The 230063-nt window shown below is 54.4% G+C and carries 211 protein-coding genes, 1 tRNA gene, 1 other RNA gene and 2 pseudogenes (1 of these 215 running past the window's edge); 92 read left to right on the top strand and 123 right to left on the bottom strand.

Annotated elements, in window-relative coordinates:
* The 9 genes from fdnG to B9Y90_RS04945 form a co-directional block, all read left to right on the top strand.
* On the top strand, positions 1–3032 hold the 3' portion of the coding sequence (gene fdnG / locus B9Y90_RS04985; protein ID WP_139827344.1) for a formate dehydrogenase-N subunit alpha. Its footprint begins 16 nt before the window's first position; only the last 3032 of its 3048 coding nucleotides appear in the window; its start codon lies off the left edge, out of view; it ends in the stop codon at positions 3030–3032.
* Positions 3033–3043: 11 nt separating this feature from the next.
* Positions 3044–3928: a formate dehydrogenase subunit beta gene (gene fdxH / locus B9Y90_RS04980; RefSeq protein WP_039290877.1), complete on the top strand. Its 885-nt coding sequence runs from the start codon at positions 3044–3046 to the stop codon at positions 3926–3928.
* Complete coding sequence (gene fdnI / locus B9Y90_RS04975; RefSeq protein WP_039290875.1) at positions 3906–4571, top strand: formate dehydrogenase-N subunit gamma; 666 nt, start codon at positions 3906–3908, stop codon at positions 4569–4571. Before fdxH ends, fdnI begins: the two co-directional genes overlap by 23 nt.
* 208 nt (positions 4572–4779) lie before the next feature.
* Entirely contained in the window at positions 4780–5043 is a 264-nt protein-coding gene (locus B9Y90_RS04970; protein ID WP_311887703.1) for a YdgH/BhsA/McbA family protein, read from the top strand.
* 32 nt (positions 5044–5075) lie between these two features.
* A complete protein-coding gene (locus B9Y90_RS04965) occupies positions 5076–5843 on the top strand; it encodes an alpha/beta fold hydrolase (RefSeq protein WP_085540413.1) in 768 nt (255 codons plus the stop codon).
* Positions 5844–5935: 92 nt separating this feature from the next.
* Positions 5936–6202, top strand: a complete 267-nt coding sequence (locus B9Y90_RS04960; RefSeq protein ID WP_008460533.1) for a BufA1 family periplasmic bufferin-type metallophore — start codon at positions 5936–5938, stop codon at positions 6200–6202.
* A gap of 16 nt (positions 6203–6218) precedes the next feature.
* Entirely contained in the window at positions 6219–7055 is an 837-nt protein-coding gene (gene bufB, locus B9Y90_RS04955; RefSeq protein WP_176227843.1) for an MNIO family bufferin maturase, read from the top strand.
* Positions 7052–7798 (top strand): HvfC/BufC N-terminal domain-containing protein, encoded by a 747-nt coding sequence (locus tag B9Y90_RS04950; protein ID WP_085540412.1) that lies wholly within the window; start codon positions 7052–7054, stop codon positions 7796–7798. Before bufB ends, B9Y90_RS04950 begins: the two co-directional genes overlap by 4 nt.
* Positions 7799–7817: 19 nt before the next feature.
* On the top strand, positions 7818–8288 hold the full coding sequence (locus B9Y90_RS04945) for a DoxX family protein (protein WP_085540411.1): 471 nt from the start codon (positions 7818–7820) through the stop codon (positions 8286–8288).
* A gap of 289 nt (positions 8289–8577) precedes the next feature.
* Here B9Y90_RS04945 and B9Y90_RS04940 read toward each other — a convergent pair whose 3' ends face one another.
* The 3 genes from B9Y90_RS04940 to B9Y90_RS04930 form a co-directional block, all read right to left on the bottom strand.
* A complete protein-coding gene (locus B9Y90_RS04940; protein WP_139827342.1) occupies positions 8578–8829 on the bottom strand; it encodes a hypothetical protein in 252 nt (83 codons plus the stop codon).
* A 120-nt stretch (positions 8830–8949) separates the two neighbouring features.
* Positions 8950–9444 (bottom strand): OmpA family protein, encoded by a 495-nt coding sequence (locus B9Y90_RS04935; protein WP_085540410.1) that lies wholly within the window; start codon positions 9442–9444, stop codon positions 8950–8952.
* A 28-nt stretch (positions 9445–9472) separates the two neighbouring features.
* The gene (locus tag B9Y90_RS04930; protein ID WP_085540409.1) at positions 9473–10480 is read right to left on the bottom strand and encodes a D-cysteine desulfhydrase family protein; all 1008 of its coding nucleotides are present in this window, start codon (positions 10478–10480) and stop codon (positions 9473–9475) included.
* 200 nt (positions 10481–10680) lie between these two features.
* Between B9Y90_RS04930 and B9Y90_RS04925 the strand changes: the two genes are divergently transcribed.
* Complete coding sequence (locus B9Y90_RS04925; RefSeq protein WP_085540408.1) at positions 10681–11565, top strand: LysR substrate-binding domain-containing protein; 885 nt, start codon at positions 10681–10683, stop codon at positions 11563–11565.
* 234 nt (positions 11566–11799) lie between these two features.
* Here B9Y90_RS04925 and B9Y90_RS04920 read toward each other — a convergent pair whose 3' ends face one another.
* Entirely contained in the window at positions 11800–12693 is an 894-nt protein-coding gene (locus tag B9Y90_RS04920) for a LysR family transcriptional regulator (RefSeq protein WP_085540407.1), read from the bottom strand.
* 157 nt (positions 12694–12850) lie between these two features.
* On the opposite strand from B9Y90_RS04920, the gene B9Y90_RS04915 reads away from it, so the two are divergent.
* The 5 genes from B9Y90_RS04915 (at position 12851) to lldD (ending at position 17796) form a co-directional block, all read left to right on the top strand.
* Complete coding sequence (locus B9Y90_RS04915) at positions 12851–13246, top strand: (R)-mandelonitrile lyase (RefSeq protein WP_085540406.1); 396 nt, start codon at positions 12851–12853, stop codon at positions 13244–13246.
* 13 nt (positions 13247–13259) lie between these two features.
* On the top strand, positions 13260–14000 hold the full coding sequence (locus tag B9Y90_RS04910) for an SDR family oxidoreductase (RefSeq protein ID WP_085540405.1): 741 nt from the start codon (positions 13260–13262) through the stop codon (positions 13998–14000).
* A 216-nt stretch (positions 14001–14216) separates the two neighbouring features.
* A complete protein-coding gene (gene lldP, locus B9Y90_RS04905) occupies positions 14217–15872 on the top strand; it encodes an L-lactate permease (protein ID WP_085540404.1) in 1656 nt (551 codons plus the stop codon).
* A complete protein-coding gene (gene lldR, locus B9Y90_RS04900; RefSeq protein ID WP_085540403.1) occupies positions 15869–16657 on the top strand; it encodes a transcriptional regulator LldR in 789 nt (262 codons plus the stop codon). Before lldP ends, lldR begins: the two co-directional genes overlap by 4 nt.
* Entirely contained in the window at positions 16654–17796 is a 1143-nt protein-coding gene (gene lldD, locus B9Y90_RS04895) for an FMN-dependent L-lactate dehydrogenase LldD (RefSeq protein ID WP_085540402.1), read from the top strand. Before lldR ends, lldD begins: the two co-directional genes overlap by 4 nt.
* A 7-nt stretch (positions 17797–17803) precedes the next feature.
* On the opposite strand, the gene B9Y90_RS04890 is transcribed toward lldD, so the two are convergent.
* The 7 genes from B9Y90_RS04890 to cstA all read right to left on the bottom strand — a co-directional run bounded on the left by B9Y90_RS04890 (position 17804) and on the right by cstA (position 23411).
* Positions 17804–18106: an addiction module antidote protein gene (locus B9Y90_RS04890; RefSeq protein WP_085540401.1), complete on the bottom strand. Its 303-nt coding sequence runs from the start codon at positions 18104–18106 to the stop codon at positions 17804–17806.
* The gene (locus B9Y90_RS04885; RefSeq protein WP_085540400.1) at positions 18096–18458 is read right to left on the bottom strand and encodes a type II toxin-antitoxin system RelE/ParE family toxin; all 363 of its coding nucleotides are present in this window, start codon (positions 18456–18458) and stop codon (positions 18096–18098) included. The genes B9Y90_RS04890 and B9Y90_RS04885 overlap by 11 nt, the downstream gene beginning before the upstream one ends.
* Positions 18459–18666: 208 nt before the next feature.
* Positions 18667–18963: an acetolactate synthase small subunit gene (gene ilvN / locus B9Y90_RS04880; protein ID WP_008454697.1), complete on the bottom strand. Its 297-nt coding sequence runs from the start codon at positions 18961–18963 to the stop codon at positions 18667–18669.
* A 3-nt stretch (positions 18964–18966) separates the two neighbouring features.
* On the bottom strand, positions 18967–20655 hold the full coding sequence (ilvB, locus tag B9Y90_RS04875; RefSeq protein WP_085540399.1) for an acetolactate synthase large subunit: 1689 nt from the start codon (positions 20653–20655) through the stop codon (positions 18967–18969).
* Between the two features lie 108 nt (positions 20656–20763).
* A complete protein-coding gene (gene ivbL, locus B9Y90_RS26345) occupies positions 20764–20862 on the bottom strand; it encodes an ilvB operon leader peptide IvbL (RefSeq protein WP_071842708.1) in 99 nt (32 codons plus the stop codon).
* Between the two features lie 125 nt (positions 20863–20987).
* Positions 20988–21185, bottom strand: coding sequence for a YbdD/YjiX family protein (locus B9Y90_RS04870; protein WP_085540398.1), 198 nt, complete (start codon positions 21183–21185; stop codon positions 20988–20990).
* 120 nt (positions 21186–21305) lie between these two features.
* A complete protein-coding gene (gene cstA, locus B9Y90_RS04865; RefSeq protein WP_085540397.1) occupies positions 21306–23411 on the bottom strand; it encodes a pyruvate/proton symporter CstA in 2106 nt (701 codons plus the stop codon).
* Positions 23412–23801: 390 nt separating this feature from the next.
* Between cstA and B9Y90_RS04860 the strand changes: the two genes are divergently transcribed.
* Entirely contained in the window at positions 23802–26030 is a 2229-nt protein-coding gene (locus tag B9Y90_RS04860; protein ID WP_085540396.1) for a TonB-dependent siderophore receptor, read from the top strand.
* Between the two features lie 252 nt (positions 26031–26282).
* Positions 26283–27626 carry an NADP-specific glutamate dehydrogenase gene (gdhA, locus tag B9Y90_RS04855; RefSeq protein ID WP_085540395.1) on the top strand — a complete coding sequence of 448 codons (1344 nt, stop codon included), beginning with the start codon at positions 26283–26285 and terminating at the stop codon, positions 27624–27626.
* Positions 27627–27663: 37 nt separating this feature from the next.
* Here gdhA and B9Y90_RS04850 read toward each other — a convergent pair whose 3' ends face one another.
* Complete coding sequence (locus tag B9Y90_RS04850; protein ID WP_085540394.1) at positions 27664–28482, bottom strand: GNAT family N-acetyltransferase; 819 nt, start codon at positions 28480–28482, stop codon at positions 27664–27666.
* Positions 28483–28544: 62 nt separating this feature from the next.
* Complete coding sequence (yczE, locus tag B9Y90_RS04845) at positions 28545–29159, bottom strand: membrane protein YczE (protein WP_039296519.1); 615 nt, start codon at positions 29157–29159, stop codon at positions 28545–28547.
* A gap of 91 nt (positions 29160–29250) precedes the next feature.
* Here yczE and yczR point away from each other — a divergent pair, with 91 nt between their 5' ends.
* Positions 29251–30678 (top strand): MocR-like transcription factor YczR, encoded by a 1428-nt coding sequence (gene yczR / locus B9Y90_RS04840; RefSeq protein ID WP_085540393.1) that lies wholly within the window; start codon positions 29251–29253, stop codon positions 30676–30678.
* Between the two features lie 76 nt (positions 30679–30754).
* Here yczR and B9Y90_RS04835 read toward each other — a convergent pair whose 3' ends face one another.
* The 3 genes and pseudogenes from B9Y90_RS04835 to B9Y90_RS04825 all read right to left on the bottom strand — a co-directional run.
* Positions 30755–30979, bottom strand: a complete 225-nt coding sequence (locus B9Y90_RS04835; RefSeq protein WP_039290821.1) for a hypothetical protein — start codon at positions 30977–30979, stop codon at positions 30755–30757.
* Positions 30976–31230 carry a hypothetical protein gene (locus B9Y90_RS04830; RefSeq protein ID WP_085540392.1) on the bottom strand — a complete coding sequence of 85 codons (255 nt, stop codon included), beginning with the start codon at positions 31228–31230 and terminating at the stop codon, positions 30976–30978. Before B9Y90_RS04830 ends, B9Y90_RS04835 begins: the two co-directional genes overlap by 4 nt.
* A 131-nt stretch (positions 31231–31361) precedes the next feature.
* A pseudogene (locus B9Y90_RS04825) lies at positions 31362–31592 on the bottom strand (Lrp/AsnC ligand binding domain-containing protein); the annotation flags it as partial.
* Between the two features lie 80 nt (positions 31593–31672).
* Here B9Y90_RS04825 and B9Y90_RS26835 point away from each other — a divergent pair.
* A complete protein-coding gene (locus B9Y90_RS26835; protein ID WP_176227842.1) occupies positions 31673–31810 on the top strand; it encodes a hypothetical protein in 138 nt (45 codons plus the stop codon).
* A gap of 18 nt (positions 31811–31828) precedes the next feature.
* Here B9Y90_RS26835 and ffs read toward each other — a convergent pair.
* Positions 31829–31925, bottom strand: an RNA gene (gene ffs / locus B9Y90_RS04820) — signal recognition particle sRNA small type.
* Positions 31926–32096: 171 nt separating this feature from the next.
* Between ffs and B9Y90_RS04815 the strand changes: the two genes are divergently transcribed.
* Positions 32097–32408, top strand: a complete 312-nt coding sequence (locus B9Y90_RS04815) for an MGMT family protein (protein WP_008454656.1) — start codon at positions 32097–32099, stop codon at positions 32406–32408.
* A gap of 27 nt (positions 32409–32435) precedes the next feature.
* Here the strand turns inward: B9Y90_RS04815 and B9Y90_RS04810 are convergent, their stop codons facing one another.
* The gene (locus B9Y90_RS04810) at positions 32436–33008 is read right to left on the bottom strand and encodes a YbaY family lipoprotein (RefSeq protein ID WP_039290810.1); all 573 of its coding nucleotides are present in this window, start codon (positions 33006–33008) and stop codon (positions 32436–32438) included.
* A gap of 200 nt (positions 33009–33208) precedes the next feature.
* On the opposite strand from B9Y90_RS04810, the gene tesB reads away from it, so the two are divergent.
* Positions 33209–34069 carry an acyl-CoA thioesterase II gene (gene tesB / locus B9Y90_RS04805; protein ID WP_085540390.1) on the top strand — a complete coding sequence of 287 codons (861 nt, stop codon included), beginning with the start codon at positions 33209–33211 and terminating at the stop codon, positions 34067–34069.
* A gap of 91 nt (positions 34070–34160) precedes the next feature.
* On the opposite strand, the gene amtB is transcribed toward tesB, so the two are convergent.
* From amtB to B9Y90_RS04780, 5 genes are all read right to left on the bottom strand, one after another.
* On the bottom strand, positions 34161–35453 hold the full coding sequence (gene amtB, locus B9Y90_RS04800; protein ID WP_008454653.1) for an ammonium transporter AmtB: 1293 nt from the start codon (positions 35451–35453) through the stop codon (positions 34161–34163).
* 31 nt (positions 35454–35484) lie between these two features.
* Entirely contained in the window at positions 35485–35823 is a 339-nt protein-coding gene (gene glnK / locus B9Y90_RS04795; RefSeq protein ID WP_002891893.1) for a P-II family nitrogen regulator, read from the bottom strand.
* A 260-nt stretch (positions 35824–36083) separates the two neighbouring features.
* Positions 36084–37859, bottom strand: coding sequence for a SmdB family multidrug efflux ABC transporter permease/ATP-binding protein (locus tag B9Y90_RS04790; RefSeq protein WP_085540389.1), 1776 nt, complete (start codon positions 37857–37859; stop codon positions 36084–36086).
* On the bottom strand, positions 37849–39630 hold the full coding sequence (locus B9Y90_RS04785; RefSeq protein WP_085540388.1) for a SmdA family multidrug ABC transporter permease/ATP-binding protein: 1782 nt from the start codon (positions 39628–39630) through the stop codon (positions 37849–37851). Before B9Y90_RS04785 ends, B9Y90_RS04790 begins: the two co-directional genes overlap by 11 nt.
* 74 nt (positions 39631–39704) lie before the next feature.
* Positions 39705–40166 (bottom strand): Lrp/AsnC family transcriptional regulator, encoded by a 462-nt coding sequence (locus B9Y90_RS04780; protein ID WP_039290800.1) that lies wholly within the window; start codon positions 40164–40166, stop codon positions 39705–39707.
* 115 nt (positions 40167–40281) lie between these two features.
* On the opposite strand from B9Y90_RS04780, the gene B9Y90_RS04775 reads away from it, so the two are divergent.
* Positions 40282–41334: a PLP-dependent cysteine synthase family protein gene (locus B9Y90_RS04775; RefSeq protein WP_085540387.1), complete on the top strand. Its 1053-nt coding sequence runs from the start codon at positions 40282–40284 to the stop codon at positions 41332–41334.
* 86 nt (positions 41335–41420) lie between these two features.
* Here B9Y90_RS04775 and cof read toward each other — a convergent pair whose 3' ends face one another.
* Positions 41421–42245 (bottom strand): HMP-PP phosphatase, encoded by an 825-nt coding sequence (gene cof / locus B9Y90_RS04770; RefSeq protein WP_039290795.1) that lies wholly within the window; start codon positions 42243–42245, stop codon positions 41421–41423.
* A 94-nt stretch (positions 42246–42339) separates the two neighbouring features.
* Here cof and B9Y90_RS04765 point away from each other — a divergent pair, with 94 nt between their 5' ends.
* Positions 42340–44043 carry an SgrR family transcriptional regulator gene (locus B9Y90_RS04765; RefSeq protein ID WP_085540386.1) on the top strand — a complete coding sequence of 568 codons (1704 nt, stop codon included), beginning with the start codon at positions 42340–42342 and terminating at the stop codon, positions 44041–44043.
* Positions 44044–44117: 74 nt separating this feature from the next.
* On the top strand, positions 44118–44813 hold the full coding sequence (queC, locus tag B9Y90_RS04760) for a 7-cyano-7-deazaguanine synthase QueC (RefSeq protein WP_039290790.1): 696 nt from the start codon (positions 44118–44120) through the stop codon (positions 44811–44813).
* Between the two features lie 144 nt (positions 44814–44957).
* Here queC and B9Y90_RS04755 read toward each other — a convergent pair whose 3' ends face one another.
* The 9 genes from B9Y90_RS04755 to bolA form a co-directional block, all read right to left on the bottom strand.
* Positions 44958–45359, bottom strand: a complete 402-nt coding sequence (locus tag B9Y90_RS04755) for a YbgC/FadM family acyl-CoA thioesterase (RefSeq protein ID WP_085540385.1) — start codon at positions 45357–45359, stop codon at positions 44958–44960.
* 131 nt (positions 45360–45490) lie between these two features.
* On the bottom strand, positions 45491–45847 hold the full coding sequence (locus tag B9Y90_RS04750; protein ID WP_085540384.1) for a ComEA family DNA-binding protein: 357 nt from the start codon (positions 45845–45847) through the stop codon (positions 45491–45493).
* A gap of 139 nt (positions 45848–45986) precedes the next feature.
* Positions 45987–47861 (bottom strand): peptidylprolyl isomerase, encoded by a 1875-nt coding sequence (gene ppiD / locus B9Y90_RS04745; protein WP_085540383.1) that lies wholly within the window; start codon positions 47859–47861, stop codon positions 45987–45989.
* 236 nt (positions 47862–48097) lie between these two features.
* Positions 48098–48370, bottom strand: coding sequence for a nucleoid-associated protein HU-beta (gene hupB, locus B9Y90_RS04740; RefSeq protein WP_008454620.1), 273 nt, complete (start codon positions 48368–48370; stop codon positions 48098–48100).
* A gap of 209 nt (positions 48371–48579) precedes the next feature.
* On the bottom strand, positions 48580–50934 hold the full coding sequence (lon, locus tag B9Y90_RS04735) for an endopeptidase La (protein WP_085540382.1): 2355 nt from the start codon (positions 50932–50934) through the stop codon (positions 48580–48582).
* A 177-nt stretch (positions 50935–51111) separates the two neighbouring features.
* Positions 51112–52386 (bottom strand): ATP-dependent protease ATP-binding subunit ClpX, encoded by a 1275-nt coding sequence (gene clpX, locus B9Y90_RS04730; RefSeq protein ID WP_008454617.1) that lies wholly within the window; start codon positions 52384–52386, stop codon positions 51112–51114.
* A gap of 131 nt (positions 52387–52517) precedes the next feature.
* Positions 52518–53141: an ATP-dependent Clp endopeptidase proteolytic subunit ClpP gene (gene clpP / locus B9Y90_RS04725; protein ID WP_008454616.1), complete on the bottom strand. Its 624-nt coding sequence runs from the start codon at positions 53139–53141 to the stop codon at positions 52518–52520.
* Between the two features lie 295 nt (positions 53142–53436).
* The gene (tig, locus tag B9Y90_RS04720) at positions 53437–54735 is read right to left on the bottom strand and encodes a trigger factor (RefSeq protein ID WP_085540381.1); all 1299 of its coding nucleotides are present in this window, start codon (positions 54733–54735) and stop codon (positions 53437–53439) included.
* Between the two features lie 348 nt (positions 54736–55083).
* Positions 55084–55401, bottom strand: coding sequence for a transcriptional regulator BolA (bolA, locus tag B9Y90_RS04715; RefSeq protein ID WP_008454607.1), 318 nt, complete (start codon positions 55399–55401; stop codon positions 55084–55086).
* Positions 55402–55706: 305 nt separating this feature from the next.
* Here bolA and B9Y90_RS04710 point away from each other — a divergent pair, with 305 nt between their 5' ends.
* Together B9Y90_RS04710 and ampG are read left to right on the top strand one after the other, a co-directional pair.
* Positions 55707–56285 (top strand): lipoprotein, encoded by a 579-nt coding sequence (locus B9Y90_RS04710; protein WP_039290781.1) that lies wholly within the window; start codon positions 55707–55709, stop codon positions 56283–56285.
* Between the two features lie 57 nt (positions 56286–56342).
* Positions 56343–57818, top strand: a complete 1476-nt coding sequence (gene ampG, locus B9Y90_RS04705; protein WP_085540380.1) for a muropeptide MFS transporter AmpG — start codon at positions 56343–56345, stop codon at positions 57816–57818.
* 78 nt (positions 57819–57896) lie between these two features.
* On the opposite strand, the gene B9Y90_RS04700 is transcribed toward ampG, so the two are convergent.
* The gene (locus B9Y90_RS04700; protein WP_085540379.1) at positions 57897–60674 is read right to left on the bottom strand and encodes a flavocytochrome c; all 2778 of its coding nucleotides are present in this window, start codon (positions 60672–60674) and stop codon (positions 57897–57899) included.
* A gap of 644 nt (positions 60675–61318) precedes the next feature.
* Between B9Y90_RS04700 and B9Y90_RS04690 the strand changes: the two genes are divergently transcribed.
* Positions 61319–62830, top strand: a complete 1512-nt coding sequence (locus B9Y90_RS04690; RefSeq protein ID WP_085540377.1) for an anion permease — start codon at positions 61319–61321, stop codon at positions 62828–62830.
* A gap of 47 nt (positions 62831–62877) precedes the next feature.
* On the opposite strand, the gene B9Y90_RS04685 is transcribed toward B9Y90_RS04690, so the two are convergent.
* Together B9Y90_RS04685 and B9Y90_RS04680 are read right to left on the bottom strand one after the other, a co-directional pair.
* Complete coding sequence (locus B9Y90_RS04685) at positions 62878–64197, bottom strand: J domain-containing protein (protein WP_085540376.1); 1320 nt, start codon at positions 64195–64197, stop codon at positions 62878–62880.
* A gap of 2 nt (positions 64198–64199) precedes the next feature.
* Complete coding sequence (locus B9Y90_RS04680; RefSeq protein ID WP_085540375.1) at positions 64200–65900, bottom strand: molecular chaperone HscC; 1701 nt, start codon at positions 65898–65900, stop codon at positions 64200–64202.
* Positions 65901–66441: 541 nt separating this feature from the next.
* On the opposite strand from B9Y90_RS04680, the gene cyoA reads away from it, so the two are divergent.
* The 6 genes from cyoA to B9Y90_RS04650 all read left to right on the top strand — a co-directional run bounded on the left by cyoA (position 66442) and on the right by B9Y90_RS04650 (position 72750).
* A complete protein-coding gene (gene cyoA, locus B9Y90_RS04675) occupies positions 66442–67404 on the top strand; it encodes a cytochrome o ubiquinol oxidase subunit II (protein ID WP_039290768.1) in 963 nt (320 codons plus the stop codon).
* 19 nt (positions 67405–67423) lie between these two features.
* Positions 67424–69415: a cytochrome o ubiquinol oxidase subunit I gene (gene cyoB / locus B9Y90_RS04670; protein ID WP_039290766.1), complete on the top strand. Its 1992-nt coding sequence runs from the start codon at positions 67424–67426 to the stop codon at positions 69413–69415.
* Complete coding sequence (locus B9Y90_RS04665; protein WP_008454595.1) at positions 69405–70013, top strand: cytochrome o ubiquinol oxidase subunit III; 609 nt, start codon at positions 69405–69407, stop codon at positions 70011–70013. The genes cyoB and B9Y90_RS04665 overlap by 11 nt, the downstream gene beginning before the upstream one ends.
* On the top strand, positions 70013–70342 hold the full coding sequence (locus tag B9Y90_RS04660) for a cytochrome o ubiquinol oxidase subunit IV (protein WP_008454594.1): 330 nt from the start codon (positions 70013–70015) through the stop codon (positions 70340–70342). Before B9Y90_RS04665 ends, B9Y90_RS04660 begins: the two co-directional genes overlap by 1 nt.
* A gap of 11 nt (positions 70343–70353) precedes the next feature.
* Positions 70354–71241, top strand: a complete 888-nt coding sequence (gene cyoE, locus B9Y90_RS04655; protein WP_008454592.1) for a heme o synthase — start codon at positions 70354–70356, stop codon at positions 71239–71241.
* Between the two features lie 147 nt (positions 71242–71388).
* Positions 71389–72750, top strand: a complete 1362-nt coding sequence (locus B9Y90_RS04650) for an MFS transporter (RefSeq protein WP_085540374.1) — start codon at positions 71389–71391, stop codon at positions 72748–72750.
* A gap of 68 nt (positions 72751–72818) precedes the next feature.
* Here the strand turns inward: B9Y90_RS04650 and B9Y90_RS04645 are convergent, their stop codons facing one another.
* The gene (locus tag B9Y90_RS04645) at positions 72819–73310 is read right to left on the bottom strand and encodes a YajQ family cyclic di-GMP-binding protein (protein ID WP_008454581.1); all 492 of its coding nucleotides are present in this window, start codon (positions 73308–73310) and stop codon (positions 72819–72821) included.
* Between the two features lie 140 nt (positions 73311–73450).
* Here B9Y90_RS04645 and panE point away from each other — a divergent pair, with 140 nt between their 5' ends.
* Positions 73451–74368, top strand: a complete 918-nt coding sequence (panE, locus tag B9Y90_RS04640) for a 2-dehydropantoate 2-reductase (protein WP_085540373.1) — start codon at positions 73451–73453, stop codon at positions 74366–74368.
* Positions 74328–74924: a protein deglycase YajL gene (gene yajL, locus B9Y90_RS04635; RefSeq protein WP_085540372.1), complete on the top strand. Its 597-nt coding sequence runs from the start codon at positions 74328–74330 to the stop codon at positions 74922–74924. Before panE ends, yajL begins: the two co-directional genes overlap by 41 nt.
* 172 nt (positions 74925–75096) lie before the next feature.
* On the opposite strand, the gene thiI is transcribed toward yajL, so the two are convergent.
* Positions 75097–76545 carry a tRNA uracil 4-sulfurtransferase ThiI gene (gene thiI / locus B9Y90_RS04630; protein ID WP_008454575.1) on the bottom strand — a complete coding sequence of 483 codons (1449 nt, stop codon included), beginning with the start codon at positions 76543–76545 and terminating at the stop codon, positions 75097–75099.
* Positions 76546–76766: 221 nt separating this feature from the next.
* On the opposite strand from thiI, the gene xseB reads away from it, so the two are divergent.
* The 4 genes from xseB to B9Y90_RS04610 are packed head-to-tail and all read left to right on the top strand — an operon-like array spanning position 76767 to position 80836.
* Entirely contained in the window at positions 76767–77009 is a 243-nt protein-coding gene (gene xseB, locus B9Y90_RS04625) for an exodeoxyribonuclease VII small subunit (protein ID WP_039290760.1), read from the top strand.
* A gap of 1 nt (position 77010) precedes the next feature.
* Positions 77011–77910 (top strand): (2E,6E)-farnesyl diphosphate synthase, encoded by a 900-nt coding sequence (gene ispA, locus B9Y90_RS04620; protein ID WP_039290758.1) that lies wholly within the window; start codon positions 77011–77013, stop codon positions 77908–77910.
* Between the two features lie 29 nt (positions 77911–77939).
* The gene (gene dxs, locus B9Y90_RS04615; RefSeq protein WP_085540371.1) at positions 77940–79802 is read left to right on the top strand and encodes a 1-deoxy-D-xylulose-5-phosphate synthase; all 1863 of its coding nucleotides are present in this window, start codon (positions 77940–77942) and stop codon (positions 79800–79802) included.
* A gap of 59 nt (positions 79803–79861) precedes the next feature.
* Positions 79862–80836 (top strand): aldo/keto reductase, encoded by a 975-nt coding sequence (locus B9Y90_RS04610; RefSeq protein WP_085540370.1) that lies wholly within the window; start codon positions 79862–79864, stop codon positions 80834–80836.
* A 329-nt stretch (positions 80837–81165) separates the two neighbouring features.
* Here B9Y90_RS04610 and thiL read toward each other — a convergent pair whose 3' ends face one another.
* From thiL to nrdR, 5 genes are all read right to left on the bottom strand, one after another.
* Positions 81166–82137 carry a thiamine-phosphate kinase gene (gene thiL, locus B9Y90_RS04605; protein ID WP_085540369.1) on the bottom strand — a complete coding sequence of 324 codons (972 nt, stop codon included), beginning with the start codon at positions 82135–82137 and terminating at the stop codon, positions 81166–81168.
* A 63-nt stretch (positions 82138–82200) separates the two neighbouring features.
* Positions 82201–82620, bottom strand: a complete 420-nt coding sequence (gene nusB / locus B9Y90_RS04600) for a transcription antitermination factor NusB (protein WP_039290751.1) — start codon at positions 82618–82620, stop codon at positions 82201–82203.
* A gap of 19 nt (positions 82621–82639) precedes the next feature.
* On the bottom strand, positions 82640–83110 hold the full coding sequence (ribH, locus tag B9Y90_RS04595) for a 6,7-dimethyl-8-ribityllumazine synthase (RefSeq protein ID WP_008454557.1): 471 nt from the start codon (positions 83108–83110) through the stop codon (positions 82640–82642).
* Positions 83111–83186: 76 nt separating this feature from the next.
* Positions 83187–84305, bottom strand: coding sequence for a bifunctional diaminohydroxyphosphoribosylaminopyrimidine deaminase/5-amino-6-(5-phosphoribosylamino)uracil reductase RibD (ribD, locus tag B9Y90_RS04590; protein WP_085540436.1), 1119 nt, complete (start codon positions 84303–84305; stop codon positions 83187–83189).
* 5 nt (positions 84306–84310) lie between these two features.
* On the bottom strand, positions 84311–84760 hold the full coding sequence (gene nrdR / locus B9Y90_RS04585) for a transcriptional regulator NrdR (RefSeq protein ID WP_008454553.1): 450 nt from the start codon (positions 84758–84760) through the stop codon (positions 84311–84313).
* Between the two features lie 153 nt (positions 84761–84913).
* Between nrdR and B9Y90_RS04580 the strand changes: the two genes are divergently transcribed.
* Both B9Y90_RS04580 and B9Y90_RS04575 read left to right on the top strand, forming a co-directional pair.
* On the top strand, positions 84914–85474 hold the full coding sequence (locus tag B9Y90_RS04580; RefSeq protein WP_039290749.1) for a SadB/YajI family lipoprotein: 561 nt from the start codon (positions 84914–84916) through the stop codon (positions 85472–85474).
* Between the two features lie 681 nt (positions 85475–86155).
* The gene (locus B9Y90_RS04575) at positions 86156–87010 is read left to right on the top strand and encodes a nucleoside-specific channel-forming protein Tsx (RefSeq protein ID WP_085540368.1); all 855 of its coding nucleotides are present in this window, start codon (positions 86156–86158) and stop codon (positions 87008–87010) included.
* 42 nt (positions 87011–87052) lie between these two features.
* Here the strand turns inward: B9Y90_RS04575 and B9Y90_RS04570 are convergent, their stop codons facing one another.
* The 7 genes from B9Y90_RS04570 to queA all read right to left on the bottom strand — a co-directional run bounded on the left by B9Y90_RS04570 (position 87053) and on the right by queA (position 93873).
* Positions 87053–87754 carry a helix-turn-helix transcriptional regulator gene (locus B9Y90_RS04570; protein ID WP_085540367.1) on the bottom strand — a complete coding sequence of 234 codons (702 nt, stop codon included), beginning with the start codon at positions 87752–87754 and terminating at the stop codon, positions 87053–87055.
* Between the two features lie 59 nt (positions 87755–87813).
* The gene (locus B9Y90_RS04565; RefSeq protein WP_085540366.1) at positions 87814–88179 is read right to left on the bottom strand and encodes a VOC family protein; all 366 of its coding nucleotides are present in this window, start codon (positions 88177–88179) and stop codon (positions 87814–87816) included.
* 132 nt (positions 88180–88311) lie between these two features.
* A complete protein-coding gene (secF, locus tag B9Y90_RS04560) occupies positions 88312–89283 on the bottom strand; it encodes a protein translocase subunit SecF (protein WP_085540365.1) in 972 nt (323 codons plus the stop codon).
* A 10-nt stretch (positions 89284–89293) separates the two neighbouring features.
* Positions 89294–91141 carry a protein translocase subunit SecD gene (secD, locus tag B9Y90_RS04555; protein ID WP_085540364.1) on the bottom strand — a complete coding sequence of 616 codons (1848 nt, stop codon included), beginning with the start codon at positions 91139–91141 and terminating at the stop codon, positions 89294–89296.
* Positions 91142–91168: 27 nt separating this feature from the next.
* Complete coding sequence (gene yajC, locus B9Y90_RS04550) at positions 91169–91501, bottom strand: preprotein translocase subunit YajC (RefSeq protein WP_039290737.1); 333 nt, start codon at positions 91499–91501, stop codon at positions 91169–91171.
* A 21-nt stretch (positions 91502–91522) separates the two neighbouring features.
* On the bottom strand, positions 91523–92650 hold the full coding sequence (gene tgt / locus B9Y90_RS04545) for a tRNA guanosine(34) transglycosylase Tgt (protein ID WP_039290735.1): 1128 nt from the start codon (positions 92648–92650) through the stop codon (positions 91523–91525).
* 152 nt (positions 92651–92802) lie between these two features.
* Positions 92803–93873: a tRNA preQ1(34) S-adenosylmethionine ribosyltransferase-isomerase QueA gene (gene queA / locus B9Y90_RS04540; protein WP_085540363.1), complete on the bottom strand. Its 1071-nt coding sequence runs from the start codon at positions 93871–93873 to the stop codon at positions 92803–92805.
* Between the two features lie 114 nt (positions 93874–93987).
* On the opposite strand from queA, the gene acpH reads away from it, so the two are divergent.
* Both acpH and B9Y90_RS04530 read left to right on the top strand, forming a co-directional pair.
* Positions 93988–94569: an ACP phosphodiesterase gene (gene acpH / locus B9Y90_RS04535; RefSeq protein ID WP_039290730.1), complete on the top strand. Its 582-nt coding sequence runs from the start codon at positions 93988–93990 to the stop codon at positions 94567–94569.
* Positions 94570–94768: 199 nt separating this feature from the next.
* A complete protein-coding gene (locus B9Y90_RS04530) occupies positions 94769–95371 on the top strand; it encodes a peroxiredoxin C (RefSeq protein ID WP_008454530.1) in 603 nt (200 codons plus the stop codon).
* 52 nt (positions 95372–95423) lie between these two features.
* Here the strand turns inward: B9Y90_RS04530 and B9Y90_RS04525 are convergent, their stop codons facing one another.
* From B9Y90_RS04525 to B9Y90_RS04515, 3 genes are all read right to left on the bottom strand, one after another.
* Positions 95424–97292 carry an amidohydrolase gene (locus B9Y90_RS04525; protein WP_085540435.1) on the bottom strand — a complete coding sequence of 623 codons (1869 nt, stop codon included), beginning with the start codon at positions 97290–97292 and terminating at the stop codon, positions 95424–95426.
* A 20-nt stretch (positions 97293–97312) separates the two neighbouring features.
* A complete protein-coding gene (locus B9Y90_RS04520) occupies positions 97313–97858 on the bottom strand; it encodes an antibiotic biosynthesis monooxygenase (RefSeq protein WP_085540362.1) in 546 nt (181 codons plus the stop codon).
* 65 nt (positions 97859–97923) lie between these two features.
* Positions 97924–98565, bottom strand: a complete 642-nt coding sequence (locus B9Y90_RS04515; RefSeq protein ID WP_085540361.1) for a hydrolase — start codon at positions 98563–98565, stop codon at positions 97924–97926.
* Between the two features lie 164 nt (positions 98566–98729).
* On the opposite strand from B9Y90_RS04515, the gene B9Y90_RS04510 reads away from it, so the two are divergent.
* A complete protein-coding gene (locus B9Y90_RS04510) occupies positions 98730–99647 on the top strand; it encodes a LysR family transcriptional regulator (protein ID WP_085540360.1) in 918 nt (305 codons plus the stop codon).
* A 24-nt stretch (positions 99648–99671) separates the two neighbouring features.
* On the opposite strand, the gene malZ is transcribed toward B9Y90_RS04510, so the two are convergent.
* From malZ to phoB, 5 genes are all read right to left on the bottom strand, one after another.
* Positions 99672–101489: a maltodextrin glucosidase gene (gene malZ, locus B9Y90_RS04505; protein ID WP_085540434.1), complete on the bottom strand. Its 1818-nt coding sequence runs from the start codon at positions 101487–101489 to the stop codon at positions 99672–99674.
* Positions 101490–101797: 308 nt separating this feature from the next.
* Entirely contained in the window at positions 101798–103168 is a 1371-nt protein-coding gene (gene proY / locus B9Y90_RS04500; RefSeq protein WP_085540359.1) for a proline-specific permease ProY, read from the bottom strand.
* Between the two features lie 72 nt (positions 103169–103240).
* Positions 103241–104560 (bottom strand): branched-chain amino acid transporter carrier protein BrnQ, encoded by a 1320-nt coding sequence (gene brnQ / locus B9Y90_RS04495; protein ID WP_039290720.1) that lies wholly within the window; start codon positions 104558–104560, stop codon positions 103241–103243.
* A gap of 425 nt (positions 104561–104985) precedes the next feature.
* Positions 104986–106293 (bottom strand): phosphate regulon sensor histidine kinase PhoR, encoded by a 1308-nt coding sequence (phoR, locus tag B9Y90_RS04490; protein ID WP_085540358.1) that lies wholly within the window; start codon positions 106291–106293, stop codon positions 104986–104988.
* A gap of 22 nt (positions 106294–106315) precedes the next feature.
* Positions 106316–107005 carry a phosphate response regulator transcription factor PhoB gene (phoB, locus tag B9Y90_RS04485; RefSeq protein WP_008454506.1) on the bottom strand — a complete coding sequence of 230 codons (690 nt, stop codon included), beginning with the start codon at positions 107003–107005 and terminating at the stop codon, positions 106316–106318.
* A 199-nt stretch (positions 107006–107204) separates the two neighbouring features.
* On the opposite strand from phoB, the gene sbcD reads away from it, so the two are divergent.
* Together sbcD and sbcC are read left to right on the top strand one after the other, a co-directional pair.
* A complete protein-coding gene (gene sbcD, locus B9Y90_RS04480; RefSeq protein ID WP_085540357.1) occupies positions 107205–108422 on the top strand; it encodes an exonuclease subunit SbcD in 1218 nt (405 codons plus the stop codon).
* Complete coding sequence (gene sbcC, locus B9Y90_RS04475) at positions 108419–111574, top strand: exonuclease subunit SbcC (protein ID WP_085540356.1); 3156 nt, start codon at positions 108419–108421, stop codon at positions 111572–111574. Before sbcD ends, sbcC begins: the two co-directional genes overlap by 4 nt.
* Before the next feature lie 110 nt (positions 111575–111684).
* On the opposite strand, the gene mak is transcribed toward sbcC, so the two are convergent.
* A complete protein-coding gene (gene mak, locus B9Y90_RS04470; RefSeq protein WP_085540355.1) occupies positions 111685–112596 on the bottom strand; it encodes a fructokinase in 912 nt (303 codons plus the stop codon).
* A gap of 125 nt (positions 112597–112721) precedes the next feature.
* Between mak and rdgC the strand changes: the two genes are divergently transcribed.
* On the top strand, positions 112722–113633 hold the full coding sequence (rdgC, locus tag B9Y90_RS04465; RefSeq protein ID WP_008454497.1) for a recombination-associated protein RdgC: 912 nt from the start codon (positions 112722–112724) through the stop codon (positions 113631–113633).
* A gap of 59 nt (positions 113634–113692) precedes the next feature.
* Here rdgC and ppnP read toward each other — a convergent pair whose 3' ends face one another.
* From ppnP to aroL, 3 genes are all read right to left on the bottom strand, one after another.
* The gene (ppnP, locus tag B9Y90_RS04460; RefSeq protein ID WP_085540433.1) at positions 113693–113986 is read right to left on the bottom strand and encodes a pyrimidine/purine nucleoside phosphorylase; all 294 of its coding nucleotides are present in this window, start codon (positions 113984–113986) and stop codon (positions 113693–113695) included.
* A gap of 82 nt (positions 113987–114068) precedes the next feature.
* Entirely contained in the window at positions 114069–114746 is a 678-nt protein-coding gene (locus tag B9Y90_RS04455) for an AroM family protein (RefSeq protein ID WP_085540354.1), read from the bottom strand.
* 330 nt (positions 114747–115076) lie between these two features.
* A complete protein-coding gene (gene aroL, locus B9Y90_RS04450) occupies positions 115077–115601 on the bottom strand; it encodes a shikimate kinase AroL (RefSeq protein ID WP_039290701.1) in 525 nt (174 codons plus the stop codon).
* Between the two features lie 350 nt (positions 115602–115951).
* Here aroL and B9Y90_RS04445 point away from each other — a divergent pair, with 350 nt between their 5' ends.
* Positions 115952–116713 (top strand): DUF2076 domain-containing protein, encoded by a 762-nt coding sequence (locus tag B9Y90_RS04445; RefSeq protein WP_085540353.1) that lies wholly within the window; start codon positions 115952–115954, stop codon positions 116711–116713.
* Here the strand turns inward: B9Y90_RS04445 and B9Y90_RS04440 are convergent.
* A complete protein-coding gene (locus tag B9Y90_RS04440) occupies positions 116710–117171 on the bottom strand; it encodes a YaiI/YqxD family protein (protein WP_008454481.1) in 462 nt (153 codons plus the stop codon). The genes B9Y90_RS04445 and B9Y90_RS04440 overlap by 4 nt on opposite strands.
* A 179-nt stretch (positions 117172–117350) precedes the next feature.
* Between B9Y90_RS04440 and proC the strand changes: the two genes are divergently transcribed.
* Positions 117351–118160: a pyrroline-5-carboxylate reductase gene (proC, locus tag B9Y90_RS04435; protein WP_008454480.1), complete on the top strand. Its 810-nt coding sequence runs from the start codon at positions 117351–117353 to the stop codon at positions 118158–118160.
* A 192-nt stretch (positions 118161–118352) separates the two neighbouring features.
* On the opposite strand, the gene B9Y90_RS04430 is transcribed toward proC, so the two are convergent.
* The 4 genes from B9Y90_RS04430 to B9Y90_RS04415 all read right to left on the bottom strand — a co-directional run bounded on the left by B9Y90_RS04430 (position 118353) and on the right by B9Y90_RS04415 (position 122031).
* Positions 118353–118664: a PsiF family protein gene (locus B9Y90_RS04430; protein WP_039290695.1), complete on the bottom strand. Its 312-nt coding sequence runs from the start codon at positions 118662–118664 to the stop codon at positions 118353–118355.
* Positions 118665–118766: 102 nt separating this feature from the next.
* Entirely contained in the window at positions 118767–120185 is a 1419-nt protein-coding gene (gene phoA / locus B9Y90_RS04425; RefSeq protein ID WP_039290692.1) for an alkaline phosphatase, read from the bottom strand.
* Positions 120186–120278: 93 nt separating this feature from the next.
* Positions 120279–120539 (bottom strand): anti-adapter protein IraP, encoded by a 261-nt coding sequence (gene iraP / locus B9Y90_RS04420; RefSeq protein ID WP_038475168.1) that lies wholly within the window; start codon positions 120537–120539, stop codon positions 120279–120281.
* 274 nt (positions 120540–120813) lie between these two features.
* Positions 120814–122031, bottom strand: a complete 1218-nt coding sequence (locus B9Y90_RS04415) for a multidrug efflux MFS transporter (RefSeq protein WP_039290689.1) — start codon at positions 122029–122031, stop codon at positions 120814–120816.
* A 232-nt stretch (positions 122032–122263) separates the two neighbouring features.
* Here B9Y90_RS04415 and ddlA point away from each other — a divergent pair, with 232 nt between their 5' ends.
* Entirely contained in the window at positions 122264–123364 is a 1101-nt protein-coding gene (gene ddlA / locus B9Y90_RS04410; protein WP_039290686.1) for a D-alanine--D-alanine ligase, read from the top strand.
* Between the two features lie 3 nt (positions 123365–123367).
* Here ddlA and B9Y90_RS04405 read toward each other — a convergent pair whose 3' ends face one another.
* Positions 123368–123580, bottom strand: a complete 213-nt coding sequence (locus B9Y90_RS04405; protein WP_039290684.1) for a DUF2754 family protein — start codon at positions 123578–123580, stop codon at positions 123368–123370.
* A 272-nt stretch (positions 123581–123852) separates the two neighbouring features.
* Between B9Y90_RS04405 and B9Y90_RS04400 the strand changes: the two genes are divergently transcribed.
* A complete protein-coding gene (locus B9Y90_RS04400) occupies positions 123853–124191 on the top strand; it encodes a DUF2755 family protein (RefSeq protein WP_039296508.1) in 339 nt (112 codons plus the stop codon).
* Positions 124192–124230: 39 nt separating this feature from the next.
* Here B9Y90_RS04400 and B9Y90_RS04395 read toward each other — a convergent pair whose 3' ends face one another.
* Positions 124231–125343 (bottom strand): DUF1615 domain-containing protein, encoded by a 1113-nt coding sequence (locus tag B9Y90_RS04395; protein WP_085540352.1) that lies wholly within the window; start codon positions 125341–125343, stop codon positions 124231–124233.
* A 136-nt stretch (positions 125344–125479) separates the two neighbouring features.
* Between B9Y90_RS04395 and B9Y90_RS04390 the strand changes: the two genes are divergently transcribed.
* Genes B9Y90_RS04390 through B9Y90_RS04380 form a run of 3 tightly spaced genes read left to right on the top strand, consistent with a single transcriptional unit; the run spans position 125480 to position 128685 of the window.
* Entirely contained in the window at positions 125480–125935 is a 456-nt protein-coding gene (locus B9Y90_RS04390; protein ID WP_008454465.1) for a transcriptional regulator, SarA/Rot family, read from the top strand.
* Positions 125936–125960: 25 nt separating this feature from the next.
* Positions 125961–127139, top strand: a complete 1179-nt coding sequence (locus B9Y90_RS04385) for an HlyD/EmrA/EmrK family protein (RefSeq protein WP_085540351.1) — start codon at positions 125961–125963, stop codon at positions 127137–127139.
* A 10-nt stretch (positions 127140–127149) separates the two neighbouring features.
* Positions 127150–128685: a DHA2 family efflux MFS transporter permease subunit gene (locus tag B9Y90_RS04380; RefSeq protein ID WP_039290675.1), complete on the top strand. Its 1536-nt coding sequence runs from the start codon at positions 127150–127152 to the stop codon at positions 128683–128685.
* 42 nt (positions 128686–128727) lie between these two features.
* On the opposite strand, the gene sbmA is transcribed toward B9Y90_RS04380, so the two are convergent.
* The 3 genes from sbmA to lpxP all read right to left on the bottom strand — a co-directional run bounded on the left by sbmA (position 128728) and on the right by lpxP (position 131559).
* Complete coding sequence (gene sbmA / locus B9Y90_RS04375; protein WP_039290671.1) at positions 128728–129945, bottom strand: peptide antibiotic transporter SbmA; 1218 nt, start codon at positions 129943–129945, stop codon at positions 128728–128730.
* A 110-nt stretch (positions 129946–130055) separates the two neighbouring features.
* Positions 130056–130580, bottom strand: coding sequence for an isochorismatase family protein (locus B9Y90_RS04370; RefSeq protein WP_085540350.1), 525 nt, complete (start codon positions 130578–130580; stop codon positions 130056–130058).
* A 52-nt stretch (positions 130581–130632) separates the two neighbouring features.
* The gene (gene lpxP, locus B9Y90_RS04365) at positions 130633–131559 is read right to left on the bottom strand and encodes a kdo(2)-lipid IV(A) palmitoleoyltransferase (protein ID WP_085540349.1); all 927 of its coding nucleotides are present in this window, start codon (positions 131557–131559) and stop codon (positions 130633–130635) included.
* 411 nt (positions 131560–131970) lie between these two features.
* Here lpxP and ampH point away from each other — a divergent pair, with 411 nt between their 5' ends.
* Entirely contained in the window at positions 131971–133128 is a 1158-nt protein-coding gene (gene ampH, locus B9Y90_RS04360; protein ID WP_085540348.1) for a D-alanyl-D-alanine-carboxypeptidase/endopeptidase AmpH, read from the top strand.
* 16 nt (positions 133129–133144) lie between these two features.
* On the opposite strand, the gene B9Y90_RS04355 is transcribed toward ampH, so the two are convergent.
* The 3 genes from B9Y90_RS04355 to pheP form a co-directional block, all read right to left on the bottom strand.
* Positions 133145–134167 carry a sensor domain-containing diguanylate cyclase gene (locus B9Y90_RS04355; RefSeq protein WP_085540347.1) on the bottom strand — a complete coding sequence of 341 codons (1023 nt, stop codon included), beginning with the start codon at positions 134165–134167 and terminating at the stop codon, positions 133145–133147.
* Between the two features lie 133 nt (positions 134168–134300).
* Entirely contained in the window at positions 134301–135203 is a 903-nt protein-coding gene (locus B9Y90_RS04350; protein ID WP_085540346.1) for an EamA family transporter, read from the bottom strand.
* Positions 135204–135337: 134 nt separating this feature from the next.
* Entirely contained in the window at positions 135338–136729 is a 1392-nt protein-coding gene (gene pheP / locus B9Y90_RS04345; protein ID WP_085540345.1) for a phenylalanine transporter, read from the bottom strand.
* 141 nt (positions 136730–136870) lie between these two features.
* On the opposite strand from pheP, the gene B9Y90_RS04340 reads away from it, so the two are divergent.
* From B9Y90_RS04340 to B9Y90_RS04315, 6 genes are all read left to right on the top strand, one after another.
* A complete protein-coding gene (locus B9Y90_RS04340) occupies positions 136871–137266 on the top strand; it encodes a VOC family protein (RefSeq protein ID WP_085540344.1) in 396 nt (131 codons plus the stop codon).
* 125 nt (positions 137267–137391) lie between these two features.
* The gene (locus tag B9Y90_RS04335; RefSeq protein WP_441302646.1) at positions 137392–139101 is read left to right on the top strand and encodes an ABC transporter substrate-binding protein; all 1710 of its coding nucleotides are present in this window, start codon (positions 137392–137394) and stop codon (positions 139099–139101) included.
* Between the two features lie 52 nt (positions 139102–139153).
* Positions 139154–140113 carry an ABC transporter permease gene (locus B9Y90_RS04330; RefSeq protein WP_085540342.1) on the top strand — a complete coding sequence of 320 codons (960 nt, stop codon included), beginning with the start codon at positions 139154–139156 and terminating at the stop codon, positions 140111–140113.
* Positions 140113–141060 (top strand): oligopeptide ABC transporter permease, encoded by a 948-nt coding sequence (gene opp4C, locus B9Y90_RS04325; protein WP_085540341.1) that lies wholly within the window; start codon positions 140113–140115, stop codon positions 141058–141060. The genes B9Y90_RS04330 and opp4C overlap by 1 nt, the downstream gene beginning before the upstream one ends.
* Complete coding sequence (locus tag B9Y90_RS04320; protein WP_085540340.1) at positions 141057–142037, top strand: ABC transporter ATP-binding protein; 981 nt, start codon at positions 141057–141059, stop codon at positions 142035–142037. Before opp4C ends, B9Y90_RS04320 begins: the two co-directional genes overlap by 4 nt.
* A complete protein-coding gene (locus B9Y90_RS04315; protein ID WP_085540339.1) occupies positions 142034–143005 on the top strand; it encodes an ABC transporter ATP-binding protein in 972 nt (323 codons plus the stop codon). Before B9Y90_RS04320 ends, B9Y90_RS04315 begins: the two co-directional genes overlap by 4 nt.
* Before the next feature lie 3 nt (positions 143006–143008).
* Here B9Y90_RS04315 and B9Y90_RS04310 read toward each other — a convergent pair whose 3' ends face one another.
* The 4 genes from B9Y90_RS04310 to B9Y90_RS04295 are packed head-to-tail and all read right to left on the bottom strand — an operon-like array spanning position 143009 to position 149643.
* Entirely contained in the window at positions 143009–144628 is a 1620-nt protein-coding gene (locus B9Y90_RS04310) for a cyclic peptide export ABC transporter (RefSeq protein ID WP_085540338.1), read from the bottom strand.
* 33 nt (positions 144629–144661) lie between these two features.
* Positions 144662–146653 carry a Fe(3+)-hydroxamate ABC transporter permease FhuB gene (gene fhuB / locus B9Y90_RS04305; RefSeq protein ID WP_085540337.1) on the bottom strand — a complete coding sequence of 664 codons (1992 nt, stop codon included), beginning with the start codon at positions 146651–146653 and terminating at the stop codon, positions 144662–144664.
* Positions 146646–147506, bottom strand: a complete 861-nt coding sequence (locus B9Y90_RS04300) for an ABC transporter substrate-binding protein (RefSeq protein WP_085540336.1) — start codon at positions 147504–147506, stop codon at positions 146646–146648. The genes fhuB and B9Y90_RS04300 overlap by 8 nt, the downstream gene beginning before the upstream one ends.
* Before the next feature lie 4 nt (positions 147507–147510).
* Positions 147511–149643, bottom strand: coding sequence for a TonB-dependent siderophore receptor (locus B9Y90_RS04295; protein WP_085540335.1), 2133 nt, complete (start codon positions 149641–149643; stop codon positions 147511–147513).
* A gap of 180 nt (positions 149644–149823) precedes the next feature.
* On the opposite strand from B9Y90_RS04295, the gene B9Y90_RS04290 reads away from it, so the two are divergent.
* From B9Y90_RS04290 to dcuR, 3 genes are all read left to right on the top strand, one after another.
* Entirely contained in the window at positions 149824–150588 is a 765-nt protein-coding gene (locus tag B9Y90_RS04290; protein ID WP_085540334.1) for an AraC family transcriptional regulator, read from the top strand.
* A 64-nt stretch (positions 150589–150652) separates the two neighbouring features.
* Positions 150653–152275: a sensor histidine kinase gene (locus B9Y90_RS04285; protein ID WP_085540333.1), complete on the top strand. Its 1623-nt coding sequence runs from the start codon at positions 150653–150655 to the stop codon at positions 152273–152275.
* A complete protein-coding gene (gene dcuR / locus B9Y90_RS04280) occupies positions 152272–152991 on the top strand; it encodes a two-component system response regulator DcuR (RefSeq protein WP_008454417.1) in 720 nt (239 codons plus the stop codon). Before B9Y90_RS04285 ends, dcuR begins: the two co-directional genes overlap by 4 nt.
* On the opposite strand, the gene B9Y90_RS04275 is transcribed toward dcuR, so the two are convergent.
* The gene (locus B9Y90_RS04275) at positions 152972–153940 is read right to left on the bottom strand and encodes an FAD:protein FMN transferase (protein WP_085540332.1); all 969 of its coding nucleotides are present in this window, start codon (positions 153938–153940) and stop codon (positions 152972–152974) included. The two genes, dcuR and B9Y90_RS04275, sit on opposite strands and share 20 nt — an antisense overlap.
* Before the next feature lie 58 nt (positions 153941–153998).
* The gene (locus B9Y90_RS04270; RefSeq protein ID WP_085540331.1) at positions 153999–156779 is read right to left on the bottom strand and encodes a flavocytochrome c; all 2781 of its coding nucleotides are present in this window, start codon (positions 156777–156779) and stop codon (positions 153999–154001) included.
* A gap of 619 nt (positions 156780–157398) precedes the next feature.
* Between B9Y90_RS04270 and B9Y90_RS04265 the strand changes: the two genes are divergently transcribed.
* From B9Y90_RS04265 to B9Y90_RS04240, 6 genes are all read left to right on the top strand, one after another.
* Complete coding sequence (locus B9Y90_RS04265; protein WP_085540330.1) at positions 157399–158910, top strand: DASS family sodium-coupled anion symporter; 1512 nt, start codon at positions 157399–157401, stop codon at positions 158908–158910.
* 55 nt (positions 158911–158965) lie between these two features.
* The gene (fumA, locus tag B9Y90_RS04260) at positions 158966–160615 is read left to right on the top strand and encodes a class I fumarate hydratase FumA (protein WP_085540329.1); all 1650 of its coding nucleotides are present in this window, start codon (positions 158966–158968) and stop codon (positions 160613–160615) included.
* A 111-nt stretch (positions 160616–160726) separates the two neighbouring features.
* Positions 160727–162034: a sensor histidine kinase gene (locus B9Y90_RS04255; RefSeq protein ID WP_085540328.1), complete on the top strand. Its 1308-nt coding sequence runs from the start codon at positions 160727–160729 to the stop codon at positions 162032–162034.
* A complete protein-coding gene (locus tag B9Y90_RS04250) occupies positions 162034–162651 on the top strand; it encodes a response regulator transcription factor (RefSeq protein ID WP_085540327.1) in 618 nt (205 codons plus the stop codon). Before B9Y90_RS04255 ends, B9Y90_RS04250 begins: the two co-directional genes overlap by 1 nt.
* 92 nt (positions 162652–162743) lie before the next feature.
* Positions 162744–163241, top strand: a complete 498-nt coding sequence (locus B9Y90_RS04245; RefSeq protein ID WP_085540326.1) for a GlcG/HbpS family heme-binding protein — start codon at positions 162744–162746, stop codon at positions 163239–163241.
* An 18-nt stretch (positions 163242–163259) separates the two neighbouring features.
* Complete coding sequence (locus B9Y90_RS04240; protein WP_085540325.1) at positions 163260–163943, top strand: outer membrane protein; 684 nt, start codon at positions 163260–163262, stop codon at positions 163941–163943.
* A gap of 36 nt (positions 163944–163979) precedes the next feature.
* On the opposite strand, the gene zinT is transcribed toward B9Y90_RS04240, so the two are convergent.
* The 3 genes from zinT to B9Y90_RS04225 form a co-directional block, all read right to left on the bottom strand.
* Complete coding sequence (gene zinT / locus B9Y90_RS04235; protein ID WP_085540324.1) at positions 163980–164624, bottom strand: metal-binding protein ZinT; 645 nt, start codon at positions 164622–164624, stop codon at positions 163980–163982.
* 119 nt (positions 164625–164743) lie between these two features.
* Positions 164744–165274, bottom strand: a complete 531-nt coding sequence (locus B9Y90_RS04230) for a phospholipase D family nuclease (protein WP_085540323.1) — start codon at positions 165272–165274, stop codon at positions 164744–164746.
* Positions 165275–165279: 5 nt separating this feature from the next.
* Positions 165280–165792 carry a GNAT family N-acetyltransferase gene (locus B9Y90_RS04225; protein ID WP_085540432.1) on the bottom strand — a complete coding sequence of 171 codons (513 nt, stop codon included), beginning with the start codon at positions 165790–165792 and terminating at the stop codon, positions 165280–165282.
* Between the two features lie 600 nt (positions 165793–166392).
* On the opposite strand from B9Y90_RS04225, the gene B9Y90_RS04220 reads away from it, so the two are divergent.
* The 4 genes from B9Y90_RS04220 (at position 166393) to B9Y90_RS04205 (ending at position 170443) form a co-directional block, all read left to right on the top strand.
* Positions 166393–167532 carry a D-alanyl-lipoteichoic acid biosynthesis protein DltD gene (locus tag B9Y90_RS04220; protein WP_085540322.1) on the top strand — a complete coding sequence of 380 codons (1140 nt, stop codon included), beginning with the start codon at positions 166393–166395 and terminating at the stop codon, positions 167530–167532.
* 126 nt (positions 167533–167658) lie between these two features.
* Positions 167659–168777, top strand: coding sequence for a membrane-bound O-acyltransferase family protein (locus B9Y90_RS04215; RefSeq protein ID WP_085540321.1), 1119 nt, complete (start codon positions 167659–167661; stop codon positions 168775–168777).
* Positions 168774–170207, top strand: coding sequence for an AMP-binding protein (locus B9Y90_RS04210; protein WP_085540320.1), 1434 nt, complete (start codon positions 168774–168776; stop codon positions 170205–170207). The genes B9Y90_RS04215 and B9Y90_RS04210 overlap by 4 nt, the downstream gene beginning before the upstream one ends.
* Before the next feature lie 17 nt (positions 170208–170224).
* On the top strand, positions 170225–170443 hold the full coding sequence (locus tag B9Y90_RS04205; RefSeq protein ID WP_008454337.1) for an acyl carrier protein: 219 nt from the start codon (positions 170225–170227) through the stop codon (positions 170441–170443).
* 126 nt (positions 170444–170569) lie between these two features.
* On the opposite strand, the gene B9Y90_RS04200 is transcribed toward B9Y90_RS04205, so the two are convergent.
* The 8 genes from B9Y90_RS04200 to fimA form a co-directional block, all read right to left on the bottom strand.
* A complete protein-coding gene (locus B9Y90_RS04200; RefSeq protein ID WP_254902629.1) occupies positions 170570–172003 on the bottom strand; it encodes an EAL domain-containing protein in 1434 nt (477 codons plus the stop codon).
* Positions 172004–172031: 28 nt separating this feature from the next.
* Entirely contained in the window at positions 172032–172937 is a 906-nt protein-coding gene (locus B9Y90_RS04195) for a fimbrial protein (RefSeq protein WP_085540319.1), read from the bottom strand.
* A 16-nt stretch (positions 172938–172953) separates the two neighbouring features.
* Positions 172954–173457, bottom strand: coding sequence for a type 1 fimbrial minor subunit FimG (locus tag B9Y90_RS04190; RefSeq protein ID WP_039290588.1), 504 nt, complete (start codon positions 173455–173457; stop codon positions 172954–172956).
* A gap of 12 nt (positions 173458–173469) precedes the next feature.
* Entirely contained in the window at positions 173470–173997 is a 528-nt protein-coding gene (locus tag B9Y90_RS04185; RefSeq protein WP_085540318.1) for a type 1 fimbrial adaptor subunit FimF, read from the bottom strand.
* Between the two features lie 9 nt (positions 173998–174006).
* Positions 174007–176640, bottom strand: a complete 2634-nt coding sequence (locus B9Y90_RS04180; protein WP_085540317.1) for a fimbrial biogenesis usher protein — start codon at positions 176638–176640, stop codon at positions 174007–174009.
* 72 nt (positions 176641–176712) lie between these two features.
* Positions 176713–177417 (bottom strand): fimbria/pilus periplasmic chaperone, encoded by a 705-nt coding sequence (locus tag B9Y90_RS04175; RefSeq protein WP_409335181.1) that lies wholly within the window; start codon positions 177415–177417, stop codon positions 176713–176715.
* Positions 177418–177472: 55 nt separating this feature from the next.
* On the bottom strand, positions 177473–178012 hold the full coding sequence (locus tag B9Y90_RS04170; protein ID WP_039290575.1) for a type 1 fimbrial minor subunit FimI: 540 nt from the start codon (positions 178010–178012) through the stop codon (positions 177473–177475).
* 75 nt (positions 178013–178087) lie between these two features.
* A complete protein-coding gene (gene fimA / locus B9Y90_RS04165; protein ID WP_039290571.1) occupies positions 178088–178627 on the bottom strand; it encodes a type 1 fimbrial major subunit FimA in 540 nt (179 codons plus the stop codon).
* Positions 178628–179324: 697 nt separating this feature from the next.
* On the opposite strand from fimA, the gene B9Y90_RS04160 reads away from it, so the two are divergent.
* Positions 179325–180818 carry an EAL domain-containing protein gene (locus tag B9Y90_RS04160; protein WP_085540316.1) on the top strand — a complete coding sequence of 498 codons (1494 nt, stop codon included), beginning with the start codon at positions 179325–179327 and terminating at the stop codon, positions 180816–180818.
* Between the two features lie 556 nt (positions 180819–181374).
* Here B9Y90_RS04160 and B9Y90_RS04155 read toward each other — a convergent pair.
* The gene (locus B9Y90_RS04155; RefSeq protein WP_085540315.1) at positions 181375–182160 is read right to left on the bottom strand and encodes a hypothetical protein; all 786 of its coding nucleotides are present in this window, start codon (positions 182158–182160) and stop codon (positions 181375–181377) included.
* A gap of 684 nt (positions 182161–182844) precedes the next feature.
* Positions 182845–183372 (bottom strand): hypothetical protein, encoded by a 528-nt coding sequence (locus B9Y90_RS04150; RefSeq protein WP_085540314.1) that lies wholly within the window; start codon positions 183370–183372, stop codon positions 182845–182847.
* Positions 183373–183528: 156 nt separating this feature from the next.
* Here B9Y90_RS04150 and B9Y90_RS04145 point away from each other — a divergent pair, with 156 nt between their 5' ends.
* A complete protein-coding gene (locus B9Y90_RS04145; protein WP_085540313.1) occupies positions 183529–183993 on the top strand; it encodes a hypothetical protein in 465 nt (154 codons plus the stop codon).
* Between the two features lie 21 nt (positions 183994–184014).
* Here B9Y90_RS04145 and B9Y90_RS04140 read toward each other — a convergent pair whose 3' ends face one another.
* Together B9Y90_RS04140 and B9Y90_RS04135 are read right to left on the bottom strand one after the other, a co-directional pair.
* The gene (locus tag B9Y90_RS04140) at positions 184015–184491 is read right to left on the bottom strand and encodes a WbuC family cupin fold metalloprotein (protein ID WP_085540312.1); all 477 of its coding nucleotides are present in this window, start codon (positions 184489–184491) and stop codon (positions 184015–184017) included.
* Between the two features lie 1004 nt (positions 184492–185495).
* A complete protein-coding gene (locus tag B9Y90_RS04135) occupies positions 185496–185786 on the bottom strand; it encodes a helix-turn-helix domain-containing protein (protein ID WP_085540311.1) in 291 nt (96 codons plus the stop codon).
* 192 nt (positions 185787–185978) lie between these two features.
* Between B9Y90_RS04135 and B9Y90_RS04130 the strand changes: the two are divergent.
* A pseudogene (locus B9Y90_RS04130) lies at positions 185979–186137 on the top strand (helix-turn-helix domain-containing protein); the annotation flags it as partial.
* A gap of 328 nt (positions 186138–186465) precedes the next feature.
* Here B9Y90_RS04130 and B9Y90_RS04120 read toward each other — a convergent pair.
* A complete protein-coding gene (locus tag B9Y90_RS04120; RefSeq protein WP_085540430.1) occupies positions 186466–186927 on the bottom strand; it encodes a helix-turn-helix domain-containing protein in 462 nt (153 codons plus the stop codon).
* 280 nt (positions 186928–187207) lie between these two features.
* Between B9Y90_RS04120 and B9Y90_RS04115 the strand changes: the two genes are divergently transcribed.
* Together B9Y90_RS04115 and B9Y90_RS04110 are read left to right on the top strand one after the other, a co-directional pair.
* Positions 187208–187507 (top strand): helix-turn-helix domain-containing protein, encoded by a 300-nt coding sequence (locus tag B9Y90_RS04115; protein WP_085540309.1) that lies wholly within the window; start codon positions 187208–187210, stop codon positions 187505–187507.
* A complete protein-coding gene (locus B9Y90_RS04110; RefSeq protein WP_085540308.1) occupies positions 187507–188244 on the top strand; it encodes an SDR family oxidoreductase in 738 nt (245 codons plus the stop codon). Before B9Y90_RS04115 ends, B9Y90_RS04110 begins: the two co-directional genes overlap by 1 nt.
* A gap of 823 nt (positions 188245–189067) precedes the next feature.
* Here B9Y90_RS04110 and B9Y90_RS04100 read toward each other — a convergent pair.
* The 6 genes from B9Y90_RS04100 to B9Y90_RS26825 all read right to left on the bottom strand — a co-directional run bounded on the left by B9Y90_RS04100 (position 189068) and on the right by B9Y90_RS26825 (position 194618).
* Positions 189068–191401, bottom strand: coding sequence for a YecA family protein (locus tag B9Y90_RS04100; protein ID WP_176227840.1), 2334 nt, complete (start codon positions 191399–191401; stop codon positions 189068–189070).
* Positions 191402–191571: 170 nt separating this feature from the next.
* Positions 191572–192600 (bottom strand): DUF5677 domain-containing protein, encoded by a 1029-nt coding sequence (locus tag B9Y90_RS04095; RefSeq protein ID WP_085540305.1) that lies wholly within the window; start codon positions 192598–192600, stop codon positions 191572–191574.
* Positions 192601–193088: 488 nt separating this feature from the next.
* Positions 193089–193415, bottom strand: a complete 327-nt coding sequence (locus B9Y90_RS27200; RefSeq protein ID WP_139827340.1) for a hypothetical protein — start codon at positions 193413–193415, stop codon at positions 193089–193091.
* A complete protein-coding gene (locus B9Y90_RS27195) occupies positions 193412–193552 on the bottom strand; it encodes a hypothetical protein (protein WP_254902628.1) in 141 nt (46 codons plus the stop codon). Before B9Y90_RS27195 ends, B9Y90_RS27200 begins: the two co-directional genes overlap by 4 nt.
* 110 nt (positions 193553–193662) lie before the next feature.
* The gene (locus B9Y90_RS04085; protein ID WP_085540303.1) at positions 193663–194448 is read right to left on the bottom strand and encodes a hypothetical protein; all 786 of its coding nucleotides are present in this window, start codon (positions 194446–194448) and stop codon (positions 193663–193665) included.
* Positions 194445–194618, bottom strand: a complete 174-nt coding sequence (locus B9Y90_RS26825) for a hypothetical protein (protein WP_014830800.1) — start codon at positions 194616–194618, stop codon at positions 194445–194447. Before B9Y90_RS26825 ends, B9Y90_RS04085 begins: the two co-directional genes overlap by 4 nt.
* 519 nt (positions 194619–195137) lie before the next feature.
* Between B9Y90_RS26825 and B9Y90_RS04075 the strand changes: the two genes are divergently transcribed.
* Positions 195138–196301 carry a tyrosine-type recombinase/integrase gene (locus B9Y90_RS04075; RefSeq protein ID WP_085540302.1) on the top strand — a complete coding sequence of 388 codons (1164 nt, stop codon included), beginning with the start codon at positions 195138–195140 and terminating at the stop codon, positions 196299–196301.
* A 494-nt stretch (positions 196302–196795) separates the two neighbouring features.
* On the opposite strand, the gene B9Y90_RS04070 is transcribed toward B9Y90_RS04075, so the two are convergent.
* Genes B9Y90_RS04070 through B9Y90_RS04050 form a run of 5 tightly spaced genes read right to left on the bottom strand, consistent with a single transcriptional unit; the run spans position 196796 to position 200499 of the window.
* Positions 196796–199129, bottom strand: coding sequence for a primase-helicase zinc-binding domain-containing protein (locus tag B9Y90_RS04070; protein ID WP_085540301.1), 2334 nt, complete (start codon positions 199127–199129; stop codon positions 196796–196798).
* A 14-nt stretch (positions 199130–199143) separates the two neighbouring features.
* Positions 199144–199464 (bottom strand): DUF5375 domain-containing protein, encoded by a 321-nt coding sequence (locus B9Y90_RS04065; RefSeq protein ID WP_085540300.1) that lies wholly within the window; start codon positions 199462–199464, stop codon positions 199144–199146.
* Complete coding sequence (locus B9Y90_RS04060) at positions 199461–199688, bottom strand: hypothetical protein (protein ID WP_085540299.1); 228 nt, start codon at positions 199686–199688, stop codon at positions 199461–199463. Before B9Y90_RS04060 ends, B9Y90_RS04065 begins: the two co-directional genes overlap by 4 nt.
* Positions 199685–200236, bottom strand: coding sequence for a host cell division inhibitor Icd-like protein (locus B9Y90_RS04055; protein ID WP_085540298.1), 552 nt, complete (start codon positions 200234–200236; stop codon positions 199685–199687). The genes B9Y90_RS04060 and B9Y90_RS04055 overlap by 4 nt, the downstream gene beginning before the upstream one ends.
* On the bottom strand, positions 200233–200499 hold the full coding sequence (locus B9Y90_RS04050) for a helix-turn-helix transcriptional regulator (protein ID WP_085540297.1): 267 nt from the start codon (positions 200497–200499) through the stop codon (positions 200233–200235). The genes B9Y90_RS04055 and B9Y90_RS04050 overlap by 4 nt, the downstream gene beginning before the upstream one ends.
* A 563-nt stretch (positions 200500–201062) precedes the next feature.
* On the opposite strand from B9Y90_RS04050, the gene B9Y90_RS04045 reads away from it, so the two are divergent.
* From B9Y90_RS04045 to B9Y90_RS04035, 3 genes are read left to right on the top strand one after another with little or no spacing between them, the layout of a single operon-like run.
* Positions 201063–201866: a capsid protein gene (locus tag B9Y90_RS04045; RefSeq protein ID WP_085540296.1), complete on the top strand. Its 804-nt coding sequence runs from the start codon at positions 201063–201065 to the stop codon at positions 201864–201866.
* The gene (locus B9Y90_RS04040; RefSeq protein ID WP_085540295.1) at positions 201863–202108 is read left to right on the top strand and encodes an ogr/Delta-like zinc finger family protein; all 246 of its coding nucleotides are present in this window, start codon (positions 201863–201865) and stop codon (positions 202106–202108) included. The genes B9Y90_RS04045 and B9Y90_RS04040 overlap by 4 nt, the downstream gene beginning before the upstream one ends.
* Positions 202109–202123: 15 nt before the next feature.
* Positions 202124–202636 carry a phage polarity suppression protein gene (locus tag B9Y90_RS04035; protein WP_085540294.1) on the top strand — a complete coding sequence of 171 codons (513 nt, stop codon included), beginning with the start codon at positions 202124–202126 and terminating at the stop codon, positions 202634–202636.
* A gap of 223 nt (positions 202637–202859) precedes the next feature.
* Here B9Y90_RS04035 and B9Y90_RS04025 read toward each other — a convergent pair whose 3' ends face one another.
* The 6 genes from B9Y90_RS04025 to proB form a co-directional block, all read right to left on the bottom strand.
* Entirely contained in the window at positions 202860–204482 is a 1623-nt protein-coding gene (locus B9Y90_RS04025) for a UvrD-helicase domain-containing protein (RefSeq protein ID WP_085540292.1), read from the bottom strand.
* Complete coding sequence (locus B9Y90_RS04020) at positions 204482–206182, bottom strand: ATP-dependent nuclease (protein ID WP_085540291.1); 1701 nt, start codon at positions 206180–206182, stop codon at positions 204482–204484. The genes B9Y90_RS04025 and B9Y90_RS04020 overlap by 1 nt, the downstream gene beginning before the upstream one ends.
* Positions 206172–207353 carry a tyrosine-type recombinase/integrase gene (locus B9Y90_RS04015; protein WP_085540290.1) on the bottom strand — a complete coding sequence of 394 codons (1182 nt, stop codon included), beginning with the start codon at positions 207351–207353 and terminating at the stop codon, positions 206172–206174. The genes B9Y90_RS04020 and B9Y90_RS04015 overlap by 11 nt, the downstream gene beginning before the upstream one ends.
* A gap of 162 nt (positions 207354–207515) precedes the next feature.
* Positions 207516–207591 (bottom strand) — tRNA-Thr (locus B9Y90_RS04010).
* Between the two features lie 111 nt (positions 207592–207702).
* Positions 207703–208956 (bottom strand): glutamate-5-semialdehyde dehydrogenase, encoded by a 1254-nt coding sequence (gene proA, locus B9Y90_RS04005; RefSeq protein WP_085540289.1) that lies wholly within the window; start codon positions 208954–208956, stop codon positions 207703–207705.
* A gap of 11 nt (positions 208957–208967) precedes the next feature.
* A complete protein-coding gene (gene proB / locus B9Y90_RS04000) occupies positions 208968–210071 on the bottom strand; it encodes a glutamate 5-kinase (protein WP_085540288.1) in 1104 nt (367 codons plus the stop codon).
* A gap of 298 nt (positions 210072–210369) precedes the next feature.
* On the opposite strand from proB, the gene ompC reads away from it, so the two are divergent.
* On the top strand, positions 210370–211467 hold the full coding sequence (gene ompC, locus B9Y90_RS03995; RefSeq protein ID WP_085540287.1) for a porin OmpC: 1098 nt from the start codon (positions 210370–210372) through the stop codon (positions 211465–211467).
* Between the two features lie 55 nt (positions 211468–211522).
* On the opposite strand, the gene crl is transcribed toward ompC, so the two are convergent.
* From crl to gpt, 3 genes are all read right to left on the bottom strand, one after another.
* Positions 211523–211924, bottom strand: a complete 402-nt coding sequence (gene crl, locus B9Y90_RS03990) for a sigma factor-binding protein Crl (protein WP_039290542.1) — start codon at positions 211922–211924, stop codon at positions 211523–211525.
* Between the two features lie 57 nt (positions 211925–211981).
* Entirely contained in the window at positions 211982–213229 is a 1248-nt protein-coding gene (gene frsA / locus B9Y90_RS03985) for an esterase FrsA (protein WP_085540286.1), read from the bottom strand.
* Between the two features lie 119 nt (positions 213230–213348).
* Positions 213349–213807 carry a xanthine phosphoribosyltransferase gene (gpt, locus tag B9Y90_RS03980; RefSeq protein ID WP_008457349.1) on the bottom strand — a complete coding sequence of 153 codons (459 nt, stop codon included), beginning with the start codon at positions 213805–213807 and terminating at the stop codon, positions 213349–213351.
* Between the two features lie 255 nt (positions 213808–214062).
* On the opposite strand from gpt, the gene pepD reads away from it, so the two are divergent.
* Positions 214063–215520: a beta-Ala-His dipeptidase gene (gene pepD, locus B9Y90_RS03975; protein ID WP_085540285.1), complete on the top strand. Its 1458-nt coding sequence runs from the start codon at positions 214063–214065 to the stop codon at positions 215518–215520.
* A 188-nt stretch (positions 215521–215708) separates the two neighbouring features.
* Here pepD and dinB read toward each other — a convergent pair whose 3' ends face one another.
* A complete protein-coding gene (dinB, locus tag B9Y90_RS03970) occupies positions 215709–216764 on the bottom strand; it encodes a DNA polymerase IV (protein ID WP_085540284.1) in 1056 nt (351 codons plus the stop codon).
* A gap of 293 nt (positions 216765–217057) precedes the next feature.
* Here dinB and dpaA point away from each other — a divergent pair, with 293 nt between their 5' ends.
* Entirely contained in the window at positions 217058–217798 is a 741-nt protein-coding gene (dpaA, locus tag B9Y90_RS03965; protein ID WP_039290525.1) for a peptidoglycan meso-diaminopimelic acid protein amidase, read from the top strand.
* Here the strand turns inward: dpaA and B9Y90_RS03960 are convergent.
* Both B9Y90_RS03960 and lpcA read right to left on the bottom strand, forming a co-directional pair.
* Positions 217769–218536 carry a class II glutamine amidotransferase gene (locus B9Y90_RS03960; RefSeq protein WP_039290522.1) on the bottom strand — a complete coding sequence of 256 codons (768 nt, stop codon included), beginning with the start codon at positions 218534–218536 and terminating at the stop codon, positions 217769–217771. The two genes, dpaA and B9Y90_RS03960, sit on opposite strands and share 30 nt — an antisense overlap.
* Positions 218537–218591: 55 nt before the next feature.
* Positions 218592–219173 carry a D-sedoheptulose 7-phosphate isomerase gene (gene lpcA, locus B9Y90_RS03955; RefSeq protein WP_061278478.1) on the bottom strand — a complete coding sequence of 194 codons (582 nt, stop codon included), beginning with the start codon at positions 219171–219173 and terminating at the stop codon, positions 218592–218594.
* A gap of 229 nt (positions 219174–219402) precedes the next feature.
* Here lpcA and fadE point away from each other — a divergent pair, with 229 nt between their 5' ends.
* The gene (fadE, locus tag B9Y90_RS03950) at positions 219403–221847 is read left to right on the top strand and encodes an acyl-CoA dehydrogenase FadE (RefSeq protein WP_085540283.1); all 2445 of its coding nucleotides are present in this window, start codon (positions 219403–219405) and stop codon (positions 221845–221847) included.
* A gap of 95 nt (positions 221848–221942) precedes the next feature.
* Positions 221943–222710, top strand: a complete 768-nt coding sequence (locus B9Y90_RS03945; protein WP_008457303.1) for an amidohydrolase — start codon at positions 221943–221945, stop codon at positions 222708–222710.
* Positions 222711–222753: 43 nt separating this feature from the next.
* Here the strand turns inward: B9Y90_RS03945 and hpxK are convergent, their stop codons facing one another.
* From hpxK to B9Y90_RS03930, 3 genes are all read right to left on the bottom strand, one after another.
* Entirely contained in the window at positions 222754–224010 is a 1257-nt protein-coding gene (gene hpxK / locus B9Y90_RS03940; protein WP_085540282.1) for an allantoate amidohydrolase, read from the bottom strand.
* Positions 224010–225251 carry a pyridoxal-phosphate-dependent aminotransferase family protein gene (locus B9Y90_RS03935; RefSeq protein WP_085540281.1) on the bottom strand — a complete coding sequence of 414 codons (1242 nt, stop codon included), beginning with the start codon at positions 225249–225251 and terminating at the stop codon, positions 224010–224012. Before B9Y90_RS03935 ends, hpxK begins: the two co-directional genes overlap by 1 nt.
* 186 nt (positions 225252–225437) lie before the next feature.
* Positions 225438–226277 carry a MurR/RpiR family transcriptional regulator gene (locus B9Y90_RS03930; protein WP_085540429.1) on the bottom strand — a complete coding sequence of 280 codons (840 nt, stop codon included), beginning with the start codon at positions 226275–226277 and terminating at the stop codon, positions 225438–225440.
* A gap of 122 nt (positions 226278–226399) precedes the next feature.
* On the opposite strand from B9Y90_RS03930, the gene B9Y90_RS03925 reads away from it, so the two are divergent.
* Genes B9Y90_RS03925 through hpxZ form a run of 4 tightly spaced genes read left to right on the top strand, consistent with a single transcriptional unit; the run spans position 226400 to position 229940 of the window.
* Positions 226400–227983: a gamma-glutamyltransferase family protein gene (locus tag B9Y90_RS03925; protein WP_085540280.1), complete on the top strand. Its 1584-nt coding sequence runs from the start codon at positions 226400–226402 to the stop codon at positions 227981–227983.
* An 11-nt stretch (positions 227984–227994) separates the two neighbouring features.
* Complete coding sequence (gene hpxX, locus B9Y90_RS03920) at positions 227995–228183, top strand: oxalurate catabolism protein HpxX (RefSeq protein ID WP_085540279.1); 189 nt, start codon at positions 227995–227997, stop codon at positions 228181–228183.
* The gene (locus B9Y90_RS03915; RefSeq protein WP_085540278.1) at positions 228180–229556 is read left to right on the top strand and encodes an AtzE family amidohydrolase; all 1377 of its coding nucleotides are present in this window, start codon (positions 228180–228182) and stop codon (positions 229554–229556) included. The genes hpxX and B9Y90_RS03915 overlap by 4 nt, the downstream gene beginning before the upstream one ends.
* On the top strand, positions 229557–229940 hold the full coding sequence (hpxZ, locus tag B9Y90_RS03910; RefSeq protein WP_085540277.1) for an oxalurate catabolism protein HpxZ: 384 nt from the start codon (positions 229557–229559) through the stop codon (positions 229938–229940).
* The last annotated feature ends 123 nt before the right edge of the window (positions 229941–230063 follow it).

The raw sequence follows: 230063 nt of genomic DNA, 5'->3' as shown, positions 1-230063 counted from the left end.
GGAAGTTTTTCAAAATCTGCGCCGGCGGAATGGCAGGTACAACGGCGGCGGTGCTGGGCTTTGTCCCAAAAGCCGCGCTGGCGGAAACGCGCAACTACAAGCTGCTGCGTGCAAAAGAGACGCGCAATAGCTGTACTTACTGTTCTGTTGGCTGTGGTTTATTGATGTATAGCCTCGGAGATGGCTCGAAAAACGCCAAATCCAGCATTTTTCATATCGAAGGCGACCCGGATCATCCGGTCAACCGCGGCGCGCTGTGCCCAAAAGGCGCGGGGCTGCTCGACTACATTCACAGCGATAATCGCCTGCGCTACCCGGAATACCGCGCGCCTGGGTCAGACAAATGGCAGCGCATCAGCTGGGACGAGGCGTTCTCCCGCATTGCCCGCCTGATGAAAGACGATCGCGACGCCAACTTCATTGAGAAAAATGAACAAGACGTGACGGTTAACCGCTGGCTTTCCACCGGGATGCTGTGCGCCTCGGCGGCCAGCAACGAAACCGGCATGTTAACCCAGAAGTTTGCCCGCTCGCTGGGCATGCTGGCGGTAGATAACCAGGCGCGCGTCTGACACGGACCAACGGTAGCAAGTCTTGCTCCAACATTTGGTCGCGGTGCGATGACCAACCACTGGGTTGATATCAAAAACGCCAACGTGGTGATGGTGATGGGCGGCAACGCCGCTGAAGCCCACCCGGTTGGTTTCCGCTGGGCGATGGAAGCCAAAAACAACAACGACGCCACGCTGATTGTGGTCGATCCGCGCTTCACCCGTACGGCATCGGTAGCAGATATCTATGCACCTATCCGCTCCGGCACCGACATTACCTTCCTGTCGGGCGTGATTCTGTACCTGATTTCCAACAACAAAATCAACGCTGAGTACGTCAAACACTACACCAACGCGGCCCTGCTGGTGCGCGAGGACTTTGGCTTCGAAGACGGCCTGTTCAGCGGCTACGACGAAGAAAAGCGCCAGTACGATAAAACCACCTGGAACTATCAGTTCGACGAAAATGGCTTTGCGAAGCGAGATGACACGCTAACCGACCCGCGCTGCGTCTGGAACCTGCTCAAAGAGCACGTTGCCCGCTACACGCCGGACGTGGTCGAGCATATCTGCGGCACGCCGCAGGCCGATTTCCTCAAAGTCTGCGAAGTGCTGGCCTCGACCAGCGCGGTCGATCGCACCACCACATTCCTGTACGCACTGGGCTGGACTCAGCACACCGTGGGCGCGCAGAACATCCGCACCATGGCGATGATCCAACTGCTGTTGGGCAACATGGGGATGGCGGGCGGCGGCGTCAATGCGCTGCGTGGCCACTCCAACATTCAGGGCCTGACCGACCTCGGCCTGTTGTCCACCAGCCTGCCGGGCTATCTCTCTTTACCGTCCGACAAGCAAACCTCGGTCGATGGCTATCTCGCCGCCAACACGCCAAAAGCGACGCTGCCGGGCCAGGTGAACTATTGGGGGAATTATCCGAAGTTCTTCGTCAGCCTGATGAAAACTTTCTACGGCGACGACGCGCAGAAAGAGAACGGCTGGGGCTTTGACTGGCTGCCGAAGTGGGATCAGGCCTACGATGTGCTGAAGTACTTCGACATGATGGATCGCAACCTCGTCACCGGCTATCTGTGTCAGGGCTTTAACCCCGTTGCCTCATTCCCGGATAAAAACAAGGTTGTCGCCAGCCTGAGCAAGCTGAAGTACATGGTGGTTATCGACCCGCTGGTGACGGAAACCTCCAACTTCTGGCAAAACCACGGCGAGATGAACGACGTTGACCCGGCGAAAATCCAGACCGAAGTGTTCCGCCTGCCGTCCACCTGCTTCGCGGAAGAAGACGGCTCGATTGCCAACTCAGGCCGCTGGCTGCAGTGGCACTGGAAAGGCGCGGATGCGCCGGGTGAAGCACTGAATGATGGGGAGATCCTGGCCGGGCTTTACCACCGGCTGCGCCAAATGTACCAGGCCGAAGGCGGCAAAGGCATTGAGCCGCTGCTGAAAATGCGCTGGCACTACGAGCAGCCCGATCATCCTGAGTCCGAAGAGGTCGCCAAAGAGAGCAACGGCTACGCGCTGGAAGATCTGTTTGACGCCAACGGCAACCTGCTGGTGAAGAAGGGCCAGTTGCTGGACTCCTTCGCACTGCTGCGGGATGACGGCTCCACCGCCTCCGGCTGCTGGATTTACGCCGGGAGCTGGACCAGCAAAGGCAACCAGATGGCAAACCGCGACAACGCCGACCCGTCAGGCCTGGGCAACACGCTGGGTTGGGCGTGGGCGTGGCCGATGAACCGTCGCGTGCTGTACAACCGCGCTTCGGCGGATCTGCAGGGCAAACCGTGGGATGCCAAACGTATGCTGATTGAGTGGAACGGCACGAAATGGGTCGGGAACGATATTCCGGACTTCAGCACCGCCGCCCCTGACAGCGGCGTCGGACCATTTATCATGCAGCAGGAAGGTTTGGGCCGTCTGTTCGCCCTCGACAAACTTGCCGAAGGGCCGTTCCCGGAGCACTACGAGCCGTTTGAAACGCCGCTGGGCACCAACCCGCTGCACCCGAACGTGGTCTCCAACCCGGCGGCGCGCCTGTACGAAGCGGACGCTAAACGCATGGGTAACAGGCAGCAGTTCCCTTATGTCGGCACCACTTATCGCCTGACTGAGCACTTCCACACCTGGACCAAGCACGCGCGGTTGAACGCCATCGTGCAGCCGGAACAGTTCGTTGAAATAAGCGAAGGGCTGGCGAAAGCGAAAGGCATTGCGCACGGCGACCGGGTGAAAGTCAGCAGCAAACGCGGCTTTATTAAAGCCGTGGCCGTGGTGACGCCGCGCCTGCAAACCCTGCGGGCGGGCGGCCAGGAAATCGAAACCATCGGCATTCCGCTGCACTGGGGCTTTGAAGGGGTGGCACGCAAGGGCTATCTTGCCAACACCCTGACGCCGTCGATAGCCGACGCCAACTCGCAAACGCCGGAGTACAAGGCGTTTCTGGTCAACATTGAGAAGGCGTAAGGGAGGAAACAATGTCCATGCAATCTCAGGATATTATCAAACGCTCGGCGACCAACAGCTTCACCCCGCCGCCGCGGGCGCGTGACTTCAAGGAAGAAGTCACCAAGCTCATCGATGTCACAAGCTGTATCGGCTGCAAGGCCTGCCAGGTAGCCTGCTCGGAGTGGAACGACATCCGCGACGAAGTTGGCCACTGCGTGGGGGTATACGACAACCCCGCCGACCTGAGCGCCAAGTCCTGGACGCTAATGCGTTTTTCAGAAACCCGTGAAAACGGCAAGCTGGAATGGCTGATCCGCAAAGACGGCTGTATGCACTGCGAAGACCCGGGCTGCCTCAAAGCCTGCCCGTCCGCCGGGGCAATTATTCAGTACGCCAACGGTATCGTGGACTTCCAGTCTGAGCACTGCATCGGCTGCGGTTACTGCATCGCGGGCTGCCCGTTCAACATCCCTCGCCTGAACAAAGACGATAACCGCGTGTATAAATGCACCCTGTGCGTTGACCGCGTCAGCGTCGGCCAGGAGCCTGCCTGCGTGAAAACCTGCCCGACAGGCGCGATTCGCTTTGGTATTCGCAAAGAGATGCTGGACATGGCAGAGCAGCGCGTTGAAAAACTGAAAAAACGCGGCTTTGAACATGCGGGCGTTTACAACCCGCAGGGCGTGGGCGGCACGCACGTCGTTTACGTGCTGCACCACGCGGACCAGCCGGAGCTGTACCACAACCTGCCTAAAGAGCCGAAGATTGATACTCCAATCAACCTGTGGAAAGGCATTCTGAAGCCGCTCTCGGCTGCCGGGTTTGTTGCCACTTTCGCGGCCCTGATTTTCCACTATGTCGGGATCGGGCCGAACGAAGAGGTGGATGAAGATGAGGAGGACAAGCATGAGTAAGATGATCGTCAGAACCAAATTCATCGACCGTGCCTGCCACTGGACGGTGGTGATTTGCTTCTTCCTCGTGTCGCTGTCCGGCATCGCCCTGTTCTTCCCGACGCTGCAATGGCTGACGGAAACCTTCGGTACGCCGCAGATGGGGCGCATTCTGCACCCGTTCTTTGGCGTGGCTATCTTTGTGGCGCTGATGTTTATGTTCGTGCGCTTCGTGCATCACAACATTCCCGACAAGCAGGATCTCCCCTGGCTGAAGGGCATTGTTGAGGTGCTGAAAGGCAACGAGCATAAAGTCGCGGACGTGGGCAAGTACAACGCCGGGCAGAAGATGATGTTCTGGAGCATTATGAGCATGATCTTCGTGCTGCTGGTAACCGGGATTATTATCTGGCGGCCCTGGTTTGCGCACTACTTCCCAATGTGGATGATTCGCTACAGCCTGCTGATCCACGCGGCTTCAGCCATTATTTTGATCCACGCCATCCTGATCCATATGTACATGGCGTTTTGGGTGAAAGGGTCAATTAAGGGCATGATCGTCGGCAAGGTCAGCCGCCGCTGGGCGAAGAAGCACCACCCGCGCTGGTATCGCGCCATCGAGGCCGAAGAAGCCAAAACAGAGAATCGAGAAGGTCTGAAATAACAGCCCGTTCCCCTCTTCCCGCTCGGGGAGAGGGGTTATCCCGCCGAAGCGCAAAAGAATTGTGTTGTTTTGTATCCACACCGCCCACGGCTAAACAACAAAACAAATCCCCTTCCCCCTGACACAGCCCACATACAAACCAGGCGTTAAATAAGCGCATCCGCCACCTACTGGCGGCAACGTGTTCAACGACTGATATGTGAGGCTTATGATGAAACTTTTCCGCAACGTTATTCTCCCGCTCGTCCTGGCCGCTGCTGTAGCGCCTGCCTTTGCTGCCAAAGAAGTCCACAGCGCTCAGGGTCTGGTCAAAATTGGCACCGTCACTGAAAGCGAGAGCACCACGCTGTCCCTTGACCAGCTCAATGAAAAACTGGCTGCAAAAGCTGAAAAAGCCGGGGCCAGCGCCTGGCGAGTGGTCTCCGCGGGCGGCAACAACACTTACTTCGGCAGCGCTGATATTTACCGCTGATTTATTCCCTCCCCCTAAAACAGGAACATGAAATGAAATCCACGCGTAAAACGCTGCTGGCTCTGGCCGCGGCTGGCCTGATGACCGGGTTTGCCGCCCAGGCGGAAACTCAGCACACCATCGTATTAGTGCACGGTGCCTTCGCCGACGCCACCGGCAGTTGGGAGCAGGTGATCCCCGTGCTGCAAACGCGGCACTACGAAATCATCACCGCGCAGATCCCATTAACTTCACTGGCAGACGACGTGGCGGCGACTAAACGCGCCATCGCCCGAGCTAAAGGCGACGTTATTCTGGTCGGCCATTCGTGGGGCGGGACGGTGATTACCGAGGCGGGTAACGATCCGAAAGTGAAAGGTCTGGTGTATATCAACGCCTTTGCGCCATCGCCGGGCCAGTCAACGGCAGATCTGGCTAACAGTTTCCCTGCTCCGCCCGGCAGCGCAAAAATCATCAAGGGCGCGGACGGCTTCCTGAGCCTCGACCCGAAGGCCGTCGCCACCGATTTTGCCCAGGATGCGACGCCTGAAGCGCAGAACATTATTGGCATCACCCAGATGCCAATCTCCGCCGCAAGCTTCACCGAGAAAGTGACCACCGCCGCCTGGCAGCAAAAACCAAGCTGGTTCCTGGTCGGCAGCAACGACCGGATGATCAACCCGGACCTGGAGCGAGCGATGGCGAAGAAAATTCACGCCCACGTCACCGAACTACCGGTCAGCCATGTGCCGATGCTGTACGACCCGAAAAATGTCGCCCGCACGATATTTAAAGCCGTGAACATTACGTCGGGAAATTAACGCTGCTCATTCAATAAGGAGGAAATAACGCTCTCAATAAATAGCCGATTATTTACCGATCCTAAATTCATTTTAATTATCTGGAGAACACGATGAACCGTATTGCTATGTCCGCGATTGCCCTGTCTTTGGTTTCTTTCAGCGCGGCTTCTTTTGCCGCTGAATTAACCGGGCCAAACCTTGAGCGCTGTTTTGGCATTGCCAAAGCCGCAGATAACGACTGTAAGGCCGGGGCCGGCACCACCTGCGCAGGCACATCCAAAGTCGATTATCAGAAAAACGCCTACAAAATGGTGCCGGCGGGTACCTGCACAGCGATCCAAACGCCGAATGGCCACGGCTCGCTGACCGAAGGTTAATCAAAGGGCCACTCCCATGACTATGACACACTCTTTAGGTGCCGGATTAAGCCTTAAGCCCGAGCATTACGCCGACGCCTGGGCCAGTCCATCTACCCTCTGGTTCGAGGTTCACAGTGAAAATTATCTCATGGCGGGTGGCCCGCGCAGAGAGTGGCTGGCGGCCATCCGCCAGCAGCACCCAATCTCACTGCATGGCGTTTCGCTTTCACTGGCCGGTGACGAGCCGCCGGACGCCCAACTGCTCGCGCAGCTAAAAGCGCTAGTGGCTGACATTAAACCGGCGCTGGTTTCCGAGCACCTCGCATGGTCGCGGTGGAACGGGATTTATTACCCCGATCTGCTGCCGGTACCGAGGACAACACGATTGATGCACCGGGTTATCGACAACATTAACCGCACGCAGGACGCGCTGGGCTGCCAGCTTTCACTGGAAAATCCCACGCACTATTTGCAGATGCCGGAGCATGAGTGGGACGAAATCGAATTTCTCGACGAAGTCAGTCGCCGAAGCGGGTGCGGCCTGCTGCTGGATCTGAACAACGTCTGGCTCAGTGCCCACAACCTCGGCTTTGAGGCCGCAGCCTGGCTGAGCCGTTTCCCGGTCGAACACGTCACGGAGATCCACCTGGCGGGCTTTAGCGCCGACGAAGGGGGCAGTGATTTGCTGATCGACAGCCACGACCAGTCGATATCTGAGGATGTCTGGCGGTTGTATACGCAATTTATTCAACAGGCGGGAGCAAAACCCACGCTTATCGAAAGGGATGACAGTCTGCCGCCCTTCGGGGAGTTGCTGGCTGAACAACAGCGTGCGCAGCGCATCCTCGACGCAATGGGAGCCGCCGTATGAGCACTTACTTAAGCCGCTATCATGAGGCATTTATTGGCCTGTTATACGGTGAGGCGAGATCCGAACTAAGCCATCTTCAGCATCAGCCTGGCCTTGCCGTTTACCGCAACAGCGTGATCAAAGCCTGCGTTGATGCCCTGGAGGCTAATTTCCCCAGCGTTTCCAGGCTTACCGGCAGCGACTTTTTCCGTGAAATGGCGCGTGGCTATGCGCTTGAATGCCCCCCGAACGAAGGTGAACTGGTTCGCTATGGCGACGCCTTCCCCGCCTTCATTAGCGCTTATCCTCCGGCCAGAGAACTGACCTATTTAAGCGCCGTGGCCGAGCTGGACAAGCTGTGGCTGGAGGTGTTTTGCGCCCCTGCCTCGGCTCCGCTGGATGTGCATGCGCTGGCAAACATCACGGCGGACAAGTTGGGCAGCACATCATTGCGGCTGCGGGACAGCGTTCGCTGGTACTGGCACCCCACGCTGCCGGTGTTCACGCTCTGGGAGTTCAACCGCGAACAAACCGCCGCGCCGGAGATGATTCACTGGCAGGGCGAAGGCGCTTTGCTGGTTCGCCGCCAGCAGCGCATTTTTGCCGCCCCCTTAAGCCAGGGCGGATCGGTCTTCCTGACCGCCTGCCTTTTGGGGGCAACCCTCGATCAGGCTAGCGAACAGGCCCTGGCTGCCGAGCCAACCCTCGCCCTGGGTCCTTTTTTCAGCAACCTGCTTAGCAGCGGCGTGTTCGCCACATCTTAATCACACTTTTTGAGGCTAAATGATGAAAGTATCTGAACAAAAAATGACGGAACAAGGCGTGAGATCGCTGTGGAATAGACTTTGGAATCGCATAGAGAGAAACGTTAGCGACAACGTGCTGTTGCTGATAGCCCGCGTGGGCATTGCCGCCGTGTTCTTCCTTTCCGGCCGTACAAAAGTGACGGGATTTATGACGTTAAAACCGTCCACCTACGAACTGTTTCGCACCGAATACGCGCTGCCGCTTATCCCCTATGATATCGCCGCGCACCTGGCCACGCTCGCCGAACATACCTTCCCTGTTCTGCTGGTGCTGGGATTGTTTTCACGCTTTGCCGCAACGGGATTGCTGTTTATGACCCTGGTGATTGAAATTTTTGTCTACCCGGACGCATGGCCCACGCACCTGATCTGGGGCGGGTTATTGATACTAATTATCGCCCGTGGTGCAGGCCGCTGGTCGCTGGACAGGGTTCTGAGGCTGGCGTGAGAAAAGAGAGGCGAGGCACTTAAACCATAGCGCCTCGCCTGCTGCCTGTACGGCAGTGGACAAGAGCTTTTCACAGCTAACGCCTTGTTGTAAAAGATAAAGCTGTCTCTTTTACCTTTTATACCCTTTTTGGGGACGCGACTCTGCTGAACCTATAAATCAATGAGTTACGAAGAAGGCTGAAAAAAGGGTCTGCAAACATTCAGCCCAGGAACGGGTAGAACATTGACCTGAAAAAGTAAAAAAAAGCCGGGCATAACGGGGGGCCCGGCAAAACAACATCAACAACCTATTTCTGGTTCCAGACACGGACAGAAATATCTCTGACCTTATGGCAGGTCACTACTCGCTGGCTATGGTATGCAAAACGGTACAAATTCTGGCTACGATTAATGGTCAGCACGTCCTGATTCACAAATAAATACACCGACAACGCTTCATGATTTTTATCAACGGTATTGATCGCTCGGGGAGCGACGATAAATTCATTGTCCCAGTGTAGCGTCGTAATCACATAATCCGTCACCGTTACCGTCATCAAGTTTCGGCCGGGACAATCAAGCACATATTGCTGCATTGCCACCGCGGGAGAACAATAAGCCAGCCACAGAAAATAAAAAGTGCGTAATACGGTAACCCGATACAAAAGAGACAAACCTTGTTACTCAGGAAGTTCCTGGAAATCTAATACCGCGCGCCGGTTCATGCTCCAGGACGTTTCATTGTGGCCTAATACAGCCGGGCGTGATTTGCCAAACGAAACAATATCCAGCTGTTCTGCACGAACGCCATAGCTTATCAGAACGCTTTCGACCGTCCTTGCTCTTTTTTCGCCCAGCACGATATTATATTCAGGGGTGCCGCGCTCATCCGCATGCCCTTCAATAACAACACCTACCGTTGGATTATTCGCCAGAAACGTTCCTGTAGCTTTTAAATACCCGGTATATTCATCAGCTATCACGCTGCTATCCAGTGGAAAATAAATAATGTTATTTTTAGACAGCGATAATAGTTGATGGCTAAAGCTTGCGCTGCTGTCAAGTTCAGCGGCATAATCCGTTGCTGCCTTGTTACTTTCAGTATGTGAGCCCTGGCAGGCAGAAAGAGAAAGCGCCAACAATAAAATGGAGAACAGACGAGTCATTACACTCATTTTTTATTCCTGATAATTTAACAATGAATTAATTTTGCAGATAGCGAGAATAGGCGAATAAGCCAGGAGTGCCACCCGTCATAACGAAAAGAACATTTGCCCCTCGGGCAATTTTTTTGGCCTTGAGATCGTGCATCAACCCGGCAAAGGCCTTACCCGAATAGACCGGATCTAACAACAGCCCTTCCGTTCTGGCTAAACATTCCAATGCATCACGCATGTCTTTGGTGATCAAGCCATAACCCTTTCCTAGCTGTGAATCATCAATATTTACGCTAAATACGCTTGACGCCGATGCCTGTAAGGCAAGCGTTTCTGTCACCAATCGCTTCGTATTTTGTTGGGTCACAACTTTATCAAACAATACAGAGTACCCTTTGATATAAACAAGGTGAGATAAAAGCGTAAAACCCGCGATAAGCCCTGCCTGCGTCCCGGAACTGCCATTCGCCACATAAATATGTGTGAATGTCGTGTCCATCTCGCGCTCTTGCTCAGCAATTTCAATCGCAGCATCAACATATCCCATACAGCCTACCGCTGTAGATCCACCTAACGGAATAAAATAAACCTTCTCCCCGGCCTGTTCATATTGAGAAATAACTGATTCAGTTAACTCCCCGAAATTATCACCCGGTAAAGCCTTGATGATTTCAGCACCAAATAATGAATCAAGCAGAAGATTACCATTCGACTGGTACTCATCATCCTGAATGGCGACGTTGTTCGAAAGAATCAATGTACAAGGAATGTTTTGGTGAGCACAGCACGCCGCGGTTAAACGCGCGTGGTTTGACTGCAATCCGCCGGTGGTGACGATTTTTGTCGCTCCTGTTAATGCAGCCTGATGCAAATGGTATTCAAGCTTCCTTGTTTTATTCCCGCCGCCGCCTAAGGCTGTCAAATCATCTCGTTTGACGTATATTTTTATTTCATCATGAACAAGGTCAAGAGAACGCTCAAAATTATTCAGTCTGATAATCGGTGTTACGCTATCAATTAATTTTTTCTTTCCAGGAAAAGTGAATTTAGACATAATCAGTAAACACCTCAGCAGATATGCTTGACAAATCACAGGGCAAATACATAACCTTAATAAAAAGCATGTTACTCACTCTGGATTCATAAGAACGCACTTTTCTTTACCGCGCTTAAAAACTCGCCGAGAAAAATAACCAAAAACGAAGAAAAAATAAATCCACACAAAGTTTATACTGATTTAACCAGAGGTTAAAAATGAACAAATTTAGGGCGATGGAGATTTTTACCTGTGTCGTTGAAGAGAAAACGTTTACTGCTGCAGCAAAGAAATTAGAAATTTCGGTTGTCATGGTAACGAAATATATTCATGCGCTTGAAAAAGAACTAAAAACTGAACTATTACAGCGCACAACCCGCACCATGACGGTGACGCACCCCGGCCAAATATTCTATGAATATGCCTTGTCCATCATCGCCAAAGTGAATGAAAGCTACGAGGTAATAGAAGGTTTGCAGGCCGAGCCTCAGGGGCTGCTTCGCGTCAGCGCCCCGATGACGCTGGGGAAAGAGATAGTCGCCCCGATTGTGGCTGAATTTATGAGCCTGTATCCGAAGATTCAGGTTGAGCTGATCCTGAATAACCACCCTGTCGACCTGATTTCTGAGGGGTACGACTGCGCATTTCGTATTGGCTATTTACGCGATTACGCCCTGGTTGCTAAATCACTGCTTAATTATTCTATGTCGATTTGTGCCACGCCTGCGTATCTGGAAGAGTATGGCGTGCCGCAGACACCTGATGATTTGCACCACCACCGCCTGCTTTCACACTCGACGTGGAACAATAATTTCACCTGGCGCTTGCGACATGATGGCCAGGAAATTCCGTGGCCTGATAGCTGGGTCATGCGCAGCAACGATGGCTATGCCTTGCGGGAGGCGGCGCTAAAAAATAACGGCGTTCTGATGCAGCCACGATTTTTAATTGAGGCAGATATTAAAGCAGGCAGGCTGGTTGCACTGCTGGAGGACTACCTTCCCTCACCGCGCCCCGTACATTTACTCTACCCAATGAAGAAAAACGTTGTGCCGAAACTGGATCGTTTTATCCAGTTTACGCTTGAGAAATGTTCTGCGTAGGGGCGATTTCCGCGGCATAAGGCTGCCTGTACGGCAGTGAACAAGAGCTTTTCACAGCTAACGCTTTGCTGCAACAGATAAAGCTGTCTCTTTTACCCTTGATACCCTTTTTTTGGGCATGACGCCGATGAATTGATAAATCAATAAGTTACGAAGATGGCTAAAAAAAGTGGCTGCGCATTTTCAGGCTTTGGTATCGCTGAACCAGAATAAAATCCGCTTATCACCAACTGCTCAGGAAGAGTATCTCAACGCATCCACCAGCAGGGAGAAGGCGGTTGTGTGCTGCTTGCGGCTGGGGTAGTAAAGGTAATAACCGGGGAAAGGTTTGCACCAGGCCTCCAGAACCCGGATCAGCCGCGCTTCGGCAAGTTCATCGCAAACCGTGTCGCTCGGCACAAATGCCAGGCCGAGGCCTTGCAGGGCAGCATCAATGCGCTGACGCAGGCTGTTGAACGTTAACTGCCCGTCCACGCGAATTTTTAGCTCACGCCCGTCTTTTTCGAATTCCCACGCATACAGTCCCCCCCGTGTCGGCAGCCGCATATTGATGCAATTATGTTGCTGGAGATCCTGCGGCGTTGCCGGGTAGCCATGCTTCGCAAAATAGGCCGGGGAACCAATGACCGACATAGTGAGTTCCGGGCCAACGCGCACGGCAACCATATCCTTTGCCACCTGCTCACCGAGACGAATCCCGGCATCGAACTGCCCGCTAACAATATCGGTCAGGGCGTTATCCACGCTGATTTCCACGTTGATATCCGGGTAGTCGACCACGAAAGTTTTCAACACCGGCCATAAAACCGACTGCATGCTGTGTTCCGCCGCGTTCAGCCGAATATTCCCGGCCGGCCGCTCGCGCATTTCGCTCAACGCAACCAGCTCGTTCTCAAGATCTGCAAATCGAGGCGACAAGCTGGCAAGCAGCTTTTCACCCGCTTCAGTTGGCGCGACGCTGCGCGTGGTGCGTGTAAGTAAACGCAGCTGAAGACGCTCCTCAAGGCCACGGATCGCGTGGCTAAGCGCAGACTGGGACACACCCAGTTTTGCCGCTGCTCGGGTAAAACTGCGCTCACGAGCCACTTCAATAAATGACATTAGATCGTTGAAATTTTCTTTCAGCATGGCCGAAACAAGCCTCACTAAGGAACGGAATATCCCCAGTATAGCGAGATTCATGAACTGGATTCATAAGCTCTTGTACTTTTCCCCGGCTAGTCCTCTACAGCGTTCGGGCCTACCTTATGACAACGAGCGATGACCTTATCGACTGGAGCATTTAATGAAAATTATCCGCAGCGGTTCACAACCTTCACAGCAGGGCCCGGAAAGTTATTTCACCGGCACAGTACGCATTGATTCGCCTTTCAGCGGTACAGAAAACGCCCGCGTTGGCGGGGCCATTGTCACCTTTGAGCCTGCCGCACGGACGGCCTGGCATACGCATCCGCTTGGCCAAACGTTGATCGTGACGCAGGGGCGTGGGCGGCTACAGGAATGGGGCCAGGAAATTCAGGAACTGAATCAGGGCGATATCGCCTGGATCCCCGAAGGGGTCAAACACTGGCACGGCGCGTCACCCGACACTGCGATGACGCATATTGCCATTGCCGAGTCCTTAAACGGCAGCCCCGTGGAGTGGCTGGAAAAAGTCAGCGATGAACAGTACAGAAAATAGCGACGGAGGAAACATGGCTCAGGGCATTGAAAACAAAGTGGTTATTATCACCGGTGCCAGCAGCGGGCTGGGTGAAGCTCTGGTGCGTCGTCTGGTAAAAGACGGGGCTAAGCTGGTGCTGGGCGCTCGTCGTCTGGAGCGGTTAAAAAAGCTGGCGCAGGATCTTAACCTGCCCCCTGAGGCCGCAGTGCAGACCGATGTGACTCAGCCTGAGCAGGTGCAGGCGCTGGTCGATAAAGCCGTGGCGCTGTATGGACGGATCGATGTGATGGTCAACAATGCGGGCCTGATGCCGCATTCACTGCTGGAACGCAAAAAGTTTGATGACTGGAACGCGATGATCGACGTCAACCTTAAGGGCGTGTTGTACGGCATTGCCGCCGCTCTGCCTTATATGCAGCAGCAAAAAAGCGGCCACATAATCAATACCTCTTCCGTCGCGGGCCATAAGGTTCGCCCGGGCAGCGCAGTTTACGCGGCCACCAAAACGGCGGTTCGGGTGATATCTGAAGGGCTGCGTCAGGAGGTAAAACCTTACAACATCCGCACGACAATCATCTCGCCTGGGGCGGTTGAAAGTGAGTTGGTCGCCAGCATTACCGAAGCGGACGTGGCGGCAAATATTCAACAATTCTATGACGAGGTCGCGATCTCAGCCGAATCGTTTGCGAGCGTGGTCGCCTTCGCCATCAGCCAACCTGAGGATGTCGATATCAACGAAATTCTGTTCCGCCCTACCCGCCAGGAGCTTTAACATTTCAGCCTCTCTTCCGCCCGGAGGAGAGGTTTTTGGTCCTACCAATCTAACTAAAAACGTGCCCTTTTCTACAAAACGCCGATAAACACTCACCAGGCCGTTGCCATCCGTTAACACAAGATTAACCATTAGCCATCATTTGCTCTACAAAGCAAAATTGGTCCTACCAATCTAATAAAAAACGATAAACGCCTCACCCTGGAGAACACCTGCATGCAAGTCTGGCCCCAACTCTACGACCCGCTCGGGAATATCTGGCTGTCGAGCCTGATTGCCGCGCTCCCAATTCTGTTTTTCTTCTTCGCGCTGATTAAGCTACGGATGAAGGGCTACAAAGCGGCAACGCTCACAGTATTTATCGCCCTGCTGGTTGCCCTGTTTTTATACCGCATGCCGGTGGATCGCGCGATTGCCTCGGTGGTGTACGGGTTCTTCTACGGCCTGTGGCCCATCGCCTGGATTATTGTTGCTGCGGTGTTTGTCTACAAAATTTCGGTCAAAACCGGGCAGTTCGACATTATTCGCTCTTCCATTCTGTCGATTACCCCGGACCAGCGCCTGCAAATGCTGATCGTCGGTTTCTCGTTTGGCGCGTTTCTGGAAGGGGCGGCCGGGTTTGGTGCGCCGGTTGCCATTACCGCAGCCCTGCTGGTCGGCCTCGGGTTTAAGCCGCTGTACGCTGCGGGTTTGTGTCTGATCGTCAACACCGCGCCGGTGGCCTTCGGCGCGATGGGGATCCCAATTATTGTTGCCGGGCAGGTTACCGGCCTAGACAGCTTCGAAATCGGCCAGATGGTAGGCCGTCAGCTGCCGTTCCTGACGATCATTGTGCTGTTCTGGATCATGGCGATTATGGACGGCTGGCGCGGAATCAAAGAGACCTGGCCTGCGGTGATCGTGGCTGGCGGCTCGTTTGCTATCGCCCAGTATCTCAGCTCTAACTTTATCGGCCCCGAGCTGCCGGACATCATCTCTTCGCTGGTGTCGCTGGTGTGCCTGACGGCTTTCCTGCGGGTCTGGAAGCCGGTGCGCATTTTCCGCTTTGATAGCGAGGACGCGGCTGCAACCGTACAGGAGCAGTCTTCGCAGAAATACACGACCGGGCAGATTGTCAAAGCCTGGATGCCGTTCCTGTTTTTAACGGCCACGGTTACGCTGTGGAGCATTCCGCCGTTTAAAGCGCTGTTCGCCAAAGGCGGCGCGATGGCGGACTGGGTCTATAATTTCCCGGTGCCGTTCCTGGATAACCTGGTCGCCAAAATGCCGCCGGTCGTTGCCGCCAGTGTGCCTTACGCCGCAGTGTTTAAGTTCGACTGGCTGTCAGCCACTGGTACGGCAATTCTTGTCGCGGCGCTGATCTCCATTGTTTACCTGCGCATGAAGCCGAAAGCGGCGCTGGCGACCTTTGGGGAAACGCTCAAGGAGCTGGCGCTACCGATTTACTCCATTGGTATGGTGCTGGCGTTTGCTTTCATCTCCAACTATTCCGGGCTGTCGGCGACTCTAGCCCTGGCGCTGGCGCATACCGGCCACGCCTTTACTTTCTTTTCGCCGTTCCTTGGTTGGCTGGGCGTGTTTCTCACCGGATCGGACACCTCGTCTAACGCGCTGTTTGCCGCGCTGCAGGCCACGACCGCGCAGCAGATTGGCGTGTCGGACCTGCTGTTAGTGGCGGCCAATACCACCGGCGGCGTAACCGGGAAGATGATTTCGCCGCAGTCGATAGCCATTGCCTGTGCGGCGGTGGGACTGGTCGGAAAAGAGTCAGACCTGTTCCGCTTCACCGTGAAGCACAGCCTGATTTTCACCTGCATGGTGGGGGTAATTACCACGCTGCAGGCCTATGTTTTAACCTGGATGATCCCATGACCCAAGCTGTGCCGCGCCTTGCCGACCAGATGGTTGAGCGTGTTAAGGCGCTGATTGAAGAACGTAACCTGGAGGCGGGCATGCGGTTGCCTGCCGAACGCCAGCTGGCCGCCGAACTGGGCTGTTCACGCTCGATTTTACGCGAGGCGATTCAAAAGCTGATTGGCGAAGGCGTGCTGGCCAGCAGACGCGGCGGCGGCACCTATCTGCGCTACCAGACCGAACAATGGTCGGAACAGCGCATCGTGCAGCCGCTGAAAACGCTGGTCGAGGGCGACCCTAATTATCAGTTGGATATCCTCGAAGCGAGACACTCCATTGAAGGCAGCACGGCCTGGTATGCCGCCATGCGGGCAACTCAGGCCGACAAAGAAAAGCTGATTACCTGCTTCGATGCCACGCTCAAATTTAAAGAGAGCGATGATCCTGATTTAGCCGCCCAGGCCGACGTCAGGTTTCACCTGGCGATTGCCGAAGCCTCCCACAATATCGTGCTGCTGCAGACCATGCGCGGGTTCTTCGACCTGCTGCAATCTTCGGTGCTGCATAGCCGCCAACGCATGTACACCGTCCCGGCCATTTTTGCCGGGCTGACCGAGCAGCACGACGAATTATTGCAGGCGATTCTGGCCGGAGACGCCGAGCGCGCAAGGCGAGCCGCCCAGTCGCATCTCGGCTACGTCCACGCCACCATCAAAACTCTGCAGGAAGACGAAGCCCGTCAGGCACGTATTACCCGCCTCCCGGACGAAGCAAGTGATGAAATAAGGGAAAAGAAACGATGATTATTTCCGCAGCAACCGACTACCGTGCCGCCGCCGAGCGCATTCTGCCGCCCTTTTTATTCCACTACATTGACGGCGGAGCCTATGCCGAACATACGCTGAAGCGCAACGTGGAAGATCTGGCCCAGGTGGCGCTCAAGCAGCGCGTCCTGAAAAACATGTCGGCGCTGAGTCTGGAAACCCAGCTATTCAATGAAACGCTCTCCATGCCCGTAGCCCTTGGCCCCGTGGGGCTTTGTGGGATGTACGCCCGCCGGGGGGAAGTTCAGGCCGCAAAAGCGGCCGCAGCAAAAGGCATTCCATTCACCCTCTCTACGGTGTCCGTTTGCCCGATTGAGGAAGTCGCGCCAGCGATTAACCGCCCGATGTGGTTCCAGCTTTATGTGCTGAAGGATCGCGGCTTTATGCGCAACGCGCTGGAGCGAGCCAAAGCCGCCGGATGCTCCACGCTGGTATTTACCGTCGATATGCCGACGCCCGGCGCGCGCTATCGGGATGCACATTCAGGTATGAGCGGCCCTAATGCCGCGATGCGACGTTATCTCCAGGCGGTGACGCACCCGCAGTGGGCATGGGATGTTGGCTTAAACGGCCGCCCTCACGATTTGGGCAATATCTCCACCTATCTCGGAAAACCAACCGGGCTGGAGGATTATATTGGCTGGCTGGCCAATAACTTCGACCCGTCCATTTCCTGGAAAGACCTGGAGTGGATCCGAGAATTCTGGGATGGCCCGATGGTGATTAAAGGTATCCTCGACCCGGAAGATGCGCGTGATGCGGTGCGCTTTGGCGCCGACGGGATCGTAGTGTCTAACCACGGCGGCCGCCAGCTGGACGGCGTGCTCTCTTCCGCCCGCGCCCTGCCCGCCATTGCCGATGCGGTAAAAGGCGATATTACCATTCTGGCGGACAGCGGCATCCGTAACGGCCTGGACGTGGTGCGTATGATTGCACTTGGCGCGGACACGGTGTTGCTGGGGCGTGCTTTCCTTTATGCGCTCGCCACTCACGGCGAAGCTGGCGTCAGCAATCTGCTGAATTTAATGGAGAAAGAGATGCGCGTGGCGATGACGCTCACCGGCGCAAAATCGATTGCCGAAATCACACCTGAGCTGCTGGTTCGCCAGGGTTTATAACGTGCGGTTAGCCCGCAATCTCTGAAAAATGAATCCCCACCGCGTGCAGAACCTTTTTGGTGGTTTTGATGGTGGGGTTTCCACGCTCGGACAGCGTGCGGTACAGCGTTTCTCGGTTTAGGTTTGCCGCTCTGGCAATCTCCGCAAAACCCCCTCTGGCTTCCACCAGCCGGCGCATGGCAATAAGAAACACCGCCTCGCCGTCGTCACTGTCCAGCCCAATAAAAGCTTCTTTCAGGTACTCCACGGCGAAGGCACGATCGTCGCGGAGCATATCAATAACCGTTTGATCAAATTCGCTAAATTTCATTTTTTCTCCCTTGATGTTCAAACCACCATTCTTTTGCACGTTCGATATCCGCCTGTTGGTTGCGTTTATCTCCCCCCGCCAGCAGCAGCAGCAGCAGCAGCAGCAGCAGCAGCAGCAGCAGCCAGACTGCTTTGCCGTCCTGGGCGTAGTACACCCTATAGCCTGGCCCTTCATCGATACGCATTTCCCATACGCCCTGTCCACAGGGTTTATGATCGCCAGGGTTACCAAAGGAAAGTCGGTCAATCCTCATGACTATTTTGGTTTTTGCTCTCGCATCTTTTAACGCCTTTAGCCAGGCTTTGAACGGCGTTTTTCCTTCTTTCGTTTTGAAGAACGTAATCATGTTCATCCTTGACTCCCTGATTGTAGCTTTAAAGCAACAGACAAGCACGAACAAAATTTAATCGCGCTTATTTTTCTCAGGGCAGGCTAACGGATTCTTACTTGAGGTTGGTTGAAATCGTTCTTTGATATGCGGGGTTTACGACACGGCTTCCGGGGAGTTATGCATTCGAATGCGGGGCTTTCAAAAAAATGCCTGAAAGCCCCTGGTTTATTTACTGCACAAATGCGGTCAGGCGGTTAAAGATGCCTGGGTCATCGGCGTGGCGAATGATCTGCACCACATCCTCCAGCTTATCGACCTGGCTGACCATCTGCTCCAGCCGCTGATCGTCCGCTACCTGCAGCCAGATGCGGCTCTGATCGCCTTCAGGCAAAGGTAAACAAAGGATACCTTCCACGTTAAATGCACGGCGGGCAAACAAGCCGCAGATATGTGACATCACGCCCGGGTGGTTGCGCACCGTGAGTTCCAGAATGACGGTTGATTGTTTAGTGATAGATTGCTGCATAACTTACTCTCCAATCATCTGAGTATTGGCGGCACCCGGCGGTACCATTGGATAGACTTTTTCATCTGCGTCGATACGAACGTGAATCAGGCAAGGCCCTGGGCGAGAAATCGCTTCCTGCAGCGCGGCCTGCGGATCTTCCGCCTGGTTCAGGTCGCAGGTTGCCAGGCCAAAGCCGCGGGCGATAGTCAGGAAATCTGTCATGCCAGGGTAAGTCGCGGCGAAAATATTCTGCTGGTAGAACAGCGTTTGCTGCTGATGTACCAGCCCCAGCGCCTGGTTGTTCATCAGGATGATTTTTACATCCAGATTGTTTTCCGCTGCCGTCGCCATCTCCTGGATATTCATCATCAGGCTGCCGTCGCCGGAGAAGCACAGGACTTTACGGCCTGGTTCGGCCAGCGCCGCACCAACCGCTGCCGGTAAGCCAAAGCCCATGGTGCCCAGGCCGCCGGACGTCAGCCACTGGCGCGGACGGTTGAGCGGATAAGCCTGAGCCACCCACATCTGGTGCTGGCCTACGTCGGTGGTAACAATAGCCTCATCGTCTACGCAGGCCGCAGCGGCTTTGATTAGCCCGTAAGGCATCAGCGGGTTATCCGCCCCCGGCGTGGCAAACGGGAACTCGCGCTGCAACTCGCCTACCGTTTGCAGCCACTCGCTGCGTTGGGCATTTTTGGTTTGCGGAATAAGCTGGCTCAGCACTTCACGCACGTCACCGCGAATCGCCACATTCGCCTGCTTAATTTTGCCCAGCTCGGCGCGATCGATATCAACGTGGATAATTTTGGCATTCGGGCAAAACTCTTCCGTTTTACCAATGGCGCGATCGTCAAAGCGAGCGCCAAGCACGATCAGAAGATCTGCTTCATGCAGGATAAAGTTGGTGCTCCGCGCGCCGTGCATTCCCAGCATTCCCAAAGAAAGTGGGTGCCGGGCGGGGATCGTCCCCAGCGCCATCAGCGTCATGGTTGTCGGCAGCCCGGCACGTTCCGCCAGTTCGCGCGCCTGTTCCGCTGCTCCAGCGCTGATAATGCCGCCGCCCAGATAAAGCACCGGGCGTTTGGCTTCGTTGATCATCGCCGCCGCACGGGCGATGTCCTGGTGGTCAAAAGCAGGGGCAGCGGAAGGCGCAGCTACCTCCGGCAGTTCGGCGATGTCGATTTCAGCGGTCTGAATATCTTTAGGAATATCGATCCAAACCGGTCCAGGGCGGCCGGACTGCGCGATACGGAACGCGTCAGTAATCACCCGTGGCAGCTCGTCAATACTGCGCACCAGGTAGTTATGTTTGGTGATAGGAATCGAAATACCGTAGGTGTCCACTTCCTGGAAAGCATCGGCGCCAATCATTGAAGTCGGTACCTGGCCGGTAATACAAACCAGGGGAATGGAATCGAGCCGCGCGTCGGCAATAGCAGTAACAAGGTTTGTGGCACCCGGCCCGCTGCAGGCGATGCAGACTGCTGGTTTGCCGCTAGTACGCGCCATGCCCTGCGCCATAAATCCCGCGCCCTGCTCGTGGCGAGCCAGTACGTGGCGAATGCGGGGGCTTTGGCTCAAGGCATTATAGAGCGGCAGAACGGTGCCACCGGGAATGCCACTAACCGTTGTAATCCCATGATGTTCCAGCATTTTTACAATCAGCTGGGCGCCTGTGATGCGTTGTGAGGGTGTGTCCGAAATTGCCATGCTCCAGTCCTTCTAATTAGCCGGTTCGCTTCTGGGCAGGCACTTAAAACAAGAAACCCCGCCCGGTTTGCGCCGGCGGGGTTTGGAATCGATGCGTTGATTCAGTCCCTACGGCGCATTGCCGACGACCACCACCACACGCACGACGACCACCGCGGCTGGTAGCGCGGTAACTAGTAGGGTCGAAGTCTGCAGGGAATGAGTCATGGGTTTCCTGAATCAAGGTTAAAAGTCGATATTGATAAAATCATACTCGCCGGTTTCGCACAACAGGATTTTTTCTGTCCGCTAAAAAACGAGCTAAATGTCACATTTTTGTTAAATGCAAAGTTTTAGCAGCAGCGTCCGCCGCCTTTACCGCTGTAGCGTGCATCCTGCCGCTCGCGGAAAAATTCTTCATAGGTCATTGGCGTCTGCTCAGGATGCGTCTGGCGCATGTGCTGTACGTAATTGTCGTAATCCGGTACGCCAATCATCAGCTTCGCGGCCTGGCCAAGGTATTTTCCGGCTTTCGACAGAGTGTCGAACATGGTGCCTCCAGTGGGTTGCCCCTCACCCCGGCCCTCTCCCCAAAGGGGAGAGGGGGGAAATAAAAAAGCTCGACTTATCCCCTTTCCATTCCAGGGAGAGGGCCACGGTGAGGATAAAAATCAGTGCACGCTCTTCGCCTGCGCCACAATCGCCTGATAATTCTCAGGCATCGGCTCATACGGCGTTTCGCTCGACGTCGGGTGCTCAGACTTCAGCGCCTTAAGCGCAGTTTTCAGCGAGAACCAGCCAAGCACCACAACTACCACCATAAAGAAGATCGTCAGCCCCGCATCCAGGCGGTTGTTAAACACCAGCTGACTGAGCTGCGACTGCGTGTACTGCGCCGGAATATTACCGCTGTCGATCATCGCCTGGAACTTATTGGCAATGGCGAGGAAGCCCACTTTTGCATCCGAGCTGAACGCTTTCTGCCAGCCAGCGGTTAAGGTACACACCAGCAGCCAGGCGGTCGGCATCAGCGCCACCCAGGCATAGCGCTGCTTCTTCATTTTGAACAACACCACGGCACACAGCATCAGCGCCATACCCGCCAGCATCTGGTTGGCGATACCGAACAGCGGCCACAGCGTGTTAATGCCGCCGAGCGGATCGACCACGCCCTGGTGCAGGAAGTAACCCCAGGCGAGTACACAAAGCCCGGTGGCAAGCAGGTTGGCCGGCAGTGAGTCCGTCCGTTTCAGCCCCGGAGAGATCACGCCCAGCAGGTCCTGCAGCATAAAGCGCGCCGCACGAGTCCCGGCATCCACCGCCGTCAGAATAAACAGCGCTTCAAACAGGATGGCAAAGTGGTACCAGAACGAGACGTCCATCAACCCGCCGAGCGCGCCATGCAGAATATACGCCATGCCAACGGCCAGCGTTGGTGCCCCACCGGCGCGGGAGATGATGCTCTGTTCGCCCACTTCGTTGGCGATGTTGGTCAGCGTTTCCGGGGTGATATGGAAGCCCCAGCCGCTCACCACTTGCGCGGCAGAAGCCACAACATCCGCCGTACCAGCAGGCGCCAATACCGCCATTGGGCTGTTCATCGCAAAGTAGACGCCTGGGTCGATAACGCAGGCCGCCACCAGCGCCATGATCGCCACGAAGGACTCCATCAACATGCCGCCATAGCCAATGAAACAGGCCTGATTTTCGTTCGCCAGCATTTTCGGCGTGGTGCCGGAAGCAATCAGCGCGTGGAAGCCGGAAACGGCCCCGCAGGCGATGGTAATAAACAGGAACGGGAACAGATCGCCGCTCCAGACCGGGCCGGTACCATCGATGAATTTTGTTAATGATGGCATTTGCAGCGTCGGGCGCATGATCAAAATGCCGATCGCCAGCCCGATGATGGTACCGATTTTCAGGAATGTGGAGAGATAATCACGCGGGGCCAGCAGCAGCCAGACCGGCAGCACCGAGGCCACAAAACCGTACCCTACCAGCATCCAGGTGAGCTGCACGCCCGTAAAGTCAAAGTACGGCGCCCAGGTTGGGCTCTCCGCCACCCAACCGCCGGAAATAATAGCAAACACCAGCATCACCAGGCCAATCACCGACACTTCACCGATACGCCCCGGGCGCAAATAGCGAATATAAACGCCCATAAACAGCGCCAGCGGGATGGTAAAGGCCACGGTGTAAGTCCCCCACGGGCTGTGGGTTAGCGCCTTCACCACGATCATTGCCAGCACGGCGAGGATAATCACCATAATCATAAAACAAGCGACCAGCGCGATAACTCCCGCTGTATTGCCCATTTCTTCTTTAACTAACTCCCCCAGCGAACGCCCGTTGCGACGCGTGGAGACAAACAACACCATAAAGTCCTGCACGGCACCCGCCAGCACCACGCCAGCCAGCAACCAAATCATCCCCGGCAGGTAACCCATTTGTGCGGCAAGCACCGGCCCCACCAGCGGGCCAGCCCCGGCTATAGCGGCAAAATGGTGGCCGAACAGCACTTTTTTATCCGTTGGGACGTAGTCAAGACCGTCATTGTTTCGCACGGCCGGCGTCATGCGCGTGGCATCCACCGTCAGCACGCGTTTAGCGATAAACAAACCGTAGTAACGATAGGCAATCAGGTAGATACAAACTGAGGCAATAACAATCCACAGCGCATTTATCTGTTCACCGCGATTCAGTGCGATATAGCCGAGGGCGAATGCGCCTATCAAAGCAAGCACGACCCAGACGAGGTGTTTCCCAAATCTATCCATCAATTTTGTCCGTTTTCTAAGTGGATACCGAGAGTTGTTACATTTTGTATCTAGCCTGGAATAGCGGTTCTCACAATCGGAAGGGGGCAAAACGCGGGGCATTTACCTCAGTTTGTTAATGAGATCACCTAAATATGTTTCGCAACCGTAAAGTCGGCAGGTCAATTGTGGAGTATCAGGTTGGTGAATGGTTAACTCGGAGATTGATAACGATGGATGATTAATTAGCGGAATTAATTGGTTTTAAATGTCAATCGAGAAAGATATTGATAATTGTTTTCATTTGCAATAGCGTGTTTCCGCACTTTCAACTCCAGGCACTTTTGCCGCGTCCTTCCTCGTTTGGGAAAGGAGCTTCAGGGACGCAGGCGGTGACACTCAGGATAAATAATGAATAATACATTATCGTACTCCCTCGCCACACTGGTGAGTCTGGGCCTCTACGGCACCGCTTTTTCAGCGGCAGCAGCAGAGGCAACCCCCGCTGAAAACGAAGATACGCTAGTCGTCACCGCAGCCCAGCAAACGCTGCAGGCGCCCGGCGTGTCGGTGATTACTTCCGACGAACTAAAGAAGCACCCGGTCGCGCGAGATGTCTCAGAGATCATTCGCACCATGCCGGGGGTTAACCTGACCGGCAACTCCACCAGCGGGCAGCGCGGCAACGGTCGCCAGATCGACATTCGCGGCATGGGGCCAGAAAACACGCTGATTCTGGTTGATGGGAAACCGGTTACCAGCCGTAATTCAGTGCGACTGGGCTGGCGCGGCGAGCGTGATACCCGCGGCGATGCCTCCTGGGTTCCACCGGAAATGATCGAACGCATTGAGGTCCTGCGTGGCCCGGCAGCGGCCCGCTACGGCAACGGGGCTGCAGGCGGCGTGGTGAATATCATCACCAAACGCAGCAGCAACGAGTTCCACGGCAGCTGGAATACCTATTTCAATGCCCCGGAGCATAAAGATGAAGGCGCAACGAAGCGCACCAACTTCAGCCTGACCGGACCGCTCGGTGACGACGTGAGTTTCCGCCTCTACGGCAACCTGGATAAAACGCAGGCGGACGCCTGGGACATCAACCAGGGGCACCAGTCGCTGCGCACCGGCTCTTACGCTAACACGCTGCCTGCGGGCCGCGAAGGCGTTATCCATAAAGACCTGAACGGGATGATTCGCTGGGAATTCGCCCCGATGCAAGCCCTGGAGTTTGAAACCGGCTACAGCCGCCAGGGCAACCTTTACTCAGGTGATACACAAAATACAAATACCAGCCAGCTGGTGAAGGATAACTACGGCAAAGAGACCAACCGCCTCTACCGCCAGACCTATGCCGTCACCTGGACCGGCGGCTGGGACAACGGCGTCACCACCAACACCTATGCACAATACGAACACACCCGTAACTCGCGCATAAATGAAGGCCTGGCTGGCGGCACGGAGGGGATTTTCTCCAACAACCAGTTCTCAGATATCGATCTCAGCGATGTCATGCTGCACAGCGAAGCAAGCATTCCGTTTACCCTGTTGGTGAATCAAAACCTCACAGTCGGTAGCGAATGGAATCAGCAGCGCATGAAAGACGGTACGTCCAACACCCAGTCGTTAAGTGAAGGCGGGCCGATTCCGGGGCTCTCATCCACCAGCCGAAGCCCTTATTCCAAAGCGGAGATCTTCTCTCTGTTTGCCGAAAACAATATGGAGCTAACCAGCAGCACCATGCTGACGCCGGGGCTGCGCTTCGATCATCACTCCATCGTGGGGGATAACTGGAGCCCGTCGCTGAATCTGAGCCAGGAGTTGGTGGAAGACTTGACGCTGAAACTCGGTATTGCCCGGGCTTATAAAGCGCCAAGTCTGTATCAGACCAACCCGAACTACATTCTTTACAGCCGCGGTCAGGGCTGTGCGGCCAGCGCCGGGGCGTGTTACCTGATGGGGAATGAGGATCTAAAAGCCGAAACCAGCGTCAACAAAGAAATTGGCCTGGAGTTCAAGCGCGACGGCTATCAGGCCGGGATTACCTGGTTCCGGAACGACTATCGCAACAAAATTGAATCCGGCTATTCGCCTATTGCCTCTAACAGCAAGAAAACCGACATCTACCAGTGGGGCAACGTGCCTAAAGCGGTGGTGGAAGGTCTTGAAGGCACGATTAATCTGCCGCTGACGGAGACCGTAAGCTGGAATAACAACCTGACTTACATGTTGCAAAGCAAAAACAAGGAAACGGGCGATCGCCTGTCGATCATCCCTGAATACACGCTTAACTCCACGCTGAGCTGGCAGGTTCGCCCGGACATTTCGCTGCAAAGCACCCTGACGTGGTACGGCAAACAGGCACCGAAGAAGTACAACTATAAGGGAGATCCTGTCACCGGCAGCGATACCAACGAGGTCAGCCCTTATAGCATCCTTGGCATGAGCGCGACCTGGGATGCGACCAAAAACGTCAGCTTCACCGCCGGGATCGACAACCTGCTGGATAAGCGCCACTGGCGCGCGGGTAACGCCCAGACCACCGGGAATGACACCACTAAGTCCTACATGTACGGCGCTGGCGCGGAGACTTACAACGAGCCTGGCCGCACGTACTATATGAGCGTCAACACGCACTTCTAAGCTCGGTTTGGGAGGCTAATAAGCCTCCCAAATTGATCGTCAACCGCCGAAAAACAGAGAACACAATTTATTGTCTGTTATTAGACCGAAATTTAGATTTTTTTAGGGTTAATAGCCCGACTAAACGCTTCTCTTCTTTATTGCCTTCCCGGTGAAAAAATCGCTTGATGCCCGTTCATAAGAAAATGTTATAGTCGAAAAATAACCCAAAAAAAGACCGACAACACAATCTTCAACAAGGAGTTACCTCTGATGGCTCAAACATTCTCTCTCGAAGACTTTTTAACCTCAGTACAGTCCCGAGATCCGCACCAGGTAGAATTCGCTCAGGCGGTTCGCGAAGTGATGAGCACCCTGTGGCCGTTTCTGGAAAACAATCCGCAATACCGCCAGCAGGCGCTGCTCGAACGTCTGGTCGAGCCGGAGCGTGTGATTCAGTTCCGCGTCGCTTGGGTGGATGATAACAATCAGGTGCAGGTGAACCGGGCCTGGCGCGTGCAGTTCAACTCAGCCATTGGCCCATTCAAAGGTGGAATGCGCTTCCACCCTTCCGTTAATCTGTCGATCCTCAAATTCCTCGGCTTTGAGCAGACCTTTAAAAACGCCCTCACCACGCTGCCAATGGGCGGCGGCAAAGGCGGCAGCGACTTTAATCCAAAGGGCAAAAGCGAAGGCGAAATCATGCGTTTTTGCCAGGCGCTGATGCTGGAGCTTTATCGCCATCTAGGCCCGGACACCGACGTCCCGGCGGGTGATATCGGTGTTGGCGGTCGCGAAGTCGGCTACATGGCGGGGATGATGAAAAAACTCTCCAACAACACTGCCTGCGTGTTTACCGGCAAAGGGCTGTCGTTCGGCGGCAGTCTGATCCGCCCGGAAGCGACCGGCTACGGCCTGATCTACTTCACCGATGCCATGCTGCAGCGCCACGGACTGGGCTTTGAAGGCATGCGCGTGGCGGTTTCCGGCTCCGGCAACGTCGCTCAGTATGCGATTGAAAAAGCCATGTCGCTCGGCGCTCGCGTGGTCACGGCGTCTGACTCCAACGGCACAGTGGTAGATGAAGCAGGCTTTAACGCAGAGAAACTGGCCCGCCTGTGCGAAATCAAAGCCAGCCGCGATGGCCGCGTCGCCGATTATGCCCGTGAATTTGGCCTGACTTATCTGGAAGGCCAGCAGCCGTGGAGCGTACCTGTCGATATCGCTCTGCCTTGTGCAACACAGAACGAACTGGACATCGATGCTGCTCAAACGCTTATTAACAACGGCGTGAAGGCAGTCGCCGAAGGGGCAAATATGCCAACCACAATTGCTGCGACGGATCTGTTTGTGGAGGCTGGCGTGCTGTTTGCACCAGGCAAAGCAGCAAACGCAGGCGGCGTGGCAACATCCGGGCTGGAAATGGCGCAGAATGCGGCCCGTCTGGGCTGGAAGGCCGAAAAAGTGGATATTCGCCTGCACCACATCATGCTTGATATTCACCAGGCCTGTGTGGATTACGGCGGTGAAGGAAAACAAACCCAGTACGTTCGCGGCGCAAACATCGCCGGGTTTGTAAAAGTTGCGGACGCGATGCTGGCTCAGGGCGTGCTGTAACTTGCAGGGTGAGGGTATTCGCCCTCACCTTCTCTGTCTACAAGGTATGCTTCATCTCGTACTGTCGGATCTTATCCAGGGTAAAGCCGCTGCTTAAAAATAACGGCGCAACGGTTTCGGGCAGGCTGGGAATAGTCACTAACCCAGGGAAACGATGCTGCAGCAACGTCAGCAGTTTTTTCGCCTTCCCCGAACGTCGCGCATGCGGCTCAACAAACAGCCCTCTGAGCTTCGGTATCTCACCGGGAACGACCATCGCGTAAGCCACTTCATCCAGTACAAAAGCCTTACCGGGCAGCTTATACAGCGTTTCAGCCGCGCAAAGCCACGGCAGCGGTCCATCGTTAGCGGCTATCATTCTACGGGTCATTTGCAGTGGATCGATTTCCAGCAGCTCGCCGTCAACTTCACCTTCAGGCACGCCGGAGGACTGAAAGCCCACCAGCGTTTGCTTGGGTACAAAACCCATTCGCTCATAGAGCGCCAGCCCGCCTTCGTTGCCTAAAATCACTTCCAGATAAAATTGCTTATCCCCACGTGCGCGCGCGGCATCAATGAGCTGCTGAATGAAGATCTTGCCTAATCCCTGCCCTCGCAGTTCCGGGCGAATCGCAAACGCGGCCAGGCGGCAGGTTTGCCCGCGTCGGGTAATCAGCGCCATCGCTTTGGGTTCCCCACGGTAAAGCCATATAGGGCTGTCGCCTGGGAAAAAATCTTCAGAGACAAAACGCCAGCCGAAGGTTTCGCCTTCCAGACGAAAAGGCACCACGTACTGTTCAAAACAGTGGGTTAATATCTCTGCCAGCTGAAAGCTGTTCCAGTTTAGAGCTGGTTTACTCACAATCTCGTGCCGCATGCTCTCTCCCGTTTTAAGCGAATATTATTCTCCGGAAGAGACTGTTTAGCACAGTTACGGGGTCAGGATGTAGCTTCCGGTGCAGCGGTCGCTGTGTTATTCAACGGCTTAACGCGGAACCATGGCAGGCAAAGCTGAATTAGAGGCCCGATAGCTAACGCATAAAGCACGGTCCCCACGCCAAAACTGCCGCCCATCAACCAGCCGGAGATCAGTACGGTCACTTCGATGGCGGTACGCACGCTGCGCACCGACCAGCCTGTTCTGGCATGGATCCCGGTCATCAGGCCATCTCGAGGCCCGGCACCAAAGCCTGCGCCGATATACATCCCCGTCGCCAGGGCGTTAACCACCAAAGCGCCGACCAGCAAAACGGAACGCGCAAGAAGCGATTCCAGCGGCGGCATTAGCGCCAGCGTGGCATCCGCCGCCAGACCTAACACAATCACGTTGCTGATGGTGCCAAGCCCTGGCCGCTGGCGCAGCGGGATCCACAACAGCAACACCAGCGCCCCTACAATAATCATCACCAGCCCAAGGTTGAGCGAGAAAAGCCTCGCCACGCCGAGGTGGAAAACGTTCCACGGGTCCGCGCCCAAATCGGCACGAACGAACATGGCGGTTGAAATGCCGTAAAAGACCAGGCCGGTATAAAGCTGCAGCAGGCGACGAGCCATCATGACAAAGATCCTCATTGTGTTTTTATGGCTATACCCTCTCGCAAAATGGACTTAGTATTAAGGTCCAGTTATCAGAAAGTGGACTGCTATGACGCTGCGCAGAATTGGAATTTCATCTTTAACCCGCCTGCTTGGCCACTGGCATCAGGCGTCATCCCGTTCGCCGGTCTATCGTCAACTGGCGGACGGGCTTCGGCTGCTGATCCTTGATGGCCGCCTACCGCTCGACAGCAGGCTGCCGGGAGAAAGAGAGCTTTCTGGTGCCCTGTGCGTGAGCCGTACCACGGTGGCCTCCGCGCTGACGCAGCTCCGGGAAGAAGGCTATCTGCTGAGCAGGCAGGGTTCAGGCTCTGTCACCATGCTGCCCGAGAGCAGCCCGGCCATCTCCCCGTTACCCGGCAATGCCCCGGTGTTGGATCTCTCTACCGCCGCCCTCAGCGCCGGGCCGGAAATTCATCGGGCCTATTCCACCGCGCTCACTTTTCTGCCGGAGCATTTGTCCTCAACCGGTTATGACAGCCAGGGCTTGCCGGAGCTGAGAGAAGCGATTGCGCGGCATTATGCATCACGAGGGTTACCCACCACGCCTGACCAAATTATGGTGGTCAACGGTGCCGTCAGCGGCCTGGGCCTGATACTTAGACTGTTCACCGGCCCGGGCGATCGCGTGGTCGTTGACCATCCTACTTACCCGATGGCGTTGGCGGCTATTCGCGGAGCCTCCTGCCGCCCCGTGCCGGTCAGTCTGCCCGAGAGCGGCTGGGATGTTGACGGTTTAGCGGCGACTATCGCCCAGACATCTCCCCGCCTGGCCTACTTAATTCCCGACTTTCATAATCCCACAGGCCGCTGTATGGATGCCGCCACGCGCCAAAGAGTGAACGAGATTGCCGCCCGTAGCCACACCACACTGGTTGTGGATGAGACGATGGCGGATCTCTGGTTTGACGCACCGCCGCCGCCTCCCCTGGCCGCTTTTGGCCCGGAAGAACACACCATCTCGCTCGGCTCCGCAGGGAAAAGTTTCTGGGGTGGGCTGCGGCTGGGCTGGATAAGGGCCTCAGGCAAAACCATCAGTTCGCTGATACAAATCCGCAATACCTTTGATTTAGGGACACCTTTGCTGGAGCAACTGGCCGCCACGCAATTGTTTAACGACGCGGCGCAGTTCTTGCCTCAGCGCAGAGAGATGCTTCGTCAACGCTGCGAAACCAGCTTTGCCACGATGCAAACACTGTTCCCGGACTGGCAAACGTCTCCCCCGGAAGGCGGGCTGTCGTGGTGGGTGGAGTTACCCAAGCCGCTGGCCACGATTTTTGCCGCCGCCGCCGAGAGTCAGGGAATTCGGATAGGGGCCGGGCCTCGGTTTGGGGTCGAAGGGGCTTTTGAGCGTTTTTTACGCCTCCCCTTCAGCCTTGACCCCGCAGAAATGCAGCTTGCCCTGCAGCGGCTGCAGCCGCTCTGGCAGCACCTGGCGGCAACAAGAAATGAAAGTCTGCGGGGAATGGTATTTTAGGAAGCGAAATATTTCCCTCTAAAATAAAAGAGGGAAATATTATTCTGTCAGGATAGCAATAAGTCGGCGCTAATAATTAATGCTGTGAAATTCGAGGAATGGCAAACCCTTTTAGGGTGATGGTGAAATATTCACCCTCTTTTTTAATACTGGCCCCGGTATCGCACCAGTCTGAAGCGATGCGGAAGAACTCATCGCTGCCAATATTCCAGCCCAGTTTCACTTTTTTCAGGTAGCCTGAACGCAATAATTCACAGGCTTGCTGATAGTCGTAGGCGGTACTGTCCGTACCGGCGTTCATTTTTTCTTCTTCAGCAGTTTACGCAATGCCTTGATCTCGCGATCGTTTAGTGGCATCACGCGAGCTTCAGAAGTATGCTGGCTGTCCACATCATCTTCATCGACCCCCACGTCGCTGTCGAGATCGTCAAAGGCTTTGGACAGAAGTCGCTCCGTTACGCTTGCCAGGGTTTCACTATTCTCTTCCGCATAGTGACGAATCTTCTCTTTTAACTCGATGCTTATTTTTACGTTCAACGTAGCCGTCGTCATTGCAAATCCTTAGTGCTTAAACAGAGGTTTGTGTTTAATACTATAGAGAATAAATAAGATCCAGCCAGTGCGATAAATTTAATATTTCTGTCATAATTCAAATAACCGGAAAATATATCAGGTTTATTTCTTTACAAAGGCGGTAACCTTCGCTTCACCGGCATGCTTTTGACGATTGACGTATTGCACTGGGCGAATTCAGTCAGTCCATTAAGAATATCATCCAGTTGCCCCACCGAACCAAGCGCCAGTCGAATAATAAAGCAGTCTTCTCCGGTAATGTTGTCGTATTCGATGCATTCTGGAATGGTCTGAATCATCTTCTCTACTTTCTGCAGCATCCCCGGCAGAGGCTTCATGCGATTTTGATTGCCGCCCTGAGCGGCGTGGCATTAGTCATCAACTGGTTGCTGTTGTTCGCCGCCTATTCACGAACGTAATCGTGGATCGCTTTGTCTTTCATCACAGCCTGAGCCCGATTCAGTTTATCGGCGGCGTAATGATTTTGCTGGCTGCGGTAGGGATCAATTTAGGCTGGGGAGAAAAGCGTAGAGCTAAAACGGTGCTGGCAAAAGGGTAAGCCAGAAATGGGTGGGGGCCCTGCCAGCTACATCCCGGCACACACGTCGCCTGCTGCGGCTGCTTCCTTCCGGACCTGACCGAGTTCACAAGTTAGTGTTGCGGGAGAACCAACAGGGCCCCCATTGAGAGCGTTGTTATCCAACGCGCTGGCGCATTATCCACATCCCCCCCGCGAATTGCAAGCCAGCGGCGGTCAGGTGTTGGTTTATTGCGCATCAACGGTTTAACTTGGTGCTTTCTCCATCGCCGATTATCCTTAGGGGCGATTTTGCCAGGAGTTCTCTATGGATAAGCACGATTCCTTTCCTCAGCGAGTTTACCAAATTGTTGCCGCCATTCCCGAAGGCTGCGTTACCACCTACGGCGAAATTGCCGCGCTGGCCGGGTCGCCCCGGGCTGCCCGCCAGGTGGGTGGCGTGCTCAAGCGACTGCCCGAAGGCAGCCGTTTACCGTGGCATCGGGTGGTGAACCGGCAGGGTGTGATTTCACTGACGGGCCCCGATCTCCAGCGTCAGCGCCAGGCGCTGCTTTCTGAAGGGGTGATGGTGTCAGGCGACGGGCATATCGATATGCTGCGTTACCGCTGGAAATATTAAAACGCCCCCATTCGGGGGCGTTTCGCTTTAGTACGTTGTTGGCGCAGGCACCGCCGAAGATGGCGTCACCTGAGTTGGCGAGGTGGATGGCACCGTTGTTGCCGCCCCGCCGCCTTGCTGAAGCGGAATCGCCGTATTTTGTACCGGCACCAGCGTCAGGTCGGCCTTCGTCCCGCCCTGGTTGATCACCGGCTGGAAGGTATCGGTGATAAACATCAGCTTACCGTCCACGGTGATGGCGGCACTTAGCAGGATACGTGCGTTCGGCTGAATGTCAGCCGGATTGAACGGGATCACGAAGCTGAAAGGCGCCTGTTTACCTTCGGTACGCGTGACTTTCTGGGCAATGACTTTAGAAGGGGCATCGGCCAGTGAAGCGTCGGAAACGGTAACGGTCAGCACCGCATCTGGCGGCAGAGCAACCCGCTGACGGATCCATGCCGTACCGGAGACGTTAGGCATTGCGATGTTAGATTGCTGGGCAGATGCGGCCCCGGCGGAGGCACTCGGCGCAGGAGTCGGCACATCAGCACTCTTATGTGAACAACCTGCAACAGCAACCGCGATGGCCAAAGCACTTAACATAGGCACAAGTTTCATTGATTTTTTCTCCTTATTATCAATGTAGCGCCGGGGACGAACCCCGCTGAAAAACGCGCTTAACGGCTTAAGTGTGGCACAGATCACTGAATTCTGCTGAAAACCAGGAATGTTCCCAGCATCAGCTCATCAAATACGCCGTTTACGGGCATGTTATAATCGAGGAAATTTGCCACATTCCCTTTTATTGAGGACATTTTATGAGTCAGGCGCTCAGCAATTTATTGGCGTTACTTAACCTGGAAAAAATTGAAGAGGGATTGTTCCGTGGCCAAAGCGAGGATTTAGGCCTGCGCCAGGTGTTTGGCGGGCAAGTGGTCGGCCAGGCGCTTTACGCGGCAAAAGAAACCGTGCCTGAAGACCGCCTTGTTCACTCTTTCCATAGCTATTTTTTACGTCCGGGCGACAGCCAAAAACCCATTGTTTATGACGTAGAAACCCTGCGTGACGGCAACAGTTTTAGCGCCCGCCGCGTTGCCGCAGTGCAAAACGGCAAGCCCATTTTCTATATGACCGCGTCATTCCAGGCCCCGGAATCTGGCTATGAGCACCAGAAAGAGATGCCGCCAGCGCCAAAACCGGATGGCCTGCCGTCCGAAACGGACATCGCCCGCTCGCTGGAAAAATTCCTCCCTCCGCATGCGAAAGAGAAGTTTTTGAGCGAGAAACCGCTGGAAATTCGCCCGGCCGTATTCCATAACCCGCTGAAAGGCCACGTCGATCAACCCGCCCGTCAGGTTTGGATCCGTGCGAACGGCAGCATGCCGCAGGATCTGCGTGTGCATCAGTATCTGCTCGGCTATGCCTCCGACTTCAACTTCCTGCCGGTCGCCTTACAGCCGCATGGCGTTGGTTTCCTGGAACCGGGGATGCAGGTCGCGACTATCGATCACTCCATGTGGTTCCACCGTCCGTTCGACATGAACGAGTGGCTGCTGTACAGCGTGGAAAGCACCTCAGCCTCAAGCGCACGCGGCTTTGTCCGTGGGGAGTTTTATACGCAGGATGGCGTGCTGGTCGCATCGACGGTTCAGGAAGGCGTCATGCGCCATCGCGGGTAGCTAACGCTGAAATAAAAAAACCACCTGCATAACAGGTGGCATTCAGAGAGAAGTAAAACCTCGCCCAACCGGGCGAGGTTTTGATAACGAATCAGTTGTTGTACGCGTTTTCGCCGTGGCTGTTCACGTCCAGGCCTTCGCGCTCTTGCTCTTCTGGTACGCGCAGACCTACGGTCAGGTCAGCAATCTTGAACGCGATGAACGCCACCACGCCAGACCAGACAATGGTGATAGCCACGCTTTCAAGCTGAACCAGAAGCTGGTGCCCCATAGTCACGCCTTCTGCATAACCCACACCGCCCAGAGAAGTTGCCGCGAAGATACCGGTCATGATGCAGCCGATGATGCCGCAGACGCCGTGCACACCGAACACATCACATGGGTCATCCACGTTCAGCCATTTTTTCAGCGTCGTCACGCCCCACAGGCCAGCCAGACCAACAACCAGGCCAATCAGCAACGCGCCGCCCACGCCAACATAGCCACACGCAGGGGTAATACCGACCAGACCTGCGATAGCACCTGAACAGGCGCCCAGCAGAGAAGGTTTACCGCGCAGTGCCCACTCGCCGAAGACCCAGGAGAGAATCGCCGCAGCAGTGGCAACAACGGTATTCACGAACGCCAGAGCTGCAATTTCGTTTGCCGCGCTTGCGGAACCGGCGTTAAAGCCAAACCAGCCGAAGTACAGAATTGCAGTGCCGATAAACACCATTGGCAGGTTGTGCGGCTTGAATGCTTCTTTGCCGAAGCCAACGCGTTTACCCACCAGGTAAGCACCTACTAAGCCAGCAACAGCGGCGTTAATATGCACCACGGTACCGCCCGCGAAGTCCAGCGCGCCGTGCGTAGCCAGAATACCGCCGCCCCAGACCATGTGCGCAATTGGCACATAAGAAAGCGTCAGCCAGACGGCAGCAAAAATCACTACCGCAGAGAAGCGCACGCGTTCGGAGAGCGACCCTACCACCAGCCCAACGGTAATACAGGCGAAGGAGCCCTGGAACGCCACATGAATGTACTGATAGAAAGTGCCCATCAGCGCTTTCAGCTGGATGTTTTTCAGCATCACCCAGTCAAAGCTGCCGAAGAAGTTGTTGCCGGTACCAAACGCCAGGCTGTAGCCGTACACGACCCACAGCACGCAAACCAGGGCGAAGGTGACGGAGATTTGCGTCAGCATCGACAGCACGTTTTTAGAGCGAATCAGACCGCCGTAAAAAAGCGCAAGGCCTGGGATGGTCATAAACAGCACCAGCGCGGTGCATATCATCATAAAGGCGTTGTCGGCTTTGTCCGCGACCGCAGGCGCGTCCGCAGCGAAGGCGAGCGTCGGCAATAAAGCCAGGGCGCCTAAACCAAGGAGTGCAGCTAATTTTTTCATTTTTCCCATCCCAATCAAGGCTTGCCAGCAGTTACAGAGCGGCTTCGTCGGCTTCGCCGGTACGAATACGAATAACGCGTTGCAGTTCTGCAACGAAGATTTTCCCATCACCGATTTTGCCGGTGTAGGCGGCTTTGCTGATCACGTCGATAACTTCATCGAGCTGGTCGTCAGCAATAGCAACATCGATTTTTACTTTCGGCAGAAAGTTGACGCTGTACTCGGCACCACGGTAAAGCTCCGCATGGCCTTTCTGGCGGCCGAAACCTTTAACTTCGGTCACGGTAAGCCCCTGAATACCGATTGAAGAGAGCGCTTCACGCACGTCTTCAAGCTTGAACGGTTTGATTACCACGGTTACCAGCTTCATAAATTCTCTCCACTCAGAATTAGGTCGTTACCTGCACGTAGAGAGCAAAGCAAAGCCCATGCCAGGAATAGAAAATCAGGGTGATTCAGCACGTTTTCAGGCTTCAGGCGGGTTACAGGAAAGCCGGGTCAGGGAGTGAGATCGGGCGGGATTAGTCTGAAAAGAAAAAACGCACCACTGCAGTGCAGGATGCGTTTTCGTTTTGCACCAACGCGGAGAAGCGAAGGTTTTTATGCGGCCCATTGCATGGTTGTGGTGCATCAGGCTGTGAGTGATTCTTCCTGTGCAGAGGCGGCTAGTTCCTCGCCCGCTAACTGAAGCTGATACATCTGCCAGTAGCGCCCCTGCTGCGCCAGCAGTGCTCTGTGCGTACCGCGTTCCACGGCCTGACCGCGATGCAGCACCAGAATCGTGTCGGCGTCGGTAATAGTGGACAAACGATGGGCAATCACCACCAGGGTTGTGTGCTGACGTACCGCCGCCAGCGCCCGCTGGATCGCCTGCTCGGTCCCGGAGTCGATGTTTGCCGTAGCCTCATCAAGAATCAGGATCTGCGGCGCTTCAACCAGCACGCGCGCCAGAGCAAGCAGCTGCTTCTGGCCAACGGAGAGATTGTTCCCCTGCTCACCCAGGCGGGTATGAATGCCTTCCGGCAGTGCACGCGCCAGTTCGGCAAGCTGAACCGTCTCCAGCGCCTGCCAGACCCTCTCTTCGCTGATATCTCGCCCCAGGGTTACGTTGGCAAAGAACGAATCGGCCATCACCACCGGATCCTGCTGCACCATCGCCACGCCGCGGCGCAGCGTTTCATGGCTGAGGGAGTCCAGCGGCCGGCCATCGAGGCGTATTTCGCCTTTCGTTAACGGGTAATAGCCCATCAGCAGGTTGGCCAGGGTGCTTTTTCCGCTGCCGGTGTGCCCGACCAGAGCAATAAAGCTGCGCGAAGGCACCTCCAGATTAATGTCCTGCAGCACCAGGCGATCGCCCCGGTAGGCAAATGAGACGTTGTCGACGCTGATAGCGCCGCTGGCGAGAGGCCGATTGTCATTGCCGTAATCCTGGCGTTTGCCGTCCATCAGCTCAAACACGCGCTCCCCGGCCACCACCGCCTGCTGCAGAATGGACTGCTGGGTAGTCAGCTCGATCAACGGTTCGTTCAGGCGGCCAAGGTAGTTAATAAAGGCATACAGTACGCCAACTTCGATGGTGCCGCGCGAGGTGAAGCCGAACAGCATCAGCAGGCCGCACAGAATCATCGCCGAAAACAGGCTCAGCAGCGGCCGCAGAAGCCAGCCGTCGAGCCGAAGGGTTTGCATCCGCGCCAGGTAGTGAGAACGGCTTGCCTGCCCCATGCGTTCGCCGAAGCGGGCCTGCTGGCGGAACTGCTGAATCACGCTCATGCCGTTGATAACTTCGTTAAACCCGTCGTTAATGTCCGCCAGATAGCCGCGGACCCGGCGCACAATCGGCGTGCTGTAGCGCTGGTAGATAAACATCACGGCGATCACCGCCGGGAAGATAGTTATCGCCACCAGCGCCATGCGCCAGTCAAGCGTGAACATCGCCACCAGCATAGCGCCAATCAGCGCCGCGCTGCGCAGCACCGTTGCTACAACGGTGACATACAGGTCACGAATCACTTCGGTGTCGTTAGTTACGCGAGAGATCAGTTGCCCTACCGGCTGCGTGTCGAACGCACTCAGCGGCTGACGCAGCGCAGCGTCCATGACATCGGTACGCAGTTTTTGCACCACGCCCACCGCCGCACGGTTAAACAGCAGCGCCTGAAGATAGTGCAGCCCCGCGGCGCTTATCGATAGCAGAATATAGGCAACGCCCAGCCCGGCCGCGAGGCCAAGCGGCATCTGGTTTTTCGCCACCAGGTTATCAATGAAATAGCTCACCAGCACCGGGCCACAAACCTCAGCGGCAGCCGCGACCCAAAGCATCAGCATCGCCCCGCCCAGCGGTTTGCGCCACGGGGATCCGTAAGCCAGCAGGCGCTTAATGGTAGGCCACTGTTGTTTACGACTCATTGGCGTTCTCCCTGACTTCTTCCTGCTCCGGCGCTTCGTCCAGCGCGGCCTCCAGCTGTTGGTAACGGTACATATCCCGATACCAGCCCGGCTGAGACGCCAGCGCGTCATGATTGCCACGCTGGGCGATATGCCCGTGCTGCATCACCAGGATCTCGCTGGCTTCCGTTAATGCCGACAGGCGGTGCGCACTGATAATAACCGTGCGGTGTTCGCCCCACTCGCGCAGGTTGTGCAGAATTTGGTGCTCGGTGCGGCCATCCACCGCGGAAAGCGCATCGTCCAGAATCAGGATTTCGGCATCAAGCAGCAGCGCCCTGGCAATAGAAATACGCTGTTTTTGCCCGCCGGAAAGCATGACCCCACGTTCACCGACTTCGGTATCGTACCCTTGCGGCAAGCGCAGGATATCCTCATGAACGCTGGCAAGACGAGCGACACGCTCTATGTCCTCCTGCGTAGCACCCGGTTTACCCAGCGCAATATTGCTGTCCACGGTGTCAGAGAACAGGAATGGCGTCTGGTTCACGATAGCCAGACGACTTCTCCAGCCGTCAATTTTCAGCGCCGTGAGCGGAATATCGTGGTAGCGAATATCGCCCTCTTCCACGTCGAAATGACGCTGGATCAGCGCGAGAATCGTGCTTTTACCGGACCCCGTTGGCCCGCACAGGCCAAGCATTTCACCCGGTTTAAGGGTGAAGTTGACGTTTTGCAGCGTCGGCTGAGCTGTCTGCGGGTAGTGGAACTGGCGAATCGCAGCCACCAGTTCAGCCCGCCCTTCCGGTAGCGTTTTATCGCCGTCAACCACGCCAGGCTCTTCTTCCAGCATCGCGCGGATACGGCTATAGGCCGCACTTCCACGCTCGACAATATTGAACATCCAGGCCAGCGCCAGCATCGGCCAGATCATCAGGCCGAGATACATCACAAAGCTTGTGAGCTGCCCCAGGGTAAGCGTGCCGTCGATAACCATCCAGCTTCCGCCGCCGATGGCTAAAAGGTTTGCAGCCCCAATCGCCACATAAATGGTGGGATCGAAACGGGCATCAATGCGCGCAACGCGCATGTTCTTCGCCCCGGCATCCTGGGCTTCCGCGGCAAACAGCGCCGACTGCCTGTCTTCAAGGCCGAACGCCTTGATCATGCGGATGCTGGTCATGCTTTCTTGAGTACGATCGTTTAAGGCCGAGAACGCAGCCTGCGCCACTTTGAAGCGATCGTGCAAACGGGCACCGTCGCGTTTGATCACCACGGCCATGATCGGCATTGGCAAAAGCGCCAGCAGAGTGAGCTGCCAGCTGATTTGAGTGGACATGACGATCAGCACCGCCAGCCCCATGACCAGCGAGTCTACCAGCGTTAGCACCCCTTCCCCCGCGGCGAATACCACGCGATCGACATCGTTAGTCGCGCGCGCCATCAGGTCGCCGGTACGGTGGCGGAGATAAAACTCAGGGTGGTGGCGGCTTAGCTGGCGGTAATAGTTTTCCCGCAGCTCAACCGCAAGCTGATAAGACGCCCCGAACAGCAGGACACGCCAGACATAGCGCACCAGATAAACCACTACGGCAATAAGCAGCATCAGGCCAATCCACATCAGCACCTGCTGAGAGGAGAGATGCTGCTGCACGACGCCATCCACAATCACGCCCACCACTTTTGGCGGCACGAGCTGTAAAATAGCGATGATAATAAGCAATGCCACCGCGCCGAGGTAGCGTCGCCACTCGCGGGTGAAGTACCAGCTTAATTGAGCAAATAATCGCACGAAGTTTAGATCCTGAAATGCTGCCTGCCGGCCAGGGCAAAAGAGTGAAGGCTACTGTTCCGCACAGTACGGAATCAGGAAGTTAGAGGTAATGCTGTGGTGTATTTTATCTGTTCCATGGCAAAACTCGAAGTGACATCGCTTAATCCCGGGATGCCGTTCACCAGCCGCTTATAAAAGTCGTCGTACCGCTTCATGTCGGCCACCTGAACCCGAATCAGGTAGTCGTATTCGCCAGCCATGCGCCAGAACCCCAGTACTTCGGGCATGGCTTCCACCACCGAGACAAATTTGCAGTACCACTCGCTGCTGTGCTGCTGGGTTTTAATCAGCACAAACGCCGTCAGGCCCAGGCCAAGTTTTTCCGGGTCCAGCAGCGCCACTTTGCCGCGAATATAGCCTTCGTCTTCCAGGCGTTTTAAGCGTTTCCAGCACGGGGTGGTGGTCAGATTAACGGCATCCGCCAGCGCCTGCAAAGACAGGGTACAGTCCTGCTGCAGCATCGCAAGCAGCTTTTGGTCAATTTTATCTATCATGAGACCACCAGAGAGAAATATTTTCTCTAATGGAAACGCCAAACAGGCAAAATGGCAACTTTTTTATCCGGACTTTGGATTACGCTAAGCACAAATTGATAAATGAGAATTTTCCATGACCAGCACCTGGGTAACCAACGCCATCAGCGAGATCAACGCCGACTATCAACGCTCTGCGGATACGCATCTTATCCGTCTGGCTTTGCCCGCTTTTCCGGGTATTCAGCTGTATCTGAAGGATGAGAGCACCCACCCGACCGGCAGCCTGAAGCACCGTCTCGCGCGCTCTCTGTTCCTGTACGGGCTGTGTAACGGCTGGATTAAAGAAGGCACTACTATTATCGAAGCCTCCTCTGGTTCAACGGCGGTGTCAGAAGCCTATTTTGCTCGCCTGCTTGGCTTGCCGTTTATTGCCGTGATGCCCGCCAGCACAGCAAAACGCAAAATTGAACAAATCGAATTCTACGGCGGCCGCTGCCACTTTGTAGACAGCGCCTGCGAAATTTACGCCGCTTCAGAAATGCTTGCCCGTGAGCTGAACGGCCATTATATGGATCAGTTCACTTACGCCGAGCGGGCAACCGACTGGCGCGGGAACAACAATATCGCCGACAGTATTTTCCGCCAGATGACCCATGAGCCGCATCCGGTACCGGATTACATCGTGATGAGCGCGGGGACCGGCGGCACCTCAGCCACCATTGGTCGTTATCTTCGCTTCCAGGGCCACAACACAAAGCTGGTGGTAGTCGACCCCCAGAATTCAGTATTTCTTGATTACTGGCAGCAGCGCGACTGCGGCCTGAAAAGCGATGTTGGCAGTAAAATCGAAGGTATTGGACGCCCGCGCTGCGAGCCTTCGTTTATTCCTGATGTGATTGACGAGATGATGCGCGTACCGGACGCCGCCAGCGTCGCCACTATGCAATGGCTGGAATCCCAGCTTGGCCGTAAAGTGGGCGCCTCAACCGGCACCAATATGTGGGGCGTGCTGCAGCTTGCCGCGAGAATGCGTGAGGAAGGCCGGAGCGGTTCTATTGTGACGCTGCTTTGCGACAGCGGCGAACGCTACCTTGAGTCCTACTACAATTCAGCCTGGGTCAACGATCATATTGGCGATCTTTCTCCGTTTAAGGCTGAAATTAGTCGACTGGTCTCAATACCCTAAATAATTCGAGTTACAGCCAAGCAGCAAGTATGACGAATATAGGCGGGTATAAAAAAACCGGGCACTCGGCCCGGCGCTGTAAGGTCTCAATATTCGGGGGAATAGGTGAGATGTGGAGTGTCCAGCCAGTGCGTCAAATAGTGCGAGACCGCCTGGTTACGGCAGTGGCCGATAACCGGCAGATGGGGTAAATCCGCTTTCAGCTGCGGCATGGCGTTGCCCATAATCAGGCCGTGCCCAACCGCCGAGAGCATTTCGCGGTCGTTCATCGCGTCGCCAAATGCCATGCAATCCTGCAGAGTCAAACCTAAGTGGGTGCTCAGTACGCCAAGCGCTGCGCCTTTGTTGCTGCCCACCGGCAGCACTTCCAGGCAGTCCATGGCCGAGAAGCAAAGAAATGCGCGATCGCCCAGCGCTTCATTGAGCTGAATGCGCAGGCGGCACAAATCGTCGTGATCGCCGCAGAAGCAGATCTTGGTGACTTCGTGCGCCGGTAAAGTACGAAGATCGACGATATGTGGCCGGAAACCGCTGTATACATGTGCGTGAAGCATTTCCGGGATTTCATGGCTGGTTAACCAACCTGAATCGTTAAAGGCATGCATGCTCGCTTCCGTGTCCCAATGCCCGTGCAGCACTGTCTCTACCGCCCACGGCGAGAGATCGTTGCGGTGCATTAGCTCACCTTCCATGCTGTGAATACGCGTGCCGTTGCCGGTGATCAGGAAAGCGTCCAGATCGATCTTGCCGAGAATATGGCGCATCTCCAGCTCATGGCGACCGGTCGCAAAAGCCAGGGTTATCTGGCGCTCTTCGCGCAGACGCTTCAGCGTATTCAGGGTTGCTTCCCCAAGGTGATGGTCGGGCAGCAGAAGCGTGCCGTCCATATCAAATGCAGCCAGACGAGCCATGGTTACTCCAGAAGTGATCGTGACAGGCAAAAGTATCCTCTGGAATATACGGAACTAATAGTGAATACTTGGGAAAAAATGTTCCGGGTTTATTATGCGACTTCTGAATCGGCTCAATCAGTTCCAGCGTTTATGGCAGCCTTCCGGCGGGGAACCGCAACAGGTGACCGTTGCTGAGCTTGCCGAGCGCTGCTTTTGTAGCGATCGTCACGTCAGGACACTGCTTAATCAGCTTGAAGACGCTGGCTGGCTGCGCTGGCGCGCACAGTCTGGCCGCGGCAAACGCGGGGACCTGACGTTTCTGGTTTCACCGGAAAATGTCCGTTCCGGCATGATGGAGCAAGTTCTGGATAAGGGCCAGCATCAGAACGCGCTGGAGCTGGCCCAGCTTGCGCCGGAACAGCTTCGCCAGCTATTACAGCCGTTCCTTGGCGGCCAGTGGCAAAACGATGTCCCGACGCTGCGTATTCCTTATTATCGCCCTCTTGATCCCGTTGCCCCAGGTTTTCTGCCGGGTCGGGCCGAGCAGCATCTCGCCGGGCAAGTGTTTTCCGGCCTCACGCGTTTTACCCGTGAAAGCCCGGAGCCCCAGCCCGATCTCGCTCATCACTGGCAAGTATCAAACAATGGTCTTTGTTGGGACTTTTTTATTCGCTCGACCCTGCACTGGCACAACGGTGAACCCGTAGAAACCCACCAGCTTCAACAGCGACTGATGATGTTGCTGGAGCTGCCCGCCCTGCGGCGGCTGTTTATCAGCGTCAAACGTATTGAGATCCCTCACGCGCAGTGCCTGCGCTTTATTTTGCATCGGCCGGACTATTGGCTCGCGCATCGTCTGGCGAGCTACTGCAGCCGCCTGGCCCACCCGCAGGATACACAGTTGGGCTGCGGCCCATTCCGTATTGTCAGCTTCAAGCCGAACCTGGTGCGACTGGAAAGCTTTGAAAGCTATCATCTGAAACACCCGCTGTTGAAAGCCATCGAATACTGGATCACCCCGCAGCTCTTCGAAACCACGCTCGGCACAAGCTGCCTGCATCCGGTGCAAATCGCCATCGGCCAGCAGGACGAGCTGGAGAACCTGCGCCCGGTCAGTAATAGCATCAGCCTGGGCTTTTGCTATCTGGGGATCAGGCCACAGGGAAGGCTCAGCGCAGAGCAGGCCAGAACAATCATGCAGATTGTCCGGGAGCCGGAGATGATCGCTACGCTGCCGCTTAACAGTGAGCTGATCACGCCTAATCGGGAGATGATCCCTGGCTGGCAGATTCCTGGCTGGGATACGCACACAGCCGTCACGTTACCGAAAAAACTGACGCTGGTTTACCATTTGCCGGTCGAGCTTCATGCGATGGCTCTTCAGTTGAGGCACTATCTGGCAGAGCGCGGCTGCGAACTGACGGTGATTTTTCATGACGCCAAAACCTGGGCTGGCTGCGAAGATTTAGCCCAGGCAGATATCGTGATGGGCGACAGGTTGATTGGTGAGGCCCCGGAATACACCCTTGAGCAATGGCTGCGCAGCGATGTACTGTGGCCCAATTTATTAAGCGCCGGGCATTACGCGCACCTGCAGGCCACGCTGGATGCCGTGCAGGCTTCCCCTCCTTCCCATACACGTAATGAAGCTCTGAAAGAAGTTTTTCATGGCCTGATGCGGGAGGCCGTGGTCACGCCGCTGTTTAATTATCGCTACCAGATAAGCGCCCCACCCGGCGTGAACGGCATTGAACTGAACGCCTGGGGCTGGTTTGATTTTTGTGAAGCCTGGCTCCCGCCGCCGGGAATGGCGTGAAGAAGCTGGCTCACACCCTGGCAGGGCGTTACCATACCCTTTTCCAGACCCCCTTATGAACGACAGGATAGAGAATGAAACGTACAGTCGTGGTTTTCAGCGGCGGACAGGACTCCACCACCTGCCTGATTCAGGCCTTGCAGCAGTACGACGAAGTCCACTGCGTGACCTTTGATTATGGCCAGCGCCATCGGGCAGAAATTGATGTGGCCCAAAAGCTGTCGTTAAAGCTTGGCGCCCGTGCGCATAAAGTCCTGGACGTTACCCTGCTGAACGAACTGGCGGTGAGCAGCCTGACGCGAGACAGCATTCCGGTGCCGGGTTACAACCCAGAGGATAAAGGCATCCCAAGCACGTTCGTACCGGGCCGCAACATCCTGTTCCTGACTCTGGCGGCGATTTACGCTTACCAGGTTGAAGCGGAATCCGTGATAACTGGCGTCTGCGAAACGGACTTCTCTGGCTACCCTGACTGCCGTGACGAGTTCGTCAAAGCGTTGAACCACGCGGTTAGCCTCGGGATGGCAAGAGATATCCGCTTTGAAACGCCGCTGATGTGGCTGGACAAAGCGGAAACCTGGGCACTGGCCGATTACTGGCAGAGCCTGGAAACGGTCCGCCAGGAAACACTGACCTGCTACAACGGCATCCAGGGTGACGGCTGTGGCGAATGCGCCGCCTGCAACCTGCGAGCTAATGGCCTGAATCACTATCTGGCCAACAAACCCGCAGTCATGGCTGCAATGAAGCAAAAAACTGGCCTCAAATAAAACATAACGGCGTGGTCACAAGCCTCTGTCGATAGAAGAAATACCTGACGGTTTGTAAAAAAGACAGGAAAATCAATTTATTGATTTTCGGCTGATAATCACAAAGAGGGAAAAACCACGCTTTTTCCCTCTTTGTCAGCAATTTTAGGAACTCATCATCTGTTCCAGTTTCTCACGCAGTTCACCTTCCAGCGGAACGGCCTTTTGCGTCTTTAAATCAATACAGACGAAGGTCAGCAGAGCATCGGCCACGGCTTCGCCTTCAGGTTCCAGCGTTACCACCTGGCTCAACACACCGCTTTTACCGTTAATCTGCTGGAGTTTGCTGTCAATGCGCAGCAGGTCCCCAAGCACCGCCGGACGGCGGTAGCTAATATTGATGTTCGCTACGATAAAAGCGATGTTGTGTTCCGTCATCCACTGGAAGCCCGTCGTTTTTTCCAGCCCTTCCCAACGGGCCTCCTCGAGAAACTCGAGATAACGAGCGTTGTTAACGTGTTGGTAGACGTCCATGTGGTATCCACGAACTTTGATATGTGTCTGCATAGCGCGAAGCCCTTGTTCTGTTTTTGTTGTCATCGGGTGAAGGTAAGCGAGGTCATACCCCAGAAACTGGTATGACCTCTAACTCAGCGTAGCAAACTTTCTTCTTCAGGTGGAAGCCTGAGCACGTAAACTCAAAGTTTTATGCGAGCCAGGTTACGTTCCACCAGCGATGCGCCAATGCCCGGGACCTCCTGCAGCTGATCGAGCGTTTTAAACGGGCCGAATTCGTCACGGTAGTTGACGATGGCCTGTGCCTTTTTCAATCCCACACCGTTCATTTTCTGGGCAAGTTCTTCCGCCGGGGCGCTATTGATACTCACCAGTCCCTCACCTTGCTCCGCCGTTTTGGCAGGGGCAGCTTTAGGCTGCGTCGCTGCCGTGCTGGCCGGAGCCGAACCCGCTTTTTCTGAGGCGGCATGCGCCGGGGCGCAGCCAAGTAAACCGGCCAGAACGAGTGAAAGTGAAAATGCTTTGATGCCTGATGTCATGCTGTGTCCTCCATGTATGTTGACAGCCCGGTCACCATAGCGAGGATAAAAATCAGGAACAAACACCGGATTTAAAATGTGGAAAAGGCCGCGAAAGCGGCCTTCAGGTATTACACTGCGTTGCAAATATTTGCGAGGATTACTGCTGCTGGTCGATGATATCGCCCAGTTTAATCTTCGCTTCTTTACGCAGGTTGGACATCAGCGCTTCAAAAGCAATCTGGGCATTGTTCTGGGTGATCCCCTGCACCATCGCTTTTTTCTGCTCGTCCGGCATTGAGCCCGCTTTCACTTCATCCAGAGACAGCAGCACTACGTTGCCCAGCATATCATTGGCGACGCCATAGCTCGGCTTGTCTTTCGCCGGTAAAGGCAGCCCAAAGGCGGCCTGGCTGATCGGATCCTGCCCGGTACGGCTCAGGGTTTTCGCTTCACCGAAGCTCAGCCCCGCGGCTTTCATGTCGTCACTGCCTTTGCCCAGTTTCAGCGCATTCAGCAGCTTGTCGGCATCCAGCTTCGCCTGCTGCTCAGCTTTCTGCTGCTTCACGGCAGCAATCACCTGGTCACGCACTTCGGAGAGAGGTTTAACTGCTTCGGCTTTGTGCTCGGAAACACGCAATACGAAAGCGCGATCGCCATCAACGGTGATAATGTCTGAGTTGCTGCCCGGCGAACCGTTCTCACCCACCAAACCGCCGCTGAAGATAGCATCGGCAACTGGTTTGAAGTTCAGCTCTTCAGGCAGGTTGTCGTGACCAAACCAACCGGTTTCAACCGCTTTAACGCCCGCGACTTTCTCGGCGCTTGCCAGAGATTCGTTGTCGTTGCTCGCGGCATCGCTGACTTTCTGCTGCAGCGCATAGTAAGCGTCAACGGCTTTTTCCTGCTTCACTTTCGCCACGATGCCGTCGCGGACTTCCGCCAACGGCTTCACAACGGCTGGCTGGATATCATCCAGACGAACAATCAGGAAACCAACGGAAGATTTCACGACGCCGGACAGCTGACCTTTTTCTTTCAGGCCGGCATTTTTCAGTTCGTCAGGCGTGGTGGAGGCTTCCAGCCAGCCCATGTCACCACCGTTGCGGGCAGAGATAATATCAGCCGATTTGGCCTTCGCCAGTGCGGCAAAATCGCCGCCCTTGTTCAGCTCGTCGAGAATCGCTTTCGCTTCGTCTTCGGTTTTGGTCTGAATCACGCTGTAGCGGTTGCGCTGCGGCTGGGTGAATTCATCTTTGTGCTGATCGTAGTAAGCCTGAACGTCTGCATCACTGGCCTCTTCCTGCATGGAAGCAGCGTCCAGCTTGATGTAGCTGACTTTAAACTGTTCAGGGGTGATGTAGCGGTTTTTGTTCTGCTCGTAGTTGGCGTTAATTTCCTGCTCGGAAGCGTCTTGCTTCGCGGCCAGCGCTTTCACATCGATAGTGACTTCACGCACGACGCGCTGCTGAGAGACCAATGCTGCCAGCTCGTCGGTTTCACCAGTGAGCATAAAGTCGGTGCCGACCACGGCTTTGATCAGCTGGTCGGTGGTGAGCTGATTACGCAGCGCCTGTGCATATTGGTCGGCAGTTAATCCCATGTTGCCGATGATTGCGTTATAGCGAGCGTTATCGAATTTACCGTTATTCTGGAAGGCAGGCTGGCTGAAGATAGCCATTTTCACCTGCTCGTCGCTGATGCCGAGGCCCAGATGTTTGGCGTACTGGTCAAGCAGCGCTTCATCAATCAGCTGGTTGAGCACCTGCTGACGCATTTGCTTCATGTAGCCTTCGTTACCGGCGAGAACGGAGAACTGATCGCCCAGTTGCTGCTGCTGGCGATTACGTTCGTTCGCTACGGCATTTTCGAACTGACCACGACCAATCTCCTGGCCATTTACTTTTGCGGCATAATTATTGTTACCGCCAGTCAGGTAGCTACCCACGCCAGTCAGAACGAATGACAAGATAATCAAACCCAGAATGATCTTGAGCACGACATGGTTAGCCGCCGCTCGTAAATTGTCCATCATGGTGTAACAACACTCCGCTGTAGTATGACTTGGTAAACCTGCGCAGGCGCTAAGCTGGCATCCCTAATGACTCAAGCTGCCCTGTGCTGCGCGCAAGGGCGTATTGTGACAAGAAACCCGCTGCAAATCATCAACACCTGCGTAAAATTCGGCTTCAGGCAATAAAAAAGGCACATCAAACGATGCGCCCCTGCGATACCTGACACCATCTACCCCAGTCAGTCGGGGCTAATAAATCAGTTAACAGCGTCTTTCAGCGCTTTACCAGCACGGAAGCCTGGTACTTTTGCTGCGGCGATGGTGATTTCTTTACCGGTTTGAGGGTTGCGGCCGGTACGGGCAGCACGCTCTTTAACAGCAAAGGTACCAAAACCTACCAGTGCTACGTCTTCCCCGGACTGCAGAGATTCAGTAACAGAAGCAATAACAGCATCTAACGCACGTCCAGCCGCGGCTTTAGAAATATCAGCACCTGCGGCAATTTTGTCTATCAGTTGAGATTTATTCACTCTTCTCTTCCTCTCTTTATAATTTATATCGCACCTGATATCCCTCAGGCGCGACCGCGCAGCAGTTATAACAGGCTCGTCATGCCCTTACAACAGGAGTTGTGGACGATAAGCTCAGCCAGCAACTAAATTAGCGACACAAAAAAAAGCTGGCAAGTGACAATTCACTTACCAGCCCTAATTTTATTGACTGTATTTGCGTCAGGTCACTATTTTGCGGTGACAACCTGCATGCCAGAAGGCTCATTCTGCAGCGCGAGGGCCAGAACTTCCTCAATACGCTTCACAGGATGAATAGTCAGGTCTGCAATCACGTTGTCCGGAATTTCCTCCAGATCGCGCTTATTGTCGTCCGGGATTAGCACGGTTTTGATGCCGCCACGGTGCGCTGCCAGCAGTTTCTCTTTCAGGCCACCAATCGGCAACACCTGGCCACGCAGGGTAATTTCACCTGTCATTGCCACATCGGCACGAACCGGGTTCCCCGTCAGGCAGGACACCAGCGCGGTACACATTGCGATACCGGCGCTTGGGCCGTCTTTCGGCGTCGCCCCTTCTGGCACGTGAACGTGAATATCACGTTTCTCGTAGAAATCACCGTTAATACCGAGTTTTTCCGCACGAGCACGAACGACGGTCAGCGCCGCCTGGATAGACTCCTGCATAACTTCACCGAGGGAACCGGTATAAGTCAGCTTGCCTTTACCCGGCACGCAGGCGGTTTCGATGGTCAGCAAGTCGCCGCCCACTTCCGTCCACGCCAACCCGGTCACCTGCCCTACGCGGTTTTCACTGTCGGCACGGCCGTAATCAAAGCGCTGCACCCCAAGGTAATCCTTCAGGTTGTCGCCGTTGATTTCGATGTGCTTGAGTGATTTGTCCAGCAGCAGCTGTTTAACCGCTTTACGGCACAGCTTGGAGATTTCACGCTCCAGGCTACGGACGCCCGCTTCGCGAGTGTAGTAGCGGATAATGCCCACAATGGCGCTGTCATCCACTTTCAGCTCGCCTTTTTTCAGGGCGTTGCGCTCAATTTGCTTCGGCAGCAGGTGCTGTTTGGCAATATTCAGCTTTTCGTCCTCGGTATAACCGGACAGGCGAATCACTTCCATACGATCCAGCAATGGCGCCGGGATGTTCATGGAGTTAGAGGTAGCCACAAACATCACGTCGCTGAGATCGTAGTCCACTTCCAGGTAGTGATCGTTAAACGTCACGTTCTGTTCTGGATCAAGCACTTCCAACAGCGCAGATGCAGGATCGCCGCGCATGTCGGAAGACATCTTGTCGATTTCATCCAGCAGGAACAGCGGGTTTTTTACCCCGACTTTGGCCATCTTCTGAATCAGTTTACCCGGCATAGAGCCGATGTAAGTCCGGCGGTGACCACGGATTTCAGCTTCATCACGCACTCCGCCCAGCGCCATACGCACGTATTTACGACCCGTGGCTTTAGCGATGGACTGGCCCAGAGAAGTTTTACCTACCCCTGGCGGCCCAACCAGGCAAAGAATTGGCCCTTTCAGTTTGTTCACGCGGCTCTGGACTGCGAGGTATTCCAGAATGCGATCTTTCACACGTTCCAGACCGTAATGGTCGGTATCGAGGATTTCCTGCGCCTGACGCAGATCTTTTTTGACCTTGCTGCGGGCGTTCCACGGAACCTGCACCATCCAGTCGATGTAGCCGCGTACCACGGTGGCTTCCGCAGACATCGGCGACATCATTTTCAGCTTCTGCAGCTCGGCTTCGGTTTTCTCGCGCGCTTCTTTCGGCATTTTCGCCGCGTCAATTTTGCGCTTCAGCGCTTCATTTTCATCAGGCGCGTCGTCCATTTCGCCCAGTTCTTTCTGAATCGCCTTCATTTGCTCATTCAGATAGTACTCGCGCTGGCTTTTTTCCATCTGCTTTTTAACGCGGTTGCGAATACGTTTCTCAACCTGCAGCAGATCGATTTCCGACTCCATCATCGCCATCAGGTATTCAAGACGCTCGTTGATATCGGACATCTCAAGCACAGATTGCTTGTCCGACAGCTTAAGCGGCATATGGGCGGCAATGGTATCGGCCAGACGTGCAGGATCGTCGATGCTATTCAGCGACGTCAGTACCTCTGGTGGAATTTTTTTGTTCAGTTTGATGTAGCCTTCAAACTGATTGATTGCGGTGCGAACCAGGACTTCCTGCTCGCGCTCTTCAATCGCCGGCGAGTTCAGGTACTCCGCCTGCGCAGAGAAATGGTCGCCGTTGTCAGACAGCGTGGTGATACGTGTGCGCTGAAGCCCTTCTACCAGTACTTTTACCGTACCGTCAGGCAGTTTCAGCATCTGCAGAATTGAAGCAACGGTACCTACAGTGAACAGGTCGTTAACACCTGGCTCATCCGTCGAAGCCTCTTTCTGCGCCACCAGCATGATTTTCTTATCATGGTCCATTGCAGCTTCCAGGCAGCGAATGGATTTTTCACGCCCGACAAACAGTGGAATAACCATGTGCGGATAAACCACCACATCGCGCAATGGCAATACGGGGATTTCAATGCGTTCAGAACGCTCAGGATTCATAGAGCTCTCTCTTAGTTTAATGTCCGCCAGGTGATTTGGTGAACGCTTCTCGCTCCACCAACAAGTAAATCAGTATATGGGGCTGTTTCCTGGACATTCAACTGTGGGAATGCAGGAAAAATAAATGGGGGATAAAATCCCCCATTTTCTTATTAACTGACTGGTTATTCTGGCGAATTATTCACCGGATGCCTGTTGCGCTTCCGGCTTACCATAAATTAATAGCGGCTTGGACTGGCCAGCGATGACGGACTCGTCAATCACCACTTTTTCCACGTCATCCAGAGATGGCAGATCGTACATGGTGTCCAGCAGTGCGCCTTCCACGATGGAACGCAGGCCACGAGCACCGGTTTTACGGATCATCGCTTTCTTCGCAATCGCGTCGAGCGCTTCATCACGGAATTCCAGCTCTACGCCTTCCAGATTGAACAATGCCTGATACTGTTTGGTCAGGGCATTTTTCGGTTCTTTCAGGATCTGGATCAGCGCGTCTTCGCTTAGTTCGCTTAAGGTTGCGACAACCGGCAGACGACCGATGAATTCAGGGATCAGACCGAATTTGATCAGATCTTCTGGTTCAACCTGGCCGAGCAGCTGGCCTTCGCTGGCTTTCTCAGACTTCGCTTTTACCGTTGCGCCGAAGCCGATACCAGACCCCGTTTCCACGCGGTTAGCGATAACTTTATCCAGGCCTGCAAATGCACCACCGCAGATAAACAGAATCTTAGAGGTATCAACCTGCAGGAACTCCTGCTGTGGATGCTTACGGCCCCCCTGAGGTGGAACGGCAGCCACGGTGCCTTCAATCAGTTTAAGCAGCGCCTGCTGCACGCCTTCACCGGACACGTCACGGGTGATGGACGGGTTATCAGATTTGCGGGAGATTTTATCGATCTCATCGATGTACACGATGCCGCGTTGGGCTTTCTGTACGTCGTAGTCGCATTTCTGCAGCAGCTTTTGAATAATGTTTTCAACGTCTTCGCCAACGTAACCTGCTTCGGTCAGCGTGGTTGCATCGGCCATGGTAAATGGCACATCCAGCAGGCGAGCCAGAGTTTCTGCCAGCAGCGTTTTACCGCTACCGGTTGGGCCGATCAGCAGGATGTTACTTTTACCCAGTTCAACGCCGTTGGACGTGTCGCTGTTACGCAGACGTTTGTAGTGGTTGTAAACCGCAACCGCCAACACTTTTTTAGCCTGCTCCTGACCGATAACATAATCGTCAAGATGGTGGCGAATTTCGTGCGGCGTTGGCAGCGCGCTGCGTTCACGGTGCGGCGCAACTTCTTTAATCTCTTCGCGAATGATGTCGTTACATAAATCGACACACTCATCGCAGATATACACTGACGGCCCGGCAATCAGCTTGCGCACTTCATGCTGGCTTTTGCCGCAAAAAGAGCAGTACAGCAGTTTGCCTGAACCGTCTTTGCGCTTATCTGTCATCAGTAAAACCTCTTCTCTTTTCTGTGTGCTACCACCGGTAGCACAAGTGCCATTCTACGGCGCAGCCGATAGTGAAGCGTTAAGTCAGGCCGCGACTTTGACTATAGTATAGCGGCCTAAAGCTTCGGGCATTAGTTACGGTGAGTCAGGATCGAATCGACTAAACCGTACTCTACCGCTTCGCTTGCGGAGAGGAAACGATCGCGCTCGGTGTCTTTCTCGATTTGTTCAAGCGATTTGCCCGTATGTTCCGCCATCAGCTCGTTCATACGTGCTTTCACTTTCAGGATCTCTTTAGCGTGGATTTCGATATCCGTCGCCTGGCCCTGATAGCCGCCCAGCGGCTGGTGAATCATGACGCGGGAGTTCGGCAGGCAGAAACGCTTACCTTTTGCCCCAGCGGTCAACAGGAATGCACCCATAGAGCAAGCCTGGCCCATACAAATGGTGCTGACGTCCGGCTTAATAAACTTCATGGTGTCGTAAATCGACATCCCGGCCGTAATTACGCCACCCGGAGAGTTGATGTAAAGATAGATATCTTTTTCCGGGTTTTCTGCTTCCAGAAACAGCATCTGCGCCACAATCAGGTTAGCCATATGATCTTCTACCTGACCGGTCAGGAAGATGACGCGCTCCTTAAGCAGACGAGAATAGATATCGTATGAACGTTCGCCGCGGGATGTTTGTTCAACAACCATCGGCACCAGGGCCATATGGGGTGCTAATTGATCTCGTTCGCCACTGTATGACATGTCCGTCTCCTGGAGTAATTAAGCCTACTGTACTGATTCTACTTGAGACGCAGGATATTGACTATGTTCCTTGCGCCGATTCTGGACGGAGTCAGTCAGGGATTGTTAATGGAACCTCACCCGAATAATGGGGATGATTTGCCCTGTTTCAAGCATAACAACCTTTTGTTGTTACGCTAACCCTGAAATGGGGATTTATTGATGGCTTATCGTGTGATTTAGCAATAAAAAAAGCCCGCCACCAAAAGGTGACGGGCCTGATGCTGCAGTTTTTGGCTAATTAGCCAAAAAGCACTTACGCCTGCTGGTTCATCAGCTCGCTGAAGGTGGTCGTTTTTTCGGACACTTTCGCTTTGGCCAGAACGGCTTCAACAGCCTGCTCTTCCAGCGCAACGTTGCGCATGTTGTCCATCAGCTCTTTGTTTTTACCGTAGAACTCGATGACTTCAGTCGGATCTTCGTAGGCAGAAGCCATTTCTTCGATCAGACCTTTCACACGCTCTTCGTCAGCTTTCAGCTCGTGGGTACGAATCACTTCGCCCAGCAGCAGACCAACAACTACGCGACGTTTAGCCTGCTCTTCGAACAGTTCACGTGGCAGTTCCAGAGCCTGTTTCTCGTTACCACCGAAACGCTGTGCAGCCTGACGACGCAGAACGTCGATTTCGCCGTCGATCAGCGCAGCTGGCACGTCGATGTTGTTGGCGTTAACCAGACCGTCGATTGCCTGAGATTTGATGCGGTTACGCACGGCGCCTTTCAGTTCGCGATCCATGTTTTTACGCACTTCGGTACGCAGACCAGCCACGGAACCATCTTCCACGCCGAAACGCTTGATGAATTCTTCGGTGAATTCTGGCAGCTCACGTGCTTCAACTTTCTTCAGCACGATGTCGAACTTCGCCGCTTTCCCTTTCAGGTTTTCAGCGTGATATTCTTCCGGGAAGGTCACTTCGATAGTGAACTCTTCGCCCGCTTTGTGGCCAACGATGCCGTCTTCGAAGCCAGGGATCATACGGCCCTGACCCATTGCCAGCACGAAGTCAGAGGCTTTGCCGCCTTCGAACACTTCGCCGTCAACGGAACCGGTGAAATCGATGGTAACGCGATCTTCTGCGGTCGCTGCAGCGTCGCTGTCTTTCCAGGTTGCCTGCTGCTTGCGCAGAGTGTCCAGCATCGCATCAACGTCTTCGTCGGTCACTTCAACAACCGGTTTTTCAACTTCGATGGCTTCCAGACCCTGCAGCTCAACTTCTGGGTACACTTCGAACTCTACCGCGTAGGTGAAGTCTTCGCCCAGTTTGTATTCGCCCGGCACATAGTTAGGTGCGCCAGCCGGATTGATCTTCTCTTTGATGATCGCATCAATAAAGTTGCGGCTCATCAGTTCACCCAGCACGTCCTGGCGTACAGATGCGCCATAACGCTGAGCAACTACGGTCATCGGCACTTTACCCTTACGGAAGCCGTCGATACGTACTTTTTTAGCCACGTTGACCAGCTCGCTTTTTACAGCGGTTTCGATGCTGTCTGCAGCGATGGTAAGCGTGAGACGGCGGCCAAGGCCCTGAGTGGTTTCAACTGAAACTTGCATCTTGTTACCTCAAAAAATCACAGTGCTCGGTCAACTCTGGAAGCCCTGTTGGCTTCACAGAACCAGGATGTTCTCTGAATCAGAAACACATTCCCTGTCGTCAGAATCATCCCGAAGACATTCAAAAAATAAGACGCAGCATTATAGCGGCATCGCTGGGGTGAGTCGAGAACGGCAATAGCGCTCGGCTGCGGCCTTTTTCACACTTCTTTGTCATTTATTCTTTTTTGCCCGCGCCCTTAAAGAGGCAGACAAAACAAAACGGCCCGCAGGCCGTTTTTGGAAACGCAGTATACATACCGCAACATAACGGAAAAGTTCCCTTAGTTGCAAACGCTTAGCGGTTAATCAGGCAATGCTGCCCGCGCCACGGCAGTTCGGGGAGGCGAACACGGTATCCTGCAGCCCTTCCCACTCTTTGACGGTGTAAGTATGCAGCGCCAGCGCGTGTACCGGGCCTGCCAGTTCCTCGCTTAATGTGCCATAAATCATGCGATGGCGGTTTAAAAAGCGTTCGCCGGTAAAACGATCGCTAACCAGCACGACCTTGAAATGGCTTTCGGAACCCGCCGGGACATTGTGACGATAGCTTTCATCCACGACTTCCAGGTACGCGGGGGTAAAGGCGGCTTTTAACTTCTCTTCTATCTGCTCGCGTATCAGCATGAACTTTCTCCTCGACAACGTAGAGATGCCACTCATCCCTTTAAATGTTAGCCGCTTTTAGCCAGATTTTGCTTTGAACACAACAAAAATTTAACTTTCTAGGGCCATTCTTCACCCGGTTATCAGAACGTTCATAGGGTTAAGGCACTAAACCGAATGAAAAGTGTCAGAAGGTTTTGCTGAAGCCCGGAAAAATGGCAACGCGATGAAATTCCGTGCGTTAAGCACTTCCCCTGCACGACCGCAGTGTTATGATGGCGTGATTTTTTATCAGCCTGCCCTTTGAGTACATTGAGAAAGCGAACATGTTAAAAAAATTACTTTTCCCGCTGGTTGCCATGTTTATGCTGGCCAGCTGCGCAACACCGCCAACCACCATTGAAGTGTCGCCAAAGATCACCCTGCCACAACAGGATCCAAGCCTGATGGGCGTTACGCTAAGCATCAATGGTGCCGATCAGCGTACCAGCCAGGCGCTGGCGAAAGTGACCCGCGACAATCAGCTCGTCACGCTGACGCCATCCCGCGATCTGCGCTTCCTGCTGCAGGAAGTGCTGGAGAAGCAGATGACCGCTCGCGGCTATATGATCGGGCCAAACAGCCCCGTTGACCTGCAGATCATCGTTAACCAACTGTATGCCGACGTTTCCCAGGGTAACGTGCGCTACAACATCGCCACCAAAGCGGATATCTCCATCATTGCTACCGCGAAGAACGGTAACAAGATGACCAAGAACTACCGCTCCAGCTATAACGTTGAAGGTGCGTTCCAGGCCACCAATAAAAATATCGCTGCCGCGGTTAACTCCGTGCTGACCGATACCATTGCGGATATGGCTCAGGACACCAGCGTTCACGACTTCATTAAGCAGAACGCTCGTTAATTTTGACCCCGTTGGCCTGCTCACGCGGGCCAACAACAGAGTTTGTACAATTCCCCTATGTCCAATCATTATCTGCGCATCTTTCAGCAGCCGAAATCAGCCATTTTGCTGATTCTGGGCTTTGCGTCCGGCCTGCCTTTAGCCCTGACTTCAGGGACGCTTCAGGCCTGGATGACCGTCGAAAACATCGACCTGAAAACCATCGGTTTCTTCTCGCTTGTGGGCCAGGCCTACGTCTTTAAGTTTCTTTGGTCGCCGGTAATGGACCGCTACACCCCGCCACTGCTTGGGCGCCGTCGTGGCTGGCTGTTGATTACGCAAATTCTGTTGTTGGTGGCAATTGCCGCCATGGGGTTCCTTGAACCCTCCTCGCAGCTGCGCTGGATGGCTGCCCTGGCGGTGATCATCGCCTTCTGTTCTGCCTCTCAAGACATCGTCTTTGATGCCTGGAAAACCGATGTTCTGTCTGCCGAGGAGCGCGGGACCGGTGCCGCCATCAGTGTGCTGGGATATCGCCTGGCAATGCTGGTTTCCGGCGGCCTTGCGCTCTGGCTGGCGGACCGCTATTTGGGCTGGCAGGCGACTTACTGGCTGATGGCTGCCCTGCTCGTGCCCTGTATTATCGCTACGCTGTTAGCGCCAGAGCCTACCGATGCAGTTCCCGTGCCTAAAAGCCTGGAGCGCGCCGTCGTTGAGCCGCTGCGTGACTTCTTTGGCCGCAACAATGCCTGGCTAATTTTGCTGCTGATTGTGCTTTATAAGCTAGGCGATGCCTTTGCCATGAGCCTGACCACCACGTTCCTGATCCGCGGCGTTGGCTTTGATGCCGGTGAAGTCGGCGTGGTGAATAAAACTTTGGGGCTGTGCGCCACTATTTTCGGTGCGCTGCTCGGCGGAATGCTGATGCAAAAGCTGACGCTGTTCCGCGCCTTGCTGATCTTCGGCATTTTGCAGGGCGTGTCCAACGCCGGCTACTGGCTGCTGTCGGTAACGGATAAAGACATGATGGCCATGGCGAGCGCGGTGTTCTTCGAGAACCTCTGCGGCGGCATGGGCACTGCGGCCTTCGTGGCGCTGCTGATGACGCTTTGCAATAAGTCATTTTCAGCCACCCAGTTCGCCCTGCTTTCCGCGCTTTCCGCCGTGGGCCGCGTGTATGTCGGCCCGATTGCCGGCTGGTTCGTGGAAGCCCACGGCTGGCCGATGTTCTACCTGTTCTCTGTCGTCGCCGCAGTACCGGGGATCCTGTTATTGCTGGTGTGTAAGCGCACGCTGGAGTTCACCCAGCAAAACGAAACCTTCATGTCACGTAGCGAATTTGCCCCGGCTTACCGCCTGGCGCTGCGTATTCTGGGCTTTGGCTGCCTGCTGCTGGCGGCGTGGCTGCTGGTGATTATCTGCAATGCGCTGGGGCTGACCGAATGGACGTTTGGGTTACAGCTGCTGGAATGGGGCGCTTTGTTTGCCATCGGCGGGATTCTGTTTGGTGGCCTGCTGGACTTCCTCGCCCTGCGCAAAACAGCACTTATCTGATAAGAATAAAAAACCGGGCGGATGACCGCCCGGCCTGAGAGAGCCGGCAAGGTTATTCCTGCCGGCTTTTTTATCGCCTTAAGCCAGCGCGTGTGCCGCCGCGTTTTGCCCTGCGAGGGTACCGAAGATGATGATATCGGCGACGGCGTTGCCGCCGATACGGTTGGCACCGTGAATGCCGCCCACCACTTCACCCGCAGCCCAGACGCCCTGAATCACCTGATGCTGCTCAGTCACTACTTCTGCGCTGGTGTTAATAGTGACACCGCCCATCGTGTGGTGAACCCCCGGCGCAATGCGGATCGCGTAGTATGGCCCGGTGTCCAGCGGGAAACGCATCCCGGTGGTACGCCCAAAGTCCTCGTCCTTTTTCTGCTTCACAAAGCCGTTGTAGCGGTCCAGCGTTTGCTGCAGCGCGTGCGCATCCATATTCAGCTTCACCGCCAGCTCTTCCGCCGTTGGGGCGCTGATCACAAACCCACGGGCAATGTATTCATCCGCCGCTTTGTTGTTCTGCCGTACCTGCTCATCAAACAGGATCCAGGCACTTTTTTCCGGCAGGGCGATAATCTCTGCGGAAACCTTGTCACGGGTTTCCAGCTCATTGAAGAAGCGCTGCCCTTCCTGACTGACCAGGATAGCCCCGCCGCCGCGAATGGACTCGGAGATCAGATAAGAGGTGGTTTGCTCCACGGTCGGGTGGATCTGGATCTGATCCATGTCTACCGTGCCAGCGCCGATTTTCTCCAGCAGGGCAATACCGCTCCCGGTCGCGCCTTTATGGTTGGTGGTCACAAAACCTTTCAGTTCCGGGCGGTAGTGAACCACCATTTTACGGTTGGCGCTGAAGCCACCGGTGGCTACCACCACGCTTTTCGCCAGCAGAATATGGTGCTCGTTATATTCGTTAGCAACCTTAACTCCAGTTACCACGCCGTTTTCATGCAGGATCTCTTCCACGGTGGTATCCAGTAGAACGTCGATGCTGCGCTGGTTGACGTTGTTGACCAGGCCGCTTATCAGGAAGCCACCGACAGCCGAGCGGTCTGCCGGGCGGTGCGTACGGTCAATGCTCATCCCGCCGGTGATGGTTATATCGTTCAGGACGATGTCCAGACTTGCCAGCCAGTCAATGGCACCCGGCGCGCGCTCAACGAACTCTTTCAGCAGTTCGGTATTGTTTCTGAACTTACCGCCTTTCAGCGTCTCATCGTAGAACAGCTCTTTGCTGTCTTTAATGCCCTTCATCGCCTGGAAACGCGTTTCCGCGGCGTTCATGCCCACGGAGGCTTTGATGGTGTTCCCGCCGATGGTTGGCATCTTCTCGATGATCACCACGCGGGCACCGGCGTCAGAAGCACGAATAGCCGCCGCCAGACCAGCGCCCCCGCTGCCGATTACCGCCACGTCGTAGCTTTGAGGCGCATCCGGATTGCCGCCTTCTTCAATAACGTGTTCTTTACTAGACGTGGTCATCGCGCGGGAGACCGCTTTCTTCAGGGCCTCACTTTGCGCCGTTGCCCCGGTCACCGCATCAACATACGGGCTGTTGGCCACCAGCATACGCGAGCGCAAAATTTCGAAACTTGGGGTGAAGTCGACATCCACCGAATCGTCCTGCACCAGAGTAATGTCGGTGATACGGTCCGTGTCGAGCGTAACGCTGATTTTGAGTTTGAGCGCCTCGGCCTCCACTTTCTCCTGGAAGACCCCGGCTTTGTATTTGCGGCCAGACGTACTGGTGTCGCGGATCATGGCATCGACCAGCGAGAAGCGCCACAGCGGCTCGGGGATCAGCAGCTCTTCGCGCTTGGTGCTGTCGATGAACAGATCGAGCGTTTCATTTTTCAGTACGCGATCGGCCCAGTCCGGATAAGCAATACAGGCTTTACCGACGGCAATCAGGTCGTAACCCAGGCCCAGCGCTTCTTCGGCATCGCTGCGGTTAACAACTCCGCCTACCCCGATAACCGGCACTTTCGCCAGCGTTTCAGAGCGCATTGTCAGATACTTGTTGATCAACATGGTCGGGTCTTGGGTATCGACGATCGACGCACGCTTGAAATAACCCACGGAGAAGTGCAGGTAATCCACGCCCCTTTCCGCCAGCTTTTCCAGCAGGTACATGGTGTCGTCAAAGCGAATACCCGGCACCTCAATCTCTTCCGGCGAGAAACGGTAGCCGATAATAAAGGAAGCATCGGCGAAGCGGCTGGCCATTTTGTGGGTGATTTCGAGCACTTCCAGCGGGAAGCGTGCGCGGTTGTCGCGGCTGCCGCCCCACTTATCGTCACGCTGGTTGGAGTTGGGTGAATAGAACTGCTGGATCAGGTAAGTGTTTGCGCCATGAATCTCCACGCCGTCGAAACCAGCTTTGATGGCACGGTTAACGGCATCGCCAAACTTGGTGATCATCACATCCACTTCTTCGGCTGTCAGGGCTTCTGGCGTGGTGGCCCCTTCGCGCGGCGCGGCAATGGCGCTTGGCGCGACGGGCTTCTTGCCGCCAATCAGCTCCGGTTCAACCATTCGGCCACCGTGATAAATCTGGAGGATTGCTTTAGAGCCACGGGATTTAATCGCGCTGGCAATGCGCGCGAGGCCAGGAATTTTGTTGTCACTGTCGATAGCCAGCGCGCCAGGGAAAGCCGGACCTTTAGGATCGATAAAGCAGCATTCGACGATAACGGTGCCGATCGTGCCGGCGCGTTCACGGTAATACTCAACCAAATCGCTCGGCACGCTACCGTCGTAAAAACCGGTACAGGTGGTCATCGGCGCCATGATCAGGCGGTTTTTTAGCACCGCGCCGTTGGGCAAGGTGAGTGGCTTCAGGATCGGAGTTTTGGAGTTCATTCTTTATCATTCCAGCAGGTGAGGTCGACATTGTCCGGCACTCAATGAATAGCCCCGGCAGGCAACACAATTATCAGGAGTAACGTAATTTGAATTAGGGAACAGAAACGGCAATTTTGCGGAATATATTTTTCGAATGTTAGTCAACGCCTTAAAAAAAGCAAATACAAATAATAACCATAAATAACAAAAGGTTTTATATCACTTTGCTTCTACTGAATAGTCGGTGGCAATCAGCGAAGCGGCTTATTTACATCAGGTTACGATTTGATCTTTAACCACCTAAAGACTATGGATATAAATGGAGCGAATTTTACAGCTAAATAAAATCGTTGGCTTTTTGCTATTCAGAAACCAAAATCAAATACCTGGCACGGCCAGTAGGAGCGCAAAAGAAGGGATAATATCCCATTGTTTCAGTATGATGAAGGATTCAAGAAACAATCGCTTATCACTCAATAAATATGAGGTTAAAGGGAGGCAGGGAGCAGGTGCGATGAGCGCTCAGATTTGCACCGGTTAAAAAAACTATCATGAATGCATAAAATTCTGCCTATAAAAGATGAGGTGGAAATAAAAGTCGGGAAACAGGTTTTGCAGGGAATATTAATCGAATTCATCATGATAACTTTAAGGCACAGGCTATGACTAACACCTCACCAATAAGCGCGACAGCGAAAGCATCGCCCCCGGACACCGGGAATAAAAAGCGCTTGATATTGCTATTTTTACCGATCCTTATCAGCATCATTATATTACTGCTTCCGGTTCCGGCCGGATTAGAGCCCTACGCATGGCACTTCTTTGCCGTCTTCGTCGGCGTGATTGTCGGGCTGATCTTCGAACCCTTACCAGGGGCCGTTATCGGGCTGACGGGCATCGTGGTTATCGCGCTGTTCAGCCAGTGGCTATTGTTTAGCCCGGCCGAGCTGGCAGATCCTAAATTTAAGCTGGCGAGCCAGTCCTTCCAGTGGGCGGTCAGCGGCTTTAGCAACTCCACCGTGTGGCTGATCTTCGGCGCATTTATGTTTGCCGCCGGCTACGACAAAACGCAGTTTGGCCGCCGTCTGGCGCTGATTCTGGTGAAGTACCTGGGTCGACGCAGCCTGACGCTGGGCTACGCGATCACCTTCGCCGACCTGCTGCTCGCCCCGTTCACGCCGTCTAACACAGCGCGCAGCGGGGGCACCATTTACCCGATTATTGCTAACCTGCCGCCGCTGTATGGCTCTCTGCCTAACGACCCAAGCTCGCGCAGAATTGGCTCTTACCTGATGTGGGTGGCGATAAGCGCCGCCTGTATCACCAGCTCGATGTTCCTCTCCGCGCTGGCACCGAACCTGCTGGCGCTGGCGCTGGTGAAAAGCATCATCGGCTTTGAGATCTCCTGGGGCATGTGGTTCCTTGCCTTCCTGCCGCTGGGCGTGTTGCTTATCCTGACCATGCCGCTGCTGGCCTACTGGTTCTACCCGCCGGAAGTGAAGGTGAATGACGAAGTGCCGAAGTGGGCAGCCGCAGAGCTGGAAAAACTGGGCAAACTGTCGCGCAATGAAATCCTGCTGCTGCTGTTCGTGTGTAGCGCCCTGTTGATGTGGATTTTTGCTGCGGCGTGGATTGAACCTGCGATGGCCGCCCTGCTGGTTATCGTGTTGATGCTGTGGACCGGGGTTCTGAACTGGAACGATATCATCAGCAATAAACCAGCCTGGAATACCTTCGCCTGGTTTGCCACCCTGGTGGCGCTGGCCGATGGCCTGGCGCGCGTGGGCTTTATTGCCTGGCTGGGTAAAGAAGGTGCCGCACTGCTGCACGGTTTCGACCCGCAGGTGTCGGCGGTGATGCTGCTGGTGGCGTTCTACCTGCTGCACTATCTGTTTGCCAGCACCACGGCGCACACCACCGCCCTGTTGCCGGCCACACTGACCATCGCCGCATCCATTCCGGGTATTAATATGCCGGTCTTCTGCCTGATGATGGTGACCTCGCTCGGCGTGATGGGGATCATCACCCCGTACGGCACTGGTCCAAGCCCGATTTACTACGGCAGCGGCTACCTGCCAACCAAAGATTACTGGCGAATGGGTACCATCTTTGGTGCCATCTTCCTGTGTTCGCTGATGCTTATCAGCTACCCGTGGATGGTGCTGATGTTCTGATGCACAACGTTTGATGCGAAAGCCCCCGGCATAAACCGGGGGCTTTTTTATTTTATGAAGTAGACCATTTGGATAATGATGCCGTAAAGCATGGGCAGCAACATCATGCCCAATAGATTCACCAGCGGAGGAAGCTGGCGAATAAATAAAACCGGGAACATCAGGACAACAACCACAATCCTGATAGGCAAGTTACGCCAATCGCCACGCCTTTGCCAAAGCGCCCATCCTACCGGGATAACAAGGAAGAGCAGGATAACCAGCGCCCGCATCGTTATAGCATCTTTACCCTGCCATGCGCTCGCCCCACGCCAGACGCTATAAAACGCTATCGCAAGAAGCAGTCCCGACGCCAGCCAGAAAAAAGTATGCACGCATTTGCTTGCCGCTCCACCGGATTCAAACCGGCGCTCAAAAAATGGATATCCCCAGAGAAAAGTCGCCACGACGCCCAGCATGACGCCAGACTGAAGCGCGGCTTTCGGTGACTCATGGCCCACTAACCAGGCTGTGTATCCCCAGAAAAGTACGGCGATGATGGCTCCCCAGCTTAGTGCCAGGGTTGGTTTATGCAGCACATCAAGGAGTGAAGGATTAAGGCGCTCCAACAATGCGGGCGACTGCTGGCGTAACTCCCCTACTTGCTTCGCAAGTTGCGACAGCAGATCGGGTATCAGCCTCACCCACCATGAAATCACCATCCCCTTTTCCGTCAGCAAGCGCCATTTCAACTGCCCATAACGACTGCCGCCATATTGCCGAGCCAGATACTGCCAGTAGTTTTCCCGATTCGTTATGTCAATCTGCTGCTCGAGGGCATGCATTAGCCAGTCGGGTAGCTGAGATGAGCGATAGCTGTCAATTTGCCAGTCCATCACCGCTGAAACTTCATTTAACAGGCTGCGGTTGAGCCACTTCTGCTCGCTTAGCGCTTCAGCGAGCATCAGGCTAAACGCATGTCTGGCTTCAAGCGCATCGGGGATTTCATTATCAAGGTAACAGTGCAGTGCCCCCAATCCCTCAAGCTCATCCTTGATTAACAAGGTCGAAATTGACTGCGCCTGTTCCCAGAGTTCATTTTTGCTCCAGAGTGTTTGTGGCTGAGGTGTCTGCTCCTGCATCAGTTGTCGAACATAATCCACCATAGGCGTAGGCTCGGGTTTATCCGGGAGACTCTCATCTTCGTCGTTCAGAATGACCGCCGAACTGGCATAGCGCTTGGCGCTATCAAACGCCTCGCGCAACGCCTGAAAGCCCTTCGGATCTTTGTCCGGACGCCGCAACTTTAACTCGCGGGCATAAGCCCGGCGGATTTCGTTTTCATCAGTTGTAGGCTCAATGCCCAGCACATCCCATATTGTCGCCATGTTTACAGTCCGTCGTTAAGCTGGTCTAACACCCGGCGCAGTTCATCCCGCGCGGCAGCAATAGCGCGCAGGTCCTGGCGATCCAGCGCCTGTTCAAACTGCGTAGCGTAATGATCGATAATCTGGCGTCTTTCACCCAAGGTTTGCTCATAGCGTTTTGCCGCTTCGGCAGCCAGCTGGCGATTTTCTGGCACATCCCTGGGATGCTGTTTGAGGGCGTCCAGCTGTTTTAAGCGGTTTGCAATATCTTCAGTACTGAGGGTTCCCGGCGCTTTTTCAATCACCATTGTCGACGCGGTTTGCTCGCCGCTTACCTTACATTCCACTTCCAGAATGCCGTCGAGGGTATAGGTGAAACGCACATCCACGCTAACCTCACCCGCTTTACGGGCCGGGATATTTATCGACATGCTATCCAGCAACAGGTTGTCGCTCACTTTGCGCGACTCCCCCTGGTAGACCTCAATATCGATCTTCCGCTGGTTATCATTTACGGTGCTGAAAGTCTGCATCACGCTAACCGGTACGAAGGCGTTGCGCTCAATCAGCGGCGAGAAAAAGCCTGCTTCTATTTTGTCCCCATGACTGCGGGCGACTTCGATCCCCAGTGAATACGGCATCACATCGGTAAGCACCACATCGTCCAGCGCTTTATCTTCCGCGATAAGCCCGGCCTGGACGCCAGCGCCCAGCGCCACCACTTCGTCAGGATTCAGTTCGTTGCGCGGGAAACGCCCAAACATACGGGTCACCAGTTGGCGAACCAGCGGCATTCTCGTTGCGCCGCCCACCAGAATAACGTGATCGAGTTGCGCAACGTCAAACTGTGCATCCTGTAACGCCTGAACCACTGGTTTTTTCAGCCGGGATAGCAGCGCACTGCAGCACATCTGGAAGGCCTCTTCGGTCAGCTCCCATTCATATGCCTCACTGCCGTACTCCAGCTTCGCAGTGGCTTTTTCCTGACTGCTGAGCTGTTGTTTTAGCGATTCGGCCTGGCGGGTCAGTTCTGCGGCAAACGCTGGATCATCAAGCGTCAGTTGAGAATAATGGCTCAGCATCCACTGACGCAGGGCCTCGGTAAAATCATCGCCTCCCAGCCAGGCATCACCGCTGCTGGCCCGGACTTCAATCACCCCTTCGAACATATCGACAATGGAGACATCAAACGTCCCACCGCCTAAGTCGAAGACCAGGAATTTCTGCTCACGGCTGTCGGCAAGCCCGTAGGCCAGCGCAGCTGCCGTGGGCTCATTAAGAAGACGCTCAACCTCCAGCCCGGCCATCTGCCCTGCGGCTTTCACCGCTTTGCGCTGGGTATCGTTGAAATAAGCCGGCACGGTAATGGCCGCGCGCGTGACGCTGCAGCCAAGCGCGACTTCGGCATCCGCTTTTAATTTTCTCAGCACTAACGCGGAAAGCTCTTCAGCACGAAATGACTGCTGGCCCAGGGTGAAAACTTTATCGGTACCCATATAGCGCTTGAAACTGGCGACCGTTAGATGAGGATGGCTAACCAGTCGGGCCTTTGCTGCTTCGCCAACCAGCAGGTGCCCTTCGTCGTCCAGCCCGACCACGGAAGGCGTTAAACGCTCACCGCTGCGGCCCAGGATTAACGCAGTCCCCGAGTCACTAAACCAGGCCACGGCGCTATTGGACGTGCCGAGATCGATGCCAATAATGGGTGATGTGTATCCTGTCATTGCCTTATCCCTGGGAAGTGTGATGGATATTCAACGGGTTTAATCCCGACGAATGCATCGATGTTTTTCATTAAGATGAAGTAATTAATACCGGGCAGTTACTTTTATTGTCTATTAATTACCCAGGTCGTTAAGTGTTACCGCCGAGGACTATTTATCGTAATTAAATACAGTTTTCTTTAATTACTTTGTTCAATAAGCATTAAAAGATTATCCTTAACGATTCAGCCCGGTGCGAAATTAATATTTGTTGGAAACATGTGACAAATGCTGCCGCATTGTTAATTAAATGTATTTTAATTTGACTGGTTATACTCATTTCCCCGGACTATTTCCGCCAACATAGGTTTTCGTTATAACCTGCGGCCCCGCGCACCAACGCTAGATTTTACAGTTTGTTGCATTCTGTGTGACATCGTCGGCAGAACCCGGTAACACCCTACTGACACTGAGCCATTCATGTTTACAGTAATGTAACCTTCCCGTAAAATGCCGGCACACTTTAAACGACAATAGAGCTCCCTGGAATTGAGGTCGTTAAATGAGACTCAGGAAATACAATAAAAGTTTGGGATGGTTGTCATTAATCGCAGGCGCTTTTTTACTCAGTGGCTGTGATTCTGCACTCCTGGATCCCAAAGGACAGATCGGACTGGAACAACGTTCACTGATACTGACGGCCATCGGCCTGATGTTGATTGTCGTTATCCCTGCAATTGCAATGGCTATCGGTTTTGCCTGGAAATATCGGGCATCTAACAAGGACGCCAAATACAGCCCTAACTGGTCGCACTCGAACAAAGTGGAAGCTGTAGTCTGGACGATTCCTATCCTTATCGTTATCTTCCTCGCGGTACTGACCTGGAAAACCACCCACTCGCTTGAACCTAGCCGCCCGCTGGAACATGAAGCGAAGCCGGTGACCATCGAAGTTATCGCCATGGACTGGAAGTGGTTCTTCATCTATCCGGAGCAAGGTATCGCTACGGTGAATGAAATTGCCTTCCCAGCCAATACCCCAGTGGAATTCAAAATCACCTCTAACTCGGTGATGAACTCCTTCTTTATTCCGCGCCTGGGTAGCCAAATCTACGCAATGGCAGGTATGCAGACCAAACTGCACCTGATTGCAGATGAAGCCGGCACCTACGACGGTATTTCGTCAAACTACAGCGGTAAAGGTTTCTCCGGCATGAAGTTCAAGGCTATCGCCACGCCGGACATGGACACCTTTAACCAATGGGTGGCTAAAGCGAAACAGTCTCCAGAAGTCATGAACGATATGGCGACCTACGAGAAACTGGCCGCGCCAAGCGAATACAACAAAGTCGAATACTTCTCCAGTGTTAAACCTGATTTGTTTAAAGACGTTATTAACAAATTTATGGGACACGGGAGCATGCACATGGCCAAGCCGGAAGGTGAACAGGCTTCCCATGACGATATGAAAGGCATGGAAGGTATGGAAGGCATGGACATGAGTCACGCGGAAACCTCTCACTAAGGGGCCGAGGAATAATACGATGTTCGGAAAACTTACACTGGATGCAATCCCGTACCATGAGCCAATTGTCATGGTTACGGTTGCGGCAATCATCGTCGGGGGACTGGCGCTGCTTGCGGCTATCACTTACTTCGGTAAGTGGGAATATTTATGGAAAGAGTGGCTAACCTCCGTTGACCACAAACGCCTCGGCGTGATGTACGTTATTCTTGCTATCGTCATGCTGCTGCGCGGCTTTGCCGATGCAGTAATGATGCGTAGCCAGCAGGTGCTGGCCTCGGCCGGCGAAGCAGGCTTCCTGCCGCCTCACCACTACGATCAGATCTTTACCGCCCACGGCGTTATCATGATCTTCTTCGTGGCGATGCCTTTTGTTATCGGCCTGATGAACATCGTTGTGCCTTTACAGATTGGCGCGCGTGACGTTGCCTTCCCGTTCCTGAACAACCTGAGCTTCTGGTTCACCGTTGTCGGCGTGGTGCTGGTTAACATCTCCCTTGGGGTGGGCGAATTCGCTCAGACCGGCTGGGTGGCTTATCCTCCGCTATCGGGGATTGAGTACAGTCCGGGCGTCGGGGTCGATTACTGGATCTGGAGTCTCCAGCTATCCGGTATCGGTACGACACTGACCGGTATTAACTTCTTCGTGACCATTCTGAACATGCGTACCCCAGGTATGACTATGTTCAAAATGCCGGTGTTTACCTGGGCTTCGCTGTGTACTAACGTACTGATTATCGCCGCGTTCCCAATCTTCACCGTGACCGTCGCGCTGCTGACCCTTGACCGCTACCTTGGCACCCATTTCTTTACCAACGATATGGGTGGCAACATGATGATGTACATCAACCTCATCTGGGCATGGGGCCACCCGGAAGTTTATATTCTGGTGCTGCCGGTGTTTGGTGTGTTCTCTGAGGTGGTTGCAACCTTCTCTAAAAAGCGTCTGTTCGGTTACACCTCTCTGGTGTGGGCGACTATCGCGATTACCGTTCTGTCGTTCATCGTTTGGCTGCACCACTTCTTCACCATGGGCAGCGGGGCGAACGTAAACGCCTTCTTCGGTATTGCCACTATGATTATCGCCATCCCGACCGGGGTGAAGATCTTCAACTGGCTGTTCACCATGTATCAGGGCCGTATCGTCTTTAACTCCGCGATGCTGTGGACCATTGGCTTCATCGTCACCTTCTCTATCGGTGGGATGACCGGTGTTCTGCTGGCGGTACCGGGCGCGGACTTCGTGCTGCACAACAGCCTGTTCCTGATTGCACACTTCCACAACGTTATCATCGGCGGCGTGGTCTTCGGTTGCTTCGCAGGTCTGACCTACTGGTGGCCAAAAGCGTTCGGCTTCACGCTGAACGAAACCTGGGGCAAACGCGCCTTCTGGTTCTGGATTATCGGTTTCTTCGTGGCATTTATGCCGCTGTACGTGCTGGGCTTCATGGGCATGACCCGTCGTCTGAGCCAGCAGATCGATCCACAGTTCCACACCCTGCTGGTTGTTGCAGCCTGTGGTGCGGCGCTGATCGCTCTGGGCATTCTGTGCCAGCTGATTCAGTTCTACGTTTCTATCCGTGACCGCGAGCAGAACCGCGATCTGACCGGTGACCCGTGGGGTGGCCGTACGCTGGAGTGGGCAACTTCTTCCCCACCTCCGTTCTATAACTTCGCCCACCTGCCGCACGTTCACGAACGTGATGCATTCTGGGAGATGAAAGAGAAAGGTGAAGCGTACAAGCAGCCTGCGCACTATGAAGAGATTCATATGCCGCGCAACAGCGCAGCCGGTATCATCATCGCTGCATTCAGCACCGTGTTTGGCTTTGCCATGATCTGGCACATCTGGTGGCTGGCGATTGTTGGCTTTGCCGGCATCGTTATCACCTGGATTGCGAAAAGCTTCGACGAAGATGTGGATTACTATGTTCCGGTGGCTGAAGTCGAAAAACTGGAAAATCAGCATTTCGAAGAACTCACCAAAGCAGGGCTGAAAAATGGCAACTGAGACTGTAAATAACGCCCACGCCGCGGAGCACGGGCACCACGATGCGGGAACCAATAAGGTCTTTGGTTTCTGGATCTACCTGATGAGCGACTGCATTCTGTTCTGTTGCTTGTTCGCGACCTATGCCGTTCTGGTGAACGGCACCGCAGGTGGCCCGGCAGGGAAAGACATCTTCGAACTGCCGTTCGTGGCCGTTGAAACTGCCCTGCTGCTGGTGAGCTCCATCACCTACGGCATGGCGATCATTGCCATGAACAAAGGCAACAAAAGCCAGGTTATCTCCTGGCTGGCGCTGACCTTCCTGTGCGGTGCAGGCTTCGTTGGGATGGAAATTTATGAATTCCATCACCTGATCAAAGAAGGCTTCGGCCCGGATCGCAGCGGCTTCCTGTCAGCGTTCTTCGCGCTGGTCGGTACCCACGGTCTGCACGTAACTTCCGGTCTGGTGTGGATGGCATTCATGATGATTCATGTTTCCCGTCGCGGCCTGACCAGCACCAACCGTGCGCGTCTGATGTGCCTGAGCCTGTTCTGGCACTTCCTTGACGTGGTTTGGATTTGCGTATTCTCTGTAGTCTATCTGATGGGGGCAATGTAATGAGTCATTCAACTGAACATAGCGGCGCCCACCACGGTAGCGTGAAGACCTACATGACAGGTTTTATCCTGTCTATCATCCTGACGGCTATCCCGTTCTGGATTGTAATGGAAGGCACGGCCTCTCACGGCACTATGCTGGCCGTGATCCTGGTGACTGCAGTCGTCCAGATTCTGGTGCACCTCGTGTGCTTCCTGCATCTGAACACCTCTTCGAGTGAGCGCTGGAACCTGGTGGCCTTTGCCTTTACGGTGCTGATTATTGCCATTCTGGTGATTGGCTCGATCTGGATTATGTGGAACCTCAACCTGAACATGATGGTTCACTAAGAGCGGCATGTATGATTAAGCAATACCTGCAAGTAACGAAACCAGGAATTATTTTCGGTAATTTAATTTCTGTCATTGGGGGATTTTTACTGGCCTCGAAGGGCAGCATTAATTACCCACTGTTCCTCTATACGCTGGTTGGCGTATCACTGGTGGTCGCATCAGGTTGTGTTTACAACAACTTTATCGACCGCGACATCGACCAGAAAATGGAGAGAACGAAAAATCGGGTGCTGGTTAAAGGCCTGATTTCACCGAAAATTTCGCTGGTGTACGCCACCGTGTTGGGTATTGCTGGCTTCATGCTGCTGTGGTTTGGTGCTAATCCGCTGGCGATGTGGCTGGCCGTGATGGGCTTCGTGGTGTATGTCGGGGTCTATAGCCTCTACATGAAACGCCACTCGGTCTACGGCACGCTCATTGGCAGCCTGTCCGGTGCGGCTCCTCCGGTTATAGGCTACTGCGCCGTGACCAACGAGTTCGACACCGGCGCCGCTATCCTGCTGGCTATCTTTAGCCTGTGGCAGATGCCGCACTCCTATGCGATTGCCATCTTCCGCTTTAAAGATTACCAGGCCGCTAATATTCCGGTTCTGCCGGTGGTAAAAGGCATTTCCGTCGCCAAGAACCACATCACGCTGTACATCATCGCTTTTGCGGTGGCAACGCTGATGCTTTCTCTTGGCGGCTATGCCGGATACAAATACCTGATCGTCGCCGCGGCGGTCAGCGTCTGGTGGCTGGGCATGGCGCTGCGGGGCTATAAAGTGGAAGACGATAAGGTCTGGGCGCGCAAGCTGTTCATCTTCTCTATCGTGGCCATTACCTCGCTAAGCGTCATGATGTCGGTCGATTTTATGGTGCCAGATTCACATAATCTGCTGACTTACGTCTGGTAAGTCGCGAAAAGCATAAAAGGGCACCTCGGTGCCCTTTTTTATCAGTATCATCAAAGCACCTGCCCTGTAATATCTGCTAAATAACTAACGATTTACCCTCCCCTGCCCTCGCACTACACTAAGGCCGACTTTTTATCTGAGGTGGTAATGAACGATTACAAAATGACGCCCGTCGAGCTGCGTGCGACGTGGGGTTTAGGCACTGTATTTTCCCTGCGTATGCTGGGTATGTTTATGGTATTGCCGGTTCTTACCACCTGGGGTATGGCGCTGCAGGGCGCAAGCGAAGCGCTCATTGGCCTGGCAATCGGGATTTATGGCCTGGCGCAGGCTGTCTTCCAGATCCCTTTCGGCCTGCTTTCTGACCGTATTGGCCGCAAGCCGCTTATCGTTGGCGGGCTGGCCATCTTTGTACTCGGCAGCGTGATTGCCGCTCTGAGCGACTCCATTTGGGGCGTCATTTTAGGCCGTGCGCTGCAGGGTTCTGGCGCAATCGCCGCCGCTGTCATGGCGCTACTCTCCGATCTAACCCGTGAACAGAACCGAACGAAAGCGATGGCGTTTATCGGCGTCAGTTTCGGGGTAACGTTCGCCATCGCGATGGTGCTCGGCCCGATCATTACTCAGGCACTTGGCCTGCAGGCTCTGTTCTGGATGATTGCCGTCTTAGCCACCTGCGGCATTCTGATCACTCTTTGTGTAGTGCCTAATACCAAAACGCATGTGCTTAACCGCGAGTCGGGGATGGTCAAAGGCTGCTTCCGCAAGGTGATGATGGAGCCGAAGCTGCTTAAGCTGAATTTCGGCATCATGTGTCTGCATATCATGCTGATGTCCACTTTTGTCGCCCTGCCGGGCCAGCTTGAACAGGCGGGCTTCCCGGCGGCTCAGCACTGGAAAGTCTATCTCTGTACCATGCTGATTTCGTTTGTTTCGGTCGTACCTTTCATTATTTATGCCGAAGTTAAACGCCGCATGAAGCACGTCTTTGTAGGCTGCGTAGCGGTGCTTTTGATTGCCGAGATCGTGCTCTGGGGCGCGGGCCCGCACTTCTGGGATTTGGTGATTGGCGTGCAGCTTTTCTTCCTCGCCTTCAACCTGATGGAAGCGATTCTGCCTTCACTTATCAGCAAAGAATCCCCGGCAGGCTACAAAGGCACCGCTATGGGCATCTATTCCACCAGCCAGTTTATTGGCGTGGCCATCGGTGGGTCGCTTGGCGGCTGGCTGAACGGGCTGTTTGATTCGCAAACCGTCTTCCTGGCAGGCGCGGTGCTGGCGATGGTCTGGCTGTTCGTCAGTTGGACAATGCAGGAGCCACCTTACGTCAGCAGCCTGCGTATTGAACTGCCAGAAAGCAGTGCGAACGACGAGCATTTACGTGAAAGGCTACTGGCTCAGCCAGGCGTGAGTGAAGCGAACATCATTCCGGAAGAACGCAGCGCGTATGTGAAAATCGACAGCAAGCTGACGAACAGATATGAGATTGAGCAGGTGGTGAAAGGGTAGAACATCCCTCACCTGATGCGGTGAGGGATTAAGCAGCATCCCCTCTCTTTTTAAGGAGAGGGCATAGATCAGTCGCGGAAATTCTTAAACTGGAACGGTTGCCCCAGATTGCCGCCACGAATCAGCGCCATTACAGCCTGTAAATCATCGCGAGCTTTACCCGTCACGCGGATCTCTTCGCCCTGAATCTGGGTCTGAACCTTCAGCTTGCTGTCTTTAATCAGCTTAATGATTTTCTTAGCAACGCTTGCTTCAATACCCTGTTTCAGCTTAGCTTCCACGCTCCAGGTTTTGCCGCTGTGAACAAACTCTTCAGGCACATCAATAGAGCTGCCTTCGATGCCGCGCTTAAGCAGCTTGGCGCGCAGGATATCCAGCAACTGATTTACCTGGAAGTCGGATTCGCTGGCAACTTTGATGGTCTGATTTTTTTCATTCAGCTCAAAGCTTGCCGGTACGTTACGGAAGTCAAAACGGGTCGCCAGCTCGCGCTCGGCGTTCTCTACCGCGTTGTTCACTTCCTGCAGGTCGATTTCAGAAACGATATCAAAAGATGGCATGTGTTTTCTCCCTCTCTGGTTTGCGTTGCATAATACCCGCTGGGCTGCGCAAAACAACCTGTTAAAGAGCCGGAAAGCCGATAACGCTATAATAGAAAGTAAGTTTAGCATTCGCGTAGTGTGCGAATGGGGAGGCAATAATGAAAATCACCGTGCTGGGTTGCGGTGCGCTGGGTCAGCTCTGGTTGACCGCACTTCACAAGCAAGGGCATGAGCTTCAGGGCTGGCTGCGGGTGCCGCAGCCGTATTGCCACGTCAATCTGCTCGATAACACCGATGGCAGCGTCTTTAACGAGTCCTTCACGGCTAACGATCCTGAATTTCTCGCCACCAGCGATCTCCTGCTCGTGACGCTCAAAGCGTGGCAGGTTTCCGATGCCGTGCGCACTTTGGCAGCCCAACTGCCTTCGAGCTGCCCGATATTGCTACTGCATAACGGGATGGGCACGCTGGATGAGCTAAACGGCCTGCCTCAGCCTTTGTTACTCGGGCTAACCACTCAGGCCGCCAAAAGAGACGGAAATGTGATTGTTCACGTTGCTTCCGGCATCACTCACGTTGGCCCAGGGAACGCTAAAGCCAGCGACTTCAGCTACCTTGCAGATACACTCCATGCCGCGCTGCCCGATGTGGCCTGGCACAACAATATCCAGCCGGCGAGCTGGAACAAACTCGCGGTAAACTGCGCGATAAACCCGCTGACCGCGCTGTACAACTGCACTAACGGCGATCTCAAAAATCATCTTGATGAGGTGACCAGCATTTGTGAAGAAGTGGCCCAGGTAATGACGCGCGAGGGGCACCATACCTCGCCCGAAAATCTGCTGGATTATATTGAGCAGGTGATTGAAAGCACGGCAGAAAACACCTCATCGATGCTGCAGGACATCCGTCTGGAGCGCCACACGGAAATTGACTATATCACCGGCTACCTGCTGCGCAGAGCGAGAGCTCACGGCGTTCCTGTGCCGGTGAATGCCCGGCTCTATGAGCAGGTTAAACGTAAGGAGAATGAATATGAGCGCACGAGCGCTGGTCTGCCTGGCACCTGGCACTGAAGAGACCGAAGCGGTTACCACTATCGATCTGCTGGTCCGCGCCGGGATCAAGGTCACGACGGCAAGCGTCGCCCCCGACGGCAACCTGAAAATTGTTTGCTCACGCGGCGTGAAATTACTGGCGGATGCACCGCTAGTTGAAGTGGCCGACGGCGATTTTGATATCGTGGTGCTCCCCGGTGGCCTGAAAGGTGCCGAATGCTTCCGCGACAGCCCGCTGTTGGTCGAGACCGTGCGTCAGTTTCATCTGTCGGGCAGAATCGTGGCCGCCATTTGCGCGGCGGCGGGCACTGTTCTGGTCCCGCACGAGCTGTTCCCGATAGGTAACATGACCGGTTTCCCAAGCCTGAAGGATACTATTCCCGAAGGGCAATGGCAGGATAAACGCGTCGTCTGGGATCCACGAGTTAACCTGCTCACCAGCCAGGGGCCGGGAACCGCGATTGATTTTGCACTGAAGATTATTGATTTGCTGGTAAGCCGCGAAAAGGCTCATGAAGTGTCGCAGCAGCTGGTGCTGGCGGCGGGGATTTATAGCTTCAGGGATTACCAGTAAGGGCCCCTCACCCTAACCCTCTCCCCAAAGGGGCGAGGGAACCAGGACGGCGCACTCCCTCTCCTTTCGAGAAATCGAGCTAACCAGAACTCTCTCCCTTTTAGAGAGAGAACGCTCCCCCTGAATTCTCCCTCTCCCTTTTAGGGAGAGGGCCGAGGTGAGGGTCAGTCCTTTACGGGCGGTAAACCTTAATATTCTTAAAGCCCTGCTCACTCAAATACAGCGCCTGCAGGCGGCTCATCACGCCGCGCTCACACCACAGCAGGTAAGTTTTGCTCTGGTCGAGATCGCCGAACTTGGTGCTCAGCTTGTAGAACGGCAGCGCCACAACCTCAACGCCTTCCAGCGCAAAAGGTTTCTCATCGACTTCGTCGTTGGAGCGAATGTCCAGCAATACCTCGTTGGCGCCAAACGCATTAACCGTTTCGACTTCCACAACGTCCTGCTTCGTCTGGGTCGCAATATCGCGGATATCGATATTGGTCGCCTCGGCAACCACGCGATCCAGAATCGAGAAGTCAAACTTCTGCTCTTCTTCCTCAATCTTCGCCTTCACCGCTTTCACGGTCGGGCTTTTCGAGATCACGCCGCAGTATTCTGGCATGGTGCGAGCGAAATCAGCGGTACCGATTTCACGGGCCAGATCGATAATGTGTTCTTTGTCGTGGGAGATCAGCGGGCGCAGGATCAGCGTATCGGAAACATTGTCGATCAGGCGCAGGTTAGTCAGCGTCTGGCTGGACACCTGGCCTAACGCTTCGCCGGTCACCAGAGCCTGAACGCCGTAGCGCTCGGCAACCTGAGAGGCGGCACGCACAAACATACGTTTCAGCACCACGCCCATCTGCCCGTCTTCGACTTTCTCCAGGATCTCGCCGACCACTGGCTCAAAGTTAATGGCAACAAAGCGCACGCGGTGAGAGCTGCCGAAGCGGTTCCACAGATAATGCGCCACCTGCTTCACGCCGATTTCATGAGCAGCCCCGCCCAAGTTAAAGAAGCAATAATGCACGCGACAGCCGCGACGCATCAGCATGTAGCTGGACACGCCGGAGTCGAAGCCACCGGAAATCAACGACAGCACGTCTTCCTGAGTCCCGATAGGGAAACCGCCGATGCCTTCGTAGCGGCCTTTAACCAGCAGCAGGCGATCGTTTTCGATCTCAAGATTAACCGTCACATCCGGATCGTTGAGCTTAACGCGAGCGGATTCGATGTGCTGATTCAGGCCGCCCCCAACGTAGCGCTCAACTTCAATGGAGCTAAATTCGTGTTTGCCACGGCGTTTGACGCGCACGCAGAAGCTCTTACCTTCCAGTTTGTCGCGATACAGCTCTAACGCCTGCTCAAAGATGTTGTGCATGTCGGTGTACGGCACATCTTCAACTTCAAGAATGTGGTGGATACCCGGAATGCGGGTCAGCGCTTCACGAATGGCGATACGCTGGTTTTCATCTTTGGCGCGAACTTCAATGTTGTCCCAGTGGCGAACAACCGCCAGGCTCTCATCGTAGTGTTTTAAAACGTTACGAATATTCCCGGTGAGCATCTTAATAAAGCGTATGCGCACAGATTGACTCTTGATGGTGATTTCCGGGAACAATTTAATGATAAACTTCATGGCGGTAAGGGTTCGTTTAGTCAGCCGGGCTGGCTGCGCAGCACGCGGGCGTAGAAAGAAGTACTTGCAGCGGCGTCATGCCACCTGCATCCGAGGCGCGCAAGTATATCACCATCCCACAAAGACTGCGCACCTTAACCGACTTGTACGAGCTAGCTTGATAATCACATTGACTCCGCTACCATGTCGGCGTCGAATTAAAACAGAGTCAGACATTCACCATGCCGAAAAAAACCGAATCTCCGGCCAGCTTCGAAACCGCACTGGTCGAACTGGAGCAAATAGTTACTCGTCTGGAAAGCGGCGATCTCGCCCTTGAAGAGGCGTTAAACGAATTTGAGCGCGGCGTGCAGCTGGCTCGCCAGGGGCAAGTGAAACTCCAGCAGGCAGAGCAGCGCGTACAGATCTTACTGAGCGACAGCGAAGACGCCCCTCTGACTCCCTTTACCCCGGACGCCGAGTAATATGGATTTTAACCAACAGCTTCAGGCCCACGTTGTACGGGTTAACGACGCTATTGCGCGCTTTCTGGCGCCGCTGCCGTTTCAGAACAGTCCACTGGTTGAAGCGATGCACTATGGCGCACTATTGGGCGGTAAACGCCTGCGTCCGTTCCTGGTGTACGCTACCGGTGAAATGTTTGGCGTCGCCGATGAAGCACTCGATGCCCCTGCCGCGGCAGTGGAATGCATTCACGCCTATTCGCTGATTCACGATGACTTACCGGCCATGGATAACGACGATTTACGTCGTGGCCAGCCGACCTGCCACATTAAATTTGGCGAAGAAAATGCCATTCTGGCCGGAGATGCCTTGCAAACGCTGGCGTTTTCTATACTGAGTGATGCGCCGATGCCCGGCGTTGATATTGCCGATCGCTTAGCTATGGTTTCAGAACTCGCTACCGCCAGCGGCGTGGCAGGCATGTGTGGCGGCCAGGCGCTGGATTTAGAAGCCGAAGGCAAGCAAGTTGACCTGGCTTCCCTGGAGCGTATTCACCGCCATAAAACCGGGGCATTGATTCGCGCCGCTGTTCGCCTGGGCGCGCTGAGTGCCGGTGAAGCAGGCCGAAAAGCCCTGCCGATTCTGGACCGCTATGCTGCAAGCATCGGCCTCGCTTTCCAGGTTCAGGATGACATTCTGGACGTTGTCGGCGATACCGCCACGATAGGCAAACGCCAGGGCGCCGATCAGCAACTGGGCAAAAGTACCTATCCGGCGCTGCTGGGGCTTGAACAGGCGCAGGCAAAAGCGCAGGATCTCTATCAGGAAGCACTGCAGGCTCTGGCCGAACTTTCTGAGCTGTCGCTGAACACAGCGGCACTGGAAGCGTTAGCAAACTACATTATCCACCGTGATAAATAACGTATAACAACGATGAGTTTAGATTTCTGATGAGTTTTGATATCGCCAAATACCCGACCCTCGCTCTGGTGGATGCCAGCCCGGATCTGCGAGTGCTGCCTAAAGAGAGCTTGCCTAAGCTTTGCGATGAGCTACGCCGTTATCTGCTCGACAGCGTAAGCCGCTCCAGCGGGCACTTTGCCTCCGGTCTCGGCACGGTCGAACTGACCGTGGCGCTGCACTACGTCTATAACACGCCGTTTGATCAACTCATCTGGGACGTTGGCCACCAGGCCTATCCGCACAAAATTCTGACCGGCCGCCGCGACAAAATTGGCACTATTCGCCAAAAAGGTGGCCTGCATCCGTTCCCGTGGCGCGCGGAAAGCGAGTATGACGTGCTGAGCGTGGGCCACTCTTCCACCTCCATTAGCGCAGGTATCGGGATCGCCGTTGCCGCTGAAAAGGAAGGGAAAGACCGTAAAACCGTCTGTGTGATTGGCGATGGCGCAATCACCGCCGGGATGGCCTTCGAAGCGATGAACCATGCCGGCGATATTCGCCCGGACATGCTGGTCGTACTGAACGACAACGAAATGTCGATTTCCGAGAACGTCGGCGCGCTGAACAATCATCTGGCGCAGCTGCTTTCCGGCAAGCTTTACTCCACGCTGCGCGAAGGCGGCAAGAAAGTCTTCTCCGGCGTACCGCCGATTAAAGAGCTACTGAAGCGCACCGAAGAGCACATCAAAGGCATGGTGGTGCCAGGCACGCTGTTTGAAGAACTCGGCTTTAACTACATCGGGCCTATCGACGGCCACGATGTGATTGGCCTGGTCAATACGCTGAAGAATATGCGCAGCCTGAAAGGCCCGCAGTTCCTGCATATCATGACCAAAAAGGGGCGCGGCTACGCCCCTGCGGAAAAAGATCCGATCAGCTTCCACGCGGTACCGAAGTTCGATCCTCAGAGCGGCACGCTGCCGAAAAGCACTGGCGGCCTGCCGAGCTATTCGAAGATTTTCGGCAACTGGCTGTGCGAAACCGCAGCCCACGATGACAAACTGATGGCCATTACGCCTGCCATGCGTGAAGGCTCCGGCATGGTGGAATTTTCGCGCCAGTATCCTGACCAGTACTTTGACGTAGCGATTGCCGAGCAGCACGCGGTGACCTTCGCAGCGGGCCTGGCGATTGGCGGCTATAAGCCAGTGGTTGCGATCTACTCCACCTTCCTGCAGCGCGCTTACGACCAGGTGATTCACGACGTAGCGATTCAGAAGCTGCCGGTGATGTTTGCCATCGATCGCGCAGGCATTGTCGGCGCTGACGGCCAGACGCACCAGGGCGCTTTTGATATCTCCTTCCTGCGCTGCATCCCGGACATGGTTATCATGACCCCAAGCGACGAAAACGAATGCCGCCAGATGCTGCATACCGGTTACCACTACAGCGCAGGCCCAAGCGCCGTGCGTTACCCGCGTGGGACCGGAACCGGCGCTGAGCTGGAACCGCTCGCGGAGCTGCCAATAGGTAAAGGCGTTGTGAAACGCGAAGGCGAAAAAATTGCGCTGCTCAACTTCGGTACTTTGATGCCGGAAGCCGCCGCGGCAGCCGAAGCGCTGAATGCCACGCTGGTCGATATGCGTTTTGTTAAGCCACTGGATGAAGCCCTGATTCTCGAACTTGCCGCCAGCCACGACTCTTTGGTAACGATTGAAGAGAACGCTATTATGGGCGGGGCAGGTAGCGGCGTGAACGAAGTGCTGATGGCACATCGCAAACCGGTTCCCGTGCTTAACCTCGGCCTGCCTGATTTCTTCATTCCTCAGGGCACTCAGGAAGAAGCGCGCGCGGCAATCGGCCTTGATGCGGCCGGGATCGAAGCTAAGATCCGGAGCTGGCTCAACTAATCCCCCTTATTGCTCCTGCTATGCTTAATAGATATTCCTACATAAGCAGGAGCGATATCGTGCAATACAATCCTTTAGGTACCACCGACCTTAACGTCTCCCGCCTTTGCCTCGGCTGTATGACCTTTGGCGAACCGAACCGCGGCAGCCATGCCTGGACGCTTCCCGAAGAGAGCAGCCGGGAAATAATCCGCCACGCGCTGGAAAAAGGGATCAACTTCTTCGATACCTCAAATAACTACTCCGACGGCAGCAGCGAAGAGATTTTAGGCCGCGCGCTGCGCGACTTCGCTCGCCGCCAGGACGTCGTGGTTGCCACGAAGGTTTATAACAAAGTTGGCGATCTGCCTCAGGGACTCTCCCGCCCACAGATCCTGCGTTCGATTGACGACAGTCTGAAGCGACTCGGCACCGACTACGTCGATTTGCTGCAAATCCACCGCTGGGACTACAGCACGCCTATTGAAGAGACGCTAGAGGCACTTAACGACGTGGTTAAAGCCGGGAAAGCACGCTATATCGGCGCCTCTTCAATGCGCAGCGATCAGTTCGCTCAAGCTCTCGCCCTGCAGTCTCAAGAAGGCTGGGCAAGATTCGTTACCATGCAGGATCACTACAACCTGATTTACCGTGAAGAAGAGCTGGAGATGTTCCCGCTTTGCTACAAAGAAAAAATTGCGGTGATCCCCTGGAGCCCGCTCGCACGCGGCAAGCTGACTCGCCCTTGGGGAGACACCACGGCACGATCAGTCTCGGATGAAGTGGGAAAATCGCTGTACCAGACCAATAACGAAAATGACGCGCTTATCGCCGAGCGGTTGGCAAACATCGCCGCGGATAAGGGCGTTTCACGCGCGCAGGTAGCACTGGCCTGGCTGCTCAGCAAACCGGGTATTGCCGCGCCGGTTGTCGGGCCTTCACGCCAGGAGCAACTGGACGACCTGCTTGGTGCGGTAGATTTAACGTTGAAGTCTGAGGAAATTGCCGAGCTGGAGACGCCGTATCAGCGGCATCCGGTGGCGGGATATAAATAATTACCCTCACCCCGGCCCTCTCCCATAGGGAGAGGGGGGAAACCGTTCCCGCCTTTAAGTCCCCTTATATTGAAGAACGAGAGGAGACTTTATTATTTTGGCTCCCTCTCCCTTTTAGGGAGAGGTGGAAACCGTTCCCGCCTTTAAGTCCCCTTCTCTTGAAGACCGAGAGGAGACTTTATTGTTTTGGCTCCCTCTCCCTTTTAGGGAGAGGGGGAAACCGTTCCCGCCTTTAAGTCCCCTTCTCTTGAAGACCGAGAGGAAATTTTATTGTTTTGGCCCCCTCTCCCTTTTAGGGAGAGGGTTGGGGTGAGGGTAATGATCAGCCACTACGAAAAGTGATCGTAACCCTTCATCTCCAGCGTCACCGGCTTCCCTTCGCGGGTAAACTGTAACCCTTCCGACGCAGAAACAATCTGCCCGATACAGGTATAAGGCACGCCCAGATTGCCGATAGCCACGTCCAGTGCGCCACGGTTTAGCTCCGGCACGGTGAAGCACAGCTCATAGTCTTCGCCGCCGGACATCGCCCATTTCAGCGCCTGCTCTGGTTCAACATGCTCGCGCAACGCTTCGGAATACGGCAGCAAATCGAGATCGATACGCGCCCCGCACTCGCTGGCCTTCAGGATATGGCCGAGGTCGGAAATCAGACCGTCAGAAAGATCGATAGCGCTGTTGGCCAGATCGCGCAACGCCTGACCGTGTAAAACGCGCGGCGTTGGGCGCAGATGTCGCTTAAGCAGATAATCCGCATGCTGTGCATTCGCAACCTGCAGACGCTGCTGCAGAATTGCCAGACCCGCCGCGCTGTCGCCCGGCGTACCGGTGACATAGATCCAGTCCCCGGCTTTGGCACCGCTGCGCTTGAGCGCCCGTCCGGCAGGGATCATGCCGTGGATGCCCAGCGTCAGGGAAAGCGGACCGCGGGTTGTGTCGCCGCCAATCAGCTGCATATCGTAATAATCCAGCTGTTCGAACAGGCTGTCGCTGAATGCCTCCAGCCACACTTCATCCACTTCCGGGAGCGTTATCGCAAGCGTTAACCAGGCCGGATCTGCGCCCATTGCGGCCAGATCGCTTAAATTCACCGCCAGCGCCTTGTAACCCAAATCCCGCGGATCGATATCCGGCAGGAAGTGATTACCGCTCACTAACGTATCGGTGCTGATTGCCAGCAGTTGTTTTTCGGGTACCGACAGCAACGCACAGTCGTCGCCAATACCGGCTTCCACATCACGACGAGAACTTGTAACGCGATCGAAGTAACGGGCAATCAGGGAAAACTCACCGCATGCCATGCGTGATACCTCAGGAATGTCAGTTGCAGGAAAAAAGAAGGCCGGGAAAACCCGGCCAGGAGATTACTTCTTGTGGGGACGGATAGCTGGAGCGGCTTTGTCGAGAACGCCGTTAACGAATTTGTGGCTATCTTCGGCGCCGAAGGTTTTCGCCAGCTCAATCGCTTCGTTGATGGCCACTTTGTACGGCACATCATCACGTTTGGACAGTTCAAACAGCGCAATGCGCAGTACCGCTTTTTCCACCTGGCCCAGCTCTTCAAGCAGACGGGACAGGTAAGGCTTCATCAGCCCATCCAGATACGCGCTGTTAGTAGCTACGCCGCTCAGCAGCTCGCGGAAGTAGACAACGTCAACGTCTTTGACGTCCTGTTCCGCCAGGAACTGGTATTCGACATCAGAGATGTCGTTTTTAGACAACTGCCAGGAGTAGAGCGCCTGGACGGCACACTCACGGGCGCGGCGACGAGCAGCAGGTTTCACGGATTTCCCCTTACAAAAATCAGGCCTTGATGGCTTTCAATACATTAATCATTTCAAGCGCGGTCAGTGCAGCTTCTGCACCTTTGTTACCGGCTTTGGTGCCAGCGCGTTCGATGGCTTGTTCAATGCTTTCGGTGGTCAGCACGCCGAAGGCAACGGGAATACCGCTGTCCTGGCCTACGCTTAACAGACCGTTGCTGGCACCGCCGGCAACGTATTCGAAGTGTGCAGTGCCTCCGCGAATCACGGTACCCAGCGCGATAACAGCATCGTATTTACCGGTTTTTGCCAGAGCATCAGCGGCCAGCGGCAGCTCGTAAGCGCCCGGCACCCAAACTACGGTGATGTTTTTGTCTTTCACCTGACCAATGCGTTTCAGGGCGTCGATAGCACCTTCCAGCAGGCTGTCATTGATGAAGTTGTTAAAACGCGCGATGGTGATGGCGACGCGAGCGTCAGGAGTAGCAACAGCAGCTTCAATAATGTTCATAATCTTCCTTTACGGGTTCTGTTTAGCCCCGCAGGGGGGCGGATTTTATCATAATCTTTTCGTGACTGCTTACGTTTTACTGGCGTCCGTAAATGGGCGTCAAATGCAGGCACAAATCAGGGCCGACCTGGCGGACTTCGCTAAAGCTGAACTCCGGCACATCAGCAAGTTTTTCAAGGCCTGGAAGCTCGCACAAACCGCGGGCATCATTGCCTAATAATTTTGGCGCGACGTAGACAATAAGTTCATCTACCAGGCCCGCCTGCAACAGCGCCCCGGCAAGCGTTGCCCCTGCCTCCACCCAGACAGAATTCACCTGGCGTTTGCCAAGCTGCATCATTAACACGACCAAATCAAGATGGCCGTTATGTTCAGGCACCAGCAGTTGCTCAACGCCCTCAGGCCAGGGTTGTTCATCCGCCTGGCTGCGGGCAAGCCAGGTTTGCCCCGGATTGGCAATAATTTGGTGCTCCGGCGTCACCTGGTTTTGACGATCCAGCACAATACGAATCGGCTGGCGCAAATCTTGTTCGGCATAAATTACCTGGCTGGCACTATCCAGTTCATCCCAGCGGACCGTTAATGACGGGTTATCTGCCAATACAGTTGCGTCACTGGAAAGAATCGCGGCACTTTGCGCGCGATGGCGCTGCACGTCGCGACGCGCCTGGGGAGAGGTAATCCATTTACTTTCTCCGCTTGCCATCGCGGTACGGCCGTCCAGCGAAGCGCCGAGTTTAAGCTGGATGAATGGGAACCCCGTGCGCATACGCTTAAGGAACCCGCGGTTCAGCGCTTCGGCTTCGTTCATCATCAGGCCGTGGCTAACTTCAATGCCCGCCTGCTGTAAACGGTAAAGGCCTCGGCCGGCAACCTGCGGATTAGGATCCTGCATGGCCGCTACCACGCGAGACACGCCCGCGGCAATCAAGGCATCACAGCACGGTGGCGTGCGGCCATGGTGGCTGCAGGGTTCAAGCGTGACGTAAGCCGTGGCCCCCCGGGCCTGCTCGCCAGCCATACGCAAAGCGTGAACTTCCGCATGAGGTTCCCCGGCGCGAAAGTGGAACCCTTCCCCCACAATCTTGCCGTCTTTAACTATCACGCAGCCGACATTCGGGTTCGGTGCGGTGGTAAAACGCCCGCGTTTAGCCAGCTCAAGCGCTCGAGCCATAAACTGTTCATCAAGAGACATCGGCATTAATCCTGTAAACGGGCGATTTCTTCACCAAATTCTTTGATATCTTCAAAGCTACGGTAGACCGAAGCAAAGCGAATATAGGCGACTTTATCCAGCTTCTTGAGCTGCTCCATCACCAGGTTACCGATGAGTTTACTCGGGATTTCGCGTTCGCCGGTTGCTCGAAGGTGCGACTTAATATGGCTGATAGCCATTTCCACGTCGTCAGAATTGACCGGACGTTTTTCCAGCGCTTTCAGGATGCCGCTGCGCAGTTTGTCTTCGTTAAACGGCTCGCGCACCTCATTGCTCTTCACCACTCTCGGCATCACCAGCTCCGCAACCTCGAAAGTCGTGAAGCGTTCGTGACAAACCAGGCACTGGCGCCGACGGCGTACGGAGGAACCTTCACCCACCAGGCGAGAGTCAATAACTTTGGTGTCCACGGCGAAACAGAATGGGCAATGCATAGCGTTTCCTGCTGGGATTATAAAGATGAACAATAGTTTACCGCGAAGTTGCGGGAGTACAAAGACAGCGCCGACGCTGCGACGTCAAATATGACTTTTCAAACGCGAAGAACTACGCTTAAATCAGCGAACCTTAACAAGGAAAAGCCAACCATGACAAAGACTTACTTAAGAATTATCCTGGTTTCAAGTCTGATGAGCCTGACCGCTTGCGCCCAGCAAACTGAAGTACGTCAGATGCGCAGTCAAATTGGTTCCTTAAATCAGGAAATGACCAAACTTAGCCAGCAAACGGTGAAGCTGACCCAGCAGAATGCTCTGAACGCGAAGTCGACCAGCGGCGTTTATCTTCTGCCGGGTTCAAACACGGCTGCACGCCTTAACAGCCAGATTGGTAACCTGAAAATGTCGCTGACTAACGTTGCGGCTGAAGCCAACGGCACCCGCGCCACGTTGCTGATTCAGGGGGAATCGAACGATCCGCTGCCGGCCTTCAGCGGCAAAGTGGAATGGGGGCAGATCCAGGGGACCACGGACAACTTCCAGGAAGTTAACGTGCAAACACAATCTATAGACGCTCCGGCCAGCATCCTCGCCCCGAGTGACGTGTCGATTCCGCTTCGCCTGTCCGGTATCACGCCCGATCAATTAGGGTTTGTGCGCGTACACGATATTCAGCCAGTTTCTGCCGCACAGCCAATGGCCGCGCAATAAGTTTTTCGCTCCTTGCCCAACGCTCGCTTCAACCACAGATTCGCTTCTTACCCTCACCCTGGCCCTCTCCCTAAAAGGGAGAGGGGAAAAAAATCCCCCATCGCTGGTTTTCCCCCTCTGGGAGAGGGAATAAAAATCCCCCGCCGCTGGTTTTCCCTCAACCTCTCTGGGAGAGGGAAGAGATCATCGTCGGTTTTCCCCCCTCTTCCTCTGGGAGAGGAAATCAATCTTCGGCGGTTTTCCCCCTCTCCCTCTGGGAGAGGGCCGGGGTGAGGGTCGAAGTCACCCCGTTCTCCCGGAAGCGATGAAACAAAAAGATGACTAAGAGACATTTTTCGACAAGAGAGCTTGTCACACTCTTTCACACGCCCCGCACAATATGTGAAGCAGCCCCACTATTATCACTTCGTCCTTAGGGTGATCCATATCACATTTAGATGTAACAACCCGGCATACGTTTGCGTAATTTGACGAAGCAGGTACAATCACGCCGTTTTTAATGTGCGCAAACGTGAACGCAATCGATTACGCATATGAGAAGAATGTGAAATAGAACATATTTTTGTGAGCAGGGATTTCTATAATAGTCGCGCTGCAAAGGTCCTTCCCCTGAGACCGGCGGCCAGGGATGACATCTCACATCCGCATCGCACCAAAATTACGTAAACAGTGGCTAAAAATATGAAAAAAATTATTCTGGCAGCCGGCACCGTTCTGGCGCTTTCCAGCTCTTTCTCTGCCAGCGCAGAAGAAGCAAAAAACAGCGAATACCTCTCCGACTGGTGGCACCAGAGCGTTAACGTTGTCGGCAGCTATCACACCCGTTTCGGGCCACAGCTGCGCAACGATACCTACCTGGAATATGAAGCATTCGCCAAAAAAGACTGGTTCGATTTCTACGGCTACGTGGATGCGCCAGTCTTCTTCGGCGGTAACACCCAGGCGAAAGGGATCTGGAACCACGGTTCCCCACTGTTTATGGAAATCGAACCTCGCTTCTCCATCGATAAGCTGACCGGGACCGACCTGAGCTTTGGTCCGTTCAAAGAGTGGTACTTCGCGAACAACTACATTTACGACATGGGTCGTAACCAGGCTAATCGCCAGAGCACCTGGTACATGGGTCTGGGTACCGATATCGACACCGGCCTGCCAATGAGCCTGTCGATGAACGTGTATGCCAAGTACCAGTGGCAGAACTACGGTGCCTCTAACGAAAACGAGTGGGATGGCTACCGCTTCAAGGTTAAATACTTCGTGCCGATCACCTCCCTGTGGGGTGGTAAACTGAGCTATATCGGTTTCACCAACGTAGACTGGGACTCTGACCTGGGCAACGATCAGTACCGTACCAATAACTCCGTTGCGTCCAGCCACATCCTGTCGCTGAACTACGATCATCTGCACTATTCCTTCGTGGCTCGTTACTTCCATAACGGCGGCCAGTGGAAAGATGGCGATCAGCCGTTCTTCATGAACGAGCGCGTGAAGTCTACTGGCTTCGGCTATTATGTGGTTGTCGGTTACAACTTCTAATCGTCATCCCTTGTAAAAAAACCGGCCAACTGGCCGGTTTTTTTATTTCTCAGGCAAATAGCCTTTGGCCTTCTGAAGGGCAATAAAAGCCTGCAGAGAACGATCGTGGCGCTCCTGAAACACCCGTCCGGTTAAATGAATATCCCGACAGCGATCCAGCCTGAAGCTACGATAATCATTCCGTGCCTCGCACCAGGCCACCAGCAGCCAGACCTCCCCCCAAAATGACAGCCCTAACGGATGAATATCCCGCTCCGTCAACTCCCCTTTTTCATCCTCATACAGGAGATGAACAACCTGGCATTTGTCGATGGCGGAATGAAACAGATCGAACCGGGCTTTCACCTGCGGAAACTTGTTAAAATTTGGCGAGATAATGCGGCTGCGTTCGGCAACCCGACGCTTTTCCGGGGTGAGCACAGCGAGGAGTTTTTCATGCACGGACTCGGCAGATTTGGCCAGCGATTCTCCGCTCCAGGTTTGCACCATTCTTAGCGCCGCAATCACCGCCTCAACCTCTCCGGTCGTCAGCATCAGCGGAGGAAGATCGTACCCTGCCAGCAGGCGATAGCCACAGCCCGCCTCCCCTTCTATCGGCACGCCGGAGAGGGAGAGATCCTGAATGTCGCGGTAGATAGTTCGCTCTGAAACTTCCAGCCTTGCGGCAAGCTGTGCAGCCGTCGTCAGGCGCCTGCCGCGAAGGATTTGCACTATCTGAAATAATCGATCGGCTCTTCGGCTCATGGTTGTTCCGGGAAAATAAGGCCTGCCCGGGCGGCAGGCTTTAGCGTCAGTATTAAGACTTAAACCGGCTGATGCAACCCGACGCGATTGCCCTCGCTGTCGATCATTAACGCAATCGTGCCGATATCATAGGGCAACACCTGCGGACCAAAATCCAGACGGCCACCCGCCACTTCTACCTGCTGTAATGCTTTAACGATATCGGGCGTATAAAGATAAATCACCGCGCCTGTCTCAGAAGGCACAAACCGCTCCCCCTTCACCAAAGAGCCGCCGGTGGCAGGTTGGCTATACGAAAATACCGCATTCTCCACGCCGGCTATCGTTTCACGACGAAATTCAGCGTTCAGTACACGTTGATAAAAAGCGACCGCTCGCGCCATATCGGTAACGGGGATCTCAAACCAGTTGATGAGTGTGCTCATTGTGTTTCTCCTGTGTTGTCAGTAACCATGAGTCTACTGACCCCCTCCTGACACCATACTGTCAGGAGAAAAACACAGGGCGAAAAAAAACCGCAGCTCGAAGGCTGCGGTTTTATCAAACGCTTAACGCTATTACGGCAGAATGGACGGCTGATCCGCCCCTTCTTTCTCTACCTTTTGCTGCAGCATATGCTCGCGCTTCATGCCCAGCTTCAACGCCAGCGCAGAGGCAACGTAGATAGAAGACACGGTACCGATGGTGACACCGATAAGCATCGTCAGGGAGAAGCCTTTCAGCAGCGCCCCACCGAACAGATACAGCATCAGGATAACCACTAAGGTGGTACCTGAGGTGATCAAGGTCCTTTGCAGCGTCTGGGTCAGGGAGACGTTAAAGATCTCGTAAGGCGTCCCGCGGCGGATCTTGCGGAAGTTTTCACGAATACGGTCCGAAACCACGATGCTGTCGTTCAGCGAGTAGCCGATAACCGACATCAACGACGCGACGATGGTCAGGTCAATTTCAATGTGGAACAGCGACAGCACACCCATGGTAATCACCACGTCGTGCGCCAGCTTGATAACCACACCGGCAGCCAGACGCCACTCGAAGCGGAACCCTACGTACACCAGAATCGACAGCAGCGCGACGAGCAACGCCATCGCACCGTTTTGAGCCAGATCCGCACCCACGCTTGGGCCGACAAACTCAATACGTTTCACTGCCGCATTCTGGCTGGTCGCTTCGTTAATCACGCTCACAACCTTGCTGCCGAGCACCTGGCCGCCGGTTTCGCCTTTAGCCGGCGGCATGCGAACCATGATGTCACGGCTGCTGCCGAAGTTCTGCACCAGCGGCTCTTCAAAACCCGCCTTCTGCAGCGCGGCGCGCATGGTGTCCAGCTCGGCTGGTTTTTCCAGCCCGATTTCGATAACCGTACCGCCGGTAAAGTCCAGGCCCCAGTTGAAGCCTTTCACGCCGATAACCGCGACGGAAAGGATCAGCAGGATGCCGGAGATGCCGAAGGCCCAGTTGTCCCAGCGCATAAAGTCATAGACTTTACGGCCGTGGTTCAATTGTTCAACAGTATATTCCTGTGCCACAACGCACTCCTTAGATAGACAGCTTGTTGATACGTTTGCCGCCGTACAACAGGTTCACGATGGCACGGGTGCCGACGATTGCGGTAAACATCGAGGTCGCAACGCCAATACCGGTGGTAATAGCAAACCCTTTGATCGCCCCGGTGCCCACGGCATACAGGATGATAACTTTGATAAGCGTGGTGATGTTGGCATCGAAAATGGAGCTGAACGCGCCTTTGTAGCCTTCATCAATCGCCTGCTGTACCGAACGCCCGTTTCGCAGTTCTTCTTTGATACGTTCGTTAATCAGTACGTTGGCATCCACCGCTACCGCAAGGGTTAAGACGACACCCGCAATACCCGGCATGGTCAGCGTAGCACCCGGCAGCAGGGACATGATCCCCACAATCAGCACCAGGTTAGCCAGCAGCGCAGAGGTCGCAATCAGGCCAAACTTCCTATAGAAGAAGACCATGAAGATGATGGAGACCACCAGACCGGCCAGACATGCTTCCAGGCCCTGCTTGATGTTTTCCAGACCCAGCGTTGGACCAATGGTACGTTCTTCAACAATCTGAATCGGCGCAATCAGCGCACCCGCACGCAACAGCAGAGAGAGCTGGCGAGCTTCATTCGGATTGCTGATCCCGGTGATACGGAAGCTGTTACCCAGGCGAGACTGAATGTTCGCCACGTTGATAACTTCTTCTTCTTTCATCAGGACGGAACGGCCATTCGCGTCTTTCTTACCGCTGTCCTTGTACTCCACAAAGAGGGTTGCCATCGGCTTGCCGATGTTGTCTTTGGTGAAGTTAGACATGATGGTACCGCCAGCGCTGTCCAGGGAGATGTTTACCTGTGGCTGGTTGTATTCATCCATGCTGGACGTGGAGTCAGTGATGTGGTCCCCGGTCAGAATCACGCGCTTGTACAGCACAACCGGCTGGCCTTCGCGGGTCTGTTTCACTTCGGAGTCACCCGGCACGCGGCCAGACGCTGCCGCAGAGGCATCCACGTTGGTGTTCACCAGGCGGAATTCCAGCGTAGCGGTTGCGCCCAGGATTTCTTTCGCACGTGCGGTGTCCTGAATACCCGGCAGCTCAACCACGATGCGGTCAGCACCCTGACGCTGCACCAGCGGTTCGGCGACGCCAAGCTGGTTCACACGGTTACGCAGGATGTTGATGTTCTGCTGGACCGCGTACTCACGCGCTTCGCTCAGACGAGCATCGCTCATCACGGCACGCAGCGTATTGCTACCCTGGTTGGAGAACACCAGATCGCGATGGCGGGAGGAAAGGTAATCTCTTGCTGCGTCGCGCGCGCTTGAATCACGGAAGACGATGTCTACGCCGTAATTGTCGGCTTTACGCACGTTGGTATAAGCAATGCCCTTGTCACGCAGGTCGCTGCGCAGGCCATCGATATTTTGTTCCTGGAGCTTGCCCAGCGCTGTGTCCATATCGACTTCCATCAGGAAGTGGACGCCGCCGCGCAAGTCAAGGCCGAGCTTCATCGGGTTCGCACCGATAGTCGACATCCAGCGAGGGGTAGCAGGAGCAAGGTTAAGCGCCACGACATAGTTGTCGCCCATTACGCTCATCAGCGCTTCACGCGCACGGAGCTGGGTATCGGTAGAGTCGAAGCGAGCGAGAATAGCGCCCTCTTCCAGCGCCACAGACTTAGCGGTGATATTTTCTTGTTTTAAGGTGTTTTCGACCTGGATCAGCGTTTGTTCACTGGCGGCGGCACCGCGCACGCCAGTTAACTGAACTGCCGGATCCTCACCATACAGGTTGGGAAGCGCATACAGCAGGCCAATCGCCAGTACGGCGATCAGCATGATGTACTTCCACAAAGGATAACGGTTTAACACGTGTAGTTCCCTTAGGGAAAACGAAAATTACAGCGCCTTCATGGTGCCTTTCGGCAGAACGGCAGCTACGAAATCACGTTTGATAACCACTTCGGTGGTATCGTTCAGCGCGATAGCAATGTAGCCAGTTTCAGCTACTTTGGTTACGCGGCCAACCAGACCACCGTTGGTCAGCACTTCATCACCCTTGGAGATGGAGTCCATCAGTTTTTTATGCTCTTTGGTACGCTTTTGCTGCGGACGCAGGATCATAAAATAGAAAATCAGGCCGAACACCACCAGCATAAGAATCAAAGAGTACGGGCTACCCTGCGATGGAGCACCTGTTGCAGCTACCGCATCAGAAATGAAAAAGCTCATTAAAATTCCCTCATTATTAAATTAATCAACGTTCAAAGGTGGAACCGGCTTACCTGTCCGCTCGTAAAAATCCGTCACGAAGTGGTCTAATTTACCCTCTTCAATGGCCTGACGTAAACCAGCCATTAAACGCTGGTAATAGCGCAGGTTATGAATGGTATTGAGACGCGCGCCCAGTATTTCGTTGCAACGGTCGAGATGATGCAAGTAGGCACGTGAATAATTGCGACACGTATAGCAATCACACTCGGCATCGAGCGGGGCGGTGTCATCTTTATGCTTAGCATTACGGATTTTCACTACGCCGTCCGTCACGAACAGGTGACCGTTACGCGCATTACGAGTTGGCATGACGCAGTCGAACATGTCGATCCCGCGGCGTACCCCTTCAACCAGGTCTTCCGGTTTACCTACGCCCATCAGGTAACGTGGTTTGTCGGCAGGGATTTGCGGGCAAACGTGCTCCAGAATACGGTGCATGTCTTCCTTCGGCTCGCCTACCGCCAGGCCGCCGACAGCGTAGCCATCAAAGCCAATCTCTACCAGACCTTTTACCGAGATATCTCGTAAATCTTCGTAAACGCTGCCCTGAATAATACCGAATAGCGCGTTTTTATTCCCGAGGGAATCAAAGCGATCGCGGCTACGCTGCGCCCAACGTAGGGACATTTCCATAGAGCGCTTCGCATAATCCCAGTCCGCCGGGTATGGCGTACATTCGTCGAAGATCATCACGATATCGGAACCCAGATCGTACTGAATTTCCATGGATTTTTCAGGATCGAGGAAAATAGGATCGCCGTTGATCGGGTTGCGGAAATGCACGCCCGCTTCGGTGATCTTACGGATGTCGCCCAGGCTAAACACCTGGAAACCACCGGAGTCCGTCAGGATTGGGCCTTTCCACTGCATAAAATCATGCAGGTCGCCGTGTAGCTTCATGATTTCCTGGCCTGGACGCAGCCATAAATGGAAGGTATTGCCCAGGATAATCTGCGCGCCCGTGGCTTCAACTTCTTCCGGCGTCATCCCTTTTACGGTGCCGTAAGTGCCCACCGGCATGAAAGCCGGGGTTTCGACGGTGCCACGTTCAAAGACCAGGCGACCGCGTCGTGCGCGGCCGTCGGTGGTATCTAATTCAAATTTCACATTTCCTCCAGCACCAGAGAAACAGTCTGGTGAGTCAATTAACGCCGTGGGCGGGGCTCACGGCGGAATAAGCTGGGGTGGGTTACCCTCACCCCGGCCCTCTCCCTGGAAGGGAGAGGGGGAAAAGAAGACCTGGTTAGGGTGAGGGGCAATCACGCCCCTGGGCGTTCGTTTATCGCCTGCGGATTACAAGTAATGAACATCGCGTCGCCGTAGCTAAAGAAGCGATATTCCGCTTTCACCGCTTCGTGGTAAGCGTGCATTGTATTTTTATAACCAGCAAACGCGGAGACCAGCATAATCAGCGTAGACTCTGGCAGGTGGAAGTTCGTCACCAGCGCGTCGATCACTTTGTACTGATAGCCCGGGTAGATGAAGATTTGGGTATCGCCGAAGAACGGCTCGATCAGGTCGTTTTTTGCGGCCTGAGCGGCGCTTTCCAGCGAACGTACCGACGTAGTTCCGACCGCAATAACGCGGTTGCCGCGTGCTTTACAGGCCAGCACTGCGTCCACAACGTCCTGAGGCACTTCGGCATACTCAGAGTGCATGATGTGGTCTTCAATGCTGTCCACGCGCACCGGCTGGAACGTCCCCGCCCCAACGTGCAGCGTGACGAACGCCATATCAACACCTTTATTACGCAGTTTTTCCAGCAACGGCTCGTCAAAGTGCAGACCCGCTGTCGGCGCAGCAACGGCCCCTGGCTTCTGGCTGTAAACCGTTTGATAAAGCTCGCGGTCGGCTTCTTCATCCGGGCGGTCGATGTACGGCGGCAGCGGCATGTGGCCGATGTTATTCAGAATATCCAGTACGGCGCGCTCGTCGTTAAACTCGACTTCAAACAGCGCATCGTGGCGCGCAACCATGGTGGCGTGTACGCTTTCATCATCACCCAGCAGCAGCTCGGCACCGGGTTTTGGCGCTTTAGAAGCGCGAATGTGTGCCAGAATGCGTTTATCATCCAGCATTCGTTCGACCAGCACTTCAATTTTCCCGCCGCTGGCTTTACGGCCAAACAGACGAGCCGGAATAACGCGGGTGTTATTGAACACCAGCAGGTCGCCGGGGTTGAGCTTGTCGAGCAAATCGGTGAAAGTGCCATGCGTCAGTGCGCCCGTCGGCCCATCCAGCGACAACAAGCGGCAGCTGCTGCGCTCGGCTTGCGGATAATGAGCGATCAGGGATTCAGGCAGTTCAAAGGAAAAATCAGCAACGCGCATGGTATAGCACTCAGACTTAAAAACAGGCGGCTTAGTCTAGTGGCAGGGGGCTTTCCCTGCAACACGTTTACCCCGCTCAGGCCGTTTTAACGCCATAAATGGAATAACTATTCGATGAATTTTCTCGCCCACCTGCATCTGGCACATCTGGCCCAAAGTTCACTGCTGGGAAATTTGCTGGCGGATTTCGTGCGCGGCAGCCCGGACGACAGCTTTTCGCCCGAGGTCGTGGCCGGAATTTATATGCACCGCAGAGTCGATGTCCTGACGGACGGGCTGCCGGAAGTGGCTCTTGCGCGAGGCTGGTTTGGCCCTAAAACACGACGCGTATCGCCTATTTCGCTGGACGTGATGTGGGACCACTTCCTGTCGCGCCACTGGGATAAAGTCTGCCCCGATATCGAGCTTGAAGATTTTGTCGCCTATGCTCGCGGCCAGATTGTGCCAAAGCTTGACGACACGCCGCCGCGTTTCATTAATCTCAATAACTATTTGTGGCGCGAACGCTGGCTGGAGCGTTACCAGGATATGGACTTTATTGCTAACGTTCTCAATGGGATGGCAAGCCGTAGACCAAAACTCGATGCCCTGCGAGATTCCTGGCACGATCTCGACGCCCATTATGACCAGTTGGAGGAGTTGTTCTGGCAGTTCTACCCGCGCATGATGGCGATGGCGGAACAAAAAAGTTTGTGATCGTTCGCGGTTCACGTTAGAACAACTTGCCCTTTTTAGAAAAAGGGCTATCTTGGTTACCGGCATCAACATAAGCGTCTTTTTGATAGCCAAAACCTATCTGATTGATTGGCAAGATGCCATTGAGCTACATGGAATGGAGCCCTATACTCCCCCCGTTGCGTTAACATTCACTTTAACAAAATTAACAGGAGTACATATGGTCCTGGTTACTCGTCCAGCCCCTGACTTTACCGCTGCTGCCGTTCTGGGCAATGGCGAAATCGTTGAAAACTTCAACTTCAAAAAACACACCAACGGTAAAGCCACCGTTGTGTTCTTCTGGCCGATGGACTTCACCTTCGTTTGCCCGTCTGAACTGATCGCGTTCGACAAGCGTTACGAAGAATTCCAGAAACGTGGCGTAGAAGTCGTTGGTGTATCTTTTGACTCCGAGTTCGTACACAACGCATGGCGTAAAACCCCTGTTGATAAAGGCGGCATCGGCGAAGTGAAATACGCGATGGTTGCTGACATCAAACGTGAAATCCAGCAAGCCTACGGCATCGAACACCCGGAAGCGGGCGTTGCGCTGCGCGGCTCCTTCCTGATCGACAAAGCCGGTATCGTTCGCCACCAGGTTGTGAACGATCTGCCACTGGGTCGTAACATCGACGAAATGCTGCGTATGGTTGACGCGCTGCAGTTCCACGAAGAGCACGGCGAAGTGTGCCCGGCTCAGTGGGAAAAAGGGAAAGAAGGCATGAACGCGTCTCCGGACGGCGTTGCTAAGTACCTGAGCGAGAACGTTGCTAAGCTGTAATCGCTAAGCAAGCTCGAAGAAAAGGCCGCGATTGCGGCCTTTTTTGTTTTTGTCAGAAGGCAAAGCAGGAACAGCCCATCACGCCCCAGAACGCCGTCTCATCGCCGACGGGAATCGAGGATTTACGCGCCACGTCATGCTGATGCCCGTGGACGTTACAGCTGCCACAGCACTGATGTACCGTTGCCATCATCCCCACTTTTGCCGCTGCAGGCGTCGCGGAACGGTAATGCCCCGGCACGTTCACCACAGGCGACCAGTCTGGCAAAACGGGAATGGCAGGCGGAGCCAGAGGAGTGAACGCACCAGTGGCATAAACCACCTTCCCATCCACCACGGTCATCACCGATTCAATCCCTTTGATAGCCTCTTCCGGCACACTGAAGTAGTCCTGAGACAGCACGACCAGGTCAGCCAGTTGCCCGGCCTGGATCCGCCCTTTCTTGCCCTGCTCGTTAGAGAACCACGCGCTGCCCGCGGTCCAGAGTTCAAGAGCGACATCGCGGGACATACGGTTATTCTCGTCGTACATCTGCATCCCGCCCACCGTGCGCCCGGACACCAGCCAGTAAAGCGCCGTCCACGGGTTGTAGCTGGCCACGCGCGTGGCATCAGTGCCTAACCCCACGGGTACGCCCGCCGCGAGCATTTTCGCCACCGGCGGCGTTTGTTTCACCGCCTCAATCCCGTAGCGCTCCGCATAGTATTCACCCTGGAAAGCCATGCGGTGCTGAACTGCAATCCCACCGCCCAGCGCCTTAACCCGGTCGATGTTGCGTTCGGTAATCGTCTCCGCGTGGTCAAACAGCCAGTGCAGACCGTTGAACGGAATATCGCGATTGACCTTTTCGAACACGTCCAGCATACGGCTGATGGACTCGTTGTAGGTGGCATGTAATCGGAACGGCCAGCGGTGTTCAACCAGGTGGCGTACCACGCGCTCCAGCTCCTGCTCCATACCGTCCGGCAAATCCGGGCGTGGCTGCAGGAAGTCTTCAAAGTCTGCTGCCGAGAACACCAGCATTTCGCCAGCCCCGTTGGCGCGATAGAAGTCGGTCCCCTGCCCCGGCGTCAGCATATCGGTCCATTTTTCAAAATCTTCCAGCTCATGCTGAGGGCGCTGGGTAAACAGGTTATAGGCAATGCGCACCGTCATCTGCTTTTTGCTGTGCAGCTCGTCGATAACCTGGTAATCCTCTGGGTAGTTCTGGAAACCACCACCCGCGTCGATCGCGCTGGTCACTCCGAGGCGGTTCAGCTCACGCATAAACTGCCGAGTTGAGTTCACCTGCATCTCCAGCGGCAGCTTTGGTCCTTTTGCCAGCGTGGAATAAAGGATCATCGCGTTAGGCTTCGCCACCAACATTCCGGTTGGATTTCCGTTGCCGTCACGGACAATCTCACCGCCCGGCGGGTTCGGCGTCTCTTTGGTGTAACCCACCGCTTTCAACGCAGCGCGGTTAAGCAAGGCTCTGTCATACAGGTGCAGAACAAATACCGGCGTATCAGGCGCAGCTTCGTTTAGCTCTTCGATGGTAGGCATGCGCCGTTCGGCAAACTGAAACTCTGTCCAGCCCCCCACCACGCGAACCCACTGCGGAGACGGGGTGCGCAACGCCTGTTCTTTTAACATGCGCAGGGCATCAGCCAGCGAAGGCACGCCTTCCCAGCGCAGCTCAAGGTTGTAGTTCAGTCCGCCGCGAATCAGGTGCAGGTGCGAATCGTTCAGGCCAGGGATCACCGTGTGGCCTTTCAAATCGATGACCTGACTACCTTCTCCGGCAAAGCTCATCACATAGGCAGTGCTGCCCGCCGCCAGAATTTTTCCGTCTTTAATCGCTACCGCTTCGGCCAGCGGGTTTTCTTTATCCAGCGTGTGAAACTGGCCATGAGTCAAAATCAGTGAGGCATGTTGAGACATAATCAGGGACTCCTGAGAAATCATGCTTTTTTAAGCCAACCAGCGAACAACTTCGTCACCATCGGCATCCAGAGCCAGACCACCAGCGCCACCACGCAGGCATCATTAAGCAAGTGCCCGGGAAGCGTGCCGCGTAAGCCAGGGAACAACATGCCCGTCACCCACGGCACAAGGTTGGTGCTGGGGAAGATAACCAGTAGCGTGATCAGAAACTGCTTCCACTGCGGCGGGCGTTTTACCGTGGCGCTTTCCGGGGTAAACCAGAAGGCCGTTTCGGTGTGCACCTGCACTTTGTCGTCATCGGCAAGCGAAGATTTGATCTCTTCCACAAGGCGATGGCGTTCAGGGGAGTCAGTCCAGGCATTGAGATGTTCGAGCGTGTCGAAGCGAATCACCACGTTATAGGTGTCGTTCCCGGCCGTGGGGCGAATCACATGCACCCCAAGGTGACCGGGGAAACGAGCGGCGGTCGGCATGATCTTTTCCAGCCATTGCTCGTAGCGAGCGGCCTCGCCGGGCCGGATTGCGTGGGTGATCACCAGCGTAACGGTATTGTTGTCGGCCATGCCGCAATTCCTGAGTCAGAATGGGGAGGAAAACGGAGCGGCGACCCCGCCCCGAGTGTGATCTATCAGGCTTTACGTTCCGGCACGCCGTGAACCATCGTATAAGCGTAGTCGACGCCCATGCCGTAAGCCCCGCTGTGCTCACGAACCAGGTTCATCACCGCGTCGTAAGTTTCTTTGCGTGACCAGTCGCGCTGGTACTCCAGCAGAACCTGCTGCCAGGTCACCGGCACGGCCCCGGCCTGCACCATCCGGTCAATCGCGCGCTCGTGGGCATCCACAGAAGTCCCGCCAGAAGTGTCGGTCACTACATAAACTTCAAAGCCTTCCTCCAGAGCCATCAGCGCCGGGAAGGTCAGGCACACTTCGGTCCACAGCGCTGAAATAATCAGTTTTTTACGGCCCGTCGCCTTCACCGCCTCAACAAAGGCTTTATCTTCCCAGGAGTTCATGGAAGTACGTTCAATGGGCTTAATTTCAGGATGAACGGCTAATAATTCAGGCCAGATATAGCCGCTGAAGCTTTTGGTTTCGACGGAGGTATAAATCGTCGGCACCTTAAATATTTTGCCCGCCTTTGCCAGTGCCACGGTGTTATTTTTCAGGGTCTGGCGGTCGATATTCGCCACGCCGAAAGCCATTTGCGGCTGATGATCGATAAAAATAAGGGCGGAGTTAGTTGGGTCGATCAGTTCACGAATAGACATTTTATTCCCTCAGCTATCAATGAGTTATTAAGGTATCCATCTCTGGATGACGCCTTTATTTTCTGCATACTGCCGCAGGGTTGATAGCCGGAATTTTCTAACGTCTTATTTAATTTTTTGGTGATAGACTTTTGCAAGGACAAAGCCCCGAACGGACTATTACTATGCGCGTGAATTTAGATGTGCTGCTTATTCTTGATGCCCTAGACAAGCACGGCAGTTTTGCCGCCGCCGCTGAATCGCTGTTTAAAACGCCAGCCGCGCTGAGTTATATGGTGCAGAAGCTGGAAAACGATCTGAATATTAAACTGCTGGATCGTTCGGGCCATCGGGCCAAATTCACCGATACCGGCAGGATTGTGCTGGAAAAAGGGCGGATGGTGCTCAGCGCCGCGAAGGATCTGGAAAGCCAGGCTTTGCGCTCCACCTCCGGCTGGGAAAAAACGCTGACCATTGCGCTGGACGGTTCATTTCCCTTCCACCTCCTGCTACCGCTGATGAACGAGTTCTACGCTCTCGACCAGCAGACCACGCTTAATTTTACCCACCATACGCTGGCGGGCGCCTGGGAAGAGCTGACCCACAACGGCGCGAATATCATTCTCGGCGCGATTAACGAGCCGCCGACGTCATCCGAGTACTCCTACAAGATGCTCGGCACGCTGGACAACGTGTTTGTCGTCTCCCCCAATCACTCGCTGGCAAAAGTGGAACATGTGCTTTCCAGCGACGAAGTTTGCCACCATCGTGCGGCCATCATTGGCGATACGGCGCGTTACTGCCAACCAATCAACACCAATTACATTGAAGAGCAAGAGCGCGTGGTGGTGTACGACTTCCCCAGCAAGGTCGCTATTCTGGTATCAGGCCTGGCCTGCGGATTTTTACCCCGCCACATCGCCCAACCACTCCTGAACAGCGGCAAACTGATTGAAAAACCGGTTGTGTCGTTCCGCCAGACGGACGTGACCTACATCGGCTGGCATAACCGGGGCGAAGGCCTGGCCGCACGCTGGTGGCGAGAAAAGATCATTGAAGGGAATTTGGTCAATGCCCTTTATCAGCCTCCGACGGAGAGCTAAACCTCTCCCCGCCGGGTAGACGACCTAAAGACTGCGCCAGACAGCGGCGCTGACGGCAGGCAAGTTCAGCTCGCGGTTATTTAGCGCCGCCTCGCCTTCGATCTGCGTCCAGGCTCTGCCGCTCAGCAAGGCATCCCACGGAAGGGTGACCTGAGCTGCATTGCCACGGTTGATTGCCACAAGAACACGTTCGTTTTGATAAGCCCGCACAAACACCACCACGTCCTGCTCAGCGTAGATGACCCGGCAACCGCCCTGACGCAACGTCCGGCTTTGCTTACGCAGCTTGCCGAGCCGCTGATAAAGCGCCAGCAGATCTGAATCCTGATCTCGCTTATTCCACGGGAAAGGCTTGCGGCAGAAAGGATCGTTGTTGCCATCCAGCCCCACCTCATCACCGTAGTAAATACAAGGCACGCCGGGCCAGGCGTACAGCCAGATGACGGCCAGCGGCAAGCGGGCAACGTCCTTCCCAAGAATTGATTTAAAGCGAGCGGTATCGTGGCTGTCGAGCTGGTTAAACATACGCAGTTGCTGCTGATGGGACAGCGCCGAGCGATACTCTTCCATCCAGGCAATACAGGTTTGGGCGTCAATATCCTGAGGCTCGTAGGAGATATCGGTGTTTGCCAAAAACCCCCACAGCGGGAAAGTAAAACCGCGATAGTTCATGGCTGCATCTTCGGCATCGGCCTGCAGCCACTGTCGGGCATCGCCAAAGTGCTCGCCGAGGACGTACGCATCTCGTTTGGTTTCTTTTGCCGCCCGGGTAATGCCGCTGACGTGCAGCAGGTTATTTTTCGCTCCACCATCTTCGCCCAGCATATGCACCACGTCCAGCCGCCAGCCGTCAATGCCCCAGGGCTCCCGCAGCCAGTGCCGCACAATGCTTTGCTCGCCGCGATAGATCTCGTCCACCAGCGTGGCCGAGCGATAATCCAGCTTAGGCAGGCTGGAGTAGCCCAACCAGTCCAGCGCCAGCCCTTCATCAGAAAAACTGTACCAGTCGCGCCACGGCGACTGCGGGTTATGGCAGGCGCCGTTCTCACCGTGCTGATGCCTGTCAAACCAGCCGTGGGTATCGCCGCTGTGGTTAAAAACGCCGTCCAGCATCAGCTTCATGCCCTGTTTGCGCGTATTTTCCCTCAGCCGCAGGAAAGCGGTGTTACCGCCAAACTGCTCGTCCACCTGCCGGTAATCCTGAGTGTCGTACTTATGCACGCTGGGTGCGGTAAAAATCGGGTTCAGGTAAAGCGCCGTCACGCCGAGCTTTTTCAGGTACGGCAGTTTTTCGCTGATGCCGTCCAGATCGCCGCCGTAAAAGGTCGATCCTCCGGCTTCCCCGGTTAAAGGCTCATCCCACTTCCGGCGGACGATCTCCCGCCCGGCCGCATGATGAAAATAGACGTTATCCTGCTCCGGCTGGCGATTAGCCCCGCGCGCAAAACGATCCGGGAAGATCTGATAGAACACCTGATCCTGCACCCAGTCCGGTCCCTCATCCGGCGTATCGAAGGCGAACTGTTCCAGCCGGGCCGGAGGCGTTTTCTGGAAGCCCTGAGGCGTGTACCAGCGCTGCCTGTTCTGCCAGAGCAGCTTAAAGCTGTAGCGACGGCGTGGTTGTCCTTCAGCGGTATCAAGAGTGACTTTCCAGGCGACTACGCCCTCAAGGGGAGCGAGTTTCTGGCGCACCATGACCAAAGAGATCTCTTCGTTATCTTTTTCGCCGCGCAGAATCACTTTTTCCGGCAGGTCGTCCCCCGCCAGCCACAGGGTGATGACAAGGCTGCGTTCCCGCTTCTGGATAAACGGTGCCACCGGCAGGTGCCAGGCATTCAACATAGTAACTTTCCCATCGCTTAAAAATGACGCCACCTTGCCACAGCATAAGGCTTTATCACTCATCATTCCGGGTTAATTTGGGGGAGGACAGGAGGGGTGGAGACGGGGAATATTTGCCCCCTCACCCCGACCCTCTCCCCAGAGGGGCGAGGGGGAAAAACGAGTGAGGAGAACGCTATTTATCCCCTCTCCCTTCCAGGCAAAAGGAAAAAGAAGCAGCGGAGAACTCTATTTATCCCCTCTCCCTGCCAGGGAGAGGGTTAGGGTGAGGGTAAAAACCAGACACGACGTTCTAGCCGAATCAGTCACTAAACCGGCAGTGACTGAGCCTTCAGCCGGCGCTTAACAACCCAGCCGATAAGCAGCAGCGCAATCCAGCCGCAGCCCACGTACAGCGAAATACGGGTATCCGGGTGGTAGCCAATCAGCCCGATAATAAACACCAGGAACACCAGGCCCACCACGGTCGTCGCCACGCCGCCAGGGATCGGGAATTTCAGCGCTTTCGCCTCTTCCGGCGACAGGCGGCGGCGGAAGGCAATCTGCGACAGCAGGATCATTATCCACACCCAAACGGTGGCGAAGGTTGCCAGCGACGCAATCACCAGGAAGACGTTCTCCGGCATGATGTAGTTCAGGTACACCGCCAGCAGCAGCGCGCAGGCCATCACCACAACAGTGACCCACGGAATACCGTTACGGGAGGTTTTAGCGAAGATTTTAGGCGCGCTACCCTGCTCGGCCATGCCATGCAGCATGCGGCCCACGCCAAACACATCGCTGTTAATCGCCGAGAGCGAAGCCGTGATAACCACAAAATTCAGAATACCGGCCGCGGCGGTGATGCCCATATGCTGGAAGGTCATCACAAACGGACTGCCTTCGGTACCCACCTGGTTCCACGGATAGATGGACATGATGACGAACAACGTCCCCACGTAGAACACCAGAATACGCAGCGGCACGGAGTTAATGGCGCGTGGAATGGATTTCTGCGGCTCTTTCGCTTCACCTGCGGTGATGCCAATAATCTCAATCCCGCCGTAGGCAAACATCACCATCTGCAGGGACATGATCATGCCCAGCCAGCCGTTGCTGAAGAAGCCGCCGTTGCTCCACAGGTTATGGATGCCGGTCGCCTGGCCGCCGTTGCCAATCCCCCACACAATAATGCCGATCCCGGCAATAATCATGATGATGATGGTGGCTACTTTAAAGAACGAGAACCAGAACTCCAGCTCGCCGAACACCTTCACGCTCATCAAGTTAATGGCGCAGATAATCAGCACCACGCTAAGCACCCAGACCCAGTGCGGCACCGCCGGGAACCAGATACCCATGTAGATGCCGAACGCGGTCACGTCAGCGATGGCAACAATCAAAATCTCAAAGCAGTAGGTCCAGCCGGTAATGTAGCCTGCCAGCGGCCCAAGGTTGTCCTGTGCATAGCGGGAAAACGAGCTGGCCGCAGGGTTGTGCACCGACATTTCGCCCAGAGCGCGCATGATGATATAGGCCGCCACGCCGCCGATGATATACGCCAGCAAAACGCTCGGCCCCGCCATTTTGATAGCGTCCGCCGAACCGTAAAACAGCCCTGTGCCAATCGCCGACCCCAGCGCCATAAATCGAATGTGCCGGGTGCTCAAACCGCGCTTGAGCTTGTTGGTGTTTTCCATGAATCCAAGTACCACGCTTTACAATAAAAAAACCACGGAGGACGACTCCGTGGTTACTTAGCAATCAAAAACTTAGTGGGCGGCGGAGGTGACCTGGCGCCCTGCTGCTTTGTCCCAGATGGCGGTGATCACCACCATCGCAACGGTCGGCAGCAGCCAGGCAAGTCCCTGATCCGCCAGCGGCAGTTTCGCCGCCCAGCCAGGCAGCATGTCGCTGATGGCCGATGCCTTAATGCCGTCAATGATACCAAACAGCAGGCTTATCAGCATCGCCGGGGCAATAACGCGGGTGGAGTTGTTCCACCACGGACGAGTAAAACTCAGCACCACCAGGGCAATACAAGGCGGATAAATTGCCGTCAGTACCGGGATCGAAATCTGAATCAGGTGGCTCAGGCCCAGGTTGGACACCACCATCGAGAACAGACCCAGGATAAACACCAGCGAACGGTAAGAGAGCGGCAGATACTGACTAAAGAACTCCGCGCAGGCACAGGTCAGGCCAACGGCGGTCACCAGGCAGGCCAGGAAAATCAGCGCCGCCAGGAAGAAGCTACCGGCTCCACCAAAGGTATGTGCCACATAAGCGTGCAGGATTGCCGCGCCGTTAGCTTTCTGGTCGACCAGATTCGCGCTGTCGGAACCGAGGTGGAACAGCGCCAGGTAGATAACCGTCAAGCCGATACCGGCAATCAGGCCAGCCCAGATAGTGTAGCGGGTCAGCAGGCGTGATTCGGTCACACCGCGAGAGCGCGCGGCATTCACGATAACAATCCCGAACACCAGCGACGCCAGCGTATCCATCGTCAGGTAGCCGTTCACGAAGCCGTTAGAAAACGCCGCGTTTTGATAGGCTTCAGTCGCCGTACTCAGGCCACCGGCTGGCCACAACACCGCCCCGGCCGCCAGGATAAGCAGCGCGATGATTTTCACCGGTGCCAGCACGTGGCCCACGGTATCCAGCAGCTTACCCGGATAAAGAGAAATCCCGATCACCAGCGCGAAGTACACCAGGCTGTAGATAAACAGCGGCATATCGCCCATGCCGGTCAGCGGGGCAATCCCCACTTCAAAGGAAACGGTAGTGGTACGCGGCGTGGCAAACAGCGGCCCTACGGCCAGGTAACAAACTGTCGCCAGCAAAATACCGGCGCGGCGGCCAATCGGCGAGCTCAGGCTGTCAATACCGCCGCCCACGCGGGCAATCGCCACGATAGTCAGAACGGGTAAACCTACCGCCGTGACCAGGAAGCCAAGCGCCGCCGTCCAGACGTGCTCGCCAGCCTGTAAGCCAACCATAGGAGGGAAAATGATGTTGCCCGCGCCCACAAACAGCGCAAAGGTCATAAAGCCCAGAGCGATGATGTCACGAGATTTCAAATGATAGGTCATAAAATAAAGCAGCCTGTGGATGTGTGGTGTTGAAAATACTCAAATTTTTAAACCGACGTTCAGTCCAAATAACGTTCGGTAAAAACGCGGTTATTACCGGTAACGACAGCGGAATATGCTTCTCCGGATCGGTGGCGAAGAATAGTTAGTCGAATTACCACGCAATTTCAGTCGGTCTGGTAATAACAGGGGGGCAATTAAAACGCTTATAGCGTTTGAAGACAAGAAGGGATCGGGAAACCAGAAATATATCCTTTAAAAATACGCATAAGCAGTGAATAAAGTTGATTATACGCTTTTGTTATGGCTTATCATTCGGACAAAAAAGCATCAATTCGATATTCATCACTTAACGAGTGGTGAAAATACAAACAAAAAGGCCAGAAAACTGGCCTGTGGAAAGCGAACTTGACGGCTGCGGTGAATTAATGTGCAGCCACCGCTGACTCATGGGCGATTAAGCGCTCGGGCAGAATGAACGAAAACGTCGATCCCTGCCCCGGCACGCTTTCGATATCAAGCCGCGCATCATGATGGCTAAGGGCATGCTTCACGATAGCCAGCCCAAGCCCGCTGCCCCCGGTCTGCCGGGAGCGCGCTTTGTCTACGCGGTAGAAACGCTCCGTCAGGCGCGGAATGTGCTCGGCGGAGATCCCCGGCCCGGTATCCTTCACGCTGAACGCGACGCCGTGAGGCAGCCGGCGCCAGGTGACGGTGATGTGTGTCCCGGCTGGCGTGTGATTCACCGCGTTATACACCAGGTTAGAGATCGCGCTACGCAGCTGTTCTTCGTTGCCGTAAACCTGAAGCCCTGGCTCAACGTTAAAAGTGAGCGTTTGCTTCTGCTGGCTCAGCGTCTGCGCTTCACGTTCAACCACGCGCAGCATCAGCGGCACGTCGATTTTCTCATTCATCGACAGCGTGGGGGCGGCTTCAATGCGCGACAGCGTAAGCAGTTGCCTCACCAGCCCTTCCATGCGAGAGGTTTGCTCGCGCATGGTATGCAGCGCTTTGTCCCGCAGCGGCCCTTCCAGAGCCTGATCCTGCATCATCTCCAGATACCCCTGCAACACGGTCAGCGGCGTGCGTAGCTCATGGCTGACGTTGGCAAAGAAGTTGCGGCGGGCGCCTTCAAGCTGGTGCATCTGCGTGACGTCACGCGCCACCATCAGCCACTGCCCGTCGGCGTAAGGCATCACGCGGAACTCAAGATGACGGCCATTGTTCAGCACCAGAGTCAGTGGGCGACCAAACTGCTGCTTCGCCACGTATTGCGAGAATTCAGGGTAACGCAGCAGGTTGAGGATATTTTGGCCGCTGTCGTCCGGCCAGCGCAGGCCAAGCAGCAGCTGTGCCAAGCCGTTACACCAAAAAATGGTGCCTTCTTCGGTGGTCAGCACGACCGCATCGGGCAGAGATTCTGCCCCGCTTCGGAAGCGTTTGATCAGGTTGCCTAACTCTTTGCGGCGCTTTTTATTACGTAGCTGCATCTGGTGCAGCCCGTAGAGCAGAGGTTCCCAGCTTCCCCGCCCGGGCGGCGGGGTCATGCTGCGGTCAACCCACAGCCACCAGGAGAGACGAAGTAAATTCCAGAAATGCCAGCTTAGCAGGGCGGTCACTGCCGCCAGTAAAAACCACGGCAGGTGGCCAAAAATCAATCCGAGAATTGCCGCTGGCATACAACAGAGCACCAGCTCCAGTACCAGCCTTTTCCATGACAGCCGTTCCAGCACGCGTCACGCTCCTGTCAGCATATTAAAAACGGGTTGAAAAACGATAACCCGTGCCGCGAACTGTTTGCACCATTTTGTCATGACCACTTGTTTCCAACGCTTTACGCAGGCGACGAATATGCACGTCTACGGTACGGTCTTCAACGTAAACGTTCGTTCCCCACACGTTATTAAGCAGCTGTTCACGGCTGTAAACGCGCTCCGGGTGGGTCATAAAGAAGTGTAACAGCTTAAATTCAGTTGGCCCCATGTCGAGCGGATCTTCGCCGGTCATCACGCGGTGTGAGGACGGGTCAAGGCTCAGCCCCTGCATCTCAATCACTTCTTCCACCGCCATCGGGGAAATACGGCGCATCACCGCTTTAATACGCGCCACCAGCTCTTTAGGCGAGAACGGCTTAGTGATGTAATCATCGGCACCGACTTCAAGGCCACGCACGCGATCTTCTTCTTCGCCACGCGCGGTCAGCATCATCACCGGGATTTCGCGGGTCAGCGCTTCACGCTTCAGGTGCTTGATAAACTGGATCCCGGAACCGCCTGGCAGCATCCAGTCCAGCAGGATCAGGTCGGGGAAAGGTTCAATCAGCAGGTTAACCGCGCTGTCATAATCTTCCGCCTCTACCGACTGGAAGCCATTTTGCTCGAGCACAAAGCTCACCATTTCACGAATCGGAGCTTCATCTTCTACGACTAAAATGCGTCTCGCCATGATTTACCCTGTTGAAAAGAGACCATCTCTTATTAATTGTGCGCCAGTATGCGTCAGATTTGTGACAGATTTATGAAAAAGATGACGGCCAGATATTTCACCTTTTTGAATTATGACAGCCACGGATTTTTACTGACGGTTACGCTGCCAGCTCAATAGCTTATAATCGGTAATTCGCCTCTTTGCCATGGGACAGGTTATGCGCATTCTCCACACATCAGACTGGCACCTCGGCCAAAACTTCTATACCAAAAGCCGGGCTTCTGAACATCAGGCCTTTCTCGACTGGCTGTTAAACGCCGCGGTCGAACATCAGGTGGATGCGATCCTCGTCGCGGGAGATATCTTTGATACCGGCTCGCCGCCGAGCTACGCCCGTGAAATGTATAACCGTTTTGTCGTGCAGCTACAGGGCACCGGCTGCCAGCTCGTGGTGCTGGCGGGGAATCACGATTCCGTAGCCACCCTGAATGAATCCCGCGAACTCCTGGCCTGCCTGAATACCCGAGTGATTGCCAGCGCTCGCCATAACAAAGATGAACAGGCGCTGGTGCTCAACCAAAAAGACGGCACGCCGGGGGCGATTCTCTGCCCTATTCCTTTCCTGCGCCCTCGCGATATTCAAAGCAGCCAGGCGGGGCTGTCCGGCCATGAAAAACAGCGTTCTTTAATGGAAGCCATCAGCGAACATTATCAGCAATGTTATGCCGCCGCCGTGGCGCTTCGCGGTGACCAGCCGCTACCGATTATCGCCACCGGGCACCTGACCACGGTGGGCGTGACGAAATCCGATGCGGTGCGTGACATTTATATTGGCACGCTGGACGCTTTCCCGGCGCAGCACTTCCCGCCCGCTGACTACATTGCGCTCGGGCATATTCATCGCGCGCAAAAAATTGGCGGCACGGAGCATATTCGCTACAGCGGCTCACCGATTCCGCTGAGCTTCGATGAAACCGGCAAAGCCAAAACCGTTTTTCTGGTGACATTCAACGGCGGAGCGCTAACCAGCGTCGAGCCTCTGGAAGTCCCCATCAGCCAGCCGCTGGCCATCGTGAAAGGGTCGCTGCGCGAAATCGAGCAGCAGCTTGAACAGTGGCGAAACGCGCCTGCCGAACCCAACGTCTGGCTGGATATCGAAATCGCCACCGACGAATATCTGCACGACATGCAGCGCCAGGTACAGGCGCTGACCGACGATTTACCGGTTGAAGTCGTTCTGCTGCGCCGCAGCCGCGAACAGCGCGAACGGGTGATTGCCAGCCAGCATAAAGAGACGCTGAGCGAGTTAAGCGTTGAAGAGGTTTTTGAGCGCCGGCTGAGTCAGGAAGAAACCAGCGAGGAACGCGCCGCCAGGCTAAGAACGCTGTTTGCCCAAACCCTTTCAGATTTGCACCAGCAGGAGGAACAGGCATGAAGATCCTCAGCCTGAGGTTAAAAAACATCAACTCCCTGAAAGGCGAGTGGAAGATTGATTTCACCCAGGAGCCTTTCGCCAGCAACGGGCTGTTTGCTATCACCGGACCCACGGGCGCGGGCAAAACCACCCTGCTGGATGCCATTTGCCTGGCGCTGTACCACAAGACCCCGCGCCTCAACACCGTGTCGCAGTCGCAAAACGACCTGATGACCCGGGACACTGCAGAATGCCTGGCCGAAGTCGAGTTTGAGGTAAAAGGCACGGGCTACCGCGCTTTCTGGAGCCAGAATCGCGCCCGCAACGCGGCGAACGGCAATCTCCAGGCACCGCGCGTGGAGCTGGCTCAAATCGAAGATGGCAAAATTCTCGCCGATAAAATCAAAGACAAGCTGGAGATTATCGCCTTCCTCACCGGCCTGGACTACGACCGCTTCACCCGTTCGATGATGCTCTCCCAGGGGCAGTTCGCCGCCTTTTTAAACGCCGACGCAAACGACCGCGCCTCGCTGCTTGAAGAGCTGACCGGCACGGAGATTTACGGCACCGTTTCCGCCGCGGTGTTTGAAAATCATAAGCAAATCAAAAGCCGCCTTGAAAACCTGCTGGCTCAGGCTTCTGGCGTCGCGCTATTAACCGCAGAGCAGCAACAGCAGCTTGCCGAGAGTTTGCAGGTACTCACTGTTGAAGAGAAAAAACTGTCCGGGGAGCTCCAACAACAGCAGCAACACCAGCAGTGGCTCACTCAGCTAGCCCGACTTTCTGCCGACAAAACCCAAAAGCAGCAGGCGCTGAACGCAGCCAATCAGTCGCTCAAAGACGCAGAGCCGATGCTGGCGAAACTGACCCAAGCCTTGCCTGCCGAAAAACTTCGCCCTGACTGGCAGCGGCTGCAGGAAAAGCAGCAGTCGCTGAAGCAAAACAGCGAGGCAGCGGAGAAAGTGAATACCCGCTTACAGCAGCTTTCCATCCGCCGGCAGCAAACCCGAATGCTGGCCGCCGAACAGGCCCAGCGTCTGAAGAATGAAGCTCAGCAGGTCGAAGACTGGCTCGCGGCGAATGACCGCTATCGACTTTGGTCTGCCGAACTGACGGGCTGGCGCATGGCGTTCACGCAGCAACAGCGCGACGAAAAACAGCTGACTGAGCTAAAGCAGGCGCTCGAGGTCAGTCGGCAAAAGCTGCAGGCGCTGCCGGAGCCAAAGCTTAGCCTTTCTCCTGATGAAGTGAGCGATCACTTACAGCGACTGCAGGCAACCCGGGCTGCACGCCAGCTGTTGGCCACTTTGCAGCCACAATTTGCCACGCTGGAGAAACACAAAACCGAGCAACAGCGCGAGCTTATCGAACTGGATAAAGAGATTGCAGGGCGTGACGTTGAACTGGGGCAAAAGCGCCAGCAGTACAAAGACAAACGCCAGCACGAAGCGGACCTGGAAAAAGTCGTTGAGCAGGAAAAGCGCATCCAGAGTCTTGAAGCCGAGCGCGCACGCTTGCAGCCTGATTCGCCGTGTCCGCTTTGCGGCTCAACCCAACACCCGGCTGTAGAGGCGTATAAAGCTCTCGAACCAGGTGAGAACCAACAGCGCCTGGCCACCCTTAAGCAAGAAGTGGCTAAACTCGCAGAGCTTGGCTTTGCCCTTAAAGGTCAGCTTGATACTCAGCGCCATCAACGCGAAAAACTGGCCCAGGCCAGCAGCGCCATTGAGGCAGAAGAAACTGCACTCTCAGCCCGCTGGCAGCAGCAGTGCGCGGAACTCGCCATCGCTTTAACGCCTCAGGACGATATCAGCGCCTGGCTTGACGAGCAGGAACAGCGCGAGCTGCAGCTGCGCCAGCTTGGCGAGCGGCAGGCGCTGGAGACGCAATACCAGCGCGACAGTCAGCAGCATGAAAAACTGCTCGCAGATTTTGTGGCACAGCGCGCTTCGCTACAAGCGGGGCTGGAGCAGGCCGGTCTTCAGCGCCCTGAGCCGGGCGCAGAGCAAACCTGGCTTGAGGCTCGCCAAAAAGAATCTCAGCAATGGCAGCAGCAGCAGGAGAAACTGCCGCAGCTTCGCCAGCAGCTCTCCGCGCTCGATATGTTGCTCTCAACCCTTGCAGACGATGGCTCCAGCCCACTGCCGCTGAATGAACACGAGCACCAGGCAGCGCTGCAAAACTGGCAAGCGCTGCATAACGATTGCAACCAGCTTGAAGGGCAGCGCCAGTCCCTGCAACAGCAACTGAAGCAAAGCGAAGAAGAAAGTACTGCGGCGCAGGCGCAGTTCAGGAATGCGCTTTCTGCCAGCCAGTTCAGCGATGAAGCCGATTTCCGCAGCGCCCTGCTGGAAGAAACCGAACGCCTTGAGCTGGAACAGCGTAAACAGCTTCTGGAGCGCCAGCATCAGCAGCAGGTCACTCTGCTGGAACAGGTTGAAAATGCGCTGGCTCAGCACTTATCGACGCGGCCAGAAAATCTGCATGAAGAAACAGCCCCTGGCGCACTGGAGGCACAAATTTCAGCGCTTGCCCTCCAGCTGCGCGAGAATGCTTCACAACAGGGTCAAATTACCCAGCAGCTGCGGCACGACGAGGAAAACCGGGTTCGCCAGCAAACGCTGATGCAGGAAATAAAAGCCTGTGAAGCGCAGGCGGAAGACTGGGGCTATCTCAACGCGCTTATCGGCTCCAAAGAAGGGGATAAATTCCGTAAATTTGCGCAAGGTCTGACGCTGGATAACCTCGTCTGGCTGGCAAACAATCAGCTCAATCGCCTGCACGGGCGCTACCTGCTGCAGCGTAAAGACAGCGAAGCGCTTGAATTACAGGTGGTTGATACATGGCAGGCCGATGCGGTACGTGACACCCGCACGCTTTCCGGGGGCGAAAGCTTCCTGGTGAGCCTGGCGCTGGCACTGGCGTTATCCGACCTGGTCAGCCATAAAACCCGCATTGATTCCCTGTTCCTGGATGAAGGTTTTGGCACCCTGGACGCGCAGACGCTGGATACCGCACTCGACGCGCTGGATACGCTGAACGCCAGCGGCAAAACCATCGGCGTGATCAGCCACGTTGAGGCGATGAAGGAACGGATCCCGGTGCAGATTAAAGTGAAGAAGATTAACGGGTTAGGTGTCAGCCGGCTGGATAAGGTTTTCGCAGTGGAGTGATCCTCACCCTAACCCTCTCCCTTGAAGGGAGAGGGAATAGATTGTCTGCCATTCTGACCTGTTGTTTTCTCCCTCTCCCCCATGGGGAGAGGGTCGGGGTGAGGGGTGATTTACTTCTCTATCGGCCACAGCCACGCCGCACCGCGAACGCCGCTGGAATCCCCGTGTACCGCTTTGCGAATGGGCGTTTCACACTCGCCGCCAAACACCCACGGCTTAATCAGCTGCGGCACCGTCCGGTATAAACGCTCCACGTTGCTCATTCCGCCGCCCAGCACGATCACATCTGGATCCAGAATGTTGACGATATGCGCCAGCGACTTCGCCAGGCGTGTCTCATAGCGGCTGATGGCCAGCTCCGCCAGCGGATCCTGCTGTTCTGCCAGGCTGATGATCTCATGCCCTTTCAGCGTTTTTCCGCTCAGGCGCTGGTAGTCCGTGCCGAAACCGGTGCCTGAAATAAAAGTCTCAATGCAGCCCTGCTTGCCGCAGTAGCACGGCACTTCTTCCCGGAAACGCAGTTCGTCTTCATCCATCCAAGGCAGCGGGTTATGCCCCCACTCGCCCGCGGTGCCGTTGCCACCGATCAGGCTCCGGCCATTGATCGCCACGCCCGCGCCGCAGCCGGTGCCGATGATCACCGCGAAGACGATCGGCGCCCCTGCGGCAGCACCATCGATAGCTTCCGACACCGCCAGGCAGTTAGCATCGTTCGCCAGCCTGACTTCGCGCTTGAGCGCCACGCTAAGATCCTTGTCAAACGGCTGCCCGTTCAGCCAGGTTGAGTTCGCATTTTTCACCACCCGGGTATAAGGGGAGATCGATCCCGGGATCCCAAGCCCTACCGTACCGGTCTCGCCCGTGGCTTCTTCCGCCAGCCGCACCAGCTCAACAATGTTTTTGATGGTAGCCTGGTAGTCGTTTTTAGGCGTGGGCAAACGGTGGCGATAAAGCTGTTTACCGTCGTCTGCCAGCGCGATCACTTCTGTTTTAGTCCCACCGAGATCGATACCTATGCGCACAAGAACTTCCTCATTTGGTGATAATTATCAACTACCTAAAATGCAGGCCAAGCAAAGACAATGAAACGAGGCCGTCAATTCGTTATCATGCCCGCTGCGTTTAACTGACAACCTGGGACAGAATCATGCTGTGGTTTAAAAATTTAATGGTTTACCGTTTAAGCCGTGACATCACGCTGACGGCGGATGCAATGGAAAAACAGTTAGCCGCCTTCACCTTCACCCCTTGCGGCAGCCAGGACATGGCCAAAACCGGCTGGGTGTCGCCGATGGGCTCGCACAGCGATGCATTAACCCATGTTGCCAACGGCCAGATTGTGATTTGCGCCCGTAAAGAAGAAAAAATTCTGCCCGCTCCGGTCATCAAACAGGCTCTTGAAGCCAAAATCAATAAGCTGGAAGCGGAACAGGCCCGCAAGCTGAAAAAGACCGAGAAAGATTCCCTGAAAGACGAAGTGCTGCACTCCCTGCTGCCGCGCGCTTTCAGCCGCTTTAGCCAGACAATGATGTGGATAGACACCGTCAACGGCCTGATCATGGTTGACTGCGCCAGCGCCAAAAAAGCGGAAGATACGCTGGCCCTGCTGCGTAAAAGCCTGGGTTCTCTGCCGGTGGTCCCGCTGGCGCTGGAAAACCCTATCGAACTGACGCTGACCGAGTGGGTGCGTTCAGGCGATGTTCCGGCAGGCTTTGCGCTGATGGACGAAGCTGAACTCAAGGCGATCCTTGAAGGCGGCGGCGTGATCCGCTGCAAGCAGCAAGAGCTGGTGTGCGATGAAATCGCCGCGCACATTGAAACCGGCAAAGTGGTCACCAAGCTGGCGCTGGACTGGCAGGAGCGTATTCAGTTCGTGCTGGCGGACGATGGCTCGGTCAAGCGCCTGAAATTTGCTGATATCCTGCGTGAGCAGAACGACGATATCGACCGGGAAGATTTTGGCGGGCGTTTCGACGCCGATTTTATTCTGATGACCGGCGAGCTGTCGGCGCTGATTACCAACCTGGTAGAAGCCCTCGGCGGGGAAGCACAGCGCTAATTGCCGTGGCTGACGCATAAAAAAGCCCCTCGCGGTGAAACGAGGGGCCTGAAACTCAGTTATTTATCGGCCAGGTAGCGGCAAAGGTAGGACGTTGGCTCGGCTACCTGCAGATGAAACTCGCTGTGGCCCGGAACGTTAAAAATTTCGCCCGCAGCATAGGTTTTCCACTCTGTTTCCCCCGGCAGCAAAACGTGCAAAGCGCCGCTCACTACGGTCATTTCTTCCGGCTGGGCGGTCCCGAAGGTGTATTCCCCCTCCGCCATCACCCCAACGCTCGCACGGCCAGTGCTGCTGCTGGTAAAACCGATGGATTTTACTTTCCCGGAGAAGTACTCGTTACTCTGAAGCATGGACAGGCCCTTTATCGACATTAGTGAAAAAACCACTATAGAGGCGAACTCTCCGGCCTGTCACGCAAATTGTTAATTCCGTTCAGATAAGCAATTCTGCGGCTAATCGAGCCACCAGCACGTTGGATAACAGCACCGGTACATCCAGCTGCTTTTGCAGTAAATCCCGGTGTTTTTGATGGTAACCAAGACAGTCGAGGACCAGAACATCCGCCCCTTCCGTCATCAGTTTTCTGCCAGCCTCCAGCAGTTCGGCTTCGCTGCCGTGTACCGGATTCGCGAGCGCGTAAAGCGGCGGATGGGTCAGCTTGCGCCATTTCAGCTCCTGGAACTTAATCATGTCGGCAACCGGCAGAATGATCCCTACCTGATGGCCATCCACAATCGACGCCACCTGCGGCGGAATAATACGCTCAGGCTCCAGCAGGATGGCATTGCGGGCGCTTAATCCCGTCAGCGGCATCGTGCTCATCAGCAGGATAACTTCGTAGCCTTGATTATCCAGCTGTTCAATGATGCCCTGCATCGCAATGGAGATTTTGTCCCGCCCGACTGGCGTAATGGTGTTATCCGCTAACAGCGTAAGCAGCGTCTCTTCGCCGGGTGACGGGGAAAACTGACGGCGAACCTCATCGGGAGAGAGATTGCCCAACAGGCTGACCTGGGAGATTTGTTGTTCAGAGATATGTTCAGTTAAAAAAGGTAAAACCTCACTGACTGACACTTTGCCGACGGTGAGAATGGCTACAGTTGGTTTCATGCTTCGCTCCGCTATTACTCAGTTACCACCCTCTTCGCTGCACTGCTCCACATCCGCTATGAAATAACTCGCCGGGGTCGATCGTTTTTTGATCGCCACAATCTGCAGCATACAACCTGAGCGATATCGAAATCCTTAACGAAACATCAACTACTGAGCAACATCTCTAATAGAATATATTTTAGCTAAATGAATGAGATAAAAGTTTCTCTTATGAAGGAGGTCGCACGCATGGCGTACGCCTTAAAAGCCCCGTCAGGATCTTGAAGGAAAGCGGTGAAATGGCCATCGCTCGTCCTTAATTTCTTATGGATGAGCGTTAAGTATAGGCTAACTGGCGCGGGCCATTTGTAATGCGCTGAGGATAGATTCCACTACCGCATCAGGAGAGCGGGTAGCGTCCACAATATGACGGGCAACCTGCCGGTAGAGCCCTTCGCGAGCGGCTAGAACATCGACAATTTCGTCGGTAATGCCTTTACCGGTCAGCGTTGGGCGCTGCCCTTCTTCTGGAGAAGCGCTCAGGCGCGAAGCCAGAATCTGAGCCGGGGCATGTAGCCAAACCGGGATACCATTTTCCTGCATAAACTGGCGGTTGCCCTCAGCCAGCACCATCCCGCCACCGGTCGCCACAACCGTCGCCGGAGCCGTTACGCGCTGCAGCGCATCGGATTCACGAGCACGAAACCCTTCCCAGCCCTCTTCGGCCACAATCTCCGCCACGCTCTTGCCGGTGTGGTTCAGCAGGAAACTGTCGGTATCGACAAAGGCGTAACCCAGCTTTCTCGCCAATGCGTGACCAACGGTCGTCTTACCACAGCCGCGCGCGCCGACTAAGAATAGGGGTTGAGTCATCAAAGATAATCCTCGGAAATGCGGGCCTGAGGCCACAAGGGGCAAAAGCAGGAAAACAGAGTGCGATAATACCATTAAACTAGTACGCGACAAGTGTAAACTTATAATTACAAAAATGAAATCTATCGCTCAAAACCCAGCTATAACGGCATTAACTGATACGTAACAAGTGTAAACTAAATCCACCACCTGCTAACTGCGCCACAATACTTTAAACGCCAGGCCAATGACAACCCTTAATCTGAGATTCGGTAACACATTTATGGTTAGCTTTACGATTAAGGCGTTTCACCTACGCTGAATGTGATCCAGACTCGTTTTAAGATTTCATCATGACAGAGGTATGAACCATGCAATCTGAAGAGCAGCGTCTTATTGACGGGCTTTTTGACCGTCTGAAACAGGCCGAAAGCCAAAGTGCCACCCGCGATGCGGCCGCCGAACAGCGGATTGCGCAACACCTCAGCCAGCAGCCGGGTGCCGCCTACTACATGACGCAGACGATCCTTATTCAGGAAGCGGCCATGAAGCAGCTGAATGGCAAAATTCAGGCCCTGGAAGCACAGGTGAGCGAGCTGGAGCAGAAATCTCGCCAGCAGCAAAGCAGCGGCGGTTTCCTTGCCGGATTGTTCGGTGGCGGCGGCAGCAACAGTAATAATACAGCTCGCGGCTCCGATCCAATTCCGGGTAGCCAGAACTATGGCACCTCTTCTGCGCCAGGCTACGGCGCGCCACAACAGGGCGGATACGGCGCTCCTGCCGGGTATGGCGCACCGCAGCAGCAGGCTGCCCCAGCCAGCGCTCCGCGTGCCGGAGGCGGGTTCTTATCTGGCGCGCTGCAAACCGCAGCGGGCGTAGCCGGTGGTGTTGTGGTGGCAGAAATGCTGACCAGCATGTTCCACCGCAGCCAGCCGGAAGAGATCGTCAATATTATCAATGAACCGGCGCCAACCTTCGACAACAGTTCATTCGACTCGGTCAACGACTACAACCAGGTCGACGATCGTCAGTTCCTGAACCAGGGCGGCTGGCAGTCTCAGGACAATACCGATTACGGTAACGATGATTTTGGCGGCGACGATTACGGCGACGACGACGACAGCTTCATTTAAGACTTTTGTGCCCGCGCGACCTTCAGCAGCCACTTTTCCAGCTCATTGGCAAACTGCTGGCGGTCGCGCTGGCTCAGGCTGTCCGGCCCGCCGGTTTGTACGCCGCTGGCGCGCAGGGTATCCATAAAGTCACGCATCGTCAGGCGTTCACGAATGGTTGCGGGAGTGTATAGCTCGCCCCGGGGATTCAGCGCCACAGCCCCTTTCTCCAGCACATCCGCCGCCAGTGGAATATCGGCGGTGATAACCAAGTCGTCTTTCTCGCAGCGACGCACAATTTCGTTATCCGCCACGTCAAACCCAGAGGCAACCTGCAGGCTGCGAATAAACCGCGACGGCGGCGTTTTCATCCCCTGATTGGCCACCAGCGTGACCATAACCTGAGCACGATCTGCCGCGCGAAACAGCACCTCTTTGATGACTTTTGGACACGCATCGGCATCCACCCAAATTTGCATTATGGCTCCTGACTTTCGGTGGGAATGGGGGCGATTTTGCCGTGCTTTTGCCGAATGGCAAAATTTATCTGTTTCCACCCCGCTCCGCTCGCCGTTGAGTGCAAACATAGCCTAAGCGGTAAAAAGCGCGTTAAGCTATGACCATCAAATAACAAAACACATCACCATGGAGTCATGCTATGGACAAGAAAATAGGGTTTATTGGCTGCGGTAACATGGGCAAAGCCATCCTCGGCGGCCTGATTTCCAGCGGCCTTGTGCCTGCCGGCAATATCTGGATCTACACCCCGTCGCCGGACAAAGTTCAGGCTTTGTGCGAAGAATACGGCATTAACCCGGCGCAGAGCGCGCAGGAAGTCGCGCAGATAGCCGACATCGTCTTTGGCGCCGTGAAGCCAAACATCATGCTTAAGGTGCTGAGCGAAGTTAACTCCGACCTGAACAAAGACACCGTGATTATCTCCATTGCCGCGGGTATCACGCTGGAAACCCTGGCTAAAGTATTGGGCCATGACCGGAAAATTATCCGTGCGATGCCGAATACCCCGGCACTGGTGAACGCGGGCATGACGTCAGTCACGCCAAACGCCCTTGTCACGCCGGAAGACATTGCCGATGCGGTGAGCATTTTCCGCAGCTTTGGCCAGGCTGAAGTTGTAAGTGAAGCGATGATCCACCCTGTCGTGGGCGTCAGCGGTTCTGCCCCAGCCTACGTATTTATGTTTATCGAAGCTATGGCCGATGCCGCAGTGCTGGGCGGTATGCCGCGCAAACAGGCCTATCAGTTTGCCGCTCAGGCGGTGATGGGCTCGGCGAAGATGGTGCTGGAAACCGGTACCCATCCGGGCGAGCTGAAAGACATGGTCTGCTCCCCTGGTGGCACCACCATTGAAGCGGTCAAAGTGCTGGAAGAGAAAGGTTTCCGCGCCGCAGTGATGGAAGCGATGGTGAAGTGTATGGCAAAGTCGGAGCTGCTCGGGAAGTCCTGATTTGGGCATAGCCCCTCACCCTAACCCTCTCCCCACGGGGAGAGGGGATTAGACTGAGCATAAATTCCTTCATCAAAACCCAAAATAAAAGCCCTCTGCCGACGGGGAGAGGGCTCTGAATCGAGCATAAATCTTCGATTTCCCCCTCTCCCTCTCAGGGAGAGGGCCGGGGTGAGGGTCATTCAAAACAACTTACTTTTTCTTCAGGCAATTGCTCATAAAGGTTTTTCTGGCGTCGCCCTTCAGCGATTGCTTCCCGGCATCCGCATTACAGTCCTTCATTTTTTGCTGCTGAGGCGTCAGGGTTTTCCCCGCTGCGGCAGGCGCTTCCCCTTTCAGGCAGCTACTCATGTAGCTCTTACGCTGATCCCCTTTCAGGGACTGTGAAGCCGCCTGCTGATTACAGGTGGTCATCCGCTGCTGCTGCGGCGTCATCGTTTTATCCGCCGCCGTTGCTGACCCAACCAGCCCTACCAGTAACACCGCTAATAATGAAAATTTCATACCTTATTCCTTTTTTATTGTGACGTTTAAAGCCTGGCCTAAGGCAAAAAAAATGCGACGTTTCCGCCGCATTTTTTTCTTACCTGTTACGTATGCGCGCCTTTACTCCAGCGCCATCGCCGATTTCATGGTGTAGAACAGGTCGGTCTGATCGGTCAGCCCCACCACATTGGCTGCATGTGGGCCATAGGCTGCCACGCGTAGCTGGGTGCCGGTGTGCTCCTGAGATTCCCCCTCGGAGTTGCCGTAGCTGATGACCATCACTGCGCCGTCTTTGGTGTTCAGCGCCTGAGTCAGGCCTGGAGCTTTGGTGTCCGGCGCCACAATCTGGCTGGAATGGGCGTGGTCTGCGGTAACAATAACCAGGGTATTGCCGTCTTTACGGGCAAACTCCAGCGCTTTTTGCACGGCTTCATCGAGATCGACCGTCTCGCCAATCTGCCCACAAGGGTTAGCGGCGTGATCTTGTTTATCAATAGAAGCGCCTTCGACCTGCAGGAAGAAGCCTTTCTCGTTGCCTTTCAGCAGGTCGATAGCTTTTTCGGTCATCTGCGCCAGGGTCGGCACGCTGCTGTCACGCTTCGGATTAGGCGTACAGGTCACGGCTGGCTGATCGATATTCCCGTGGTAAGTGGCCTTCGGCCCTTCCCAGCGCACAGGCATATTGCCGTCGGCGAACATACCGATCAGCGGTTTCTGCTGGTTAGCTTCTGTCACCGCCGCAAGGCCAGCGGCGTTATCCACCCACTGATAGCCACGGGCATCAGCCTGCTCGCGCAGCGTTTTCCCGTTCCATTCACCGGCTTTTGCCGTTTCGCTAAAGGTTTTTGCCCCACCGCCAAGCGTCACGTCGGCGCGAGTATTCAGCAGTTGCTCGGTAATGGAGCCTTTGCCCCCGTTTTCCAGCGCGTTAGTGGCACATTTTTCGCTGGTCGCGCTTGGGCCATAGCATTTACGCCCCGTCACGTGGGAAACCAGCGCCGCTGGCGTGGCATCTTGAATTTCTGCCGTGGAAACGTTGCCCGTCGCCTTTCCGGCCGCTTTCGCCAGTTCGAGGATGGTTACATGATCTTTCCCGTCAACGTCCACGCCCAGCGCGCCGTTGTAGGTTTTCACCCCGGTACTCCACGCCGTGGCGGAAGCAGCAGAATCGGTGACGTAATCCGGCTTTTTCGTTTTCTTGTCTAAAGAATAATGGGTGTATTGTCCGGTCAGCGGTAAAGCATCAATCCCTTTAAAGAAACCACCTGCCCCTTCGGCATAGTTTCTGGCGGCGGTAATTTCCGAATCACCCATACCGTCACCAATCAGCAGAATAATGTTCTTCGCTGTTTTATTGTTGAGCGAGGCACGGATCGCTTCAGTTTGATCGCCAGTAATACGGCGAGCACCACCCGGCTGAGTTAAATCTCCCTGAGCGGCGCGATTTTCCAGAGGGGAAGAGGATGTTTCTTGTGATTTTGATGGGGCGCTGACAAGCAGCAAAGGCAGCAGGCTGGCGATAATTACGCTCTGTTTCACTTTATTTTCTCCATGTAGTAACTACTGAATATAAATAAAAACAGAGCGAGTATAAAAATGACTTATGACACTAATATGACAGTGAAATTTGATTCAACTACGGGGATGGATAAGGAGCTTTTTTAAATATTGTCGGAGTAATTCGGTATCCTGTACCGGCACTGCCGTCTTTGGGGAGGCATCATCTAACGCCCCTTCAATGCTGGCAACCAGTGCCGAACGTTCTCCCTGTTCAAGGCGTCTCAATAAGGCTGTGACCACTATTTCTAGCGCTTCAACCTGAGCAACCAGCTCTTTCGATTCTTCTTCCTTTTCGGCGAGCTTAACCAATAACTCAGCAATAAGATTTTTCATTTTCTCAGTCCCTGCGGGGTTAAGGCATGACGTTAACACTCAGATCCACCTGAGAGCAATATCCCAGGTTAAATATGTGCATCAAATCAAATAGCGGCAATATTAAAATGATTCCGTCTGATAATAATCCCGACAACGATTTTTTTGCACCACAAAAAAAGAATAATGGAATATTATTCTCTAAATCTGCAGCGGCGGACTAAATGAATAATAAGTCGAAATCAATCTTCATATTTCGCTCAATAATATCCCACGCAGAGAAACTGACCGGTGGCTAAGCGCTTTTGCCGGCCAGCGCCTGACGGGCATTTTTGCGTTTAAGAGCCACCGCCAACTGCCAGACATTGAGCAGCACAACCACGGCGGTTGCTGCAAAAACGTAACGAAAACCGGCCATTGCGGAAACTCCGGCCCCCATTAAAGGCCCGGCGACATTCCCCAAATACATAAACGACTGGTTATAACCAAAGATGCGCCCGGTGACCTGGTCACTGCAGTACTTGAGCAACAGCGTTTGCACCGCCGGTAACATTGCCCCGTCAGCAAAGCCCAGCAAAAAGCGCAAAATGCCAAGCTGCACCGGCGAAGTGACAAAGGACATGGCCAGGAATAACACCACCGCGCAGCACAGCGTCGCCATCAAAATACGTTCAGTGCCAATCCTGTCGCCCAGTTTGCCCAATTTAGGCGCGGCAAAGAGCGCGGAAATGCCCGGCAAGGCGGCGATAAATCCGCTCATAAACGCAATATTGTTGCTGTCCGGGGCCAGTTGTTTGATAAACAGCGCCAGAATCGGGCCAATCGAGCCATTACAGAGCTGGATCACCAGCGTGGTGATAAACAGACTGAGGATCAGCCAGGGGTAAGGCAGCGTGGCGAAAACTTCTTTCCCGGTCAGGCGCTCATCTTTACTGATTTTCGGGCGAGCGCCCTCTTTAATCAGCAGCAGCGTTACCAGGAAACTGACCATCAGCAGCCCGGCGGTGGCAAAGAAAACCGGCCTTAGCCCAAGATGATCCGCCATAAAGCCGCCGAGCAGCGGGCCCACAATCACGCCGCTGATTTGCCCGGTTGAAAGCGTACTTATAGCCCAGCCGCTGCGTTCGCGTGGCACCTGAGAGGCCACCAGCGCCATCGCATTAGGAATATAGCCCGAGGTTAAACCCATCACCGCGCGAAGCAGGAACAGCTGCCAGACGTTGGTCGCAAAAGCCTGGAGAAGAATCGCCACCGCCATGCCAAACGAAGCGCGAAGCAGCATCAGCTTACGCCCTTTGCGGTCAGCCAGACTGCCCCACATCGGCGAAACAATGGCCGAAACCAAAAACGTGACGCTGAACGTCAGGCCGGACCAAAGGGAAAGGGCTTCGTGGGAAGTGACGCCAAGCTGCTCAACATAGAGCGGAAGAAAAGGCAAAATTTGGCTGATCGCAAGGCCGGTAAAAAAGCAGCCGAACCAGACCGAAATGAGATTGACCTTCCAGGACTCCATAGCGCGCTTTTTCAAAGGGGATGCAACCAGAACAGAACGATTTCTGGAAAGCTTATCACACTAATGAATATTGCCGTCAGCGCCCAGGCATTGTCATTACGATCCAGACATGATTGCTTACTAAAGCACATATCCTGCCCGACCGGACAGGTTGTTGCAGGAACCACATGAATCCCCGGAATGAGCGTGCTATGTTGTCCCCTTTCGTAAAGTTTATGGGTGGATTAAAGGCATGGCAAAACTGCGGGTTGGTATCGTGTTTGGTGGAAAGTCGGCAGAACACGAGGTGTCGCTGCAGTCGGCAAAAAATATCGTCGACGCCATTGATAAGTCGAAGTTTGATGTTGTGCTGCTGGGCATTGATAAACAGGGCCAGTGGCATATCAACGATGCGTCCAGCTACCTGCTGAACGCCAATAACCCGGCGCTTATCGCCCTGAACCGGTCAGAGAAAAACGTGGCGCTGGTCCCTGGCCAGACCGAACACCAGTTGATTGAAACCAGCACCGCAGAGCAGCTTTCCCAAATCGACGTGATTTTCCCAATTGTGCACGGCACGCTGGGCGAAGACGGTTCCCTGCAGGGCATGCTCCGCGTTGCCAATCTGCCGTTTGTCGGCTCCGGCGTACTGGGCTCAGCGGTCAGCATGGATAAAGACGTAGCCAAACGCCTGCTGCGCGACGCGGGCCTGAACGTTGCTCCGTTCATCACGCTAACCCGCGCTAACCGCGCCAAAATCAGCTTCGCCGAGATCGAAAAACAGCTGGGTCTGCCGCTGTTTGTGAAGCCAGCCAACCAGGGCTCCTCCGTCGGCGTCAGCAAAGCCAGCACCGAAGAGCAATATCACGCGGCGGTGGCGTTAGCCTTTGAGTTTGACCATAAAGTGGTGGTTGAAACCGGCATTAAAGGCCGTGAAATTGAGTGCGCCGTGCTGGGGAATGATTACCCGCAGGCCAGCACCTGCGGTGAGATCGTGGTGAACAGCGAGTTCTATTCTTACGACACCAAGTACATTGATGAGCAGGCGGCGCAGGTTGTCGTCCCGGCGGCGCTCGACGCCGACGTTAACGACAAAATCCGTAAAATCGCCGTTCGTGCCTATCAGGCGCTGGAATGCAGCGGCATGGCCCGCGTTGACGTGTTCCTGACGGAAAATAACGATGTCATCATCAATGAGATCAACACGCTGCCGGGCTTTACCAACATCAGCATGTATCCCAAGCTGTGGCAGGCCAGCGGTATCAGCTATCAGGAGTTGATTACCCGCCTGATCGAGCTGGCCCTTGAGCGCCACCAGCAGGACTGCGCGCTGAAGAGCTCAATCACGTCTTAATGCTTAAGACTCCGCCGTGTCCGACTCTTCCCGGGGACGGCGGATAATAAAGCCCGCGAGCCAGAAACCGATCGCCCAGGTCACCAGCCCTACCGCATAGCTCTGCCAGCCCTTCGTTTCCAGGCCCAGCAGACCGACCACGCCATTCAGAATAAAAATCAGCCCAATCGCCACCGCATAGTAATGCCAGTCCCGACGCATTTTCAGGGTTAACATAGCCGCCTCACGCATTCAAAAATAAGCCTACAGGCATTGTCGCACATCGGCGGCAGAGAAACGCGCGGTTGCCACGCACTCCGCTAGCATAATGTTAACGAGATTTACCTTAGGTTACGAAAATGTGAACTTGAGCAAAAAATGCAAATCCAGGAGGATTCTGGCCTTCAAATTACCAGCAATCTGATATTGACAACGCCTATCACCTGCCAAAATTCACGCTATGAGATGCCACACATTCGGTTCAGATTGCGTTTTTACGGGAGGTCGTGATGCCTGATATTTCATTGTCGAAAGCCGTTATTCCGGCTACTCGGGTCATAATGACAGCAAAATCAGAAAGATCGGTGCCGGGCAATATTGCCTATGCGCTGTTCGTTCTCTTTTGCTTCTGGGTGGCCACCCAAATGCTGAATCTTATTGTGCAGGCGCCCGGCCTGCTGGAGTACCTGGCGCAAGGCAACGATGCCAGCCGCCCACGCATTGAGATGGGCCTGGCGGTCAGCACCGTATTCGGGCTGATTCCCTTCCTGCTTGGCGCTGTCGCCATCGGCATTGTCGCCCTGACGATACGCCTGAGAAACCGCCGCCACTCCGCCTGGTATTACTGATCAAAAAGGCGGAAGTTTTAGCGCTTCCGCCCACCATCGTCACCTCTGCATACAGCTTGCCCGCCTGTCGTCCACGCGTTTTGCAAACCAGGCCGTGGTCAAATTACGGGTGATTTTAGGGCTTTCAAGCACGATCCCCGGCAGGATTTCTCTGGCCAGCGGCTGCCCCGCTTTTTTCTCCGCTAGCGCAAAGACCTGTTTGTAAAGGCTGGTTTTTTCGAATCCAATGCTGTCGCCTTTTTGCAGCGCCCGATGGATTTCACTGTCGCTCATATCCAACTGTTTAGAGAGCTTACGTACCGCCATTTCGGTGCTGCTTGGTTTATCGCTGGTGTACAGAATCAGGTCGCCATCCAGCGCCAGCTTCACGCCCGTCGCCTTACTCACGGCGCTCTGGAAAGCTGCATTGCGGCTGGCGTACCAGCCCGCGTTGTAGTCGGCGAAGCGATAAAGAGGTTTTGTGTAGTTAGCCGGGTAATTCAGCAAATGGTAGGTCCCGAACCAAAGTCCACCGCGGCGGGTGAATACTTCCTGCCGCACCGTCCCTTCTATTTTCCACGGGTAACCATCGGTATGTTTCTCGGCAAAGGCCACGCTGACCTGCATCGTGCCGCCGGTACGTACCGGGTTAAAGCTGCCGAACAGCTTTTGTCCCATCGGCACCATCGTCAGGAAATCATCGAAAATAGCGCTGAGCTGCCCTTCGGTTTTGACGTTATCCAGCCGCTCGCTGTAGCTTTTGCCGTTAGGGGAGTTAATGCGCAGCGCGGTGTGCACCAGCAGCGGCGGAATGTGCATTTTCTCCGCCCTGCGGTCGATCTCTTTCCAGGCAATTTTATTCAACCCCGGAACCGCCGGATCGGCCTGCAAATTAGACTCCTGCAGCGCCACTGCCAGCACCGAACAGATATTCTCTTCGCTCTGCTCAAGATTTTGGCTTTTCAGGGTTGTCAGCAGATCTTTTGCCAGCCCCGCACGGTCCTTCACCCCATCAGGGATTTTGCGCTGGGCCAGGGTTTCGATGTCCACCGGTTTTGCCGCCGTTGTCGTGGTGCCCGGCGTTGTGGTTTTGGTTGTACAGCCGGCCAGCACAAGCAGCGCCAGAAGCCCCGGCACGGCAAGCCGCCGGGCCGGAGAGAGAGAACCCGCCATGTTAATTTCCTTTCCCTTTCATCATCAACCGCACCACCCTGCCTGTTTTTCAGTTTGTGCGCTACTGAAAATCACCGATTGACAACTAGATGCCTGGTCAGTAATTTCATTTGCAACTACTGACCAGGCAAATACCATGAGTAACACTACGGGTAATCCCTATTCCAAACTGCACCTTGGCCTGCTGATTCATCTGTCGAACCAGTTCAAAGACCAGCTCATCACCCAGTACTTTTCGCCGATGGGCATTACCGGTGCGCAATTCAAAGTCTTGATAAGCATCTTTAAGGGCTTTAACAGCCCGGTAGAAGTCAGCAAAAATCTGGTGATGGATACCGGCGCCATGAGCCGCATGCTTGAACGAATGGTGAAGCGAGATCTGATCGTGCGAAACGTGAATCCCGAAGATAAACGCCAGGTCATTCTGGCGCTGACCGAGAAAGGGCAAGAACTGTGCGAGGCTTTTCAGAACGACGCACTGGCGTCGATTATCGGCACCCTTACCGAACGCCTGACGCCTGAAGAAGCGAAGCAGCTCAATGAACTGCTGATCAAAATGCTGCCGGATGAGATCACCGAGCGCCACCTCTAAGCTTTCTAATTAAGGCCACATAAAAATGCAAACCCCTACCGAGCAGGTTGAACGCGCGCCGAGCAAGCGCAAGCGTAACTTCGCCATTTTTCTCATTATCCTGCTGCTGATCGGCGCAGGCTGCATGGCGTGGTACATGCTTTACGCGCGCTACTACGAAACCACTGACGACGCCTACGTCAACGGCAACCAGGTCACGCTCACCCCACAAATCGGCGGCACGGTAACGCAGGTCAGCGTCGATGAAGGGGACTACGTCGAAAAAGGGCAGCCGCTGGTGCAGCTCGACCCAAGCGACACCGAAATCGCGCTCCAGCAGGCAGAAGCTAACCTGGCAAATACCGTGCGTCAGGTACGTGGGCTTTACAGCACCGCGGATAACTACCGCGCCCAGGTCGCCGCGAAGCAAGTTGCGCTGCAAACGGCACAAAGCGACTACGCTCGCCGCCAGAAGATTTTTGCCACCGGCGCCATTGCCGCTGAAGACCTGTCCCACTATCGCGATGCCGTCACCAGCGCACAAAGCGATTTAGTCGCCGCCCAGCAGGCATTGCGCACTAATTTAGCGATGGTGGATGACACGGTTATCGACAGCCACCCGGAAATTAAAAGCGCCGTTGCCACGCTGCGCCAGCGTTTCCTCGACAACGCCCGCAGCACTATCGTTGCACCGGTGAGCGGCTTTGTCGCTAAACGCGCCGTTCAGTTAGGGATGCGTGTGGATTCCGGCACCACCCTGCTGGCGATTGTGCCGCTGGACCAGGTCTGGGTAGACGCCAACTTCAAAGAGAGCCAGATGCAGGACATGCGCCTGGGCCAGAAAGTGACGCTCACCGCCGATCTCTACGGGGACGATGTGGAGTATCACGGCACCATTGAAAGCCTTGGCATCGGCACCGGCAGCGCCTTCTCGCTGTTACCGGCCCAGAACGCCAGTGGCAACTGGATCAAAATCGTTCAGCGCCTGCCGGTCCGCATTACGCTTGACCCGCACGACATGCAAAAACACCCGCTGCGGGTTGGCCTGTCGATGTTCGCTCGCGTTGATATTCGCAATGCAGACGGCCACCTGCTGCCGCAAAAAACCGTCGCCGCGCCGCGCTTCACCACCGACGTTTACCAGAACGCGCTGGACGAAGCCGACAAACTGGTCACCAAAATCCTTCATGACAATAGCCAGCCGGTAGCGTCAGCCAACCGCTAAGAGAGACGTTATGCAAGATAAGGCGGCGTTTACGCCTCCCAGCCTGCTGCTGGCGACGATCGCGCTATCGCTGGCGACGTTTATGCAGGTGCTGGACTCCACCATCGCTAACGTGGCGCTGCCGACGATCGCCGGTAACCTCGGCGTCAGCGCTGACCAGGGCACCTGGGTTATCACCTCGTTCGCAGTGTGTAACGCCATTGCCCTGCCGCTGACCGGCTGGTTTACCCGCCGGTTCGGGCAGCTAAAGCTGTTCGTCGGCTCCGTGGCGCTGTTCACCCTCACCTCGTTCCTGTGCGGCTTTGCCCACAGCATGACCGAGCTGATTATCTTCCGCGCGCTGCAGGGCTTTTTCGCCGGCCCCATGTTCCCGATGTGCCAGACGCTGTTACTGATTATCTTCCCGTCCAGCAAGCGAAGTATGGCACTGGCGCTGCTGTCGATGGTGACGGTTGTCGCGCCGATTGTCGGGCCAATCACCGGCGGCTGGATCACCGATAACTATTCCTGGCCGTGGATCTTCTACATCAACGTGCCGATCGGGATCTTTGCCGCCATCGTGGTCTGGACGCAGCTGCGCGAGCGTGAGGAAACGACCACCATCGCCCCTATCGACTACATCGGGATTGCGCTGCTGGTGCTGGGCGTCGGACTGCTGCAGGTGGTGCTGGATAAGGGGAACGATCTCGACTGGTTCGCCTCGCCAGAGATCATCACCATGTCGGTTATCTCTGCGGTTTCGCTGGTGTCGTTTGTCATTTGGGAACTGGGAGAACGCCACCCGATAGTCAACCTGCGGCTGTTCGCCGACCGCAACTTCGCCATCGGCACGCTGTCGCTGACGCTGGGCTACGCGGCGTTCTTCGCCATCAACATTATTCTGCCGCAGTGGCTGCAAACCCAGATGGGCTACACCGCCATCTGGGCCGGGCTGGCCGCTGCCCCGATGGGCGTGCTGCCGCTGTTGCTGACGCCGATTGTCGGGCGCTACGCCAACAAGGTTGATATGCGCCTGCTGGCCACGCTGTCGTTCCTGACTATGGGCGCTTCGTGCCTGCTGCGCGCGCAGTTTAATACCAACGTGGATTTCCGCACCATCGCCGAAGTGCAGCTGTTTATGGGGATTGGCGTGGCGTTCTTCTTCATGCCGATCACCACCATTGTGCTGTCGAACCTGCACGGCGTTGAGGTCGCGGAAGGCTCCGGCCTGGCCACCTTCTTCCGTGTGCTCGGCGGGTCGTTTGCCTCGTCGCTGACCACCTGGATTTGGTCGCGCCGCGAGGTTTATCACCATGCCAACCTGACGGAGAGCGTCTCAGCCTACAATCCGTCGGCGGTGGATTACCTGCACAAGATGGGCGGCGCCACGCAGCAGCATCTTGCCGTGGTGGATAAAACCATTGAGCAGCAGGCCTATATGATGTCGACTATCGACTACTTCTGGCTGCTGGGCTGGGGGTTTATGGCACTGATTGTGGTGATTTGGTTTGCCCGTCCGCCGTTTGTACGCGCCGGTGCGCCGGGTGCTCCTTCCGCAGGGCACTGATCAAAAAAGGGATGGCATCGCGCCATCCCTTTTCTTTTAGCCTCAGACGGCTTCTTCGGTGCCCGGCACCGGCACATCCTGCAGCGTTCGCTCGAAGCTGCGCAGACGTTTGTAGATAGACATCAACTCAACCAGCGTGGTCCAGGAACTGATCAGGTACTGGAACGAGCCGCGCACCTGGCCAAAAGCATTGGTGATCTGCTGCATCAGCCCCAGGGTAATCGCACCTGCGGCAATAGAAGGGAACAGCAGGAAAAGACCAAACACATTGTCTATCTGCAGATAGAGAATGCGCACAATATTAAAATAGGTGTAATGGAAGTAGAGGCGGAAATAGTTATGCCGCACGTCGCCAAACAGCGCTTTTACCGTTGGCGGGGTAGCACGGCTGCCGTCATCTTCCCCATAAACCAGTTCCTTACGGTAGGCGGCCTCAACTTTTTGGTTATTAAACTGCAGCCCCGGCAGCTTTATCCCGACCGCGGCCAACAGGCCGGTTCCCATCAGCGACCAGATAATCGCCGCAATCACCAGGCCATAAGGCACCGCCCCGACAATCGGCAATTCTTTCACGTGTGGAGACAGTGCGACAAGAATCGGCAGGAAGGCTATCAAAGTCATCACCGACTGCAGCAGGCTCACGCCCATGTCCTCAAGCGTAGAAGCAAAGCGCATGGTGTCTTCCTGCACACGCTGAGCCGCCCCTTCGATATGACGCAGCTTCTGCCAGTGCTCCATATAGTAGTCGTTCATCGCCGTGCGCCAGCGGAATACGTAGTGGCTGATAAAGAAGCTGTTCAGCACGCCGACGGTGACATAAATCAGCGCGATGCCAAGAAACACACCGGTTTCGCTATAGAATCGCTGCAGCGGGACTTTATTCGGGGACGCTAACGCGGTTTGGATAAGATCAAAGAACGGCGCGTACCAGGCGTTGATCGCCACGCCCAGCTCGACCATAAACCAGGTCACAAAGACGATAAGCGAGGAGCCGAGAATCGACCAGCGCTGCCACGGATGAGGGCTAATCAGCGCCCAGACACCGGCAAAAAGACCCACACAGACAGCATAAAAAGCATAAAAAACAAATGCTTTTAACGTCCAGAAACGTGCCGCGCTAATCGGTATTTGCTGGCTGGCTCCCACAAGGTTTTCTAACCAAAGGCCGCCACCGGCCTGCCAGAATATGACTGCGAGTAGTCCCCATATTGCCGCCGAAAGAAAAAACAGCTTCGGCGACGGGAAAAAAGATTTGAACATGACAACACTCCTGATACGACTTTTTGTTGTTATATCTGCCGGTTATAGCGAACGTTCTACGATAATGCTTGCAGAATGTTGTATCAAGGAGTGAGAGAGGCTTACATAACTTAGCGCCAGCCGTCGAGAATAGCCTCGGTGGTTTTCACCGCCAGCGTATTGCCCGGAATCGACAGGTTAGCCCAAACCTCGTTGTGGTGCTGAATAAGCGCTTCGGCGCTTATCGATGCGCGATCCGCCGTGGTATGGGCGTCGCTGGCAACCGTCATCGCATAGCCCCGGCTGACACCATTTTTGACCGTGGTATCCACGCAGTAATCCGTGGCGCAGCCACATACCACCAGCGCATCAATTTCATTCTGTTTTAACAACGAGTCCAGCGTCGTGCGATAGAAAGCATCGCAGGCCGTTTTGGTCACATACAGCGCATGTTCCGGGCGATGCAGCTCGGGAATAATGTCGAACGCTTCGCGACCTGGCTGAAGTTCTGCCTCGTGATGCTGGATAAAAATCACTTTTTCTGCGGCATCAATAAGCTGATTAATTCTGACGGCGGTTTGTTCGCGGGCACGGCGGGGCGACGCTAAAACGCCGTTTTGCATATCGATAACCATCACAACGCGGGCTGCAGGCATGCTAACTCTCCTCAAATAAGAAGAAAAAAAGCTTAGCACACCTGCCTGAAGATTAAATCGTGTAGAGCCCGGCGTGGCCGAAAGGCCGGGTTTTAAAACGACGGTGCAGCCACAGATATTGCTCCGGTGCACGCATGATTTCGTGCTCAATCTTACGATTCATATAGGCTGCAGCAGCCTGCTCATCTTCGCCCGGATAATCACAAAACTCCGGCTCGATGACCAACTGGTAGCCAGTCCCGCAGGGTTTGCGGATCAAAACAGTGGTCAGAATGGCGGGTTTTGCCAGCCGGGCAATAGTAAAGGTACCGTTGGTTGTCGCGGCCTGCTGAACAGCAAAGAAAGGTGCAAAGGAACTGCCTTTCGGGCCATAGTCCTGATCCGGGGCAAACCACACTGCCTCACCGGATTTCAGCGCTTTTACCATCCCCTTCAGGTTGCGTCTGTCGAGCATCGCTTTGTTGGAGCGCGACCGCCCCCGGGTTTGCACGTATTCCATGACTTTGTTGTTGTGTGGCCGGTACATTGCCATCATGGGGCGACACAGGCCCATTACGCGCCCGCCCAACTCCAGCGACATAAAATGTACGCCGATAACCATCACGCCTTTGCCTTTGCCACAGGCGGCGTTGATATGCTCAAGGCCACGAACATCAAACCACTTGCGCACGCGTTCATCTGACCAGAACCACGCCATGCCGGTTTCAATCAGTCCCATGCCGAGCGAACCAAAGTTTTTCTGCACAATAATTTCAACCTGCGCCTCACTGTAATGCGGGAAGCAAAGGCGAAGATTCTGGCGGGCAATGGTGACCCGGCGCTTGAGAAAATGCATAGAGAAACGGCCAATCAGGTCGCCCATTCTCATCAATACCGGATAGGGAAGCTGAACCCATAGCCAAAGCACACCCAGCCCAAACCAGGTAAACCAATAGCGAGGATGCAGGAGGCACTTATAAAACAGCGGTTTAGTAGACATATTCACTTCTTTAATACGATGAGATGATGTATCGCATAAAGAATTGAATCAATCGCGGTACGCCTTAGCCGTTACTAAGATTCCGGGGTTCAGCAATAGTTGCATTCAGACCGTTAATAACGAGCAGAATAATACGCACTTTTTGTCAAAGCAGAGTAGTGAAATTATCTGCCTTTAAGATTATTTAAGATCTTTCTTTGCAACCCCCTGGCAGCGCTGCAAGCAGGGACGTACAAACAGGCAAAAAATGCTTTATTAAGCCGCAACTGGCAAACTTTTATACGCCAGCTGGTGATGTAACGCACGGTTACGCTTTTCAGGCCACAAACGCTGAATTGACGCTTTGCATAAGGGCGCAGAGTAGTATAAATACCTGCAATACCGCCTTATTTTTCTAACTGGATTTTTGCGTTGAAAACTCGTCTTCCTCGTCTTCTTTTGCTGGCCGCTGCGCTGCTGCCGTCACTCGGTTTTGCGCAACCGTCTCCGGCGCCTGAATTTGCCGCCGACGTTGTCGATCGCTATGCCAACCATATTTATTACGGCAGCGGCGCAACCGGCATGGCCATCGTGGTTATCGACGGTAACCAGCGGGTATTTCGCAGCTTCGGCGACACCAGACCGGGCAATAACGTTCGCCCGCAGCTGGATTCGGTGATCCGCATTGCCTCACTAACGAAGCTGATGACCAGCGAAATGCTGGTAAAAATGCTCGATCAGGGCAAAGTCCAGCTCAACGATCCGCTCAGCAAATATGCGCCTCCAGGTGCCCGGGTGCCGACCTTTAATGGCCAGCCGATTACGCTGATTAACCTTGCCACGCATACCAGCGCCCTGCCGCGTGAACAGCCAGGCGGCGCTGCGCATCGCACGGTGTTTACCTGGCCAACGCGGGATCAACGCTGGAACTGGCTTTCACAGGCCACACTGAAAGCCGCTCCGGGCACCGTGGCAGCTTATTCAAACCTGGCGTTTGACCTGTTGGCCGATGCCCTGTCCCGAGCAACCGGCAGGCCATATGCCGACCTGTTCGATGAGCAAATTGCCCGCCCGTTGGGCATGAAAGACACCACCTTTACCCCTTCGCCAGACCAGTGTAAACGGCTGATGATCGCCGAGAAAGGCGCCAGCCCTTGCGATAATACGCTGGCGGCGGTTGGCAGCGGCGGCGTCTACTCTACCCCCGGCGATATGATGCGCTGGATGCAGCAATTTCTCTCTTCCGACTTCCATCATCGCGGCAGTCAGGCAGACAGAATGCAAACCCTGATTTATCAGCGCAGCCAGCTGCATAAGGTCATTGGTATGGATGTGCCGGGCAAAGCCGACGCGCTGGGCATGGGCTGGGTCTGGATGTCACCGAAAGAAGGGCGCCCGGGCATTATTCAAAAAACCGGCGGTGGCGGCGGCTTCATCACCTACATGGCAATGGTGCCGCAGAATAACGTGGGCGTTTTTGTGGTGGTCACACGCTCGCCGCTGACCCGTTTTGTCAACATGAGTGACGGCGTGAACGATCTGGTGACCGAACTCAGCGGCAATACGGCCGTAGTCGCGCCAGCATCCTGACAATTGCGCGCGGCGTTTAGCTTACCGCCGCGCCATTTTTACGGCGCTTTTTATCTACATACATAAGGGTGTCCGCCTCACTCAGGGCATCGTCCGGCGTGGTCGTCGCCGGGTTAACGGCGATAGCCCCAATGCTGGGCCCAGCATAGTCAATGACGCAAGATTTTAGCTCATACTCTCCGCTCAGCAGCTCTGATAGCCTGGCACGAAAAGCACCGGTCGCTCGCAAGGCTTCGCTGTATTCAGTTGGCCCCGCCCCGGCAACGATAAACTCATCGCCGCCCAGTCGTCCTAATATTTCATCGCCCCTCACACCCTCTTTCAGCCGCTGACCGATGGCGCGAAGGAAATCATCTCCGGTTTCATGGCCGTGCATGTCGTTTATTTGCTTAAATCCGTCCAGGTCAGCAAAGGCCACCAGCACGTATCGGGCGTCATCTTTGGCACGCGAGAACAAACGGGGAAGCTGATCGAAGACCGCGCGGCGGTTAGGTAACCCGGTTAATTCATCGGTGTAACTGGCAGTTGTCAGCGCAACGTTGGCCTGCTGCAGCTTTTTCATCAGCTGCTCATTTTGGATCTGCTGGGCAATCAGCTGAGAAAACAGCTGTAAAACCTGTTCGCTGTGATCGGTCAGTACGTGCTGCTCAGAGCTGGCGGCGCACAGCGTACCGTAGAGCGAGCCATCGGCAAGAGTTACGGGCGTGCTCACGTAGGTCACAATTCCCAGCGCCTTTGCCGCTTCGGAGTCACCCCAGACGCTTGCGACATCGCAGGTATAGCGGCGGCCTTCGTCTAACGCGCGTTTACACAGCGTGTCTTCCCAGGGGACGGAGAGCCCTTCCGGGATATTCATCGCCCTGGTATTACGGGAGAACACAATTTGCTGCTGGCTGCCCTCCGCGTCGATGCGGGTCAGGTAGGTGGATTCCATATTGGTCACCAGCTCCAGCATTTCCAGCAGCTGTCTGACCAAACCTTCCAGGGTGTATTCGGCGTCTAAGGCGGAAGAGATACGCTCAATTAGATTATCAATCATCACACTGAAATACCTTTATCGGAGGTGCAGACTTGCGCCGGGAAGCGCACTTTTTACCGTATCACAACGGCAACTTCTACCCCTCAAAATATGATATTACCGCCGGTAATTAAACCTTGCAAAATGTAGCGCCTTAGTGTGAATGCAGCTTTCCCCGGGAATCCAGAGAGATAAGCACCACCGAAGAGATAATCAGCAGCGACCCCAGCCAGTCCGGCAGCGTAAAGCTAATGCCCAGCAACAGCACCGACAGCAATGCGCTGCTTAACGGCTCCGCACAGCTAAGAATGCTGGCCTTTGGCCCGCCAATCATTTGCGCCCCGGTCAGGTAGAGGCTGAAGGTAATCGCCGTGCCGACTATCACCAGGTAGAAGAAAGCCAGCAACGTGCCGCCGGTGGCGGTGAAACTGCCGATCTGGCTGGCGTAAAACGGCAGCAGCGCCGTGCCGCCCAGCAGCATACTCCAGCCCACGACGGGCAATGTGCCGTAGCGAGCAATCAGCGTCGAGGGATAGGTCGTGTAGAACGCAGCGGCAAACGCGGAAGCGATACCCCAGAACAACGCGCTGCCAGAAATCGTAATCGATGCCGGGTTGCCGTGGGTCACCAGCACAAACGTCCCGATTAGCGAGGTGCCAATCGCGGCATAAACCAGTTTGCCGGAGCGCTTTTTGCACACAAAGGCAAACCAGGCCACGATAATGGTCGGCGAGAGGAATTGCAGCACCGTCGCTGTCGCGGCGTTGGACTTTTCGATGGTCAGCAGGAAGGTCAGTTGCACCGTCAACGCGCCGCAGAGGGTAAAAATCAACAGAGAAATCAGGTCGTTTCGTTGCTTAAATACAGCGAAGATTTTATCCCCGTGCATAAACGACAGCATTAGCAGAATCAGACCGGAGAACAGCAGCCGCAGCATAGTCAGCGACGCCGAGGAAATATGGCTTTGCTCCATGATGTACTGCGCACAAACCCCGGAGCTTCCCCACAGCACCGCCGCAAACAACACATACAGCATCCCTTTCCGACTAACGCTCATTCCCCTGCCCTTTTAACACCCGTTTCTTTAGGGCAGCATGATAGCGTAAATCCGGGAGGATAAGGTGCCGGACAGTGCTGTTGCCCACGTCCGGCGGAGTAAAATTAACTGACTTTAGAGCGCCGTATGACGACTTATGCTTTACGACACAGCAGCTTAAAGGCAATAAAGAGGAATACTATCCAGGCCGGCAGCAGCATGGCAGACACGCGCATCCCGTCGATGGTACACATCAGCCCCAGCACCATCATCATAAAAGCAATGCACAGGTAGTTGCCGAACGGGTAAAGCAGCGCCTTAAAGCGAGTTTCATGCCCCTGACGGCGCATCGCGCGGCGGAACTTAATGTGCGCCAGCGAAATCATAATCCAGTTCAGCAGCAGCGTCGCCACTACCAGCGCCATCAGCAGGCCAAAGGCATCATGCGGCAGCACGTAGTTTAAAACGACCACCAGCGAAGTGATCGCGCCAGACAGCAGCAGTGAATTCACCGGCACGCCGCCACGGCTGACTTTCGCCAGGAATTTTGGCGCATTGCGCTGTACGGAGAGGCCAAACAGCATCCGGCTGTTGGAATACACGCCGCTGTTATAAACGGACAGCGAAGCCACCAGAATGACGAAGTTGAGCGCCGAGGCAACCACATTGCTGTTCAGCTCGTGGAAAATCATCACAAACGGGCTGCTGTTGGACTTGATCTCCAGCCACGGGTAGAGCGAAAGCAGCACCACCAGCGAGCCGATATAAAACAGCAGAATGCGATACACCACCTGGTTAACCGCCTTCGGAATGGTGGTTTGCGGCGAACGCGCCTCAGCAGCCGTAATGCCGATAAGCTCCAGCCCGCCGAACGAGAACATGATCACCGCGAGGGACAAAATCAGCCCGTGCCAGCCCGTGGCGAGGAAGCCGCCGTGCTGCCAGAGGTTGCTCACGCCCGCCCGCTCACCGCCGTGTCCGGAAGCCAGCAGCCAGATGCCGAAGCCGATCATGCCGACAATCGCCAGCACCTTAATCAGCGCAAACCAGAACTCCATCTCGCCATAAAGGCGCACGTTCACGAGGTTCGCGGCGTTAATCACCACGAAGAACAGCGCCACCCATGTCCAGGTCGGCACATCCGGGAACCAGTACTGCATATAAATACCGCCAGCGGTCAGCTCCGCCATGCCGACCAGCACGAACATCACCCAGTAGTTCCAGCCGGACAGGAAGCCAGCAAACGGCCCCCAATATTTATAGGCAAAATGGGAAAACGAACCGGAAACCGGCTCTTCAACCACCATCTCACCGAGCTGGCGCATGATCAGAAATGCGATGATCCCCGCCACGCCGTAGCCCAGCAGGACGGCAGGTCCCGCCATTTGGATCGCCGGGCCAATGCCGAGAAAGAGTCCGGTGCCAATCGCACCGCCCAGCGCAATCAGCTGAATATGGCGATTCTGCAAGCCGCGCTGTAATTGATGGCCATCCTCCGGCCCCGCACCCTGGCCCTGTGGCTCAGAGGCGACTGACGTGTTTTTCACGCCCTGCTCCTTTGTGATTTGTCAAAGGGGCACCTTTTAACATCTGAAGTTATGAGTGGCAAGGAATGGTTACACTTCGGAAATAATCTACGGTGAATGTTATGCTCACGCCCGTTTTTCACCAGAGGAAAGGAGCAGGCATTGAAAACGCAAAAACGGGCGCTGGGCTGCGTGGCTATCGTCGTGGATGATTACGACAAAGCGATTGAATACTACACCCAAAAACTGGGCTTCACGCTCGTGGAGGACATCCCTCAAGAGGGAAAACGCTGGGTTGTGGTCACGCCAAACCCGGAAAGCGATTGCCACCTGCTATTGGCCAAAGCCACCAACGAACGCCAGCGCGCTGCTATTGGCGACCAGTGCGGCGGCAGGGTTTTCCTTTTCCTTCACACCGATGATTTTTGGCGCGATCACGCCATGATGACGGCCAACGGCGTGCATTTCTGCGAAGTTCCGCGAGAGGAAGAATACGGCACAGTTGCGGTCTTTGAGGATCTCTATGGCAACCGCTGGGATCTGCTCCAGCACAACTAATACGCTTTGTACGGGCAAAGGAATAAATCGCTATAAGGCATAGCTTTTCGTTGTTAGACAGGCAAGATCCGGGCTTTTATCTTTCGTCATGATTTGTAAATTTTACAGCAAAAAATCTTGAGGGAATGCTATTGGCCAGGTTACTTGACGCATTACAAACAAAACCCACGCGCTTTCGCCTGGCCTTACAGGCAGCCCTGATTAGCAGCATGGTGGTTTTCTCCGGCGCGGCGGCGGCCGATGACGTCTTAAAAGAAGGCATCACGCCCGCCACCGACGCGAGCCAGATCCCGGCCACGGCCAAGCTGCGCAAAGACACCGTGGTCGCCGGGATTTCCGAACCTCAGGGCATCTTCAACCCTTACTTTTTCGTTAACGGCTGGGATGAAAACGTCACCAACGTCATTTTCTCACGCCTGATTGACTGGGACAGCCACGGCAATCTGGTCCCTGGCCTCGCCGAAAGCTGGACGGTCAGCCCGGATGGCAAAGTCTATACCATCAAACTGCGCCCTAATCTGACCTTTAGCGACGGTTCCCCGCTGACCGCCGAAGACGTCGCGTTCACGCTCACCGTGCTGTATGACCCGAAATATGATGGCGATACCGACATCACGCTGGCCAACATTGCGGGCGGTGCCGAATACAAAGCCGGGAAAGCCGACAGCGTCAGCGGCCTGAAGGTTATGGATCCGCTCACGCTGCAGATCACCACCACCCAGCCGGGTGCGACCACGCTGGGCAAGATAGGCGGCCCGGTGCTGTCGAAGGCCTACTATGGCAAAGGCTACCAGCGCGGCAATCTGGATTACCTGCGTACCTTGCACGGCAAACCGCTGGGCAACGGCCCGTATGTGTATGAGAAATACATCCCAGGGCAGGAAATCCGTTTCCACGCCAACACCCATTTCTATCGCGGCACGCCGCCAACGCCGCGCTTTATTTACCGCGTGACTAACCCGTCCACCAACTTCCAGCTTTTCCAGACCGGCGAGACGGATTACGACGCCTTTACTTCCCGCCCGGACGATATCGAGCAGCTAAAACTGCTGGGCTTCGCCAATATTAACCTTTACGGCTCCAGCGACTACAGCAAGGTCGAATTCAACGTTCGCCGCCCGGCGCTGCAGGACGTAAAAGTTCGCCAGGCGCTGATCTACGGCCTGGATCGCCAGAAGCTGATCGACGTGGTCTACCAGGGCTACGGCACGGTTGCCAACGAACCTATCTCACCGATCTCCTGGGCCTATAACCCGGAAGGCGTGAACCCGTATAAATTCGATCAGGCGCAGGCGAAAAAGCTGCTGGATGAAGCGGGCTGGAAGCCAGGCCCGGACGGCATCCGCGTGAAGGACGGCAAACGCCTGGAGCTGACGCTGCTGGTCAGCAAAAAAGTGCTGAACGACGCGCTGATCCCCATCGCCAAAGAGAACTGGCAGCAGATCGGTGTGCTGCTGAAACCGCAGGTTGTTGATTTCAACGCCCTGATGGCGCAGCGCAAAGCGGGCAACTACGATCTGGCCTCCTTCAGTACCAGCACGCTGAACGATCCACACGACGGCGTCTGGGATTACTACAGCACCGAAGCCAAAGAGTCCGGCTATAACAACCCGCAGGTGGACAAGCTGATTAACGAAGGCAACGCCACGCTCGACGAAGAGAAGCGTAAAGCTATCTACCACGAGCTGTACAAAGTGCTGGCGGCAGATCCTCCAGTGATTCTGCTTGGCAACCGCAAAATCCTGTCCGCCAGCAGCGCCCGCGTCACCGGCTTTAAGCCGGATATCTACAACGGTCTGACCGGCAGCCTGCCTGATGTGAAAATCGTCAGGTAACGCAGTAATCCTTGCCGTCGCCCTTTACCGGGGCGGCGGCAGTGAGAACGTGATGAAAAATTTTATTCTGCGCCGCCTGCTGCAAACCCTGCCGATGCTGCTGCTCGCCTCGTTTATCATCTTTATGCTGTTTGCAAAAACACCCGGCGACTTTATCGACGGTAACATTACGCTGACCGCCGCCCGTGCCGCCGAACTGAAGGCCATTTACGGTCTCGACCAGCCGTTGTTCACCCGCTATATCCACTGGCTTGGGCAATTGCTGACGGGAGACTTAGGCTTCTCTCTGCAGTATCAAATTCCTGTTAGTCAGCTACTAAACCAGTACATCTGGAACTCTTTCCTGCTGGCTTCCATCGCGCTGGTGTTCTACTGGGGAATTGGTCTGGCGGTGGGGATTGTTTCGGCCATGAGGCCCAATTCGCTGTTTGACCATCTGGTGAGCGTGCTGGTGTTCGCCGCCATGTCTTTCCCGACCTTTTTCCTCTGCCTGTTGCTGATCAAGTGGTTCGCGGTGGATCTGCACTGGCTGCCCGTCGGCGGCATGACCAACACCGGCAGCGACGCCACTGGCTGGGCCTACGTCGTGCAGGTTGCCGCCCACCTTATGCTGCCCGTACTCGCGCTGGTGATGCTGCAGGCGGGCAGCCTGACGCGCTACTTCCGCGCCAGCATGCTGGACGTAGTGAAGATGGATTTTATTCGCACCGCTCGCGCCAAAGGGCTGCGCGAACGCACAGTTATTCTTAAACACGCCCTGCGCAATGCGCTGCTGCCGATCATCACCCTGCTGGGCTTTGAGCTGCCGGGGCTGTTCTCCGGGGCGATCATTACCGAAAAAGTCTTTAACTGGCCGGGAGCCGGCCACATTCATATTGATTCCCTTGCCGCCCGTGACTACCCGGTTCTGATGGGCTTCACGCTGTTTCTGGCGGGGCTGACAATTCTCGGTAACCTGATTGCCGACGTGCTTTACGCGTGGGCCGACCCGCGCATTCGGGTGAGGTCGTGATGCTCAGTTCTCTGTTTTCTACTAACCGCCGCCTGCGCAAGGCCGAAATTCCGGCCCTGGCACAGGTGACGCCTTCACCGTGGCGTCAGGCCTGGCAGACGCTGAGGCGCAACCGCCTGGCAATGTTCTGCCTGATACTGCTGATAGTGATGGCGGTGTGGTGCGCCCTGGGGCCGCTCTGGTCGCCGTGGAAGGACGATGCCACCGACGTCCTGATGATCAACAAACCACCGGGCGAAATACACTGGTTGGGTACCGACTTCCTCGGGCGCGACGTCTACACTCGCCTGTTGCTGGCCGGACGCATCTCATTAATTATCGGCCTGCTGACCATGCTGCTCTCGGTCACTCTCGGCTACCTGCTCGGCGCGGTTTCCGGTTACCTCGGCGGCTGGACCGACAAACTGATTATGCGCCTGGCAGACCTGGTGATGACCATTCCCAGCCTGCCGCTGCTGATCGTCGCGGGCGCTATGCTGTCGGAACTCGACTTCTCGCCGGACTCACGCATTTACATGGTGGTTATCATGCTGAGTCTGCTGGAGTGGCCGAAACTGGCACGCCTGGTGCGCGGGCAAATCCTCTCCCTGCGCGAACGTGACTTTATGCTGGCAACCCGCGTATTAGGCCTTTCCGCCCGTCGCCGCCTGTTCGGGCATCTGCTGCCGAACACCATTCCAATTCTGGTGGTGATGGCAACGATGGCGGTGGCCAACGCCATTTTGATGGAATCAGCGCTGAGCTACCTCGGCCTTGGTGTCGTGCCGCCCACGCCTTCGTGGGGCAACATGATGGACAGCGCCAACAGCCTGATCGACTTCCAGCGCCGCCCGTGGCTGTGGATGCCGCCGGGTATCGCCATTTTTATCACCGTGATCGCGATTAACGTACTGGGCGATGGCCTGCGTGATGCGCTGGATCCGAAAATGAAGCGAGGCGCCAAATGAACGAAGCGCTGATTGAGTTTAACAACCTTGTCCTCTCCTTTGCAGGAGAGCAGGGACGCGTGCGTGCGGTGCAGGACGTGTCGTTTACCGTTCACGCCGGGCAAACCGTCGGCGTCGTCGGCGAGTCCGGCTGCGGCAAAAGCGTGACGGCGATGTCGCTGATGGGACTGCTGCCTCCGCAGGCGGCACGTATCGACGGCGGCGAAATCCTGTTCCAGGGAAAAAACCTGCTGGGGCTGAAGCCTGCGCAGATGGCAGATTTGCGCGGCAACGAACTGGCGATGATTTTTCAGGAGCCAATGACCGCCCTGAATCCGGTACTGACTATCGGCGACCAGCTTTGCGAGCCACTGATCCGCCACCGGGGAGAAACGCCCAAAGCCGCCTGGCTGCTGGCGACACAAATGCTGACCGACGTCGGGCTGGCGCGAGCGGAAAACCTGATGGCCAGCTACCCCCACCAGCTTTCCGGCGGGATGCTGCAACGGGTGATGATCGCCATGGCGCTAAGCTGTAGGCCAAAGCTGCTGATCGCCGATGAACCTACCACGGCGCTCGACGTCACTGTTCAGGCGCAGATCCTCCGTCTGCTGCGGGATCAGGCTCACCAGCACCGTATGGCGCTGATGCTGATCACCCACGATCTCGGCGTTATCGCCCAGATGGCGGAACACGTCGTGGTGATGTATGCCGGGCGCATCGTCGAGCAGGGGCCAACGGCTGAGGTGCTCCGCCATCCGCTGCATCCGTATACCAAAGGGCTGATCGCTTCCCGGCCAATCCCCGGCGAGCGCCGTCGCAGGCTCTATTCGATCCCCGGCCAGGTGCCCGATTTAGCTGCCCTGCCGCCTTACTGCGCCTTTACCGATCGCTGCGAACGCGCCACCGAGCGATGCCGTCAGGGCATTCCGCCGCTGCTCGGCCGGCAGCGACAGGTCGCCTGTTTTTACAGTGAGTTAGCGGAGTCCGTATCGTGAACACTCAGTTCGTTATTGAAGTCGAAGGGCTCAAAAAACACTTTCCGCTGCACGATGGTCTGTTCGGCCAACAAACCGGCGAACTGCGCGCGGTTGACGGCGTCAGCTTTAACATTCGCCAGGGCACCATTTTCGGCCTCGTGGGCGAGTCCGGCAGCGGGAAAACCACCGTGGGGCGCACCCTGCTCGGCCTGTACGACAAAACCGCCGGTAGCGTGAAGTATCGCGGCAAAGAACTGAGTGAACTGAGCGCCAAAGAGTCGCGGGCGCTGCGGCCTAAAATTCAGCTCGTATTTCAGGATCCTTATAGTTCGCTAAACCCGCGCATCCGCGTAGGCGATGCTATCGGCGAAGCGATGCTGGAGCACAAGCTTTGCACCCGCACCGAACTGCGGGACAAAGTGTTGGAAGTGATGATGATTTGCGGGCTGGCGCCGCAGCATTACAACCGCTTCCCGCATGAGTTTTCCGGCGGCCAGCGCCAGCGCATTGGTATTGCCCGCGCGCTGATCCTTAACCCTGATTTTATTATTGCCGACGAACCAATCTCGGCGCTCGACGTCTCCATTCAGGCGCAGATCATCAACCTGTTTTCCGATCTGCGCGACGAACGCGGCGTAACATTTCTGTTTATCTCCCACGATCTTGGCGTAGTGGAACACCTGTGCGACGACGTCGCGGTCATGTACCTCGGGCAACTGGTGGAAACGGCCAGCCGTGATGTGTTGTTCAGCCGGCCACTGCACCCTTACACACAGGCGCTGTTGGCCGCCGTCCCGACGCTGGATCCGGACAGCGAGCCGGTGGTCGCCATTCAGGGCGAAATCCCCGATCCCTCTCGCCCACCTTCCGGCTGCCGTTTCTCCTCACGCTGCCCGCTGGTCACCGACCGCTGTCGCCAGGAAGCCCCGGCGCTGCGTGAAGTGGGCGACGCTCACCGCGTCGCGTGTCATTTGGTGCAGATCTGAGATTCAGGCAGACAGCGGCCTGAGTAAGCTGTCTGCCACCACTTGCCCGGACTCCAGTTTGATCAATCTGTCCGCCAGCGGGAAATAGCGGTCATCGTGGGTAATAGCGAGCACCGTTTTTCCTTCTGCTTTCAGCATCGGCAGCAGCACTTTGTAGAACACCTCTTTAAAGCCGGGATCCTGATCCGCCGCCCATTCGTCAAACAGATAAAAAGGCCGGTTTTCCAGCCACGCCTGTAGCAGGGCGAGGCGTTTACGCTGCCCCTGAGACAGCGCCGTGGTCGAGAAACGCCCACCCCGGAAGGCTACTTTGTGGTCGAGCTTCAACAGATGCAGCAGCTTGTCCACCTGGTCAGCCGTGCGCTCGTGGACATTATCCACGTCATCAAACAGGAAGAAATCATTGAATACCACGGCGAAATGCTGGCGGTAGATTTCACGCTGCTCGGGCGTTATCAGCCTGCCGTTAAGTCGAAGGTCGCCGCTGTCCGGCGGATAAAGGCCCACCAGCAAGTTTGCCAGCGTGGTTTTCCCGCTGCCATTACCGCCCACCAGAAAGACCAGCTCGCCCTGGGTGAAACGAAGATTTAGCGGCCCGAGGGTAAAACGTTCCCCCTCTTCGCCCTGATATTCGTAGCGAATATCGGCCAGCTCGAGGCTGTCGAAACGGGGCAGGCTTTTCAGCGGCAGCAGCTTTTCCTGCGGCAGGTCGGTTTTAAGCTGGGCGATTCGCTGGAGCGCGATGCGGGCGCTGGTCACCGTCGGCAGCGCCGACAAAACGCCTTCTACCGGCACGATCATGTACAGAAAAATCATCGTGTAGCCGGTCATCACCGCCGAACTCAATGCCAGCGACTCCCGTAACCAGTACAGCACCACGCCGATAAACGCGAAGAACAGCACGCTGCCCCAGCTTTTCGCCAGGCCGTAAAACACATACCCGCGAGTACGTTCGATACGCACCGCCTCGATATTCTCGCTCAGCGGCCCATCGACAAAGTGCCGCCTGCGCGACGGGTTCAGGCGAAACTCACGCCCGCCATCGAACAGTTTTTTACACTGGGCAATCAGCGTATCTTCCCGCTGCCGAGAACTGCGCAGCAGCCCCAGCGCTTTGCCGTGGGCGGCGCGGTAACCCATCGCCCCCAGGCCAAGCACCAGCAGCGCCAGCAGCAGGACCTGCCACGATAGCGTGCCGAGGTAAATCAGGCAGCCGACAATCGCCGCCCCGTAGATAAGCAACCCCGGGAGGCTGACGAAAAAGACCACCAGCGTGTCGAGATCCTGGGTCAGGATGGACACCGCCTTTGCCATACCGGTTTTCTCCAGCTGCGCCCAGGCGGTTTCGCTGACATGATTCACCACGTCTTTGCGCAGCGTGGCCTTCACTTTTTGTCCGAGCCACATAAACAACGTTTCGGCCAGCACGCGGGTGCCCAGCATTAACGCGGCCAGCAGCACAAACTTCAGTGCCACATCGGCCAACCCATCGGGCGGCAGCGTCAGGCTATGGTTAATCACCGCCAGCAGCGAAGCGTTGCTTAACCCGCTGACCACGCTGGCAAACGCCGCCAGCACCAGCCAGCCGCCCACCAGGCGAAACAGCATCATTAACAGAGACATTGTTACTTCCTTTTCGACATTACTCTGCCGGCGCTATTGTTGATGTGTATGCGCCCGGCTACGGATCAGCGGCCATACCAGCAGCGGTACGCCGACCAGCGACGCCACCAGCCCCACGGGCAACTGACGCGGATACAGAAAATTGCGGCCCATCCAGTCCGCCAGCACCATAATCAGCGCGGACAGCAGCGCGGCGGTGAACAACTGCGCCATCGGGCGTTTCGCGCCGGCTTTTCGCGCCAGATGCGGCCCCAGCAGCCCGACAAACGACACCGGCCCGACGATCAGCGTAGCCAGCCCGGTCATCAGTGCGGCCAGCGTCAGCACGCTAATCCTGGCCCTGGCGACATTCACGCCCAGCGAGCCGCTCACCTGCCCGAGTGGCAGCAGTAGCAGCCAGCGTTTGCACAGCGGAGAAACCGCCAGCAGCAGCAACATGGCGAAGAACACGCCGATGGCGATGCCGTTATTGACATAGTAGGTGCTGCCGGTCATCAGCTGCAGCAGCATCGAACTGGCCTGGCGGTTATTGAGCATCACGATACTGGCTATGGCCTGGAACAACGCGTTCAGCGCCAGGCCGTTGAGCAGTACCCGCTGCGGGTTAAAGGCGCTCTGACGGCTGCTCCACAGCGTCACCAGCAGGCTAATCAGCGCCCCGGCGGCGCTGCTGAGGATCATCAGCCCGGTTCCCCCCGTCGGGACCAGCAGCAGAAATGCCGTCACACCCATCGCCGCCCCGCCGCCGATGCCGAGGATCTCCGGGCTTGCCAGCGGGTTGCCGCTGACGCGCTGCATCAACACACCCGCGGCTGCAAGCAAAGCTCCGGCACTCAATGCCGCCAGCAGGCGCGGCAGGCGCACCGGCAACAGAGCGGACTGTTCCGCAAGGGTCGTCCAGTGCCAGCCGTGCAGCCCCTGGCCGACAAACAATGACAGCACAATAGCCACCAGCAGCAGCACAAAAGCCATGCCCGCCGGGAAGCGCACGCCGCCCGCTTCGCCTTCGTAAGCCGAAGGCGTGGTGTCCAGCACCTGGTGCCGAGCCTTGCCCGCAAGCAGGATCAGTAGTGGCCCGCCGGTCAGGGCAGTTAACATCCCCACCGGCAGCAACTGCCCGTCCAGCAGCGTGATACGGCTGACACACAGATCGGTGAACCACAGCAAACCGGCGCCGATAAGCAGTGAATGGCAAAGCATTTGCCTCGTGGTACGCGCCCCGCCTGAGCGCGCCAGGTGCGGAGCGGCCAGGCCGATAAAACCAATCACCCCGACGCTATTGATGATTAAGGCGCTCATCATCAGCGCCATCGCCGCCGAACGGATCAGCAGCGGAGATGCGCCTAAGCTGCTCACCATCGCTTCCGGCAACCTGAGTAGCGCCAGCGGGCGCAGCAACAGCAATAAAGCCAGACTGCACAGCCCAAGCCAGGGCAGTATCGCCGTCACGCCGCCCCAGTCCTGCTGCGCCAGCGAACCTCCGCCCCACATCAGCACCGAAAGCAGAAAACGGTCGTTGATCACCGCCATGATCATGGTCAGCGAACCGCACCACAGGTTGACCAGCATCCCCGCCTGAATCATCACCAAAGGCGAAAGGCGCTGCCGCCAGGAGAGCAGTAAAACCAACAGCAAGGCGACAACTTCACCGGCAATCACTATGCCGGTTCGCGCAGAGAGCAGCGTCGCCGGGAACCACATCGACGCCACGCCCAAAGCCAGCGTCGCACCGGACGTCATGCCGAGAGTAATGGGCTCCGCCAGCGGATTGCGCAGCGCCCGCTGCATCAGCCAGCCACAAAGAGCCAGCACGGCACCACCGAGCCAGGCCATCACCTGGCGTGGGAACCACATGGAGTGCAGGATCACCGCCTGCGCGTCAGGTATTTGCGAGCTAAACAGCACGTTCAGGCCGTGAAGAAGTCCGCCCTGCTGCGCCACGTCTTGCATCGCCATGACGATACTCGCCAACCAAAGCACGGCAATCAGCAGCCAGGAAGCCGTCGTTTTTCCCGTCTCAGCCATGCTGCCACCCCGCCACGATTTGCCCCAATGCTTCGGCAATGCGCGTGGCCGTCACGAGCGCGCCGCCGGAATTAAATTTTTGCGCCGGGAAGGCCAGCTGAGTCTGAGAGGTGAGCGGCAGGCGCTGCCAAAGCAGTGAGCTTTGCCAGCGTTGGATCTGCGGTAATTGCCCGTCCTCCGGCAAAAGAATCAGTCCTGCATTTTCTGCACCAATGCGCGTCAGTTCGACCATCGCCTCGCCTTGCGCGTTAACGCCGCCGCGCCAGGCATTGCTGAAACCACAGCGAGACAGCACATCTCCGGCGAGGCTGCCCGCGCCGTAAAGCCGCATATGCAGCGCGTCTACCGGCGTGGCGATAAACAGCGGGCGTTGATAAGCCGAGGCAGATGCTCTGGCGCGAAGCGCAGCCTGTTCAAAGGCTGCTCTGACCGCATGAGCCTGTACCTGGCGCTGGAGTACAACAGCCAGCTTATCGAGGGAAATTTGCCATTCGGTGAGGCTGCCGGTCGGCAGAGTCAGCGTGGGCGCGATACGCTCCAGCTGCGGCTTAAGCAGCATATGGCCCGGCGTGATAACGATCAGATCGGGCTTCAGCGCATACAGAGTTTCGAGGTTTGGCTGAAACAGCAGGCCAATATCCACCACGCTGGCGGGCAGCTCCGGCGTGCCTATCAGCTTGCGGTACCAGTCGGGTGCCGATACCGACTGCGGCGTCACGCCGAGCGCCAGAATCAGCTCGGTCAGCCCCCAGTCCAGTACTGCCAGGCGCTGCGGTGGCCCGGAAACGGCACCAGCCGCCCCGATAAACGGGGCGGCCAGCGCAAAGGTCAGTAAACGTCTGCGAGAAAGCATTCGCTTACCACTGGTAGCTTAAGGTAGCCACGTACTGACGCTTAACCGCGTACTCACAGCCGTTGTTCTGACAGGCAGCGAGGTAGGTTTTGTTCGTCAGGTTGGCGGCGTTAAGGGCAACCTGCCACTGGCGATACTGCCAGCCGATGCGGGCGTCATATACTGTCGCTCCCGGCACCTGCAGCGAGTTATCCGTTGTCGCATAGCTTGGGCCGACATAGCGCACGCCGCCGCCGAGGGAGAAACCATCGAGCGGGCCGCTGAACGCGTACTGGCTCCAGAGCTTAGCCAGGTTACGTGAAATGCCCATCGGGTGCTTGCCTTCGCTGCCGTCATTCGCCTTCAGCACTTCCGGGTCGGTCAGCGAGTAAGACGCAAGGATCTGCCAGGCTGGTGTGACGTTCACTTTCCCTTCCAGCTCGATCCCCCGCGAGCGGATCTCCCCGGTCTGCACGCTGTAGTTCACATGGTCGGGATCCGGCGTGGCGACGTTAGTCTGACGCAGATCGAACAGCGCCAGGGTAAACAACGCGTCCATCCCGACCGGATCGTATTTCAGCCCGACTTCGGTCTGCTTGCCTTTGGTTGGCTTAAACGCATTGCCGTTAAAGTCGGTGCCGGCACTCGGCACAAACGAGGTCGAGTAACTGATGTACGGCGCAATGCCGTTATCAAAGTGGTACAGCAGCCCCGCGCGGCCGGTGGTGGCGTAGTCGTTGCGCGTCTGGTGAGTACCGTCCAGCAGGTTGGTCGCTTTGGTCTGCGCGCTGTCGTAGCGCCCCGCCAGGCTCATCACCCAGTTGTCCAGCGCCAGCTGGTCCTGCAGGTACAGCCCCGTTTGATCCATCGTCGAATGGCTGTTACTGGTGAACGCAGGAACCTCCACCGGCGTGCTGTAGTCCGGGTTGAGGTAATTCAGCGGCGAGGCATCGCCGTAGCCCGCCTGGCTGCGCACCGAGGAATGCATCACGTCCACACCCAGCAGCGCGGTGTGCGATACCGGGCCGGTATCAAAGCGGAACTCACCCTGGTTATCCGCCGCAAAGTTGCTCATCGTCTCGGTGAGATTCATCGAGTAGCGATCAACCAGCGGCTGAGTCGGGTAAGTCCCGAACGGATACACCATGCGGTAATCGGCGCTGCTGCTGATGTAGCGCACGTTCTGGCGCAGCGTAATGTTATCGTTCAATTCGGTACGGAACTGATAGCCGATGCTGCCCTGCCTGCGAGTGTAGGTATCAAAGCCCGGCTGGCCGCCGTAGAAATGGGTGCCGATATTGCCATTCGGGTTATTCACCAGCGTGCCCTTCACCGGCAGCATGTTATAGAAGCCGGTGTCAGGATCCTGGCGCAGCTGGGCCAGCAGCGTCAGGCTGGTGCGATCGTTTGGCTGCCAGGTCACGGACGGAGCGATGTCGTAGTGCTGGTAGCGGGTGTGATCGACCTGAGTTCTGGTGTCAAAGAAGGTACCCGCCACGCGGCCAAGCCACTCTTTGCTGTCGGTCAGCGGGCCGGTGACGTCAAACCCGGTGCCAAACTGGCTGTTATTTCCGGCGCTGACATAAACCTGGCCACCCGGCTGGGCCTGCGGCGTTTTGCTGACAAGATTCACCACGCCGCCAGGATTCGCCTGGCCGTAGAGCACCGAAGCCGGGCCTTTGACCACTTCAATGCGGGAGAGCAGGAACGGATCCCACGCCGGGCGGCTCCACCAGGCTTCACGCGGCAGGCGCAGGCCGTCCAGATATTCGTCGGCTTCAAAGCCACGCACCATGATGGTGTCAAAGCGGGTATCCGGGCCGGCATCTTCCGACGAGACACCCGCGACGTAGCGCAGCGTCTGGGGAATATTTTTTGCCGCCATGGCCGCGATTTGCGCCTGCGTCACTACCGAAATACTCTGCGGCGTGCGGCTAATCAGCGAGCTGGATTTCGTCCCCGCTACCGCTTCATGTGCCACCACATTGGTTTCATCTTCCTGGCCGGAAGATGAAGGCGCCGCGGCCGTAACAACCATCGTGCTGTCCTGTGCCGCCGGTTTGTCCGCTGCATGGGCAAAGCCCGCGCACGCCGCAAAGACCGCACAACTTAACGCCTTTAAAGGCATGTTCCCGTTTACCCATCCGCCCTGTTTCATATCGACCGTATCATGTTATAAGAAGAGGATCGAAATGATAATTATTCACCTTTAAAAGAGAAGAGCACTCGTGGCAGAATAGCGCGACCTGATGGAGAGATATCGCAAAGCGGACAGAGATTGTCTTAACGCGCTACTGCATCATGAAATGGCGAGAATCGGACGAACGGCAGGCAACAAATGATAAAACAATTCACACAGCAGAGTCCGCAGGAAGCGTTTCTGGAAGTACGAGAACTCCATTATAGCGCAGGAAGCCAGGAGCCGTTTCACGCCCACGAACAGGGTCAGCTGATTTACCCGGTCAGCGGCGTGGCAAAAATCCGCAGCGAGCAAAACGTCTGGGTGGTCGCCCCTGGCCACGCGCTTTGGCTGCCCGGACGCCTGCCTCATGGCCTGGAAGCCATCGGCAATGTGGTCACCCACAATCTCTACATGACGCCTGCCGCTTCTGCCGCGTTCAGCCGCCACAGCCGCAGCCTGGCCGTCACGCCGCTGTTTCAGTCCCTGACCGCCGCGGGCCTGGAAAAACCCACCGATCCTCAGCGTAGCCAGTTATTGCACGACCTGCTGCACAATGAGCTGCTGCGCCTGCAGGACATTGCCCTGTGTCATATCACCCTCCCGCACGACAGGCGTATTCGCCAGCTTTGCGATGCGTTGTGCAGCGACCTTTCTCAACGGGAAACCCTGGTCTGGTGGGGCAAACAGGTGGGCGCGAGCGAAAGAACCCTGGCGAGGCTGTTTCGGGAAGAAACGCAGCTCAGCTTTACCGAATGGCGGCAACAAATGCATCTGGTGGAAGCGGTCTGCCATCTTGCACGCGGCACCACCATCAGCAATCTCTCCAGTACGCTCGGCTACGCCAGCAGCAGCGCGTTTATTGCTATGTTCCGGAAAAAGCTGGGCGTTTCCCCGCAGAGGTATATTGGCCGCTACCTCTGACACGGCTTTTACAATCCGGTTCCATCGGCGATAATCACCGTTTGCGCCCCGGACCGGAACAACCATGAGCGAGACAAAGCCCCCGCAAACGACGGCCAAACGCCCGATGAAACTGAGCACCTCGGTGACGCTGATGCTGTGCGCCGTTATCGGCTCGGTGCTGCTTGTGGTTTACGCGCTGTACTTTATCCAGATCAGCAACGCCACCCGCAGCGGCCTGAAAGACACCGCGCTGGCGGTGGCGAGAACTCTGGCCGACGATCCGACGATCAAATACGGCCTGACGCAGCCCCACAGTAAAGACATTATTCCGCCCGTGGCCTCCCGCGTGCAGGAGCGTAACGACCTGCTGTTCGTGGTGGTGACCGACATGAACGGCATTCGCTACTCGCACCCCAAACCCGGCAATATTGGCTCGCATTTTATTGGCGACGACATTTTCCCGGCGCTGGAAGGCAAAGAGAATGTTTCGATCAACCACGGCGTACTGGCGGAAGCCCTGCGTGTCTTTACGCCGGTCTATAACGAACAGCATAAGCAGATAGGCGTGGTCGCTATCGGCATTTCGCTGAGCAAAGTGGATGAGCAGATCAGCAAGAGCCGCTGGAGCGTGCTCTGGACGGTGTTATTTAGCGCCCTGTTTGGCTCACTCGGCACCTGGGTGCTGGTGCGGGTGCTGAAACGCATTCTGTTCGGCTTCGAGCCGTATGAAATCTCCGCGCTGTTCGAGCAGCGCCAGGCGATGCTGCAATCTGTTAAAGAAGGCATTATTGCCGTCGATCGCGAAGGTCGGGTGACGCTTATCAACCACGCGGCGCGCAAAATGCTGCTCTCCCCGGACGATTTCCGCCTCGGCAAAACCGTGCCGCCGGGGCCGCTGGTGGCCACGCTGTGCGAAGTGCTGCACACCGGCACGCCAATTCAGGACAGACAAATCATCAGCTATGGCCGCCTGGTCTTGTGTAATGCGGTGCCAATTCGTATAAATAATCAGGTGATCGGCGCCATCAGCACCTTCCGCGACAAGACTGAAATCAATTTGTTGACCCAGCGTGTAGACGGCATGGTGAATTATGTCGACGCGCTGCGCGAGCGCTCACACGAATTTATGAATAAGCTGCACGTCATCCTTGGCCTGCTGCAGCTTAAACATTACGACAAGCTTGAAGAGTACATTCTGCAAACCGCCAGCAATTACCAGACGGAAATTGGCACGCTGCAGAGCAAAATTAAGTCGCCGGTGATTGCCGGGTTCCTGATTGGCAAGATCAACCGCGCGCGGGAAGCGGGCCACCATCTGGCGCTTGCCGATGAATGCCAGCTGCCGGACAACCCGAACGAGCTTCAGGTAATGGCGCTGATTACCGCGCTGGGCAACCTGATAGAAAACGCGCTGGATGCGATGGGCGACCAGCCTGATGGGGAAGTGGGCGTGCTGCTGCACTACCAGAACGGCGTACTGAGCGTGGAAGTCAGCGACGACGGGCCGGGTATCGAACCGGACCGTATTCAGTCTATTTTTGACAAAGGCTACTCCACCAAGGGCGAGCAGCGTGGCGTGGGGTTGTTCCTTGCCAGGCAGCAGCTTGAGCGCCTTGGCGGCAGCATTCAGGTGGAGTCAGAACCCGGCGTCTTCACCCAATTCTTTGTGCAGTTACCCTGGGATAGTGAAAGGAACAATACGTGATTAATGTCTTAATTGTTGATGATGATGCGATGGTCGCGGAGCTTAACCGCGCCTACGTCAGCCAAATCCCGGGCTTTAGCTGCTGCGGTTCCGCCTCCACGCTGAAACAGGCGCGGGAGATGGTCAGCAACCCGGAGCTAAAAATAGATCTGATCCTGCTGGACGTGTATATGCAGCAGGACAACGGCCTGGATCTGCTGCCGACGCTGCGTGAAGCGGGAAAAACCATCGATGTGATCGTTATCTCCTCGGCGGCGGACGCGGCGACTATCCAGAAGTCGATGCACTACGGCGTGGTGGATTACCTGATCAAACCGTTCCAGTTCCCGCGCTTTGAAGAAGCGTTAACCAACTGGCGTGAAAAGAAAAACCTGATGGGCACCCACAAATATTACGAGCAGGCGGACGTTGACAGGCTGCTGCACGGTGGATCTCCGGTGGTGGCGGACGCCAAGCGCCTGCCGAAGGGGCTGACGCCGCAAACGCTGCGCACCATTTGCCAGTGGATCGACACCCACCCGACGGAAGAGTTCTCCACCGATGAACTGGCGGCGGCGGTGAATATTTCTCGCGTTTCCTGCCGTAAATATCTGATCTGGCTGGCACAGATCAATATTCTGTTCACCAGCATTCATTACGGCATGACCGGCCGCCCGGTGTACCGCTATCGCCTGCAGGCAGAACAGCTTGGCCTGCTCAAGCAGTACTGCCAGTAATCAGCCGGTAGCTGTCATCCAGTAACGTAAAGCGGAACTGGCTGGCGGAAGAGAGAATAATCTCTCGCTGTTTGGTAACAAAAATCGCCTCGATATCGGGGCGATTGGCCAGCACGGCGCAGCCCTTTTCGATGCCCATCCCGTAAATCAACGTTGTCCAGATGTCCCCGTCCAGCGAGTCAGTCGAGACTATTGTCACGCTATCCAGGTCGTTATCCAGCGGGTAACCCGTGTGCGGGTCGAGAATATGGTGATAGCGTTTGCCGTCCAGCTCGAAATAGCGCTCGTAAACACCGGACGTCACCACCGATTTATTCGCCACCTCAATCACGCCCAGCATCTCTTCGGGGCCGCTAAACGGCGTTTTCAGCCCGATTGACCAGCCGCCTTCCGGCGAGCCCAGCGTCTGCACGTTGCCGCCGAGGTTAATCAGCCCCTGCGCCACACCCTGCCGCTGCAGGAAGTCACGAACCCGGTCGGCAATGTAGCCCTTGGCTATCGCGCCCAGATCTATTTCCATCCCGCTATGTGCCAGATAAACGCTGCCTTCGGCTTCGTCCAGCACCACCTGATGCGGCTGCGTGCGCGGCAGCAGCGCGGCGATATCCTCTGCCGGCGGAACGCTGTCACCCTTGAAACCAATCTTCCAGCGCTTCACCAGTGGGCCAATGGCCAGATTAAAAATACTGTCGGGAAACTGGCTGGCGGCTTTGGCACATTTGATCAGCTCAAACACCGGGCGGCTGACGGTAACCGGATGTTTGCCCGCGGCATGATTAATGCTCATCACCTGGGATTCGGCCCGGTTCACGGTGAGCAGATCTTCGTATTGTTTGATCAGGCGGAATACCTGAGAGGCGAGGGTTTCGTTGGGTTCGAACAGCTTGAGGAGAATGGGCGAACCCATTAAAACGGCGGAGTAGCCATAAACACCTTCGGGTTGTGACATAGCGGGCTCCTTTTGCTGAAAAGGTTGCGCCCCGGCAAAGGCCGGAGCGCAGTCGGGCTTAGCGTTTTGCCCAGCTTGCCGCCTGATGGCCCGCCAGGGTACCGAAGACAATAATATCCGCCACCGCGTTACCGCCGATGCGGTTGCCGCCGTGAATACCCCCGGCCACTTCACCCGCCGCGAATGCGCCAGGGATAACCTGATGCTGTTTATCCAGCACTTCGGTTTCGGCGTTGATGGTCACGCCGCCCATGGTGTGGTGCACCCCTGGGGCGATGCGGATGGCGTGGAACGGGCCATCTTTAATCGGGTTACGCAGCGCGGTTTTACGGCCAAAATCTTCGTCGTACTGATTGTCCACGAAGCCGTTGTAACGCTCAAGCGTGGCGAGGAAGGTGTGGTAATCCATCCCCAGTTTCTCCGCCAGTTCGCGAGGCCCTTCGGCGCTGACCACAAAGCCTTTGGCGATGTATTCATCTGCCGCTTTGTTTTTGGTGCGAACGTTCTCGTCGAACACGATGTAAGCGTATTTCTCCGGCAGCGCGATAATCTGCGCCGACACTTTATCGCGGGTTTCCATTTCGTTGAAGAAGCGGCTGCCTTTTTGATTCACAAGGATGGCACCGCCGCCGCGAATGGATTCGGAAATCAGGTACGAAGTGGTTTGCTCCACGGTTGGGTGAATCTGAATTTCGCCCATATCCACGGTGCCTGCGCCCAGTTTTTCCAGCAGCGCGATACCGCCACCCGTGGCGCCTTTGTGGTTAGTGGTGACAAAGCCTTCCAGATCCGGGCGGTATTTCACCACCATCGAGCTGTTGGCGCTGAAGCCGCCGGTCGCCACGATCACGCTTTTCGCGTGGATGGTCAACGCTTCGTTTTCGTCCGTCAGCAGCGCCACGCCGCTGACCGCGCCCTGGTCAAACAGAATTTCCGTTACCGCCGTTTCCATCAGCACGTCGATACTGCGTTTGTTGATGTTACGCAGCAGGCCGCTGATCAGGTAGCCGCCGACCGCCGATCCATCACGTGGGCGGTGGGTACGGTCAATGCTCATCCCGCCGGTGGTGGTGATGTCGTTCAGCATGATGCCGCGATCCGCCAGCCACTCAATGGCCTGCGGGGCGTTTTCCACAAAGCGGTGCAGCAGCTCTGGGTTGTTTTTGTTGTAGCCGCCTTTCAGGGTTTCGGCATAGAACAGCTCTTTGCTGTCGAAAATACCTTTAACGCGCTGGAAGCGGGTTTCCGCCGCGTTCATGCCGGCAGATGCCTTAACAGTGTTCCCGCCGATGGACGGCATTTTCTCAACGATGAGGACGCTGGCACCTTCGTCATGGGCCTGAATCGCCGCCGCCAAACCGGCACCGCCGCTGCCGACCACAACCACGTCGTAGCTCTGCGGCGCGCTAACGCCGCCGCTCTCTTCAAAGGCCTGCTGTTTGCTGGATTTCACCATCGCTTTAGAAACGGCTTTTTTCACCGCTTCGCTCTGGGAAGTCGCACCTGAAATGGCGTCCACAAACGGTGAGTTGGCGGTCAGGATACGGGTACGAATCTCTTCGAAATTTGTGGTGAACTCCACGTCGTCCTGTGGGCCACCAGCCAGCGCGATATCAGCGATGCGATCGCTGTCGAGGCTGACGTTAATCACCAGTTGGTTGACGTCGTCGCTGACGGTTTCTTCGAAAATACCCGGTTTAAATTTAGAAGCACCGCCCATGCTCATGTCACGGATCATCGCCTCAACCAGCGAGAAGCGCCACAGCGGCTCAGGAATGGTCAGCTCTTCACGTTTGGTGCTGTCGATAAACAGATCCAGCACTTCGCCGTTGGCGATGCGGGCAGCCCAGTCCGGGTAGGCGATGCAGGCGCGGCCGACGGCCACCAGGTCATAACCGTGCTCCAGCGCGGTTTCCACATCAGAAGCATTCACGATACCGCCCACGCCCATCACCGGGATCTGCGCCAGCGCGTCGGAACGCATTGCACAGTATTTGTTGATCAGCGGCGTCGGGTCAGTAGTGTCGTTAATGGACGGACGCAGCGAGTAACCCAGCGAGAAGTGCAGGTAGTCCAGACCGCGCGCGGCCAGTTTTTCCAGCAGATACATGGTGTCGTCGAAACGAATCCCAGGCACTTCCAGCTCTTCCGGAGAGAAGCGGTAGCCGATGATGAAGGCATCGTCGGCGTACTGGCGCACCATCTGATGGGTGATATCCAGCACAGCGAGCGGGAATTTAGCACGGTTGTCGCGGCTGCCACCCCATTCGTCGTCACGCTGATTTGAGTTCGGGGAGTAGAACTGTTGAATCAGGTAGGTGTTCGCGCCGTGGATTTCCACGCCGTCAAAACCAGCCTGAATGGCGCGGCGAACGGCCTCACCAAATTTAGTCACCATGCCTGCCACTTCTTCTGTGGTCAGGGCACGCGGCGTTGCAGCGCCATCACGCGGTGCGGCCAGCGCACTCGGGCCAACCGGCGTGCGGCCACCGATAAGTTTAGGGTCGACCATGCGGCCGCCGTGGTAAATCTGCAGCAGGGCTCTGGAGCCTTCGGCCTTGATCGCGCTAGCGATTTTCGCCAGGCCGGCAATCTTTTCGTCGGTGTCTATGCCGATAGCGCCAGGGAAGGCCAGGCCTAAATCGTCGATAAAGCAGCATTCCACCACGATGGTGCCGATGCTCCCGGCGCGGACGCGGTAGTACTCCACCAGCTCTTCGGTCACGGTGCCATCAAAATACCCGGTACAGGTGGTCATCGGTGCCATTAATAGGCGATTTTTTAACGCCGTACCGTTAGGTAAAGTAAATGGGCTTAACATGTTTTTGTCGGTGCTCATAATGTCGACTCCAAACTTTAAAATTTAAAACTGAGAATTCGGTTGCTGGCACTATTTTCGTTCTGGTTATTGGCCATTTCGCATATCAACAATATAAGACTATTTTTAGTTACCAAACTATTTACGTTAGTTTAAAAACTATTGAAGAACCGTAATAACACAATTACCCACAACGTGTTATTAATTAAAATATAAAAGATAACAGCTTATTAAATTAATATAACATTTTGGTTACCTCACGGATGCAGCACGCAAACACACGCCAGTCCTTGCGCTAAGCGGAATCGAGTCAGCAAAAATCATAAAAACGAAGCTGAGAACCGCATTTTTAATGATCAAACTGATAACTTTTGACCGTAAATAACCCTGCTAAAATGCGAACTATTATTTTTTACGAAAAGAATCATCAGAATCTGTTTTTTTGATCTCGATCAATTGTCATATACCCCGAAAGCGCAATATATAACTATCCATAAAATTTAATTCACCGCCGATAAAAAGCGATGAATATCTATTTCCGCAACCGCTAACCAAGAACATTTAATTAGTAAAGTAAGTTTAAAAACTAAAGTAAGCGGAAATATAAAACGAATCCTTAACTCCTTATAACGGTGTCATTATGAGTGTAATAACCACCAATCTACCGCCGCTCAAAGAGAGCTCTAAAAAAGCAGGCAGCAACAAACATTGGCTGATGATGGCTCTGCCCATCATTGTGGCGCTTTTGCTGATGCTGGTTCCGGTTCCGGACGGCCTGCCGCCGTACGCCTGGCACTTCTTCGCTGTCTTCGTCGGCGTCATCGTCGGGCTTATCTTCGAACCTCTGCCGGGCGCCGTTATCGGCCTGACCGGGATCGTCGTCATTTCGCTCGGTAGCCAGTGGCTGCTGTTCAGCCCGGAGCAAATGGCCGACCCGAAATTCAAGCTGGCGGGAGCCTCCTTTAAATGGGCGGTCAGCGGCTTCGGCAACTCCACCGTCTGGCTTATCTTCGGCGCATTTATGTTTGCTGCCGGTTACGATAAGACCCAGTTTGGCCGCCGCCTGGCGCTGATTCTGGTGAAATACCTTGGCCGTCGCAGCCTGACGCTGGGCTACGCCATTGCCTTCGCCGACCTGCTGCTGGCGCCGTTTACCCCGTCCAACACCGCTCGTAGCGGCGGGACAATCTACCCGATTATCGCTAACCTGCCGCCGCTGTACGGCTCAAAACCTAACGACCCAAGCGCGCGTAAAATCGGTTCTTACCTGATGTGGGTGGCTATCACCGCAGCCTGTATCACCAGCTCAATGTTCCTTTCTGCACTGGCCCCTAACCTGCTGGCGCTGGCGCTGGTGAAAAGCATCGTCGGCATCAACATCTCCTGGGGGATGTGGTTCCTCGCCTTCCTGCCGCTGGGCCTGCTGTTACTGCTGACCATGCCGCTGCTGGCTTACTGGCTCTACCCGCCTGAAGTGAAAGTGAACGACGAAGTGCCAAAATGGGCGAGCCGTGAATTAGAAAAACTGGGCAAACTGTCCCGCAACGAAATCCTGCTGCTGGTGTTCGTCTGCTCCGCGCTGGTGATGTGGATCTTCGCGGCAAGCTGGATTGAACCTGCGCTCGCGGCTCTGCTGGTTATCGTGCTGATGCTGTGGACCGGCGTTCTGAACTGGAACGACATCACCAATAACAAAGCGGCGTGGAACACCTTCGTCTGGTTCGCCACCCTGGTTGCCCTGGCCGATGGCCTCTCTTCTACCGGCTTCATCTCCTGGCTGGGTAAAGAAGGCGGCGCGCTGATGACCGGTATCGCCCCAGGCACCGCGACCATTGTCTTGCTGCTGGCGTTCTACCTTCTGCACTACCTGTTTGCGAGCACCACCGCGCATACTACCGCGCTGCTGCCGGCGATGCTGACCATCGCCTCCACCATTCCGGGCATGAATATGGAAGTGTTCTGTCTGCTGATGGTGACCTCGCTGGGTATCATGGGCATCATCACCCCATACGGCACCGGCCCAAGCCCTATCTACTACGGTAGCGGCTACCTGCCAACCAAAGACTACTGGCGCCTGGGCACCATCTTCGGTGGCCTGTTCCTGGTCGCGCTGCTGGTGATTGGTTATCCGTGGATGTCCCTGATGTTCTGATTTAAAGCCGCTGGAGGGCAACCTCCGGCGGTTTATTTTTATGGAGTAACGAGCTATGTCGAACAAACCTTTTGTTTACCAAAATCCCTTCCCCCTGGCGCATGACGACACCGAATACTATCTGTTAACCCGCGACCACGTTTCCGTCAGCGAATTTGAAGGCCAGTCCATTCTTAAAGTTGAGCCACAGGCGCTGACCCTGCTCGCTCAGCAGGCGTTTCACGATGCGGCGTTTATGCTGCGCCCGGCACACCAGCAGCAGGTGGCGGATATCCTGAGCGACCCGGAAGCCAGCGAGAACGACAAATACGTTGCGCTGCAGTTCCTGCGTAATTCCGACATCTCGGCCAAGGGCATTCTGCCGACCTGCCAGGACACCGGCACCGCCATCATCATGGGCAAAAAAGGCCAGCGCGTCTGGACCGGCGGCGGCGATGAAGCGGCGCTGTCTCAGGGCGTGTACAACACCTACATCGAAGACAACCTGCGTTACTCCCAGAACGCCGCGCTGGATATGTACAAAGAGGTGAACACCAGCACCAATCTGCCAGCACAAATTGACCTCTATAGCGTGGACGGCGACGAATACAAATTCCTGTGCGTTGCCAAAGGCGGCGGCTCCGCCAACAAAACTTATCTGTACCAGGAAACCAAAGCGCTGATCACCCCGGCGAAACTGAAAAATTACCTGGTTGAGAAAATGCGCACCTTAGGGACCGCAGCCTGCCCGCCGTACCACGTCGCGTTTGTGATTGGCGGCACTTCCGCTGAATCCACGCTGAAAACCGTGAAGCTGGCGTCGACCCATTACTACGACGGCCTGCCAACCGAAGGCAACGAGCACGGCCAGGCGTTCCGCGACGTCCAGCTTGAGCAAGAACTGCTGGAAGAAGCGCAGAAGCTTGGCCTGGGCGCGCAGTTCGGCGGCAAATACTTTGCGCACGATATCCGCGTCGTTCGTCTGCCGCGCCACGGCGCCTCCTGCCCAATCGGCATGGGTGTTTCCTGCTCCGCCGACCGCAACATCAAGGCGAAAATCAACAAAGACGGCATCTGGATTGAGAAGCTGGAAAGCAATCCGGGCAAATACATCCCGGAAGAGCTGCGCCAGGCCGGGGAAGGCGAAGCGGTGAAAGTGAACCTGAACCGCCCGATGAAAGAGATCCTTGCTCAACTGTCCGACTTCCCGGTGTCAACTCGCCTGTCGCTCAGCGGCACCATCATCGTGGCGCGTGACATTGCCCACGCGAAGCTGAAAGAACGCCTCGATAACGGCGAAGCGCTTCCGCAGTACGTGAAAGATCACCCGATCTACTACGCTGGCCCGGCTAAAACCCCAGAAGGTTATGCCTCCGGTTCCCTCGGCCCAACCACCGCAGGCCGCATGGATTCCTACGTGGATCAGCTGCAGGCCAACGGCGGCAGCATGATCATGCTGGCCAAAGGCAACCGCAGCCAACAGGTGACGGACGCCTGCCACAAACACGGCGGCTTCTACCTGGGCAGCATCGGCGGCCCGGCGGCGGTGCTGGCGCAAAACAGCATCAAGAGCCTTGAACTGGTGGAGTACCCTGAGCTGGGTATGGAAGCCATCTGGAAAATCGAAGTGGAAGACTTCCCGGCGTTTATCCTGGTGGATGACAAAGGCAACGACTTCTTCCAGCAGATCCAGAACAAACAGTGCGCGGGCTGTAACAAGCACTGATTTCAGTGAATACTGATAATAAGGCGGGCGCTACGGTGTCCGCTTTTTTTTGCCCAGAAGTTACTCCATACTGAGGCCACATTTCAGCCGACGCCGACAAAAGGACTTTACATGTTAAGGGTAATCAGCTGGCTGCTGCTCACGCTGCTTAGCTGTGCCGGACTTGGTGCCTGGTTTCTACAGCAGCAGTACGAAGACAAATCCGCCGACTTCCGCATTCTTTATCGCGAAATCACGGTCAAGCTGTCCCAGCACGATGCCATCATTCCGCTGCTGCCCGTCAGCCAAAACGCCGTTGAGGTGCAGCACATTCTGCCGCAGATCGTCGAATGGCGGCGGCATGACAACCCGGAGCCTCGTCTGGCGATTGTGCCGGAAGCAAACGGCCGCTACTGGCTGAACCGCCCTAACCTCTCGCTGCTGATTGATCTCCCGACGCTGCTCGACACGCTGGGGGAGAAAAAAACGTTTCAACACCTCAGCATCCGTTGGAATAACACTATCCTTTGCGAACAGGGCAGCGCTGATGCGGGTTACTGGCAATGGGATAAAACCGTGGCCAGCCCAACGCAGTCGTTTTTAGTTTCGGCCAGCGACAGCCCGGCCTGGGCAAAACTGCCCTGGTGGCTGATAGCCTCTCCGGCGCTGTTTTGGGCGTTGGCAATCTATTGGCTGGCGCAGTATCAGGCCAACAAACGCCGCCGGGACATTGCTGACCTGCGAGCCCGCTACGCCGAACTGACACGCCTCAATACCATGGGGGAACTGGCGGCCGGTATGATGCACGAGCTGAACCAGCCGCTGACCGCCATCATGAGCTACAACCAGGCGGCGATAAGGCTTATCAAACAGGAAAATCCGGCCCAGGTACCGGATCTTCTGGACGCCGCAGTGCTGCAGATAAAGCGCATCGACGCCCTGCTCAGCCAGTTCCGCCAGAAGCTCACCAGCGAACGCGCCGAGTACCAGCGGGTCGATCTCCCGTCGCTCTGGCAGCACGTGTGCAAACTGCTGGATAACGAACTGAAAAGCGGCAAAATCCGGATGACCAGCCATTTTGTCGATGACCTGCCGCCGCTGTATGCCCCGCCGCTGTGGGTTGAGCAAATCCTGCATAACATCGCCAGCAACGCGATTCAGGCACAAACCAACGGCGCAGGCTGGGTACACCTGGAGGCAAGTTCGGACAATAACGGTATCGCGCTGACGGTGACAGACGGCGGGCCGGGGCTTTCTCCTGAGGCGCTGGAACAGGTCTTTATCCCGTTCTTCACCACCCGCGCGCAGGGCGTCGGGCTGGGGATGGCGCTCGCCGACACGCTGGTGCAGCGCCTGAACGGCACCATGGAGGCCAGCAACACGTCCGCGGGCGGAGCCTGCTTCCGCCTGTGGTTCCCGCTTAAGGATGAGGAGAAATAATGGCCCCGTGTATCTGGCTGATTGACGATGATGCTGCCATTCGCGACTCGCTGAGTCTGCTGCTCGCCACCGTCGGCTGGCGCACCCAGGCTTTTGACAGCGCCCAGGCGTTTCAGCAAAACGCCGGTGACTTAAGCCAGCTCGACGGCTGCATGCTGCTCGATATCCGCATGCCCGGGAAAACCGGGCTGACGCTGCTGGAGGAGTGGACGCAGCAGGGCCTGACGCTGCCGGTGATTATCATGACCGGGCACGGCAACATTGACCTGTGCCGCCGGGCGTTTAAGAACGGTGCCTTTGAGTTCCTGACCAAGCCGGTTGATGCCGACCTGCTGTTCGAGGTTGTCGGCGCGGCAATGGAACAACAGAAAGCGAAGGTTGAAGCCCGGCAGCAGTGGCAGCCGCTGCAGGAAAAACTGGCCACCCTCACCGCGCGGGAAAAAGAGATGCTGGAGCAGCTTATTCAGGGCTATTCCAGCAAGGAGATCGCGCAGCTTTGTTCGCTTTCCCCTCGCACCGTGGAAGCGCACCGCGCCAATATTTTCACCAAGCTTGAAGTCAACTCGCTGCCCAAACTGCTGAAAATCTACGGCGATATCGCCAAAGAGACTAAGTAAAACTACCTGGGAAGTTAGGTGTTCGCGCCAATTTCCCGTCAGCCCCTCGTTACATAGTATTGCCCCATAGCCAACAACTCTGGAGCAATATCATGAAACGTCTTCTGTTAAGCGCCCTGCTGCTGGGCAGTCTTGCCTCCACGGCCAGCGCCGCCACCGGCGTGCTGAGCCAGAAAAACATCTCCCTTGAGCTTGCCGATAAGCTGGCGCAAAGCGTCCTTCAGGCCTGTGCTAAAGATAACTACAACGTGGCGGTCACCGTGGTCGATCGCGCCGGTACGCCATTGGTAATGAAGCGCATGGACAACGCCGGGCCGCATACCGTGGAAGCCAGCCGCATGAAGGCCTTCACCTCGCTGACCACCAAAAACCCAACCGACAACGTGATGAAAGGCGCTCAGTCCAATGCGGGCGCGGCCAACCTGCGTGATATTCCAGGCTTCCTGCTGCTGGCAGGCGGTGTGCCGGTGAAGGCCGGTGAACAGGTGATTGGCGCGGTCGGCGTCGGCGGCGCACCGGGCGGACATCTGGATCAGGCCTGCGCCCTGGAAGGCTTAAAAGCTATTGAGAAAGAATTGAACGCGGGATAACACCACAAGGAGCAGGACATGCATGACAAGAAAAGCTTACTGACGCTGGCGCTTCTGCTGAGCGCAGGCCATGCCGTCGCAGCCACCAGCGATGAAGGCTACTACGCTTCGGCAAAATACGTCCACAGCGAGCAGCGCGCCAGCGACCAGGACACCAGCAGCCGCCCCGGCGTCGGCCAGTTTGTTGACGGTAAAGAGAAAGACAGACTCAGCGGCGCGTCACTGGCGGCGGGCTACCAGTACGGCAACGGCTGGCGCACCGAAGGGGAATACACCTTTCGCCAGAAAACTGAGTTTACCAGCGGCTCAACCGCCTTCCCGACCAGCCTCAACCACCTGAAGCTGAACACCGAGCGGCTGATGCTGAACGTCTATCGCGATTACGACATTGGCTATGGCGTGTCGCTGTTTGGCACCGCTGGCGTGGGCATTGCGAAAGTGAAAGCCGGTGGCTGGCAGGGCAACGTCACCCGGGAATACGCCGACAGCACACAAAACAATCTCGCTTATTCGCTGGGCGCGGGCATTAGCTACTCGCCAATCGACCGCCTGAGATTCGACGTGGGCTATCGCTACGTGGATATGGGGAAAGTGGAGAGCGGCTATAACACCTTCGGCAACGTGCGCGGCCTGAAGGATGAGCAGATGAAGGCCCGTCTGGCCTCCAGCGAGTTCACTATTGGCACTCGCTACCTGTTCTAAACACTAAGGCGGCCACCGGGCCGCCCTTTGACGTTGTTAGTGATGCAGCATCTCGTCGACAACCTGCGCTTTGGTCATGTTGTACGGGTAATACGTCGGCCAGTTATCCATCTCTTTCAGCAAGACCTCCTGTGATTCACTTCCCATAAAGATATGGAAATGCTGCGACTGGCGCGGGGCGATGATGTGGTCGCTAAACTGCACGAACTTTGGCGCTTTGGACTGCGCGTCTTTGCACTCAAACAGGTAGCGAACGCCCTTCTTTCCCGAGGTGTAGGTCAGGATTTTGTGCCCGGCATAGTCGTAATGGCAGCTTTGTATCTCTTTGCCGACGTGAAACTCGATGACGTTATTCTCAATCCCAATCATCTCCACGTTTGTCGCATAGCCCTTTTGATAATACGCGCGATACTCCGCCAGGCTTTTGCCGCTCTTTTTGGCTTTTTTCTCCAGCACCGGATCGAGGTCGCCGCTGAGCAGCAAGGGATTGACCGACTGCCAGATCCCGTCCCAGTCGGACAGCGCACGATCTTTCACGTTAACGTCGTCAAAGATCCCTTCGCTCGCCTTTTGTTCCACTTCCGTAAGCGGTTTGCCGTGATGGTGGCCGTGCGCCAGCACCTGATGGCTCGCCAACAACACGCCCATGCCCAGAATAAACGCCGATTTTTTCATGATCATATTGTTCCCCTGTGTATTCCTTACACGAAAAAAAACAAACGTTATAACATAACAATTAAAACATCAATCAGGTTTTCCGCGAGGCTCAGAAGGACAAAATGAAAGTACGGGGAGAAAGTTTATTGAATGAACTTGAAAGGCACACCCAGCGCCCAGCGGCTTTCCCAGTGGGCAACATACTGCCTGGCGATATCTGGCATATTGCTTAGTATCACCACGTTTTCACTGTTTTCAGTTTCGGCGGAAGGCGCAAAGTTGAACGAGCCGGTTTCAACGGTTCGCTCATCCACAACGATCGTCTTGTCATGCTGAATGTGATAATGCCCGTCAATACGAAGCTGAATACCGTTCGCCGCCGCAAGGTTCATGGCTTTCAGGCTCGCTTTATTCTGATTACGCTTTTTATCCACCACCACGCGGACGTCAACGCCCCGCTTTTTCGCGTCCACCAGCGCCTGAACAATATCGGGTGCCTGGAACGAATAACCTATCATGCGGATAGATTTTCGCGCCCCGGCAATCGTCTGCAGCACCAGCGCCCGCGCCGAGCCTTCTGGTGAGAAACCTACCTGAACGTTTGGTGTGGCCGTGGCGGCGACTGGCAGGCTAAGCGCGGCAATGAAAAAGGCAGATAAAAGTGTTGATTTCATGATGTTTAAAGACGTTTGCCGAGAATATAAATGGTGCTGGTTTGCGTGGCGCTGGAAAACGTTTCGTTGGTTAAGTGGCGCATGCCCTGCGCTTCATAAAAGCGCCGTGCACCTTCGTTCCCCTCCAGTACTTCCAGCCAGAAGTACTCCTGCTCTCGCTGCTGCGCCAGCTGGAGCATTTCGTCGAAAATCAGCTTGCCGTAGTTTTTGCCTGTCTCACCGGGCGCAAGGTAGAGTTTGTTCAGCAGAGCGCCTGAAAACGCCTGCTCTGGCACCGGGCGGTTCCAGCTGATTTTGGCAAACCCCACGGGCTTTTCGGCCTCAGCAATAAACCAGCTAACCGTCGGATCCGCCAGGCTTTCAGTTAACGTATCCTGAGCGTATTCCTGCTCAATAAAGGCCTGCAGCTCTGCCCCGGAAACCCAATGCCGTTCAAAGTGATAGCGATAGCTTGTACTTCCCAGCGCCGCCAAAAGCGGGGCATCTTCAGGTTTTGCTCTGCGTATTTTTAAACTCATAGCGTTCACTCGCGGCGAAGGTTCCAGGTAACTGATAACGGATCGGATAAGCATATTGCGCTTTCAGTCGAGAAAATGCAGCTTTATTTTCTTTAATCCTTCGAGAAGCGAGAGACACGTCAAACACACTGATGAAAAACAAAATAAAACCAATAAAATCAATGCCATTAATAAAAAACGCACATAACACAGTTAATTTACAAATAAATAAACATCTTTTTTATAACAACTTTAAATGCCAACATAAAAAATCTCGCCAAAATAAAAAATCAAGATATAAAATCTATAAAGATAATATTTTACATATTCTTTTTCATCTGTTGATGGTCGATTTACTTTGTCATAAATCTGAACAGAAAAGTGAGACGGCCTGACATAAACCGCCGTGATAATCCCCACTCTCTGCCCTGGTTTACGCAGGGCTTAGCCCCACAGACTTTTATTACCACGCAAAGTTCATTGTACATACCGTTACACAGCAACGCTCATCATCGAGGGGAAGGCTGGTATATAGTGCAGCGGTACACAGGGACGATTTGTTGTGTTGAGACAAAATAACAAATTTTAAACAAATGGTAGTCATGTAGCCTTACATTAATAATGAAGATCAAAAATACTCTCTGCCTACATATCCTGATGGCGCTGCTTGCCGTTCTGGTCTTATGCGTTCCGGCCCTGGTGACGGGCTTGTCCGCGCCGCTAACATTCCAGCCGCTGATTAAATCGATGGACGGCACGGCGAAAGAACAAAAAGAGAAAATAGCGACAATTTCCCATGCATTACAAGGCAATGCATTATTTTTCCTTGGGGCATCTGAGGTGTCGACATCCGAAGATGAACATTACGCTGTATATAATTACTTTAATAAGCAATTACATCAGCCGGTAGTGGCTTACGGAGATAGTTATGTCGATAACATCACGCAATTCCTGCTGCTCTCACGTTTTAAAAACGATATAAATGCCAACAGTAAAATTGTTCTGCTGTTTGCGCCGGACAGTTTTTATTTTGACACTATTCCTCCGGCTATTTTTGCCGATCATTTCCCGGCCGCTATTTTTAACCCGCTGATGGCGGATGAAAAAGCCCGTCCTTTCCTGGTCAATTACTTACACCATATTGATGAAGAGGACATCAGCCATTTAACCCTGGGCGAAATGAAAATATATGGCTGGCATCCAAATGTTATTTGGCAGTCTGTTAATTATGAGTTTGCTAACTTCTGCACGCTGGTAAAAAACCACTGGCTGGCATGGCTACGCATTGTGCCTGAAGCACACCGCCCGTGGCCCGCTCCCGCTGAAAAATACGCCGCGCCAGACTGGAACGAACAGCTGACTCACGCCCGCGTACTGAACCAGGTTCGTCAGCAAAGTGCCGCCACTTTGTGGATGGACAAAAGCGTATATGAAGACGGAAAAACGGCGGAAGAATGGTATGAAACGCCGGTGGTAAACCGCCAGATGGAAGCCTTCAAGGCCAGTATCGATCTGCTCAAATCTCGCCACGCCCAGTTCGTGGTGATCGTCGATCCGCTTAACCCGTGGGCGCTGAAAAACACGCAGAAATTCCAGCCCGTTGACCGCCAGATCAGGGCGTATCTCGAGCAAAACCAGGTGCGCTATTTCGATATGTACGCCCAGCCTTATCAAAACGGCTGGAACTGGGATCGCCTGCATCCCACCGAGCTGGCGTGGGTTGCCATGGACCGCTTTATTGCCGAGAGCTTTACACGATGAAAACAGCCGTTCGCCTGTTTGTGCTTTACCTCTTGCTGGGCATCACGGTGATTGCGTGGTCTTCCGTGGACGACAGCATGAGTATCAAAGTGCATTTTGAATATCAAAAATTCTGAAGGATGAATGATGTATAGCTCCGGGGCATTTTTTTTCTTTCTGTTTTCATCGGCACTGCTGTTTGCGCTGGTTAACCGCGTATTGCATTACCGGCTGACTTATTTGGCGGCATTCTCCGTGCTTGCAGCGCTGGCCTGGGGATATATTTTCCAGGGCGATTACCTGGTTCCGGTGGCGGTATTCTTTGCGTTTTATCTTCTCGTCACCCTGAAAGAGAAAGGCTGGTTAAAAACCTGGCAAGCGGTCACCCTCACGCTGCTGCCGCTATTGCTGGTGAAGTTACACCTGAATAATCACTGGGGCATGATTGGCCTGTCGTTCATGACCTTCCGCGCCATTGACGTGTTGCTTTACCGCAGCAAAAAAGATGGCCAGAATTTTTTGCATTATTTCTGCTATCTGTTTATGCCGTTTATTATTCTCGCGGGCCCAATGTACCGCTGGAGAACCTGGGTCGGCGACATTAATAAGCCGGTATTCAGGTTGACCCGCGAACAGTTTTTACTGGCCGTGGAGCAAATCGTCACCGGCGTCGTGCAGAAGTTTTTGTTTGCGATGCTGATCGACAATCTGGTGATTGAGTCCTGGAGCCACCGGCCGTTCACCCTCACCGTCGGCGTGGTGATGTCTATCGCCTACAGCGCCTATCTCTATTTTGATTTTGCGGGCTACAGCAACATGGCCATCGGTGCCGGGCGGCTGTTTGGCCTGAATATTCCGGCCAACTTCAACATGCCGATTCTGGCCAAAAACCCGCAGGACTTCTGGCGCCGCTTCCACATCAGCCTGTCTGAGTGGCTGCGCGACGTGGTCTTTATGCCGATTTACATGAATCTGATGAAGCTCGACTTTTTCCGTCAAAACAAAACCCTGGCACAGAACGTGGGCATCTTCTGCACGCTCTTTTGCATGGGGGCCTGGAACGGGCTTGAACGACACTACGTCATCAGCGGCGCGCTGTTCGGCGCCATTTCCGTTGCCCATAACATGCTGCTTTGGTCAGCCAAACGCAGCCCGGCATTGAGTGACGGCTTACGCCATCCGGTTATCGCGTTTTTTGGACGAATTCTGACGCTGGCAAGCGCCGCGGTCTCCCTCTACATCTTTAGTGGAATGTCACCTCTATGAACCTTCATCCAGAGCTTCAGGAACTGCAGGATTTTCTGCGTGCGGCATTACTTGACCCCGCGCGCCCCAACCAGTTAGCCATCAGCGGCAGCGATGCCGCCCTGACCTGGCAACAGCTTTCCGTCGCCGCAACCGACTGGGCACAACGTTATGCGAAGTGCGAACAGCCCGCCGGCACCCCGGTGGTTTTATACGGGCATCAGCAGGCCGAATTTGCCGTGGCAATTTACAGCTGCCTGCTGCACAACATCCCGTATATCCCGGTGGACTGCATCTACCCGCAGGAGCGGCTGAAAGAGATCTGCCAGCTTGCCAGCGCCCCTTACTATTACGACGTCGTGGCGAAGCAGTTTGTGGCGACCGGCGAAACCGGCAGCGTGCTGGCCGAACCTGACCTGGCCTACATCATGTTTACCTCAGGCAGCACCGGGAAACCGAAAGGCGTGCAGATTGGCCGCGAGAGCCTGTGGCACTTCATGAAGTGGGTGCGCGAGGACTTTGCGCTGCCGGACGTGCCGGTGTTAATGAACCACGCGGTGTTCAGCTTCGACCTGTCCCTGATTCCTTTGCTGGCGAACCTCGCCACCGGCGGGCACATTGTGCTGAACGCCAAGGAGGATATTGCCGCTGAAAACTGGCTTGAGCGCCTGAAAACCAACAAGGTTTCGGCCTGGGTTTCCACCCCCTCTTTCGCCTACCAGAAGCTGCTTTCCCCGCAGTTTAGTGCCGACTATTTGCCCGCGCTGAGCGTGTTTGTGTTCATAGGCGAAGTGCTGAATAAGGCGCTAGTAAAACAGCTACGCCGCCGTTTCCCGCAGGCCAAAATCCTTAATTCCTATGGCCCGACTGAGGCGACCATCGCCACCACGGTGATTGAAATCACCGACGAGATCCTGCACAGCGAAAACGACGTGCTGCCGGTAGGCACCATGATGCCAGAATCCCACATGGAGATTACCTCCGAAGGTGAGCTGATCATCTGGGGGAAAAACGTCATGCGCGGCTATCTCGGCCTGCCGCAGGAAAACGCCGCGAAGCTGCTGCGCCGCGAAAGTGAACACTACCGCGGCTACCGCACCGGCGATCTCGGCTACGAAGATGGGCTGATCTATTGCCAGGGCCGCAACGACAGCCAGATCAAGCTGAACGGCTACCGCATTGAAATCAACGAAATAGAAAACCGCCTGCTGGCGATGTCCGGCATTAGCGAAGCCGTAGTACTGCCGCTGATGAAATCCGGCGGCGGCGTGTTGCGCATTGCGGCGTTCTGCGTCACCGGCCTGGCCCCGGAGGCGATCAAAACTTCGCTCGCGAAGGTGATCCCGCCTTATATGGTGCCTTCACAAATCATTATTAAAGACGCTTTGCCGCTGAACCCTAACGGCAAAATCGACCGCAAGCTGCTGGATACCCAGGCTCGCACGAATTAATGACCCAGGAAAATAAGATGGAACAAGAAATTCTCGCCCTGTTTGAAAAAGTGCTGTCCCGCAAGGTCGGCTTCAACGATGAGCTGATCGAGTCCGATATTCTCGACTCTATTCTGGCCGTTGATCTGGTACTGGAAGTACAGGATGTGTACGGCTGTATGATCCCGCCGACGGAGGTAGCCACGGTGCTGAAAACTCCGGCGGATCTGGCTCGTTATATTGAAGAGAATCGCTAATCCTAAACATTCGGGAATCGTTCTGCCCCTCACCCCGGCCCTCTCCCCAAAGGGGAGAGGGAGAAAGGAGTAGCGCCATAAGTTTTATTCCCTCTCCCTTCCAGGGAGAGGGTAATAAGCGCGGATTCAGGCTATAGGCTGCACCGTCTCTCTTTTTTTCAAAGCCTCAATCATTTGCCGTAATTCAAACTTGAAAACAGGCTTATAAATACCGTATCCCTGAAAGAGATGTACCCCGGATGCCAGCAGCAGCCTTAATTTCTCGCGGCTATCAATGCCCTCGGCAACACAATAACTTCCCGTTAATTCGCAGTAATACGCCAGGCTTTTGATCAGCGCCAGCGCGTGAGGTTCATACTGCGCGTCTGCCACGACTTTACGGTCCAGTTTGTAATCGTTAAACCGCACCGCCCGCACCGGGAAATAAACGCTGCTCTGCGAAAAGCAATCATCAAGCATCACCCGGTATCCCTGATGCTGAAGCTGGGTAATAAAGAACCGGCTCTCCTGATGCTGATTCAAATTCAGATCTTCTGAGATTTCCAGCACCAGCCTGTCCGTCCAGAACGGGTTTATCAGCCGGGTGCTCAGCTGTTTAATAATGCCGAACAGACTTTCGCTGTTTGAAATTGCAGCCGGAATATTAACGGCAAAATAATACGCCCCCTGGTACTGATTAATGCCGCCCACCGCCTCTTGCAGCATAAAGGCCGTTAATAGCCGCCATGTATAGCTGGAGCGGATCTGCGGCAAAAACTCAGCAGGCTGTAGGGTTTGCCCGTTTCGATGCCAGCGAGCAAGGATTTCGAGCCCTTTTAGCTGTAAGCCACCGTTCACAATAGGCTGGAATACGGGGTAAATCTGGCGATTGTGGATGGCATAAACCAGCTCCCTTTCAAACGGTGAAAGGGCAGCCAGCGTCCCCGCTGTGTCTCCTTTTTTCTGCTGATTGCTCGCGATCGGCGCTTTCTCATGCAGCAACGGATGGGTCATTTTCTTTAGCCCGGACATGCGCTGTACATACAGCGTCTTATGGCTGACGCCGCGCTGTTTCGCCTGCTCCTGAATCGTCTGCCCGGCCAGGGAGTCCACCAGCACATCCAGCTCTTTTCGGGTCAGCCCCTCTGGCCGGATCTGGCTCACCAGTTCCTCTTCAAGGGCGTGTTTTTTGAGGCTAACGCTGTTATCCCAGTCTCCCCGCAGCAGCGCAGCCAGGCTGGCGCTGGGCAGATCGGACGGAGCCACCCGCACGCCGCTCAGATAAGCGTCTTTTTTCACTAACTTCTGCAGCGAACGCCAGATCCACGAGGCTGAGCTACGGCTCAAAATGAGCATGGATAGCTGGCCGTCGTTTCGATCTAGCAATTGGGCCACCTGTCGCAAGACGGCAAGCAGCCAGTAGGGCTGTTCGGGCAGATAGACCACAAACCGCGCCCCGCTCTCTTCCTGCGATCTTTCCTTCCCTGAGCCTGGGAAAAATACCGTGCAGGTTTGACTTGCAGATAACAAATTCGCCAGCCCGCACGCCATCATGTTGCAGGGCGAGAGAATGTAAGTCACACGCTCGCTCACCTTTTCGGGTGTGCCGCTACTGGTAAACAAACGTCACCCCGATTATCGACTGCACATTGCCCGCTGTAACCTGCCCGGTGGTTCGTGCGTAGGTGGCCGTCAGCCCCAGATTAACCGGGGTTGTCCCTACCGTTCCCAGAGAAACAGTGTTGGCGCTGCCTGCCCCTAAAGCGGCGCCATTACGCAACAGCTGAACGCCAATCCCCTGTGCAGGCGAGCTGGCTGACGTATTGGTGAAAATGGAGTTATCGCTGCCCAGCGTGTTGCCTGACAAAAAGTAACCAATCCTCTGGTTTTGCGAGCAGCGCACGGTGACGGGCGCAGGCGCTGTGCCAGGGTAATCCGGCAGATTAACCGTCACGTTACGGGCGGACACATCGCAGCCGCCGGTGGGCACCACAACATCGTTGTTGGCGTAAATATTCCAGTTGATGATCTGGCGATTTCCGTTAATGGAGTCTTCTTTTTCCAGAATAAGCTGGGCAATCATGGTGTTGGCTTTAACTACCACGCCGCTGGCGGTGCTGATGGGCGTTAAATACAGCACGGCCTGCCAGCCACGATAATCGCCCCAGGTGTGGTTTACCCAGGCAGTTTCCGTTGTTGTAGGGAAAGGATATTGCACCCCGTAATAGCCTAATGACCCTCTGAAAGCAGAGAGCACGCCCTGATACGCGGAGCCGGACTTGATCCTTACCGGATCGGTATATTGGGCGGGAGCATCGTTTTTGCACTGAATCGACTGGGAAAGATCGACCACTAAGTTTTGCCCTGCCGAAATGGACGGCACAAGATTAACCTTGACGTTCACGGTGCCGGAGCCGCTGATGGATGTCCCCAGCGACTGGCAGGTAAACGCCTGGCTTACGGTTGACCACCCCAGACCGGCCACCGTGGCCAATAACGCGATGATTTTTTTCATTCCATCCTCCTTGCGATCAGGACCAGGTGTAGGTGACATTGATCACCGCCTGAATAGTTCCCTGGGTAGTCCCGCCGTTGACTGTTATCGCCCTGACCTGCAGAGGAAAACTCGCCGCCTGGCTGCCGGCATCGACTGGCACCGTTTTATTGGCGCCGTTATTCAACGTCGCACCGCCGCTATCCTGCAGTTGAAGCTGGAGGTTACGCGCCGTGCCCTGATTGGCGTAATACCCCGTGGCATCCGCCGTACCGCTGAACGTCGCGGTCACTTTAGAGGTCCCGACCGGGCAGTTGGTCAAACTCAGCGCAACATCATGCCAGGCAGATGAGGCACCGGCCTGCACCAGGCTAAAGGTATAGAGATCGCCCAGATCGACCGTCGCCGTGGGGGTCGAAATCGTACAGGGCTTCGCTACCACTCTGCCGTTCACGGTAATAGTGACGTCATCCGCCTTCGCCGTGGCAGAAAGCACCAGCAGTACTCCGGCAAACACCCTCCCGGGTAGAATCCATTTCATGTCCGCCTCCGGTTACTGAAATTCAAGTGTGAATATTGCGGTCGCATTTACGTGTCCGGCGGTGACCGGCAGCTGTGTTGCCTTCAGGCGTGCATAAAAACCCAACACGTTAGTTTGACCAGGCTTTAGCGTGGTCCACTGAATAGCCGACGATCCTGCGTTGATCGGCATCGGTGTCCGGGCATTGTCCAGGATTTGGATCCCCATGCCTGCTGCCGCCGATACACCGCTGTCCAGCTTTAATAAACTGGTGTTGATGCTATCCGCCACGCCGGTAAATCCCACTTTCACCGCGGTCGCCAGGCCGCCACACGGGGAAAGCACGATGCGAAAAGGCACCAGCGGCGTGGTGGCCCCCACCGCAGAAAACTGTTTGGCCGGGTTGTTCATCAGGTCGACGGTGAAATCTTTTGACTCCGCCGCAACCGAGCAGGCGTTATCCCGGACATTGCCGCGAATCGTAATCGTGCTGTCTGCCGTTTCCGCACAGGCGGCAAACAGTGACAGGGCGATGCCGACGATATAAAGAGATTTAGTCATGCTTATTCCTTAGCGACACAGCACCGACAGCGAGCTCAGCATCTGCTTCTGGCTCTCTTCACCCAGACGATAGTACGCCACGCAGCTGGCGCCCGGCCCGTCCCCCCATTTGGCCAACACCTTGCCCACCAGCGGCATGCCGCTCAGATACACCTGCCCGCCATCGGCCACAATACTACTCACCGACAGGCCTTCGGCGGTCACAATGGCCCCGAAAGGCACAGGCTTGCCGTTGTGGGTCAGCGTCATAAGCATTTTCACCCCGACCTGTGGCTTGAATTCCGCACGCACCACGGCACCGTGGGTTGGCACCACGTTGGCGACGGCATCCTGAAGGTCAACGTTGTCGGCCAGCGTGTTGGTATCCAGCGCGATCCTGTTTTCGCGGTAATCGCTGGCGTACGGGAGCACGGCATAACCACGCCAGTCGGTACGTACACCGGTTTGGTTTTCGACTTTGACATCACCGGCCCCGGGCGCTTTCACCAGCACGACCGTGCTGTTAAGCGGCTGGCTGAAGGTCACGCCATCCGCGTGCGCCAGCACACCGCCGCTCGCACCGTAGTAAACCTGTTTCATGCCGTCGCTGCGGCTATAGCCCACGTTCGCGTTGCCGTATCCGCCGCGATAGTTCAAAGCGGCATAACCTGTGCTGCTGCTATTCCCGTGCCCGCCGCCCGCGTAGCCGGTCTGCACGCTATAGCTCAGGTTATTGTCCTCCAGCAGCGTGCCGTACAACCCGGCCAGGTTAGTCATCCGGCCATTAAGATCGTGTGATGCGCTGTAGCTGGCGTTGGCGTTACGCCAGACGGATTTGCTGTCGGAACGCAGCCAGTGGCTGAACGGGATATTGACGTTTACCGCCAGCATTTGGTCGCGCCCGTCCTGCCAGGCGTTTTTCGTCAGGCTGTAGCTAACCGTCCAGTTGATGTCATCCACGGCGGCGTTCAGCCCCACCTGCATCTGCTCGTCAGCGCTGCTGCTGTTCCAGTAGGTCTGGTGGCTGCCGCTGAGATAAAGCGTTGTGGTTCTGCCCAACTGCTGGGTCAGACTCAACTGCACCCTGCCGCGCTTGTTGTAGGCGAGGTTGTAGTAGTCGGTAAACTTAGGCTTAACCTGAATCACGCCGTCCTGCGTTTCCACGCTGTAACCGCTCATCCGGCTGTAGGCGCTGTCGGCGAGGGTAAAATAGCCGCTGGTTGAATACCGGTAGCCCACCAGTTGAATATTGGTGCCCAGTTCATTCAGCGATTTGTTATAGAGGAAGCGAAGCGACTGCCCCTGGTGCTCGCTGTCATCCGCAAGCCTGGCATTGGCCTGGGTGACGTCCATCGACAGCGCCCCCAGCACGCCCATGTTTTTCCCTACGCCCAGGTTGAAGCTGCGGTAGCGGTCAGCCAACTGGCTGCCGCCATAAAGCGTCCAGCCATCGGGCAAACCCTGCAGCACCGTGCCCTGGAAGAACTTAGGCTCTTCCTGCTGGCGATTGCCGCTGCGATACTCCCCGGCGGTCAGAGAAAAACGGGTGCGCCCTTCGCGTTGTAAAACGGGCACGGATGACCACGGCACGCTAAAAATCTGGCTGCTGCCGTCGGTTTCCTTGATAGTGACCTGCAGATCGCCGCCGCTAGTGGCCGCATAGAGATCGTTAATCGTGAACGGGCCGGGCGGAACGGTGCCCTGATAAATTTCATAGCCATTTTGTTTGACGATGACGTGCGCCGTGCCCCGGGCAATGCCGCGAATCACCGGCGCAAAGCCTTTCATGCTATCGGGCAGCATATTGTCGTCGGAGGCCAGCTGAGCCCCCCGGAAATTGATCCCGTCAAAAATATCGCTGTCTGTATAGCTGTCGCCCAGCGTTAACCGGGAGCGCAGCGAAATAATATCCCGCTCGAGCCAGGTGTTGACGTGCTGCCATTTATTTTCGCTCGCTGAATTGCCGCCGCCGCTGTTGTAGCTCCAGGTAGTGTTGTCACGCAGTCGCCATGCCCCGACATTGATCCCGCTCTGAAGGTTCAGCCACGCATAATTGCTGTTACCACCGCGATCGTTTTGCACGCTATTGCCGGTGAAATTGTAATTCAGCAGACCGGCGTTAATGCCGTTATCCCAGCGATCAGGCGGGATGTACCCTCTTGCCCGATTGCCCATAAACGCCTGCGGCACAGTCAGGTCCAGCCTTTGCAGGCCGACATCAAACCCGGCAGTGGACTCCGGGATAAGCTCAGTCATCGGCACGCAGGCATCCGACGCCAGGGCATTCATGCCAGCAATGGCCGCCACGTTAACGCCCATTCCGGCCCATTGCTCACGCGTCAGGCAGGGAGCCAGGCCGCTGCTGCTCTTTGCCGTCTCGAATTTAACGTCCCGTGTGGTGACAAACCCTTCATTGAGATAAATATCGACGCGGTAAGTCCCCGGCGGCGCTTCCTGCCCACTTTCAAAACTGGACAAATCAGCCACTGCCGAAGGATCGTCGGCTAAAAAGCGCGGGTTAAAATACAAATCCGCATGGGCGGAACAGGCCTGCATAGCAATTAAAAGTGCCAGCGGCGTTTGTACCAGAGTAAAAAAAGAAGCTAATTTGCGCCGTGGGCGACGGGAGCCGAAACGCGCTAATCCATATTTTAGATGTGACATTGTCCCTCCGGTCAGCATTCGCCCGGCAGTCAGTTCTTCGTTGTTATTTAACGCAGGACGGCCTGTCCTGAATTACTGCATAACGCCCTGCATCCGTGGCGTCAGCGCACCGAAGTCGTTAATGGTCTGGTAAGTGATGTTGGTCCCGGCATCGGCCGGTAGCTTCACGGAGGTTTTTCCCAGCGGCGGGACAAGCGCATTGTCCAGCACGCGGGTGCCGGCATTAATGTCTGTCACCGTCAGGTAATACGGGGTGGGATTGTTTAAAATCAGTTGGCCGTTGCTGCGGCTAAAGGTCAGTTTTTCTGCCGCTTTCTCCGGGGCCAACGCCAGGTTATCCGGGCGGTAATAAAGCTTGATTCGGCTGATGATCGCCAGCTGGAGCGTGTTCTCATTCAGCTTTGATTTTTCCATGGAAGGAATGGCTTTCACGTTCAGCCAGAACAGGCTCTCCCGATCCTTCGGCAGCTGGTTATTGGTTGCATCTAAAATGCGTAACGTGGTTTCTTTTTTCCCTTTGATGGCAAACAGCGGCGGGGTAATCACGAAACGGCTGTCTTTATCGCCATTGGCGTTTTCAACCCACGACTGAATAAGGTAAGTGCTTTTTTCATCGTTGCTGGTCACTGCCAGCTGAACCTGCTTTTGCCCTTCAGGATAAATAACGCGAGTTGCCCCTAACGCCACCCCTGCCTCTGCTCGAGCCATAAAGCCCATTGCCGCAGCTATCATCATCGCCGCCAGTAAACCGCGACCTCTTAGTAAGCTTTTTGTCACGCTCGCACCTTTGTCCTTGTCGTTGTTGTTTGTGTCCACTACACCTGGGGCCAGGCTACAAATAGGTCAAAGCAAACCAGGCCTGAGCATTCGCCAGTCCCCCGGTAACCTGATGCCCGGTGGCGCGATATTTGGCGATAAAATGGAGAGTGTTTGGCCCGGCGTATATCCGGGTCCAGACCTTTGCAGGGGCATTCAATGGGATTTGGCGCTCCTCGGCATCAAAGAGGGCAACGCCCACGCCTTCAGCAATGCCGGGCCCCTCGCCCACCGAAAGTACCGCCGGGTTTTTGCCGTCAGCAACGCCCATAAACGCCACGCCAACGTGCCGGCTAACATTGGTATTACAGTCCTGAAGGTGGAGAGCGAAAGGCACCGGGTCGCTGTCTTCGCCTGGCGCGTGGAAGCGATTGCTGCTGATCCTGCCCATTTCGACCGTCATTTGGCGATCGCCCGCTTCTACGCGACAGGATTCGGCAACGATCGTGCCCTGAAAGCGCATATTGCCGCCCGGCAGCATGACATGTGTTCGATTACCGGCCAGCGCCAGCGAGGGCAGAAGAACGCCCAATAGAACCCGCTTTATTCCTCTCATCATTATCACCTTCAAATCCGTAGTAGATGACGGGCCGTCCCTGGCCCCGAGTGATTTCCCTGTATGACTGACTGATTACTCGTACTGAACTTTAAAGGTCGCGTCCGCATTGGCGGTACCGGCTGTAGCAGCACCCAGCGCGATGTAACGAGCCTGCAGAGGAATAATATTGGTGCCATCATTCAGCGTAGTTTTGGCGCTGAAGGTTGCCCCATCCAGTGCCAGCGGTGTGCTGGTGCTGTCGAGGATCTGAATCCCCACATTAGTCGCACCGCCCGCCGCAGGCCCCTGAATTGCCAGCGTGTCGGTTTTACCGGTCACGGCTACGCCAGAGAACGCAACGGAAGCTTTGGTGGAAACAGTGGTATCGCAATCATTCAGTTGGATGTTGAAACCTACCGCAGAACTGGTGCTGCCTACCGCTGCCAGTCGGGCGGAACGAACCTGACCCAGTTGAACAGTCTGGTCCACCGAGCCCGCATCAACGGCGCAGGCTGCGTTAACAATTTCACCTTTGAAATGAACGGTGCCACCGTTAACCGTAACGGCATAAGCCGCTCCCGAGCTCAGAGAGAGGGCTGACAGTACAACGAAAGCCAGATTTTTGATTTTCATAATTTATTCCTTTAAACAATTTCACTAAAACGAATCAGAACCGGCAGTCGCTATGCCTTCCATAAGACCTATGTTTCAGCTTCACGAAACGATCGCCTATTCACATAAGCTCGCCCCTAAGAGAGCTACCCTCTCAATATTGGTGGGGAGCCGGGGTGAAATATTAATAAAGTATCTTAAATCGTTTTTGAAATTATATTTAACAAAACATCAATATCATCATATTGCATTGATTTTAAATGTTTTTTATATTTAATCCTATTCGGAATTTTCCCTGAGTTTATTCTCAATCACGGTTTTAAAATTAATTTCTATTGACATTCTACACGCTGTAAAGAAACTAGAGGTGAAACAGTAACGTTCCCAAAAATTCAAAAACAAGGAAAAATCCAAAAAACCAGCAGGGATGATTTCACTTAAAATAATTATAAAACATTCATTGCATTGAATTTATCATTCATATTACTGGCGATTTCCCTCTAGCGTTTTTTTTAAAAAGGAATTTAACATGCATCATTAATCTGGCATTGCACCGCAAATCTTAGCTTGCACATCAAAACCGTAACACCTGACGCAGACAACTTTCATGCTGCGCCGGCCAGGCTTTCACATATCAAAAATACCTCTGGCGAGGATATACCACGCAATAAAACCTATTGCATCGGGTATATAAAATAATGACTAATGGATAATTGATATGAATATAACCTCACCGTTATTGCCTGTGCCATCTCAACATTCCCATGTTGAGTTTGTTTATCACATACTTTCTGCCTGTCATTTTTCTGCAACAGGCCTTTCTGCATTGCTCCATGAAAAGGGAATGAATACAAAACTGATTAGCCCGGAAAAAAACAGCCGACTGATCTCTAAAAAGAATGAAAATGATGATTTTAATTATCTGATTGTATTTATTCCTGAAGATCCTTTTCAGATGCTGATGACGCTGAAAAGCCTGATATTGCTGTTACAGATGCATCACCATAAGATCAATACCCTGATAATAAGTAGCCTGTCATCTTCATGGCTTTTTAGTTATTTTAAAAACGTTCTGCCGCGAAGCGCCAACCTCAGCACCATCAGGATCGTCAGTATTTATACCAGCGTGGTTAAACTCAGAAGTACGCTTCATCAGGATATTAAAAGCATTCCAACGCTCGTCTCGCTAGCCAGGCAAGAGGAACGTAATGGCGGCTTACGTCACGAAGGTCTTACAATTCATGAGGTCAATACGCTACTGGAGCTTTTCAGTACCTCTGATAAAGAGGACGCTGCGGCAATAAAAAACTTCAGTACTAAAACGCTCTATAACCTGCGTTCGAGCGGGTTAAAAAAACTGGCGGCTATTCACCCGATGATGGCCAGACTGTTGCCGGGCCGGCATCGTAAAACGCAGCGCCAGTCGAAGCCCAGGGGCTTAACGACCAGACTGCTCAGCAGCGAGGAGAGAAAAATCACCCACGCCCTGCAGCATGGTCTGATCTTCCCCGTTTTCCAGCCCATCGTAGACAGCGAGATGCAGATCGTAGGATTCGAGATCTTCTGCCGCTGGTACACCAACGGCAACGTATTGTTGCCGAAAGACTTTTTCCATGAGATCAGGACCAGAGAAACGTGGGTCATGCTCACGGCTTACATCATCAGAGAAGCCGTGGTGAATATAAACAACTATGCAGGAAAACTGGAGTTTTCAGTCAATATTCCACGGGCCCTCACTGAGGGTACTGCCCTGTTTAAAATTGTTGAGACTGCCAAAGCCCAGCTGCTAGATCCGACCTGGATACGCTGCCTTGTTTTGGATATCAACGAAAATGTGGATTTAAGCTATGAGTCTAAAACGGTAGCCGTATTAAATCAGCTTATCAGCCTGGGCGTAAAACTTGCGCTGGATGATTGCTTCGCCAAAAATAGCGTTGCCTTTCCAGTCAGGCAGATAAAATTTAATAGCTACAAGTTTGATCGCTACATTGTAGAAACGTTTATCAATAACCACGATGATAAAAATCTTATTGATGGTCTAATCTATTATGCCAGCGTGACAGGCAGCCAGTGCATCGCAGAAGGTGTTGATAGCCTACAAAAGCTCATTATGCTAAAGCAAATGGGCGTCAATTTATTTCAGGGATACTACATTTCAAAACCAGTGCTCCGCGAGGAGTTAGATGCATTAGTTTTTCGCGGCATTCAATAACCTTTATATTTAACAGTGTTAATCTGCTTATAAAACACTTCCATAATTCACATTTTCTGGCGGACGGGAATAAAAATCTCTCTGTCCTGGGTATTTCGTTTATTGTCAGACTGGCGAGTAACATATTGCCAGACATATGCACATATCATGAATAAATAATCATGTTGCTGTATTTATTCATGATCAATGGCCTACGCAGCCGCGATCGTCACAGGCAATAGCGTCAGTAATTCCCAGATAAGGCTGGCTTGCGCTAAACCGACGCCGATGCCCAGGCCTCTAAACAGAAAGCCCTGGGCAGAGACCTCAACGCTTTGGCCATGTCCGCCGCAGTAGAAGATAAAACCATTCAACTGACGCAGGGTAAGAGCCAGAAAGAAGAGTACACCTACTACACCTACCGCACCTACTACCCTGAGAACCAATGCCCAGTTTTTTAAGAGCAATGGTTTAGAAATTAACTACACTCATTAATAATTATGCTCGTAGTTAAACAAAGGGAACAAAATTCCCTTATAAAAAGAGGATGCTCAGCAAGTTAGTTACTCAGCGAGCATTAGTAAAGCGGGGTGTTGAACACCTCATCAGTTTTATCTTTATAAACAAGCTCAATGACATTAATATTATTTTTGTGAATTTTTTTTGTTGATGAAATCTTTGAAATCATAAACATAACACCAGGTGGCAGAATAACTTCCTTATAGGATTCGGCTGAGCCTATTCCTTTTAACTTTGATTCTTTCACACCGAGTTTTTGTAAGTCCGATTTTAACTTTGAATATAATGGAACATCAAGGACACCTTCCTTAAAAACATTTAAGGGAGGTTTGTTGATCACAAACAGCACTGGGACACGTTTTCCCTCTGAGTTATCAATAAAGGAATGAGAAACCAACTTACTCTCACTAAAAAATGACAACTGATGAGATTGCAAATACTTCCCTGTATGTAGCGAAGTAAAAAACGCTTTATCCACCATGGTGCCACGATATAATGTTTTATTACCTGCATAAGTGGGTAATTTACTCATCGCATACAGATAATTACTCAGAATAAGGTGACGATCCTGAATATTTAAACTCTTGTATAACTCATGATCTAATTTATCGACCTCAGGCAAGTTATTTATTCCATGAACAAAATTATGCCTGATAAATTTTTCAGGGTACTCGCCTGAGGCTATTGCCCTTTGGTGTTGCCTTGTGACATGCAAGGATAAATGACCATCGTCGCCCGGCAACACCCTTCCTTCCACTGGGAATGGAGAGTACTCCAACAGCTCCTCAACGAAATCATTTTTACCATTACCTAAAAAAGATTTTTTTCTGACTGATTTAAACATGATGCCTCCGGCGCAATTGTGCGCTGGTTTATCACATACCAGGAAAACCTTAACAACATGTAATGCATTAATTAATATTAACCATTATTTAATTAAAGATAAAAATGAAAGCATTTCATACCCGATGGATTAATGTCGAGATCAAGCTGCTAAAAACCCGTACTCATATTTTTAAGAAAAATTGATTTAGAGTCCATGTTTACAGTGGCCTTTTTGCTTTGTACTTATTTTCCTGTAGTCAGCAGGCTTTTGGCCACATTAACTAACGCTTTTATCCGTGAAAGCTGTTCCCCGCTTCGCCATACCAGCGCCACCTCATTCGCCCCGCCGTCAGCGTTTAATTAACGGCCGGGTAAATTAGACAACAACGAAGGCTGCCATCGTGGACACTCCCTTATCCTCGGCCAGCAATGTTGATCACTCTTTAATGCTTCCCACTTTTTCACCTCTTGAAATTGATACACCGGAGGGCGTTACCCGCTGCACTATGCCGTCTGACATGGGCATCTGGATACGGAAGCCATTTCGCTGACAGCGAAAGTGAACACTAACATACGTGGCTATGATAGCTGTACAGCGCTCGAGCAACGATTAAGCAAGGCGTCCAGGTCATTATTACCGGACGCGTTCTGAGTAAACAGCAAAAAACTTGCAGAGAGCTGGAGGTTACCTAAATTCAATACCCTACTTTTTGAGGTACAGCGCCGAGTCAAACTGCGGTTTCTGCTCCTTCAGGAAGGCATCTACCGATTCAATAGATTTTGCGTAAAGCTGAGTGCCAACCGGTAAATCAACCGTTTTCGTGCCCAGTGCCAGGGTGAATACCGGCTGGTACTCGCTGCGGTACCTTACTGCAGTGGTGATTTCTAATTTTGCTGGTTTTGTCAGCGTCAGGCTTTCTGCCGTCGTTTTCTCTGCTTCTTTGCGACCTTGATTGACTAAATTAGCCAGCTCTGTGAGCTTGTTTTTATAGGCGGTTTTATAATCATCCGCATTAGCCTGCTCCAAAAATTCCTGATTCGAGACGTTGTCATCAAAAATCATTTTCACGGAAACAACTTTGTGTTCATCGTAGATGTTACCGAGTTTCACTGCACCGCCGGTAACGGGGATAATATTTTCACTCTTAAATAAAACCGGGCCGGAACCAATTAAGGATGAAACGATAAGCGCAGCCCCAACGATTGCGCTGCCAGCAAGAATTGACTTCATTATAAATTCCCTGAGGTATTTTGAGTGCCGGGATTATAGAGCACTCGAGTTGTTATTTAATAGCAATATAATCTTGTTGCTTAAGACAACAGTACTCACTAAATTAACGGTCTTCATGTTAGTTTCCCCTTTTACTACGAATATGGACTGTCGGTAATGAAACGCAAATACCTCGCCTTTGCTCTATTCCTGAGCCTGCCCGCCTTGGCGGCTAAGCCTTCGCTCATTGTCTGCGAGCCACAAGATAAGAGCGCCACGACGTCCTCGGAGATTTGGCCTGCGCCTTATCTGGATAACGACCAGCTGTGTTTCAATATTCAGGCCGATAAAGGCAGCACCTGCGTGGGTAACGGACAGACAACCCAGTGGATGACCGAAGCGGTGATCGTGGACATCGGCGGTGAACCGCAGGGCCGCGATGACACCTGGTTCCGGGTGGTGCAGCCGGTCATCAATGACAAAGAGATCGCTTATAAAATTGAAGGTTCGCGGGACCAAAAAACCTGGGGCCTGGTTTCCAATGTAGAAATCAACCGCCTTACAGGCGGCGCGGTGGACTGGTTTGTGGCCGAGCACGGCGGCACTGCATACCAATGCCACCTGGAAGGCCCGAAGATTTAATGTGATGTGGAGGCGGTAATATTACCGGGAAAAACCGCCATCTCCCACTTGCGCCACGGCATACCATTTCATCAACTCAGCTGCTCCCGGCTCGTTTTCAGCGGGTGCCCATGGGGCCATATCTTGCTCAGCTACCGGCTGGTACGCCCCATGTTTTACCTCGAAAATAACCCCACCTTTATCCAGCGACAACACCGCATGCCAGGTTCCGGCATCCGTCTCCAGCACCTTGCAGTCTTCACCTAGCACAACGCGGTGGGTCACGTTGCCTTTGTCATCAAAATGCAATACCAAAAAGCGCCCACTAAGGGATGTCAGCAGCTCAAACGTGTGCGGGTGGCGATGAGGTCGAACATAGGTACCCGGTTCCATAGCAATAGCCAGGCGCTGAACAGGATCGCTCAATTCAGGATGGAGATTACGATTGGCACGTAAGCGAGGGGAGTTTGCGGCCTGCTCGCTTTGTTCTTTCAGATCGCTGAACGTAATTTGTTTCATATTAACCTTTGTGAATGTAGGTCGCTCACGGCAACCAGGAACCCGGATGTCGCAAGATTTTATGCTATCTCAACAGACGATTAGCCACGGTATTCGCAGAACAAATCTCTCTGCCCGGATTATAAACGCTGGTGCTGATGTCCCATAGCCCCGGAACGGGTCTATTTACAATGCCACCGGCGCTCCGGCCCCGGCTTGCTTCAGAATGGCCATACGCTGGCTGTCCGTAAAGCGCTTTTTCATGGGGATGTCCTCACGTTGACCATGAAGGCATTCCTCACATCGTGGTGTGTCAATCAACGGGGTCAGGTAAGGAGTGTCTGGTGATCTATGGGGCCAGTCTAGATATACATTCCCTTTTATAGCCCGCAACAATAGACACTATTGTAAAAAAATAATTATTATCAAACAATTGCCAAGAGAAAACCATATTTCAATTTCTTTCTAAAAATACCAATACTTGCAGTGAATTATTGTAATAAGTGGTCAAAAAATTGCACCGCCATCGTTTCATTCCCAGATAATGATAAAAAAAAACGGTAGACATTTAGTGCAGCATCTAGTTGAAAACACATCCACTGAAATTTCATTTGTTACCAGAATAACACCACCAGACACTTTTTATTATTTTTAAATTAGTTAACAATACTCACAGCATTATAATAGATAAAAAATAGTTATTGAGGCGACATTATAAATTTAGTTAACCTTCTGCAAATGAATACTTACTGTTCTATCATGGAAAACAGAAGATGGAGGATTTCTCTACAGCAGATAATTTCAGAACAACAACCAAAAATCACTATGCCAAAATATTTTCATTCAAAAAAAACAGCTAAATTTTTTTAAAAAGCCCAGATTAACACCACACCCGTTATATAACATTGAATGACGGAGATGAATAACTATAAAACAACAAGCTAACAAAATGAAAATATAACAATGGAATTTTAAAACAACGCACACTCAGAACCTTTATGTCTCATCCTTTTTCTCTAAAAAAATTAACTTTGTGATGTGATTAGTAAACTACTATCTGGATTGTTCTTTTTGAATCGATGATATTGAAGAATCAACTCTGCTAAATCATCGCTGACTGCATAAAAATACGCCTCAGGAACATCAAGCACCGCAGCAATCTTACAGACAAGTTTAAAATCCGGTGCATGAACCTCTTTTTCATAAGAACTAATACGAGCGCTTGCAGATTCTTCATCTAAACCAGCGCGTACTCCCAGCTCTGCCTGAGTCAAATCAGCCTGGACTCTTGAAAGTTTTAGTCTTTTACCAATCACGATAGCAACTCAGCGTCTGAACATTCAGAGATTATCCTCTACTGGATCACATCAATCTTAATGCATTACAGCAAAAATTCATGAATTGTTTTAATTTTGGTTAAAAAACGACCAATAATCAAGAGTTACATGATTTTTAGATGCAAAGGAAGCTTACGAAACCATTAGTTGCAACACTAAGAGGAAACTACGATGCATGAAAATGACTGGCACCCTGCCGATGTGGTCGCCGCTCTCCACAAGCGTGGCACCAGCATGGCACGTGTTTCACGCGAGGCAGGCCTTGCTTCCTCCACCCTCGCCAACACACTTAAACGTCCCTGGCCGCGCGGGGAATGGCTCATCGCTATCTGACCCTGTCACCAGCAGCACCAGTTGGCCCCGCCGATGAGAATGCACTGGCACATCGAACGCTAAATCTGAGGAGGTGAGAAACAAGACATCGATCAACGCTTCAGACGAATCAGGATCAAAGTAATCCATATCATTCATATCTTAAGTGGATCCTAACGCCAGAAAAAAACATGCGCCAGTCCTAGATAAAATTCGACTCCTGTCATGCTCATAACCGATTGTTAAGAAAACCATGGGAGGTGCGGAGGCTCCGAACGTCCATTTCTACAACAGAGAACACGTGCTTATATGTCGGAGCCTTATATATGCTTTGATTATCAACTTGTTATTTAAGCCTATCCCATTTAACCGCAGAAACAATGCCCCAGTTACCACTGGCATTCGGTCTACGCCATTTTGCTGTATCCATACTACGAAGATATTCAAGCGCTTCAGAAAAATTGTGAAAGCGTTTTTGAGCTGTTTTAGCACCAACGCTAAACGAACCATCACGTGAACTCGCCAAACCAGGATTAAAGCATGTACCGTCTGCAGCATAGGGAACCAATACTGCAGGATCGCTATCTTCGGTAACATCTGTAACCAGTAGTTGCCATGGCTCAACATGGAGGGCTTTTGCAAGCCTCTCTATCGCATCCAGCGAGGCATTAGAGCTACCTCTCTCAATTCTGCTCATGTAACTACGGGCAAACCCGCAGCTATCCGCAAACGCTTCTTGGCTGATTCCGGTTCTGATACGTAACGCTTTTACCCGTTGGCCAAACAAGATACTTAAGGATTTTTTCATTCCTTGAATGTGCGACCATGACCACTGCAAGGCCACGCTCCAAAAGTGACATTTTGAATCAAAAATTTCTATTTTTGTGATCGATGAATACATCAATTATTTTTTACATTGTTAACATTCAAAGACTCAAAAAACACTCCAATAGTTACATTTTAAATCAAAAATAAATTTTCATTTTTGAACGGATAAGTAACAAAAAAATAAAAACACAACAAAAAACAACAAATTAAAAGAAACCGAGGAATATCACACACTGTAATACCAACGATGAGGAACGTTTATGACTGACACAGACTGGCATCCGGCCGATGTGGTCGCTGCTCTCCACAAGCGTGGCACCAGCATGGCTCGTGTTTCACGCGAGGCAGGCCTTGCTTCCGCCACCCTCGCCAACACACTTAAACGCCCATGGCCACGCGGAGAATGGCTCATCGCTATCGCCATCGGGGTTCACCCTGCAGAAATATGGCCGGCCCGTTACCGTCGCCAGGGCCTCACCCGACAACCCAGAAAACCACTTGTGCCGCAGAATTGTCCGACAAATTTCGTCCGTCGCTCACCCTGTGAAGGAGACTCCTGATGAAAACACCGTGTTTACCCCTGTCCGGGAAAGTCGCCGCCATCACTGGCGCCGCCTCTGGTATCGGACTCGCCTGCACCACCGCCTTTCTTGCCGCTGGTGCCCGTGTGGTCATGATTGACCGGGACGTTACCGCCCTGCGTCAGAGTGCCACCGCCCTCGGGGAGAACGCCCTTCCTCTGGTCGTCGATGTCACTGACCCCGGCCAGGTCGATGGGCTTACCCACCATATTCTCCGGATTGCCGGCAGGCTCGATATCTTCCATGCCAATGCCGGAATGTACACAGGTGGGCCTTTTGTCGACACTGACCCTGCCGTCATGGAGCAAGTGCTGAATCTTAATGTCAACGCCACCTTCCGCTGTATCCATGCCGTTCTGCCTCATTTCATCACGCAACAGTCGGGTGATATCCTGCTCACCAGCTCCGTTGCCGGGGTGGTCCCCGTGGTCCACGAGCCCGTCTACACCGCCTCCAAGTTTGCAGTCCAGGGCTTCGCCCACAGCCTCCGTCGCCAGCTATTCCCCCACGGCATTCGTGTCAGCGCGATCCTCCCGGGCCCGGTGAGCACTGCGCTGCTCAGTGCCTGGCCCGAAGCCAAGCGTCAGGAAGCTCTGGAGGAAGGCTCCCTTCTTCAACCTTCAGACGTCGCTGAGGCCGTGCTTTTCATGGTGACCCGCCCCCGGAATATCACCGTCCGGGACCTGACTCTTCTTCCCAATTGCGTGGACCTTTGACACGGGGTATAAAAATCCATGGAGCTAAAACGGGTACACATATAGCTTTGGCAGCGAAGCAACCCCGTAAGCTCCAGTATTTATACGGCAAAAAATGCATGTTCCGACTCAAACCGACCACTGATTCCGGTTTGTTCCGACCAAATCTTGCCATCTCTCGTAACCAGTAACCCTGTCGTCGAAATACCGCGCTTTTTACTCTTAAAAACAATGGAGAACACTTCTTCCTGATCACGCTCCTTCAGGAGAACCGTCGCCATGGCAAGACTGAGAACGCGGGTTCATAGTAACCGCCATGCGTGGTGAGTTCGCCCGACGCATACTGAATGAAAATGGAGAGGAAAAACTGCTCTCCAATTTAGACGAGGGAATTACCCGAAGGGCAGCGCCGCGAAAGCAGCCTTTTCTTTGCGAATACCCAGCCGTTGACAGATGAGAGCATCAGCGAGTCTCCCCGGCTTTACCACTGCCGATAAAAGCCAGATTGATTTGACCGAGGCTTGCCACCAACTTCTCAGCCTTGTCCCGCAGGACTAAATCATCCTGACACTTACGCAAGCGCCGCCCAGCATCATGGAATCTTTCTCGGAGTGCTTACGAGCACCGATATCATCGACGGGATAATAGGAACAAATCAAACAACCTAACAGCATGATATAACACAAAATTTCATTTCAACCTCTTAGAGATACCCCCAAAAGTACCCCCATCAAGATAACTTTACTAAAGGGAGTATAAAATTATCCACTAAAATTCGAATTCGACATAAGATATGCTTTCAGAGAGCCCATAAAATGGGCTCTCTCTATATGATTTTTAGAATTCAGCGGCCATGACACTTTTTATACTTTATACCGCTTCCACAAGGGCAGGTTTCATTCCGGCCAACTTTACCGTAGTCTTCCGGTTTTATTGAAGACATTATAAAATTTGATTCAGTACCGCTAGAGTTCATCAATCGTTCAGCATCTTCGAAGATGTGAGCATTTTCATCGGTTTTCACTTGAGGCACAATAACATCAATGCCAAAAGCCTTGATGTATTTCCCTTCAGAATCCACTTCTACAATAACAAAATTATGTCTGGCAGCATCTTTAATGTTAAGAGCCATTGAACTTGCTTTATCATTAACTTTCAGCCAGTCTATTTCATTCTCGTAATTTTGCATCCAAACAAACAAAGATTCTTCATCATTTCCAATCAAAAAATAGCGTGCAGGATGTTTATCTAAACTATCACCTAGCCTCTTAAGCATATTTCCAAGAGTAGATCGCGTTTGTGCATCGTAGTTTCTGATATGGCTGTCTATTGCTAGCCAACCCGGTGCACGTGTGGAATCAAGCGCTTCCAGCAAATCTCTCACTTCCTTTGGAAAATCCTGAGTAGGTAATGGTTTAGTGTCCCAATCAAGACCTTCAAAACTCTTATCAATGACACTACTCATACCGTCCCACAGAAGCATACTGCCTTTTTCTTTTGCCAACTTTTCAATGCTAACCAAGTCAAAACGATTCTGAGTTATATATGATCCCAAGTGGTCAAATTCATCATAAAGAAACGCATTTTTCACATTTGCAAATGACTGCCTCACCTCCATGTAATGTAAAAACTCCCCAGGAGAAGGTAGAAAACGCTTCAGAACAAACAAATCGTCAATCGACATGGATACAAATCCATATTTACCTAATAGAGGTGTGATTTGTGGTAACTGCTTACAGAAAGATGAAAATGGAGAAAATGATTCAACAGTTAATCCGATAGGCAACATTACTCTATAATTCGAAGCTTTAATTCTACCACACTCTCTGTGCTTACCACTTACTAACTGATAAATAACGACTTCATCTGCTGAGTTCAAATAGTTAAAAAAGCGCTCACATTGTTTGTATGCTTTGATTACCAAATCCTGTACAGATTGGGCGTGTCTTTTGAAATCTGTAGCAGGTGAAGCAATCGTTGCTGCAGCACCAGCCTTAGCCTCTATAAGAAATAGCACATCATCCATTAATATTAGCGTGTCATTTTCAGACCATTGATTTGTTTCTGGATCCTTATAATAAATTTCTTGGTAAACATTAGCGGTAGGAAATTGTGCTCTCAAAATGTCATAGAATGCACCTTCACTCATAGCTTTCTGACGTTCTTCGAATTCTTTTTTGTATTCAGGCTTTCGCTGCAAAAGATTATGTAGAAGTGCCCGATATCCTGCATCACGCATGAAACAAGGGTCTACAGCATAATAACCGGCATCGAGTTTTATAAGAGGTTTTTTCCTTGCAGGCAGAGTTCTATAAGGAGTACCAGAAAAATCTCCAATGGCAAAGAAATCCGTATCTTCCCCGCGTTGATAGGCTAAATCCGCTAATAATTTGTCTGGTAACCCAGTATGAAGACTAACATTGGTAATTCCCCCCCGGAACATATCACTAGCTGCTTGACTAGCAGATTTTAATTTTTCTCCATTTTCTTCCATCCATGATTCCATAACCTCTTCTATGTTTTTTTTCTGTTGCGAAGCAATTTCTTGCACTTCTAAAAACTGCATCATCATTTCTTCAAAAGCATTTGTATGACCTGTACGAATAGCATTGGCCATGGATTGAATACCGTGAGCTATCTCATATCCACTTGCTCCGTAGACCTCTTTTAAAATATCATCATGTGGCGAAAGTACGTACCTATAAAATTCTTCTTCTAAAACTTGATAGCGGTTCCCTCTAAGCATTACCCATGCTGTTTTTGAATGGAACTCTATAGTCGATGTATCAGGCCCAAAAATGCTATCTTTTGCATCAAGTGAAGATGCTATTGCGTATAGCATAGCCTTCTGACGTAAATCCCTGCTTAGGCTAAATAAATAACTACATTTATTTTCATCAAAACTAATTTCCTTAGGGGCAATGTCTGCCGCGAGCACGGCGTGCACATATTCAAGAAGGAATTGATTATCGTTCACTAAATCTTTGGTATCTACAGTATCTTTATCCTGACTATCAGAAGCCGCGTGCATCATGAATTGAGCATAGATATATCCGATTAAATCTTCAGGCGGCATACTTGCAATGAGAGTTCGCATCTCACATGCTATCGCTTCCATTTCCTTAAGGAGCTTAACACCTGACTCTGCAACTTTTTCTTTCCTTTCTGCAAACATCATGGGCATTGCCTTTTTAAGTATAAAGTTAACTAAATATTACTACTATTTTACATATGTAAACCAAAGGCAGATCTCAAAACTCTAATTTTTATTTTTAAGAGCCAATCAACCTAATATTAATGGTTAAAACGAGATAATAACCAACCCTCAACAAAACACTTCACAAATTCTCATTCAAAACTTTTATCAACTTTCACAAATGCGGCCCCAATATCATCTGTATATTCTTGAATTATCTTGGTCACTACAATATGGTCAAGAGTAGGCTCAAGAGATAATAATGCGGTGGTTATTTGCATTAAACTAATTGCAGTTGCATGAGCAGGGTCAGTCATCCCAGCATCGCTAGACCCAACCAATAATATATCATCTGAAGAATGAGAGAGACCAAGTCTGTTTCTCATTCCTTTAGCGCCAGCGTGTATATTCTGACTCGCCCACTTGTAATATGGACGCATATGTTCTAATTGAACATCTTTTTCTATTGCACCGAAACCAAGTTTATTATGGTTAGGAAAAATATAGGAGGCCCACCCATAATTATCAGCAAACTTCTTGCCATATTTTTTAATTAGAAGATTGAAATGCTCTTTACATTTATCAACATCCTCATTTTTTGGCCCCTTCGCTTGAAGTCTATGTTCATATTTTTTATGTTCAACCATCCCATGATAAGAATCTACTACATCATGGAGATAAAAACGCTCTGCACATTCTTGGCAGTGTTTTGAAATAAACATAGCAGTGACATTGACTTCATGTAGGGCTCTCCATCTAGCATGTGCTGCATCTGCGAACCCATGTTTTAAAAGACATAATATCTCTTGTGAAATCTGACAGGCTCTAGCGTGGTGTCTAACAACAATCTCAAAGAGTAAATTATCATCTAAAACAGCCTTTGGTCTGTAAGAACTATTAAACTCGGCACCAGACTCCGTACATATAACTATCATTGCTTCAAGTAAATCAAATCCATCCCCCCATTTTACGTGATTTTGGTGAAAAAACTCTTTCGAACGTGTGCGATTTTCACTCAACATTTCTTCTGTTGAGCGAATTAAAGAAGATCTCATAATATCTACTATTTTGGGTATTATATTATTTATTTTCCCTTCTAAATCGAAGTCATCTGTTAATTCTGACTGCGCCTCTAAAAAACTATCAAGATTTTTAAAAAAAATATTATGAAACGTTTCCATTCTGCACCTGATTTGCATGAGCAATTATTAAAAATAACACCTTTCATAAAAAACATCATTAAAATCATGCCATTTAATCTTAACTTTAACTTGAGAAAATCATGTAAAAAAAATTATTGTTTAACAAATAATAAAACTGTTTATACGGTTTGTAAAAACTAACAGACTGAAGCAACTGTAACTTAGAGCGCATGTAGCCAAAAATCCCCGCTGGCGGTGCCGGTAGGTGACAAGTTTTGACAGGTGCATCCAACGAGCTGTGCCTGAAGTTTTCTGAAGCGGTAGCGGTTGACACTTTCCTCCTAGTTTTCCCTAGTAAGGCATAACAAACCATAACAGGCTGACACCTGCCCTGCTTCGCATCAGACCTTTACGCGTTGGCTGCAGCTGTTGTGCGTGAGCGTTAGGATCCGTTAGGTTGGGTTGACACTTTTCCCTGTTTTTCACGAAAAAGTGTCAAGTTAGAGGAGTTAGGTTTGGCCGGGGGTTTACAGTTTTTCACCTGCCAGCAGACAGAGTGCCTTTAATCCTGTGTCGCTCCAGTCATCCAGGGTGTCGGGATGCATTGCGGCCACATAGGCCAGCTCGGAACGCAGGAAACGCAGACCACCAGCCATGTGATCTTTGCCATAGAAGCTGTGGGTTTCTTCATCCGGCCGGAAGATAATCAGCAATTGTTCATCGGGCTCGTGCTGAACATCAAAACCCAGCTCAGCGGCTGCTGCCTCTATTCGCTGGCCAGCATTAATATCAGCCGGAAGCTCTTTCCCGCCGTCATGCCCCCATACCCACGCGGCGGCCTGGGCCCACGTCATTGCATTGTGATGAGCACCAGCACCAGCACCAGCACCAGCACCAGCACCAGCACCAGCACCAGCACCAGCACCAGCAGAATTTTGTTTAGCCTGCGATGCGTCAACGTCCACTTTATCGCCTGAAATAACAATTTCACCGCGGGCTATCCAGCCGTAAACAGTTTGCCGGCTGACGCCCATATGCCTGGCGTAGGCTGATTTACTTAACAGCATCCTGTGTTTCCCTCCGGGCAGAAAAAAGCCGCCCTCAGGCGGCCTGCTTCTCTTCTGAATGTGTCTGCCGCTGGCTGCCTTTGAGCATCGCGGTGACATGTTCGCTTAACTGATCAAGACCGCTCATGCGTGGCTGTACATCTGATGGATCGTCGTTCTTCCCATACACGAGATTGTTATACCAGGTTCGGACGGCTGTAATTTGTGCAACATCCTTCCTTACCGCGTCGACCAGATCGGCAACCGCGCTAATCACCTGCCCGTTCTCTGCTGCGATACGGGAGAAGCCGAGACGTTTTAGCTGTTCCGTATCGAGTCCCGAACACACTGCGTGCGCCCTCAGTAAGGCGTCCGCCAGCTCCGGATGCTTTCCACTGTGCATCGACAGAAGCATTTTTTCCTGGCTGCGGCGATCCAGCCTGGCGAATGCCTGGCGCATTTCGCTGTCACGCATGAATCCCTGAACATCATCAGATGCCAGAGGATTAACCGGTGCGAGCTTGTTCTTCAGGTAATCGAGAATGTTTGCGGCCTGCTCGCTTACGGCTGCCACCCCGCGGGTAAAGTCTTTGAGCGTGTCCGGGTTCCGGGCTTCACCTGCCCTGCGGTTTTTTGCCTGTTCGTTCAGATCCGGATCATTGCGGATAACGTCCAGCAAATCCGCCTCAGCTTCGGCCTGCTGCGCCGTTGTCCTCAGGCTGGTGAGTTCGCCCGCCATACCACGGAATAAAGCGGCCATCTGAGTATTTGGCGCAACAACCTTACCGGCATAACCCGCCAGCTCGATGCTGTGTTTCCCAATTTTGATTGAGTAGCTCATTGCCCTGCCTCCATTTTTGACAGCCCCGCATCAAATACCTTGCGCGCAACAGCATGGATTGACGGCGCGATCCCCATGCCCGACTTCTGGCGCTCCCTCTCCTGGATGGTTTTCAGAGCCTGAATCTGCTCACCGTTCAGCAGAACGGGCTTAACGTTAACCTTGCTCATGATGCCCCCTGTAATAGCAATCGTTAAAGTTCCATTAATCGCAACAATCGAACAATTAATTGCGATTTATGAAACAATGTTAATGAAATTGCAGGGGTGCACAACGCGAAAAGTGTGGATGCGTTTTAAAGAATTTGCCCTCAAGGTATACATGGTGTTCATAAAGAGAATAAATCACTTATAAAACATGAGATTAACCTATGAACACCAGCCTACATTTTGGGATTTCAAGTCTACACGGTATACATCATTCTGTTTAATAAACCATCAGATGATTAATGAGAGAATGAACACCATGTACACCCTGTGTATACCTGAAAACAAGGTATACATGGTTTATTTCACTGATTTATATAAATTACCCTCTCGATGTATACCATGTATACCTTTCTCCATATTTATCTGAACTTCATTCTTTATGACCGGCTACCTCATCTTCAAGACGGATTGCATTGCAGCATTGAAGAACCCGATCCACAATCAGCCGGTGAATGCGGTTGATGTGCCAGAGGAGAAAGCATGTCAATCAAACTACGTGCCGGTACGTGGCACTGCGACTTCGTTGCGCCTGGTGGGAGCCGAATTAGACGGTCTCTTGGGACAGCGGACAAAAGGCAAGCTCAGGAGCTCCACGATCAACTAAAGGCTGAGGCCTGGCGCGTTGATAAGATGGGGGAGTATAAGGCTCGCACATTTGAAGAAGCCTGTGAGCGATGGCTTAACGAGAAGCAGCACAAGAAAAGCCTCGATGATGATAAAAGCCGGATTGGATTCTGGCTTTTGCATTTTAAAGGAATGGAGTTATCAGCAATCACTGAGGACCGTATTCTTTCTGCGGTTAGCGGAATGGTTAACAGGAAGCATCGACTTAATTGGGAGTCTATGCGTGACAGCTGCCTGAAGAATGGCAAGCCGGTCCCGGAGTTTAAGGATAAGCCAGCGGCACAGGCAACGAAGGCAACACACCTTGCATTCATTCGAGCATTGCTTAGGTGCGCAGCCAATGAGTGGCGATGGATTGCCAAGGCCCCAAACATAAAGTGTCCCGTGCCGAAGAATAAGCGCATACGCTGGCTTACCCGTGATGAGGCGACGGCTCTAATTCGCGAGATGCCGACACACTTCAGGCCGGTTGTTGTTTTCGTGCTGGCCACCGGGCTTCGCAGATCAAACATCATCGACCTTGAGTGGTCGCAGATTGATATGCAGAGAAAGGTAGCGTGGATTCACCCGGAAGATGCTGAATCATTAAGGGCGATTGGGGTCGCCCTTAATGATTCAGCCTGTAAGGTTCTTCGTGATCAGGTTGGAAGGCATAACAGGTGGGTATTCGTTCACACTGAGTCGTCGGTTAGGCCTGACGGAACGAGAACGAAAGAGGTGAGGAAAATGCGAAGTGATGCTAACACAGCCTGGCGGGCCGCACTAAAGAGAGCTGGAATTGAGAACTTCCGATTCCATGACCTCAGACACACCTGGGCAAGTTGGCTTGTTCAGTCCGGTGTACCATTAAGCGCTTTGCAGGAAATGGGAGGATGGGAAAGCATAGAAATGGTTCAGCGATATGCTCACCTGGCACCTAACCACCTTACTCAACACGCCATGCAAATTGACGCATTTCTGGCAGGAAATGGCACAAATATGGCACAAGGTGGATTTTCTGATTTGGAGAATATCGCGTGAACCCGCGTGGTTACTGGTGCGATAATAGGAACCAATAAAACAAAACAACACAATGATTTTAAAAGAAAAAGTAATATCGAAGAATAAAACTATACACACTCCTATACACATCGCCGGTGGCGTTCATTTTTCGTTCTAAATCCAATCAAGAAAAATTCTTTTTTTCGGTGTAACTGTTCACACTGTTCACCTCATGATTTTTCTGTTTAGTATCATAAAGATAAGTGGTGATGAGTTGGTGAAGAGTGAACAATCGATTCTTCACCCAGGCAAGGAGTTGGCCGTTCTGTTTGTCGCAGGCTGTCGGAGGGTGATGCCGGGAGGGGGGGTAAAAAAGTTTTTTCTGGTTTTATTGTTCACTCTGTTCACCCTGCATTTTTTCACTTTATTTTCATTGTGTTAGCGGGTGAGTATACGGTGAAGGGTGAACAGTGGAATGTTCACCTTCGGTGTCGCCAGATACAAAAAGACCGGCAAATGCCGGTCTGTGTAGGTTATGTCGCTTCGGGCTCGTCGCACTTCGGCAACCACTCGCCGTTGCTTTCCTCTTTCAGCGTCAGATTAGTTTGCGTCCCCTGCTTCGTGTGCCGCTTCTCGTAATTCAGGCCGTATTCCTTCAGCATCACCGGCAGCCCGAGCCCGAACATTTTCAGGCTCAGTACGTTCCGGTAGCCGTTGGCCTCCATATACACCAGATAGGCGTGATAAAGGTAGTTCCGGGGCTGGCGCGGGACAATATTCGCATTGCCCATAAACATCCCGTTGGTCTGCGGCAGGGCTTCAAGGTAGCCGCAAAAATCAAAGGTCGGGTCAGCGTCTCGTTTAATGCTGAGCGCTTCATCGGAGTTCTGCTGCGACTGGAGCAGGCTTCGGGCGCTCATCGGGTCGCTGAACCGCTGCATCAACTGGCGCACAATCACGGCCAGCTCACAGGCGATTTTATCCCGGAGCTGCGGGTCGCGCTCTTCCGGGGCAATCTGCTCCGGGAAATGGATAATCACCCGACGACGTGAAACACCGCCGCTGCGGTCGGTGAAGCGCATCGGGTTGTTGTTCACGGCCAGAATCACCGCCGGAATATGCGTTGAGTACGGGTTCTGGTATTTCGGGTCGACGGAGACCGCATCCCCGCCGGTGATGGCCTTGAGGCCAGCCCCGTCCCCGCTCCATTTCTCCTGGTCTGGCAGACGGATAAGCGAGAAGCCAATGAGGGAGGCGCGTTTACGCGGGTCTTCCAGCGTATCGATATCAGCCGACGTGGCGTTATCTTCCCCGGCGAGCAGGGTCGCGATTTCGGCCAGAATACTTTTCCCGCTGCCGCCCGGCCCGGTCACCTCGAGAAAGAGCTGCCAGTCGTAGCGGTTCGCCAGCACCATAAACAGCGCCGCCAGAATCACATCGCGTTTGGCCGGATTATTGCTGGCCGCCCGGTCGAGCCAACGCCAGAAATTCGGGGCATGGGTCTCCAGCGTCTCTCCTTCCACCGGCGGGGTAAAATCCACCTCACACAGGGTACGCAGCCAGTTCGCCTTATTGTGGGGGCTGAATGTCCCGGTGCCGGTATCGAGCACACCATTGCGGAAACCAATCAGACGCCGCGCAGGGGCGTCCTGCCGGGGGATAATCAGTTTCAGGGTCTCCACCACGGAGGCAATTTTCCCGGACGAGAACGGGGCGCGCAGACGCTGAAAGAGCGCGGCCACATCGCGGGAGAAGTCTGCCGGGGAGATAACCTTCCAGGCACCCGACTCATAGCGGGACAGGAGCTGGCCGTTCGGGTCAACCGCCAGCGCTTCGCCGTAATGCTCATGCACCCGCATCGCCTTTTCACTGGTGCTCATGGCGGTAAATTCCGCCTCGCTCATGGTGTCGAACGGGCTGGCAACCGGTGGTTTCAGGGCATCACTCAGCGCCTGACGGGTTACCGCTTCCCCCTGCTGCGTATGGGCGTCATTCCAGTCACCAAAGACCGGCGGCAGCGCGATAAGTCCCTCACAGGCTTTCGCGGCGGCGCTGGCTTTGGTCTGGCCGTCGCCGTTGAGGTCGCGGTCAGCCGCCAGCACAATCTGGCAGGCCGGGTATTTCTGTCGGGCAAGGCTCGCCTGAGAAAGGAGATTCACGGAGGAAAGCGCCACCCAGACGGTTTCCCCGGTGAGGTGATGCACGGTCAGTGCCGTGGCATAGCCCTCGGCAATCCACAGCCGTTTTCCGGCCTGTTTCTGTCCCTCCAGCGTATGCCATGCCCCTTTCACCTGGCCGCCTTTCAGGGTGCGTTTGAGGCCGTCAGCGTTAATCAACTGGAGGTTTACCAGCGCCCCATTTACATCGTGCAGCGGCACCACCACATCCCCGGCACGGTAGCCCACGCCGCCGGTCTTGTGACCGGTGGTAAGCGTCAGGCATTCCCGGTCGGGGAAGCCCTTGCGGGTCAGGTAGGCGTTGCCGGTGGCCGGGCGGGTTTTCTCCGTCAGTTTCGCGGCCAGCTCAGCCGCCGCTTTGCGGCTGGCATCGGTGTCGGCCTCCGCAGCGGCAATAACCGCCGGGGCAACCGGCGACAGGCTGCCGGTCACAGCGTCCACTTTCCCTGCTGCTTCTGACGGGGTGACATCAAACACTTTTTCAACCAGTTTCAGCCCGTCCCCCGCGCCGCACTGGTTACAGAACCACGTCCCGCGCCCCTCTTTATCGTCAAAGCGGAAGCGGTCAGCCCCGCCGCAGACCGGGCAGGCCTGATGCCGGTTTTTAATGACCTTCACGCCCAGCGCCGGGAGAATGTGCGGCCAGTGGCCGCAGGCCTGTTTTACGGTTTCCGTTACGTTCATTTTCATTCCTGTTCTCTCCCTCAGTGCAGAACCGGCGGCGTGATATGCCGGGCGCAAAGTTCATCCATCACAGCCAGCCCGAGAAAGGACAGCGCCGGGGCAGCTTTCAGGGCGCCGGCCTCCATCAAATCTTCCAGCAGGGCGCAGGCAATCAGGCGGCCTTTCTCCTCGCCGTGCTGGCGCAGGTAGAACCCCTCCAGCTCGGCGGCGATGGCGCTCTCCAGCGCTTCAAGGGTGAGGTGCGGGTAACGTTGCTGGCGCTCGCACACCGTCAGCCAGGCACAGGCCACGGCGCGGCGATACAGCGCTGCACGAAGGACGGGGGTTAAGGTCTTTTTCATGCGCTTGCCTCCCCGGTGAGCCAGCGGTGATTGCAGCGCTCGACCACGCCGTCGAGCTGGGCGGTCATGAGATAAATCACGGAGGTGAGCTGTAAGCGCTGTTCCGGGGCATGTTTCTGTGTGGTGCAGTCCTGATCCTGCGCCATCTCTGTGACGAGCTGGCCGACGTTACGCAGGTGCTCCAGACATTCGAGGTCTTTCAGGGTGAGGGTCGGCTGTTTCATGCGCACACCTCCGTCACCGGCAGACGACCGGCAAACGCGAGGATATAGTCGCGAACGAGGGCAAGACGGGCGGCACGCTCATCCCCGGCAACGGTGCGGAGCATACAGATTCGGGGTTTACGGTCTGCGCGGCGAACGGCAGCGAAAACAAAGACAAATTGCGGGTGTGACAAGGTGAGGGTTGTAGCCATAAGGGCTGCCTCCATAGTTAGCTGGTTACAGCTACCACCGGAGTTCCTACGCTCATGGGTGGTAGCCCAGACGGGGGTAGGAATACCGGTAACTATGAGAACCGGCCAGCCCGAAAGCTGCCCCGCCTGAGCCACCATTACGAGATACTCACAATGGCGAAAAGGCCACTGTGTATTGAATGGGTGCATCAAGGCACAGACACAAAAAAAGACGCAAGGCGCGTCTGGTGTCGCCATAGTTAAACACGGGTTCCTACGCCCGGCTGCCGATTTTGCGGCAGCAGGAAAACTGTACCAGGAAACACACAACGGACGCAAGCCAGAAAAAGGGGCTTTTTGCAGAACGGGGATCCTCATGCGTCGTAACCCCGGTTACGGGCGGCGATACGGTCGGCCATCCAGGCGGTGATTTCGGAGTGTGCCCAGGCCACATTTTTCCCGCCAAGGGAAATCTGCCGGGGAAAAGCGTTCTGGCTGATGAGGTCGTAAACCGTGGAGCGGGACAGGCCGCACAGGTGAAGCACTTCGGGCAGGCGTAAAAAACGCTCCTGAGCGATATCAGATACCGGCATCAGCGGAGCCGCAGGGGCAGAAGACGGGGAAGAAAAAGCGGTGTGCATCGGGCTACCTCATAAAGTCCATACAGCGCCGGGCGTGTCCGTCCGGCTTCAGGTAGCTCTCTATTCTCAGCATAAAACCGGGCATTGCAACAAGGTGGAATGTGTCAGCCCACCACACAACAACGGTCAAAAAACAGGCATAAGGTCAATATGGGGCAATAAAAGGCAGTGTGACCCATTCTCGCACATCCTGAGAAAATAAAGCCCAAAAACAACTATCAATAAACATTTATTAATAGCTATTAACATCCAAATTAATTCAGTCAGTGGTACAGGGCATAAAATGAGGAGGTGAACAGTGGTGAACAGACGGTGAACAGTCAGACCCTCAACTGTTCACCCTTTAACTTACTGTATTACTTATCTTTTTCTTTATGGTGAACAGTGGTGAAGAGTTATATATAAAAAAACAAACAGAAACAGGGGTTTCCTGAGACCTTTCTCTGGCCAGCCTGATTTTTAAGGTCTGTTTGTGCCACCGGTGCCACAACCGCAATGCATCGAGTTGTTGTCTGGTGAGCGGCAGAATGGCGTCAGGTTGAAAACACAGAGAGAGCCCGACGATGAAAGCTGACATGCTTACCGCAGTAATGAAAACCCTTGGCAGTACCCAGGATGAGACCACCCGCGCGGTTATCAACGCCGCACTGGAAACCGTGAACGAGACGGACAGACAAAAAGCTACCGCCACAATGAATAACGCCCTGACAGCATTCAGCCAGGCAAAAGCCGCCCACACGGAGAATATGCTGAAGCTGAATGATATCGATGCGGCCATTACCCGCAGTGAGAAAGAACGCCAGACCGCCCGGGAGGAAAATGCCGAGGCAGAGCAGAGCTGGCGCGCCCGTTTCCGTTCGCTGCGTGGGGTGATGACCCCGGAAATGAAAGCCGAGCACAGCCAGCGCACAGCCAGCCGTGAACTGGCAGATGAGTTTACCGGCCTGATTGCCGAACTGGAGGAAGATAAATCCGGCGCGATGCTGGCCGCGTGTTCATCCGGGCAGGCTTATGTCAGCGCGCACCTCAGTGCTTTCTCCGTCTGTGCACAGAATGAATGGGCGGCAGTAATGAACGATATCAGCCCCGCGCTGGTACGTGCTTTCGCCCTCCGTATGCGTGAGCTGGAGATGAAAGGAGAAGAGCATCCGCACAGGATTCTTTATGAGGCGCTGGGCGAGCATGTGCTGACGCAGAGCCGCTATTACACCTTCGATATGGCACAGGAGCCGGTTATCTCTCAGCTTGGTCTCCATCGCCCGGCGCTCACCGGCGTCGATATGACACTCTACAAAAGCCCGGCTCGCCGTATGGCCGTAGCCAAAGAGCTGGCACAGAAAAGAACAGTACAGGGGGTGAAGCCATGATGCGCTGCCCGTACTGCAAAAAGGCCGCCCATGTGCGCACCAGTCGTTACCTGTCGGATAACGTCAAACAGAGCTATCTCCAGTGCGTCAACGTGTTCTGCTCGGCCACGTTCCGCACCATTGAATCCATTGACGAGGTGATACGCCCTCCGGCAGAGACCGCCCCGCCAGAGCCAGCTCCGGCGGCCGCAGTGCCACCCCGTCGCGTGCTGGACTGCGCCCGCTCGTCACTGCGCCACTGATTCAGGAGAAAAGGTATGAACCGTACACCACTGGAGCAGGCCTTTGAGGTCTGCCAGAAAAGCAAAACCGCCTGGCTGAACGCCAAAGCCGGGCTGGCACAGGCAGAGATGGCACTCCGGGAGCGGGAGCTCACCGGTCGCGCCCCGGAGCCGGAGGAAATACAGGCGCTGCGCGATGCCGCCGACCTGAAAAAACGGGAGGTCAGTCAGTCTGCCGGGTGCTACATCCGTGACCATGAAGCCGTGCAGCGAATCAGCATCCGTCGCCAGCTCCACGCCTTTATGCAGGAGAATGGCACGGCGCTGGCCGTTGCCCTGGCACCTGAGCTGATGCATCTCAGCGAACTGCCGGAGAGAGTCAGGGTCTGCGCCCTCGACCGCGCTGCCGCCAGTATCCGCGAAGCCTTATCCGTTCATCTGGCAAGCGGGGTTAAGGTGGATTATGCGGAGGACGACCGGGATATCCTGACGGCCATCGGGTTCCGGCCTGACAGGGCATCCCGGACAGATAATCAGGCCAGACACTGAGCCACAAAAACCCGCCTGAAACGCCCCGAAAATACCCATTTATTTAATAAAAATAACCATGCATGCATACGCTGCATGGTTTTGCATTTATTCCCCGTATTTTTTCATACCCCGCCGCACCAGTGCTGGCGCGGCCTGAGCCCCTTGATGCACCTGCATTAAAACCGCCCCCTGAAGCGGGCAGGCGTGGCGGGGAGAGCATTGCGCGCAAAGTACAGTGCACTTATAATTTTTTAAACAAATTATCCAAACCTGCGCGATTAAAAAACTGAGATGGTAATGCTGGGATTCTGTAGCCCTTCGAGCCAATGCGCTCTGTTGATGTTACTAATACAACAAATTTTTTGGCTCTTGTTAATGCAACATAATGTAAATTCAGACATTGCTTCTCATTTTTATAAATAACATCCCTACTGCCAACTGGATATTCTCTTTTAGGTAAAATATGGTCGTAAAGATCTAAATGATATACGCAATCAAACTCTAATCCTTTAGACTTATGAATGTTCATAATCTGCACTTCGTTTTGATTAATCGGCAAGTAATTATTCCTTACTGCATCAACCTGAAGCACCTCATTAATTCCATCTACATGTATTGATTCAAGATTATAATCACCTAAAAGAGTTAAGACTCCACGAATAGAAGCTATGAGGCTATTATCATCAATCTTTCTGACGAGATTAATTTCACGTCTCAATACTTTAATCTGTTGTTTTGTAATACTAGTTTCAGAATAATTATCTATAATATCTTGTGCTGTGTGATTATTATTATACCTATAGTGTAATAAATCTATAATCACCCTAGAAATATCAGTGCCTAGTTTTGATAATTTATCATCCACATAAGCTCTATTTTGAACTTTAAGACAGGAGGATATATATGAAACACTTTTATTGCTTACCGTAAGGATAGCAATTTGATTGTTATGTTTTATTTTAAAGGAATTTTTTATTGACTCTAATCCACTATCAATCCATGAGGCAATTTCTTCAAAATACCCTGGTATACAAGCTCGATAGACTTGTATATCATCACCTGCAATCAGAGTACATTCAGGCCTTATCAACCTTGAAGCATAATTAACAATAGAATAATGGCAACGATGATTTATTGTTAATTCAAACGGTTCAAATTCATTATCGCCATTTTTGAGCTCAATCAAATATTTTGAGTTTTTCTTGGCGTATTCATGAATAGATTGATCAGCATCGCCTACTGCAACTGCTTTAATACCAAACATCGAAAGCAGTTTAAAAATCTCATGCTGTATAAAACCTGAATCTTGATACTCATCTATGTATATAGATTTGTATTTCGCCTTGATATATCTTTGGCAAGCAGGTGAATACGTAAGAATAAAAAGAGACACTAGTGGAGCCAACTCAAGTACAAATACCCCATGAGAATAAAGGGTGTAGACTTCATTTAGCGCATTCACATCCTCTTTTAAAATAACATACCCATCAGATAACAAAAATAACATTCTTGTTTGTTGCTCAGGTAATAACTCATTAAATTTAATGATTTTTAATGATTTAGGCCTACATGCAAAATGGCTCATAAAATTTAGAATAATTTCACGCAAAAAGAATTTATCAATCGTTCCAAAGAAACTAGATTTCACATCTACTATAAATTTTTTTGATCTTTTTAATAATTCGTCACTAGCTTTATTAGTATGAGATATTGCAATAACTCCTTGAAAGTTTTTCATCCCCCTCAAATCTATTGCTATTTTTTCAATTACTACAGTAGTTTTTCCACTACCAGGGCACGCGGTTAAAACCATATTGCTAGGAAAATCTATGGCATTTTGCTGTTCCTCTGTGAATTGGATCATTAGATTTCCCCTTTAGCCAAAGAGATAGCCATATGCAATGGCCGAACAAGATCTCCAGTTGCAAGTTCAGTTAGATTTTCCCTCTTAAGGGCTATCAATTCACGCATGCGTGTTGCTTTTTTATCTCTCAAATAATTAGCAGCTTCATTTATATTTTCTTTACCGCTATATTCAAGAACATGCGCTGAAAACTCCTGACACAAATCTCCCTCAAGATCCGTAAATGATAGAAAAACTGCATTAGCATTTAAAATTGGTGACTGCGCAATCCACTGAGTGCTTAATTGAGATTGTTCTATTTTTGCTAATTCATTCTTTAACGGTGGAAGTCCGCATAAATGGCGGCCTCTATTGATCCCTGAATATTGATATTCATCTTTATGAGGGACCTTTCCAGCATCATTATCTGTCCTAACAACATATTTTATATTAAAAGATTTTAATATATTTTTATAAACCTCAAATTGTACTCCATCAACTGATAAAATACTTATATTATAGAAGTCTAAATTGTACCCTAAAGCTTTTGCCAGTTCGTTATAGAAAATCAGCTCGGAGGGACCTTCAACTAAAAAAACCACATCGGCAAAGAATGCTTCCGCAGGAATGATGCTTATGCGATAACCCATTTTATCCCAAGCTTGGCTCACACATTTTGAACATCCATTACTTGCTGCAAAAGAGGCTCCATTTCGAGAGTATATTTTTATAATTGAATCAGGCTGATAATTTACTGCTATTTGAGGGGAATGTGTTGTTACAATTGATTGTCCAGGTAATTTACTTGTAAGATACTCAGATAGTTTACGTTGTTGATGAGGGTATAAGTGCGCCTCTGGCTCCTCAATGCAATATATTACCACCTCACTATTTTCGTCATGTTCCCTGACACTTTTTGACTTCCAGAGAGCTAATAATATCTGATTATTCAATCCATCGCCTCCAAGAAGGAGTTTATGTCCGTTTGAGTTTGAACTTAACTCTAGCTTTTCAATGAACTGATCAACACCTATTGCGCCTGAATCCAATTCGATATTTAAACGTTCATAGTTGTATGATAGTTTTCTTAACTCTGAATTCAATTCAGCTGTTGCCTGTTTGACATAGCTTATTTCCTTAACTTTAGAGTTAACATTTTCCAATAGAGTATTTAAATCTCTAAGGGATTGCTGATCACTATCAACTTGCGGTTGTTCTCTATTTTCTTGAGCAAGTCTTAGAAGATGCCTCTTTTCTATGCTAATATATTTATCCAAATCTCTTTGTGATTTAATATATCTCATACTAAGATACTTCAGATAGAATCTAGACGTTATTTCATCATAATTATCTTCATCATGCCCAATAAAGATCTTATATGATAAATCATTTCGATAAGCCACATATTTTATATATGTATTTTTTCCATCACTAACATACCCGTTTAGCTTTGATACGACAGCATCTTTATCGACATTTTTAAATTTTATTATTACTTGCAATTCATCAACAGTATCACCCTTGAGGTTTACATGAAAATCATTAGATTTTGGCTCTAAATCTAATTCAGAAATACTTTTATCAAGCAACATTCTTACCGCGTACACTAGATTTGTTTTCCCAACATCATTTGCACCTATAATTAATGTGGAAGGTTCAAAATTTACAGTAGCGTCAGAATAGTTTCTGAATCCTTTAAGAGAAACCGTCTCAATATGCATTATTATTCCTTAAAATAAACGACGAGTAAAAATATAACATTGTACGACGCTGAGAAATATACTGAGCATGATTATATGTTCCTCTAATAGAATTTTTATCAACATGCGCTAGCTGAAGTTCTATCCATTTAGAGTCATAATTGTTTTCATGAAGAATGGTTGACATCATATGCCTGAATCCATGACCAGTTACTTTCCCTCCATATCCAATCCGCTTAATAACTTGATTTATACTCGCTTCACTCATAGGTTTGTTCGGATCATTCCGCCCCGGAAAAACATAACGATAGTTCCCTGTCATGATCTTAAGTTCATTGAGTAAATCTAACGCTTGAGTCGACAAAGGTACAAGATGTGACCTGCGCATTTTCATCCTTTCTGCAGGAATTTCCCAAATAGCGTTATCCAGATCAAATTCTTGCCATAATGCCGCACGTAATTCGATGGTTCTCACGCCCGTAATCATCAGTAATTTCGTAGCTATCTGAACCAGCTTACTCCCTGTGTAACTGTCTAAAGCACGCAGAAAATCAGGTATCTCATCAGCTTTTAGGAACGGGAAATGATTGGATTGATGTACTTCAAGAGCACTGGAGAGATCTGCTGCAGGATTAAATTCAGCCCTTCCTGTAGCAATGGCATAGCGGAAAACTTCTGAGCATCGCTGCCGAACTTTGCGCATTTTTTCTAATGCACCGCGCTTTTCGATTTTACGCAGCACATTAAGCAGTTCTAGCGGTTTGATTTCGCCTACAGGTCTCGTACCCACGTAAGGAAAAATATCGTTCTGAAACGCTTCCATGATGTCAGAAGCATATCCTTCCGACCATTTGGTAGACTTCATTTGATGCCACTCTGTCGCTATCTTTTCGAACGCGCTTTCAGACTCGGTTTGTAAAGCAATCTTCTGCTCTTTTCGAACCTCACTCGGATTCTTTCCTTCGGCTACCAGTTTTCGGGCATCGTCGCGACGAGAGCGCGCATCGGCAAGTGTGATCGTCGGGTACACACCCAGCGAGATCATTTTGGGTTTACCGGCAAAACGATAGCGGAACCGCCAACTCTTGCTTCCATTAGGTTCTATAAGCAATGAAAGCCCTTGCCCATCGCCAAGTGTATAGGCTTTAGTTTCAGGTTTAGCGCGACGAATCTGCATATCGTTTAAAGGCATGTGTATAGGAATCCAGACCGAACAGGAACATATACACAATCCTATACACATTCAGTACCGGATTCTACTGGATGATTACGGACTACTATGGAATAAAAAGAAGAAAAAACGTTATAAATCAGATTTTTTATGGACTAATACGGACGTTTAAGGAAGTTGAAATGGTGCCGATAATAGGAGTCGAACCTACGACCTTCGCATTACGAATGCGCTGCTCTACCAACTGAGCTATATCGGCTTTCAGGGCGCGCCACGAGCGTGGCTGCGGTGTGAAAGGGTAAGTAAGATGGGGTGATGCGTCAACCACTTATCAAACTGACTGCTGGTTTTTGCATCACCCTCTCTTCAATTACGCACGAATCGTGTCGTCGCCGAAACCGATCCATTTGTAGGTGGTTAAGGCTTCCAGCCCCATCGGGCCGCGGGCGTGCAGCTTCTGGGTGCTGACCGCCACTTCCGCGCCAAGGCCGAACTGGCCGCCGTCGGTGAACCGGGTTGAGGCGTTGACGTACACCGCCGAGGAATCCACTTCGTTAATAAAGCGGTTCGCGTTGCGCAGCGTGCGGGTGAGGATGGCATCCGAATGCTGGGTGCCGTGGGCGCGAATATGGGCGATGGCATCATCGAGATCTGCCACTACTTTCACATTCAGGTGCAGCGACAGCCATTCGTCGTTGTAATCTGCCTCTTTCACCGCTTCCACCGCCGCCGGGCCGTGTTGCAGCACAGGCAGTGATTTCTCGTCCGCATGCAGCGTCACGCCGGACTCAGCCATTTGCTTGCTCAAGGCAGGCAAGAAGGTGTCGGCAATCGCCTGGTGCACCAGTAGCGTTTCCACCGTGTTACAGGTGCTCGGCCGCTGAGTTTTGGCGTTCACAATGATTTTCAGCGCCGGTTCAATCTCGGCGGTATCATCCACTACGATGTGGCACACGCCGATTCCGCCGGTGATCACCGGGATCGTCGACTGTTCGCGGCAAAGTTTATGCAGGCCCGCGCCACCACGAGGGATCAGCATGTCGATGTAGCGATCGAGGCGCAGCATTTCGGTAACCAACGCCCGGTCCGGGTTTTCTATTGCCTGCACCGCCGCTTTTGGCAGGCCGCACTCTTCCAGCGCCTGCTGGATCACCGCTACCGTGGCGTTATTGGTGCGCCAGGTTTCTTTCCCGCCGCGCAGAATTGCCGCGTTGCCGGTTTTCAGGCACAGGGAGGCGACGTCCACGGTGACGTTCGGGCGAGCTTCATAAATCACGCCCACCACGCCAAGCGGCACGCGGCGGCGCTCGATGCGCAGCCCGCTGTCCAGCAGCCCGCCGTCGATCACCTGCCCGACCGGATCGGCCAGGCTGCACACCTGGCGCACGTCGTCGGCGATGCCTTTCAGGCGGGCCGGGGTGAGCTGCAGGCGGTCCAGCATGGCTTCGCTGAGGCCGTTTTTACGCGCCTCATCCACGTCCTGCTGGTTCGCGGTCAGGATCTGCTCCGAACGCGCTTCAAGGTAGTCGGCAATTTTTTCCAGCACGCGGTTCTTTTCGCGGCCGGAGAGCAGTGCCAGCTGGTAAGAGGCCTCTTTTGCCGCTTTGCCCATTTGTTCAAGCATTGATCTGCTCCTTAATTCACAATCATGTCGTCGCGATGCACGGCCACCGGGCCGTATTCATAGCCGAGGATGTCGTCGATTTGCTGGGAGTGATGCCCGGCAATACGGCGCAGGGCGTCGCTGTTGTAGCGGCAAACGCCGTGGGCGATGTCGCGCCCTTCCAGGCTGCGAATGCGGATCACCTCCCCACGGGAGAAGTTGCCGCTCACGCTTTTGATGCCTTTGGGCAGTAATGAACTGCCGCGCTCCAGAATAGCGGATAATGCGCCATCATCCACGGTAATTTCACCGGCCGGCGGCGCGCCGAAGATCCAGCGTTTGCGGTTCTCCAGCGGCGACTGCTGCGCGTGGAAGCGCGTCCCCACAGGGTTGCCGGCCATGACATCGCCGATAACACCCGGCTTGCTGCCCGCGGCGATAATCACGTCGATACCCGCGCGGCAGGCCACGTCGGCGGCCTGGAGCTTGGTGCCCATACCGCCCGTGCCGAGGCCGGACACGCTGTCGCCCGCAATGGCGCGCAGCGCATCGTCAATGCCGTGCACTTCTTTAATCAGTTCCGCTTCCGGGTTATTACGCGGGTCAGCGGTGTACAGGCCCTGCTGGTCGGTGAGCAGCAGCAGTTTGTCGGCCCCGGCCAGAATCGCGGCCAGTGCGGAAAGGTTGTCATTATCGCCGACTTTGATTTCTGCCGTCGCCACAGCGTCGTTTTCATTAATGACCGGCACAATATTGTTATCTAACAGCGCTCTGAGCGTGTCGCGGGCATTAAGGAAACGTTCGCGATCTTCCATATCGGCGCGGGTCAGCAGCATCTGCCCGACGTGAATGCCGTAAATAGAGAACAGTTGCTCCCAGAGCTGAATCAGGCGACTTTGCCCTACCGCGGCCAGCAGCTGCTTGGATGCGATGGTGGCGGGGAGTTCGGGGTAGCCGAGGTGTTCACGCCCGGCGGCAATCGCCCCGGAGGTCACAATCACAATACGATGCCCCGCCGCGTGCAGCTGGGCACACTGGCGAACCAGTTCAACAATATGGGCGCGGTTCAGGCGGCGGGAGCCACCGGTTAATACGCTGGTGCCTAGTTTTACGACCAGCGTCTGGCTGTCACTCATGATTCTCTGCCGTTTCTACAAAAAAAGGGAAATTAAAAAGCCAGATGACGTTGTAACAGGAGTCGCGCGGCTTGCCAACAGGCGGCGTGGGAAAAGGACTAATCCGCGAGAAAGGATCGCTGACGATATCGGATATATTTTACATTTTTATGACATATAAACTTTATTACGTTTATTTAATCTTTCTCCTAAATTGTCATAAATCTTTAATCTGAGAACGATAAAACCCTTCCTGTTTTTAGCGGGAGCCCGACTCCCAGAACAATTTTGCAAGCGTTCATCATTCTTGGGATAACAAATGAAAAAGAGCACACTGGCATTAGTGGTAATGGGCATCATGGCGGCTTCTGCGGCTCAGGCAGCTGAAGTTTATAACAAGAACGGCAACAAGCTGGACCTGTACGGACGCGTAAAAGCCGAACATTACTTCAGCGATAACAACAGCGCTGATGGTGACCAAACCTACGCTCGTTTCGGCTTCAAAGGCGAAACCCAGATTAACGACCAGTTGACCGGTTTCGGTCAGTGGGAATACCAGATTGCCGGCAACAAAGTTGAAGGTGATCCAACCGCAGCAAAAACGCGTCTGGCATTTGCTGGCCTGAAAGCCGGTAACTTTGGCTCCTTCGACTACGGTCGTAACTACGGCGTGCTGTATAACATCGCCTCTTACACCGATATGATGCCAGAGTTCGGCGACGACTCTTTCGTTAAAACCGACAACTTCATGACCGGCCGCGCTAACGGCCTGGCGACCTACCGTAACAATAACTTCTTCGGTCTGGTTGACGGCCTGAAGATGGCTCTGCAATACCAGGGCAAGAACCAGAACGACGGTCGTGATACGTCCAAACAGAACGGCGACGGCTTCGGCACCAGCCTGTCTTACGACATCGCTGACACCGGTCTGAGCGTAGGGGCTGCATACGCGAACTCTAGCCGTACCAACCTGCAGAAAACTGGCGCGTTCGGTAAAGGCGACAAAGCTGAAGCCTGGACCACCGGTCTGAAATACGACAAAAACAACGTTTACCTGGCCGCTATCTACGCTGAAACCAGCAACATGACCGTGCTGAGCGGGACGTCCCTCATCAATGGCGTGTCCACCAAAGTGAGCGGTTTCGCTAACAAAAACCAGGCATTCGAAGCCATTGCTCAGTACCAGTTCGACTTCGGCCTGCGTCCATCCATCGGTTACGTGCAGTCTAAAGCGAAAGATATTGAAGGCGTGGGCGATGCGGATCTGGTGAAATACATCGACGTAGCAGCGACTTACTACTTCAACAAAAACATGTCTACCTTTGTTGATTACAAAATCAACCAGCTGAGCGACAACAACAAGCTGAAGCTCAACAACGACGACGTTGTTGCAGTAGGCCTGGTTTACCAGTTCTAATTCGCGATACTGCGGACAAAAAAATCCCCGTCAGGTTGACGGGGATTTTTTATTTTCAGGCGGAGAGTTTAAGCGGCTTTTCCGCAAAGTTCTCGGCAGGCACCAGCCCAAGCTCAAGGGTGGCGAGTAAATCTTTCAGGCGTCCGTGGAAACCGCGCAGCGTCTGCTCCAGTTTTTCATCCACTTCTTTATCTTTTGCCGGGGTGGCTGTCCATTTGCCATCTTTATCAAAGAGGCCGAATTGCCAGGTGTAGGTAAATTGCTTTTCCTGGGCTTCCAGCACCATCCACCATCCCCAAAACTCGCGTTTCTCCGGTGCGGGCTTTACGTTAACGCACACCGCCAGGCAATCGAAGAAGAAACGGTTGTCTTCACACTGCTCTTCCCGGATATACGGGCCAAGCGAGGCGAACTTTCTGATCAGTCTACTTTTCGGGTGTCCACTCGGTAACGTCATTACGATCTCCTGTTGTGAAGCAACTGTTTTAGCAAACCGTCGTCATTTAGCAAATATTTAACGTAATCTTTGTTTCACCCAGCCGGTAATTTCTTTGAGCGCCTTGTCAAAATTTTGATACACCGGCTTGAACGGGATCTGGAGTAATTTGCCGTCGGCAGATGACGAAGTGATTAAACGGGATTCTTCTTCCGGACTGAACGGGTCATTTTCCCAAAAACCGGATAGCATCGGCGTTGGGCAGCGGCGGCCGAGCAAGCCCTGCGTTTTCAGGGAGTAGCGGTTTAGCTCCACGCTCAGCGCGCTATCGGAGATGCTGGTCATTCCCAGGCGGCTCGCCAGCACGTCGATATACATTTCCGGCACGTTGGCCTGGCGCTGCGGGTCGCTCAGCAGGGAGTGCACCACCGGCCCAAGGCAGGCGACGGCTTTCAGACGCGGCGCTTCGAGGTAGGCCAGCCGCACGGCAACATTGGCGCCAAAGCGGAAGCCAAATGCTGCAACTCGAGTGTGGTCAACCCACGGAATATTCGGGAGCGCTTTGAGCACGTGCTGGTGCAGCACGCTGGAATCCTGGGTCAGTTTCCACTTAGAGGAGAAGCCCACTGACGGCATGTCGATGGTCAGCATTGCAATGCCCTGCGGGGCAAAATATTTCTCAAACAGGCTGTAATAATCGCTCTGTAAGGCGTCAAGGCCGCCGCACATCAGCACGGTCGGGAATGGCCCTTCTGCCCCTTTTGGCATGTGCAGGAAGCCGCTGATGGTGCCGCCGCCGGTCATTGGAAACTCAAGCTCACGCAGCCCGCCGGACAGCCGGGGCGCGGCCTCTTCATAAGCCCGGTTAGCCAGCACCTGAGCCTGTTCCGCCAGCGCGTCCCCTTTCAGGTGCGGGTAGGCCGCAATGCTGTAGAGATTCGCCGCCTGCAGCCAGCATTTGCCGATTTTCTCTTCGTCCGTTTCCTGGCCCGCGCGCTGCTGCCAGAGCATCGCCTGCTTGGACCATTCGTAGATCCAGTTTCCTCCACGATAACCCATCACGGTATCAAACAGCTCATCATTGGTACGTTCGGCGTCGGTGCAGGCAATCCGTGCCTGGACTTCAAGGATTTCACGCGGATCAACCCCGCGCCAGATCCACATCAGGCGGTTGATCATGCGGTACCAGTGGGGCACGTTTTTGCCGTCCAGCGCGGACTGAATCGCGGGCGTGGCGGTATGCCGCGCGCGACGGACAAGCGTGGACGTTTCCGGGTGTTTGAATCTGGGCTTAAAGAGGGTTTCGCTGAGGTTGGCCTGCGACATCGTTTCACTGCCTCCATGAATACGAGAAACGTCGCTATTGTAGCCTGATACGGTCCAAATAACACAAACGCCCGGCTATGCCGGGCGCCAAATAAATGACAAAGCTCAAATACGGGGGATTAACGGCCAGCCAACGGCGGCACAAACACCACGCCCATATCCCACGGCTGCTCAATCCAGGTGTCCTGCGGGATATCAATCACGTAATCGTCCACCAGCGGCTGACCGGCTGGTTTGGCGAAGATAGTGACGAAGTGTGCTTTCGGATACATTTCGCGAATGGCCACCGCGGTACCACCGGTGTCGACCAGGTCATCGATCACAATGAAGCCTTCGCCGTCGCCTTCCGCACGCTTCAGCACGGTCAGCTCACGCTGGTTGTCGTGGTCGTAGCTGGAGATGCAAACGGTATCAACATGGCGAATACCCAGTTCACGAGCCAGCAGCGCGCCCGGCACCAGGCCACCACGGCTAACGGCAATAATGCCTTTCCACTGTTCGGCTGGCAGCAGACGCTGAGCCAGTTTGCGGGCGTGAATCTGCAACATGTCCCAGGTGACGACGTATTTTTCGCTCATGTGAAGTGTCCCGGCCTGTAAATAACGGCTTAAAAAGTATTCGAAGGAGTTTTGGTTGCGCGAGATTATAGAGATCTGACGCACTAAAAACCAGTGCCGCAGGCCATTGGCAGCCGATTTTGCTCGTATTCAGCCTTCACGCAACAAAAGAAAGTGGTATTCTCAGGACATCGCGCAAGCCGTGCTTGTGGTGTATCTGAACCCGGCTAAAAACGTAACCGGTCAGCCAAAAAAACGACTCCAGGGAGACTCAACGTGTCTGAATTGTCTCAATTATCGCCACAGCCGCTGTGGGATATTTTTGCCAAAATCTGTTCTATTCCGCATCCGTCCTACCATGAAGAAGCGCTGGCGGAACACATCCTGTCCTGGGCAAAAGAAAAAGGCCTGCACGTCGAACGTGACCAGGTGGGGAATATCCTGATTCGCAAGCCTGCTACGCCGGGCATGGAAAACCGCAAACCTGTGGCGCTGCAGGCGCACCTCGACATGGTGCCGCAGAAAAACAACGACACCGTTCACGACTTCGCTAAAGATCCTATTCAGCCGTACATCGACGGCGAGTGGGTAAAAGCGCGCGGCACCACGCTGGGCGCAGACAACGGCATCGGTATGGCCTCCGCGCTGGCGGTGCTGGCTGACGACAGCGTGTCCCACGGCCCGCTGGAAGTGCTGCTGACCATGACCGAAGAAGCCGGGATGGACGGCGCATTTGGCCTGCAGGCAGGCTGGATGCAGGCCGATATCCTGATCAACACCGACTCCGAAACGGAAGGTGAGATCTACATGGGCTGCGCGGGCGGGATCGACTTTATCACTACGCTGCCGCTGCAGCGTGAAGCGGTTCCTGCCGGGTTTGACACCTTCAAGCTGACCATCAAAGGGCTGAAAGGCGGCCACTCCGGCGCAGATATTCATCTGGGCCTGGGTAACGCCAACAAGCTGCTGGCTCGCTTCCTGCTGGCTCAAACAGCCGGGCTGGACATTCGTCTGCTCGATCTGAACGGCGGCACCCTGCGCAACGCGATTCCACGCGAAGCCTTCGCCACGCTGGCCGTGCCTGCGGCGAAAGCGGCCGAGCTGAAGTCTGCGGCTAATGACTATCTGGCCGTTCTGAAAAACGAGCTGTCTGCGGTAGAGAAAAACATTACTGTTCTGGTGGAAGCCACAACGTCTGACAAACAGGCGCTGACCGCGAAAACTCGCAATACCTTCCTGCACCTGCTGAACGCGACGCCAAACGGCGTGATTCGTAACTCAGATGAAGTGAAAGGCGTGGTTGAGACTTCCCTGAACGCGGGCGTCGTAACCATGAGCGATGACAGCGCAGAAATTATCTGCCTGATTCGTTCCCTGATCGATTCCGGTAAAGACTATGTGGTCAGCGTGCTGGAGTCCCTGGGTGAACTGGCCGGGGCAAAAACCGTGGCGAAAGGCAGCTATCCTGGCTGGCAGCCGGACGCTAAGTCTCCGGTGATGGCCCTGGTGCGTGAGACTTACCAGAAGTTGTTCAACAAAACGCCGAACATCATGGTTATCCACGCCGGTCTGGAATGCGGTCTGTTCAAAAAGCCGTACCCGGAGATGGACATGGTTTCCATCGGGCCAACGATTACCGGCCCGCATTCCCCGGACGAGCAGGTACATATTGAGAGCGTTGGCCAGTACTGGATTCTGCTGACCGAGTTGCTGAAGGCGATTCCGGCGAAGTAAGTTTCCCCTCCCCCTACCCCTCTCCCTTCAAGGGATAGGGGATTTTCTTTATCTGCCTTACTTTCCGCTTTCTCCCTGACGATTTCTCTAAAATCGAGAGAGGATCTTCTTTGTCTGCCTTACTTTCAGCGATAACGCTGTTTTTCTCCTTCTCCCTTCCTGGAAGAAGGCCGGGATGAGGGTCTTATTTACAATCCCAGCAGCAACTGCCTCTCCAGTTGCGGATCAAGCAGGGTCACATGCAACCCCACCAGCCGGACGCCGCGCCCTCCCCGCCGCTCCTCCCAGGTTTTACGGGCGGTGGCGATCAGATCTTCTTTATTCAGCTTCGGCCAGACGTGTTCCTGGGTCGTCAGTTGGAAGTCATTAAACTTGAGCTTAATGCCCTGCCGGGCGATGCGCAGATCGGCCCGCTCTTTGGCCAGCCGCCGCTCAAGCTCCGGGTACAGGCGTTCGATAATTTCTTCGCACTCATGCCACTCGTGAATGTCTTCCGCCAGCGTCCGCTCTACCCCCACCGACTTTCTCTGGCGATCGTTACTGATCTCCCGCTCATCAATGCCCTGGCTGCGCTCCCAAAGTACCCGGCCAAATTTCCCAAAGCGCTTTAACAGCATGGCCAGGTCCGCATTTTGCACGTCGGCGCAGGTTCGCAGGCCAAGGGTTTCGAGCTTCGCCGCAGTCACTTTACCTACACCGGGGATTTTCCCCAGCGGCAGCGTTGCCAAAAAGTCCGGCACCTGGTCGGGCGTAATCACATACTGGCCGTTCGGTTTATTGAGGTCGGAAGCGATTTTTGCCAGAAACTTAATAGGTGCAATACCGGCCGAGGCGGTCAGGTTCAGTTCGTCGGCGATGGCCTGGCGAATTTCGCGGGCCATCAACGTGGCCGATCCCTGGCAGTGCTCGCTATGAGTGACGTCCAGGTAGGCTTCATCCAGCGACAAAGGTTCGATGAGCGGGGTATAGCGGGAGAAGATTTCGCGGATATGGTCAGAGGCTTCTTTGTAAGCCTCAAATCGCCCAGGCAGAAGAGTAAGGTGTGGACACAGTTTCAGCGCCATCGCGGTCGACATCGCGCTGCGCACGCCATATTTTCTGGCAGGATAGTTCGCCGTGCTGATCACACCGCGCCGCTGGGCGCTGCCGCCAATGGCCAGTGGAATATCGCGCAGGGTCGGATTATCACGCATCTCAACGGCGGCAAAAAAGCAGTCCATATCGACATGAATGATTTTGCGCATATCCACTCAACCAGAAAAACAACACTGGATAAGTATACAGTTAATTTTCGAAATGAGGAAACTGTCGCGGGCTGGCGATTAACACCCCAGTGAATGTCGTCACGATGGGCATAGAGTGACGCACCGCAAAAACGCCAATTGATTCCAATAAAATGTGTAAACGCGCCTTTCCGGAACTTGCGAAAATCACCCACAATGCTAATGTGAGCGCAATCCTGTACAGAATTTTCTGATTTCGGGTCCCTTTAGCCGTCCTGGCTGTTAGTTTCAGGTTTATCAAGGAATCAAGCAGTATGCGTAAGATCGCACTGATTATTGCGATGCTCTCTATGCCGTTTTTCTCTTTCGCCAGCCTGCTTAATAGCAGCGGTGTCGCCGCCCCTGTCGGCAAAGATAGCAGACAGCAGCTAATGGGCTCCCCGGTTTATATTCAAATCTTTAAAGAAGAGCGCACCCTGGAACTGTGGGTGAAGATGGGCGAGCAGTATCAGCTCCTCAACAGCTACCGCATCTGTAACTATTCCGGCGGCCTGGGGCCAAAACAGCGTCAGGGCGATTTTAAAAGCCCGGAAGGTTTTTACAGCGTTGATCGCAGTCAGTTAAAACCGGACAGCCGCTTCTATAAAGCGATTAATATCGGCTTCCCGAATGAATTTGACCGCGCTCACGGCTATGAAGGGAAATACCTGATGATTCATGGCGCCTGCGTGTCGATTGGCTGCTATGCCATGACCGACTCCGGCATCGACGAAATCTTCCAGTTTGTGACCGGGGCTTTGGTGTTTGGCCAGCCGCGCGTGCAGGTCAGTATTTTCCCGTTCCGCATGACCGACGCCAATATGGAACGCCACAAGTACTCCACCTACATCAACTTCTGGAAAGAGCTGAAACCGGGCTATGACTACTTCGCGGCTAACCATCAGCCACCGGGCGTGGCCGTGGTCAGCGGGAACTACATAATCAGCAAACCTGCCGTGATGACGCCAGTTCAGCCGCAGCTGGCTTCAAACTATAAGCTCACCGAGGCAAAATAACGCCGACTTGCCTGGCTCAATTTTGTGCCAGGTTTCGTTGGCGGTCAGCGGCTGAGTCGCAATGACCGTGACCACATCGTTCGGTGTGGTCTCTTCCTGAAAATCAATTTCCACGTCCTGATCCAGCAGTTTAGCGACGCCGAATGGCGCTCTGCGGGTGATCCAGAACAGGTTCGTCGAGCAAAACGCCATCACATAGCGCCCGTCCGACAACAGCATGTTAAACACGCCCTTCTCTCTTAGCTCTGCACCCAGTTCAGTGATGTAGCGGAACACCGCTTCCATATTGCCCGGCGTGCGCGGGTAGCGCTGAGTGAGTTTATGCAGCAGCCAGCAGAACGCCTGCTCGCTGTCCGTTTCACCAATCGGGCGGAACGTCCCCGTTTCCAGCGTGCGATAACCCTTTAGCTGCCCGTTATGGGCATAGGTCCAGTTGCGGCCCCACAGTTCGCGGGTGAACGGATGGGTATTTTCCAGCGCCACTTTGCCGCGGTTCGCCTGGCGAATGTGCGCCACAACCGAGCAGGATTTAATCGGGTAGTCCTGGACGAGGCGGGCGATGGGCGAGTTAAAGCTCGGCTGCGGATCTTTAAAAGTACGGCACCCCTTCCCTTCGTAGAAGGTAATACCCCAGCCGTCTTTATGGGGGCCTGTTCCGCCTCCGCGCTGCACCAGTCCGGTAAAACTAAAACAGATATCCGTCGGTACGTTGGCACTCATCCCGAGCAGTTCGCACATCTCTTCTCTCCCACAACGAATGCCCCTGCTCCGGGAGGAGCAGGGGCATTACGGGCTAAGCTTTAACCATTTCTTTTTCGATTAACTGAATCAGGATGTGGATCACTTTGATGTGAATTTCCTGAATGCGGTCCGCATAGCCGAAGTGCGGCACGCGAATTTCGATGTCTGCCGTACCGGCCATTTTGCCGCCGTCTTTACCGGTCAGGGTAATGACTTTCATGCCTTTCGCGCGGGCAGCTTCAATCGCTTTGATGATATTGCCGGAATTGCCGGAAGTGGAAATCCCCAGCAGCACGTCGCCTTCGCGGCCAACGGCTTCAACGTAGCGAGAGAAGACATAGTCGTAGCCAAAATCGTTGCTGACGCAGGAGATATGGCTCACGTCAGAAATCGCTATCGCCGGGTAGCCCGGGCGGTTCTCACGATAGCGGCCGGTTAACTCCTCCGCAAAGTGCATAGCATCGCAGTGTGAGCCACCGTTCCCGCAGGACAGTACTTTGCCACCCGCTTTGAAACTGTCTGCCAGCAGCACCGCTGCGCGCTGAATGGCATGAATATTGGCTTCATCCTTAAGGAAGTTAGTCAGCGTTTCCGCCGCTTCATTGAGCTCACTACGAATAAGATCCTGGTACATGAGGAGGTCCTTGAGGTTTGAGTGAATTTCACATCCCGCAGTGTACCGGATAGCGCCGAAAGCGAGAAGCGTAACCCCGCGCGTTAAGCCGGGGTTTTCCCCGGAAGTGCCGCAACAATGTGAGCAAGGTTGTAATTATTTTGTAAACACATTGCTAAAGAAAGCAACATCCACTACAACCAATACATCACAAGTGGTCAGACCTCCTACAAGCAAGGGAGCTTTCTTTATGTTGATTTTAAGCATTGTCCTTACCGTTGTTCTGCTGGGTGTGTTGTTCTATCACCAGGCAAATCTGCTACTTAGCAGCTTGATTCTGCTCGCGTGGACCGCCGCGCTGGGCTTCGCTGGCATCTGGTCATTCTGGGTGCTGGTTCCGCTGGCGGTGATTCTGGTGCCGCTGCTGGTGACCCCGCTGCGTAAATCGCTGATCTCCGCGCCGATCTTCCGTGGCTTCCGTAAAGTCATGCCGCCAATGTCCCGTACCGAAAAAGAAGCTATCGACGCCGGTACAACCTGGTGGGAAGGCGATCTGTTCCGCGGCAAGCCGGACTGGCAGAAACTGCATAACTACCCGCAGCCAAAGCTGACCGCAGAAGAACAGGCGTTCCTTGATGGCCCGGTGGAAGAAGCCTGCCGCATGGCGAACGACTTCCAGATCACCCATGAACTGGCCGATCTGCCCCCTGAGCTGTGGGCTTACCTGAAAGAGCATCGCTTCTTCGCGATGATCATCAAAAAAGAGTACGGCGGCCTTGAGTTTTCTGCCTATGCACAGGCTCGCGTCCTGCAAAAGCTGTCCGGCGTGTCCGGGATCCTGGCGATTACCGTCGGCGTGCCTAACTCTTTAGGTCCTGGTGAACTGCTGCAGCATTACGGTACCGAAGAGCAAAAAGATCACTACCTGCCACGCCTGGCGCGCGGTCTGGAAATTCCTTGCTTCGCGCTGACCAGCCCGGAAGCCGGTTCCGATGCCGGTGCAATCCCGGACAGCGGCGTGGTTTGCATGGGGGAATGGCAGGGTGAACAGGTGCTCGGTATGCGCCTGACCTGGAACAAACGCTATATCACTCTCGCCCCTATCGCCACTGTGCTGGGTCTGGCGTTTAAATTGTCTGACCCGAACCGCCTGCTCGGCGGCGAAGAAGACCTCGGCATTACCTGTGCGCTGATCCCAACCCACACCCCTGGCGTGGAAATCGGCAAGCGTCACTTCCCGCTGAACGTGCCGTTCCAGAACGGCCCAACCCGTGGGCAAGACATCTTTGTCCCTATCGACTTTATTATCGGTGGCCCGAAAATGGCCGGTCAGGGCTGGCGTATGCTGGTTGAGTGCCTGTCCGTAGGTCGCGGCATTACCCTGCCGTCTAACGCCACCGGCGGCCTGAAATCCGTGGCGATGGCAACGGGTGCTTACGCGCATATCCGCCGTCAGTTCAAAATCTCTATCGGCAAAATGGAAGGGATTGAAGAGCCGCTGGCACGTATCGCCGGTAACGCCTACGTGATGGATGCTGCCGCCTCTTTAATTACCTACGGTATCGTGCTCGGTGAGAAACCTGCCGTACTGTCTGCGATTGTTAAGTACCACTGTACCCACCGCGGCCAGCGTGCCATTCTTGATGCGATGGATATTGTCGGCGGGAAAGGCATCATGCTCGGTGACACTAACTTTGTGGCCCGTGCTTACCAGGGCGCGCCGATCGCCATCACCGTTGAAGGCGCCAACATTCTGACCCGCAGCATGATCATCTTCGGCCAGGGCGCAATTCGCTGCCATCCGTACGTGCTGGAAGAGATGGCCGCGGCACAGAATAACGATGTGAATGCCTTCGATAAGCTGTTGTTCAAACACATCGGCCACGTGGGCAGCAACAAAATGCGCAGCCTATGGCTGGGCCTGACCAACGGTCTGGGCAGCAGCACGCCAACCCGCGATGCCACCAAACGCTACTACCAGTACATCAACCGCCTGAGCGCAAACCTGGCGCTGCTGTCGGATGTCTCTATGGCCGTACTGGGCGGTAGTCTGAAGCGCAGGGAGCGTATCTCTGCTCGCCTGGGTGATGTGCTGAGCCAGCTTTATCTGGCGACGGCGGTGCTGAAACGCTACGAAGACGAAGGTCGTAACGAGGCCGATCTGCCGCTGGTTCACTGGGGCGTGCAGGATGCGCTGTTCCAGGCGGAACAGGCGATTGATGATCTGCTGCGTAACTTCCCGAACCGCTTTGTGGCCGGCTCGCTACGCCTGGTTATCTTCCCGCTGGGTCGCCGTTACGATGCGCCGTCCGATGTGCTGGACCACAAGCTGGCAAAAATCCTGCAGGTGCCGTCCGCAACCCGGTCGCGTATTGGTCGCGGTCAGTACCTGACGCCAAGCGAGCATAACCCGGCTGGCCTGCTGGAAGCCGCTCTGCTGGATATTATGGCCGCCGAGCCAATCCACCAGCGCGTGTGCAAAGAGCTGAAGCGCAATCTGCCGTTCACTCGCCTGGATGAGCTGGCGAAGCAGTTGCTGGGTGAAAGCAAGATCACCGCCGATGAAGCGGCGATTCTGACCAAAGCCGAAGCAAGCCGCCTGCGCAGTATCAACGTGGATGAGTTTGATCCGGAGGCGCTGGCGACACAGCCGGTGAAGGTGCCGGAAAAGCACAGAAAGGTTGAAGCCGCCTGACCATTAACCCCGCGAAAGCGGGGTTTTTATTGCCAACAAAAGCACGTTTTCTCGTGCTACAGTGGAAGAAATATTCTGCTAAGAGGCTGCCGATAGTGTCTGGTCTGAAAGTTTCCGTTCTGCAACAACCGCTCGTCTGGATGGACGGTGCCGCAAATCTGCGTCACTTTGATGTGCTGCTGGAGGGCGTGCGCGGGCGTGACCTGATTATTCTGCCGGAAATGTTCACCACCGGCTTTGCGATGGAAGCCGCCGTGCAGTCAATGCCGGAACAGGAAGTGATTGACTGGATGCAGTTCAAAGCCCAGCAAACGCAGGCGATGATCGCCGGCAGCGCAGCCCTGCAAACCGAACGAGGGCCGGTGAACCGCTTCCTGCTGGTTCAGCCGGACGGCAAAGTTCACTTCTACGATAAGCGCCACCTGTTCCGCATGGCTGATGAGCATCATCATTATCAGGCCGGGGAAGAACGCGTGATTATTGAGTGGAAGGGCTGGCGTATTTTACCGCTGGTTTGCTACGACCTGCGCTTCCCGGTGTGGTCCCGTAACCGCAACGACTACGATCTGGCGCTGTACGTCGCCAACTGGCCCGCGCCGCGCTCGCTGCACTGGCAAAGCCTGCTCCAGGCGCGCGCAATCGAGAACCAGGCTTATGTGGCAGGCTGCAACCGCGTGGGCACCGACGGCAACGGCCACCATTACCGGGGCGACAGCCGGATCATCAGCCCTCAGGGCGAGATCCTGGCAAGCGTTGAACCGCACCAGGCAGCCCGACTTGATGCCGATCTTTCGCTGATTGCGCTGCGGGAGTACCGGGAGAAATTCCCTGCCTGGCAGGATGCCGATCCTTTCAGCCTTTGAGCATGAAAGCATAAAAAACCGGCCAGTTCAGGCCGGTTTTTTATTATTCCGCCAGCAGAGTGACGGCGCGAGTAAAAGCCTGGACGGCACGGGCCACATCGCTTTCCGTCACCGATTCCGCCGGATGGTGACTTATCCCCTTCTCGCAGCGAACGAACAGCATAGCGCTCGGCCAACGCCCGGCGATCGCAATGGCGTCGTGCCCTGCGCCGCTTGGTAACGAAAGACTACGCCCCTGAACTTCGCTCACCGCCTGCGTTAGTGTTGCCTGCAGCACAGCATCACAGGGAGTAGCCGGAATGGCGTAGTAAGCTTCTGCACTAAACTGCATGCCGCGGCGGGCGGCAATCGCTTCCCCTTCGGCAAGAAGCTGGCCCAGCAAGCTCACCAGACTTTCATCCCGCGGGCTGCGAATATCCAGCGTAAGCTGAACATCGCCGGGGATGACGTTCACCGCACCTGGCGCGCAGCTTAACGTCCCCACGGTAGCGACTTCGTCAGGGCCGTGACGCCGTGTGGCGGATTCAATACAGGTCATCCACTCGGCGGCGGCGGCCAGCGCATCTTTGCGCAGCGCCATCGGCACCGTCCCGGCATGGCCCGCATGGCCGGTAAAACTGCAGTTCAGACGACGGGCGCCGTTAATGGCTGTGACCACGCCCAGCGCAAGCCCCTGCTCTTCAAGAACCGGTCCCTGCTCGATATGCAGTTCAAGGTAAGCGCTGAAATCGCTTTTTGGCCGCTCCGCGCTGGCAATCCGGGTGGGATCCAGCCCGGCAATCGTCATGGCCTGCGCCACGCTGACGCCGCTGGCATCTTCACAGCTCAGCCAGTGTTCAGGCCAGCTGCCGGTGATACCCCGGCTCCCCAGCAGAGTAACCCCGAACCGGGTGCCCTCTTCATCGCCAAAGCCGACAATTTCGATAGCCTGTTCGAGCTGGGTATTGTTTTGATAAAGGTAGGCGACAACTTCCAGGGCGCACAGAACGCCGAGCATCCCATCGTAGCGACCCGCATTGCGTACCGTATCAAGATGGGACCCCAGCAGAATCGCCTTCGCGCCTTCTTGTCTGCCCTCATAGCGCCCACAAATATTGCCGACCGCATCCTGCCAGGTCGTCATGCCGAGCTGCTCCATCCAGCCGGCCACCAGCTGATTCGCCCGCAAATGCTGCACCGAAAGGTAAACGCGGGTCAGCTGGCCCGCGCTTTCGCTGATAGCGGCCAGTTGGTCGGCTCTGTCCATGACGCGCTGGGCGGCAACCGCGGCATAGTTAGCATCCATAAGCGGCGCGCCCATTAACGGGCACCCTGTGCGTAAACGTTCCACGCCGCCTGCATCGCTTCACCCTGCACGCTTTTAAAGCCGAGGCGGTTAAGCACCGCTTCCAGCGCGGTGAGCGTTTGCAGCACGCAGTCTTTACGGGCGTTATAGCCCATGGTGCCGATGCGCCAGATTTTGCCCTGCAGCGGGCCGAAGGAGGTGCCGATCTCGATATGGAAATCTTCCAGCAGGAGTTTACGCACTTCTTCGCCGTGAACCTGAGTCGGGATAGTCACGCCGAGGACGTTGTTCATCTTGTGCTTAAGGTCGCCAAAGGTCTCCAGCCCCATGCCCTGGATCCCCGCCACCATTGCTCTGCCATGTAATTCATGACGGGCAATGCCTTCATCCAGACCTTCTTCCAGGATAACGCGGGCGCATTCGCGGGCGGCAAACAGCATGCTCGTCGCTTCCGTGTGGTGGTTCAGGCGTTCTGGCCCCCAGTAATCCATGATCATGCCCAGATCGAAGTAGTTGGAGTAGATCATCTCTTCGTCCCCGTCCTGATGGGCGGCGGTGCGAATGCCTTCTTCCACGCATTTACGGCGGCGAATTGCCTCTTCCATCTGCGGGCTAAGGGTGACCGGTGAGCTGCCCGACGGGCCGCCCAGACATTTTTGCAGCCCGGCGGAAACGGCATCCAGTCCCCAGGCATCGGTGAGCAGTTCGTTCCCGCCAAACGACGCCGTGGCATCGGTGTAAAACAGCACGCCGTGGCGGCGGCAGATCTCACCCAGTTCGGCCAGCGGCTGCAGCATCGTGGTGGAAGTATCGCCCTGCACGGTCAGCAGCAGGCGAGGTTTCACCGCTTTGATGGCGTCTTCGATTTGCTGCGGGCTGAACACTTCACCCCACGGCACTTCAATGGTGTGCACTTCAGCGCGGCAGCGGCGGGCAATCTCACACAGCAGGTGACCAAAGCGGCCAAACACTGGCACCAGCACTTTATCGCCAGGGCGAATAGCCGACAGTAAAATGGCCTCGATCCCGGCGCGGGAAGTGCCGTCCACCAGCATCGTCCACTTGTTTTCCGTGCGGAAGAGCTGGCGGTACAGCACCATCACCTCATTCATGTAACCCGTCATCACCGGGTCATACTGGCCGATAAGCTGGCTCGCCATGGCACGCAGCACGCGCGGATCGGCATTGATCGGGCCTGGCCCCATCAGCAAACGGTGCGGCGGATTGATCTGGGAAAACTGCTGAATATCAAACATGGCGATTCCTTGAGTCTGAGATTGAAACAAAAGATTCTTATAATCATCTTTTGCAACTAATGTGCCAGCCGCAGGCAAAATTTTTTCCGGCTGACAGACCTAAGCCAGCGCGGAAAAACAGGTTTGGGTAAAAACGATGAACTCTTTTGGCTCACCCGAACTGTGCAGCTGCACCAGTGAGGAGCATTAACGCTGTTCGAGCTCGTCCAGCTCTGTATACAATTCAGCGATATTATGGATACGCTGACGCCCGCTGGTCAATGATTCATGCAGTACCGCGTTAGCCAGTAAATTCACCAGGCTCATGGCGCTGCTGTAGCTGTCGAACGCCGAAACGCTATCGAGCGGCGCGCTCAAATGCCAGCCAGAGTGGGTGGTCAGCCCCACTGAACCGGGCTCACTCAACACCACCAGCGGTATACCGCGCTGCTGCAGGCTTGCCAGCAGCGGCTTGATAATGCGTGTCCGGCGGCGAAATGCCACGGTGACGACGCAATCTTCCGGGCCAATATCCACCAGCTCTTCCGCCAGCGTCTGCCCCGGCTGCGGGAGCAAATGTACGCCGCTGCGCACCTGCAAAAGCTGCTGGCGCAAGTGCATCGCCACCGGCCAGGAGTTACGCATCCCGATGATAAACAGACGCTTCCCGGTCACAAGGGCAGTGACCACTTCGGCAAAAGGGCCTGCTTCCAGCTGATTCACCAGTTGAGTAAGGTTCGCCATTTCCTGCTTGTAATGGCGCGCCAGCAGCGTGTTGCCCTGCACGGCATCGCGGTTTTCCGTCAGCGGCATCCCGCTCTGGCGCAGGGTACGAAGTTCTTCGCGCATATCCTTGTAGCGCTCATAACCTAAGCGCTTAAACAGGCGACTCACGGTGGCCTTGGACACACCTGAAAGCCGCGCCAGCTCAGCGCTGTTGTAGCTGATCAAGTCATCAAAATGGTCAACGATGAACGAGGCCACGCGCTGCTCCTGTGGGGAAAAAAGCGCCCATGACGCCCGCAACCGCTCGTCTAACTGTTTCATGCTGACTCCTGTAACTTTTGTTTCATCGAAGCCTGACACAGTGAAACGATCCTCGTCAACCTGGAACATCTCTTGCTTCTGATTTCCCTATCCGAGCGGAATTCCTGCAAGAGAAGAAAAATATGCAAAGCAATATGGCCCCCGGTGGTATGGCGGTGACGCCTCACCATCTGGCCTCTGAAAGTGCGCTCTCCGTCCTGCGTCAGGGCGGCGATGCGATTGAAGCGATGGTCGCCGCAGCCGCTACTATCGCGGTGGTTTATCCGCATATGAACGGCATAGGCGGGGACGGATTTTGGCTGATTGTTCCGCCTGAAGGCGAACCCGTTGCCATCGACGCCAGCGGCGCTGCCGGCTCACTGGCATCGCTGGATTTCTACCGGGGAGAACGCGCCATTCCCCATCGCGGCACTCGCGCTGCATTGACCGTGCCCGGCACGTTGAGCGGCTGGGCAGAAGCGCTAAAAGTGTCGTCAGAGCTTGGCGGCGGGCAGTTGCCGCTTTCCCGCCTGATGGCAGACGCTATTCGCTATGCGGCGGACGGGATCCCGGTCACCGCCTCTCAGGCGAACGCGACACAAAGCAAATACGCCGAGCTGGTTGATATTCCCGGTTTTGCCGACACGTTCCTGCAGCGTGGTGAAGTGCCCGCGATCGGGAGTCGTTTCACGCAGCCCCTACTGGCCGCGACCCTGACGCGAATGACGGTTGAAGGCCTGGACAGTTTCTATCGTGGCCCTCTGGCCTCAATCATTGCCGAAGAGCTGGCCGAACTGGGGCTGCCAGTCACAGCGGCCGATCTGGCCGCACACCGGGCCACTCGTACCAAACCGCTTCGGCTTGAGCACCAGGCCGGGGAAGTTTTTAACCTCGCCCCGCCGACGCAAGGGCTGGTCTCGCTGGCGATCCTCGGCATTACCGACCGCCTGTCGATGGCAAACGCCAGTGAAGTTCAGACCGTACACCGCATCGTGGAAGCCACTAAAAAAGCCTTTGCGCTTCGCGACACACATATCACCGACCCGCGCCTGATCGCGACCTCAATACAAAATCTGTTAGATCCCGAAGAGCTGGATCTGCTGGCCGCGAAAATTGACGACCAAAGCGCCGCCCCGTGGGGTAAAGGCAAAGGCCCCGGCGACACGGTCTGGATGGGCGTTATAGACGGTAACGGCCTGGCTGTGTCGTTTATCCAGAGTATTTATCACGAATTCGGCAGCGGGGTTGTGCTGCCTAAAAGCGGCGTGCTGTGGCAAAACCGCGGCGCTTCTTTCAGCCTCGATGCAGAGCATCTGCTAGCGCTGGCGCCGGGCAAAAAACCGTTCCACACCCTGAATCCGGCGGCGGCCAGGCTCGCCGATGGCAGAACGCTGGTTTACGGCTCGATGGGGGGCGACGGGCAGCCACAGACACAGGCCACAATCTTTACCCGCTATGTGCTTCAGGGCGTTGATTTACAGGAGGCGATCTCCGCCCCGCGCTGGCTGCTCGGCCGCACCTGGGGGCAGGTTTCCGACAGCCTCAAGCTTGAGAGCCGCTTCAGTCAGGACACCGTAAGCGCGCTTGAAGCCCTTGGACACGAGGTAGAAACAGTCCCCGCCTTTAGCGAGATTGTCGGCCACGCCGGCGCCATCGTCAGACATACCAATGGCATGCTCGAAGGTGCGTGGGACCCGCGCAGCAACGGCAGCGCCGCAGGCTTTTGAGGAAAATGCGAATGAACCAATCTTCTTTTGACTGGCAGCACTACATTGCCCTGATGGAGCAACTGCTCGCCGTGCCGCTGACCGACGAGCGCCGGAAAGAGCTCGAGTTGCAGCTGGCACGCATTGCGGCCATGGCTGAACCGCTAATGGCCTTCCCGCTTGCCGACCGCCAGGAAACCGCCGGAGTCTATACATTATGACCGCCCTTTCTATCCGCCAGATCCAACAGGGGCTGCGGGACAAAGATTTTTCAGCTACCGAACTGGCCCAGCAAACGCTGGCAAAGATTGAACAGCGAAACCCGCAGCTAAACGCTTTTACCGAAGTCACTCAGAGCCGTCTGCTGGCAGAGGCCGCCTCGGTTGACCAGCTTATTGCCAGCGGCAGCCCTTTGCCTGCGCTGGCGGGTGTGCCTTACGCAGTAAAAAATCTTTTCGATATTAAGGGGGTAACAACCCTTTCAGGCGCGGAGCTGTTTGCCGGACAACCGGCAGCATCCGACGATGCTTTCGCCATTACGCAGCTACAAAAAGCGGGGGGAATGCTAAGCGGGGCGTTGAATATGGATGCCTATGCCTACGGCTTCACCACGGAAAACAGTTATTACGGAGCCACCAAAAACCCCCACGATCTCTCGCGTATTGCGGGCGGTTCGTCCGGTGGCTCAGCGGCGGCAGTGGCAGCAAGCATGGTGAATTTCACCCTTGGCACCGACACCAACGGCTCAATTCGCGTTCCGTCTTCGCTTTGCGGGCTTGTGGGCCTGAAGCCAACTTTTGGTCGCCTGTCGCGCGGCGGCAGCCATCCTTTTGTCGCGAGCCTCGACCATATCGGCCCACTGGCTCGTAGCGTGGAGGATGTCGCGGCGGTTTACGATGTGCTGCAAGGGTACGACAGCAGCGATCCTTTTCAGGCTTCGCGCGCCATTGAGCCGGTTTGCGCAGCGCTTGAACGTGATACGCCGCTTCGCGTGGCGGTGCTGGATGGTTTCTTTGAAAACTGGTGTGATGGGGATGCGAAAGAAGCCGTTAACCGGGTGGCCAAAGCGCTCCAGGCTATGGAAAAAGTTTCTATGCCGGAAGCTGAGCTTGCCCGCTCGGCCGCCTTTTTACTGACTGCCGCCGAAGGGGGAAATCAGTACCTGCCTGCGCTGCGAGCCAGCCCTGAACGCTTCGAACCTAACTCGCGCGAACGCCTGCTGGCCGGGGCCATGACGCCGTCGGCCTGGTATACGCAGGCACAGCGCTTCCGGGCCTGGTTCCGCGATCGCACGCTGCCGCTGTTTGACCATTTTGATCTGCTTATTGCGCCCGCCACGCCCTGCAGCGCCACGCTTATCGGCCAGCAGACCATGCACATCAACGGGCAGGAGATCCCGGTCAAAGCCAGTATGGGGATCCTGACGCAGCCGATCTCTTTCCTCGGGCTGCCGGTTGTCAGCGCCCCGCTGATCGCGGCCAGCGGTTTACCAATTGGCGTGCAATTAATTGCCGCACCGTGGCGGGAAGACGTATGTTTGCAGGCTGCTCGCCGCCTGGAATCTCAGGGTATTTTACAGACGAAGGTAAGTTAAATGATGCGAGATAATATCGACCGCCCGGCCGTTTTAAATGAAGTCACTGCGGCATTTTATCGCTATGAGCAGGCGCTGATTTCCAACGACGTCGCCGTTCTGGATCAGCTGTTCTGGGAGGATGCCCGCACCGTGCGTTTTGGGGCGACGGAAAACCTGTATGGCATTGAGCAGATCCGCGCTTTCCGCAACGGGCGTTCGCCGAAGGGGCTGGATCGCCAGCTGAGAAACACCGTCATTACAACATTTAGCGACGATCTGGCAGTGGCAAGCACAGAGTTTACGCGGGAAGGCAGCGATAAGGTTGGCCGCCAGATGCAGACCTGGGTCCGGTTTGCGTCAGGCTGGAAGATTGTGGCGGCGCATGTAAGTTTAATGGGGTGATTTCCCCCTCACCCTGGCCCTCTCCCCGAAAGGGAGAGCAGCTGTGTTTAAAGTCAAGGGTGGCGCTATGTCGTCACCCATTCTTTATTATCCCGAAGCATTGCATTCAGGATGGTCACCAGC

The organism is Cedecea sp. NFIX57 (genome assembly GCF_900177785.1).
GTDB classification, from domain to species: Bacteria; Pseudomonadota; Gammaproteobacteria; order Enterobacterales; family Enterobacteriaceae; genus Cedecea; species Cedecea neteri_C.
The sequence above is the reverse complement of the archived record's forward strand: the minus strand, read 5'-3'. Positions and strand labels throughout refer to the sequence as shown.

What these genes read in the sequence shown, in the direction of transcription:
- B9Y90_RS04915 (WP_085540406.1), top strand. Translation starts at nt 12,851, where the DNA reads ATGAAAATTATCCGCAGCGGTTCACAACCTTCACAGCAGGGCCCGGAA.
- B9Y90_RS04270 (WP_085540331.1), bottom strand. Translation starts at nt 156,779, where the DNA reads ATGAGCACCGACAAAAACATGTTAAGCCCATTTACTTTACCTAACGGT.
- opp4C (WP_085540341.1), top strand. Translation starts at nt 140,113, where the DNA reads ATGCTCAGTTCTCTGTTTTCTACTAACCGCCGCCTGCGCAAGGCCGAA.
- cof (WP_039290795.1), bottom strand. Translation starts at nt 42,245, where the DNA reads ATGGCTCGTCTGGCTGCATTTGATATGGACGGCACGCTTCTGCTGCCC.
- bufB (WP_176227843.1), top strand. Translation starts at nt 6,219, where the DNA reads ATGACTATGACACACTCTTTAGGTGCCGGATTAAGCCTTAAGCCCGAG.
- B9Y90_RS04230 (WP_085540323.1), bottom strand. Translation starts at nt 165,274, where the DNA reads ATGAAATCAACACTTTTATCTGCCTTTTTCATTGCCGCGCTTAGCCTG.
- B9Y90_RS04265 (WP_085540330.1), top strand. Translation starts at nt 157,399, where the DNA reads ATGAGTGTAATAACCACCAATCTACCGCCGCTCAAAGAGAGCTCTAAA.
- dinB (WP_085540284.1), bottom strand. Translation starts at nt 216,764, where the DNA reads ATGCGCAAAATCATTCATGTCGATATGGACTGCTTTTTTGCCGCCGTT.
- B9Y90_RS04580 (WP_039290749.1), top strand. Translation starts at nt 84,914, where the DNA reads ATGACAAAGACTTACTTAAGAATTATCCTGGTTTCAAGTCTGATGAGC.
- cstA (WP_085540397.1), bottom strand. Translation starts at nt 23,411, where the DNA reads ATGGATAGATTTGGGAAACACCTCGTCTGGGTCGTGCTTGCTTTGATA.
- B9Y90_RS04025 (WP_085540292.1), bottom strand. Translation starts at nt 204,482, where the DNA reads ATGATCCAATTCACAGAGGAACAGCAAAATGCCATAGATTTTCCTAGC.
- panE (WP_085540373.1), top strand. Translation starts at nt 73,451, where the DNA reads ATGAAAATCACCGTGCTGGGTTGCGGTGCGCTGGGTCAGCTCTGGTTG.
- B9Y90_RS04145 (WP_085540313.1), top strand. Translation starts at nt 183,529, where the DNA reads ATGAAACGCAAATACCTCGCCTTTGCTCTATTCCTGAGCCTGCCCGCC.
- phoB (WP_008454506.1), bottom strand. Translation starts at nt 107,005, where the DNA reads ATGGCGAGACGCATTTTAGTCGTAGAAGATGAAGCTCCGATTCGTGAA.
- fumA (WP_085540329.1), top strand. Translation starts at nt 158,966, where the DNA reads ATGTCGAACAAACCTTTTGTTTACCAAAATCCCTTCCCCCTGGCGCAT.
- B9Y90_RS03925 (WP_085540280.1), top strand. Translation starts at nt 226,400, where the DNA reads ATGCAAAGCAATATGGCCCCCGGTGGTATGGCGGTGACGCCTCACCAT.
- nrdR (WP_008454553.1), bottom strand. Translation starts at nt 84,760, where the DNA reads ATGCATTGCCCATTCTGTTTCGCCGTGGACACCAAAGTTATTGACTCT.
- B9Y90_RS04245 (WP_085540326.1), top strand. Translation starts at nt 162,744, where the DNA reads ATGAAACGTCTTCTGTTAAGCGCCCTGCTGCTGGGCAGTCTTGCCTCC.
- B9Y90_RS04215 (WP_085540321.1), top strand. Translation starts at nt 167,659, where the DNA reads ATGTATAGCTCCGGGGCATTTTTTTTCTTTCTGTTTTCATCGGCACTG.
- ispA (WP_039290758.1), top strand. Translation starts at nt 77,011, where the DNA reads ATGGATTTTAACCAACAGCTTCAGGCCCACGTTGTACGGGTTAACGAC.
- iraP (WP_038475168.1), bottom strand. Translation starts at nt 120,539, where the DNA reads ATGAAAAATCTTATTGCTGAGTTATTGGTTAAGCTCGCCGAAAAGGAA.
- B9Y90_RS04040 (WP_085540295.1), top strand. Translation starts at nt 201,863, where the DNA reads ATGATGCGCTGCCCGTACTGCAAAAAGGCCGCCCATGTGCGCACCAGT.
- B9Y90_RS04150 (WP_085540314.1), bottom strand. Translation starts at nt 183,372, where the DNA reads ATGAAGTCAATTCTTGCTGGCAGCGCAATCGTTGGGGCTGCGCTTATC.
- B9Y90_RS04100 (WP_176227840.1), bottom strand. Translation starts at nt 191,401, where the DNA reads ATGATGTTTGCAGAAAGGAAAGAAAAAGTTGCAGAGTCAGGTGTTAAG.
- B9Y90_RS04945 (WP_085540411.1), top strand. Translation starts at nt 7,818, where the DNA reads ATGATGAAAGTATCTGAACAAAAAATGACGGAACAAGGCGTGAGATCG.
- B9Y90_RS03915 (WP_085540278.1), top strand. Translation starts at nt 228,180, where the DNA reads ATGACCGCCCTTTCTATCCGCCAGATCCAACAGGGGCTGCGGGACAAA.
- proC (WP_008454480.1), top strand. Translation starts at nt 117,351, where the DNA reads ATGGACAAGAAAATAGGGTTTATTGGCTGCGGTAACATGGGCAAAGCC.
- amtB (WP_008454653.1), bottom strand. Translation starts at nt 35,453, where the DNA reads ATGAAAAAATTAGCTGCACTCCTTGGTTTAGGCGCCCTGGCTTTATTG.
- fadE (WP_085540283.1), top strand. Translation starts at nt 219,403, where the DNA reads ATGTTGATTTTAAGCATTGTCCTTACCGTTGTTCTGCTGGGTGTGTTG.
- B9Y90_RS04330 (WP_085540342.1), top strand. Translation starts at nt 139,154, where the DNA reads ATGAAAAATTTTATTCTGCGCCGCCTGCTGCAAACCCTGCCGATGCTG.
- B9Y90_RS04355 (WP_085540347.1), bottom strand. Translation starts at nt 134,167, where the DNA reads ATGATTGATAATCTAATTGAGCGTATCTCTTCCGCCTTAGACGCCGAA.
- thiI (WP_008454575.1), bottom strand. Translation starts at nt 76,545, where the DNA reads ATGAAGTTTATCATTAAATTGTTCCCGGAAATCACCATCAAGAGTCAA.
- B9Y90_RS04400 (WP_039296508.1), top strand. Translation starts at nt 123,853, where the DNA reads ATGCCTGATATTTCATTGTCGAAAGCCGTTATTCCGGCTACTCGGGTC.
- B9Y90_RS04575 (WP_085540368.1), top strand. Translation starts at nt 86,156, where the DNA reads ATGAAAAAAATTATTCTGGCAGCCGGCACCGTTCTGGCGCTTTCCAGC.
- B9Y90_RS04565 (WP_085540366.1), bottom strand. Translation starts at nt 88,179, where the DNA reads ATGAGCACACTCATCAACTGGTTTGAGATCCCCGTTACCGATATGGCG.
- B9Y90_RS04275 (WP_085540332.1), bottom strand. Translation starts at nt 153,940, where the DNA reads ATGTCACAACCCGAAGGTGTTTATGGCTACTCCGCCGTTTTAATGGGT.
- B9Y90_RS04405 (WP_039290684.1), bottom strand. Translation starts at nt 123,580, where the DNA reads ATGTTAACCCTGAAAATGCGTCGGGACTGGCATTACTATGCGGTGGCG.
- B9Y90_RS04210 (WP_085540320.1), top strand. Translation starts at nt 168,774, where the DNA reads ATGAACCTTCATCCAGAGCTTCAGGAACTGCAGGATTTTCTGCGTGCG.
- B9Y90_RS04885 (WP_085540400.1), bottom strand. Translation starts at nt 18,458, where the DNA reads ATGAACATGATTACGTTCTTCAAAACGAAAGAAGGAAAAACGCCGTTC.
- B9Y90_RS04335 (WP_441302646.1), top strand. Translation starts at nt 137,392, where the DNA reads ATGCTATTGGCCAGGTTACTTGACGCATTACAAACAAAACCCACGCGC.
- B9Y90_RS04155 (WP_085540315.1), bottom strand. Translation starts at nt 182,160, where the DNA reads ATGTTTAAATCAGTCAGAAAAAAATCTTTTTTAGGTAATGGTAAAAAT.
- B9Y90_RS04680 (WP_085540375.1), bottom strand. Translation starts at nt 65,900, where the DNA reads ATGACAGGATACACATCACCCATTATTGGCATCGATCTCGGCACGTCC.
- xseB (WP_039290760.1), top strand. Translation starts at nt 76,767, where the DNA reads ATGCCGAAAAAAACCGAATCTCCGGCCAGCTTCGAAACCGCACTGGTC.
- B9Y90_RS04045 (WP_085540296.1), top strand. Translation starts at nt 201,063, where the DNA reads ATGAAAGCTGACATGCTTACCGCAGTAATGAAAACCCTTGGCAGTACC.
- B9Y90_RS04120 (WP_085540430.1), bottom strand. Translation starts at nt 186,927, where the DNA reads ATGAAAAAATCCTTAAGTATCTTGTTTGGCCAACGGGTAAAAGCGTTA.
- B9Y90_RS04170 (WP_039290575.1), bottom strand. Translation starts at nt 178,012, where the DNA reads ATGAGAGGAATAAAGCGGGTTCTATTGGGCGTTCTTCTGCCCTCGCTG.
- B9Y90_RS04690 (WP_085540377.1), top strand. Translation starts at nt 61,319, where the DNA reads ATGACTAACACCTCACCAATAAGCGCGACAGCGAAAGCATCGCCCCCG.
- B9Y90_RS04650 (WP_085540374.1), top strand. Translation starts at nt 71,389, where the DNA reads ATGAACGATTACAAAATGACGCCCGTCGAGCTGCGTGCGACGTGGGGT.
- B9Y90_RS04920 (WP_085540407.1), bottom strand. Translation starts at nt 12,693, where the DNA reads ATGCTGAAAGAAAATTTCAACGATCTAATGTCATTTATTGAAGTGGCT.
- B9Y90_RS04195 (WP_085540319.1), bottom strand. Translation starts at nt 172,937, where the DNA reads ATGAAAAAAATCATCGCGTTATTGGCCACGGTGGCCGGTCTGGGGTGG.
- B9Y90_RS04515 (WP_085540361.1), bottom strand. Translation starts at nt 98,565, where the DNA reads ATGTCTATTCGTGAACTGATCGACCCAACTAACTCCGCCCTTATTTTT.
- B9Y90_RS04035 (WP_085540294.1), top strand. Translation starts at nt 202,124, where the DNA reads ATGAACCGTACACCACTGGAGCAGGCCTTTGAGGTCTGCCAGAAAAGC.
- ribD (WP_085540436.1), bottom strand. Translation starts at nt 84,305, where the DNA reads ATGTCTCTTGATGAACAGTTTATGGCTCGAGCGCTTGAGCTGGCTAAA.
- B9Y90_RS04350 (WP_085540346.1), bottom strand. Translation starts at nt 135,203, where the DNA reads ATGAGCGTTAGTCGGAAAGGGATGCTGTATGTGTTGTTTGCGGCGGTG.
- aroL (WP_039290701.1), bottom strand. Translation starts at nt 115,601, where the DNA reads ATGACTCAACCCCTATTCTTAGTCGGCGCGCGCGGCTGTGGTAAGACG.
- B9Y90_RS04455 (WP_085540354.1), bottom strand. Translation starts at nt 114,746, where the DNA reads ATGAAACCAACTGTAGCCATTCTCACCGTCGGCAAAGTGTCAGTCAGT.
- B9Y90_RS04430 (WP_039290695.1), bottom strand. Translation starts at nt 118,664, where the DNA reads ATGAAATTTTCATTATTAGCGGTGTTACTGGTAGGGCTGGTTGGGTCA.
- lpcA (WP_061278478.1), bottom strand. Translation starts at nt 219,173, where the DNA reads ATGTACCAGGATCTTATTCGTAGTGAGCTCAATGAAGCGGCGGAAACG.
- B9Y90_RS04815 (WP_008454656.1), top strand. Translation starts at nt 32,097, where the DNA reads ATGGATAAGCACGATTCCTTTCCTCAGCGAGTTTACCAAATTGTTGCC.
- B9Y90_RS04415 (WP_039290689.1), bottom strand. Translation starts at nt 122,031, where the DNA reads ATGGAGTCCTGGAAGGTCAATCTCATTTCGGTCTGGTTCGGCTGCTTT.
- dpaA (WP_039290525.1), top strand. Translation starts at nt 217,058, where the DNA reads ATGCGTAAGATCGCACTGATTATTGCGATGCTCTCTATGCCGTTTTTC.
- sbcC (WP_085540356.1), top strand. Translation starts at nt 108,419, where the DNA reads ATGAAGATCCTCAGCCTGAGGTTAAAAAACATCAACTCCCTGAAAGGC.
- B9Y90_RS04390 (WP_008454465.1), top strand. Translation starts at nt 125,480, where the DNA reads ATGAGTAACACTACGGGTAATCCCTATTCCAAACTGCACCTTGGCCTG.
- B9Y90_RS04445 (WP_085540353.1), top strand. Translation starts at nt 115,952, where the DNA reads ATGCAATCTGAAGAGCAGCGTCTTATTGACGGGCTTTTTGACCGTCTG.
- B9Y90_RS04660 (WP_008454594.1), top strand. Translation starts at nt 70,013, where the DNA reads ATGAGTCATTCAACTGAACATAGCGGCGCCCACCACGGTAGCGTGAAG.
- B9Y90_RS04775 (WP_085540387.1), top strand. Translation starts at nt 40,282, where the DNA reads ATGACCAGCACCTGGGTAACCAACGCCATCAGCGAGATCAACGCCGAC.
- B9Y90_RS03960 (WP_039290522.1), bottom strand. Translation starts at nt 218,536, where the DNA reads ATGTGCGAACTGCTCGGGATGAGTGCCAACGTACCGACGGATATCTGT.
- B9Y90_RS04570 (WP_085540367.1), bottom strand. Translation starts at nt 87,754, where the DNA reads ATGAGCCGAAGAGCCGATCGATTATTTCAGATAGTGCAAATCCTTCGC.
- B9Y90_RS04015 (WP_085540290.1), bottom strand. Translation starts at nt 207,353, where the DNA reads ATGCCTTTAAACGATATGCAGATTCGTCGCGCTAAACCTGAAACTAAA.
- proA (WP_085540289.1), bottom strand. Translation starts at nt 208,956, where the DNA reads ATGCTTGAACAAATGGGCAAAGCGGCAAAAGAGGCCTCTTACCAGCTG.
- brnQ (WP_039290720.1), bottom strand. Translation starts at nt 104,560, where the DNA reads ATGACCTATCATTTGAAATCTCGTGACATCATCGCTCTGGGCTTTATG.
- tesB (WP_085540390.1), top strand. Translation starts at nt 33,209, where the DNA reads ATGAGTCAGGCGCTCAGCAATTTATTGGCGTTACTTAACCTGGAAAAA.
- B9Y90_RS04285 (WP_085540333.1), top strand. Translation starts at nt 150,653, where the DNA reads ATGAGCGAGACAAAGCCCCCGCAAACGACGGCCAAACGCCCGATGAAA.
- B9Y90_RS04320 (WP_085540340.1), top strand. Translation starts at nt 141,057, where the DNA reads ATGAACGAAGCGCTGATTGAGTTTAACAACCTTGTCCTCTCCTTTGCA.
- cyoA (WP_039290768.1), top strand. Translation starts at nt 66,442, where the DNA reads ATGAGACTCAGGAAATACAATAAAAGTTTGGGATGGTTGTCATTAATC.
- frsA (WP_085540286.1), bottom strand. Translation starts at nt 213,229, where the DNA reads ATGTCGCAGGCCAACCTCAGCGAAACCCTCTTTAAGCCCAGATTCAAA.
- B9Y90_RS04140 (WP_085540312.1), bottom strand. Translation starts at nt 184,491, where the DNA reads ATGAAACAAATTACGTTCAGCGATCTGAAAGAACAAAGCGAGCAGGCC.
- yczR (WP_085540393.1), top strand. Translation starts at nt 29,251, where the DNA reads ATGACGCTGCGCAGAATTGGAATTTCATCTTTAACCCGCCTGCTTGGC.
- B9Y90_RS04530 (WP_008454530.1), top strand. Translation starts at nt 94,769, where the DNA reads ATGGTCCTGGTTACTCGTCCAGCCCCTGACTTTACCGCTGCTGCCGTT.
- B9Y90_RS04790 (WP_085540389.1), bottom strand. Translation starts at nt 37,859, where the DNA reads ATGAGTCGTAAACAACAGTGGCCTACCATTAAGCGCCTGCTGGCTTAC.
- B9Y90_RS04020 (WP_085540291.1), bottom strand. Translation starts at nt 206,182, where the DNA reads ATGCATATTGAGACGGTTTCTCTTAAAGGATTCAGAAACTATTCTGAC.
- ompC (WP_085540287.1), top strand. Translation starts at nt 210,370, where the DNA reads ATGAAAAAGAGCACACTGGCATTAGTGGTAATGGGCATCATGGCGGCT.
- B9Y90_RS04910 (WP_085540405.1), top strand. Translation starts at nt 13,260, where the DNA reads ATGGCTCAGGGCATTGAAAACAAAGTGGTTATTATCACCGGTGCCAGC.
- B9Y90_RS04645 (WP_008454581.1), bottom strand. Translation starts at nt 73,310, where the DNA reads ATGCCATCTTTTGATATCGTTTCTGAAATCGACCTGCAGGAAGTGAAC.
- B9Y90_RS04055 (WP_085540298.1), bottom strand. Translation starts at nt 200,236, where the DNA reads ATGAGGATCCCCGTTCTGCAAAAAGCCCCTTTTTCTGGCTTGCGTCCG.
- B9Y90_RS04520 (WP_085540362.1), bottom strand. Translation starts at nt 97,858, where the DNA reads ATGGCCGACAACAATACCGTTACGCTGGTGATCACCCACGCAATCCGG.
- B9Y90_RS04095 (WP_085540305.1), bottom strand. Translation starts at nt 192,600, where the DNA reads ATGGAAACGTTTCATAATATTTTTTTTAAAAATCTTGATAGTTTTTTA.
- B9Y90_RS04295 (WP_085540335.1), bottom strand. Translation starts at nt 149,643, where the DNA reads ATGAAACAGGGCGGATGGGTAAACGGGAACATGCCTTTAAAGGCGTTA.
- ribH (WP_008454557.1), bottom strand. Translation starts at nt 83,110, where the DNA reads ATGAACATTATTGAAGCTGCTGTTGCTACTCCTGACGCTCGCGTCGCC.
- B9Y90_RS04930 (WP_085540409.1), bottom strand. Translation starts at nt 10,480, where the DNA reads ATGTCTAAATTCACTTTTCCTGGAAAGAAAAAATTAATTGATAGCGTA.
- B9Y90_RS04950 (WP_085540412.1), top strand. Translation starts at nt 7,052, where the DNA reads ATGAGCACTTACTTAAGCCGCTATCATGAGGCATTTATTGGCCTGTTA.
- thiL (WP_085540369.1), bottom strand. Translation starts at nt 82,137, where the DNA reads ATGGCATGCGGTGAGTTTTCCCTGATTGCCCGTTACTTCGATCGCGTT.
- acpH (WP_039290730.1), top strand. Translation starts at nt 93,988, where the DNA reads ATGAATTTTCTCGCCCACCTGCATCTGGCACATCTGGCCCAAAGTTCA.
- hpxK (WP_085540282.1), bottom strand. Translation starts at nt 224,010, where the DNA reads ATGGGCGCGCCGCTTATGGATGCTAACTATGCCGCGGTTGCCGCCCAG.
- B9Y90_RS04925 (WP_085540408.1), top strand. Translation starts at nt 10,681, where the DNA reads ATGAACAAATTTAGGGCGATGGAGATTTTTACCTGTGTCGTTGAAGAG.
- B9Y90_RS04970 (WP_311887703.1), top strand. Translation starts at nt 4,780, where the DNA reads ATGATGAAACTTTTCCGCAACGTTATTCTCCCGCTCGTCCTGGCCGCT.
- gpt (WP_008457349.1), bottom strand. Translation starts at nt 213,807, where the DNA reads ATGAGCGAAAAATACGTCGTCACCTGGGACATGTTGCAGATTCACGCC.
- B9Y90_RS04935 (WP_085540410.1), bottom strand. Translation starts at nt 9,444, where the DNA reads ATGAGTGTAATGACTCGTCTGTTCTCCATTTTATTGTTGGCGCTTTCT.
- ivbL (WP_071842708.1), bottom strand. Translation starts at nt 20,862, where the DNA reads ATGACTCATTCCCTGCAGACTTCGACCCTACTAGTTACCGCGCTACCA.
- B9Y90_RS04225 (WP_085540432.1), bottom strand. Translation starts at nt 165,792, where the DNA reads ATGAGTTTAAAAATACGCAGAGCAAAACCTGAAGATGCCCCGCTTTTG.
- B9Y90_RS04835 (WP_039290821.1), bottom strand. Translation starts at nt 30,979, where the DNA reads ATGAACGCCGGTACGGACAGTACCGCCTACGACTATCAGCAAGCCTGT.
- queA (WP_085540363.1), bottom strand. Translation starts at nt 93,873, where the DNA reads ATGCGCGTTGCTGATTTTTCCTTTGAACTGCCTGAATCCCTGATCGCT.
- clpX (WP_008454617.1), bottom strand. Translation starts at nt 52,386, where the DNA reads ATGACAGATAAGCGCAAAGACGGTTCAGGCAAACTGCTGTACTGCTCT.
- rdgC (WP_008454497.1), top strand. Translation starts at nt 112,722, where the DNA reads ATGCTGTGGTTTAAAAATTTAATGGTTTACCGTTTAAGCCGTGACATC.
- ddlA (WP_039290686.1), top strand. Translation starts at nt 122,264, where the DNA reads ATGGCAAAACTGCGGGTTGGTATCGTGTTTGGTGGAAAGTCGGCAGAA.
- B9Y90_RS04290 (WP_085540334.1), top strand. Translation starts at nt 149,824, where the DNA reads ATGATAAAACAATTCACACAGCAGAGTCCGCAGGAAGCGTTTCTGGAA.
- B9Y90_RS04765 (WP_085540386.1), top strand. Translation starts at nt 42,340, where the DNA reads ATGCGACTTCTGAATCGGCTCAATCAGTTCCAGCGTTTATGGCAGCCT.
- tig (WP_085540381.1), bottom strand. Translation starts at nt 54,735, where the DNA reads ATGCAAGTTTCAGTTGAAACCACTCAGGGCCTTGGCCGCCGTCTCACG.
- ppiD (WP_085540383.1), bottom strand. Translation starts at nt 47,861, where the DNA reads ATGATGGACAATTTACGAGCGGCGGCTAACCATGTCGTGCTCAAGATC.
- ppnP (WP_085540433.1), bottom strand. Translation starts at nt 113,986, where the DNA reads ATGCTTCAGAGTAACGAGTACTTCTCCGGGAAAGTAAAATCCATCGGT.
- lpxP (WP_085540349.1), bottom strand. Translation starts at nt 131,559, where the DNA reads ATGTCTACTAAACCGCTGTTTTATAAGTGCCTCCTGCATCCTCGCTAT.
- B9Y90_RS04310 (WP_085540338.1), bottom strand. Translation starts at nt 144,628, where the DNA reads ATGTCTCTGTTAATGATGCTGTTTCGCCTGGTGGGCGGCTGGCTGGTG.
- B9Y90_RS04050 (WP_085540297.1), bottom strand. Translation starts at nt 200,499, where the DNA reads ATGCACACCGCTTTTTCTTCCCCGTCTTCTGCCCCTGCGGCTCCGCTG.
- hpxZ (WP_085540277.1), top strand. Translation starts at nt 229,557, where the DNA reads ATGATGCGAGATAATATCGACCGCCCGGCCGTTTTAAATGAAGTCACT.
- gdhA (WP_085540395.1), top strand. Translation starts at nt 26,283, where the DNA reads ATGGCTCAAACATTCTCTCTCGAAGACTTTTTAACCTCAGTACAGTCC.
- B9Y90_RS04525 (WP_085540435.1), bottom strand. Translation starts at nt 97,292, where the DNA reads ATGTCTCAACATGCCTCACTGATTTTGACTCATGGCCAGTTTCACACG.
- B9Y90_RS04860 (WP_085540396.1), top strand. Translation starts at nt 23,802, where the DNA reads ATGAATAATACATTATCGTACTCCCTCGCCACACTGGTGAGTCTGGGC.
- sbcD (WP_085540357.1), top strand. Translation starts at nt 107,205, where the DNA reads ATGCGCATTCTCCACACATCAGACTGGCACCTCGGCCAAAACTTCTAT.
- B9Y90_RS04060 (WP_085540299.1), bottom strand. Translation starts at nt 199,688, where the DNA reads ATGAAACAGCCGACCCTCACCCTGAAAGACCTCGAATGTCTGGAGCAC.
- lldD (WP_085540402.1), top strand. Translation starts at nt 16,654, where the DNA reads ATGATTATTTCCGCAGCAACCGACTACCGTGCCGCCGCCGAGCGCATT.
- B9Y90_RS04085 (WP_085540303.1), bottom strand. Translation starts at nt 194,448, where the DNA reads ATGAGCTACTCAATCAAAATTGGGAAACACAGCATCGAGCTGGCGGGT.
- B9Y90_RS04890 (WP_085540401.1), bottom strand. Translation starts at nt 18,106, where the DNA reads ATGAAATTTAGCGAATTTGATCAAACGGTTATTGATATGCTCCGCGAC.
- B9Y90_RS04960 (WP_008460533.1), top strand. Translation starts at nt 5,936, where the DNA reads ATGAACCGTATTGCTATGTCCGCGATTGCCCTGTCTTTGGTTTCTTTC.
- B9Y90_RS04180 (WP_085540317.1), bottom strand. Translation starts at nt 176,640, where the DNA reads ATGTCACATCTAAAATATGGATTAGCGCGTTTCGGCTCCCGTCGCCCA.
- cyoB (WP_039290766.1), top strand. Translation starts at nt 67,424, where the DNA reads ATGTTCGGAAAACTTACACTGGATGCAATCCCGTACCATGAGCCAATT.
- lldP (WP_085540404.1), top strand. Translation starts at nt 14,217, where the DNA reads ATGCAAGTCTGGCCCCAACTCTACGACCCGCTCGGGAATATCTGGCTG.
- B9Y90_RS04710 (WP_039290781.1), top strand. Translation starts at nt 55,707, where the DNA reads ATGTTAAAAAAATTACTTTTCCCGCTGGTTGCCATGTTTATGCTGGCC.
- B9Y90_RS04850 (WP_085540394.1), bottom strand. Translation starts at nt 28,482, where the DNA reads ATGCGGCACGAGATTGTGAGTAAACCAGCTCTAAACTGGAACAGCTTT.
- crl (WP_039290542.1), bottom strand. Translation starts at nt 211,924, where the DNA reads ATGACGTTACCGAGTGGACACCCGAAAAGTAGACTGATCAGAAAGTTC.
- ampG (WP_085540380.1), top strand. Translation starts at nt 56,343, where the DNA reads ATGTCCAATCATTATCTGCGCATCTTTCAGCAGCCGAAATCAGCCATT.
- B9Y90_RS04075 (WP_085540302.1), top strand. Translation starts at nt 195,138, where the DNA reads ATGTCAATCAAACTACGTGCCGGTACGTGGCACTGCGACTTCGTTGCG.
- B9Y90_RS04440 (WP_008454481.1), bottom strand. Translation starts at nt 117,171, where the DNA reads ATGCAAATTTGGGTGGATGCCGATGCGTGTCCAAAAGTCATCAAAGAG.
- B9Y90_RS04255 (WP_085540328.1), top strand. Translation starts at nt 160,727, where the DNA reads ATGTTAAGGGTAATCAGCTGGCTGCTGCTCACGCTGCTTAGCTGTGCC.
- B9Y90_RS04700 (WP_085540379.1), bottom strand. Translation starts at nt 60,674, where the DNA reads ATGAACTCCAAAACTCCGATCCTGAAGCCACTCACCTTGCCCAACGGC.
- ilvB (WP_085540399.1), bottom strand. Translation starts at nt 20,655, where the DNA reads ATGGCAATTTCGGACACACCCTCACAACGCATCACAGGCGCCCAGCTG.
- B9Y90_RS26825 (WP_014830800.1), bottom strand. Translation starts at nt 194,618, where the DNA reads ATGAGCAAGGTTAACGTTAAGCCCGTTCTGCTGAACGGTGAGCAGATT.
- yajC (WP_039290737.1), bottom strand. Translation starts at nt 91,501, where the DNA reads ATGAGCTTTTTCATTTCTGATGCGGTAGCTGCAACAGGTGCTCCATCG.
- B9Y90_RS04205 (WP_008454337.1), top strand. Translation starts at nt 170,225, where the DNA reads ATGGAACAAGAAATTCTCGCCCTGTTTGAAAAAGTGCTGTCCCGCAAG.
- B9Y90_RS04240 (WP_085540325.1), top strand. Translation starts at nt 163,260, where the DNA reads ATGCATGACAAGAAAAGCTTACTGACGCTGGCGCTTCTGCTGAGCGCA.
- ilvN (WP_008454697.1), bottom strand. Translation starts at nt 18,963, where the DNA reads ATGCAGCAATCTATCACTAAACAATCAACCGTCATTCTGGAACTCACG.
- zinT (WP_085540324.1), bottom strand. Translation starts at nt 164,624, where the DNA reads ATGATCATGAAAAAATCGGCGTTTATTCTGGGCATGGGCGTGTTGTTG.
- B9Y90_RS04185 (WP_085540318.1), bottom strand. Translation starts at nt 173,997, where the DNA reads ATGACTAAATCTCTTTATATCGTCGGCATCGCCCTGTCACTGTTTGCC.
- lldR (WP_085540403.1), top strand. Translation starts at nt 15,869, where the DNA reads ATGACCCAAGCTGTGCCGCGCCTTGCCGACCAGATGGTTGAGCGTGTT.
- B9Y90_RS04510 (WP_085540360.1), top strand. Translation starts at nt 98,730, where the DNA reads ATGCGCGTGAATTTAGATGTGCTGCTTATTCTTGATGCCCTAGACAAG.
- cyoE (WP_008454592.1), top strand. Translation starts at nt 70,354, where the DNA reads ATGATTAAGCAATACCTGCAAGTAACGAAACCAGGAATTATTTTCGGT.
- B9Y90_RS04070 (WP_085540301.1), bottom strand. Translation starts at nt 199,129, where the DNA reads ATGAAAATGAACGTAACGGAAACCGTAAAACAGGCCTGCGGCCACTGG.
- B9Y90_RS27200 (WP_139827340.1), bottom strand. Translation starts at nt 193,415, where the DNA reads ATGACGTGGGCCCAGGCCGCCGCGTGGGTATGGGGGCATGACGGCGGG.
- queC (WP_039290790.1), top strand. Translation starts at nt 44,118, where the DNA reads ATGAAACGTACAGTCGTGGTTTTCAGCGGCGGACAGGACTCCACCACC.
- fimA (WP_039290571.1), bottom strand. Translation starts at nt 178,627, where the DNA reads ATGAAAATCAAAAATCTGGCTTTCGTTGTACTGTCAGCCCTCTCTCTG.
- clpP (WP_008454616.1), bottom strand. Translation starts at nt 53,141, where the DNA reads ATGTCATACAGTGGCGAACGAGATCAATTAGCACCCCATATGGCCCTG.
- B9Y90_RS04110 (WP_085540308.1), top strand. Translation starts at nt 187,507, where the DNA reads ATGAAAACACCGTGTTTACCCCTGTCCGGGAAAGTCGCCGCCATCACT.
- B9Y90_RS04385 (WP_085540351.1), top strand. Translation starts at nt 125,961, where the DNA reads ATGCAAACCCCTACCGAGCAGGTTGAACGCGCGCCGAGCAAGCGCAAG.
- B9Y90_RS04160 (WP_085540316.1), top strand. Translation starts at nt 179,325, where the DNA reads ATGAATATAACCTCACCGTTATTGCCTGTGCCATCTCAACATTCCCAT.
- glnK (WP_002891893.1), bottom strand. Translation starts at nt 35,823, where the DNA reads ATGAAGCTGGTAACCGTGGTAATCAAACCGTTCAAGCTTGAAGACGTG.
- fhuB (WP_085540337.1), bottom strand. Translation starts at nt 146,653, where the DNA reads ATGGCTGAGACGGGAAAAACGACGGCTTCCTGGCTGCTGATTGCCGTG.
- B9Y90_RS04965 (WP_085540413.1), top strand. Translation starts at nt 5,076, where the DNA reads ATGAAATCCACGCGTAAAACGCTGCTGGCTCTGGCCGCGGCTGGCCTG.
- B9Y90_RS04395 (WP_085540352.1), bottom strand. Translation starts at nt 125,343, where the DNA reads ATGGCGGGTTCTCTCTCTCCGGCCCGGCGGCTTGCCGTGCCGGGGCTT.
- B9Y90_RS04870 (WP_085540398.1), bottom strand. Translation starts at nt 21,185, where the DNA reads ATGTTCGACACTCTGTCGAAAGCCGGAAAATACCTTGGCCAGGCCGCG.
- B9Y90_RS03930 (WP_085540429.1), bottom strand. Translation starts at nt 226,277, where the DNA reads ATGAAACAGTTAGACGAGCGGTTGCGGGCGTCATGGGCGCTTTTTTCC.
- B9Y90_RS04300 (WP_085540336.1), bottom strand. Translation starts at nt 147,506, where the DNA reads ATGCTTTCTCGCAGACGTTTACTGACCTTTGCGCTGGCCGCCCCGTTT.
- yajL (WP_085540372.1), top strand. Translation starts at nt 74,328, where the DNA reads ATGAGCGCACGAGCGCTGGTCTGCCTGGCACCTGGCACTGAAGAGACC.
- proB (WP_085540288.1), bottom strand. Translation starts at nt 210,071, where the DNA reads ATGAGTGACAGCCAGACGCTGGTCGTAAAACTAGGCACCAGCGTATTA.
- lon (WP_085540382.1), bottom strand. Translation starts at nt 50,934, where the DNA reads ATGAATCCTGAGCGTTCTGAACGCATTGAAATCCCCGTATTGCCATTG.
- B9Y90_RS03935 (WP_085540281.1), bottom strand. Translation starts at nt 225,251, where the DNA reads ATGTTTGATATTCAGCAGTTTTCCCAGATCAATCCGCCGCACCGTTTG.
- B9Y90_RS04750 (WP_085540384.1), bottom strand. Translation starts at nt 45,847, where the DNA reads ATGACATCAGGCATCAAAGCATTTTCACTTTCACTCGTTCTGGCCGGT.
- B9Y90_RS04190 (WP_039290588.1), bottom strand. Translation starts at nt 173,457, where the DNA reads ATGAAATGGATTCTACCCGGGAGGGTGTTTGCCGGAGTACTGCTGGTG.
- B9Y90_RS04810 (WP_039290810.1), bottom strand. Translation starts at nt 33,008, where the DNA reads ATGAAACTTGTGCCTATGTTAAGTGCTTTGGCCATCGCGGTTGCTGTT.
- hpxX (WP_085540279.1), top strand. Translation starts at nt 227,995, where the DNA reads ATGAACCAATCTTCTTTTGACTGGCAGCACTACATTGCCCTGATGGAG.
- B9Y90_RS04220 (WP_085540322.1), top strand. Translation starts at nt 166,393, where the DNA reads ATGAAGATCAAAAATACTCTCTGCCTACATATCCTGATGGCGCTGCTT.
- yczE (WP_039296519.1), bottom strand. Translation starts at nt 29,159, where the DNA reads ATGGCTCGTCGCCTGCTGCAGCTTTATACCGGCCTGGTCTTTTACGGC.
- sbmA (WP_039290671.1), bottom strand. Translation starts at nt 129,945, where the DNA reads ATGTTCAAATCTTTTTTCCCGTCGCCGAAGCTGTTTTTTCTTTCGGCG.
- fdxH (WP_039290877.1), top strand. Translation starts at nt 3,044, where the DNA reads ATGTCCATGCAATCTCAGGATATTATCAAACGCTCGGCGACCAACAGC.
- proY (WP_085540359.1), bottom strand. Translation starts at nt 103,168, where the DNA reads ATGGAAAACACCAACAAGCTCAAGCGCGGTTTGAGCACCCGGCACATT.
- fdnI (WP_039290875.1), top strand. Translation starts at nt 3,906, where the DNA reads ATGAGGAGGACAAGCATGAGTAAGATGATCGTCAGAACCAAATTCATC.
- B9Y90_RS04755 (WP_085540385.1), bottom strand. Translation starts at nt 45,359, where the DNA reads ATGCAGACACATATCAAAGTTCGTGGATACCACATGGACGTCTACCAA.
- bolA (WP_008454607.1), bottom strand. Translation starts at nt 55,401, where the DNA reads ATGCTGATACGCGAGCAGATAGAAGAGAAGTTAAAAGCCGCCTTTACC.
- B9Y90_RS04115 (WP_085540309.1), top strand. Translation starts at nt 187,208, where the DNA reads ATGACTGACACAGACTGGCATCCGGCCGATGTGGTCGCTGCTCTCCAC.
- B9Y90_RS04780 (WP_039290800.1), bottom strand. Translation starts at nt 40,166, where the DNA reads ATGATAGATAAAATTGACCAAAAGCTGCTTGCGATGCTGCAGCAGGAC.
- malZ (WP_085540434.1), bottom strand. Translation starts at nt 101,489, where the DNA reads ATGTTGAATGCCTGGCACCTGCCGGTGGCACCGTTTATCCAGAAGCGG.
- B9Y90_RS04370 (WP_085540350.1), bottom strand. Translation starts at nt 130,580, where the DNA reads ATGCCTGCAGCCCGCGTTGTGATGGTTATCGATATGCAAAACGGCGTT.
- B9Y90_RS04380 (WP_039290675.1), top strand. Translation starts at nt 127,150, where the DNA reads ATGCAAGATAAGGCGGCGTTTACGCCTCCCAGCCTGCTGCTGGCGACG.
- dxs (WP_085540371.1), top strand. Translation starts at nt 77,940, where the DNA reads ATGAGTTTTGATATCGCCAAATACCCGACCCTCGCTCTGGTGGATGCC.
- B9Y90_RS04685 (WP_085540376.1), bottom strand. Translation starts at nt 64,197, where the DNA reads ATGGCGACAATATGGGATGTGCTGGGCATTGAGCCTACAACTGATGAA.
- B9Y90_RS04065 (WP_085540300.1), bottom strand. Translation starts at nt 199,464, where the DNA reads ATGAAAAAGACCTTAACCCCCGTCCTTCGTGCAGCGCTGTATCGCCGC.
- B9Y90_RS04665 (WP_008454595.1), top strand. Translation starts at nt 69,405, where the DNA reads ATGGCAACTGAGACTGTAAATAACGCCCACGCCGCGGAGCACGGGCAC.
- B9Y90_RS04250 (WP_085540327.1), top strand. Translation starts at nt 162,034, where the DNA reads ATGGCCCCGTGTATCTGGCTGATTGACGATGATGCTGCCATTCGCGAC.
- B9Y90_RS04830 (WP_085540392.1), bottom strand. Translation starts at nt 31,230, where the DNA reads ATGACGACGGCTACGTTGAACGTAAAAATAAGCATCGAGTTAAAAGAG.